Source organism: Aeromonas sp. 601027 (genome assembly GCF_049174455.1).
GTDB classification, from domain to species: domain Bacteria; phylum Pseudomonadota; class Gammaproteobacteria; order Enterobacterales; family Aeromonadaceae; genus Aeromonas; species Aeromonas veronii_A.
The window spans coordinates 1-230,686 of sequence record NZ_JAAKTN010000006.1 but is presented as its reverse complement, the minus strand read 5'-3'; the positions used below and the strand labels follow the sequence as shown (position 1 = coordinate 230,686).

The following is a 230,686-nucleotide window of genomic DNA, read 5'->3' as shown; positions in this document are numbered from 1 at the left end:
TCTGTTTCAAGGCAATCCGGAAAGAGGCGGGATCTCGCCCAGCCCAAAAAGCGGTTTTTCCCATGGGGATCAACTGCCATAATTGACCTCAAATACCTTTGCACTATTTGGCCTCTATGCAAACACTGCAAAATCACTTCCTGCTTGCCATGCCAAGCCTGACGGATCCCTACTTCGAGCGCTCGCTGGTCTATCTGTGCGAGCACAACGAAGAGGGCGCCATGGGACTGGTCGTCAACATTCCGGTGGAGATGTCGCTGGAAACCATGCTGACCCAGCTCCAGCTCAATCCGCCCAACAACCCGGAGCTCAAGCAGCCGGTACTGCAAGGGGGGCCGGTTCACGCCGATCGCGGCTTCGTGCTGCACAGCTTCCGCCCCGGTTTCAACTCCACCCTGCAGGTGGGGGATGAGATGATGGTGACCACCTCCAAGGATATTCTGGAAACCCTGGGTACGAGCGAGGCTCCTGCCCATTGGCTGGTGGCCCTTGGCTATGCCGGCTGGAGCGCCGGGCAGCTGGAGCAGGAGCTGGTGGACGGCGCCTGGCTGGTGATCCCCCCCAATCCGGCTCTGGTGTTCAAGACCCCCATTCACAAACGTTGGCAGCAAGCTGCCGCCAGCATAGGGGTGAACCCGGTTCACCTCTCCAGCGACATCGGCCACAGCTGATCGGCTGGCCCGCTCCGCTCTCTATTTCGAGGATTTATCAGTTATGTCATCACGCAGCATCATGGGCTTTGACTATGGCACCAAGAGCATTGGTGTCGCCATCGGTCAGGAGCTGACTGGCACCGCCCAGCCTCTGCGCGCCCTCAAGGCCAACGACGGCATCCCCAACTGGGACGAGATTGAGAAGCTGCTCAAGGAGTGGCAACCGGACCTGCTGGTGGTCGGTCTGCCGCTGAACATGGATGGCACCGATCAGGAGATCACGGTACGGGCCCGCAAATTCGGCAACCGGCTGCATGGCCGTTTCGGCAAGCCGGTGGAGTTCAAGGATGAACGACTCACCACCACAGATGCCCGCGCCCGCCTGTTTGAGCGAGGCGGCTATCGCGCGCTGGAGAAAGGCAGTGTGGACGGGGTATCGGCGCAGCTGATCGTCGAAGCCTGGATGGAAGAGCAGTACAACTAAGCCATCAACAGCAAGGCAAGGGTCGCCGCCCTTGCCTTGTCTCGCACTATCCTCCCCTCATTACGCCTGTGATGGACCCGCGACCAGACCTTCGGCCTCTGTCGGCGTCGCATTCATCATCCGGTTGAGCCAGGGCACCATCAGCCCCATCACTACCGCAATCAGCAGGGTCGCCATCCCGATCTTGCCAAATACGCCGGTGTAAATGGGCAAAGTTTGCAGCGGATCCGTCATCCCTTGCGGCACGGCGGTAAAGGTCGCCACATAGCCACCCAGCAGGGATGCCATCGCCTGAGTCAGGAACCACATTCCGAGAATGAAGCCCATCAACCGTTGTGGCACCAGCGCGGCGACCATCGCCAGCCCCAGCGCACTGATCATCAGCTCGCCCAGACTCTGGAACAGGTAGATAAGCACCATAAACCAGGGGGAGGTCAGCCCCTGCTCATCGGCAAACCACCAGCCGGATGCCGCCGCCGTCAGAAAGCCCAGCGAGCAGAAGAACATCCCGAGGGTGAACTTGAGCGGCATGGTGAGATCCCGCCCCTTGCTGCCCATCCGGGTATAGATCATCGCGAGTACCGGGCTACCCACCACCACCCAGAATGGGTTGAGCGCCTGGAAGCTGATTGGGTTGACGCTCATGCCCAGCATCTCGTGGTGCATGTTGTTGATGGCAAAGAAGTTCAGAGACGTCGGCATCTGGGCATACAGCACGTAGAAGAGCACCGCCTCCAGCATCAGCACGAAGGCCACATACATCTTGTTGCGGCCCACTGTGTCAAGCTTGAACGCCTCACGAAAGAAGAAGATCACCACGGCGATGGTCACCGTCATCAGCACCATGTTGGCGATCACCACGTGGTGCATCAGCCAGGCGCAGAAGAAGACCATGGCTACCGAGCCCAATATAACCAGCAGCAGCTTGCTGTAATCGAGCGGCAGGTGATCCGGCGCGGAGCCAATATCCTTGACCATATTGCGGCAGGCAAAGAAGGTAAGCAGCGCAATAATCAGCCCCACCCCGCACAGGTTATAGGTCACGGTATAGCCGTAGTGTTCGGCAATTACCGGCGCGAGCGAGAGGGAAATAAGGGAGCCGATATTGATCGACATATAAAACAGGGTAAACGCCCCATCCAGCCGCGGATCTTTTGGCTGGTAGCATTTTGACAGCAGGCTGGCCGGATTGGCCTTGAACAGGCAGTTACCGACCGCAATGGTGCCCAGCGCATAGAAAATCAGGTCGGGATTGTAGATCGACAGACCGGTCATAAAGTAGCCTATCACCAGCACTACGGCCCCCAGCACCATGGTGCGCTTGGTGCCGAGAACATGGTCACCGACATAGCCACCGACCGAAATCAGGCCATATACCAGCGCCGAGAAGGCACCGAAGGTAATAAAGGATTGCTCTTGGGAAAATCCCAGTTGTTGCACAAAGAAGACCGCCAATATCCCCTGCACGCCGTAATAACCGAAGCGCTCCCAGAGTTCGACGAAAAATATCATAAAGAAGGGTTTGGGTTGTTGTAACAACCCGGTCGGTGCTGTTGCTGGACGCATATCAACCTGCCTTTGCTGAGATTTATTTTTATTAATCTGATGGTGGCTGCCGCACTATTTTTTGCCCGCCATTGCTATAACGGAGAGCACAGTCAGCCTGCCAATCTGGCTATTTTCGGGTGCAAGCGCCCCGTTCGATGAAAGGTGTTTTTCATCTAGCCGGTTTCAATTACGGGTTATCGGGGGATGGTGAGTGGCGTCTCCCAGTACAGTTACCGGCTCCGGGTTCTACCTTTGCTGCATCCCTTCACTCAAGCCGGTTTATCAACCTTGATGCTTATTCCTCTCTGCTCCGTCACTCATGGCTGGTGGCCAGATAGCCGGGGCATGACACGGCCACAGACGACCTGTGGGGCTGGCTCACGCCGCGCTCTACTGACAGTCACCTACGCAGGCGCTATCTAACCCCGCCATTCCAAGGGGTGTCATGCTATATCACTGCAAATACAGGAACTTAATGGTCGATCACACTTTAAAAGTGACCATTAGTGAAGTTTTCTAATGAAACCACATGAATTTTTTTCGTGAAAAGAGCTTCACTCGAGACGTGCAACCAAGGCTAATCTGTGCATAAAGAGAGTTGAATGGCACACAGTTGAACCCGAACTCGGCACTTAAGTCGTGCAAAAGCCCACTCATCCGGGCGATACGACAACAAAAAGCCGGAGCAGATGGCTCCGGCTGCTCGATGGGCACCGTCACGGCCACATTAGCGTGGCGATTCGTCGTTGTAGAGCCGCCGGATCTCGTTGCGCAGCCACATCACCTTGGCATCCTGATTGTGCCGTTTGTGCCACAGCAGGATGAAGGCGATCTCCAGCTGGGCGTAGAGCTTCTCGGGGAGCGGCAGCGGCATGGCGATCAGATTGTCGTGATGCCGACTGGCATAACCACCACAGTAAGAGGGCGCCACCGCAATCAGTTCGTGGCTCGACTGGGAGGCAATATGCAGCGCCTGCTCGAAGCTGGAGACCATGATGGGCACCTCCCGCTTCAGCCCCTCGTCCTCCAGCAGACTGTCGAGGGCCCAGGTATCGTTCGCTTCCCACACCATGCTGATCTGGGGGCAGGCCAAAAAATTCTCCAGCGACCACTTCTGCTGGAGCAAGGGGTGATCCTTGCGCAGGAACACCACCGGGCGATCGGTGAACAGCACCTCGTGATCGATGTAATAAGGCAAGCGGTTGACCTTGGCCAGGGAGCGGCCATGGGTCTCGCGGGCGCAGAAGCCGAGATCCGCATCGCCATTGACGATGTCGTTGAGGGAGTGGTGATCCCACCCCAGCATCCTGACCACCGAGTTGGGGTACTTCTGGTAGATGGTCATGGGCAGATCGCTCAGGAAGCTGATGTAGAAGGGGGACTCCATCACTAGGGTGAAGCGGGCACCATCGGGGATCGCCTCGCTATTGAGCGAGGTGATGTTGTCAGTGAGCTGGAACCAGACCTTCAGCTCCTCCTCCAGGGTCAGGGAGAGGTTGGTGGGCTGCAACCCCTGCCGCACCCGCACAAACAGAGGATCGTCAAACCACTCCCGCAATTTGGCCAGAGACTTGCTCACCGCCGACGGAGTGACACAGAGCTTTTTCGCTGCCCCTGCCACACTGCGCTCCTGCATCAGGTACTTGAACACCACCAGCAGGTTTAAATCGAGTTCACCCAGATTGCGCATATCCCCTCTCATCTTCCATCAGCCCTGCGACCGCGCTTCACGAAGCGCGAGCCATGGTAACAGCCCTTTGACGGCCAGGTAACTGAGCAGTGCCAGCAGCAGAGCGCAGATCAGCATCTCGGACGGAGTAAAGCCAAGTTGGCCCAGCAGCCAGATATAGAGGCCGGAGAGGCTGATCTGCATGATGCAGAGCACGGCGCTGGCAAAGGCCACGTTATGCTGACAACCATCGAGCGCCTCCCCCATCGCTACCCCGAAGCCACAGGAGAAGCCGACACAGACCAGCGCAAACCCCGGCAGCAAAAGATGGATATCGCCCCCCGCCTGCCAGCTGCCGATCAGTGAGCAGGCCGCCAGCAGATAGGAGAGATGAGACACCGCCAGCACCTTCTGTTTGCCCAGCCAGCGCAACAGCAGAGGGGTCAGGAAAGAAGTAGACATACTCACCCCGGCCATCACCATCATCACGATGGAGTACTGCTCGGTGGTGAAGCCAAACTCCTTCATCAGGATCAGCGGCGAGACGCTGACATAGACCAGAATGGCGGTCACGCTGGCACTGGTCAGCAGGGAGAGCAGCATAAAGCGCGGCGAGCGCAGCAGGGCAAAAGGCAGCGCTGCGCCACTGCCCGGTTGCCGCGCCGGGCGGGTCTCCTTGAGCAGAAGCAAGTTCACCAGACCGCTAACGGCCGCCACCAGCGCCATCGCCACGAAGATCCCGCGCCAATCAAAATGTGACAGGATGAGGTAACCGAGCACCGGCGCCAGCACCGGGATCACGCAGATGACCCCGTTGATCATCGAGAGCGCCATCGCCAGCCGCTCCTGACTCAGCACATCCCGCAGCACGGTAAAGGTCATGATATAGAGCGCCCCCGCCCCGACTCCCTGCCAGAAACGGCCGAAATAGAACTGACTTATCCCCTCTGCGCTGCCTGCCACCAGCGAGGCGAGGACAAAAATCAGGGCGCCCCCGAGCACCACCCAGCGCCGCCCGAAGCGATCGGCAATCATCCCGCCCAGCAGCACGGTGGCCGCCATACCGAACAGATAGATAGAGAAGGCGGTATGGATCTGCGCCTCGCTCGCCTGCAGGGTATCGGCAATCTGGGGCACAGCGACCAGATAGAGATCGATCCCGACCGGATAGAGGATGATCATCAGAAAGGCGCACAGCAAAAAAGTTCTCATGGAGGCTCCGTAACAGAAATCTGGCCCCTGTTCGGCCAAAAGCGCGACAAACAGCAGGCAAACTGGTGACTATGCGGAGCACTATAGGAGGGGGCTACCACCACACCTAGTGAAGAGATGGCGATCTATACATTCCAAAATGGAAATATTGTTTCTATCGGTGTGCTATTCAGGCAACTAGATGGACAAGCCGCCGGGCAGAAGAGCACCGTGAGCTGAGTAAAAATAAACGCGATAAAAAGTGCACCGGGTACAATCCCGGCGCACTCGCTTGCGGTAAAACGCAGCCCCCGTGATTAGTCGGCCAGCTTGCTCAAAATGGCGTAGGCCGCCTTGATCCGGGCATCATTGGGATAGTTGCGGTTGGCCAGCATGACGATGCCAATCCCCTTGGCCGGGACAAAGGCAACATAGGCACCAAAGCCGTTGGTCGATCCCGTCTTGTTGTAGAGCCGCGGCTCCCCCATATCTTTGGGCGCGGCAAAGCGTTCCACCGGATTGGCCTTGAAGCTCACTGCCGGCGAGTTGCCCGCCAGCAGTGCCTGCTCGGTGACGGGATAGGCATAACTCTCCCAGCCCAGCCCCTGAGTCATCTCTCCTACCGAGAAGAAACCGGTATGAGTCATGGCAATGGCCTGCTGCATGGTTACATCACCGCGTTTGGTCATGTTGGCCTCGACAAACTTGATGAAATCCGCCGAGCTGGTCTTGATGCCATAGGCCTCGTCCGCCAGCACTCCCGGATTGACCCGGATCGGTTTGTCCTCTTTGGAGTAGCCATAGGCGTAATCACCCATGGCTGCCGCAGGCACCTTGAGGTAGGTGTGGGCAAGGCCGAGCCCCGGCAACAGAGTCTGGCTCATCAGTTGCTCGAAGGGTTGGCCCAGAGAGCTCGCAGCCAGATAGCCGAACAGACCTATGCTGGGGTTGGAGTACTCCCGTTTGGTACCGGCGGCAAAGCGCGGCGTCCACTGGCGGTAGTAGGCTTGCATCTTCTCTGCCGAGTCGACCGCATCGGGGAACTGCAGTGGCAAGCCACCTGCACTGTAGGTGGCAAGATCGGCCATGGTCACACCATCAAAGGCAGACCCTTTCAGCCAGGGCGCGTGCAGGCTCACCTTGTCATCCAGCTTGAAGCCCCCCTTGACCACGGCGTAGGCACCGAGGGTCGCGGTCAGGGTCTTGCTGACCGAGCCGATTTCAAACAGGGTCTGCTCGCTGACGCGCTGACCGCTCTCCCGGTTGGCAACGCCATAGTTGAAATAGTGGGTCTTGCCATCTTTCAGTACGGCAACCGCCATTCCCGGGATCCGGTACTCCTTGAGCACCGGCTGAATGGTGCCATCCACTATTGTGCTCAGGGATACCTCACCGGCAGCATAGGAGAGCGAAGATGACAATGAAGAGAACAGCAGGGTGGCCAGCGTTAATAGGGAAGTCGTGGTTCGTGATTGCATTGGGTTATTCTCGTGGCAAATGAAATTGGGATTAGCATAAACAAGATGTATGTGCCCACGATGAAACTGTGTGAAGTCTCGGTGAAGTGAGCATCGCTTACCGCTCGATGAGCCCTTACTCTGCTCGCTGGCGTATAAGCTGTTGGGGCCAAGGAAAGAAACGGAGGCGCAGGTGAGATCACAAGAACAGATCACGACCGTACTGGGGACACTGGAGCAAGTCATTCTGGGCAAGCCGCTACAGCTGAAAATCGCGCTGGTGACCCTGCTGGCGCGCGGTCATCTGCTGATCGAAGATCTGCCCGGCATGGGCAAAACCACCCTGGCCCACGCCCTGGCGCAGGTGCTGGGGCTGGCATGCAGGCGGATGCAGTTCACCGCCGATCTGCTCCCCGCCGACCTGCTGGGGCTTCAGATTTTTGACCCCCAGCAACAAACATTTCGCTTTCACCCCGGCCCCATCTTCACCCAGGTTCTACTGGCGGACGAGATCAACCGCGCCAGCCCCAAAGTACAGAGCGCCCTGCTGGAGGCGATGGCCGAAGGCAAGGTGAGCATCGAGGGCCACACGCACCCACTCCCCGATCCGTTTTTCGTCATCGCCACCCAGAATCCGGCGGATCAGGCGGGCACCTATCCACTGCCGGAGTCCCAACTCGACCGATTCGCCGTGCGACTCTCGCTGGGTTTTCCGCCGCGAGAAGCGGAGCGCCAGCTACTGCGCGGCCACCAGCCGACTGGCCCTTTGCCCGCCATGCTGGATGCCGCCGGACTCGCCACCTTGCAAAGCGAAGGGGATGCCATCCATGTTTCCGATGCCACCCTCGATTACCTGCTGGCGCTGGTGCACCAGAGCCGCTTTGATGGGGATCTGCCACAGCCCCTCTCCCCCCGAGCAGCCCAGACCTTGCTGGCGGTGAGCCGGACCTGGGCGCTGGTTGCGGGGCGGCGCTTTGTCACGGTAGAGGATGTGCAGGCGGTCTTCCCCTATGTGGCCGAGCATCGGCTGCGGGGCAGCTTTGGCGTACAGCACGGCGAAGCCTGTCCCCTGAGCCAGCGATTGCTGGCCAAGGTCGATCCGGACAATCCCTGATGAGCAAATTGCTAAACCGTTGGCAGCAGTGGCGAGCCCGCTGGCAGCGACGCTGGCTCGATCGCCGCATTCCCCCGGCCCGCCAGATCACGCTGGCTACCCGCAGCCTCTTTATCCTCCCCACCCGCATGGGGCTGCTCTATCTGCTGGTGCTGCTCGTCATCTATCTGCTCGGCACCAACTACCAGAACAATCTGGTACTGCTGGTGGCCTACTGCCTCGGCAGCCTGTTTATGGCCGCCATGTGGCTTACCCACCGCAACCTGTTGGGGCTGGAACTGCTGGGTGGCCAGCTGGTACTGGGGGAAGCGGGTAGCCAGCTACCTATCCGTATCTTGGTGCAGAGCCCTCGCCCGGTGCAGGCGCTCCGGTTTAGCCTCAACGAAGGCACCCTCTGGCTGGCACAGGCCGACGCTGTGCCCAGCACAGTTATCCTGCCAGTATCGGGCTCGCGCCGTGGGCCACTGCCCCTTGGCCGATTGCGGGTCGAGAGCCGCTACCCCCTCGGTCTGTTTCGCTGCTGGTCCCTGCTGGACTTGCAGTTGGAGGGCTGGCTCGCCCCCAAACCGGCGTTCGGGGCGCTAAGAGGGGAACATGCGACCGAAAGCGAGGGGCATCAGGGCCAGCCCGCTCCGGCCACTCTCGGTGACTTTGACTCTCTGCGGACACATCAGGCCGGTGAACCACTGAGCCGGGTCGCTTGGAAGCAACTTGCCCAAGGGCGCGGCCTGCTGACCAAGCAGTTCCATGAACCGCAGCAGGATGAGACTCACCTCACCTTGCAGCGGGTCGCGGGCGGGGATCTGGAGCAGCGGCTGGCGGTGCTGGCCTGGTGGTGCGCCGATTACGGCAAGCGGGGCATCCCCTTTACCCTGACACTGGCAAACCAGACGCTGGGGCCCGATAGCGGCGCCGCCTTTGTGCAGCGCTGCCTGCTGGCACTGGCCCAATTCGATGCAACACCACCGAAGATCACGCCAGATGCTGCTCGATAACCGCCGCCTGCTGCCACTCATCGCCCTGCAACAGCTGCTGCTGGTCGCGGCGCTCTGGCCCCAGTTGCAACTCTGGGTAGTGGCAGTGGGCGCCATCACTCTCGGCGTCCGGGCCATGATGCTGTGGCGCGGCTTGCCGCCCCTGCCTGCCCGCTGGTTGGCGCTGCTGGCCATCACAACCGTGGTGTTGCTGGGGTTGCAGTGGCGCACATTGGGCACCCTGCCCGCCCTGATCAATCTGCTCTGGCTCGGCTATAGCCTCAAGATGATCGAGGTACGGCGCGAGCGGGATATCGAGCAGGTGCTGCTGCTCGCCTTCTTCCTCATCGCGCTGGCGCTGGTACAACGCCAAAGCATCGGCTGGACAGCCGGGATGGCAGTGGCACTCTGGCTGGCAGTGACCGCGCTGGTGACCGCCGTCGTCCCCGAGCAGAAACGGCCTTGGCGCAGTGCGGGGAGCGCCCTGCTGCTGGCGCTGCCCTTGCTTATCACCCTGTTTATACTACTGCCAAGGCTGCCGCCCCTCTGGCAGATGCCCACCACCAGCCGTGCCCTGTCCGGCCTCTCGGAAGAGCTGGCCCCCGGCGATATCAGCGAACTGGTCAACTCCTCGGAACTGGCGTTTCGGGTCAGCTTTGCCGATGGCCCGCCCCCTGTCCGCGAGCGCTATTTTCCGGTGATGCGCCAAGAAGTTTTCGATGGTCAGCGCTGGTTGCTGAGCCCCGAGGTCAAAGCATGGCAGCAGACAGTGCCGGTGCAGACCGGGCTGACCCTTCTGGCATCATCTTCACGGGCAAGCAATCAGCTGGCAGATAGTCCATTACCCGCCGGGAGCTACGAGGTGATCGCCGAGCCCCAGCGCCACCGCTGGGCCTTTGCCCAAAGTGAACCGACTATTCTGACTGGACCAGTGCTGCTCACCCCCATTCACACCCTCTATCGGCAGGGGAGCGGCGAGGTGGCAATCCGCTATCGCATTGGCCGCGGCGAAGCGCAGCCAGAGAATGATAGCCAAGCCGCTCAGCGCAACCTGCAACTGCCAGCCGGAGGCAACCCGAGAGCGCGCGTCCATGGCCAAGTGCTGGCTGTGCGCTATCCGGATCGCGCAGAGCTGGTCGCCGCCCTGCTAGCGCAGTTTCGCAGCCAATCCTATTACTACACCCTGACACCGCCACGACTTGGCGGTGACGGGGTGGATGAGTTCCTGTTCGATACTCGGCGCGGCTTTTGCGGCCACTACGCCATGGCGACCGCTTTCGTGCTGCGCGCCGCCGGTATTCCGGCACGGCTGGTCACCGGTTATCTCGGCGGTGAGTGGAATCCCAGAGGCAACTATCTGGCGGTACACCAGTTCGATGCTCACGCCTGGGTGGAGTATCTCGATGAAGGAGGAACATGGCGGCGAATCGACCCCACTGCGGCAGTGGCACCGGAGCGCATTGAAGGCGGCGTGAGGGAGGCGCTGAGCGACGAGTTTACCGCCGCCGACCCTCTCGCTCTGCAGCGTTATCGCAACTGGGCCCTGCTCAATCAGCTGCGCTGGTGGGGCAACAATATCGACTACCAGTGGAGTCGCTGGGTGATTGGTTACGATGCGGGCCAGCTCTGGCAGCAAATCGGTCTGCGCTGGCCTGCACTGGCGGGATACACTCCCTGGTTGATCCTCGCCAGCCTGATGCTGGTCGCCCTGCTGGTGAGCTTGCCCCTGCTGTTGCCCGCCCGTCTGCCGCCAGAGCGGCGCATCTGGCAACCCCTGCTCAAACGGGGCAAACGCAGCGGCTATTCCCCAGAGCCTGCCGAGAGCATGGGAGCATGGTGCGAGCGGCTGGCGCGGCTGCGCCCCGACCTTGCCCATCCCCTGCTAAAGAGTGCGTGGCTCTATCGCCGCTGGCGTTATGCCCTCCTCAACGACCGGCAACAAGGGCGCTGCTGGCGCCAGTTGCAACGGCGTATCAGACAGCTCGCCCAGCGCTGGGATCAGCCGCCGAAGAGCGGCTCATAAAAGAAGGGGGAGCCACCGGCTCCCCCTTCAGGTTTTAATCAAGAGGTTTGACTCACCGCTTGTTATTTTTTGGTCGGATTGTCCCAGATCCCCTCTTCCAGCTGGGAGCGGATCTCGGGGTACTTGTTGGCATCAAAGGTGGGCACCTTGCCCAGCCTGAGCTGGTCGTTGTAATCCTTGGCCAGCTTGATGGCGACGCCGGAGAGCAGCAGGATCGCCACCAGGTTGACGATGGCCATCAACCCCATGGAGACATCAGCCATTGCCCAGACGGTCGGCAACTCGCCCACAGAGCCGAACATCACCATGCCCAGCACAAACATCCGGAACAGCATCAGGCCGCCCTTGTGGTTGTGCTCGAGGAACACCAGATTCGTTTCGGCATAGGAGTAGTTCGCCACGATAGAGGTGAAGGCGAAGAAGAAGATGGCCGCCGCGATAAAGATGTTGCCACCGCTGCCAATCTGGGAAGAGAGCGCCCGCTGGGTCAGCTCGACACCGGTCACGCCGGAGCCCGGCTCAAACTGACCTGACATCAGGATGATGGCGGCGGTACAGCTGCAGATGACGATGGTATCCATAAAGACCCCCAGCATCTGCACATAACCCTGGGAGGCCGGGTGCGGCGGATAGGGAGTGGCAGTCGCTGCAGCGTTGGGCGCAGAGCCCATGCCCGCTTCGTTGGAGAAGAGACCACGCTTGATACCGTTGATCATCGCCTGGGAGATGGCATAACCGAGCGCACCCGAGCCAGCCTGCTCAATCCCGAAGGCGGACTTGATGATCAGCATGAAGACATGGGGCAACTCGGTGATGTTCATCGCCACGATCACCAGCGCCAGCAGGATGTAGGCCAGCGCCATAAAGGGCACCACCAGCTCGGCAAAACGGGCGATACCACGAATGCCGCCGAAGATAATCAGGCCGGAGAGCACCACCAGCGCCAGACCGCTGACCCAGTCAGGAATACCAAACGCCACCTTCATCGCCAGACTGATGGAGTTGGCCTGCACCGCGTTGAACACCAGACCAAATGCCAGGATCAGGCAGAGCGAAAACACCACCCCCATCCAGCGCATGCCAAGGCCTTTCTCCATGTAGTAGGCCGGGCCACCACGGTAGTTGCCATCCTCATCCTTGACCTTGTAGAGCTGGGCCAGGGTGCTTTCGACGAAGGCGGTCGCCATGCCGATAAAGGCAATCAGCCACATCCAGAAGATGGCGCCGGGGCCACCCAGATAGATGGCGACAGCCACACCGGCCAAGTTGCCGGTGCCGACACGGGCGGCAAGGCTGGTACAGAGGGCCTGGAAGGAGGAGATGCCTGCATTGTCCGATTTACGGCTGTTTTTCAGCACGGAAAACATGTGGCCAAAGTGACGGATCTGGATAAAACCCAGGCGGAAGGTGAAAAAGATACCGACCCCAATGAGCAGGTAGATGAGCACGGCTCCCCACATCAGGTCGTTTAGCATCGCAATCAAGGTGTCCATAATTCTCTCGTTGTTATTCACATCCATGGTCAGTCTGCGCTGACCGTTTTCTGTCTGTCGTTTAATTAGCGTTTCGCTAAAGGGGCGGAATCTAGCACAGCGGGAGAGCCCGGAATAGTGATCTCGGTCACGCGAGACACAAAAAACGAACGGTAAAAGCCCATAAAGCTCCATTTAAATCGCAAACTTTCAACAAACTCAATAATTCAATCAGACAGGCCACCATTAAGCCCCATAAGAGAACCTTTTTGATATATCCCTGATGAGCTATGCGAAAACGCAAACGCTTGCATGAAATGGCTTTCAAACGGAGATATTTCGCCAAACGTTTTCTCTGTAATTAAATTTCAAGTACGTAGCGAGATAATTTATGTGATCGACGACACAAATATGGATATTGGCTAAAAAAGTTCAGCTGAAAGCAAACCGGAGCGAGGTCGGAATGAAATGTAAAAAACCTTACTAATCATATAGTTTCAAGCCATAAAACGGGATAACTCAGCAGCCTGAATGTTTAACAACCAAGCGCCCCTATTGCAGGATGCAGCACATCAGTATTAATTAGGCAGGCAATGACGATGGGCCGCCCCCATCGCGCTTTTCTGAGCATGAGGCACCAAGATCCTGTAATTTTATTTCAGAACCACCGTCTCAAGCCCGCAACCCAGGGATTACTCCCTCATTAAGAGATGATATTCGCTATGGCCGATAAATTAACCCAGCTGAAAGCCCTGACCACTGTTGTTGCCGACACCGGTGATATCGAAGCCATCAAACGCTATCAGCCCATCGATGCCACCACCAACCCCTCTCTGGTTCTGAAGGCCTCCGAGATCCCCGAGTACGCTCCGCTGATCGAAGACGCCATCAAGTGGGCCAAAGCCCAGAGCCAGGACAAGGCACAGCAAATCATAGACGCGGGCGACAAGCTGGCCGTCAACATCGGTCTGGAAGTGCTGAAGATCGTTCCGGGGCGCATCTCTACCGAAGTGGATGCCCGTCTCTCCTTCGATACCGAAGCCAGCATCGCCAAGGCCCGCAAGCTGATCCGTCTTTACAACGAAGCGGGCATCAGCAACGACCGCATTCTGATCAAGCTGGCCTCCACCTGGGAAGGGATCCGTGCCGCCGAGGTTCTGGAGAAAGAGGGTATCCAGTGCAACCTGACCCTGCTGTTCTCCTTCGCCCAGGCCCGTGCCTGTGCCGAAGCCGGTGCCTTCCTGATCTCCCCGTTCGTGGGTCGCATCCTCGACTGGTACAAGGCCAAAAATGGCCGTGATTACACCGCCAGCGAAGATCCGGGCGTGGTCTCCGTTACCTCCATCTACAACTACTACAAGCAGCACGACTACCCGACCGTCGTGATGGGCGCCAGCTTCCGCAACACCGGCGAGATCCTGGAACTGGCCGGTTGCGACCGCCTGACCATTGGCCCGGCCCTGCTGGAAGAGCTGAGCAAGAGCGAAGGCGCCGTGGTACGCAAACTGGACTACACCGGTGAGCGCAAGGCCAAACCGACCCCGATGACCGAAGCCGAATTCCGCTGGGAACTGAACCAGGATGCCATGGCTCACGAGAAGCTGGGCGAAGGCATCCGCATGTTTGCCATCGACCAGGGCAAGCTGGAAACCATGTTGGCAAGCCGCCTGTAATCGGTTCTTTTTTCTGATAAAAACCGGGCCCCTACCAAGGGGCCCGGTTTTTTTTCATGGGCTTTTTTAGCGCTGTCATAGAGTCGTCACGAAAACGTTTTAATTTCAGATTCGTTATGTTATACGGGTGGTGAAAACGATAAAAACCAAGGAGGGAGCCATGGAAATGTTCAACTTCGATTATGACGAGGTGGTTGAACTCGGTTCGCGTAGCCGCGGGACAACGGGAAAAAAACGTAAATGGCGTGAAATCGAGGCGTTGAAAGACAAACATCGCCTGCAGAAGGAGCTGCAATCCATCGATATCGCCTATGAAGGTCTTACAGACGAGATTGAACTGTAATACCACCAAGACACCTGTAAAAGCGCTCCGCATAGCCGGGGCGCTTTTTTATGCCGCTATCGGATGATCAAGCGGCATGTCATGCCACGGGCAGGCGACAGACAACGCGTTGCCGCAGTCCCTGACAGCCCTCACCAACAGCGTGGCATACCAACCCTGCCCCTCACCCGCGAAGACTGAGCTGTGCCGTTTCAGGGCGCATTGGGGCAATCACCGCAAGACAAGTCATCAGCAATAAAAAGCCCCCGTCGCTGACGGGGGCCTGAATACTCGGGGCAGACGGCTGCTCTTAGCAGTAGCCGTAGCCCAGCAGACGCTGGTAGCGCTGCTCCAGCAGCTGCTCGGTATCGAGCGGACGCAGGGCGTCCAGATCCTGCTTGATGCGAGCCTTGAGGTTTTTGGCCATCTTCTCCACATCGCGGTGGGCACCACCGAGGGGCTCGTCGATCACGTGGTCGATCAGCTTGAGCTCTTTCAGACGCTGGGCAGTGATACCCATCGCTTCGGCAGCCACAGAAGCCTTGTCTGCGCTCTTCCACAGGATGGAGGCACACCCTTCCGGCGAGATGACGGAGTAGGTGGAGTACTGCAGCATGTTGACGCGGTCACCCACACCGATTGCCAACGCGCCACCGGAGCCACCCTCACCGATCACTGTGCAGACCACCGGCACGGTCAGACCGGCCATCACTTTCAGGTTGCGGGCAATCGCTTCGGACTGGCCACGCTCTTCGGCACCGACGCCGGGGTAAGCGCCCGGGGTGTCGATAAAGGTGATGATCGGCATCTTGAAGCGCTCGGCCATCTCCATCAGACGCAGGGCCTTGCGGTATCCTTCCGGACGCGGCATGCCGAAGTTGCGCTTGATCTTCTCTTTGGTCTCGCGACCCTTCTGGTGACCAATCACCATCACAGGCTCACCGTCGAGACGGGCGATGCCGCCGACGATAGCCTTGTCATCGGCATAGGCGCGATCGCCAGCCAACTCGTCGAAATCGGTGAAGATATGCTCGATATAGTCAAAGGTGTAGGGGCGCTGGGGATGACGCGCCATCTGGGATACCTGCCAGGCACCCAGATCACCGAAGATCTTCTTGGTCAGCTCTTCGTTTTTCTTCTCCAGCCGGCGGATCTCGTCTTTCAGATCCACGGCGTGATTGCCTTCACTCACATGTTTGAGTTCATCAATCTGCGCCTGCAACTCGGCAATCGGCTGTTCAAAATCCAGAAAAAGACTCATAGGGCCTTAGAACCTCTAATCAAAAACCAATTCAACCCGCTCTCGTCCAAGCAGGACTCGCAAGTCATCTATCAGTTGATCGGTGGGCGTCACCCGCCACTCGGTACCGAGCGTCAATCGCACCCGGGAGCCGGGGCGACGATAGTTTACCTGAACCGGACAGACTCCGGCACGGGCGGGCTCCAAAATCTCGCACAAACGCGGGAAAAAGCGATCATCAATCCGCTGTTCATCGAGGGAGATGCGGATTGCTCTGGCAAAACGCTCCCTCGCATCGTTGATATCCAGTAATTCTCGAGCCGACATTTTAAGGCCACCGGAGAAGTCATCAAAGCTGACCTGTCCAGAAACCACCAAAATGCGGTCTTTTTGCATCAATTCTTCATATTTTTCCAGCGCTTCACTGAACAGGGTCACATCGAGGCGACCGGAACGGTCGTCCAGGGTGAAGATCCCCATCTTGTTGCCACGCTTGGTCACCATGCTGCGGGCCGCAATCACCAGCCCCGCCGCCGTGGTTACGGTATCGCGTGAAGTGGGATGCAGATCGCACAGGCGACCCGAGGTATAACGACGCAATTCGCTGCTGTACTGGTTGATGGGGTGACCGGTGAGATAGAGCCCGAGGGTCTCGCGCTCCCCTTCCAGCCACACCTTGTCAGGCCAGTGCGGCACGTTGGCAAACGCCTTCTTGACGTCGTCAATCTCTTCGGTGAGCACGCCGAACATGTCGACCTGCCCCACCGCCTGCGCCTTGGCGTGCTGCTCGGCGGCACGCATCGCCTCCTCCAGCGTTGCCATCAGGGCGGCGCGGTGGGGGCCGAGCCGATCCATGGCGCCGGAGAGGATCAGCTTCTCCATCACCCGCTTGTTGAGCTTCTTGATATCGACCCGGTTGCAGAAGTCGAACAGATCGCGGAACGGGCCGTCCTGATCCCGGGCGCTCAAGATCGCATCGATGGGGCCTTCACCGACCCCTTTCACCGCCCCGATCCCGTAGACGATATGGCCATCTTCGTTGACCGAGAAGCGATAGCGACCAGTGTTCACATCCGGCGGGATCACGGTGAGCCCCATCCGCTGGCACTCATCCACCAGGGTCACGATCTTGTCGGTGTTGTCCATATCGGCGGTCATGACCGCCGCCATGAACTCGGCCGGGAAGTGGGTCTTGAGCCAGAGGGTCTGGTAGGAGACCAGCGCATAGGCGGCGGAGTGGGATTTGTTAAAGCCGTAGCCCGCAAACTTCTCCACCAGATCGAAGATCTTCATCGCCAGTTCACCGTCGACGCCATTCTTGACGGCGCCCTCCTCGAAACCAGCCCGCTGCTTGGCCATCTCCTCGGGCTTTTTCTTACCCATGGCACGGCGCAGCATGTCCGCGCCACCCAGCGTATAGCCCGCCAAGGTCTGGGCGATCTGCATCACCTGCTCTTGGTAGAGGATGATGCCGTAGGTCGGTTCCAGAATCGGTTTCAGGCTCTCGTGCTGCCACTTCTCGTCCGGATAGGAGATCGCTTCATTACCGTGTTTGCGGTCGATGAAGTTATCCACCATGCCTGACTGGAGCGGGCCCGGTCGGAACAGGGCCACCAGTGCGATCATGTCTTCGAAGCAGTCGGGGCGCAGCCGCTTGATGAGATCCTTCATGCCGCGGGATTCCAGCTGGAATACTGCCGTGGTCTCGTAACGCTGCAGCAGGTCAAACGACTTCTTGTCATCGATGGGGATGGCGGCGATGTCGACCGGCGGCTTGCCCTCTTTGGCAAGACGCGGGTTTATCATGCCGAGCGCCCAGTCGATGATGGTGAGGGTCCGCAGACCCAGGAAGTCGAACTTCACCAGCCCGGCGTACTCCACGTCGTTCTTGTCGAACTGGGTGACCGGGTGATGGCCTTCGTCATCGCAGTAGAGCGGCGCAAAGTCGGTGATCTTGGTGGGTGCGATCACCACGCCACCGGCGTGTTTACCGGCGTTGCGCACCACCCCTTCCAGGCGGCGAGCCATGTCGATGAGGTCTTTGACCTCCTCATCCTGTTCGTAGAGCTCGGGCAGCTTGGGCTCAGCCTCGAATGCCTTGGCAAGCGTCATGCCCGGATCCGGCGGGATCAGCTTGGAGATACGATCCACAAAGCCGTAGGCGTGGCCCAGCACCCGGCCCACATCCCGCACCACCGCCTTGGCCGCCATGCTGCCGAAGGTGATGATCTGGGAGACCGCCTCCCGACCATACATATCTGAAACGTGCTCGATCACTTCATCGCGCCTGTCCATGCAGAAGTCGACGTCGAAGTCGGGCATGGATACCCGCTCGGGGTTCAGGAAACGTTCGAACAGCAGGTCAAATTCCAGCGGGTCGAGGTCAGTGATCTTGAGGGCGTAGGCCACCAGAGAGCCCGCACCCGAGCCCCGGCCCGGGCCAACGGGGATGCCGTTGTCCTTGGACCACTGGATAAACTCCATCACGATGAGGAAGTAACCCGGGAAGCCCATCTGGTTGATCACTTTCAACTCAACATCGAGACGCTCGTCATACTCGGGACGACGCTCGGCCCGCACCGCCGGATCCGGGAACAGGAACTCGAGACGCTCCTCCAGACCCTCTTTCGATTTGGCCACCAGAAAATCTTCGGTGGTCATGTCGCCGGTCGGGAAGTTGGGCAGGAAGTACTCGCCAAGACGCACCGTCACGTTGCAGCGCTTGGCGATCTCCACTGTGTTTTCCAGCGCTTCGGGGATATCGGCAAACAGCTCCGCCATCTCCTCCTGACTGCGCAGGTACTGCTGGGGGCTGTAGCGACGGGGACGGCGTTTGTCCATCAGGGTATAGCCATCGTGGATGGCAACCCGGATCTCGTGTGCATCGAAGTCATCGGCGTTAAGGAACACCACCTCGTTGGTGGCGACCACTGGCAGCTCGAACTCGGTAGCGATGGCCACCGCCATGTGCAGATAGACCTCTTCGTCGGGTCGACCGGTGCGCAGCAGTTCGAGATAGTAGGCATCGGGGAAGTGGGTCTGATAGAAGGCGACACACTGCTCGGTCATCTGCCGGTTGCCCTTGAGCAGGAACTTGCCCACATCCCCCTCGCGGCCGCCGGAGAGGACGATCACCCCCTTGGCATGCTCGGCGAGCCAGCTCTTGTCGATAACCGGCCGCCCCTGCACATGGCCGCGCTGGTAACCGCGGGAAATAAGCAAGGTGATGTTCTGGTAGCCGTCGTTATCCATGGCCAGCAGGGTGAGACGGAACTGCTCGTCGCCGAGCTCATCGCTCTGCACCCAAAAGTCGGCACCGACAATGGGCTTGATCCCCTTGCCGTGGGCCGCGCCATAGAAGCGCACCAGGCCACACATGTTCATCTGATCGGTCAGCGCCAGCGCCGGCATGTTGTTGGCCGCAGCCGCCCCGACGATGGGGTTGATCTTCTGCAGGCCATCGACCATGGAGAAGTCGGAGTGGACTCGCAGGTGGATAAAACGGGGTTCAGCCATCGTCATCTCCTCTCGCTGCTCAAACTAAATGGCATGGTCTACTCGATCCCCAGTGCGCGGCGCACCGGTTTGAAGCTCTTGCGATATTCGGGCAGCGGGCCGCGCTCTGCCAGAATGGCGAGGTGCTCAGCAGTCGGATACCCCTTGTGGCGGGCAAAACCATACTCGGGATGACGGCTGTCCAGCTCGGTCATCTCCGCATCGCGGGTTACCTTGGCAAGGATCGAAGCGGCACTGATGGCGGCCACCAGGCTATCACCCTTGACCACGGCGCGCGATTCCATCGGCAATGCCGGGCAGCGGTTGCCATCGATAAAGACCAGCTCGGGTGTCACCTTCAGCCCTGCTACGGCGCGCTGCATCGCCAGCATGGTGGCATGCAGGATGTTGAGCTCGTCGATCTCTTCCGGAGTGGCGCGACCGATAGCCCAGGCGAGCGCTTTCTCTTTGATCTCGTCAAATAGCGCCAGCCGTTTCTTCTCGGAGAGCTTCTTGGAGTCAGCCAGTCCGACAATCGGATTGGCGGGATCGAGAATGACCGCAGCGGTGACCACGTCGCCCACCAGGGGGCCACGACCCACTTCGTCCACACCGGCAACCAGCTTGTCGTCAGGAATATCGCTCATCATCTTGTAGCCTTGAATCAAAACAGGCCCCGTGGGGCCTGACAGGGGTCGACTGGCGCGGCATCACCGCTCGGAAAACGGATTAACGGGCTGCTCGGCGCAATCGACGGTCCGAAATAGCGTTATCTGCCGAGCAGATCCGCCACCGCATCGGCAGCCTGCGAGTCGGCATTGCAGCGGATCAGCTGGTGCAGCTCGGTGAAGGTGTTGACCAGCGCACTGTTGTCGTGCTCGAAGTACTTGCTCACCTCTTCCACCAGATTCTCCGGGGTGCACTCGTGCTGGATCAGTTCCGGCACCAGCATGCGACCGGCGAGCAGGTTGGGCAGAGAGACAAATTCGGTCTTTACCAGTCGCTGGGCCAGCCAATAGCTGAAGGACTTGAGCTTGTAACCCACCACCATCGGCTTTTTCACCAGCATGGCTTCGAGCGCCGCGGTACCGGAGGCCAGCATCACCACGTCGGCGGCGATCATCGCCTCGCGGCCCTGCCCTTCCAGCAGCACCATGTCGAGACCCGGCGCTACCTCGGCCTTGATGGTCATAAACTGCTCGCGCCGTTTCTGGTTGACCAGCGGCACAATGAAGCCGAGATCCGGATAGCGCACCGTCAGGTGTTTGCACGCCTCGAGAAACAGGGGAGACATAAAGCCCACTTCTGCGGTTCGGCTGCCCGGCAGCACCGCCAGCCAGCGGCGATTGGCATCGATACCGAGATTACGACGCACGGCAGCCTGATCCGGCACCAACGGAATATCATCCGCCATGGTGTGACCGACAAAACGGCAAGGGGCGTCGAAGCGGTCGTAGAAGGCTTTCTCGAACGGCAGGAAGGCGAGCACCATGTCGGTAGCGGCCTTGATCTTGTGAATGCGGTTCTGACGCCAGGCCCACACCGAGGGGCTGACATAGTGAACCGTCTTGATACCGGCGCGGCGCAGTTTCAGCTCCACTCCGATATTGAAATCCGGTGCATCCACGCCGATAAAGATATCGGGCGGGTTGGCAATAAAGTGGCGCAACAGTTCGCGACGGACCTTGAGGATGCGCGGCAGACGGCCCAGCACCTCGGTGATCCCCATGACGGAGAGCTCTTCCATCTCGAACAGGGCCTTGACGCCGAGGGCCTGCATCCGCGGCCCGGCGATCCCTTCAAACTGCGCATCCGGGTAGCGGGCCTGCAGCTCGCGCACCAGACCGGCAGCCAGAATGTCGCCGGAGACCTCTCCGGCGACGATACCGATACGAACCGGATCAGGCACGGATGATCCCGCGCTCGTTGTCTTTGAGGAAGTCCACATAGAGCTGGACAGCCGGTTCGGCTTGCGCCATCTCGATCAGCACCGGCAGCACCTCTTCGATGGTCTTGCCGGAGCGGAAGATCTCTTTGTAGGCACGCTTGACGGCAGAGATGGCCTCGGCACTGAAACCGCGGCGACGCAGACCTTCGGAGTTCACCCCGAACGGCTTGGCGTAGTTGCCGGCAGCCATCACGTAAGGCGGTACGTCCTTGTTCAGGGCGGCGCAGCCACCGACGAAGGCATGGGAACCGACGCGGCCGAACTGGTGAATGGCGGATAGACCACCAAAGATCACGAAATCACCGATCACCACGTGGCCAGCCAGGGTCGCGTTGTTGGCGAAGATGCAGTTGTCACCAATGATGCAGTCGTGGGCAACGTGGACGTTGACCATGAACAGGTTGCCGCTGCCCACCTTGGTCAGGGATTGATCCTGAATGGTACCGCGGTGGAAGGTGCAGTTCTCGCGAATGACGTTGTTGTCGCCAATCTCGAGGAAAGTGCGCTCACCGGCGTACTTCTTGTCCTGGCAATCCTCACCGATGGAGGTGTGCTGGAAGATCTTGTTGCCGCGACCAATCTTGGTCGGGCCCTTGATCACCACATGGGAACCTACCCAGGTGTTGTCACCGATTTCCACCTCGGCGCCGATGACAGAAAAGGGGCCGATTTCAACCCCTTTACCGATCACGGCAGACTCATGGACGATGGCAGTATCGTGAATGATGGCAGTCTGGTCGATCACGTGTGTTAAACCTCGCGTTTGGCGCACATCAGCTCGGCGGTACAGACCACTTCACCGTCGACGGTGGCGACACCGGTGAACTTGGCAATACCGCGACGCTCTTTCAGGAACTCCACGTCCAGCACCAGTTGGTCACCGGGGCCGACCGGACGCTTGAAGCGAGCGTTGTCGATTGAGGCAAAATAGTAGAGTTCGTTGGGAGACGGTTTGCCCACCATGGTAAAGGCCAGGATACCGGTGGCCTGTGCCATCGCTTCCAGGATCAGTACCCCTGGGAACACCGGCTTGGCCGGGAAGTGCCCCTGGAAGATCGGCTCGTTGAACGAGACGTTCTTGATAGCGCGCAGGGTTTTGCGCTCATCGCTGATCTCGTAGTCGTCTACACGATCCACCATCAGGAACGGATAACGGTGGGGCAGCAGATCCATGATTTCCTGGATACCCAGGCTCTTCTTTTCAGTAGTCAAAACAGTACCCTATACCAATCGTGATTATTCTTGATCCAGCTTCTTCTCAAGCTTGCTTAACCGCTTGTGCATCTCTTCGATACGCATCACCCGGGCGGCGGTCTTGCGCCACTCTTTATTGGTTTGCAGAGGGATGCCGGAAGAGTAGACACCGGGCTCGGTAATGGGTCGCATCACCATGGCCATACCGGTAACGGTGGCCTGGTCGCAGATCTCCATATGCCCGTTAAAGACGGAAGCGCCGCCAATGATACAGTATTTGCCGACCTTGAGACTACCAGCCATCACGGTGGAACCCGCCACGGCGGTGCCGTAACCGATCTCCACGTTGTGGGCGATCTGGCACTGGTTGTCGATGATGACGTTGTCAGCGATGCGGGTATCTTCCAGCGCACCGCGGTCAATGGTGGTACAGGCACCGATCTCGACCCGGTTGCCAATGGTCACACCGCCGAGCTGGGGGATCTTGATCCACTCGCCACGCTCGTTGGCATAACCGAAACCATCGGCGCCGATCACTGTGCCGGATTGAACCAGACAGTCGGTGCCCATGGTCACATTGTGATAGAGGGTGACGTTGGCCCACAGCCGGGAGCGGGCTCCCAGCCGGGTATTCTTGCCAACAAAACAGCCCGGACCAATGCGTACATCGTCACCCAGCACGACGCCGGATTCGATCACTGCATTGGCGCCGATGGCCACTCTCTCGCCCAGTTGCACGTCAGCCGCGATAACGGCGCTCGGATGGATATCCGTGGCCGGCTGCGGGGTGGTGTCCAGCAGTTGGGCTACCCGGGCAAAGCCCACATAGGGGTCTTTGAGCACCAGGGCATTGGTGGGACAAAATGGCAGATCCGCTTCGGTAATGAGCACGGCGGTCGCCTTGCTCTGCTCCAGATAGTGCCGGTACTTCTTGTTGGACAGGAAGGTGATATCCCCCTCCCCGGCCTTTTCCAGTGTCGCTACCTTGCGGATTTCCAGGGTTCCGTCGCCATGGACCTGGGCCCCCAGTTGCTGGGCCAGCTGTGCGAGAGTGAATGCCATCAATTAGTTGCTCTTGCTTACCTGAGAAATAACCTGGCCGGAGATGTCCAGCTTGCTGGCGGCATACGGGGCGGCATTGCGCTCCAGCACCAGATCGTAACCATTGCTCTTGGCGATGGAATCGATGGCAGCCTGCACCTTGGTCAGGATCTTGTTGCGCTCTTCGGACTGACGGCGGCCGTTGTCCTGCTCAAAGGCTTGACGCTTCTGGTTGAACTCCATCTGCAGCTTGGCCAGCTTCTCCTGGTTCTGCTTCTTCTGCTCGGCGCTCATGAAGGCTTCATCCTTGCGGAACTTCTCGACCAGCTTCTGGCCTTCCTGTTCCAGCTTCTGCAGCTCACGCATGCGCGGCTCGAATTCACCTTTCAGCTTGGCTGCAACGGCTTCACGCTGGGGCAGCTTTTGGAAGACTTCGCCCATGTCGACCACGGCGATCTTGGTCTCAGCGAAGGCAGAACCCATGCCGGCAGCCATCAGTGCAAAGCTCAAACCAGCTACTTTCAACGCTTTATTCACACTTACTCCTTGTTCCCTCATGGCGAGGGCTACCTGATTTACCCGATTATGCAAGCGGCGTTAGGACCGTCTTGTTACCTGGTGAGGCACGCATACCGCGCGTCCCATCATCGAAGACCCCCACCGCATGGGTGGGGGCGAAACTCTGCTTAGAAAGTACGACCGATGTTGAAGGAGAAGAACTCGGTGCGATCCCCTTCATATTTCTTGATCGGCTTGGCCAAGGCGAACACCAGCGGCCCCATCGGCGAGAGCCACTGCAGGGAGACACCGGCAGAGACCCGGATATTGCCCGGGTTGGAGTAGTCCTGGCTCAGATAGTTGCAATCAGAACCGGCGGCGCAAGGATATGCTCCGTTGGCAAAATCGGTGCTCCAGACGGTACCTGCGTCCATAAAGACGGTGGAACGGATCTGCGGACGATAGGTCTCGGAGACGAACGGGGTCGGGAAGACCAGCTCCAGTGAAGCGACGGCCAGAGCGTTGCCCCCCACCGAGGTGTCGGAACCTTCGTAGTAACCAGTTTCACACGGCTGAGAACCCGTGCAACTGCCAGCACCCGGCTTGTTGTAGGTCTTGTAGATCGCCTTGGGACCAATGGTGTTGCTCTTGAAGCCACGCACCGTATCGAAACCACCCGCATAGTAGTTCTCGAAGAACGGCAGCATGGAGTCATCGCCATAGCCGTTACCGTAGGAGACACGACCCTTGCCGATCATTACCCAGCTGTGATCCGCATCGAGCGGGAAGTAGTGGGCATCCTCGGCTGAGAGCTTGTAGTACTGCAGCTCCATGCCCGGTACGGTCACCTTGGCGTTGATACGCTGACGATCGCCAGAAGTCGGGAACATCCCCTTGTTCAGGGTAGAGCGGGTCCAGCCAGCGGTGACATCAACGGTCACGAAATCGAGGTTGGAACCATCCTGTGAGTAAGCATTCCAGAACTGATCCATCTGTACCGACTGGCGGTTATCATTCCACTGATCCCAGCAGTAGGTATTGCCATCAGTATCCGGATTGTCCTTCAGACACTCCTGATAGTTCTGGGCATTGAATGACGGACGGCTCAGCTTGGTGCTCTCGATACCGGTACTGAAGTCGAGACGGTTGAACTCATTGACCGGGAAGCCGCTGGAGAGACGGAAACCGATGGTTTCATTCTCGTAATCAACGATATCGGCATCATCGGCGCGGAACTGGTTGTAGTAGACCCGACCACCCAGGCTGACACCATCCACGGTAAAGTAGGGGTCGTTGTAGCTCAGATCGACGTTCTTGGAGTAGTCGTTGGTGCTGGCGTTGATGGAGACCTTTTTACCGGTACCCATAAAGTTGTCCTGGGAGATCCCCGCCTGCAGGCTCAGACCCGATTCGGTGCCGTAACCGATACCGGCGTTGATGGAGCCTGCTGGCTGCTCCTTGACCTTGAAGTCGAGGTCAACCAGGTCATCATTGCCCGGCACCCGCTTGGTGTCCACTTCTACACTCTCGAAATAACCGAGACGGTTGAGACGGCTCTTGGACTGCTCGATGTTGTCGGAGGAGAGCCAGGTGCCCTCCATTTGGCGCATCTCGCGACGCAGCACCTGATCTTCGGTGGTGGCGTTACCGCTGAAGTTGATATTGCGCACATAGACACGGGGGCCCGGCTCAACGTTGACGATCAGCTCCACTTCCTTGGTTTTGTCATTGATCTGCGGGAAGGTGACCACTTTCGGATAGGCGTAGCCGTAACGGCCGAGGAACTTGGAGAGCACCTCTTCGGTATGAGTCACCTGACTGGCAGAGTAGGTGCTGCCGGCAGCAATCGGGATCAATCCCTTCATCTCGCCACCGCGGTCGATCAGGTCACCCTTGAGCTGGACACCGGAGACCTTGTACTGATCCCCTTCCTTGATGTTGAGGGTGACGTAAACGCCCTTCTTGTCGGGGGTCATGGAGACCTGGGTAGACTCCTGCTGGAAGCGGATATAGCCACGATCCATGTAGTAGGAGCGCAGGGTCTCGATATCACCCGCCAGCTTCTGTTTCTGATAGCGCTGATCGGCGGTGAAGTTCCACCAGGGCACTTCGTCGCGCAGGGAGAGCTGGGCAATCAGTTTCTCTTCCGGGAAGACGCTGTTGCCGACGATGTTGATCTGCTGGATCTTGGCCGCTTCCCCTTCCACGAAGGTGAACTTGAGGTCGACCCGGTTGCGCGGCAACGGGGTGACGATGGCCTTGACCTTGGCGGAGTATTTACCCACGCCATAGTAGAAATCTTCCAGTCCCTTCTCGAGGGAAGTGAGTACGGTGCGATCCAGCGGATCACCCACACGGATACCGGAGGACTCCAGACTCTGGGTCAGTTGCTCCTCTTTGATATCCTTGTTGCCGGCAAACTCGATGCTGGAGATGGTCGGACGCTCCTTGACCATCACCTGCAGCACCTGGCCGTCACGGTAAACCTTCACATCCTCGAAGTTACCCGAGGCGTAGAGCTTTTTGATGGCGCTGGCCAGAGCCACGGAGTCGACGGTATCACCGACCCGGATCGGCAGGTTCAACAGTGCGGCACCCAGGGTCACCCGTTGCAGACCTTCGACCTGGATATCTTGCACCACAAAAGAGGCAGGGGCCGCCTGGGCCAGGAAACTGGCACCCAGCAGGCAACTCAACACCAATGCTTTTTTAACAGCCATTTTGTTCTTATGTGTCCTTGTTGATGCTCTGGCCTCAGAGGCGAGCGAAATCGTTAAACAGCGCAATGCCCATCAATAACATCAGAATGGCGGCACCGATCCTGAAACCCACTTCCTGTATTTTCTCTGATACCGGCTTGCCGGTGACCGCTTCGATCAGGAAATAGACCAGATGGCCACCATCAAGCACCGGCAGGGGGAACAGATTGATAATCCCCAGATTGACGCTGATCAGCGCCAGAAAACTCAAGAAATAGACCAGACCATAGTCGGCACTGCTGCCGGCGCCCTTGGCAATGGAGATGGGGCCACTCAGGTTGTCCAGCGACACGATGCCACCAATCAACTTGCCAATCATGTCAAAGGTGAGCGTGATCAGGCTCCAGGTTTTGTCCGCGCCATGCCACAGCGCCTGCAAAGGCCCATACTGTAACAGAATTCGATATTCATCCGGTAATGGAACCAGTTGCGGTGAGAGACCGACGAATCCCACCAGCTTGCCCTGCACCTTGCGGCTATCCGGGGTCAGGGTCACGTTGAGATCACTGTTGTTGCGCTCAACCACCACTTGAAGGGGTTCGCCCGGTGCCTGCTGCACCAGTTCGACAAACTGGGCCCACGCGGTAATAGGCTGATCGCCGACCTGTTTGATACGGTCACCGACCTGCAGCCCCGCCTTTTCACTGGCACTCTTGGCCACCACTGCAGCCACGACGGGCAGCACTTTGCCACTCAGGGGGACGATCCCCAAGCTGCCGATAGGCGACTCGTTATCCGGATCGAAGGTCCAGCCGGTCAGCGACAAGGTTTTATCGGTGGCATAGCTGGTATTGGGTGCCTGCACCTTGAGAGTCACTGCATCATCACCCAGATGACTGATAAGAGCGTAGGTGACGCTCTCCCAGTCACCGGTCAGCTCATCGCCGACCCCGACAATCTCCATCCCGGGCAGCACACCCGCCTCGGCCACGATGGATGCCGGACGCACTTCACCGATCACCGGCTTGACGCTCGGCACCCCGATGATAAACATCAGCCAGAGGGCAAACAGGGCAAACACGAAGTTGGCCATGGGACCTGCGGCGACAATCGCCATCCGCGCCCAGACACTCTTGTGGTTGAAGGCATACTGCTCGTCACCGGGCTTGAGTTCATCGACCCGGCCATCGAGCATCTTGACGTAACCACCGAGCGGGATCAGCGCCAGCACATATTCGGTGCCATCTTTACCCATCCGGCGCCAGATCGCCTTGCCAAAACCGATGGAGAAGCGCTCAACCTTGACGCCACAACGACGGGCCACCCAGAAGTGACCAAACTCGTGCACCGCGACCAGCAGGCCCAGCGCAACAACAAAAGCACCGATATTCCACAACACACCGCCCATCAGCCAAGCTCCTCAATCAAAGTGTGAGCACGGGCTCTTGCCGCACCGTCCAGGGCAAACAGATCATCGAGCGAGCCGACGGCGCTGCTCTCCAGCGCCAGCATCACTGCCTCGTTGATCCGGGCAATATCCATAAAACCGATGCGCCCGGCCAGGAAGGCGGCAACCGCCTCCTCGTTGGCCGCATTGAGCGCAGTGGTCGCCGCTTGTCCCTTCTGGCAGGCATTGATGGCCAGCGCCAGACAGGGGTAGCGATCATAATCAGGCCGGATAAAGCTGAACTCTCCGACACTGAAGAAATCCAAAGGTTCCACACTGGAGGGGATGCGATTGGGATAAGCCAGCGCATGGGCGATGGGGGTACACATATCCGGATTGCCAAGCTGGGCCAGCACGGAGCCATCCTTATACTGCACCATGGAGTGGATCACCGACTGCGGGTGGATCACCACCTGGATCTGCTCGGGCGCCGCATTGAACAGCCAGCGCGCCTCAATGTACTCCAGCCCCTTGTTGATCATGGTGGCGGAGTCGACCGAAATCTTGGCCCCCATCGACCAGTTGGGATGAGCGATGGCCTGCGCCGGCGTCACCTTCGCCAGCTCGCTGATCTCGGTGTAACGGAACGGGCCGCCAGAACCGGTCAGCAAAATCTTGCTGATCCCCGCCGCCGCCAGATCGCAAAAACCGGGCTGGCGCTGCACGGCGGTCGGCAGACACTGGAAGATAGCATTGTGTTCGCTGTCGATGGGCAGCAGCTCGGCGCCATGTTCGCGCACGGCCTCCATGAAGAAAGCACCGGACATCACCAGCGCCTCCTTGTTGGCCAGCAAAATTCGCTTGCCGGCACGTACCGCGGCCATGGTCGGGGCCAGTCCGGCCGCACCGACGATGGCGGCCATCACGCTATGGGTGTCGGGGTGAGCGGCAACCTCGCAGAGGGCTGCTGCACCAGACATGACCCGGGTCGCACTGCCGTGCGCTTTCAGACGGGCAGCCAGTTCACGGGCGGCATCCTCATCGACCATCACGGCAAAACGGGGGGAGAATTCGAGGCAGTCCCGCAACATGGCATCCACGTTGCGGGCGGCGGTCAACGCCAATACTTGCCAACTGCCCGGGTTATGGCGCAGCACTTTCAAGGTACTCTGACCAATGGAGCCAGAGGCCCCCAGAATAACCAGTGACTTGTGCATCAAAACTCCTGACTGAGTAGCAGATAACTGAGCAGAAACACCGGCAGGGCGGCGGTCAGGCTGTCGATCCGGTCGAGAATGCCGCCATGACCCGGCAACAGGGTGCCGGAGTCCTTGATGCCCGCCTCGCGCTTGAACATGCTTTCGGTCAGATCGCCGAGTACGGAGGCTAGCACCGCCAGCAGAGAGCAAAACAGCACGGTGATCATCTTGGCAGGAACAAATCCCATCGACCAGGTGACACCGATGGCCAGCAGGCTGGCGGTAAAGAGGCCGCCGCACATCCCTTCGATGGTTTTGCCCGGACTCACAGCCGGTGCCAGCTTGTGCTTACCGAACGCCTTGCCGAAAAAATACGCGCCAGAATCTGCCGCCCAGACCAGTCCCATCACGAACAACAGGATCCAGGCGCCCATCATGGGGTCATGGTAAAAGTTGTAACCACGGATGGCGACCAGCGACCAGAAGAAGGGAACCAGGGTCACCAGACCAAACAGGGACTTGAGCCAGAGAGACTCTTTCCACAGCTTGGCGCTTTGGGGATAACGCAGCACCAGCAGCAGACCCAGCAACCACCAGCTTACCGCGGTCCAGAGCACGCCCATCACGAGGGGGTGCAGGTGAGGCGTCCAGAGTTGCTCCACCGGCAGCCAAAAGAGGCTGGCACCGAGCAACAGACAAAATACGATGGGTAACCATTGCTGCGGAGCAGCAGAGACAAACCCACTCCATTCGCGACTGGCCAACAAAAACACCAGCGCTGCCAACAGGGCAAAAAATTTCAATGGCAGAAAGAAGAGCGCCCCCAACACCAGGGGGATCAACATCAAAGCAGTAATAATTCGTTGTTTTAGCAAAAGAAACCTCTCTCTTGGGAGCGGGGTTTAGCCGGTCTGCTGCTCGGCGATCAATTCCCGTATCTGTTCACCCGTGCAACCGAAGCGACGCTCGCGGGCAACGAAAGAGGCAACCGCCTCACTGAACTCGGCCTCGTTGAAATCGGGCCACAATACCGGGGTAAAATAGAGCTCTGCATAGGCGAGCTGCCATAACACAAAGTTGCTGATGCGATGATCGCCACCGGTACGGATCAGGAGATCCACCGGCGGCAGGTCGGCCATACACACTTCGCGACCAAGCATGGATTCATCGATGTCATCGGCGGCCAGTTCACCGGCAACAACCGCGCGGGCCAGCTTGCGAGCCGCCTGAGCGATATCCCACTGGCCGCCATAGTTGGCCGCAATATTCAGGGTCAATCCCTTGTTATTGGCGGTCAAGGCTTCCGCCTTGGCGATTTTGGCCTGCAACCGATCACTGAAGCGAGCGGTATCGCCAATCACCCTGAGCCGGATCCCGTGACTGTGAAGTTTGTTCACCTCGCGGCCCAGCACGGTAATGAACAGCTCCATCAAGGCGCTGACTTCCCCTTCCGGACGACGCCAGTTTTCGCTGGAGAATGCAAACAGGGTCAATGCCTCGATCTTGGCTCGCGCAGCAAAGGTAACGGCCTCGCGCACTGACTTGACGCCCGCCTTGTGGCCATAAACCCGCATCTTGCCTCGGTTCTGGGCCCAGCGACCGTTACCATCCATGATGATGGCGACGTGACGGGGTAAAGACGAGTTGGCACAATCACCCAACGCAGCCAAAAGCGACATGGTTTTCTCCCACAAAGACAAAAGCGCCGTGCAGGGGCACTACACGGCGCTCGTAATATACCTTTCAGGCGCTTAGATTTCCATTAGCTCCTTCTCCTTTGCAGCAAGAGCCTCATCGACCAGCTTGATGTAGGAGTCAGTCAGTTTCTGGATCTCTTCCTGGGCGCGACGGTCGTCGTCTTCGGAGATCTCTTTGTCCTTCAGCAGCGCTTTCAGGTCGGCGTTGGCATCGCGGCGAATGTTGCGCACGGCAACACGGGCGTTTTCCGCTTCGGCACGGACGATCTTGGTCAGGTCGCGACGGCGCTCTTCGGTCAGCGGAGGCAGCGGCACGCGCAGGGTCTGGCCATTGCTGGAGGGGTTCAGGCCCAGATCGGAGGTCAGGATCGCCTTCTCTACCGCCTGGATCATGGAGCGGTCGAAAATGGAGATGGAGAGGGTGCGAGCATCTTCTGCCACGACGTTGGCCAACTGTTTCAGCGGAGTGGCAGCACCGTAATACTCAACCTGGATGCCGTCGAGCAGGCTCGGGTGAGCACGGCCAGTACGGATCTTGGACATCTGGGTCTTGAGTGATTCGACACTCTTGCCCATACGCTCCTTGGCGTCGTTTTTAATCTCGTTGATCACAGCGGTTTTCCTTTTGGCGAACGAGCCGCCATGCGGCTCGCATCTATATTATTTGCTGACGTAATGGATCAGGGTACCTTCCGGCTCACCCATGATAACCCGGCGCAAAGCGCCCGGCTTGTTCATGTTGAACACCCGGATCGGCAGATCATGGTCACGTGCCAGAGTAAAAGCAGCAAGATCCATCACCTTGAGCTCTTTTTCAAGAACTTCATCATAACTCAATTCATGGTACAGCACGGCATCCGGATTCTTGACTGGATCTTCGTTGTATACACCATCAACCTTGGTGGCCTTGAGCACTACATCGGCTTCGATCTCGATCCCGCGCAGGCAAGCTGCAGAATCGGTAGTGAAGAAGGGGTTGCCAGTACCGGCAGAGAAGATCACCACTTTGCCTGCACGCAGCTGGCTGATTGCCTCGGCCCAGCTGTAGGAATCACAAACCCCTTGCAGGGAAATGGCAGACATCAGACGGGCATTCACATAAGCACGATGCAGAGCATCACGCATGGCCAGACCGTTCATCACGGTTGCCAGCATACCCATGTGGTCGCCCACCACGCGGTTCATGCCCGCCTTGGCAAGACCGGCACCACGGAACAGGTTGCCGCCACCGATGACCAGACCGACCTGAACACCCAGCTCAACCAGCTCTTTGATCTCTTGGGCCATCCGCTCCAGCACTGCCGGATCAATGCCGAAACCCTCGGATCCTTGCAGGGCTTCACCACTTAACTTCAGAAGAACACGTCTGTATGCAGGTTTGGGATTGGTACTCATGTCACTGATTCCTGGTCATATAAAGACCGCGACATAAGTCGCGGTCTGGGGAAACGGAAAAACCGGTTCGATTAGGCCTTTTGAGCGGCCGCGATTTGGGCTGCAACTTCAGCAGCGAAATCGGTCTCTTGCTTCTCGATGCCTTCGCCCACTTCGAAACGGGTGAAGGAGACAACGTCAGCGCCTTCTTTCTTCAGCAGCTCGGCAACAGTCATGGAAGGATCTTTCACGAACGGCTGACCAGTCAGGGAAACCTCACCGGTGAACTTCTTCATGCGACCTTCAACCATCTTCTCGGCGATCTCTTTCGGCTTGCCGGAGTTGATGGCGATGTCGATCTGGATTTCGCGCTCTTTGGCAACGACTTCAGCAGATACATCTTCAGGCTTGACGAATTGCGGGCTGTTGGCTGCAACGTGCATGGCCAGATCTTTGGCCAGTTCGTCGGAACCACCGGTCAGCTTGGTGATAACACCGATGCGGGAACCGTGAACGTAGGTGCCCAGGTTGTCACCTTCAACCAGCATCACGCGACGCAGGTTCATGTTCTCACCGATCTTGGCGATCAGGTTGGTGATGGTCAGCTCTACGGATTCGCCGTTGCCAAAATCAGCGGCTTTCAGCGCATCAACGTCTGCGATCTTCTGGGTAGCTGCGATCTCGACGATCTTCTGACCCATGGCCAGGAAACCGGCATCCTTGGAAACGAAGTCAGTCTCGCAGTTCAGCTCGATCATGACGGCAACTTTGCCTTCGGTACGGGCGAAAATCACACCTTCAGCGGCGATACGGCCAGCTTTCTTGGCGGCTTTGGCCTGACCGGATTTACGCATGTTCTCGATGGCCAGCTCGATATCGCCGTTGGCCTCTTCCAGTGCTTTTTTGCAATCCATCATGCCAGCGGCGGTGCGCTCGCGCAGTTCTTTTACCAGGGCGGCAGAAATGTTTGCCATGTCCAGTATCCTCGGTCTTGAATTGACAAGAAACAGGGGCCACAAGGGCCCCTGCTAACCAATTACATCAGCTTGGTTAATAAGGGCTTTGCAGACCTTATCAATTACTCAGCTTCAACGAAGCCATCTTGTTCGGCTTGAACAACGATGTCCTGCTCGCGAGCTTCCAGTACGGTGTCAGCAGCAGCATTCAGGTACAGCTGTACGGCACGGATAGCGTCGTCGTTACCCGGGATGACGTAATCAACGCCGTCCGGGTTGGAGTTGGTATCAACGATGGAAACTACCGGGATACCCAGGTTGTTGGCTTCTTTGATAGCGATGTGCTCGTGGTCGGCATCGACAACGAACAGAACGTCAGGCAGGCCGCCCATGTTCTTGATACCACCCAGGCTCTTCTCCAGCTTTTCCATTTCGCGAGTACGCATCAGCGCCTCTTTCTTGGTCAGCTTCTCGAAGGTACCGTCCTGGCTCTGGGTTTCCAGATCTTTCAGGCGCTTGATGGACTGACGAACGGTTTTCCAGTTGGTCAGCATGCCGCCCAGCCAGCGGTGGTTAACATAGAACTGGTCGCAACGCTCAGCGGCTTCTTTTACGGCTTCAGACGCGGCACGCTTGGTACCTACGAACAGTACCTTGCCTTTCTTGGCAGCTACGGAGCTGATGAAGTTCATGGCATCGTCAAACATCGGAACGGTTTTTTCCAGGTTGATGATGTGAACTTTGCTGCGGGCACCGAAGATGTAGGATTTCATTTTCGGGTTCCAGTAACGAGTCTGGTGACCGAAGTGAACGCCGGCTTGCAGCATGTCGCGCATAGAAACTTTAGCCATTTTATACCTCTGTATTGGGGTTAGGCCTCCACACATCCCATATAACCGACCCGTTAAGGCACCCCGGCATATGTGTCGATGTGTGTGTGTTGTTTAAGTAAGGGTGATGAAATCGGGACGCAAGTTCCCCATTCCGGCGCGCTTTATACCATAACTTTGTTCAGGACACCACCGGCCGACACTCTAAACAGGTGTAAATCTGGATCCCGCCAGAGGAGGTTGCGACTGCCATTTGACGCTGTGATGACAATCACACTGGAAGTACGCGGGGGTTGCGGATAAAATTTTGGCCTGATTGCAAACGCATCTATTTTTCATTACCTGATTGCCGGACATCGATAGATGCGCGATCAGGTCCCAAGAGAGATCCCATGTCCATTAAAATCAAGACACCGGAAGAGATTGAAAAGATGCGCGTTGCCGGCCAATTGGCCGCCGATGTGCTGGTCATGATTGCGCCCCATGTCAAAGCTGGCGTCACCACTGACGAACTGAACACCCTTTGCCACAACTACATCGTTGATGTGCAGCAGGCTATCCCGGCTCCGCTCAACTACCACGGCTTCCCCAAATCCATCTGCACCTCGGTGAACGATGTGATCTGCCACGGCATCCCGAACCACAAGAAGCTGCGTGATGGTGACATCATCAACCTCGACATCACCGTCATCAAGGATGGCTACCACGGCGACACCTCCGCCATGTTCATCGTGGGCGAGACCACCCCGCTGCGTCGTCAGCTCTGCAAGATTGCGCAAGAGAGCCTCTACGCCGCCATCAAGAAGGTGCGCCCGGGCGCCTGCATCACCGAGATCGGCGCCGTGATCCAGCCCATCGTCGAGAAGGCCGGGTTCTCCGTGGTGCGTGACTACTGTGGCCACGGCATCGGTGCCGAGTTCCACGAAGAGCCGCAGATCCTCCACTACCGCAACGGCGGCAAGCTGGAGCTGAAGGCGGGCATGTGCTTCACCATCGAGCCGATGGTCAACAGCAAGAAGTACCACTGCAAGGTCAATCCGAAGGATGGCTGGACCGTGACTACCAAGGATGGCGGCGACTCCGCCCAGTGGGAACACACCCTGCTGGTAACCGAAGATGGCTGCGAAGTGCTGACCCTGCGCCCCGACGACACTATCGACCGCGTCATCAAACACAGCTAACATCGAACCCCGGCCCTTAGCGAAAAGCGCCGGGGTTTTTACTGCCCGTTTCAGCCATATGCCTGCCACTTGTGTGTGAGATGCCATGGACGCCAGCCTGCTTTCCCCCCATCTGTTACCCGACGACCAGCTCACCCGCGACAACTGCAAAGAGTACCTGAGCCGCTTTCTCGGCTGGCTGCACGCCCGCTTCGATGCCGGTGACAACATTATCGAGCTGGTTGCCACCCGCTCCGAATATATGGATCAACTGCTCTGCCGCCTCTGGCAGAAGTTTGGCTTCGACAAGAGCGACCTCACCCTCATCGCGGTGGGTGGTTATGGCCGAGGCGAGCTGCACCCCCACTCCGACATCGACCTGCTGATCCTCTATGACGGCGACGAGCTGGACGAAGTGCTGGGGCTGCGCATCGGCGAGTTCATCACCCTGCTGTGGGATCTCAAGCTCGAGGTGGGTCAGGCGGTACGCAACGTGGCGGAGTGCATCGAGCAGGGCAAGGCCGACATCACGGTCGCCACCAACCTCATAGAGGCGCGCTACATCACGGGCCGCAAGGAGGGTTTCCGGCAACTCAAGGAGGCGACCGGCCCCCAACACTTCTGGCCGAGCGAAGCCTTCTTTCGCGCCAAGCGCCAGGAGCAGGCGGAGCGTCATCAACAGTTTCTCGGCACCGCCTACAAGCTGGAGCCCGATCTCAAGAGCAATCCGGGCGGCCTGCGCGACATTCAAACCCTCGCCTGGGTCGCCCGCCGCCACTTTGGCGCCACTACCTTGTTCGAGATGACCAGCCACGGCTTTCTCAATCGCGCCGAGTACCGCGAACTGCTCGACTGCCAGAATTTTCTCTGGAAGGTGCGCTTTGCCCTGCACATGGCCATCAACAAGGGAGATAACCGCCTGCTGTTCGATCGCCAGCGCACCGTGGCCCAGATGTTGGGGTTCGAGGGGGAAGGCAACACTCCGGTCGAGCAGATGATGAAACGCTTCTATCAGACGGTACGGCGGGTCTCCGAGCTCAACGAGATGCTGCTGCAGCTGTTTGACGAGGCGATCCTCGGCAACACCGCCATGGATGTGCGCCGCCTCTCCGACGAATTCCAGATCCGTGGCCGCCTCATCGATGCGGTGGATGCGGAGCTGTTTAGCCGTGAACCGGCCGCTATCCTGCGCCTCTTCTATCAGATGGCCCATCATCCCGAGATTGCGGGCATCCACTCCGCCACCTTGCGCCAGCTGCGCGAGGCGCGCCGCAAACTCAACTGCTGGTTGCAAGACTTGCCCGACTGCCGTCGCCTCTTTATGGCGCTGCTGCGCCACCCCAACGGCATCGGCCTGCCGCTCACCCTGATGCACAAGTACGGCATCCTCGCCGCCTATCTGCCGCAATGGAACCTCATCGTCGGCCAGATGCAGTTCGACATGTTCCACGCCTACACTGTGGATGAGCACACCCACCGGCTGCTCAAGAACATTCATCAGTTTCCCAATCCGGCCAGTCGCCAAACCCATCCGCTCTGCCATGAAGTGTTCACCCGACTGCGCAAACCGGAGCTGCTCAGCATCGCCGCCCTGTTCCACGATATCGCCAAGGGGCGGCGTGGCGATCACTCGGAGCTCGGCGCCGTCGATGCGTTGGAGTTCTGCCAGCTGCACGGTCTGGATCGCTACGAGAGCCGACTGGTCGCCTGGCTGGTGCGCCATCACCTGCTGATGTCGGTTACCGCCCAGCGCCGCGATATCTACGATCCCGACGTGGTCACCGACTTTGCCCAGAAGGTGCGTGACGAGCAGCATCTAGACCTGCTCTACTGCCTCACCGTGGCCGATATCTGCGCCACCAACGATACCCTGTGGAACGACTGGAAGGGCACCCTGCTGCGGGAGCTCTACTTCGCCACCCAGAAGGCGCTGCGCCAGGGGCTGGAGAACCCGCCCGACATGCGGCTGCGCATTCGCGAAAACCAGCGTCAGGCCAAGCAACTGCTTGCGCAACGGGATGTATCGGAAGAGGCGATCAACCAGCTCTGGGGCGACTTCAAGGCCGATTACTTCCTGCGTCACAGCCCGGAACAGATCGCCTGGCACTGCCGCCACATCATCGAGCATGGCGACAATCCGGCTCCGCTGGTGATCATCGGCAAACACCCGACCCGCGGCGGCAGCGAGGTATTTATCTACTGCCGCGATACCCCGAATCTGTTTGCCACCGTGGCCTCGGCGTTGGATCAGAAGAACCTCAACATCCACGACGCCCAGATCATGAACTCGCGCAGTAACTATGTGCTCGATACCTTCGTGGTGCTGGAGCCGAGCGGCGAGCCCATCAGCCCCAATCGCACCGCCACCATCAAGAAAGCGCTGGAGAAGGCGTTGCAGGAGCCGGGCAAGCTGGTGCTGCGCAATAAGCCGTTGTCGCGGCGCCACCGCCAGTTCAGCGTACCGACCCGGGTAGTCTTCCTGCCCCGCTCTTCGCCCACTAAAGGGGAGAGCCGTCACACCCTGATGGAGCTGACTGCCCTCGATACCCCCGGCTTGCTGGCGCGGATCGGTGCGGTTTTCCAGCAGTGCGGACTGTCGCTACACGCCGCCAAAATCGCCACTTTCGGTGAGAGGGTCGAGGACTTTTTCAGCCTGACCAGCCTCGATGGCGAGCCATTGACCGCCGAGCAGCAAAAACAGCTGGAAGAGCGACTGGTACACCAGCTCAATCCCCAGCAGTCGGTACTGGATTAAGCGAAGAGTGATTCGAAAGAGGCTGATTGTCGGGCGTTTTTTGCCATACCAAACAACTGGTTGGCGCACACAGGATGAAGAAATGGCCGCTGGCCGGAAGAATTCCGGTCAACCCCTTAAAAACAGTCGGAAAAGTGTGATACAACAAACAGAATTTTTTAAAGGAAACCTGTCATGACCGAGTTGCAACAGATCATTGAAGCGGCCTTCGAGCGCCGCGACATCATTACTCCGGGCTCCGTGGATAGCGCCACCAAGTCCGCCATCCTGCAAGCCATCGACCTGCTGGACTCCGGCAAAGCACGGGTTGCCGAGAAGATCGCCGGTGAGTGGGTTGTCCATCAGTGGTTGAAGAAAGCGGTACTGCTCTACTTCCGCATCAACGACAACGGCATCATCAAGGGCGACGATGCCCAGTACTACGACAAGGTTCCCCTCAAGTTCTCCAACTATACCGCCGAGCAGTTCAAGGAAGCGGGTGTGCGCGTGGTGCCGCCGGCAACAGCTCGCAAAGGCTCCTTTATCGCCCCCAATACCGTGCTGATGCCCTCCTACGTCAACATCGGCGCCTTCGTTGACGAAGGTACCATGGTCGATACCTGGGCCACTGTCGGCTCTTGCGCCCAGATCGGTAAGAACGTCCACCTCTCCGGCGGCGTCGGCATCGGCGGCGTACTGGAGCCGCTGCAGGCCAACCCGACCATCATCGAAGACAACTGCTTTATCGGTGCCCGCTCCGAAGTGGTTGAAGGGGTGATCGTCGAGGAAGGTTCCGTCATCTCCATGGGCGTCTTCATCGGCCAGTCCACCCGCATCTATGACCGTGAAACCGGCGAGATCCACTACGGCCGCGTACCGGCTGGCTCCGTGGTCGTCTCCGGCTCCCTGCCCTCCAAGTGCGGTAAATACAGCCTCTACGCGGCGGTGATCGTCAAAAAGGTCGATGCAAAAACCCGTGCCAAAGTCGGCATCAACGCCCTGCTGCGCTCCATCGACGAGTAATCAGCATTGCTGTGATGAAAGGGCGCCTGATGGCGCCCTTTTCATTTTGGCGCCCCTGTCACAGGCAAGCCATGAGGCATCGGTTAAGATGGATGGGACAGGATCGTTTCAAACCGAGGAAGCCTGATGTACGAGAATCTGAAGAGCCTGGGGATCCAGGATCCCGCCTCCGTCGACAGCTATACCCTGCGCCAGGAGGCCAACCACGACATCCTCAAGATCTACTTCAAGAAGCAGAAAGGCGAGTTCTTCGCCAAGAGTGTCAAATTCAAGTATCCACGCCAGCGCAAGACCATGCTGGTCGATTCCGGTACCCATGAGTACAAGGATGTCACCGAGATCAACGCCAACCTCAAATATGTGGTGGATGAGCTGGACAACCTGACCCAGGGCGTCCATCAGCAGGCCGACCCGGACATCAAGCAAAAGATCCTGCGCGACCTGCGCCATCTGGAAAAAGTGGTACAAAACAAGATCAGCGAAATCGAACGGGATCTGGAGAAACTCTAACCCTCCCCCTCTTGCTTAAAGAGCGCCCAATGTGGCGCTCTTTTTATTGGCTGACTTTATATAGGTTTATCAGGTGATGACATGCGATAAGTCGAGCGAGGCACACCAGCGGTTGTGCCGACATAGGGCATCCCGTTACACATCGCATCTTGGGTAACGAGACTCCTGCCGAGTTCGACCTGCTGTGACTCGCACGATCCATAACCAGAAATAGCAAGAGGGAGGCTTTCGCCTCCCTCTTCAAACACGCTGATATTCAGGCAACAGGATTAGTTGCTCTTCATCCAGATGTCCATGTCGGTTTTCAGGTTGTCGGACTTGGTACCGAAGATGGCTTGAACGCCGGAACCAGCCACTACCACACCGGCAGCACCCAGTTTCTTCAGACCAGCCTGGTCAACCTTGGCAACATCTTTCACACCAACACGCAGACGGGTGATGCAGGCATCCAGAGAAGCGATGTTCTCTTTACCACCGAAGGCGGCAACCAGAGCAGCAGACATCTCGTCTTTGCCTTGGCCAACGGCCTCTTCAGCAGTCTCGTCTTCACGACCCGGGGTTTTCAGGTTCATGGCACGGATAACGAAGCTGAATACGACGTAGTAGATAGCCGCGTAAACCAGACCCAGACCAACCAGCAGCAGCATGTTGTCGGCACGCGGTGATTGCACCACGAAGTCGATGAAGCCGTTGGAGAAGGTGTGACCGTGTACGATACCCAGAGAGTTGGTCAGCACATAAGCCAGACCAGCCAGTACAGCGTGGATTGCGTACAGAACCGGAGCGATGAACAGGAAGGAGAATTCAATCGGCTCGGTGATACCGGTCAGGAAAGAGGTCAGGGCTGCAGAGGCCATGATACCAACGATCTTGGCGCGGTTTTCCGGCTTGGCAGCGTGAGCAATGGCGAACGCAGCAGCAGGCAGACCGAACATTTTGAACAGGTAGCCACCAGCCAGCTGACCAAAACCGTTACCGGCAGCGCGGGAAGCGTCATCAGCAGTCAGGAAGCAGGTCATGATACCGTGAACAGTTTCACCGGCACCGTTGACGCAGGTACCAGCCTGATAGAAGAACGGTACGTTCCAGATGTGGTGCAGACCGAACGGGATCAGGGAGCGCTCAACCACGCCGTAGATACCGAAGGCCAGTACCGGGTTCTGGTTGGCAGCCCAGTCAGAGAAGGCACCGATGGCACCACCCACTGGCGGCCAAATCACGGACAGGATCACACCCAGACCGATGGAGAGGAAACCGGTGATGATGGGTACGGCACGTTTGCCCGCGAAGAAGCCCAGGTACTCTGGCAGCTGGATCTTGTAGAAACGGTTGAACGCCCAGGCAGCGATACCACCGGCCAGGATACCACCAAGCACGCCGGTTTCGATGGTTTCAACACCCATCACAGGTGCCATGACCTTCAGGGTTGCGACCATGATGCCGTAGCCAACGATGGCTGACAGACCGGATACACCGTCGTTATTGGTAAAGCCCAGAGCAACACCCACTGCGAACAGCAGGGCCATCTGGCCAAATACGGAACCACCGGCTTGCTCCATTAATTGGGAGACAATTTCCGGCATCCAGCTGAAGTGGGCAGCACCCACCCCCAGCAGAATACCTGCGACTGGCAAGACTGATACTGGCAGCATCAGCGCCTTACCAACCTTTTGCAGATTAGAGAAAGCATTTTTGAACATTGTGTGCGCTCCTGAATGGATTGTCGTCCCTGAACGATCTATCTGGATGAAATAAGCACTGATTCATTCAGATATCTTCGAGTCGGGCTTGTTTATTTTGACCATCAGAATATAACCCAGCGGGTCATAAATTGCTGCTTTCGAAGGCGGGGGAATATTGAATTTGGAGGGAAGATCACAACTTGTTTAGCGGCTAAAAAACGCATCTAATATAAGTTAATAATCCGCATTTTCACTCTATTACAAAGACATATAAATAGCAGTTTCACTTTGTATTTTAATAATACCATTTACATCAAACGGCAACCTATTGTAACCAAGTGTAACGGCGTGACTTTTATTTATTACAGTCTACCGATTAAAAAGGCCTCCAACAAGGGAGGCCTCAACAAATATATCTGACCAGCAAACGGTCGTATTACTCTATTTTTGCGAGCGCTTGACCGCATCAATAAACACGCTTTTTGCCTTGGTTGAACCAGCCCGTTCAGCCTCGTTCACCAGCTTCATCGCCTTGTCGATATCCCCCGCCTTGACCGCTTTTTCGATCTGGCTCTGGTAGAAGGCTTCTGTTTCACTCAGCATGGCAGGAGCAGGTTTGGCTGCGACCGCAGCTGTTGTAGTTGTGGTAACGGCTGCAGTCGTCGCTATCGCGGCAACCTGCTGACCCTGGCTCATGGCCACCTTATCGGCATATTCGGGTTTGAATACCGCTTCAAGACCACTTCCACGGGCCATATCTTTGACTTTGATCTGCACCAAACCCCAAGGGGAGTGCGGGATCACCGGATCCTTGATATCAGGCTCAACGGTACCATTAGCACGAGCAAACGCTTTTGATGGATGCAGGATTGTTGTGCTGCCTGAGAGCTTATCCGCGGGCGCATAAACGATCATGTATGTTTCGCTGGCCGGGTTGCCAGGCATGCTGCGATCAACAAAAACACGCCCTTCAATACGGTCGTTATCGAGCAAGTGAGCAGGCTGATAGCTGAATACTGACTCACCCAGGACCCGAGTCACCTTGAACTCGGCATCCAGCATAATGACCTTGGGCACCATCACGGTTTTACTCACCTGTGATGCCAGGCTGATCGCCAGATTGCCGGTGTTGGTCGGCAAGCGATAAGCAGCAAAGTAACTCATCCCCTCATCAAACTGAAAAGTGGGTTGCTTGCCATCAATGGCCAGCAAGGTCTCACCTTCAGGCAAGGGGGCATAACTGAAATCTTTAAACGCCACACAGCAGCTTGAGGCTTTGGCCAACGCTTGCTTGGCTTGATCTGCATCGCTCAAGATCGAGCCATGTTCTTGCAGAGGAACAACCATGTTTCCGGCACAACCGGTTAATAGCGCAGTGATTACGGCTGCAATAGACATCTTTACCCGTTTCATTTTTCTTATCTCCATAATCCGGTGGCCGTGATCCGGCGAAACAAAACTGCCCCCATAAGGGGGCAGTCACTAACTTAACTTAAACTTTTGCTTACCACCAAGCTTCTGCTTGAACACCAAACTGGTAGGTGTCTTTGGAGGTATTGCCTTCGAAGACTTTCTTGTCTTCGTCGTTAGCCAGGTAGGAGGCGAACACACGGATTTCCGGACGGGCCCAGAAGCTGGAACCAGCAGACCAGGCTTGAGCCAGGGTCAGCTTGTAGCCGGCATCTTTGTCTTCGCTGCCATTGGTGGACTTGTTGTTGTCCTTGAAGTAACCGCCTTCAAAGATGGTCTTGTTGAAGTCATCCCACTTGTACATCGGGCGAACAACAACAGACATGGTTTCCCACTTGTCGTTGCCGTCCCACATTTCGTTGCCTACACCGTAAACCAGCTGGTGACCCATCTCCCAGGAGTTGCCCATCGGAACAACGCCCCAGTTGATGATACGGAAACCGTCAGCACCGTCTTTGGCTTCAGCGCCGTACCAGGAACCATCGCCATAGAAAGCCATGGTCTTGGAGTAACCTTCGGTACCGTATTGCAGCACGGTTTTGTTGAAACCACCGAGGATGCCAGCGGTCAGTTCAGCAGTCAGCATCACGCCATCTTGCGGATTCTTTTTCAGTGCTTTCTGATCGTTGGTCTCATTGACCAGAGCATAGTCAACGCCCAGTTCCAAGGACGCATCGGTCCACAGCGGGATGCCGGCATAACGCAGATCCAAGGTGTTAACGTTCAGATCTTCATTCTTCTGATAGGTCGGGTTACCGTTGCCATCCACTCCGGTTTGGGTGTACTGGCCAAACACATCGGCAGCGCTGCGATCGTTGCGTACCCATGCGAAAGATACTTTACCCGGACCAGCCTGGATGCCTTCGATACCAGCACCGGCACCGGAGATGTTCCAGTAGTAGAAGTCGGAGATGTGGATGTCATGGCGTTGATAGTAACGCTTACCAGCCCACAGGGTTGCTTCAGGAGCAAAGTTCAGCAAGCCTTTGGCTTGTACGTTGAACTGACGCAGAGCGAAGTCGGAATCACCATTGCACTGCTTGGCATCGAAGTTACAAACAGTACCGGTACCTTCCCAGTCGTTTGAACCGTTGGAAGCCATGGCAAACATGGAATCAACATAGAAAGTCTTGCCATCTTTGTTGAATACTTCCTGACCCAGTTGCACTTCACCGTAGGTATCATTTTCGTTACCAAGACGGCCAACTTTATTGACGTTGTATTTAACCATGTCGCCGTCGCCGGAAACACCGACGCCGGAACGGAAATAACCGTGGAAATCTACGGCAAAGGCGGCTTGGGAAGCCAGGGCGGCAGTAACAGCTGCTGCAATCGGGAGCCACTTCATTTTCATTGTCATATTCCTTATTTCCCGCAGTGAGGAGTGTGATCCTGAATATTCAACTTCTTATCACCATGTAATCCTGTTGGTGATAACCGAGGTTGATTATAGGGAGCGTATTTCACGACAAATATGAAGCGACTCACAAAATGGCGACAAATCGCTCGGCAAACGATCTCCACAACAACAACAAGTAAAAAAGCCATCAACCGCGCAATTAAAATCCGGAAAACAAGAAAAACACACAACAACAACAACTCTGAAAGCGTTATCATTAATTAATTCGCGATAGAACTAAAGTCATTATTTTACGTTCGAATGACAAAAACATGACTGAGATCGCTTTCAAGATGGAACTTTTATTTGGATGACGGGTCTGCGGTGCGCGTGAAACCATTACGGCAATGGAATGCTAAAAGGGGAAAATACCCCTCCGCCATCAGGGGAAATATGCGTTGCAGAGTGAGATGGTTTTTGTGCAAATAACAATCCCCTGCTACTTAAGGCTCAGGGGATTGATATGGCTCTATTCAAGAGAATATTCAGGGCTGAATATCCCACTTTTTCAGCCAGCTGAGTGCCACCTGTTCGGGTTCATCGTGCACGGTGGCATCCAGCTCCAGCGGGGAAATCACTCGCGTGGCCCCCAACTCTTGCAGCAATCCGTCCAGCCGACGGCCCGCGCCACAAAAATGGTCATAGCTGCTGTCCCCCATGGCAATCAGGGCATAACGCAATCCCTTAAGCCAAGGTGCCTTGTCGGCCAGCTCGCTGGCAAAAGGCTGCAGATTGGGTGGAATGTCCCCCTGCCCGGTGGTGGCACTGACCAGCAATAAAAAACGGCCGGGGTCTATGTCCGCCAGCCGTGCTTCTTCGTGCAGGGTACAGTGATGCCCCTTGCGTTCCAGCTCATCTGCCAAGGTCTCGGCCACCAGCATGGCTGCGCCGTAGACAGTTCCTACCACGATATCGATCTGCGCCATTCTCCTCTCCCTGCTTGAGTCACTCTTTTGAGCAACTCTATCAGCAAGCTGGCGTCAGATGCCACCGATTCAAGGCTGAGCATCAGGCGCTTAGTAGTCGCTCTCGCTGGCGGGCCAGCCCAGCTCGGCAAACAGGCGCAGCACATCCTGACCGAGTGGCGCCTGGATCCGCATCGGCACCTTGAGCACCGGATGGGTAAAGCTCAGGGTGCGGGCCACCAGCAGCAGCCGCTCGCAACCGAAGTGCTCGCGAAAGAAACGGTTGTGACGACCATCCCCGTGGGTGGTATCCCCGACGATGGGGTGGAACAGGTGATCCATATGGCGGCGCAACTGATGCTTGCGACCGGTCTTCGGGAACAATCTGACCAGACTGTAGCGACTGGTAGGGTGCTTCTTGGAGACCGCGTGGGGCAGCTCGACCTGATGCAGGCGACGGAAGGTGGTGACGGCATCCTGCGCCGGGCGATCCGGGTTGCTCATGGCATCGGCAATCTTGTCCAACTGCTCCTTGAGGGGATAGTCGATCACCCCCTGCTCGGGCGCCCAGCCACGCACCAATGCCAGATACTCCTTGTGTACCTGACGTTGGGTAAAGGCTTCAGTGAGTGCGCGGGCAATCACCGGATCGAGCGCAAACAGCAGCACGCCTGAGGTGGGACGGTCGAGGCGATGCACCGGATAGACATGGCGACCGCCGATGAGATCCCGGGTCATCTGCATGGCAAAACGGGTCTCGCCCTTGTCGAGCCAGCTGCGATGCACCAGCAGACCGGACGGCTTGTTGACCGCCACCAGCCACTCATCCTGATAGAGCAGGGTCAGCTTCAGGTCACTCTCTTCTCGGGTTTGATCTGGCATCATTGTTCTATCACTTTGCCGGAGAGCAGCAGATCGAAGCGGGCGATCAGGCGCAGCAGCGCTTCAGCTTCGGCCAGATCTTCTTTGTAGACTTCGCTGGCCATGGGATAAAGGGAGACGCTGGTGGGCAGCGGCGCCTGCAACATCACCAGCTGCTCCATGCGCGGGATCAGCACGAACTGCAGCCACTGATCAAAGCTCAGGGTATCGACACAAAAAGGCAGGGTGCTTGCCAGGGCTTCGTCACCGGGATGGTCAGCTTGCCAGCGCTCAAGGCGCTGCAACTCGGCGGTGAGTTCCCCCAACAGGCCAGCTACCAGCAAATATTGATTCATCTCGCTCTCTTCCTCATAACCACAGATTGATCCGCTGACCCGACAGGGTCAGCCAGGATGCCGATACATTCGGTCGCGCAGCACCGGCGATTAAGCCTGCTCGTCGACATACACGGCAGCCAGCGCGGCCTGCCGACTTTAAAAAAGGGCGATACTATACACCTCCCCCCGCATGGCTGCCATGTTGATATCTGCCGCAGCGCACGTCTGCTGCCACTGGCTATCCTCGGCAAGGGCCTTATAATCGGCCCGCATCACCATTAGCCGGATCTCACCATGTCTGTGACGCCTACTGCCATCAATACCTTGACCGAATTTCTGACTCAGGCTGGCACCCAGTTCCAGCTGTTTGACATGGGCCGCCAGGTGCGGCCACTGGCAAGCGACACCTTTGTGCGCATCGAACAGCAGCAGGAGCCCTATCCCTGGCCGCTGCAACAGCACGCCTGGCTCGGTGTACACTTCTTCCAGCCAAGCGAGTCTCGCCACTACCTCTGGTTCCTCAAGTTTGCCCTCGATGAGCGCGGCCTGCTGATGTCAAACGGCCCCAAGCTGTTCATGGATCAGGTGGTGGAGACCCTGGGCTACAAGCTCACCGGCGATCTGGACGAGGAAAAAGCCCAGCGCTTGGCCGACAATCCCTACACCTTCCGCCCGGCGGAGGCCAAGATGGCCAGTCTGCACGCCAAACTGGCGCGCCAGCTGGAACAGGCCCCTTCTGCCTATTACGATGCCCTCTGCCACTATCTGGCCGCCCCCAACGACACCGGTTGGCAGACTCTGGGGCTGCAGGGCTTTGCCGATCTAGCCGAGCGGCTGCATGATGAGCGCAATCTGGCGCTGATCTGCAAGGCGCTGCCCAAACTGCCGCAGGAACCGCTCTATGCCCTCTGCCAGAGCCTTGAAAACGCCCCGCTGCCGCCTGCAGTACAAGGGGCCCTGCTCGAGCGGATCGGCAAGGAGCAGGAGTGCGCCGCCCCCAACCCTGAGACCCTGGCCTACCTCTGCCGCGCCATGTCCTCCTGCCCCGGCAGCACTTTGCGCACCAACAAGCTGCTGACCCTGCTGCAAACCCAGCCGAGCCCTGCGCTGCTGCTCGCCATCGCCGGCCGGCTCTGGCCCGACCTGAAAGATGCCAATCTGCTCAGCCACTATCTGGAACAGCTGGCACTGCAACCGACCCAGTTCTTCAATCAGGTTTTTGCCGAGTTGGTCACTTTACCGGCCCTGCGCAATGATATGCTGGCCAGACTGCGTGACCCCAACCGCAGCGATGCGCTGGGCAAGGCCATCGGCCGTCTGTTTGCCTCGGCCTGATCCCTCGCCCCCCCCTCACGCCACGAGGCAACACGGCGGGAATATAGAAAAGGAGATCGGGAGTGCCGAGCAGGACTCCCGGTTATCGACATCACGATAAGGAAGCCCGCCTATGGGAGAGATGCTCGGAATTTTGTTGCTGATTGCGATTGCCGGCCTGTTCTGGCTGCAACGCCAACAGGCAGAAGTGGCCTGGCAATACATGCGCCGCTACTGCCAGCACCATGACCTGCAACTGCTGTCACTGGCTCGCCATCGGCGGGAGCTGGCACATAATCCCCTGCGGCTGCTGACCCACTATCAGTTTGAATTTTCCAGCGATGGCGAGAGCCACTATCAGGGCACCCTCAAGATGCAGGGGCTGCACATCGTAGGCGTTGATCTGCCACCCCATCGCATCCCCTCTGCCTGATCCCCAATCTCGTCTCTGCGCCCGATGGCTGTGCCTGTCTATAATCTCAGGGATTAAACAAAGGGAGAGACGAGATGGAACCCCTTGTCCACGATCTGCCAGCCCTGTTTGCCCAGCTCGGGATGGCCAACGACGAGCTGAGCCTGCACCGCTTTGTGCACGACCATCACCTCGACAATGAAACCCTGTTGCCGGAGGCCGGTTTCTGGAACGCCGCCCAGGCCAGCTTCCTGCGCGATGCCCTGTGGAACGACTCCGACTGGTGCGAGGCGATCGACCAGCTCGATATGATGCTGCGCCAGCCCCGCTAAGCCGCCCGCCCCTTTCCTCCCCTGCTGGCTTTGGTTAAGATCCCGCACCGATATCGATCCCCCCTTCTCACCCAGAGCATGCTTATGTCCGCCCACGAGATCATCCGAATTGCCAACGAGCTGGCCACCAAGGGCCTGACACCCACCACCGCCATGATCAAGGCCCGCCTCACCCAGCCTGTGCCGATGGCCGAGCTGCTGAAAGTGCTGAGCCAGTGGAAGCAGCAGCCCGTCGCGACCGCCGAGAGCGAGATCCTGCAAGAGGCAGCCCCCCAGCCAGCGCCGGCGCTCACCCTGCAGCAACTCGCCGAACAGCTCGCACGCATCGAACAGAAGGTGGATCGCCTGACCGACCTGCTCCTTCAGCAGGGGCAAGGCTGAACCATGTATATCGTCGAACTCTGCTTTGAGTGTTACCGCGATACCTCCCTTGGCGACGCCGAGCGTGCTATCGTCAACTACCTCGACATGCTGCGTTATCAGGGCCAGATCCTCGGGCGGGAGTTCCCCACCAGCATGCATGAAGGCTATTTCGTCAGTCGGGTGGTCTGCCCGGAGCAGGATAGCCTGCACCCCGACAACCAGAGCGAGCAGGTCAAACTGGCCGAACAGCAGCTCAATCAGGCGGGGTTGCTAGCGCCCAAACTCCAGCTGCAGGGGGCGGATCTGCTCTCCGACAGCACAGATCCTTGCGGCCAGCAGGGCGAGCGGCCGAGCTGGATGATGCTCTATACCAGCTTCCTGCATACCTGCTCGCCGCTGCGCTGTGGCGACCACTTCGCCCCCATTCCGCTCTACCAACTGCCCGCAGTCGCCAACGGCGATCAGAAACAGATCATCAAGTGGCAGGAGGATTGGGAGGCGTGCGATCAGTTGCAGATGAACGGCTCCATCGCCGAACATGCGGCGCTGCACGAAATCGGCGAAGTGGGCAGCCGCCTCTACCGGCGCGGCAGCGATCTGGCCAAACGGCTGGAAGTGCTGAGCGGCATCCCCACCTACTACTACCTCTATCGGGTGGGCGGGCTGAGCGCCGCCGAGGAGAAGGCGCGCCCCTGCCCCAGCTGTGGCGGTGAGTGGGCGCTGACAGAGCCGCTGCACGAGATCTTCGACTTCAAGTGCGACAGCTGCCGTCTGGTCTCCAACCTCTCCTGGGATTTCAAGGATTAAGCGCGTTCCCTGTACGCGATGCCATAAAAAAGAGCCTTGCCGCATGGCAAGGCTCTTTTCGTTCCGATGGGTAACCTTGGCTCGAGCAGGTGCTATTGCGGCAACGTCTCCAGCCGCTCCAGAAACGCCGGCAAAGAGGGCGCCAGCGTCAGACGGCGGCCGGAATCGAGCCACTCCAGCCACACCTGACCACTCTCGTTATCCAGCGAGATGAGCGTCATCTCGTTGCGGGTGGTGGCAATAAAGATGGAGGGGGTTCGTTTTAGCTTGCGCAGCATCAGCAAGTGGCCGATGAGGTTCTCCTTGAGCAGGTCGAGATCCACGTCGTTCCACGGCAGGAGCAATTCAAGGCGCAGCCCCTTGAAAAGGCAGGGGATGGGGCGGCTGAAGCAGTGCCCGAACAGGGCAATGGCGCTGGGATGAATCGTCAGCTCGAGGGCATCGGCCATGGCTGTAAAGTCGGCGGGCTCGGAGCGATGGTGAGGACGCCAGGCCACCCGACCATCGGCGGGCTCACCAAGCTGGCAGGGGGAAAGCCAGTCCGCCTCCCACTCGCACAGGGGCAGGCCTCGTCTGGCCTCGCCATCCCGTTGCCAGCGGGCAAAAAAGTGCTCCAGGGCAGACAAAACTTGATCCGACATCGAAAATCCCCACAATTGCTGGCAAAGTCCGCTATTGCACCACCAAACCCGGTAACAGACAAGGTTGCCAGCCGACCTTGCGACCCGGGAAACAAAACCTGGGATACAGAGAGGCTGACGCCCAAGCCAAACGGCTGCAACCATCCGGCCCTGCAATGGCCCGTTTCATTCCACTCATCATGAGCACATTACGTGAGCAACCCTGTGAGCAAACAAGATAGATACGCCGGGGCCAGCGCCCTGACCGGCCTGAGCCTAGGCCAGCAATCCGATTACATCAGCCAGTACACCCCCTCCCTGCTGCAGCCAGTTCCACGTAGCCTGAACCGGGATGATCTCCAGCTGGGCGATGACCTGCCCTTTAGCGGTTGCGATGTCTGGACCCTCTATGAGCTCTCCTGGCTCAATGCCAAGGGCAAGCCGATGGTGGCGGTGGGTGAAGTGGCCATTCCGGCCACCAGTGCGAACCTGATCGAATCCAAATCCTTCAAGCTCTACCTCAACTCCTTCAACCAGACCCGTTGCGACTCTATCGAGGCAGTCGCCGCCATGCTGACCAAGGATCTGAGTGCCTGTGCCGGTGAGACCGTCAAGGTGACCCTGTTCCCCCTCGACAAGGCGCCGCACCAGATTGCCCTGCTGCCCGGCGAGTGCATTGATGAGCAGGATATCGAGGTAGACAATTACGAGTTTGATGCGTCCCTGCTGCAAGGGGCGGTCGGCAGCGAGCAGGTCGAGGAGACTCTGCACAGCCACCTGCTCAAATCCAACTGCCTGGTCACCAGCCAGCCCGACTGGGGCTCCGTGGTAATCCGCTACAAGGGGCCGAAACTCGATCGGGAGAAGCTGCTGCGCTACCTCATCTCGTTCCGCCAACACAACGAGTTCCACGAGCAGTGCATCGAGCGGATCTTTATCGACCTCAAGCACTATTGCCAGCCTGAGCAGTTGACCGTCTATGCACGCTATACCCGCCGCGGCGGCCTCGACATCAACCCGTTCCGCTCCGATTTCGAAGCCGTGCCAACCAACCTGCGTCTGATCCGTCAATAAGAGCAGACGTTGATAAAGGGCTTCCCGGTATCACACCACAGCGCCCTGCTATCTCAACCCTGCTGGCGCCTTGATGCATCCGGCTACAAAGGAGCCTGAGCACACCATCAGTAAACGCTGGACTCGCAGGGGTGGGCTTGGATAACATGCCAACACCTCTGCGCCGTCCTTAATCCAATGAATCAACTGTTTTTTCTGGCTATGATGATGTCTTCTCTGTCCGCTCCAAATCTGGATCTGGACAAGGAGCAACTATCCCTGGATCTGCAACAGGCCCAATCACTGGTGCTGACCGACCCTGCCAGATGTGTTCAGATCACCTCCGCCTTTCTGACGCGTGCGGCCAATAATCCCCAGCAAATCATCAGTAATCGTCAGGAGTTCGGCTATCGCGAGCCTCTGCTCAGCTACAGCACCGTTTCGCAAACCATCGGAGCACACCTGCTTGAAGGGGAGTGCCGAATCCAGCTTGGCCAATATCAAGCTACCCAGCAAACCCTCGACAAGGCGATGGAGCTGGCGGAGAGAGAGCGCCAACCCGAACTCAAGGCCCACGCCCTCTATCTCAAAATCCGTAGCCAGGGGCTAAGGCAAGATGGCCAGAACAACAGCCGTATCCTGCTGGAACAATTGGACGAACAGCTGGCCCGTCCCGACCTCAAACAGAGCCAGTTACAGATCTATAGCCGCCTGCAACGCACCAGCTACGAGATTGAAAATCAGCATCTTGAAGACGCCAAGACCCATCTGGCGGATGCAAGGATCTGGGCTGCCAAAGCCGCCAATCCTCTTGCCAGCGCCTGGGTCAGCGCCATCAGCGGCGACCTTTATCGTGTGCTGCAACAACCCCAGCTGGCATTGGGTGAATATATCGATGCCCAGCAGCAGGCCAAGAATCTCAACGACCCGCTCTTTCTCGGCTTGCTCTCCAACCAGATAGTCAAACTCTATCAGCAAGAGCAGGAGCCCCAGAAAGCGCTGCAATATGCCAATGAAGCGGCCAACTATTTTCACTCCATCGGCAATCCGTCACTGCTATGCGACTCACTTATCGTGCTGGCCCGACTCAACCGTGATCAGGGCGACCTCAATATGGCGCTGGTCTACTTCTTCAATGCGCTGGATTTGCTCGATGAGGGAAGCAGTCGGCCGCAGGCCTCTCTGCTCAAGTACGAGATTGGCAAAACCTATCTGCAAAGCGGTAACCTCTCGCTGGCCGGCAACTACCTCAATGCAGCCCGGCAGTCCCACGAGTTGGGCGATGCCAAAGAGCCGCTGATCGATACCCTGCTGTTGCTCGGCGAGCTCTATCTGAAGAAGCAGGAGGCGGCCATCGCCATCCTGCAGCTGGAAAATGCCCGGGCACTGGCCAATCAGGTAGGCGACACTCGCCGCCAGTACGAAGTATTCCGCCTGTTGTCACTTGCGTATGAGCAGAAGGGATACCTGCACCAGGCCCTCGACAGCTACAAGCGCTTCCATCGTTTGGGAGAAGAGGTTCGCCAGCAGGAAATTGATCAGGAGCAGGCTGCGATCCGCGACAACTATGTCCAGGTTGAACGGGTACAACACATCAAGGAGCTGGAGCAGCAGCTTAACAACAGCCAGCACCAGCAGGAGCGCTATCTCTGGTCGAGCATTACCACCAGCCTGCTGCTGGCGCTCTTCATCTACCTCTTCTTCACCCTCTGGCTCAAATTGCGTACCGCCCGTCTGCAACTGAAACGCACTGGCGAGGCCCTGCTGATCGAACCCCGTTCCGGACTTGCCAACTGGCAGCGGCTGATGAATCGCTGGCCACGAGAGATGGCAAAACGCCAGCTGAAATCGGAGCGCTGGTATCTGAGCGAAGAGCACAGCGAATTCGATGACAAGCTGCACTACCTGTTGTTCAGGGTGCCCTTTATGGTCAACACCCTCGAGCGCCACGGCTATCAGGTCAGCCGTGAAATCGAGCAGGCGTTCGGCATCTATATGGATACCCTGACCCCGCAAGATGGCCGTATCTATGACTTGCGGGAAGGGCACATGCTGTATGTGGTGCCACAGCGCCACGTGACCAACCTGCATCAACTTGCGGGAGACCTGCTAACCGCAATCGCCGCCTTCCCTTGCCAATACGAGCTTGATCGCCAGATAAGCCTGGGGATTGTCAGCCACCCCTTCCTGCCCAAGGCGGCGACCGCGCTCGATCACAATGGCCTGTTCGACCTCTGCTATCTCGCCCTTTCGGGAGCCATTCAGCTCAGTGAAAAATACCGGCAAAACGCCTGGTTGGAGCTCGCCGCCATCGATTGCCAGCAGGCTGCATTTTTTAATGGGGATGTGTGGCAATGCGGCTTGATGGCAATTGACAAGGGGCTGGTAAAAGTCAATTCTTCTCATGAAAAGCAATGGGTTAACTGGCCCAGCCTCGCAAGGATGCAAGCGGCTGAAGGCCAGCCGGCAAATAATAGATAACAGACGACACTCAACCTCGGGTTCGGCCACTGTTGCTATCCAACACCAAAAACAATAATGACAACAGGGCGACCTGATAATGAATGACATCGCTGCCGTAGCAGGACAATTGGCCAGGCTCAGGGAATCCCTCCAGCAAAAACAGCTGGAGCTCGACGGCGTTCTCTCCTTTTCCGATGCAGAGCGAGCTCGTGGCATCCAGTTTATCAACAAGCTGATGCTCTCTTGCCGCGGCTTCGATCGTGAGCTGGACAATCGCTTCGCCAAGCTCAAGCAGAGACTGGATAGCAATCCCGCATTCACCTCGCTGGATGCAGAGCTACTTGCCATCGAGAAGTTGCTGCAGCAGCACAGCAATGCACTGGAAGAGTCGCTCACCCTGACCCAGGCAGCCATTGATCTTGGCTCAAAACAGCTAAAAACCATCAAGGGCTTCCCGGAAGAGGCCCGAAAATCCCTCAAGGAATTTCTGAAAAGCCCCGCCGGCTATGGTATTGCCGATCATCAAAAGAAGGTGATCCGCCTGCTTGAATTCTATCAGCAGGCGATCAAGATCCAGCTGCTGCCAAGCCAGCCACTGTCCGGCTCTTCAGCGCCCCAACAGCAAGAGAGCGAGCCCGGTTGTGAACCCCAACCTGATGTTGAGCCGTTTGACCTCAAAGATCATGCGCGTATCGCAGACGAACTGCAGCGGCTGATCACCGAACTTGATTTCGCCGGTTCAATTGGCGAGAGCCTCGGGGATATCCGCCGTCAACTGCTGATCGGCATCAATCCTGCCATGCTGGCAGAGACCTGTATGCAGGTCATCGAACTTATCATCGAAGGCACCCGCGAGGAGCGCAAAGCCTCCCGCGCCTTTCTCAGCTCCCTCAACGAGAGCCTGTCAGCAGTGCATGTCGGCTTTACCGAATCCCTCGATGAGGGGCGTGCGCTACAAAATGAAACCCGTGAAACCCGCGAAGCTCTGGTCTGCGAACTGCAGGCGATCGACCACTCCCTGGCCAGCCATAACTCCATCGATGCGCTCAAGCGTGCCATCTCCGGCCATATGGGCGCCATCAATCTGCTGCTGCAAGAACGGGAAAGTACCGCAGCACGGGAGCGTCACCTGCTCACCCGCCTCTCCACCATGGAGTCCAAGCTGCGCTTGATGAAGGATGAGACCGCAGAATACAAGAAGCGGCTGACCATTCAGAAGCACAAGCTGTTCCTCGACAGCCTGACTCAGGTACACAACCGGGCCGCCCTCGACGAGCGGCTGGAGCAGGAGTTCAAACGCTGGCTTCGCTACCGCACTCCGCTCTGCATGGCGATCATCGACATCGATCACTTCAAGAACATCAATGACAATTATGGCCACATGGCCGGTGACAAGGCGTTGAAGGTTGTTGCCAAAGCGCTGCAGAGCGCCCTGCGTGACACTGACTTCATCGCCCGTTTCGGCGGCGAAGAGTTCGTGGTGCTGCTGCCCAATATCAACCCGGACAAGTTCCAGAAGCCGCTGGAAACCCTGCGCCAGACCATCAAGAGCATCCCGTTCCGTTTTCGCGATGCCAAGGTGGAGATCACCATCTCCATCGGCGCAACCCTGTTCAAGGATGGTGACAACCCCTCCGATGTGTTCGAACGGGCGGACAGAGCGCTCTACCACTCCAAGAACGCAGGTCGGGATCAAGTGACACTGGCCTGAGTGGTGACTAAAAAAACAGCGAACAGTCGTCGCCCTATTTCCCTCCCCCCTCCGTTGCCACTACTATCAAACTCAGGGGATGCAACATGGCATCCCTTTTCTCCCCAGGGAAAAAACACAACGATAACAAGTGAGTAAAGGGGAACCTATGATTACGCACATCAATCCCGTCGGCAGCATGGATTTGCTGTCACAGCTTGAGGTGGATCGCCTCAAGCAGACTGCCTCCAGCGATATCTATCAACTGTTTCGCAACTGCTCGCTGGCGGTGCTCAATTCCGGCAGCCATACCGACAGCTCCAAGGAGATCCTGGAGCGCTTCAAATCATTCGACATTCATGTGATCCGGCGCGAGCGCGGGGTCAAGCTGGAACTGTTCAACGCCCCCGAGCACGCGTTCGTCGATGGCGAGATCATTCGTGGTATTCAGGAGCACCTCTTCTCGGTGCTGCGCGACATTCTCTATGTCTCCAACCAGCTTGAATCGAACCGACTGGTCAACCTCACCAATTCGACTCATATCTCCAACGTGGTGTTCGCCATCCTGCGCAACGCCAAGGTGATCCTGCCTGGCGCCGATCCCAACCTGATCGTCTGCTGGGGTGGCCACTCCATCAACGAGATCGAGTACCAGTACACCCGCGCCGTGGGCAGCGAGCTGGGCTTGCGTGAGCTGAACATCTGTACCGGTTGCGGCCCGGGAGCCATGGAGGGCCCGATGAAGGGGGCCGCCGTCGGCCATGCCAAACAGCGGGTGCGCAACGGGCGCTACATCGGCCTCACAGAGCCCTCCATCATTGCGGCCGAGCCGCCCAACCCCATCGTCAACGAGCTGGTGATCCTGCCGGATATCGAGAAACGGCTGGAAGCATTCGTGCGTCTGGGCCATGGCATCATCATCTTCCCGGGCGGGGTCGGCACCGCCGAAGAGCTGCTCTATCTGCTCGGCATCATGATGCATCCGGCCAACGAACGACAACCCATGCCCATCATCCTGACCGGCCCGAAAGAGAGTGCCGACTACTTCCGAGCCATCGACGACTTCATCAAGGCGACCCTCGGTGAACCGGCGACCAAGCTCTACCGGATCATTGTTGGCGATGCACCGGAAGTGGCCCGAGTGATGAAGGAGGCGATGCCGAAAATCCGCGAATACCGCAAATCGGTCGGTGATGCCTACTCCTTCAACTGGTCCCTCAAAATTGAGCCGGAGTTCCAGCTCCCCTTCGAACCGGATCACGCCAGCATGGCCAGTCTGGATCTGCACCGCAACCAGCCGCCCCAGTTGCTGGCCGCCAACCTGCGTCGTGCCTTCTCCGGCATCGTCGCCGGCAACGTCAAGGAAGGGGGCATTCGCGCCATCGAGAAGAAGGGCCCCTTCAAGCTGCACGGCGACAAGGAGCTGATGCACCTGATGGACAAGCTGCTGGAGAGCTTCGTCAAGCAGCAGCGGATGAAGCTGCCGGGCAGTCAGTATGTGCCTTGCTACGAAATCGTCCGCTAGGGTACAGATACATCATCGACAGAGGGGCGCATCGGCGCCCCTCTTTATTGGCGCTATGCCTTCCCGACCGCCATCAATCCCCCATAAGGCGAGCGGTTTGTTACAATGGGGCGTCCCGACCGCCAAGAGTGCCCCATGTCAACTATCCGGCCACACCTGCTCATCATCGATGCTCTCAACCTCATTCGCCGTCTGCACGCGGTACAGGCCCAGCAGGCACTGACCCCTGCCCAGGCGCTGGTTGCAACCCGCGCCAACCTTATCAATACCTGCCGCAAGCTGCTGGCCAATAGCGAGCCAACCCATGTCATTGCCGTGTTTGATGGCGAGGTGCACAGCTGGCGCAAGGAGGTCTATCCGGCCTACAAGGAGGGGCGAACCCCCATGCCCCCTGAACTGCGTGAGGGGTTGGCGCCCCTGCAGGATGCCTTTTGGGAGTGCGGGGTCGACGCTCTGCTCTCCGAGACCGATGAAGCGGATGACCTTATCGCCACCCTCGCCAGCGGCATCGCCAGCCATGGCCATCAGGCGACCATCATCTCCACCGACAAGGGGTTCTGCCAACTGATCTGCCCGCAGATCCGGGTGCGCGACTACTTCAACAAACGCTGGCTGGATGCCGCCTTCGTCCAGCAGCAATATGGGGTAGCGCCTAATCAGCTGGTCGACTTCTGGGCCCTGACCGGTATCAGCGGTTCCAATATCAAGGGGGTTCCGGGGATCGGCCCCAAGACCGCCACCCAGCTGTTGCAGCAATATGGCAACCTGGCAGCCATGCTCGAAGCCTGCCAGCAAGAGGATGCCGCCAAGCCACTGCTCAAGCTGCGCCAGCATCAGGATGAGGCCCTGCTGGCCCAGCGGCTGGTGCGCTTGCAGCGGGATATTCCGCTGGGATTCAACCTGCGGGACATCCGCTACCCGCCCCAGCCGGACTAAATGGCCGAACAAAAATGCGGGCAAGGGCGCGAACCATGACGAGACTCACCCTCGCTGTTGATGAAAGTGAGTAGAATGTAAAGGAATGTGGTTGGTTTGCTGAGTAAATGCTATAAAGCAGCCCCATCCTCCCCTATACCCTGGAAGTGGAACCCTCTCATGTCCAAAAGAAAAATTACCGTGATCCCCGGCGACGGCATCGGCCCCAGCATCATTGAATCAGCCATCCAGATCCTGACCCATGCGGGCTGTGACTTTGAGTACGAATACGCTGATGCGGGTCTGGTTGCCCTCGAAAAGCATGGCGAGCTGCTGCCCCAGGCGACCCTGGATCTGATTGAGAAGAACAAGGTGAGCCTGAAAGGACCATTGACCACACCGGTCGGCGGCGGTTTTACCTCCATCAACGTCTCCCTGCGCAAGAAGTTCAACCTCTACGCCAACGTGCGCCCGGTCATCTCCTTCAAGGGCACCAGAAGCCGTTACGACAACATCGACATCATCACTGTGCGTGAAAACACCGAAGGCATGTACTCGGGCGCTGGGCAAAAGCGCAGTGATGACAACAAGAGCGCCGAGGCGATGAGCATCATCACCCGCGAAGGGGCCGAGCGTATAGTCAAGTTCGCCTTCGAGCTGGCTCGTCAGGAAGGGCGCAAGAAGGTCACCATCATCCACAAGGCGAACATCCTCAAGTCGACCTCCGGCCTGTTCCTCGAAGTAGCCCGTGAAATCGCCAGCCACTATCCGGATATCCAGAGCGAAGAGATGATCGTCGATGCCGCCTGCATGAATCTGGTGATGTACCCGGAGCGTTTCGATGTCATGGTCACCACCAACCTGTTCGGCGACATTCTCTCGGATCTCTGCGCCGGTCTGGTCGGCGGCCTTGGCATGGCGCCGGGTGCCAACATCGGCGATGGCGCCGCCATCTTCGAAGCGGTGCATGGCTCGGCACCGGATATCGCAGGCAAGAATATCGCCAACCCGACCTCGGTGATCCTAGCCTCCATCCAGATGCTGGAGTACCTCGGCATGCAGGATAAAGCAGAGCGGATCCGCGAGGCGGTACGAGCCACCATCGAATCCGGTGATCGGGTCACCCGCGATCTGGGTGGCACGGCTTCCACCAGCGAATTCACCCAGGCCATCATCGATCGCCTGTGAGTTAATTCATTGATTTTAAAAGGGAGCTTCGGCTCCCTTTTTTATATTTCCGAATCCTTTGCCACTCCCCGAACAGCAACTATGTTCAATAGAGAAGAAGAACAGGGAGTGTTTTTCATGAAGGGATACGGGTGCTATCTGGTTTCGGGTCTGATGCTGGTGTGTGGTACTGCAAGTGCTTTCGAGCAGGATCAACAGACCCACACTGCCAAACTGCCACAGCAGGAAAAACGGACTGCCACCGAGGTATGGCGCTCGAGCCTGAATACCAACGACCTGCTAAAAGCGCCCAAACCCCTGTCGTTTGGTATTGAAGTCTCCACCGACAACTTTGGTAATCAAAAGATCACCTCCTACCCGCAGCTCAATCTGACCCCGGAAAAGAGCGTCAGTCTGTCGGTCGAACGCTTCAGACCCAAGGTCAAGTTTAAGGCTGGCGGAATGAACACCGCCCTCAGGCTGAGAGGAGACGGGATAAAGATGCAATTCAATCCGGTCGACAAAACCATCCCGCTGCAGATAGAGATCAAGGTGACCGACGACGAATCTTCCCTGCGCCTCGATTACCGTTTCTGATTTTTCGAGCCCTGAATAGCAAAAGACCGGCAGGGTTCCCTGTCGGTCTTGGTATTTATCGTACGGGCTGAACGGCTACATCACGCCTTGGGCTCGAGTTTGGAGACCCAGTACTTGTTGTAAACATGCACGGTGATCTCTTCTCGATCGTGATAGAGCTGCTTGGCCTGGATCACGAACGCGTTGTCGATCTCCTTGAGCATCTCGCGCAGCACTTCGATGTTGTGTACCGATTCCGCATAACGCTTCTTCATCGGCAACTTGAGGTTGAACATCGCCTCCTGGCAGTCACCCTCACGGAACCAGTCCGCAATCATGTGAACGACCCGCGCCGGTTTATCGACCATGTCGCACACCAGCCAGTAGGTGTTCTTCTTGCTCGGACGCCAGACGAAACCGTCATCCCGGATATGCTTGACCTGACCGGTATCCATCAGGGATTGGGCCATCATGCCGTTGTCGACCGCCGTCACCATCATGCCACGACGCACCAGCTGATAGGTCCAGCCACCCGGGCAGGCGCCCAGATCCACCGCCTTCATGCCTGAGCAGAGACGCACATCCCACTCTTCCCGCGGCACGAACACGTAAAACGCCTCCTCCAGCTTGAGGCTGGAGCGGCTCGGCGCATCGGCCGGGAAGCGCAGGCGCGGGATCCCCATGTGGAATCCGGAGTTGTTGAACGAATAGGAGTAGCCCAGCAACACGTGATCATTGGCCATGAAGAAGGCGTGGAACACCGGACGGTTTGGCGTCTCCTTCTTGGTCAGGATCTCGTTGCTGCGCAGCGCCTGACGCAGCGGCACGGTGAACTTGCGGCAGAAGGCCGACAGCTCTTTCGCTTCGTTGGTATCCGCGGTTTCGACCCGCAGATCACCGCAAATGGTGTAGTCACTCACCGCCTCAAGGATGGGGGAGATCCTGTCCGCGACATCCAGATCCTTCAGCTCATGGGTGACCACCAGCATCTGGCGGATGAAGATGAGCTCCCGGAATGGCAGCTTGCGAGCCAGCAGGTCCGCCTGCTCCTCGTCATACAGTTCGAAGATCACATAACCGCTGTCGTCCTTGACCCGGGCGAAACCGTAGCACTGCATGTTACCGGCACGCTCGGTGATCTCTGCAGCCGCCTCTTTCTCAAAACCGGGGCGGCAATAAAGCAGCAGATTATTCATTTTTTCCTCCAAGACGACAGCCAGCCCAGATCAGGGCCGCCCATCCCAACATAAAACAGAGGCCACCGGCCGGAGTAATCAACCCCAGCCCCTTGCTGCCAAGCAGCACCATGGCGTAAATACTGCCGGAGAATCCGATGATCCCCAGCACAAAAGCGGTGCCAGCCAGCTGGATCACCTTGCTACGCACACCACACCAGCCCAGAACCAGCAGGGCCAATGCGTGAAAAAACTGATATTGCACGGCGGTATTGAATGCCGCCAGACGCTCGGGTGTAATGCCGGTCGCCGCCAATCCATGGGCGCCATAAGCCCCCAGCATGGTGGCCGTCAACCCGAAGAGACCGGCCAGTATCAGCCAATGTCGATGGATCTGCATCCTCACAATCCCTCTCTCATCACGGCTGGCAATAAAACCAACCCTATCGTGCTATCCATGCCGGGCCACAAAATGGCTGATGGCCGCAGCTGCATGCTGCATATTCTCCTGCTCACTCACGCCACTGGCTTTTCGCGGTTTGAAACCATGATCACCATCGGTCAACCAATGGACCGATACGGCGGGTGAGAAGGGGAAATCGGCCAGTTCGGCGCGACTACCGAAGGTATCGCGCTCCCCCTGCAACAGCAGAGTTGGCACTGCAATATGCTTGAGTACCTCGCCTCGCCAGCTGTCGGGCTTGGCCGGAGGGTGGAAAGGATACCCGAGAATGAGCAATCCTGCAGCATTCATCTCACCCTCGCCTTCACGATACAGTTCCGCCGCCATCCGCCCGCCCATCGACTTGCCCGCCAGAAACAGCCGTGGATGGGCAAACTCGCGGATCATGTCGCGCCAATGGGCGAGCAGCACAGGCACCCTGTCAGGTGGGCGGCGCTTGCCATCCTGGGCTCGCCTGGTCATGTAGGGAAAGTTGAAGCGCACCACTTCGCTGTCGGGGCCAGCCAGCAGGCGTGACAACTCGGTAAGAAAGGCATGATCCATCCCTGCACCTGCCCCGTGGGCCAGCAAAATGCGAACGGGGGCATCAATTGCCCCCTCGCGGATCACATCAGGCATCGGCGAGCCTTGCCCTGCGACGCGCCTCTTCCTGCTCCACCAGCTCCAGCATCCAGTCGCGGAAGGCAACGATCTTGCCCTGATCCGACTGTTGCTCCTGGCACACCAGATAGAAAGCATTTTTGCTCACCAGCACCTGCTCGAACGGGCAGATAAGGCGACCAGCCTCAATCTCGGGCTGAGCCAGCACGCTGTGGCCAAGCGCCACCCCCTGGCCGTGGATCGCCGCCTGGATCACCATGGTGGAGTGGCTGAAGATGGGCCCCTGATTGACGTTGGGGGCATCGATATCGAGCTGGCGGAACCAGGCCTTCCAGTCGCGGCGGGAGGTATCGTGCAGCAGGGTATGAAGAGTCAAATCTTGCGGCGTACGCAGCGGTTTGGGCCCGGTCAGCAGCAAGGGGGAGCAGACCGGGATCAGGTACTCGGTATGCAGCTTGTCCGAGCGCAGACCCGGCCAGTTGCCGCGCCCGTAATAGATGGCCACATCTACATCGTCGGTCAACGACCCTTCGTCGAGATCGACCGCCTTGATCCGCACATCGATATCGGGGTGGCGCTCGCTGAACTTGACCAGCCGCGGCACCAGCCACTGGATGGCGAAACTCGGCTGCAAACTGACAGTCAACGCCCCCTTGGCACTGCGGGCCAGCAGCTTGTCGGTCGCTTCCGAGATGGAGGCAAAGATGTCCTTGATATCCAGAAAATAGCCCTGCCCCTCTTCGGTCAGCAACAAGGAACGGTTTTTGCGGCGGAACAACTTGATGCCAAGATACTCCTCCAGCGCCTTGATCTGGTGACTGATGGCAGCCTGAGTCACAAACAACTCTTCTGCTGCGCGGGTAAAGCTTAAGTGACGAGCCGCTGCTTCAAAGGCCTTGAGGGCATTGAGCGGGGGTAAACGACGAGACATGACACCAGCCGACGATGAGTTTTTCTAATGGGGCGCATTATAATTTGTCGGTTGCGGGTCGACCAGTGAATAAACATAATTCGCCCAGCAATCAGTCGTCATATGGCTCACATTTTCTACTACGTGTTGGTTTACATGTGTTTTTAGTGAGTCTTTCGACTGTGATTGTGGTGTTGTGTTTCTTCCTCTGCGGGAAGAGGGGCTCAAATCTCACCGGTTTGACCCAGTCTGTCATCTGAATGTGTTTGGCGCCTCCAGCTGGATGGCGCCTTTTTTCATCCCTTCTATACCTTGAACTGCCCCACCAGCTGCTGCTGTTTATCCGCCAGCGCAGAGAGCTCGCGACCATTTTCGGCGGAGGTCGCCGCCTCGGCCCGAATGGTGTGGCTCACATCGCGAATGTTGCTGACGTTGCGGTTGATCTCGTCCGCCACCCGGCTCTGCTCCTGCGCCGCTCGGGCAATCTGCTCGTTCATCTGATGGATGGTGGAGACCGACTGGATAATCTGCTCCAGCACCTGCACCGAGAGATCCACCTTGGCAAGCGTCTCGTCAGCCTGTCCATGACCATCGCGGATCGCCTTGACCACGGCGCCGGTACCGGATTGCAGTTGGCTGATCAGGGTCTGGATCTCGACGATGGCATTCTGGGTACGACCCGCCAGATTGCGCACCTCATCGGCCACCACGGCAAAGCCACGGCCCTGCTCACCGGCCCGCGCCGCTTCAATAGCCGCATTCAGCGCCAGCAAGTTGGTCTGCTCGGCAATTCCCTGGATCACGATAAGAATGTCATTGATGTTGTCGCTGTTGGCGGAGAGCCGCTCCACCACCGGCTGGGCATCGTTGATAATGGTCATCAGCTTGCGCATCGCCTCCTGGGTGTCGGCAACGACATATTTGCCCTCTTGCGCCGCGGCATCAGTGGTGTTGGCAGCCGCCACCGCCGAGCCGGCATTACCGGAGACCTGCAACGCGGTGGCGCTCAGCTCCTCAAATGCCGTCGCCACCAGATCGATCTCCTGATACTGGGCCTGCATGCCACTGCTGGTGCGCTCGGCCACTTGCGCGGCTCGCTCGGCACTGTTGCGCGTACCGGAGACGGTATCAATCACCTGACTGATGGTGGATTGCAACTTGTTGAGGAAGCTGTTGAACCACTTGGCCAGCTCGCCGATCTCGTCTTGCCGCTGGATCTCGATACGCTGGGTCAAATCCCCCTCACCACTGGCGATATCCTTGAGGCGGGCAACTACAGCGCGGATGGGTGCCACAATCTGGCGCGCCATCAACCAGATAAAACTCAGGGCAACCAGCGAGATCAGCACTCCGATCGACAGCTGCGAGACCACGCTGCGATTGGCTTCACTGGCCAGCTCATCTTGCAATTGCTGGGCCGAGGCCAGCACTACGGCCCGTGGCAATTCAATGTAGATGCCCCATTTACGGTCGGTGCCACGCATGGATACCGGGACAAAGGTCTGCAACAGGGTGCCATCGCTGCTCCAGCGAGTCAGCTCCTGACCCTGACTGAGCCAGCCTTTCAGCTCACTGGCCAGCCCCTGATACTTCTGATCCAGCCCACGCCCCATGGTCACATCGAACTCATCGGCTCCCGCCACGCGCCCCTCGTGACTGACCAGCAATATTCTGCCCTTGCCGTCATAGAGCTCCTTGTCCATGGTGCTGACCAAACTCTGCAAAGTGGCCAGCGAGATATCGACCCCGACCATCCCCAGCAAGGTCTCCTGCTCCAGCAGCGGGACCGTCACCGAGGTCATCAATATCTGTTTATCGCCCACATCGTCCAGATAGGGCTCCAGCAGGCAGAGGGCACGGGTGCGAATACTGCAGCGATACCACTCGTTTTCGATTCCACCTGCCTCGGTCGGGCTCTCATCGGCCAGTACATCCTCATTCTGCACTTCCGGCTCTATCTTGCCGTTGTCATAGGCCCAGTAACTGGAAAAACGCCCCTTGTCGTTGGAACCCAGCGCCGTGGAGCCCTGATAGTTGCTGTCTTCCCCATCCAGTTGGTCAGGCTCGAACACCGCATAGACACCAAGCAGATTGGTCGATGAGGCAACGGCATCGTGCAGTTGCTGATTGACGGCGCTGCGCAGCGCCTCCGAATGGACAAAGTTCTCGGCCGCATTCTTGCGCTGGAACAACACGCTCTCCGCCAGCAAACTGGCGCGGAAATAGGCCTCATCGAGATAGCTGGTCACCTTGGCCGCCTGCTCCGAGCCCATCGCCTTCATCCAGTTTTCGGCAGACTGCTGCGCCTCGTGCATGGTGGCTTGCCGCACCTGCTGTTGCATCTTGTTCGCGTTGTAAATCGAAGAGGCAACCAGAGCGGCGGCTGTCACCAACAGACAGCAACCGGCGATCAGGGTAATCCGACCCTGGACAGAAAGAGCGCTCATGCCAATATTCCTACGTCATACAGATATGGATAGATTATCGACTTTATAAACAAAAACTTAACTCTCTCACAGCAAATCCAGCGAGAGTTGATTAACTTCACCCTCTTTTGGCAAACCCACCACCAATCCAAGCAGGCGAACCGAACGCCCTTGCGCCCGCTGTAGCCCCTCTTTGAGCAGGGGAACGAACAAGGCTGGCTGATAGCCACCCTGACTGCGATAGACGGTGGTCTGGTGGAAGTCGGCAAACTTGAGCTTAATCCCCTGCCCCATCACCTGCTCGGCAGGACACGCCAGCTGAAATCGCCGTTCCAGCTCAGGCAGCAGTTGCTGCAATACCTTCAGACAGGCCTCTTCGTCACAGAGATCGCTTGCCAGGGTGGTCTCCACCCCGATGGTTTTGCGGATCCGGTGCGCCTGCACCGGCTGTTCATCCAGCCCCCAGATCCGGGTCGTCAGCATCTCCCCCAGCTTGCCAAAACGGCTGCACAGCTCTTGTGCCGACAAAGCCCGCGCATCCTCACAGGTGTAGAGCCCCTGAGCCTCCAGCCGCTCGGCAGTCTTGCGCCCCACCCCGGGCAGTTTGCCGAGTGGCAGCTGACAGACAAATTCGGCCACTTCGTCGGGACGAATGACAAACAGACCATCAGGCTTGCGCTGCTCCGAGGCGAGCTTGGCGAGAAACTTGTTGGGGGCGACCCCGGCCGAAGCGGTCAATCCCAGTTCGGTGACGATGGCTTGCCGGATCTCTTGCGCCATCAGGGTGGCGCTGCCACCACAACAGCGACTATGGGTCACATCGAGGTAAGCCTCATCCAGCGACAGCGGTTCAACCTGATCGGTATAGCGCAGGAAAATGGCCCTGAGCTGACGGGAGATATCCTTGTACACCACCATTCGCCCCGGGATGAGTACCAGCGGTGGGCAGAGTTTTTTCGCCAGCGCGCTCGGCATGGCGGAGCGCACCCCGAACCGGCGCGCCACATAGTTGCAGGTCGAGATGACACCGCGCCGCTCGGAGGCCCCCCCTATCGCAAGCGGAACTTCCCGCAATGCGGGGTTATCCCGCATCTCCACCGCGGCAAAAAAGCAGTCCATGTCGATATGGATGATCTTGCGCATACCACTGTATAAATAAACAGACATGGCATCATCTTACCCCAAGGATAACCACAGCTCTATCTCTCTCGTTACGGCTAAAATGGTAGACTCTAAAGAGACCCTCACCACCACAATGACAAGGAGCGTTCGGGATGAAATATCTTTGGCTGGGACTCTGTTTGCTGCCGCTGACCGGCATCGGCAAGAACAACCCGACGGCGGAGTGCCGCTGGTTGTACGACCGGATTGAGATACTCGAACAGGCCATCAAGAAAGGAGACACGCTGGGCACTCAGGAAGAGCTGGCACGCTGGCGTGAGGAATACAGCAAGAAACAGTGTTCACAATACGACTACTAAGCTTGGCAATATGATGTGGCCAACAACGGCAGACAACAAGCGGGCCCCGATCAAGATGACCGGGGCCCGGTTTTCAAAGCATGGCTAGTTTGATTCAGCAACAGAGTGCGCTCAAGGCAGCACCATAGGGCCAGCCACGGCGGTAGCCACATCATCCCCACGCAGCACCCGAACCAGTTCAAGCGCAAACTCGATGGCACTGCCCGGCCCCTGGCTGGTGATAAGGCGATGAGCCTCATCCCTGACGACCCGCTCATGTGACAGTTGCGATGTCGGTAGTCGGGACTGAAAGCCGGGATGACAGGTGACGATGGCACCATCCAGCAGAGCGTGATGTTGCAACACCACCACAGGGGCGGCGCAGATGGCTGCGCGCCAGCGACCAAGAGCGGCCTGCTCTTTGAGCCGTTCGATGGCCAGCGGGGTATCGCGGATCACTTCGCTGCCGGGCAAACCACCGGGTACCACGATGGCTTCAAAGTCCCGACGGGTCAGCTCGTCGATATGACAATCAGCCACCAGCTGCACCCCGCGCGATGCCTTCACCTGCCGCGATCCGGCTGGGCAACAAGAGGCCAGCACCACCTCGATGCTGGCGCGCACCAGGGTATCGACAATCGCGACCGTCTCTATCTCTTCCGACCCGGGGGCCACCAGCACCAGTACACTCACGTTCGCCTCCTTGCAGCTTGCTCTGCCATGTAAAAGATCAGACGGCCTGACTCTTCTCTTTAATCGCCTGATAGAGACCCTGATTGACCGGTACGGCAATGCCATGCCGGGCAGCCTTGGCCAGCAGGAAGCCGGTGATGGCCTCAATCTCGGTCTCGCGTCCCAGCTCCATATCCTGATGCATGGAGGAGTAATTGTCAGCGGTCAGTTCCACCACTGTCATCACCCGACGCAGCAACTCCTCTGCCGTTGTTGCAACTCCTTCGGCGCACATCACATCCGCCACCTCCACGCAGATCTGCTGCAGGGCATCGGCAAAACGGGGGCCAGCCAGCTCGCCATTTTTCAGCTTGTAGAGGGCCGTCAGGAGATTGATGGCACAGTTGATGGCCAGCTTTTGCCACTGGCGTGCCACTATCTGCTCATCCCAACCCGCCTGACCCAATGCCTGCGCCAACTCATCTGCCAGTGATGCATGAGCCTTGGCCGCCTCGTTAAATGGCCCCAACCAGGTTTCCCCCTTGCCGGTATGACGAAACACGAAATGGCCCGCTTTCATGGCACCATGGCTGGTCACCCCGGCAATCACCGGGTTATGCGGGAACATCTGGACCACCTTCTCGGCAATCCCCATCCCGTTGTGCAGCAGTACGATCGGCACGCCAGCATCCAGATGGCCAACCAGTGGAGCCAGGGCGCCAACCACCTGACTGGCCTTGGTCATCACCAACAGACGCTGGATTTTTCCCGGCTGGCCGGCAAATGCACGTTCGATATTGAGCAGCTGTACCTGCCCCTCCAACGAAGTAAAGTCAAATCCGGGGTGCAGGGTAGATTGATGATGCTCACGCAACAAGACTCGGGTGGATTGACCGCTCTGGGTCAGCAGGGAGGCAAAAACGCCGCCGAGAGCTCCGCACCCGAGCAGTGTCCACTTGGGCGCTACAGGTGGCATAACGGGTTTTCGGGAATTTTTTAATCCGCTTGGCATGATGTGACTCTGTCAGGGTAAGGGTTGCAATCCTCTCAACCTGTTACCGGGAATAAATGAAAAATAGCGCGAACAGACACTAACGGGTCCAACCTTCCTGTGCGCAGGGGATTCTAGCAGAGCACTCCCATCAAAATCAGCAAATTTGCCGTATTTCTGGTAGATTTGGCCCCCGATAACGCAACATGAGGAGCTTCGGCTATGCCGTCATTCGATATTGTCTCTGAAGTCAAAATGAACGAGGTGTTGAACGCAGTCGACAACGCCAATCGTGAACTGGCCACCCGTTTCGATTTTCGTGGGGTAGAAGCCAGCTTCGAGTTGAACAAAGAAGAGGTAAAGCTGGAAGCCGATGCCGATTTCCAGCTCAAGCAGATGGTCGAAATCCTGCGCGGTGCCCTACTCAAGCGCAACATCGAAAACAGCTCCATGGAAGTGGGTGACTCCGTTCACTCCGGCAAACGCTTCCACCTGACCGTCAAGTTCAAACAGGGGATCGAGAAAGAGATCGCCAAGAAGCTGGTCAAGCTGATCAAGGACTCCAAGATCAAGGTACAGGTCGCCATCCAGGGTGATGAAGTACGTGTCACCGGCAAGAAGCGTGACGATCTGCAAGAGACCATGGCACTGGTCCGTGGCGCCGACCTGGGCCAACCGATGCAGTTTCAGAATTTCCGCGACTGATGATGGGAGAGAAGGGCTCTCCCTTCTCCTCTTCTTTAATCGTCCGAGCATAAAAAAACCGGAGCAAATGCTCCGGTTTTTTGTTCCCCAAGTTTTATTAGAACTTGTAGGTAACAGAGAAGTAGTGGCTGAAGCCGGTGCTCTTCCACGGGGTACCGTCGTAGGCTTTGGAGCCATCTTTGGTACCGTAGGCATCCATGAAATACTTCAGGCCATAACCAACCGCGTAGCGATCGGAGTGCCAGTAGATACCGTGGAAGGTGGCCAGGTTGTCGCTGGTACGGTCAGCACGGTCATGGGTATCCAGGCCGAATTGATAATCCAGATAACCCTGGTAGGAGACAAAGCTGCCATTGCCGAAGGTATAGAAAGGCTTGAACCAGTTCATGGAGAACTGATAACCGTTCCACTCACCTTCTTCTTCGGTGAAGAACTGGTTCTCGGTGGCGTGACGTGCATACAGGTTCATGCCAACCTTGCCAAACCAGGGAACCATCACATCGGCACCCAGACCCAGCTGGTTTTCCATCTGCTTGTCACCAACGTTGTTCAGGTTGGCAATGTAAAGCTCTTGCACAGGACCAAAGGAGAGATCTTTACCTGTCAGCGCATCCAGAGACATACGCGGTGCAAACTTCATGAACAGGTTCTGACCATGGTGTTTATTGCTGTGACGGGAGTCGAAAATATCGAATACGTCGACGTAACCGTACAGGTCAAACAGGCCGGAGCGACCACCGAACTCCATCTCAAAATAGGTATCGTTGTAGTCCTCTTCACCGGTAGTGAAAGGGCGCTGGTCGATGGTGTGCATGACGTTGAACTGCATCCACTTGTAGTCATTCTTGTGGATATCACCACTGTAGTCAGCAGCAAAGGCTGGAGTTGCGGCAGCAGCCAGCAGACCGGTAGCGATCAGAGTCTTGGTAAATTTGGCCATTTTATTGGTCTCTTGTGCGTTAGTTGAGGTTTTCCGTAGCCTGCCCACAAGGAGCGAGAGGAATTCTAATCAAATAAAATTGGGGGTGAAACAACTTCTCGGGAACTTTATCCGGAAGTGTGAATCTAATCACCCCCGATTCTACGCAAACGCTTGCTATTTGTCAGCAACTGAGAACAACTCACCCCCTTTACGGGCGACCAGCACAATCAACAACAACACGGGCAAGCCCAACAAACTGGTGCCGACAAAGAAGGCGCTGTAGCCAATCTGCTCCACCACCTGCCCCGAAAAACCGGCCAACAACTTGGGCAGCAGCAACATCACCGAGCTGAACAGGGCGTATTGCGTCGCTGAAAACGCCACATTGGTCAGGCTGGAGAGATAGGTCACAAAAGCTGCGGTGGCGATGCCGGCGCTGAGGTTATCGAGCGAAATGATCAGGGTCAGCAGCTCCAGGTTGTGACCAACCTGATGGAGCAGGGCAAACAGCAGATTGGTGCTGGCGGTGAGCAGCGCCCCGAGAAACAGGATCCGCAGCGTGCCAAAGCGCATCACCAGCACGCCCCCCAGTGCCGCCCCCACCAGCGTCATGATAACGCCAAACACCTTGGTGATAGTGGCGACTTCGGTCTTGCTGAACTGCATATCCACATAGAAGCTGTTGGACATCACCCCCATCACCACATCCGCAATCCGGTAACAGGCGATAAGCAACAGGATAAGCAGCGCCGAGCGACCATAACGGCGAAAGAAGTCGGCAAACGGACTCCAGACCGCCTCATAACCCCAGGCTCCGGCACTTGCCAAGGGGGCGGGCCACCCCTTTTCCTGCAGCAGTGCCTTGCGCTCTGCCTGTTGTCTGCCCTGACCGGCCAGATCGATATCAGGTTCATGGCAGAACAGCGTGGTAATCACCCCGAGTGACATCAGACCGGCCATCACCAGATAGGTGATCTGCCAGCCACGATAGTCATAGCCGCTGTTGCTGCCAAACCAGGCTGCCAGCGCCAATGCGCCGGCACCGGCGATGATCATCGCCAACCGGTAGCCAGTCATGTAGGAGGCCGCCATCGCAGCCTGCAGTCGCTCGGGCGCGGATTCGATGCGATAGGCGTCGATCACGATATCCTGAGTCGCCGAGGCAAAGGCCACCAGCAGGGCGAACAAGGCCAAATGAGTCAACCCGCTCTTGGGATCACAAAGTGCCATACCGACCAGCGCACCAGCGATCAGCAGTTGGGAGAAGAGCATCCAGCTACGACGACGCCCCAGCAGTCTCGAAAGCAGTGGTAATGGCATGCGATCCACCAGCGGAGACCACATCCATTTAAAGCCGTAGGCGAGCGCCACCCAGCTCATGTAACCGATATCGGTCAGGCTGACATCGGCCTCGCGCAACCAGAATGAGAGGGTGCCAAATACCAGCAACAGCGGCAGACCCGATGAAAAGCCCATGGCAAAGAGAATGAGTACTCGGGCTTCGAGATAAACAGCGAGCGATTCCCGCCAACTCGGTGTGCGGATCATATTCAACTACCTGACGACTTTGGAAAAGTGCGTCATTTTGGCAGGTTGATGGCAGATAGCCAAGGCGGGTAAGGAGATAGACACAAGAAGCCCGGCCAGAGAAAAGGCCCATCCCGAACGGGATGAGCCTTGCATGGTGGCGCGACGGGATCACTGTGACATACCGCATCCGGCGATGGGTTACTTGCCGGCTTTCTTGTCCGCCGGGGTTTCCGCCAGCAACACTACCTTCTTCAGGATGACAGGGCTGGTCGGCACATCGTTGGCACGCAAAATGGGGCTGTAACCGGTCTGTACCTGAGCCAGTTTGTCCAGCACCTCCATCCCCTGAACCACCTGACCGAACACGGTATAACCCGCAGAGCCACCGGCGTTGAGGTTATTGTTGTCGACCAGATTGAAGTAGAACTGGCGAGTAGCGCTGTCGACCGCCTGGGTGCGAGCCATGGCGATGGAGCCACGCTTGTTGGGCAGACCGCCACGCGACTCGTTGACCACCGGCTCATAAGTTGGCAGTTGCTGGAACTGCTGGTTATACCCCCCCCCCTGCACCACAAAATCCTGGATCACCCGGTGGAAGATGCTGCCGTCATAGCTGCCATCAGCCACGTAGCGCAAAAAGTTTTTCACCGTCTGGGGCGCCTGCTTGGACGCCAGCTCCACCACGATATTGCCGTGGTTGGTCTCCATTCTCACTTTCGGGCCCGCGAACGCCAGCGGGGCGATCAACATGGCCAGCAACCAGAGTTTTTTCATCATCAGACACCTGCGCCGTTCGGTTGACCTTTAAGGTAACCGCGCAGCGCCTCATCGGCCATGATCTGCTGCAGCACGCTACCCAGTTGCAGGTTCAGTGTAGACTCGAGATCGGCCATGCTTGGCTCGCTCGGGCTCTCCTTGCTGGAAGACATGTTGAACTGCTTGGTCAGACGGTTGCCCTGGAAATCGGCGATCACCTGCAGACTGACGCGGGACTTGGTGACATAGGTAAAGGTCTTCTCTTCCACATTGACTGCGGCGTTGGAGATCACCAGCGTCAGGTTGGTGGTGCCACTGTTGCCCACTTCGAGACCCTGACTACGCAGTCCTTCAGCCAGCCGTTCGGCCATCAGCAGATTGAGCGGACGCTCGCTGTTGACCAGCACGGGGGCTTTCTCTTTATGTTTGATGGAGAAGACGTAGGCAGCCTCACGCTTGTCTACCCCTTCCATGGTGATGCGATTGCCAGAGTAGTATTGCTGGTTGGCGGGGATCACCTGCGGATTGAGCAGCGCTGTCTCCGGCCAATGAGTGGCACACCCGCCCAGCATCAGGGCGGCCAGCAGCAAGAGTGACTTTTTCATCATGGTTTCCTTTGGCTTTAGCGTTTGATGGCTTTCAAAATAACGAATTTGCTGTTCGACGCAACGACTTGTGCGTTGGCAAACAAGCGCTTGAGTTTGTTGTGATAGTCCAGATGACGGTTGCCTACTATCCAGAGTTCACCCCCCTGAGGCAACACCCGGTGCGCATCGCTGAACATCTGCCAGGCGATATGATCGGTGATCGCCTGTAACTGATGGAAAGGAGGGTTGCAGAGGATCCGATCCGCCGAACCTACCGCCACCCCGTCGAGACAGTTATTGACCATAAAGCGGGCACGCGGCAGAGCATCGGGCAGATTGTGCTCGACGTTGAGCTGTGCCGAGGCGACCGCCATATAGGATTCATCGATAAAGGTCACCTCCACCTCGCTATCTTTGGCGAGCAGCGATAACCCCAACACCCCGTTGCCACAGCCCAGATCGATCACCTTGCGGGCACTGTGGATGGGCAGGTTGTCCAGCATAAAGCGGGCACCGATATCGAGACTGGTGCGCGAGAAGACGTTGGCATGGTTGTGGATGAGCATGCCACTTCCCTCCAACGGCCAGACAGTCGGGAAGGGGTTGGCCAGCGCGGGGCGTTCTGCCTGCGGCTCGCAGTGAATGAGACGCGCCTTCTTCCAGGCCAACGAGGTACGGGTAGGCCCCAGATACTTCTCGAACAACTTGAGGGTGGAGGTATGAATATCCTTCGCCTTGCCGGCAGCGATAACGCGGGTTGCCGGTGTCACCACCGCACGCAATGCCAGCAGTTGCTGCTCCAATAGAGCCTGATATTTGGAGACCTTGATCACCACCAGCGCAGGAGCATCGGGCAGCGGTGCCAGCGCATCCTGCAAGGTAATCCCGCTCGTATCCAGCCCATTTTCGGCCAAATTGGCCATGGTAGCCCGCTCACTGATGTAGGAGTCGGTGACACAGCAGGGGGAGTGCGGATGCAGATAGGCGGCAAGCGCGCCAAAACCGTCATTCATGATGATGACGTGGCCCGCCTGCTCGAGGGGGGACTCCGCCAGAGTGTTGATCAGATATTCGTCAGCCGCATCCCAGGCTTGCAGTGTCTCCTGACTCTGGCGCGGATAGCGGTAGAGCGTGAGCTGGCAATGGGGAGTGTCGAGAAGGGTTTGCATAGGAAGAGTCCAACCTCGGCTTGATTCATGGATACAGGCGCCAGGGGCGACGCAAAGTGGCGCTATTCTAGCGAGGAGCAGGAATTTCACCAGTTCGGAGCGTGCCAATGAACGGATAGCAGGCGATTTTCCTTTTGCGGGGGCTTATTCCACACCTAGACAGCCGATAGAATGGCCCGACATTCACTCTGGAAGCTGATCCTATGACCATCCAACAACTGATTGAAGCCAAGCTGACGGCAGCCCTCTCCCCCACTCTGCTGGAAGTGATCAACGAGAGCCACATGCACCGAGTGGAGCCGGGCTCTGAGAGCCACTTCAAGGTGGTGATCGTCAGCGAACAGTTTGCGGGTCAGCGCCTTCTCTCTCGCCATCGTCAGGTCAACGCCATCCTGGCCGATGAACTGGCCGGCGCTGTCCATGCACTTGCACTGCATACCTACACGGCAAGCGAGTGGCAGGAGAAGGGTAAGGCACCACGCACACCAGCTTGTGTTGGCAACCCCTCGCACTCCTGAACGGCTAGCTGTCACCCATTGCTCTGACCCACCACCCTATGGGTGACAAACAAAAATTAAACAAAAAGCCGCCAGCCTGCTGATCCTGACAACCATAAATAGGTATTTAATTCAGTTTTCCCTGGCGGCTTAGTCACAGCCTTACACAAGCATACCCCCATGGGGGTATTAAACTAAAAAAACCTTTAAAACCACAGCTTACAAGGAATTCAGGGGTTATTCATTGCAGGTTAATTTTGTGATGACGCAGGGATTTTGCCTATTTGGCATGGCAGAAAATGGGCCTTAAGTGGTAGACTCAAGCGCTTTTGAGTGACCTCGCATGTTGAATAATTGCTGAGCCTGACCACCCGGCGCAGCCACAACAGCGACTCATTCAACCACCCGTCGTGATGTATTTCTCGGCGCTAACCAACCTCTCTTCCCGTAACGGTAGTGCAATTAAGTATGATTACAATCAAAAGAGGACTGGACATCCCCGTGCTGGGTGCGCCAGAGCAAGTAATCTACGATGGCCCCGCCATCACCCGTGTTGCTACACTGGGCGAGGAGTTCGTGGGGATGCGACCTACTATGTTCGTCAAAGTAGGTGATCGCGTCATCAAAGGTCAGGAGCTCTTCGAAGACAAGAAGAATCCCGGCGTTAAATTCACGGCCCCCGCCACCGGCGTAGTTTCAGAGATCAACCGTGGAGCCAAACGTGTGCTCCAGTCAGTGGTCATCGACCTCGACGGCTCCGATGAGCAGGTGACCTTCGAGCATTTTGCCTCTTCCGAGCTGGCCAAGCTCGAGCGCAGCAAGGTGCAAGAGATCCTGGTTGCATCAGGTCAGTGGATAGCACTGCGCACTCGCCCGTTCAGCAAAGTCCCTGCGGTTGGCTCAGCCCCGCGCGCCATCTTCGTGACCGCGATGGACACCAACCCGCTGGCTGCTGATGCCGAGCTGATTATCAAGGAACAGCCGCAGGCCTTCCTCGATGGTCTTGCCGTATTGACCCGCCTGACCGACGGCACCGTCTATGTCTGTAAAGGCGAAGGCAGTCTGCCTCACTCCTCTTTGGCTCAGGTCAAGGAAGAGATCTTCGTCGGTCCGCACCCTGCCGGTCTGCCGGGTACCCATATCCACTTCCTGGATCCGGTCAGCAGCACCAAGGTGCAGTGGCACATCAACTATCAGGATGTGATCGCATTCGGCAAGCTGTTCACCACCGGTCAGATCTGCACCGACAAGGTGATCGCCCTGGCCGGCCCGAATGTGCTCAAGCCGCGTCTGCTGCGTACCCGTCTGGGGGCCTGCATCAGCCAACTCACCAACAATGAGCTGCGTGCCGATGAAAACCGCGTCATCTCCGGTTCCCTGCTGAGCGGCGCCAAGGCTGAGGGTGTTCACGACTATCTGGGTCGTTACCACAATCAGGTCTGTGCACTGGGCGAGGGTCGCGAGAAAGAGTTCCTGGGCTGGATCAACCCCAGTGCCAACAAGTTCTCCATCACCCGCACCACCCTCTCTCACCTGATGAAGGGTCGCCTTATCAACTTCACCACCACTACCAACGGTAGTGACCGTTCCATGGTGCCTATCGGCAACTATGAACGGGTGATGCCACTCGACATCCTGCCTACCCTGCTGCTGCGGGACATGGTCTCCGGCGATACCGACGGTGCGCAAGCACTGGGTTGCCTGGAGCTGGATGAGGAAGATTTGGCCCTCTGTACTTTCGTTTGCCCCGGCAAGACCGAGTACGGCCCGATCTTGCGTGAGTGCCTGACCAAGATTGAACTGGAAGGTTAAGCGATGAGTTTCAAGCAACTTCTTGAAAATATGGAACATCACTTCGAACCGGGTGGAAAGTACGCCAAGTACTACGCCCTGTTCGAAGCGGCGTATACCCTGTTCTATACCCCGGGTAGCGTTACCCGCAATGCCGCCCACGTCCGTGATGCGCTCGATCTGAAGCGCATGATGATCATGGTGTGGCTGGCCGTGTTCCCGGCCATGTTCTGGGGCATGTACAACGTTGGCAACCAGGCCATTGCCGCCATTGCCCACATGGGCTCGGCAGCCGGTGCCAGCAGCTGGCAATATGCGCTGGCGACCATGCTGGGTGCCTCCCTCGATCCCGCTGTTGCCGGTATTGGCAGCAAGATGATGATCGGCGCCGCCCACTTCTTCCCGATCTACATCACCGTCTTCTTTGTCGGTGGTTTCTGGGAAGTGCTGTTCGCCATGGTACGCAAGCACGAGATCAACGAAGGCTTCTTCGTGACCTCCATCCTGTTTGCCCTGATCGTGCCGCCCGAGCTGCCCTTGTGGCAAGCTGCTCTGGGCATCACCTTCGGTGTGGTAATGGCCAAGGAAGTGTTCGGTGGTACCGGCAAAAACTTCCTGAACCCGGCGCTGGCTGGTCGTGCCTTCCTGTTCTTCGCCTACCCGGGCCAGATCTCCGGTGACGCAGTCTGGGTTGCCGTTGATGGCTACTCCGGTGCAACCGCGCTGAGCCAATGGGCTCAGGGCGGCCAGATGGCGCTGATCAACGGTGCCACCGGTCAGGCTATCAGCTGGATGGACGCTTTCCTTGGCAACCTGCCGGGTTCCATCGGTGAAGTCTCCACCCTGATGATCCTGCTGGGTGCGGCCATGATCGTCTATATGCGCATCGCCTCCTGGCGCATCATCGCCGGCGTGATGGTCGGTATGATCGCCACTTCCCTGCTGTTCAACGTCATCGGTTCCGATACCAACCCCATGTTCAACATGCCGTGGCACTGGCATCTGGTACTGGGTGGCTTCGCCTTCGGTATGGCCTTCATGGCGACCGACCCTGTCTCCGCCGCCTTTACCAACAAGGGCAAGTGGTGGTACGGCGCCCTGATCGGCGTGATGGTCGTGCTGGTTCGCGTGGTCAACCCTGCGTTCCCGGAAGGCATGATGCTGGCCATTCTGTTTGCAAACCTGTTTGCTCCCCTGTTTGACCACTTCGTCGCTCAGGCAAACATCAAGCGGAGGATTGCTCGTGGCGTTTAATAAAGACTCAACCTTCGGCACCATCAGCGTGGTCACCGGCCTCTGTCTGGCCTGTTCCATCGTGGTATCCGTTGCTGCCGTTGGCCTGCGTTCTACCCAAGAGGAGAACAAGGCGCTGGATAAACAGAGCAATATTCTCTCCGTAGCCGGCGTGGACATCAGCGATGTAGCCAAGCGCGATCTGGCCAAGCTGTATGGCGACAAGATCGAAGCCCGTCTGGTGGATCTCGCCACCGGTAACTTTGTTGACGGCGATGCCGACAACTTCGATACCAAACAGGCGGCCAAAGATCCGGCGCAAAACATCCGTCTGGCTGCTGCCGAGGACAAAGCTGGCCTGCGCCAGATCTCCAAGCTGGTTCCGGTGTTCTTCGCCAAGGATGCCGATGGCAAGATCGACAACATCATCCTGCCCATCTACGGTCAGGGTCTGTGGTCTACCATGTATGCCTTCGTCGCGGTTGCCGCTGATGGCCAGACTATCAAGGGCATCACCTACTATGACCACGGTGAAACCCCTGGTCTGGGCGGTGAAATCGAAAATCCGGCCTGGCGCGAGCTGTTTGTCGGCAAGAAGCTGTTCGATCAGGATGGCATGCCGGCGCTGCGCGTCATCAAGGGTCACGCTCCGGCGGGCTCCGAGCACGAGATCGACGGTCTCTCCGGCGCCACCCTGACCGGTAACGGTGTACAGCATACCTTTGACTTCTGGATGGGTCCCAAGGGCTTCGGTCCTTTCCTGGCCAAGGTTCGTGCAGGAGAAATCAACAATGGCTGACAAGAGCGAAATGAAAAAGTTGCTGTTGACTCCAGTGCTGGGCAACAACCCCATCGCCTTGCAGGTGCTGGGTGTCTGTTCCGCACTGGCGGTTACCAGCCAGATGAAGACAGCGTTTGTAATGACCCTTGCGGTCATGGCGGTCACCGCCTTCTCAAACCTGTTCATCTCCCTGATCCGCAACCAGATCCCGAACAGCGTGCGGATCATTGCCCAGATGGCGATCATCGCCTCGCTGGTTATCGTGGTTGACCAGGTGCTCAAGGCGTATGCCTATGACATCTCCAAGCAGCTGTCAGTCTTCGTCGGTCTCATCATTACCAACTGTATCGTGATGGGCCGCGCCGAAGCCTACGCCATGAAGAGCGCGCCGCTCCCCTCCTTCCTGGATGGTATCGGTAACGGTCTGGGCTATGGCGCCATTCTGCTGAGCGTCGCTACCGTGCGTGAACTGCTGGGCTCCGGCACCTGGTTCGGCATCGAGCTGCTGCCGCTGGTGAACAACGGTGGCTGGTATGTACCCAACGGTCTGCTGCTGCTGCCGCCGAGTGCATTCTTCATCATTGGTCTGATCATCTGGGGCGTTCGCACCAAGGATCCCAAGCAGGTGGAGGCGAAGGATTAAGGTATGGAACACTATCTGAGTCTGTTGATTAAATCGATCTTCATCGAAAACCTGGCACTCTCCTTCTTCCTGGGGATGTGTACCTTCCTGGCTGTGTCCAAGAAGGTCAAGACCTCCATGGGTCTTGGTATTGCCGTTATCGTGGTGCAAACCATCGCCGTACCGGTCAACAACCTGATCTACAACTACGTGCTGAAGGCAGGTGCCCTCTCCCCTGACCTGGATCTGAGCTTCCTGAGCTTCATCACCTTCATCGGGGTGATCGCGGCGCTGGTGCAGATCCTGGAGATGGCGCTGGACAAGTACTTCCCGGCTCTCTACAACGCGCTGGGCATCTTCCTGCCGCTCATCACCGTGAACTGCGCCATCTTCGGTGGCGTTTCCTTCATGGTGCAGCGTGACTACACCTTCGTGGAGTCTGTGGTCTACGGCGTGGGCTCAGGGGCAGGCTGGATGCTGGCGATCGTTGCGCTGGCGGGTATCCGCGAGAAGATGAAGTACTCCGATGTTCCGGAAGGCCTGCGTGGTCTGGGCATCACCTTCATCACCGCCGGTCTGATGGCGCTGGGCTTCATGTCCTTCTCTGGTATCTCCCTGTAATCGGCTTTCCTGCAATCAGAAAGGAACGATAGATGGAAATTATTTTGGGTGTGGTCATGTTTACCGTGATCCTGCTGGCACTGGTGGCAGTCATTCTGTTCGCCAAGTCCAAGCTGGTGACCGCGGGCGACGTGACAATCAGCATCAATGGTGACCCGGCCAAGGCTGTGACCAGCCCGGCCGGTGGCAAGCTGCTCGGCGTACTCGCCGGCAACGGTATCTTCGTCTCTTCCGCCTGTGGCGGCGGTGGCTCCTGCGGCCAGTGCAAGGTACGGGTGAAATCCGGTGGCGGCGACATCCTGCCGACCGAACTGGATCACATCAGCAAGGGTGAAGCCCGTCACGGCGAGCGTCTGGCCTGCCAGGTCACCGTGCGTGGCGACATGGACATCGAACTGCCGGAAGAGATCTTCGGGGTGAAGAAGTGGGAATGTACTGTTATCTCCAACGATAACAAGGCCACCTTCATCAAGGAGCTCAAGCTGCAGATCCCCGATGGCGAGAGCGTACCGTTCCGCGCCGGTGGTTATATCCAGATCGAAGCGCCGGCTCACCATGTGTACTACAAGAACTTCGATATTCCCGAGGAGTATCGCGGTGACTGGGATCGCTTCAAGATTTTTGAGCTGGAGTCCAAGGTCGATGAGCCGATCATCCGTGCCTACTCCATGGCAAACTATCCGGAAGAGTTCGGCATCATCATGCTGAACGTGCGTATCGCGACCCCGCCCCCGAGCAACTGGACTGCCCCTCCGGGACAGATGTCCTCCTACATCTTCAGCCTGAAGGCTGGCGACAAGGTGACTATCTCCGGTCCGTTCGGTGAGTTCTTCGCCAAGGATACCGATGCCGAAATGGTATTCATCGGTGGTGGTGCAGGTATGGCGCCGATGCGTTCCCATATCTTCGACCAGCTGCGTCGCCTGAAGTCCAAGCGCAAGATGAGCTTCTGGTACGGTGCCCGTTCCAAACGCGAGATGTTCTATGTCGAAGACTTCGACATGCTGGCGGCCGAGAACGAGAACTTCACCTGGAACGTAGCCCTGTCCGATCCGCAACCGGAAGACAACTGGGATGGCTACACCGGCTTCATCCACAACGTGCTCTACGAGAACTATCTCAAGAACCACGAAGCGCCGGAAGATTGCGAGTTCTACATGTGTGGACCTCCGGTGATGAACGCAGCCGTCATCAACATGCTCAAAGATCTGGGCGTTGAGGACGAAAACATCCTGCTGGATGACTTTGGTGGTTAATCCATGAACAGCGTTGTAAAGACCTGGCTAGCCTTCGGGCTAGCCTTTTTCTTGACAGGGTGCGGTCAGGAAAGCACGGTCCAGTCGAAACCGGAGATCCATATCACCGGCAGCACCATGGGCACTTACTACTCCATCAAGGTGGCGGACAACGTCATCAGCGATGCAGCCAAGTTTCAGGCCGAGGTCGATGTACTGCTGGAGCGAGTCAACGATCAGATGTCCACCTATCGCCCCGATTCCGAACTGTCGCGCTTCAATCAGCACCACAGTTCGACACCGGTAGTGGTATCGCGGGACACCGCGCGGGTCATTACAGAAGCCATTCATATTGGCCGTGAGAGCCAGGGGGCGCTGGACGTCACCGTCGGCCCCTTGGTCAATCTGTGGGGCTTCGGTCCGGACAAACGGCCGACCAAGATGCCATCAGAGGAGCTGATCACCCAGACCCGTCAGAAGACCGGCCTGGGCAACCTGCACGTCATCACTTCGGTCGATGCCGACACCCTGCAAAAGGACATCCCGGATCTTTACGTTGATCTCTCCGCCATTGCCAAGGGCTTTGGTGTCGACAAGGTGGCCGAGTATCTGGAGTCTCTGGGTGCGCGCAACTATCTGGTGGAGATCGGCGGCGAGCTGCGGATCAATGGCGTCAACGGCAAGGGACACCCCTGGCGCGTTGCCATCGAAAAGCCGACAGCCAATGCCGGTTCGGTGCAGGAGGTGATCGTTCCGGGTGACAACGGAGTGGCCACTTCGGGCGAATATCGCAACTACTATGAGATGGATGGCCAGCGCTTCTCCCACACCATAGATCCACGCACCGGCAAGCCAATCCAGCACCGCATGGTGTCGGTCACCGTGATCCACCCCTCCTGCATGACCGCAGACGGGCTGGCGACCGTATTCATGGTAATGGGACCGGAGAAGAGCCTGGCCTATGCCAAAGAGCGCGGCCTGGCGATCTTCGTGATCACCAAGACGGACAACGGCTTTGAAGAGGCCTACTCCGATGCGTTCAAACAGTATCTGGTCAGGAAATAGGGAGGATAGATGCAGGTTTTTCTGATCACCTTCGGGGTATTCATGCTGGTGATAGCCGCCATGGCTATCGGCTATATCTTCCAGAAAAAATCCATCTCCGGCTCCTGTGGCGGTCTGGGGAGCGTTGGCATCGAGAAAGAGTGCGACTGCCCCGAGCCCTGCGACAATCGCAAGAAGAAGATGGCCAAGGAAGAGGCCCGTCGCAAGATGCTGGAAGAGAACCGCATCATCTGATGACTCTGATTGTTCGATAAACAAAAGCGCGCCATCGGCGCGCTTTTTACTGGGCGTTATCTTGCGTTAACGGTCAGGCTGACGTTCGATATAGAGGATCACCTCGCCAAGATGGATACCGAACTTGCTGATCTCGGCACGATTGATCAGACGATCTTCGTCCAGCAGATACATCCAGTCATCGAAGCTCACCCGCACTACCTCGCCATCCGGCAGCGCCAGATCAAGCTGATAACGCCAGTTGAGGGCAAACCCTTGGCTTTTACCCATCGCCTCCCCCACCACATCGGAAGCAGTACCTCGCCAGTGACCGTCAACCCCCTTGCTCAGATACCAGGTACGGGTCTGCTGGCGGCCATCATCAAAGTAGAACTGCTCGAACAGCTCTCCCTTGCCATCCTTCCAACGACCCACCATCTCGACCCGAAAGCGACTGGTCACTTCGCCGCTGCGGTCGGTTACCAGGCCGTGAGCCACTAATTTACCGTTGAAGAAACGGGCGAGATCCCAGTTTGGCCCCTGCCCCCGATAGTCATCGAGACTGGCACCACAGCCGCTCAGCAGCAAAAAAGGGAGCAACAGCAACCAGCGGTATGCACGATAGAAAAACATTGGAAACTCCATGTTCAGGGTTGGCCACGCAGGCGGCGGGTCAGGGCGGGATCGCGGCTGTTGTCAGCCAGCCAGATGGCGAGAAAAGCGGCCGAGAATTGCGGATCGGCCAGAGTGCCGAGGAGTTTTTCTTGCCACCAGAAGTGGCCTGCCCCCTCCTTGTCGACATAGAAGGTGAGCTTGTCGCCTGCCTGCACATCGGGCCAGAGTGCAGCGAGCTGGCCTAGCCAGCGCTGACGGTCGGCGTCAGAGCCAAGACCGAGTCGCTGCCACTCGGCGGCGGTGGCGCTCAGCAGATCTTGCCGCTCGATGGATCTGGCATAGGTGAGGGTCAGTGCCTGTGGATAGTGACCGGGCTGATAGCGCCCGCTCGCACTGTAGAGGGTGGCATCGTAGAGCTTGAACCAGAGCCAGTTCATCTCCCCCTGCCCGACCGGGCGCAGCTGCTGCCAGGGTGCGGCAGAAGCCTGCACCGCGGTTGCAGCAAAGAGCGTAAACGCCAGCAGCAGCGGGTTAATTCCACCCCATATGCCAGTGGTTGGGGTCTTCCAGTTCATGCCAATCCATCTCCTGTTCCTGCAGGGTGTTGATATCCTGCATCACCACCTGCACCAGCTGCCCCTGCGCATCCCGCTGGCAGGCAACCACCAGATAGAAGCGATCAGTCAGCTCATGCTGGCTCTCTTTGGTCCACTTGGAAAAAAGCAACGAGTGGGTCGAAAAGGTGTTTGTCATGACTCACCCTCCAGCTTGACCATTACCCACAGGAGTACGGGTAACCACCACATCCAGATCACAGCCAGCTGCGCCGAACTGATCCAGATGCCCCAGGGTAAGTGTACTGCCCCCATGGCGGCCCCCGCCACATAGGAGGAGGCACCACCAAATACGCCAAACAGTGCCTGCTGCCAGCGAGGCAAGCGCAGCAGCCAGCGCATACCGTGGGCCAGCGTCAGGGCAAAACCGAGCCAGAGCAGCACCAGCCAGAGGGGAAAACCGGACGGGAAACGGAACAGGCCGAGCTGCCAGAGCAGGGCATCCAGCAGACAGCCAGCAACCGCGATGGGGAGCAGCCGCCAGTCACGCAGGCGGCTGGGTGAGAAAATAAAGTGCAGCAGCAACATTGCCAGCAGCGGGCCCGGCTGCTGCCACTTCACCGCCAGCAACCAGTAGAGGTTGAACCCCAGCAGGTGAGCCCACTGCCACATGGTCAGTGACCGCTTACTGGCACATCACCCGACCAGCCAGCGGGCCCCGGCTTGGCGGCCTCCAGCTGCACCAGACTGATGGTGCGCTCCCAGAATCCCCCCTCGCAATAGGCAAAGTAGAAGTGCCACAGCCGGATGAAATCCTGGCTGTAACCGAGCTTGGGCAGCTCGGGTGCCAACGCCAGAAACCGCTCGCACCAGTGAGCCAGTGTACGGGCATAGTGATGACCGTGATCGTGCAACCGCACCAGCTGCATGTCGGTCTCACGTGCCAGCAACCCCGCCATCTGGGAGACGCTCGGCAGGCAGCCACCGGGGAAGATGTAACGCTGGATAAAATCGACCCCGCGCAAGTACTGGGCATGGCGCTGATCGGCGATGGTGATGGCCTGAATGAGCAGACGGCCACCGGGCTTGAGCAGCCGCGACAGCTGGCGGAAATAGTCGGGCAGGAAGGCGTGCCCCACCGCCTCGATCATCTCGATGGAGACCAGCTTGTCATACGTCCCCTCCAGTTTGCGGTAATCCTCCAGCAGCAAGGTGATGCGATCCCCCAGCCCCTCCCGCGCAATCCACTCCTTGGCGTAGTCATGCTGGGCCCGGGAGATAGTCGTGGTGGTCACCCGGCAGCCATAGTGGCGGGCGGCATAGACGGCGAGGCCGCCCCAGCCGGTGCCGATCTCCAGCAGATGATCGTCAGGGCCCAGCTCCAACCGCTCGCAGATGGTACGCAGCTTGGCCTGCTGCCCCTCTTCCAGAGTGGCGTCGGCGCTCGGGTAGATGGCGCTCGAGTACTGCATATGGCTGTCGAGAAACCCCTGATAGAGGGTATTGCCGAGATCGTAGTGGGCGGCAATGTTGGAGCGCGAGCCGGTCAGGGTATTGCGATTAAGCCAGTGGCGCACCTTATTGAACGGGAAACTGAGCCAGCCGAGGCGCCGCTCAAGGGAGTCGAGCAGGGTCAGGTTGCGGGCCAGCAGCCGCACCAGCGCCACCGGATCCGGGCTGGTCCAGAGCCCCTCCACCCAGGTTTCCCCAGCGGCGATACTGCCTCCCAGCAACAAGCGACGATAGAAGGCCGGATCCTGCACCACCAGTTCGGCATGCAGATCGGTGCCCGCCACGCCAAAGCTGTGGCGCTCACCGCCATCCCGCAGCAGCAGCTGGCCATGTTCAAGGCGTCCCAGCAGATTGAGCAGCAGTTGCCTTGCCCCCTTGTCGATGAAAGAGGCAGAGAGGGTTGATTGAGCAAGTTCCATTAGCGGCTCTCCGGATGGGTAAAAATCGGGGTTCGTTTGATAAAAAGACGCAGGGCCTGCCAGTAGATCCCGAGCAGTACCTTCATGGTCATCCAGGGCCAGCGGGCCAGCAGGGCCACCAGCCCCTTGCGCGACAAGGGTTCGCGAGTGAGCGCCAGGGTTGCGTCAAACAGCTTGGCTTCACCGGATACGGGATGACTCTCGATATGGATCAGTGTCTCCTGCGCGGGCGGCCTGATCCGCCAGTGATAACGCATCGCCAGCCCCATAAAGGGGGAGACGTGAAAATCCTTATCATGGGGCGCCAGCGCCGCCAGATCCAGCAGGTAGTAGTGACGCTCGTTCCAGGGGGTGTTCGACACCTCCGCCAGCAGATAGCGCGCCTCGCCCTGCCGGTAGCAGAAGTAGAAGTTGACCGGACTGAAGTAGAAGCCCAGACAACGCACATTGCCGAGCAGCAGCACCCGCCCCTCGGGGTCGGCATTGCCCCCCAGTTCGCTCACCTTCTGCCACACCGCCTGCTTGAGGCTTCCCTCACTGCCCTTGAGATAATCATGGCGGTGAAACGAGAGCAGCCCCGAGCGCTCCACACCGAACCAGCGCCCCTGATCGAGCTGCGGCAGTTCGTCGAGATCCAGTCCCAGCATAAAGAGGCTGTAGGAGAAGGCGTGGGCCCGAGGTGCGAAACGGCGGTGGCGCACCGAACCCTGCCAGATGGCGCTAGTGACACCGGCCAGTTCGCCAGCGCCCTCATGTTCGGTGGCCACGGTGGCGCCGTTCATAGCTCGGCACCGAAGCGCCTGGCGACATCCAGCGCGCTGCGCACCCCATCCTCGTGGAAGCCGTTGTACCAGTAGGCGCCACAGAAATGGGTGTGCTGCTGGCCGCAGATCTCCGCGCGCCGCTGCTGAGCGGCGATGGAGGCCTGATTGAACACCGGATGGTGGTAGACGAAGCGGCGCAGTACCTTGCTCTCATCCACCTTGCCCTTGGGGTTGAGGCTGACGCAGAAGGGCTCCGGCGAGTTCACCCCCTGCAGGATGTTCATGTTGTAGCTCACCAGCGGCCGCGCTTCGTCATTGCCATCGAGCTGATAGTTCCAGCTGGCCCATGCCTTGCGGCGGGTGGGCAGGCAGCGAGCATCGGTATGGAGCCAGACATCGTTGGCCTGATAGGGCATGTCGCCGAGGATGGCCTGCTCCCGCTCGCCGGGATCCGCCAGCAGCGCCAGCGCCTGATCGCTGTGGCAGGCGAAGATCACCTCGTCAAACCGCTCCTCGCCGTAACTGCTCTGGATCACCACGCCATCCGCGTCCCGCCGTACGCTCTGCACCGGACAGGCGAGGCGGATCTGCGACTGCCAACCCGCGGTAAGGGGGCCGATATATTCCCGCGAGCCACCCGGGATCACGTACCACTGGGGGCGATTGGCCACATCCAGCAGGCCGTGGTTGGCAAAAAAGCGCAGGAAGAAGCCAAGGGGGAAGGCGCGCATATCGGCCAGGGTCGATGACCAGATCGCCGCGCCCATCGGCAAGATGTAGTGGCGTGCGAAGTAGTCGCTAAACTCCCCCGCCAGCAGAAAGTCCCCAAGGGTCAGCTCGGGGCCAGCGCCCTGATGTTGACCATCCGCCAGCCAGGCCCGCGCCTCCCGGTTGAAACGCAAGATCTCGGCGACAAAGCCATAGAAGCGCGGACTCAGCAGATTGCTGCGCTGGGCAAACAGGGTGTCGAGGTTGTGGCCGTTATACTCCAGCCCCTCCGGGCTCTTCACCGAGAAGCTCATCTCGGCCGGTTGCCGCGCCATGCCGATCCTTGCCAGCAACCTCAAGAAGTTGGGGTAGGTGCGATCGTTGAAGACGATAAAACCGGTGTCGATGGCATAGCTGCGGCCAGCCTGATTCACATCGACAGTGGCTGTGTGCCCCCCCAGAGTCGGCGCCGCCTCGAACAGGGTTATGTCATGGAGTTTGTGGAGCAGAAAACCGGCGGTGAGCCCCGAGATCCCTGAACCGACGATGGCGATCTTTTTCTTCATGAATGGCTTCCTTTCGATACGAGTGCGCGGCCAAGGCGCAGCCAGAGCCCCACCGGCAGCGCACCGAGCAGGCGCAGCAACCAGATGAAACGGCGGGGAAAGTGGATCTGGTGACGACCAGCGGTCAGCCCGTCCATGATGGTGCGGGAGGCCTGTTCCACCGTCACCAGACAGGGCATGGGAAAATCATTTTTAGCAGTGAGCGGCGTCTGGACAAAGCCGGGGCGGATCAGGGTCACTCCGATCCCTTTGCTGGCCAAATCGAGGCGCAAGGTATCCGCCAGATAGTCGAGGGCCGCCTTGGAGGCACCATACGCCTCGGCTCGCGGCAGCGGCAGCCAGCTCACCGACGAGCTGACGATGGCCAGCCGAGATCCCGCCCCTAACAGCGGCAAGAAGGCGGCCAGCGCATGGCCGGTGGCGGTCAGATTGGTCTCAATCACCCGGGCAAACAGCTCGCTGTCAAACCCCTCAGCCACATCCATGTACTCGCAGTTGCCTGCGTTGAGGATTAGCAGATCAAGGGATGGCAGCATGGCGGCCACCCCGCTCATTGCGGCCAGATCCCGGGCATCGAACTGCAGCGGCGTGACGCCATCCAGCCCCAGCGCCTGCAGCCGTTCGCCATCGCGGCCACAACCCCACACCTGCCAGCCTGCCCGCCGGTAATCCAGCGCCATTTGACGACCTATGCCGGAGGTCGCGCCTGTAATAAGCACCCGGCCGCTCATGCGCCAAGCCTCATCTTGATGCTGCGCACCACGGGCCCGAGCAGCGGCAACTGCTCGTAGAGCATGGCGCCCAGGTCAAAATAGTCCCGGTGCTGGCACACCTTGCCCGCCTCGTCAAATTCGAGGCGGGTGGCCCCCTCCACCGTCACCGGCTCACCACCACGCAATCTGGGGTGAGAGAAGGTCATGGTCCAGCCGAGCCAGGCCTGCGGCCCCTGCTGCTGCTGACTGGTGATGACGAAGCGACAGTAGGCGAGGCGCTGATAGAGAGCGGCAAAATAGTCGCCAAGGGCCGCCAGCCCCTCGATACGGTGGGCCGGATCGGTAAAGAGCACCTGTTCGGCATAGACCTCGGGCAAGCGGTGCAACTGCTGTTTGTCCAATTGCTGATAGAGGCCAATAAAGCGGGCCAGCGGCTCGTTCATCCTATTTCTCCAGAGAGCGAAACATCTCGATGGCTCTCACCCGGGCAACGGCGTGATCCACCATGGGAGCCGGATAATCCTGTCGCCCCTTGAGTCGCAGCCAGTCGTGGGGCTGATGCACATAAGCGGCAGGAATATCGGCCAGTTCAGTTACCCAGGTACGGATAAACTCCCCTTGTGGATCAAATCGTTGCCCCTGAGTGGTGGGGTTGAAGATCCGAAAGTAGGGGGCGGCATCGGCACCGGTGCCTGCAGCCCACTGCCAGCCACCGTTGTTGGCTGCCAGATCCCCGTCGATCAGTCGACTCATGAAGTAATCCTCCCCGAGCCGCCAGTGGATATGGAGATCCTTGGTGAGAAAGCTCGCCACTATCATCCGCAGCCGGTTGTGCATCCAGCCGGTGGCGTTGAGACAGCGCATCGCTGCATCAACGATGGGGTAGCCGGTACGGCCCTCGCACCAGGCGGCGAAGGCATCCGGGTCCCAGCTCCACGGCAAGGCTGCCGTCTCTGGTTTGAAGGGGCGATTCATGGAGAGGGGCGGGATCAGCACCAGCAGGTGGCGATAGAACTCACGCCAGATGAGCTCATTGAGCCAGACAAAGCCGGGCTGGGCCTTGGACTGGGGCCGATAGCCAAGCCGCTGCTGAAGCGCCGCCACACACTGACGAGGACTGATGATGCCCGCCGCCAGATAGGGGGAAAGCACAGAGGTGCCCGCGATGGCAGGAAAATCCCGGGTCTCGCCATAGTCGAGCACCGCCTGCTCCAGAAAAATGTTCAAACGACGCAGAGCTTCCACCTCGCCCACAGGCCAGCGGGGGTCTGCCGTCAGTTCGCCAAGGGCGGCATCGACGAAGTCCCGCTCGGCCAGCGGCTGCCACGGCAGCGGCTCACCACGAGCAGTGGGCGCGCGATGAATGACAAACCCCTCTTCGTCGAGGGCCTTGAGCCAGGCACGGCTAAAAGGAGTGAAGACCTTGAACATCTCACCCGACCCGGTCAGCACCCGCCCCGGTGGCAACATGCAGCAGCCGTTGAGCCAGTGACAACTCACCGCCTGCTCTGCCAGTACGGCGCTGACGGCGTGATCGCGGCGCTGCTCATCGATCTCGATAGCCTGATTGGCGTAGAGCTGGGTCACCCCCAGCTCGCGGCAGAGGTCTGCCAGCGCAGCGGGCGCCTCGGCAAAGGTTTCCACTCGCAGCAGATGAAGCGGAATGCCAAGGGCCGCCAGCTCGCGCCCAAACTCATCCACCTGCGCCAACATAAAGCGCTGACGGACGGGGGCCATTTTGTGCTGCCGCCACTGGGCAGGAGAGATGATAAAGAGCGCGGCGACCGGTTCATCACCGGCGCAGGCATGGCGTAGCGCCGGGTTGTCGGCAAGGCGCAGATCGTTGCGCAACCAGACCAGTCTCATGACGTTTTCCTCCCGCGTCCGCTGGCGCCAGCCGCAGCAGGCGCGTTCGCCATCAGCTCGGCAAGGCTCGCCTGCCAGCCGTGTGCTTTAAGCCACTCATCATCGTAGAGACGGCCCAGTTCGCCAAACAGGCGCGTGCCTGCAGGCCACCCGGCGGCCAGCTCCGGTTTGCCAAGACCAGCTCCCAGCAGTACCAGCCAGGGGGTAACGGCACGCCCCTCCAGCAAGCTGGCATGGCGAGGCTCTACCGCTCCCAGCAGTTGCACCTCATAGCCTTGACCGATCAGCTCGTAAGCGGCCCACACCAGATCGAGGGGGCCGACCTGTCCCCAGCTCACCAAGGTGATCGGCACGCCCTTCTCCTGCTCGATCAGGTGGCGGGCGAAGCGGGTATGGAACCAGCCCAGCCACACCTGTTGCAGCAGCTCGCCATCGGGCCGCTCGCGCCACAACCCCAGCAGCCGCTCCACCAGCGGTTGCAGTACCCGGCTGCGCACCAGCTCGAACGGGTAGCTAGCCAGCAAATCGTTGAGCTCAGCCTCCGCCTTGCGCTGGTTGAAGGCGAGTAACGCCTGACTGAACTGCTCCAGAGTCTGCTGCCAGTGATCGCTCACCGGCTCGGAATGGGGTTCGCTCAGGAGCCCCTTTACCTGCCCGATACTCACTCCCCGCTCCAGCCAGCTCAGGATCTCGCCGATTTGGCGGATATCCTGCTCGCTGTAGAGGCGGTGGCCCTTTTCGGTGCGGGCCGGTTGCACCAGACCATAGCGGCGCTGCCAGGCGCGCAGGGTCACGGCGTTGACGCCAGTGAGACGGGAGACCTCGCGAATGGGGTAGATCCCCTCATCAGCGAGATGAGCAACTTCTTGCGATAAATCAGACATACAACGTCCATCAAACAGAGGTGTAAAGCGCCCGGTGCAAATCATGCACCGAGGCAACAGAACGGATTCAGAGCCCGTAACGCAATTTCAGCGTATCGGGGTGTGGATTGAGATAAACCTGCTCGGCGAGATAGGGATTGGGGTACTCGCGCAGGTAGTGACGGATCAGGGTGAGCGGCACCAGCAAGGGGAAGATGCCGGTGCGGTACTTGTCGATGGTATCGGCAAGCTCCTGCTTCTGGGCCGGGGTCAGCACCCGCTTGAAGTAGCCCTGCAGGTGCATCAGCACATTGGTGTGGCTGCGGCGGTTGGCTCGCAGGGTCAGCGCTGTCATCAATCCCTTGATGTAGTTGTCAGCCACCTCCTGCAAATTGGTGGACTTGCCCAGATTGCCGAGCAGCTTGCCAAGCGCCCGGTAGTGGGTGGTGGCGTGGGAGAGCACCAGATACTTGTAACGGGAGTGGAAGCGGATCAGCGCAGAGGCGGTGATGCCGCGGGCGCAGAGTTGCTGCCAGTCGTGGTAGGCGAAGACCCGCAGCACAAAGTTCTCCCGCAGGATGGGATCACAGAGCCGACCATCCTCTTCCACCGGCAGCAGGGGGTTGGCCTCCATCAACGCCTTGGCAAAGAGGCCGATCCCCTCCTTGGCGCTCCCCTCGTTGTTGGCGCCATAGACCTTGACCCGCTCCATACCGCAGCTGGGTGATTTGGCACAGAGGATATAACCGGAGATGAAGTCGAGCTGGCGTGCCTTCTGCTCGCTGAAGGCAATCAGCTTTTGGGTGACATCGAAACTACCGTTGCTCGCCTCGGCACGGATCTCGCCGTTGCGCTTGACCAGCCGGATGGCGGCACGGGGCGCCCCCAGACCGATAGCCATCTCGGGGCAGACGGGGTGATAGTCAAAGTGAGCGCCAAGATCCCGTTCGCAGAAGCTGGAGCGCTTGTGGCCCCCGTCGAAACGCACCTCTTGTCCCAGCAGGCAAGCACTGATACCGACTTTAATCTTGTACATGATGGCACTCCTTGTATAAGTCTTGATTCAGTTATAGCAGTTATACAAAAAAATGGAAGTTGTATAACTATTGCCGACTGATACGACACAAGGAGAAAAAAGAGATCACCGGAAAACGAAAAAACCCATGGCGAACGCCATGGGTAAAAATCAAGACACTACGGACTACTGGAAGGAGGATCAGAAGCTGTACTTCACACCCAGGCTGGAGATGGAGCCTTTCTGCAGATCCCAGCTGCGATAGGTGTAGTCGGCAGTCAGCGCCCAGTTCTGGTTGAGCTTGTAAGCACCGCCTACCTTGAAGTCATGCATATCGTCGGTCATGTTGGCGTAACGGTAAGCCGTGGAAAGCTCGATGTCGCCGATGTCGTAGCGCAGACCCACTTCACCGTACATGCTGCCACTATCCTTGCGAGCCACTTCGTCCCATCCCTTGTTGTTCTTGGCCAGCTCACGCTCAAGTTGATAGCCCATCAAACCGGTTTCGCCATAGAGATTGAGTCCTGTGCTCAGCGGGGTAAAGACACCGATACCCAGGCTGGAAATGGACATGCTGTCATTGCCGTCGTTGCGGGAGGTGAATTCGGTTCCGGCACGACCGTAGAAGTTGGAGCCAAAGCTCTTTGAGAGGTCCAGGCTCAGACCACCAAAATCACGGGTACCTTTGCTGGCAGCATCACGGGGAAATGCAGCGCCGTCTTGGCTAAGGTAATCAGACTTGGTGTGCGCCCAGGTCAAACCGCCCTTTGCGTAGCTGAACGCATCCTGTGCCAGAGCGGAAGTAGAGGCGAAACCGGCCAGAACCAGAAGAGATACAGTTGCTTTTTTCATGATGATAACTCCATGTGATTGGGCCCGTTGCTAGCGAGCTGGTATGGAGTCATTGTGCAGTCAGCATCCCGGCTTGCCGAGCGGCAAGCTATTGCAAAACCATGTCAGATGTAAGCAGATATTTCCCGAGATGTCAGGGGTAACAAATTGCCGGCCCAAGCGGTTTGCATGGGCCGGACAACACCAAATCAGCGGAAGACCACCTCATCAATTTCGACCCTGACCAAGGGCTGCCCGGTCAATCCGGCAGGACGGGGGATCTCGAGGGCCAGCGACGGACGGACTTGCCCCTTGCGCAGATAGGTCTCCGGCAAGCGATTCTCGGCGACCCAGAAACGGGCTTCCTGACGCACCAACTGCACACCGTCAGCACTGAACAGAGTCACCATGCCGCGCACCCCGACCACATTGCGGCTGCCGGTATTGCTCACCATAAAGGTCAGCGCCAACGGATCAGACCCCTCGAGCTTGTCCAGCTTGACCACCACACCGTCGCGTGCCGCTTGTGACAGCAATTCGGGGTTGGCCTTGGCCTGCTCGGTCAGTACCGGGGCGGCAACCGCCACCACGGCCCCCGCTTTCCCATCAGCAGCCATACCCTGCACGGGTTCGGCCGGTTTGACCACCAGATACTCCCAGGTAAAGTCATCGTTGAGCTGAACCTGCCGACCATCGGGCAGCGTCACCTGAGAAAGAGGGGCAGCCTGCGCCAACACGGGGGAGAGGCACAGGGCAATCAGCAGACGGGAGAAGGGTTTCATAGGGCGAAGCTCGGCAACAGGTGAAAGGGCGACAGTATAAACAGTCCCGCCACCCCTTGCCTATGACAGCACTCACGTTCTGGCTCCGGCGTCGCTTGCCCACGGGCTAGATGGCAAGATCGTGCCGCTCTTTGTGCGCCATATCCAGAGTCACCAGATCGAACTCGGTCCTCTTGAGGGCAGAGAGAATATCCGATTGCATATCAAAGGCCTGAGCACGCTGATGCTCGGGCAGACGCACCCGGGCCAGGGTGGTAGAGCAGTCGCACAGGGTATGGAAAAAGACCTGCGCCTCATCCAGCCCCATGTCGGCCAGCATCTGTTCGGCCTGATCCACCATTCGTAGATAACGTTGCTTCAACTGCCGTGGATTGGTGAAGCGATTGCTGAGGCAACCGTTGCTCCCTTTGCCCCAACGACCGAGCTGACGCTTGTTGAAGCCATAGCGAAAATCACGGCTCATCACCCCGTTATCGGCAAAAAACCAGATGGTGTTGGCAGGCAGTGAGCCGAACTGGGCAAGATAGTCATCACGCTCCTCCACCGCGGCCGGAACCAGCAACGGCAGATGAGCCCATTCCGGACGAGCCTGCACATACTCACCAATGCGGCGAACCGGATCGATCAACCCCTCCATATTCGGCAGGCGATCGCAAAAGATGATTTCGTCACTCTTGATGACCCAGTGATCGATGCCATAACGCTGGCAATAACGGCGGGCTCGGGCCACTTCGCTGCGGCTGCGGGTCGGATTATCGAGGGTGATGGCGCGGATCTTGATCCCGCTGGCACGGCACAAATCGATGCTGTAACAGGATTCCAACCGCCCCGAAAAAGAGACTATCAGCTCGTCAAAATTTGCCAGTCGCTCAATCAGCTGCAGCTCCCTGGCTTGAAAAGAGTGATCATATCCCTGATTCAAGACAACAACATTGGCATCCATTAAACAGCTCCGGATGATAAACAGGTGGCTTATTGTGCGGGAAACAAGCTGAATAGGCCCTTACAGAGTCAGGTTAAAATTAAAACTTGATGATTATTTCCCGTGATTCATCCATAAAATCAATGCCTTGAGCGTCGTACACTCGCAATCTGGCCTGATGTACCCGATGGGCTCGCAAAAAGCCCTGCGCCTGATCCAGCGAGGTGAAGGTCAGGTGCTCCCCCTCGCTGTCGGTCAGACAGAGGTACTCCCCTTCCGCCTCGATACAGAGCTGATAACCACTGCCATCCTTGCAGGCGATGATCAGGGTTGCCTCGGGATAGTGACTGAGCCAATTGCGAAACCGGCCATGCTCCATAGTACTCCTGGAGGGGCATCACCCCTTGTCGGTGACAGGCAAACTGTCCAGCTCACCCAGTTGCTGACGGCAACTCGCCACGTCGGTAAAGACGATCCCCCTGATGCCGAGGGCCTCGGCGGCCGCAATATTGGCGGGACTGTCATCAATAAAGATGCACTCTGCCGGTTTCAGATCGAACGACACCAGCAGATAGCGGTAGATATCCGGCTCCGGCTTCATCATCCGTACCCGCGCCGACACCACCTTGCCGCTAAAGAAGCGCCAGAAATCCTGATGCTGCTCCAGCCAGTCGATGCTGGCGTGCCCCATGTTGGAGAGGGCATAAAGAGTGTGCCCCGCCCCGTGCAGATCGGCTATCAGGGTTAGCATAGCGGGATCTGGCAGCAGGGAAGCGGGAACTGCCTGTAAAATGGCCAGATTCTGTGCCGCCGAGAGGCCAGTGCGCGCTTGCGCTTCCCGGGCCATGGTGTGGAGCGACATGGTGCCTCTGTCTACCTCCAGCCAGTCCGGGTGGTTAAAGAGCTGCTCGGCCAACTGTTCGGCCCCTTGCGGGCCACGCACCGAATGCACTATGCCTACCGGATCCCAGCTCACCACCACCCGTCCCAGATCGAAAATAATCGCCATCGTCTTTACCTCCCCCACTGGGTGTCAGTCATCAAAACAGAGTCAATAGAACATCGCTCATACACCATTTTCTTAACCGGATACCCTGCCCCCATCCCCGCCCGCGGGCAAGTTTTACTTGCATCAGACCGGCAAATCCCTTAATGGTTATGACGTTACTTCAAGGACACACCTATGCACGCACCATTCTTCTTTGCTTTCTCGTTTATCCGGCCCGCTTGAGGGAAGGCCTGTCGTCGTGTGAACAGAAAGCAAAGACGAATCAAGCCTCCCCTAGCGGAGGCTTTTTTTTGCATTAATATCAATCGATTACTTGGATAGGGAACAATCATGGCAACGCTCGACGAGATCAGACAAGACATCACCCGGTTGGATCAGGAGCTGCTTGCCCTGCTGGCGAAACGCAAGACCCTCAGCATCGAGGTGGCCCGTGCCAAGCAAGCCAACCCGCGCCCCATTCGTGACCACCAGCGGGAGCAGGAGCTGCTGGTCGCCCTAATCCAAAAAGGGCGCGTGCTGGGACTGGACGCCCAGTACATCACCCGCATCTATCACACCATCATCGAAGACTCTGTGCTCTCCCAGCAGGCCTATCTGCAGAGCCTGCTCAACCCGGAGCAGCAGGAGCCGATGACCAGCGTCGCCTATCTGGGGCCGCGCGGTTCCTACTCCAGCCTGGCCGCCCGCAAATATCTGGCGCGCTACAAGGATCAGGTGATCGAAGTAAACTGCCAGAACTTCCGTGAAGTACTGGATGCGGTGGAGTCGGGTCGCGCCGCCTTTGGCGTGCTGCCCATCGAGAACACCAGCTCGGGCTCCATCAACGAAGTCTATGACGTGATGCAGCATACCAGCCTCTCCATCGTCGGTGAGCTCACCTACCCCATCGAGCACTGCATTCTCACCGCCGTACCGACCGAGCTTGGCCGTATCAAGACCTTCTATGCCCACCCGCAGGTGTTCCAGCAGTGCTCCCACTATCTGAGCAAGCTGGAAGGAGCCCGTCACGAGATCTGCGACTCCTCCTCCAGCGCCATGATGAAGGTGAAAGAACTGGCAAGCCCGGAGGCCGCCGCCATCGGCAGCGCCGCCGGTGGCGAACTGTATGGTCTGGATGTGCTGGCCGAGCAGCTTGCCAACCAGAAAGAGAACTACAGCCGCTTCATCGTGGTGGCGCGCAAGCCCATCGATGTGGCACCGCAGATCCCGGCCAAGACCACCCTCATCATGTCCACCTCCCAGAAGCCGGGTTCGCTGGTCGAGGCGTTGCTGGTACTGCGCAGCCACGAGATCAACATGACCAAACTGGAGTCCCGTCCGGTGCAGGGCAACCCGTGGGAAGAGATGTTCTATCTCGATGTCTCCGCCAACCTGCAAACCCCGGCGATGCAGGCCGCACTGGTGGAGCTGACCAAGATCACCCGCTATATCAAGGTGCTTGGCTGCTACCCGAGCGAGGATGTGAAACCCACCGCAGTGCCGCCGGTGCTGATGGGGAGCTAACCAGCCCACAACGACAAAAGGCGAGCACACTGCTCGCCTTTTGTTTTGATGCCTGTGTTGATGCCTGTTTTCAGGTCAGGCAATCAACTCAGAACTGACCCGCCATCAACTGATTGATGTTGTAGAGGGCGCGGGTATCGAGCTCCATCTCGGTGGCATAGGTATTGCCGCGCGGATAGGAGGCCACCACCCGGGCACCACGCACCACACCGGCGACCGACACATCCAGCGAGTTGGAGGTCTGGGTCAGGTCACGATAGCTGCTCTGGCCGCGCACCTGCTGACCATTGAGCTGCTCGGCCAGCTCGCGATAGGCATCCATCTTGGAAGCGCGAATGGCTTGCAGCATCTTCTCCGACTGGGAGGGACCGGGCTGGATGTCGATCACCGCATAGCCCACCGCCTTGAGCACCGGAAAATCATCGGGTTTGCCACCCTGGGTGTAATCCACCACCCGGTTGCCGCTGCAACCGGTGAGCAAGAGTGCCAACAGGCAACCAAACAGGATCTTCATGACTCGCTCCTCACGGGGTCAGGTTGACCAGATGACCGCCCGGCCGGGCCTGACTGTCACGCATCAGATAACCGCGATTGATCGATGCCCGACCAAACGAGTTGTTAGCACCGAACAGATATTTTTGCGGGATCAGGCTCTGGGCCGTGGTCTCAACCATCTTGGTGCGCATGTCGATAACGCGGGCATTGACCAGGATCCCCTTGCTGTTGCGGCTGAAGGTGCCGACCAGAATGCGGGAGATCGGCAAACGGGAAGAGAGCTCCTTATAGTTGCGGCTCAGCACGAAGTCCCCCTGCGGCGTCACCTTGATGCTACCGGTCAGCTTGAAGTCCACCACCACCTCGCCGCGACGATTGAGCTCGTAGATAAAGCTCTCCTCAATCTGCTGCCCCATCCAGTTGGTATCCTGCAGGGTATCGAGATCGACGAAAGAGGCCACTGCGATGGGTTCGGTCAGGGTGGTCAGCGATTTGCGCTCCATCAGCTGATCGGTCATACGCGCCACCAGCCAGTTGAGCTCCATCCCCTGCGCCGCCTGGCGAGGGTCACCCTGATCTCGATTGATAGGGTCGGAGCCGCACCCGGTCAATGCCAGGGCGAGCGCCAACGCCGTGATGAGTTTGTTCATGGATACCTTTCCTGTATCTGCACCTGACTTATTATCGGACGCGCCGGACAAAGCTTGAGCCGGTAATGAGGCATGATTCTTGCTTTTTAATGGACATCGTCAGCGCCAACGTGCGCTGCCACTTGGAACGTGTTGTGATCCATGTCGGCCAGCAGGCGCCATTTCCTCAAAATGGCTCGGCTGCCCGCCAACTCAAGGTATCTGCTATGAAATTACCGCTGCTGTTGACCCTGCTGCTGGCCAGCCTGAGCACCCGCGCCGAACTTATCGAAGCACAGGGCAGCGCCGCCATTCTGGGGGGCGATGAAGTCTATGCCCGCGAGCAGGCAACTCGCGACGCCCTGCGTCAGGCGCTGCTGGCCAGCGGCGCGGCCGTTTCCAGCGTCCAGCGTCTGGAAAATGGCAGCCTTCGCTCCGAGCAGATCCAGATCCGCTCCGGCGGCGACATTCGCCAGTACCGGCTCAAGCGGGAAGAGGTGCGCAACGGCCGCATGTATATCACACTAGTGGCCGACATTCAGGCCGAGCGCCAGATCTGCCAGACCCAGCACTTCGCCAAGGATTTGACACTGGTGAGGCTGCGGATGCGCTATCCGGACCAAGCCAGCTACGGCGCCATGGACGACATGCCGGAAAACCTCTCGCGACGACTGTTCGAGACTCTCGCCAACGCGCCGCAAGGGGTCGCGGTGCGCCAGTGGCTGGATGAAAACCTGCGCATCGATCCGCTCCATCTGCAACAGGGGGATCGCAGCGCCCTCGAGGAGATCAAGGCGCTCAGCCTGCGTACCGACAGCCAGTATCTGGTGCTCGGCAGCATCGACGATCTCTCCATCGAGCCGCAAGGCAACCAGCTGACCAGCTGGTATGAGGATCCCGTGCGCAACTTTCGCATGCAGCTCTACCTGTTTGATGGCATCAACGGCACTCTGGTCAACCGCAAGGTCTACGAAGGGCGCGCCACCTGGACCTTTGGCAAGCGGGAGCAAGTGGGCAGCAGCAGCGGCCAGTTCTGGCAGTCAAGTTATGGCCAGGAGGTCAACTACCAGTTGCAACAGGCAGCTCAGGATCTGGTAGCCCAGCTCACCTGCGCCCCGGTCACCGCCCGGGTGGTCGGCCAGAACGAACGCGGCCCCTACATCAATCTGGGACGACGCAACGGCGTCAAGCTCGGCGACCAGTTCAGGATCCAGCACAATGCCGACTTCATCGACCCCTACGGCAAGTCCCGCATGATGCGTAACCCGGCCGACGGCCTGTTTGAGGTAGTACAGGTATTCGACGATGGCGCCATCATCAGCAGCCAGAACAAATATTCGCCGTTTAACATCCAGAATGGGGATTTGGCTGTATTGGAATAGGTGCCAGAGAGTTACCGGCGCTTACGGCATCTCCCGAGTTTCCCGTTGTTATGGTTCACCAGTGGATTGGTATCGGTCAGTTTCCCAACACCTGACGCAACCTCTCCTGCGCAACGCCCACCAGCAGGTCGGGCTGGAACTTGGAGATAAAGCGATCACAACCCACCTTCTTGACCATGGCTTCGTTGAAGTTGCCGCTCAGGGAGGTATTGAGGGTAATAAAGAGATCGGACATGCGCGGATCACTGCGCACCTCGTGGGTCAGCCGGTAGCCGTCCATCTCAGGCATCTCGGCATCGGTGATCATCAGCAGGATCTCGTTGGTCACCTTCTTGCCAGCATCGCACCACCCCTTGAGCAGGGTCAGCGCCTGCAAGCCATCCTGACACTCGATAACCTCGAGTCCCAGCTGGCCAAGAGTCTCACGCACCTGGGTGCGGGCGGTGCTGGAATCATCGACGATCAGCACCTTGCGGCCGTGCATCTCGGGCAGGATCTCCCGATCCAGCACCTCTTCGGAGATGCGGATGTCATAGGTGATGATCTCCGCCAACACCTTCTCCACATCAATGATCTCGACAATCTGATCGACGCCATCTTCCGGAATGCGGGTGATGGCGGTGAGGTAATTGGCGCGCCCGGCGGAGCGCGGCGGTGGCAAGATATCCTTCCAGGTCATGTTGACGATATTGGCCACCTGCCCCACCAGAAAGCCCTGAATGGTGCGGTTGTATTCGGTGATGATGAGGTTTGATTCACTGTCGATGGGCATGGGGCGCATACCAATGGCACTGCGCAGGTTGATCACCGGGATCGAGGTGCCGCGGATATTGGCCACCCCGCTGATATTGTGATGGGAGCCCGGCATCTTGCTGAGATGGGGCAACTTCACCACTTCCCTCACCTTGAAGACGTTGATGGCGAACATCTGGCGGGTGCCGAGACGAAACATCAACAACTCAAGGCGGTTTTCCCCCACCAGTTGAGTTCGTTGATCAACGGAATCCAATATACTCGCCATACGCTGATATCCATCTGATTATTAATCGACTCTAGTATAGAGGCTGCCTGCCAGGAAGGGCAGGCGCATTTTCAACCAGAGTGACCAACCAGATAAAAAAAGTGAGGCCGAAGCCTCACTTATATCATTGATTTTAAAGTCAATAACTACAGACAGACTTCCAACTGCCGTCGCTTGCCTTGGGCTCGCTGCTGGTCCACCAGTTGGCCTGCCACACCATCTTGTTATGGGTGATGCGATCACCACCATTGGCATGATCCCCCTGCGGCCAGTTCGGGTAAGCCTTGTAGGAGGCCGGGTTGACGTTCTGGCTGCTGCAGGTGGCGCCGCCCGGGTTCTCACCGCCACCATTGCTGCCCAGCACGGCCTCCGGCAGGGTCGGGAACTCAGCCTTGAGGCCCGCGGTCTGGGTGCCGCTGATGATGCGGATTCCGCTCGGTACACCGGCGGCCGGCAGATAGTAGGTCATCGCCACTTCCACGTCGCTGCCCGGCGTCCAGGCCTTCCAGGTCGGCAGCGTAAAGGCCGCCTTGTGGAAGTCCTTCTCGTTGGCGATACCGTCGGAGTTCTGGTTGCCACCGCTCTCCACCACTTTCAGCCCCATCCCGCTCTGGTCGGTGATGGTGTCGGAGGTGGAGGTGGGCACCAGGAACTCGATGCGAGTACCACCCGGAATGGTCTGGGTCGAGTTGTTGGTGAGCTTCAGGGTCGGGTTGACCGGGTAGTTGGAATCCCCCTCCTTGAAGCCGGAGAGGCTCACCACGATGTCGAGCTGGGCAGTTGGCGCCGCCAGATCGTTTTGCCTGGTGTCGTACTTGGTCGCCTTGGCGAACTTGTCGTAGGCGAGCGTGGTCAGGGTATCCCCCATTCCGTACTCGTTCTTGGCCGGATCGAAGGCGTAGTCACCCGCCATCTCCCAGAACATGACCCCGCCCAGGCCCCGCTTGATGATGTAGTCGAGCTTGTGGCCCATGGACTCTTCATCTTCGGTTGAGAGGAACACCTTCTTCTCTTCATTCCACAACCAGGGCGCCTGCGCCTTGTCATCGTAGTAACGCACGTACTTGCCCTGCATCACGTGAGCCGGGTTGTTGGGATCCAGACCCCAGGCCTGACCGTAGCTCGGCATGGTGGTGATACCCAGGCTGGCGGCATTCTCCAGGTTCTTGGCGTGCCACATGGGTACGGCACCACCGCCGATCTCTTTGCCGTTCTTGTCGAGATCATGCCAGATGTTGTCGATACCGACCGCCCCGTTGCCGCACGGAATGGTGCTGCCACCGGTACCCGGCTGACAATCGCTCTGGCTCGGCAGGGCTGCCTTGCCGGCCAGGCCGTGAGTGCCACCGCTGACCCCTTGCCAGCCACGGGTGTAGTAAGGCACGCCCACGTTGATCTTGCCGGCCGCTAGGGCACCACGGAAGTAGTGGGCAGACCAGGCCGCGTTGAGGTAGCCGATACCGCCAAACTGGCTCTGGGTATAGACGCCCCAGTGGGCAAGTTCGGCATCTGCCTTGTTGTCGAACAGGGCGGCGTTGTGACCGACGAAATGGTTCCAGGCGCCGTGGAAGTCGTAGGTCATCAGGTTGACGTAGTCGAGGTACTGGGTGACCTGGAAGTTCTCCATGCCGCGCAGCAGGTAGGCCGAGGCCGGCGAGGCGATGGTCAGCATATACTTGCGACCATCCTCGCTGCCGGCGCTGTCGAGCTTGCTGCGCAGAGTCTGCATCAGCACCTTGTAGTTGGCAAACAGCTTGCCACGGCACTGGTTGGAGAGCGGGAAGTCGTTGGGGTTGCCCGCATCCTTCATCGAGGTGGGGTATTCGTAGTCGATATCGACCCCATCAAAGCCGTACTGGCGGATAAAACTCACCGCCGAATCAGCCAGGGTGTTGATACCGGCAGTATTGACCGAGCAGTCACCCTTGGTGGTGGCGGTATAGAAGCCGCGGGTATCGGCCCAGCCCCCCACCGAGATCAGGGTCTTCACGTCCGGATACTGCTTCTTGTACTTCGACAGCAGGTTGAAGTGGCCCTTGTAGGCAAACTCCGGATCCATCTCGGCACCCGGCACGCCATCCCAGGTCATCTTGGTCGCCGAGTCATCCACCTTGATGGTGTGGCTCTGCTCGTCCACCGCCGCGAAGGCGTAGTTGATGTGGGTGATCTTGCTCCACGGAATGTCGCTCACCAGATAGGCGGGCAGACCGTTCTTGCCAGTGCGCCAGGAGGTGAAGTAGCCGATGACCCGGCGGGCATGGTCATCCCCCATGCACTCGTAACCATCCGGGCGATAGATCTGGCGAATGTCACAAGAGAGGTTGCCACCGGTGGGCGGCAGCGCTGCCTCCTCGACAGTGACGGTCACCGCTGCTGACTCGCCGCTCAGATTGGTCTTGTCAGTGGCCACCAGCTTGAGGGCGGCACTCCCTTTGGCATCCGGTGTCCAGTTCACCTGCCAGGGGGCACTGGTATCTTCGCCCACCTTCTTGCCGTCGACATAGAGCTCGACTTTGGCCACATCGTTGTTGGCATCGGTGACGTTGCCGCTCACCGCCACACTGCGACCCAGCGTCACCTTGGCTCCATTGGCCGGGCTGCTGATGCTCGCCTTGGGCGCCTCTGGCGCCACCACGGCGGCGACGTTGAAGCTCGAATCCGCCTCGCTCAGCACTTTGCCATCTTTATCCAGCGCGCGAGCTTTGAGGGTATGGCCTCCCACTCCGGCGGCGCTCCAGCTGGCACTCCATGGCGAGGCGCTCGCCGTGGCGACCAGCTTGCCGTCGACAAGATATTCCACCCGGGCCAAGGCCGTTACCGGGCCGCTCAGGGTCACTGCCAGCGCCACGCTGGCTCCTTCGTTGAAGCTGGCACCGGCAGCCGGTGAGCTGACTGCCACACCGAGCGCAGGAGGGGGCACCTCGCCACCATAGGGCTTCCAGGCATCTGCCCAGACCACACCTACCCCCGGCTCATAGTGATAGGGGGATGCCCCGCACCAGCCTGAATAGGGAAATTCTTTGCACTCGTAGAGGGCACCGACGTTGCTGACGATATCGCCAGCCTTGTAGGCAGTACCTGATTTATAGGCGGGATAAGCGGCCTGTGCCCAGGCGGGCGCAGCCGCAAGGGCGACCAGCATGGCAAGCCTGCTGGGTCTGAAGAGCTGTTGCATATTGTTATCTTCCTTGTTTTGTCTTGGCATTGGTCACCAAGGCAAAGAACAATCGCAACCTGCATGATGGGCGCAGACAACTGGCAATGGACCTGCCACAAAAACCACCCCTCACCCAGGGAAACCCCGCTATCTGGATCCACGATCGAGACCGGAAGCATTGCGCCCCGACATCACTGCCGGTTTGCCCTTTACCTGGGTTCCGTGAGGAACGAACCCAGTATAGGAAGGCGACAAGCTCCCCTCAATCTTTATTCTCAAAGAGAATTATCCCCTGCCACAAAAGCGTCATGATCACAGGGTTAGAATTGATTGAATTATCAAAAAAATCATACTGTTACTGGGATCATAAAAACGCTTTTCCTCATCTTCCCAGATTCGTTTAATGTGCGTTGGCTCACTGGTATGACATGCCAGAAATGTGACAATGCGCGCCCTTGGTCAACGAGCCAAGGCTATGGAATCACTGGCAAAAATAAAAAAGGAACACCTATGAAAGGTACTCGTACCCTGCTGTCGCTGGCCGTGGGGCTGGCACTTGCATCCTCAGGTGCCCATGCGGCATTTGTCTGCCCGTCCGATCCGGCTCAACTCACCCCCATCCCGACCATTCAGGGCACAGGCTCCGCCAGCGCGCTGGCCACCCAGACCGTGACCGACAAGAACGGCAATGTGACCGGTAAAATCAGCACGGGCACCTTCAACGTTCGCGGTATCGTGACAACGCTGGGCCAAAGTCTGACCAAGGGTTTCTATCTGACCGACCCGGTGGGTGATGGCAATCCGGCCACCTCTGATGGCATCTTTGTCTATCTGAACGACAAGGAGTTTGCGACCAACTATGCCGACATCAAACCGGGGGCAGAACTCTGCCTTGAAGCCAAGGTCGAGGAGTATTACGGCGGCACCCAGCTCAAACCCACCTTCGAATCCAGCAAAGCCCGCCTGCAGGTCACAGCGCAAGGACTGGCGGTGCCGACCAGCGTACTGCAGGTCAATGAAGGGGAGACGCTGGCTCAAGCGCTCAATCGCCACGAAGGGATGCGGGTACGTCTCGACAGCAGCAGTGACCTGCACCTGACCCGCAACTATGGCTTCGACTACAAGGTCTATCGCAACAACGTAGAGTTGGCCCACAAAACCCCGCTGATCAAACCGACCCAACTTCATGTTGCCAACAGTGCGGACGCTGTCGCACTGGCCACCCAAAATGGCAGCAACCGTCTGGTGGTTGAGTCTGATTACAAAGCACCGGATGGCGTACTGCCCTGGTTCCCGAGCTGGGATGCCGATCAGGGATATCTGCGCATCGGTGATCAACTGACCAGGCTGGAGGGGGTCATCGTATACAACAAGGATGCCTTCCGTCTGGTAGTACCGAGCGATATCACCCTGACTGCCGGTGCTCTGCTGCGTAGCCCTGAAGAGGATCGTCAAGACGCGCCAGCTCGCCTCGCTGGCAGCGATCTGCGGATCGGCAGCTTCAACGTACTCAACTACTTCACCAGTCACTCCAGCATTGGCGGCGCACTCAATATCCTGTGCAAGGATCAGGCGGATGCCGACAACGCCAAAGGTTGCAACCGGGGTGCCAAGAGCCAGCCCGAGTTCGAGAAGCAGCGCACCAAGATCGTCAATGCCATTACCGCAATGGATGTCGATCTGCTCGGCCTGATGGAGATGGAGAACAACGGCTTCGAGGATAACTCGGCCCTCAACAATCTGGTGACCCGCCTCAACGAACAGCAGAAGGATGCGAGCAAACACTACGCCTATGTGCGTCTGCCGGTCACTGCCCTTACCGATGGCAAGTTCTTCGGCGGAGACGCCATCATGGTGGCGATGATCTACCGTCCTGCCCTGCTCACCCCCAGCGGAGATGCCAGCGTCATCAAGCTGCCGGAGCAGCGCTACACCACAGGTGGTGTGGCCAAGACAGCCGGTCAGCGCGATTCTCTGGTTCAGACCTTCACCCTCGCCAAGAGCAAGGAGCCGCTGACGCTGGTGGTCAACCACCTCAAATCCAAGGGGTCAGGCTGCTACGAAAATGGCGATGGCAAGACAGAACCGGCCGACCTGCAGGGCAAGTGCACCGAGTTCCGGGTCTCTGCCGCCAAGGTGCTGGGTGAGGCGGTCAGCAAACTGCCGGGCCAGGTGCTGCTGGTGGGCGACTTCAACTCCTACGCCAAGGAAGATCCGATCCGGGTGCTGACCGACTACAACCCGGCCACCAGCGAGCGGAAGATCGTATCGGCCTCCCACACCTTTATCGGTGAGCAGCCCTATGAACAGCTCGGTCGCGAAGTGACTCGCAGCTACGGCCTGATCGATCTCAACGTCAAATTCAACAAGGAGAAAGCCATCTCCTACAGCTACGACGGGGAGCTGGGCACCCTGGACTACGCCCTCGCCAACCCGGCGCTGGCCAGCAAGGTGGCAGGTGTCGCCGACTGGCACATCAACTCCTTCGAGAGCTCCCTGTTCGAATACGGCAGCCAGTACACCGGCACATTGCTCAAGTCTGACAACCCCTTCAGTGCCTCCGACCATGATCCCATCATCGTCGACCTGAGACTGGAGAGCGATGCCACCAAACCGGACACCTCCTCAGGCGGTGGTGCGCTGGGACTCGGCCTGCTAGCCCTGTTGCCACTGGCCTGGCGACGTCGCCGTTAACCACAGGCGCATTTGAATAGTGCAAGCAAAGCCCGCGACTCTCGCGGGCTTTTTCATTCAGGTCATTGGATTTACAAATGAAAGGCGCGGACGTATGGAGAAAATAAATGATGGAGAAAATAAATGATGGAGAAAACAAAAAGGCCACCGCGATGCGGTGGCCTTATTGCTTCTTGTAACAAGAATTTGGTGGAGCTACGCGGGATCGAACCGCGGACCTCTTGCATGCCATGCAAGCGCTCTCCCAGCTGAGCTATAACCCCAACTCACCTCGGTGCTGACGAAGTTATCTCCGGCAACGGAGGCGCATAATAGGCATCACCCGCTTTGCTGTCAACCCTAAAATAACCGCGACTGATTCGTTTAGTCAAAATTGCAGCAGTTCGCTGTTTTTACCAGCAAGGCGCGTGCTATCTCTCTGTTTTATGTCACAAATTGGCTCAAGCACCTATAAAGGAGAGGCCGTGCAGCGAGCCTCTTTCCCCTTGCAACGCCCCCGCTCTCAGACCTCTCTATGGTGGCTGGTAATCAGCTTCTCCCCCGTCACCTCGGGAAAGCCTTTCCATAAAGGGCATTGCATTTGAAAACCCTTTCCATGATTTTTGTAAATTTACAACATAGAAAGTTGATCTGGCTCACAAATGACCATAGGATCAAACCGTGACCTAGGTCACATACCATAACCATAAATGACAGAGCGATGAGGTAAACCATGTTTGAGAATCTGGCAGTCCTGTTCCACCTGCGCGGTGCAACCACCAAGAACGGCGTTGTAGAGAAAGATGCCTATGCCCCCTCCACCCGTGAATACTACTTCCGCTACGGCAAATAATTGCTGAAAGCCTTTCACGGAAAATGTAATAAAACAACAACGCACATCATCACACAGCCCTTTCGAGGCGCTGTCCTGTCCGGGCCAGATGTTCCACGGCCAAACCTGAACTCCACCAAACAAGAATGGGGCCCGCAGGCCCCATCTTTTATTGCATCGGCTCATTGCAGGATCTCGGCCTGATCCAGGTATGACACCATGAAATCCCCTTGCCGGGAGCGCTGGCTTGGATAACACCAGCATCCGGGAAGCTGGCTATGATGCTTGCCATCCTTGTTCAACAGCCAAATGCCGTCGATTAGGTACTGCATGAAGGGACAGCATGACGACGGACAGAGATTTAAAAAGAGCAAGCGAAGTTGAGCAAGCCCTCATCCTGGCGATACCGACCCGCTGGCCTGTCTCGCCAACAGCGGGATGCTAGCCTCTTGGGCAACCTGAAAATATTCGGCCGCAGACTTTCCAGCAGTGTAATTACAACAGCGGAAAGGTTACCACGAATCAGGTTCACACCTTATCAGAGAGCAGTGCAGCCATCACTTGGGGAGAGCCTTCATGCCGGCACCACAAGTCGGCCTGACCGGATACAAGACAGAGCAGAAAAAGAGGGATTGGCAGAGCAACCAATGTTCAGCGCCGCGGGTTGCAAAAGCGGGGCATGACCAGCATGCCCCGCCACAACTCAAGCCTTATTTACAGCTGGCGGCCCCCACATCCTGCCAGACGTCGTGTTTGCCGGGCTCGTTGCCCTTGGTCCAGTATTGCGCTTTCCATTGACGGCCATTATGGGTGGTGATCTCGCCACCGTTGTAAGCTACATTGGCATCCCAACCCAGTTGCACCTTGCTCACCAGCAACCACTGATCCGCGGTACGGCTCGGTTCGTTGCCCTGAGTCCAGTACTTGGCCTGCCACACCAGCTGGTTGTGGCTCACCTTGTCACCGCCGTTGTAGACCTTGCTCGCCTGCCAGGCAGGCCAGTTGGCGGCATCCGGATCAGTGGCCGAGCAACCGCCACCACCGCTGACCGGCTTGACCGTCAGACGGGTGGCGGCACTGGCATCCAGCGCGCCGTCGGAGACGGTGAGGCTCAGGTCATAGGCGGTATCGCTGGTAACGTTCGGACCGGTGACCACCAGGGTGGCACTGTTCTGACCGCTGGCGGTGAGGCCGGCCGGTACCGTCCACTGATAGGTGAGCGGATCACCGTTCGGGTCAGATGCGGTCGCCTTGAGGGTCACCTGCTTGCCGGATTCCACGGAAGCGGTAGCCGGCAGGCTAACCAGTGGCGGCAGGTTGGGCTGCGGCGCCTTGTTGGTGACCACCACCTGATCGCGGGCGGTGAGGTTGTGGTCGTCGGTCACTGCCAGCTCGAACACCAGATTGATGTCGGCGGTCACCGCATCGAGTACAACCCGGGCCTTGGCCTGAGTGGCATCCAGCAAGGTGGCCTGCGGGCCGGAGACCTGCTTCCAGCTATAGGTGAGGGCGCCATTTTCCGGGTCGTGGGACGCGGAGCCGTTCAGCGTCACCTCGGTCGGGCCGGTGACACTCAGATCGCTGCCCGCGTTGGCCACCGGCGGCTTGTTGGCTGGCGGAGTGGTTCCCTCGCCGTGACCCAGACCCTCGTGCATGGCATTGAGGATGTCGCCGTTGTCGGCATCAATCTCCCAGGAGAAGAGGCCACCCAGCTTGTTGGCCAGCACATACTGCCCCTTGGCCTTGACCGAGCGGTCGTTGTCATAGGTGATGAGATCGCCGGTCGAAGCCTTGAACAGATAGGGAGCCTCGGCCACCTCGTCGTAGCTCTTCTCCCAGCCACTGCCCATACGGTTGTTGACGATGTCGCGGTAATCGACCACGCCATCCTCCCAGGTGCCTTTCACCTTGCCGGTCGCCTTGCCGGTGAAGGGGTTGTTGCCCTGATAGCCGCTCACGCCAGTCCAGCCACGGCCATACATGGCGGCACCAACCACCAGCTTGCCGGGGTCAACCCCCTGCGCCAGCAGCTGATTGACCGCCTTGTCGGTGGTGTACTTGGTATCGGGGTCCCAGCTCGCTGCATAGAGGTTGGTCTGGTGACCCAGCTCGGTGTTGCTCCATGCGCCGTTGTAGTCGTAGGTCATCATGAAAATGTGGTCCATGTAGGGCTGGGCCGCCTTGTAGTCCACATCCTGGATCTTGTCGCCCCCCGCTCCAATGGCGGAAGTTAGCTCATACTGGCGACCAGTCTCGGCCTCCAGCTCGTCGAGCATGGCCCGCAGCTCCTTCATCAGGGCCACGTAGGTGGCACCATCACTCGGGCTGCCCAGTTTCGGGTTGGCACCCTGTCCGCCCGGGTACTCCCAGTCGATATCCACACCGTCGAAGAACTTCCAGGTCTGCAGGAACTCTTTCACCGAGCCGACAAACACATCGCGCTTGGTTTTGTCACCGAGGAAGTAGAAGGGATCGGAGAGGGTCCAGCCACCGACCGAGGGGAGGATCTTGAGATTCGGATAGGCCTGCTTGAGCGCCATCAGGGCGCCAAAGTTGCCCTTGTAGGGCTCATCATGGGCGGTGAGGTTGCCTTGCGGCATCTGGATGGCGGCCCAAGGATCGTGCATCGCCACCTTGAAGTCGGCCCGGCCGGCACACGCCCGTTGCAGTGCCTGGAAGCTCCCTTCGATCTCCTTGAGGCTGTCGTTGAGGCCATCCCCACCGCAGATGGGGGTGAAACCATAGAGGATATGGGTCAGGTTCTGGGCCGGGATCTTGTCCACTGTGAACTTGCGGCCATAGACTCCCCACTCCACATAGTAAGTCCCTACAACCTTGCCGGACTTGTTGGCGTAGGGCTTGTTGTTCTCCTGCAGCGGAGCCTTGAGTGGCGCCAGATGGCTGCCATCGGTATCGGCGACCACGATCTCCTTGGCATCAGAGAGGGTACAGCCATCGGCGTTGCACAGCGCCACCTGCATCTGGTAGCGCCCCCCTTTCTTCACCTTGAATTTGGCGCTGCCCGCTGCGGTGGAGGGGCCGGACCACACCTCCTTGCCATCAAGCAGCACCCCAGCAGTCTGGCCGACGTCACCGCTCCAGAGGTTCCAGCTCACCTCCACATCGGCGGCATCCTTGACCTTGACCAGATTGTTGTAGGAGGTTGCCGCCTGATCCACTTCAACAATGGCGAACTTGGTGGGACCCCAGCCGATGGTGGGCTTGCCCGGCGCGGCCGCATAAACGGCAGATGAGGCAAGCAGGGAGCCGACCATCATGGCCAGCGATGCGGGTTTTGGACTTAGCATATTGTTTTCCTTTACGTTATGGACAAACGAAAGGGCAACACAACACGACAGGCAACACAAACACGACTACCCCTTGGCAAAGGCAGCCAGCATAACACTGTGGTGGCCCCGCTATCCCAGCTCAACAACGCCTTTAGACCGGAGGCTTTGCGTCCCGACTTTTCAATCGGTTTGCCCTTGTCACAACTTTATTTTCGGCGATAACTAATCGCGAATTAACTCTATGGCAATTTATATAACTAAGCAAACAAGACCATTCCAAACCCGCTACTGACCGTACCTGACGCTGAGCCATGGCCTCATGATTCATCTTTAAAATACAAGGGAGCATTGGCCATTATTAATAGCTACCCAACTGATTAAGCTAAAAATTTCACTAAAACAAAATAAAGCGACAAAAGCTCAACACCTGTGGCACAACACAACAAGAGGTAGCCATACCTCACGGCAACAAGTGAATTCAAAGTCAATTTATTGCATACCAGTATCTTCCTCCCCCCACCCCTTCTTATTCAGACACCACAAACTTGTTTATCTGACCCCCAGAGCACAAACGCACAATCCGGCCAGAATGTAAGCAACTGGATAGACAGACATACGCAGTTGTTTATTTTTATTGGCATTTTTATATAATGCCCGCACGTCCCAGTGGCACAGCTGGATAGCGCGCGCCCCTCCTAAGGGCGAGGTCGCAGGTTCGAATCCTGCCTGGGACGCCACCCATCATCCCCTTTTCGCATTCACTCATCTCTTTGGCGATTAGTTCGACGTCCAGCAGCACTCTGCTTGCACCATCAAAACTCTCACCAAGTCACAAGTAATTGTATTCACGCGGCATTCGGCATCTCTCCTCTCTCTGATAGACTGCTTTTTTTGGCTGAGCCCTACGGCAAAGCCAGCAGCTTCATCTTGCAAAGGAGTGTTGGATGTCCGGATGTTCCTGGTGGGATAGATCCACCGGTTTTGCCTTGCTGACCATTGTGCTGTGGGCCTCGCTGGCGGCGCTGACGTCACGGGTCACCAGCGTGTCACCACTGGTGCTGGTCGGGCTGGTGCTGTTTTTCTGCGGGGTCGGGGCCTTGCCGTTTTGGCGCCAATGGCGCGCTCGCCCCATTACCTGGCTGGTGACGGTTACGGCATTGCTGCTCTACCATCTGCTGCTCTTTATGAGTTTTCGCCATGCCCCGGTGCTGGAGGCCAACCTCATCAACTACCTCTGGCCGCTCTGCATCATTCTGTTCACCCCGCTGTTGTTGCCCGGCCATCCACTCCATGCCCGTCATCTGCTGGCTGGCGCCTTTGGTCTGGCAGGCTCCATGCTGGTGATGGTCAACGGTGAGCTGCAACTGCAGCAGGCCTATCTGCCGGGATACCTGCTGGCACTGGGCGCGGCAGTCGTCTGGGGAGCCTACTCGGTATTATCACGCCGTCTGCCGCCGGCCCCCGCCGTGGTCACTGCGGCAGCCTGTCTGCCCGCAGGTTTGCTGGCGCTGCTGCTCGCTCGTCTGCTGGAGGGGCCCCTGCCGCTCACGCAGCTCCCCACCAGTGACTGGTGGCTGATCATCGGGCTGGCGCTGGGCCCGATGGGGGCGGCCTTCGTTACCTGGTATCTGGCACTGCGAGACGGCGATCCACGCCGGATCGGAGCCCTTGCCTACCTGACCCCTCTGCTGAGTACTTTGCTGTTAGTAACATTGAACGGAGAGGAGCTAACCTCGCGCCATCTGCTGGCCGGTGCACTTATCATGGGGGGCGCCCTGCTCGGTATGTTGGGCCAACGCAACAGCGCTCAGGTATCCCGAGCCAGTTAAGCCGGCAAGATAGGGCTACCTGACCGTGCTGTCATAAAAACGCCATCATCCCTGTTTAGGCTCTGGCCACGCTCCCCCATGGTCTGTGCTGACAGGAATTACCCCGTGAAAATCGCCCATTACGCCACCCTATCCTCCCTTGTTTTGTTACTGGTTGCGGGAGGACAGGCGCTGGCCCTCTACCACGGCTGGCAACAGCTTGCCCGCACCAATCAGGCCCAGCATCAGCACGAGACGCTGCAACAACTGGTGACGGTGACCCTGCAAAACAGCCTGCGTGACTACCTCAACAGCGGCGATCCACAGCAACTGACCGCTGCGGAGAAGATCCGCCAGCAAGCACTCTCCTCACTGGCCGCTCAGGATGATGCCGTGGCGGCCCCGCTCAGACAGCAACTCGAACAGATGGCGCAGCGCATCGCGCACAACTATCAGGCCGCAGGCAAGCTCTCGGGCAACAGCCAGCTGCTGCTGCAAAATGCGGAGAGTGAGCTGGGCAGCCAAGCCATGGCGCTGATCCGCTATGGGGAGCAAGGCGCCAGCACAGAACAATCTGCCGCAGCACAGCAATATCGCCGCGGTGCGGCCGAGATCCTGGCTGGCCTGCCGCGCCTCGCCCATTTGCGCCAAAGCTATATGGAGCAGGGCAATGAAAAGCTGCTCGAAGGGATCCGCTTTGAGCTGGAGGCACTGCAAAAACAGGCGCAAGCGCTGCAAGCCTTGCCGCTGCTCGGCCTGTATGAAGATGCGCCCGCCGATGAGTTCACCCTGGGGGAGCCGGTACGCAAGGAGCTGGGAGATCAACCGCGCAGCGAATTACGCTCGCTGCTGGGCCGCTATCCGCAGGAGCTGGCCAACAGCCGCACGGCGCTACAACAGCAACAGGCTGGCCGCCAGACCGTGCAGCAAGACATCATGGCCATGTTGCAAGCGACCAGACAGATGGGGGAACAACTTGCCCACGAGCGGCAAGCCGTCAATCAGGAGCTGGCCACCATCCTCGGCACGCTGGCGCTCTGTCTGGTGGTAGTCGCCCTGCTGTTTGCACTGGTGCAACGACGCTGGCTGCTCGCTCCCTTGTTGCGACTGCGCGGAGCCTTTCTGCAGCTCGATCAGACTGGGCAGGCCGAGCCGTTATCTGCCGGGCGTGATCGCAACGAGCTGGCCGATATCGTTGCCAGCTACAATCGGCTGATCGGTCGCCTGCAGCAGGATCAACAACAGAAAGAGGGGCAGCTGTCTGCGGTATCCCTCAGTCTGAAAGGAATGGTCAGCCAGGTTGACGAGATCCACCACAGCACCCGCACCACCGAGCTGGTAGTCGACGAGAGCGGTCAGATGATGGATGAGCTGAACCAGCTGGCCGGAGAGGTCCATCAGGTCGCCGCCGACATCGCCCGGCATGCCCACCATAACGAACAGGCGATGAGCCAGAGCGAAGATCTGGTGGGCAGCATGCTGCACGCTACTCGTCAGACCGGGCTGGCAATTGACGAGAGCGATGAGGCGCTGGAAGCCCTCACCCGCTCGGTTGCCGATGTGACGGACATTGTCGATGTCATCAGTCATATCGCCCAGCAGACCAACTTGCTGGCCCTCAACGCCGCCATCGAAGCGGCCCGTGCAGGGGAACAGGGGCGCGGCTTTGCCGTGGTCGCCGATGAGGTGCGCCACCTCTCGGCCAATACCCAGCAATCCCTCAACCAGATCACCGAGATTCTGCGGCGTCTGACCCAATCTGGTGAACAGCTTGGCACCGTGCTGAACCGGATCACCAGCGAGTCAAGCCGCCAACGGGCACAAGCCGAGCAGTTGCGCCAGACCACCCAGGCGGTGCGGGAGATCGCCCGCAACACCGCAGTGATCGCCCTGCAGGGCGCCGACAATGCCAAAAGTCAGGAGCACAAGCTGGCCAGTTTTGCCGATTTGATCGCCCGTATTCGTCAGCAGGCCTGTCAGGTAAGCCAACTCTCGGTGCAGGTCTCGTCCCATATCCACCATCAGGCGCAACAGATCCCCCGCATCCTCGGCCAGCAAGGCTGACCCTATTCGCCCCACATCCCCACCAATTCACTTTCCCTCGACCAGAGGGAAAGTTTTTTTGTAGCACAAAATTATATGTTGCCTGCAGGTTAACAGCTTCCCTTCCCCCGTATCTGATGAAAACCCGCACCGGCGCTGGCCACACCTCCAAGAAAACGCTCTCATTACCGTGATACCGGCCATGAGGCTGTTTACGACCTTGCCCATGATTATTTGCACTCGGTCATACTTTTGAAACGTTGAGGGAACTTTTCATTGATATTTCGCACCGCGAACGTACTCTTGGAGTTGTCCGATAGCCAAGAATCGGAACAAAAAAAACAACATGTGATGATCAGGACTGCCAACTACAGATGTGCCAAGACATCCGGGTTTGCAGATAACCAAGAGAAGATTTTTTGCCCTTCGGGGTTTTGATTGCAATGCCAATACCGAGCGGTAGGCCCGATGCCAGCTGCCGGAAAAAAGCTAAGTCCATAAAATCAGGAGCAATAAAAATGGAAAAAGTGATCTTCAAGCGCGCCGCTTTGAGTGCCGCTGTGGTAGCCGCTCTGGTCGCCCCCGGCATGGCGTTGGCAGCCCAGGATATGATGAGCCCGGAATATGGCCAGTCCTATGAAACCTTCGTAAAAGACTCCAAACTGACCGGTGGCCTGTTCTACTTCCAGCGTGATCGTCAGCGCATCGATGGTGACCCGACTGCCGCCAAGAAAGAAGGCAAGTACCAGTCCAACCTGAGCCATTCCACCGTCCAGGCAGCTCTCAACTTCAACTCCGGTTATGCCTGGGACACTGTTGGTCTGGATCTGGGCGGCTTCGGTGCCTATGACCTGGCCGTTACCGAAAACCATCCGGTCAACCAGGAGAACGAATTCTCCTTTGCAGGCAACTCCTGGGGCAACAACTACAAAGATGGCTCTCCCGAGGGTGGCTTCAGCCTCTCCAACGCAGCTCTGAAGCTGAAATTCCTGGACGGCGGTGTGACTGCCAAGGGTGGTTACACCCAGCTGTATGTCCCTGGCCAAATCGGTGTTAACTGGTCCTATCAGCCGGGTACCTATCGTGGTGGTCAAGTCGAAGGCAACTTTGGCGGTCTCTACCTGACCTACGCCATCGCTGACGAGTACAAGGCCCCCTGGTACAAAGAGACTCAGGTCTTCTCTCGCGCCAAAGCGTGGATGGATCCGTTCGCTGATGAAAACGTCATCGACTATATCCACGGTATCGCGGCTCGTTACACCTTTGAAAATGGCACTGCCGTGACCGGTTCTTTCGGTCAGTCCGAAGGCTACATGGACAGCTACCACTTCAAACTGGCTCACAAGTTTGACGTACTGGGCGGCCTCGCCACCAGCTACCAGTTCTACGGTTCCGAGACCGAGACCTACACCAAGGGCGGCTCCCAGATTGAAACTTACGACGGCCTGGCATGGCAACAAGCACTGACCGCTGCCTGGAACTACGCCCAATACGGCTTCCGTCTGGAAGGTCTGTGGACCAAGGCTGAAGGTGCGGAAGGCAACTACCTGCCCCGTCTGACCCGTGGCTACGCCAACTCCCAGGGCGCCAACGAAATTTGGTGGGATTCCCGCTCTGACTGGAACGCCAACAACGAAAAAGCACTGTTCTTCGGCGTGACCCGTTCTCTGGATGATCTGGTTGGTGCGCCGGGCTGGGCTGTCGGTGTATCCGGCGCCTACGGTTGGGATATCGAAAATGGCCAAGGCAAGAAAGCAGCCAACGGCGAGGATACCGAGTGGGCCGTCAACTTCGATGTCAGCTATACCGTGCAGGATGGCAAGCTGAAAGGCACCCTGTTCAAACTGCACTACACCGACTACAACAACGACATCAGCCAGGGCGGCGGTTGGACCGATTACCCCAACATCTTCGCCTCCGAGCACGACGTCAAGTTCCACATCATCATGCCGCTTACCTTCATGTAATCAGGCAATACGATGTCAGCAAACCGGGCCACTTGGCCCGGTTTTCTTTTTTCCGGTTGGCAGGCTAACATGCGAGCCGGATAAGGGTTTTATCCACTCACCAGCACGCTTTTGTCAGCAGTCACAAGGACGCCATCATGCCCCGTTTTGTTTTGATCACCGGTTGTTCCAGCGGTATTGGCCTCGCCGCCGCACAGGCGCTGGGGCAGCACGGTTTTACCGTGATCGCCTCGGCGCGCAAGGCGGAAGATGTGGCCCGTCTGCAGCAACAGGGATTGCTGGCAGTACAGCTGGATCTGGCGGATTCTGCCTCCATCGAGCTGGGTGCCAGTGCGGCGCTCCATCTGGCAGGCGGGCGCCTCTATGGCCTGTTCAACAATGGCGCTTATGGCCAACCCGGGGCGCTGGAAGATCTGCCCACCGAAGCGCTCAGGGAGCAGTTCAATACCAACCTGTTTGGCTGGCACCATCTGATCCGTCAGGTGCTGCCGCCGATGCTGGAGGCCAAAGAGGGACGGATAGTGCAGAACAGCTCGGTTCTGGGACTGGTTGCCATGAAGTATCGCGGCGCCTACAACGCCAGCAAATTTGCGCTGGAAGGTTATAGCGACACTCTGCGCCTAGAACTGGCGGGTAGCGGGGTATATATCAGCCTGATTGAACCGGGCCCCATCGATACCCGTTTTCGTGCCAATGCCCGCAGCGCCTTCTTGCGCCACATCGATCCGGCCCAGAGCCGTCATCAGTTGGCCTATCGCCAGACCCTGACACGGCTGGAAAAAGAGGGGGCCACCAGCGGCTTTACCCTCTCCAGCGAAGCCTGCATCCCGCCGCTGCTCCATGCGCTGACCCACGCCCATCCCAAAGCGCGCTATCCGGTGACCACTCCGACCCGGCTGTTTGCCTTCCTGCGACGGGTATTGCCCACTCGCTGGCTCGATAAACTGCTGGCAAAATCGGCCTGATCCCGTGATTGGCGACCAAGTACCCGGTCGCCCAAGTGGCGTTAGCCGGGTAGCAGCGTCACCCGTCCCGCCAACCTGGTTTGTTCCTCTCTTCAATAGTGCTCGCCATTGCTGTAGTAGGCACTCTTGACCAGAGGGATCACCTGCACCACCACATAGATCTGCTCCCCCAGCACCCGTTTCAAATGGCGCGTGATAAGGCGCGCGGCGGCGTCCTGAATCTCTTGTGGCCGCTCGAACCAGTGCAGCTCGACAAACGGAAAACCCGTCTCTGGCTCACCGTTGCGTATCCAGCAACTCTCCACCCGCTCCATGGTGACAAACTCCGGCTTGCCACCGGTCAGCTCGCAAAGCTCGGCCAGCAGCGGGCCACTCACCTGTTGCAGGGTATCGAGCGTCACGGCGCGAAAACGAAGATGGGGCATGGCAAACCTCTTGGTTATCTGAAATGAGGACTTATCATAGGGGTTATTGTCAGCAAGAGAAGTCACCCGGCGCATATTAAGGATCCCCATGAGATTTCATCGCACCCTCTTTGCCTTCCTGCTCTGCCTGCTGCTACCGCTGCACGCCTTTGCCGATCCCGCCTTCTATCGGGTGAGCAAGGGCAACCAGCAACACTGGCTGCTGGGCTCCATCCATGCGGGCAAGCCAGCCCTCTATCCTCTGCCCGAGCCGGTGGAGCGTGCCTGGCTGCAGAGTCGCGCACTGGTGATGGAGGTGGACATGAACAGCATCACGCAGGATCAGTGGCAACAGACCGGCTCCCTCACCCGACTGGTGGATGGCAAGCCGCTCAAGGATCATCTGCCTGCCGAACTCTATCAACGCACCCTGATGGCAGGTGCCCGCTATGGCATCGACGAAGCTACCCTCGCCACCCTGCGCCCATGGTTTGCCGCCATTACCCTGACCCAGGCCGCCATGGCCCGCTCCGACTTCAAGAGTGAACTCGGGATAGACCAGCACTTTGCCGTCCGGGCCGCCAAAGAGGGCAAACCGGTAGTGGGTTTTGAAACCCTGCTGGAGCAGCTCGGTTATCTGGCCAGCGTGGGTGACAACCAGACCCTGATGCTCGCCAGCACCTTGGATGAGCTGCCGATGCTGGAGACAGGTTTCGCCGCCGTAATGAAAGCGTGGCAGCAGGGAGATGAGGCGACGCTGATCAATCTGCTCAAGGAGGAGATGGCTCCCCCCGCGCTACAAAGCTGGATGGAGCAGACCCTGCTGGCCGAGCGCAACCATAACTGGCTGAAAAAATGGTCCACCCTGCCCAACGAGAGCTTTATCGTGGTAGGCGCCCTGCACCTTTACGGCGAACAGGGGTTGCTGGCGTTGCTGGAGCAGCAAGGGTGGCGCATTACCCCGCTCACCACTCCAGGTCCGGTGCAGGCTCGGTCGCAAGGAGTCCAGTGAGAACGATCACAGATCGCACTGGTTATTAAACAACCTGCAAGGGAGTTGATCGGGATCATCCCGGACGGGGCAAAGAGGTATTTATCATGCCTGTCATCAACCGGGTGACAGGAGCAATAAAATGGACTTTTGGCTGGACCTGATGTTTGGCAACAGCGTGGGATTGATGTCGATGCTGGTGATTATCGGCACCTTCTTGCTCATCAGCTCTTACGCGGCCTACTTCATCTACAAGGTGATGCACTCGCAACCGCCTCATTCACAGCAACCCCATTCTCAACAACCCAAAGAGGGCAAATAATCCTCTGACCACAGGCGGCAGCTCACACTGACCGCCTGTGCTGTTTTATAGTTCGCGACTGTGATTCCCGGGACAGGATGCACCAGTGTCCATGCTGGCCCTCCCTTATCCCCCCTGCCCCTTTCCCCGTTTTCTGTGCCGGTTGCGGCCGTTATAATGGCCCCCACTTTTTCTTATGGGGAGCCTGCCGTGTCTCATAACGACGAACTCTCGCTATTTATGAATGAAGTGGCCGACGTGCGGCCCATTCGCAGCGACAACATCCATCCCCATGCGGCCAAATCCGCCCCGACCGAGGCGCAGCTCGCTCGCCGCCAGGCTGCCACTGCCGAACAACTCGCCCTCGACCACCTCACCATGGAGGCCATCGAGATGCGCGATCCGCACGAAATCGTCGGCTTCAAGCGTGATGGGGTGCAGGAGGGGGTCTACAAGAAGCTGCGGCTCGGCAAATACGAGCTGCAAGCCAGCCTGGACTTGCACCAGAAAACCCTCAATGAGGCGCGCCAGACGCTGGTGCAGTTCATTGCGGATTGTGAAGTCCGGGATATCCGCTGCCTGCTTATCCTGCACGGCAAGGGGGAGCGCAGCACCCCGCGTGCCCTGCTGAAAAGCTATGTGAGCGCCTGGTTGCCGCAACTGCCCGCCGTCATGGCGATCCACAGCGCCGAGCGTCGCCACGGCGGCAGCGGTGCTTTATACGTGCTGCTGCGCAAAAGCGAACGCAAAAAAGCGGAAAACCGCGAACGGCACCAGAAGCGGCTCGGCTAATCCGCGTCTCGCCACCACACCTTTGGCTCGCCTGCATGATGGTGGTCAACTATAGAGCGGCGGTGTTAGCATCGAACGGCCCCGATCATGCCAGGTACGGGGCGGCATACCATCAGGGACGATAACAAGGACAATCCCATGTCATATCAAAAGCTTGAACAACATCAGCAACAGATCTACCGCTTTAGCCACCTCGCCGCTATCTGCGGCTGGGATCAGGCAGCCATGATGCCGGAAGGGGGCAACGATGCTCGCGCCGAAGCAATGGCCGAACTCGGTCTGCTGATCCACCAGAAGCGCACCGCTCCCGAGCTGGGCGACTGGATTGCCAAGGCCGAGAGTGAGCCGCTCGATGAAGTGCAACGGGCCAACCTCAGCGAGATCAAGCGCCAGTGGCAAGATGCCAGCCTGCTGCCCGGTGAGCTGGTCGAAGCGCTGTCACTCGCCGGCAGCAAGTGCGAGCACGCCTGGCGCAGCCAGCGCAAGAACAACGACTGGGCCGGCTTTGCTCCCAATCTCGAGGAGGTGGTGAAACTCTCCCGTGAAGTAGCGCAGCTGCGGGCCGATGCGCTTGGCGTGCGCCCCTACGACGCCATGCTGGCGCTCTATGAGCCGGGCATGACCAGCGCACGGCTCGATCAGATCTTCGGCGATCTCGCCAGCTGGCTGCCGGCTCTTATCCAGACCGTGAGTGAACAGCAGAAGGGCGATGCCCTGCTGCTGCCGCAAGGCCCCTTCCCCATCCCGACCCAACAGGCACTCGGCCAGGAGGTAATGGGGCTGCTCGGCTTTGATTTCGCACACGGCCGCCTCGATGTGAGCAGTCACCCCTTCTGTGGCGGCGTGCCGACCGACGTGCGGATCACCACCCGCTATAACGAGCAGGAGTTTGTCTCCAGCCTGATGGGCATAGTGCACGAGACCGGTCACGCCCGTTACGAGCAGGGGCTGCCGCGCCATCTGCTGGGTCAGCCGGTGGCCGAGGCGCGCTCCATGGCGATCCACGAGAGTCAGAGCCTGTTTTGCGAGATGCAGCTGGGGCATCATCCGGCCTTCCTCGCGCTGCTGGCACCACGCATTCGTCACCACTTCGGCGAACAGGCGGCGTTTGCGCCGGACAATCTGGCCAAGCTCTACAGCCGGGTCGAGCCGGGCTTTATCCGGGTCGATGCGGACGAGGTGACCTATCCGGCCCACGTTATCCTGCGCTACGAGCTGGAGCGCGATCTGGTGGAAGGGAAGATCGAGGTGGCCCACATCCCCGAGCTGTGGGATGCCAAGATGCAGCAGTGGCTGGGGCTCTCCACCAAGGGCAACTACCGCAATGGCTGCATGCAGGATATTCACTGGACCGACGGCTCGTTCGGCTACTTCCCGAGTTACACCCTGGGTGCCATGTATGCCGCCCAGCTGCGCTTTGCCCTCGAGAAAGAGCTGGGCAGCATGGGTGAGGTGATCGCGGCGGGCCGCCTGCCGGAGATCTTCGGCTGGCTCGGACGCAACATCTGGTCACAGGGGAGCCTGCACAGCACCGACGAGCTGGTGCGCCGTGCCACCGGTGAAGCGCTCAACCCGCACTGGCTGCGCCAGCATCTGGAACAGCGCTACCTGAAGTAATGAGCGCAGTAAGCTAACAGCAGAACGGGGCCTTTTTAGTTGACCACTACAGGGCCCCGTTTTTATGGCGGTTCATTTTTATGGCGGTGCATGGCACAGCACGCCACCACCATGCTGTAAAAAGAGAAAATTCAGAGAGGATCAGGAGAGCCCAGCAACTCGCGCAGTTGCAGGATATTGCCCTCCGGGTCGAAGGCGTTGCGCACCACAAAGCCAGGCCCTGTCCACTGCTGTGGCAGCAGGCCGCCGCCGAGATCCGCCGCCTTCGCTTCCGCCCAGGCGAGGCTGGAGACGGTGAAGAACAGCTTGATGGCCCCCTCTTCCCGCAGTGCTGGCGGCCGCTTGATAACGACTTGCCCGGCATAAGGCTCAGGAATGGCATGGATCAGCAGCTGGATATCGCTGTTTTCCAGCACTACCAGCTGCTCATCCTGATTGCAGACCACCATCTGCAGCAATGTACGGTAAAAGTGGGTCAGCAAGCCCGGATCCTTGGCATAGATCAGGGCACCGGCGCGAGCGGGGCCTGGCATGGAGCTCTCCTCAACAGTGAACGGCTGGGTGGACAGATCTCCACCTTCTCACAGTTGCGTGCCCCATTCGATCCTTTTTAGCGGCTCACCAGCCTCACTGCACAAAGTGCCACTGTCGCAGTGCCAGCGTCGGAGGCGGCCCCTGATCTTCGCCCATATCCGCCATGCCCAGCGCCTCGTCATAGTGCACACCACCCGCGCCACTCTCGGTCAAGTGTTTTGCCCGCACCGCCCCGTACAGACCGCCACTTCCGCTGATCTTCATCTCGGTCAGCGGGGCATAGAGAGCAGCATAGAGCGGCGTATTGCCCGACAGCTTGACCCCATCCTTGCCGCTATACGCGGAATAGATGGATATAGCGGGCGTACCGCCAGCGGTCAGCCCCTGCTTGGCTGCCGTCACCTCGGCACCGGCCCCGAGATCGACCTTGCCGCTGACGATCAGGGTCAGACTGCTCCCCTCGCTCACCGTCAACTTGTTGCTGCCAGTCATGGTGAAATCCTTGTCGATCAGCAGCACCACATCCCCCTTGATGGTGAGACTGGCATCGGCCCCCATATTGAGGCTGTCGAGCTTGTAAACGGTCTGCTCCTTGCCAAACAGCTCCCCCTTGCCGGGTAGCGGCAGCCCGGGCTTATGCTGGTTGCTGCTGGTGACCGAGCCAGTGGAGGGATCCGTGGTCAGCACCATCTGCTGGGTGGCCCCGAGCGTCAGGGGGCCATTGATGGGCAATGTTGCAGGGGGAAACGATTTGGGCAACGCGGCCACATTGAGCGGGTCACACACCTGCCCGGCTACCGGTGGCAGCTTGGGGTGAGTGCGGTATTGGGGATCCAGATACTTCTGATGCTTGGCATCAAGGAATGCCCCCTTCCCACCATAGTTCAACTTGTCGCCAGCAATGCTTGTGCCATGACCCATAGAGACATCACCATTGATCGCAACAGCTCCGGCAATATGCCCCCCTTGCAAGGCAAAATTTCCACTCCCGTTCACGCTGCCCTCAACCCTGACGACCCCATCAGAGGGAGAAATGGTGATATCGCCGCCAGCAAGTACATTACCCGCAACAGGTGAAGAGCCGTTCAAGGTCACCGAGCCGGTCGCCCGCACATCACCCCAGATGGGGGAGTGCCCGGCGAGCACTACATTGGCCTTGTCGCTGACGGTCGCCACCTTGGCGTTTTGCCCTTGATTAAGAGTCCCGGAAACAGACTCCTTGTACGCCCCCTTGCGCGAGTCGTAGCTGTCGATAAAACCGCTACCGGAGAGGCTCAACCCTTCACACGCCACCACTGAATCCTGAAAGATGAGATTGCCGGGCTCGCGCTTAAGGGCAAACAGCGCGTTGAGGCTGGCATTACCCTCCAGATAGCGGCCATGGCTCTGCAACGCCAGCTTGCTGCCGGCGGAGGCATCCAGCTGTTCGATGCTAAAGCGGCTACCCGCCATGGCCCCTTCGCCCTTGCTTGGCACCTTCTGCACCAGCTGAGCCCACTCTATCCGCGGTTCGGCGCCAAGGGCCTGATGCAGGGCACGATAACTCTCGTTCATCCCCTGCTCGGCACTGAGCTGCGCATTGATCTTCTTGTGAAAATTGCCGCTCAGGCGAGTTTGCAACTGGTTCTCCTGAATGCTGGTAAACACCAGCAGACTCGACAGCAGGCTCACCACCAGCACCACCAGCAGTACGGCTCCCCGCTGCCCCTGCAATCCCTTGTTCATCCCGCTCCCCCTGCTGTGGCGTTGGCACCGGATGTGGCCAACGCTGCCGCCCAGACCGCCTTGCGGCGGGCCACCTGCACCTCTACTCCGGGTGCCAGATAGCTGGGCAGCCCTTCGGGCAAGATGCGGATATTGACCAGTGCACCCTGCTGGCCGAATTCAAGATCCTGAAGATGGGCCAGCAACAGGCGCGGGCCATCTCCGTCATCGCAACTGAGTACCGGCGGCGTGAAGCGGTACTGCTCGGTAAAATCGGCGGTTTTCTGGTTGCCAAGGCAGGAGAGCACCTGACTGCCCCCCTCTACCTTGAAAGCCAGCGTCAGGCGATCAGGGGTGACGGCTATCAGCTGATCCGCCTGCTTGATGCTGTTGGTAAAGGTGAGGGTGGCAAAGCGCAGCACTTCGTTCGCCTGCTCCAGCGCCTTGCTCTGCTCGACCGTGCTCTTGATTGGGGCGTAACCGGCAAAAATCGCCAGCATCAACATCAGACCGAGCACCATGGAGATCATCAGCTCGACAAGACTGACACCTAGTTGCCGGGAGGGGATGCTCAGCATAAAGGCGGAAATCCTGCGTTCAGCTCCACCCGCTTGGCGCCGGAGACCCGCTCATCCTGCCACTCGATAGCGACCACAAAGTTGTCGCTATAACGGTTCGGTAGCACCAGCCGATGACCCTCGTGCAGGGTGAAGCGTGCAAGAAAATCGCCCTGGGTGAACCGCTCGGGCTTGCGCTGCACTTCACACAGCGAACTCCAGATCTGCTCCACGCTGTTGCTCGCCTCGATCGTGGCCAGCGTGCTCTGCAAGCTGTAATGCGCCTGCTGCAACGAGACCACCTGCCCCTTGGCGAGACCGAGAAACACCATCACCGCCAACACCATGGAAACCATGATCTCCACCAGATTGAAGCCCTGCTGGCGGGCAAGTGCGGCGTATCTCATGAGCAGCTCCCTTGCAGCAGCTGGCCGCTCGGGGCCACGCAAAGGACCCGCTGCTCACCGAGGCGATTGGCCAGAATGATCTCGGCGTGGCTGCTGCTGCCGGTTGGCGCGATCTGGATGGGGTCAAACGGCTTGATCACCACGCCGCCACCGGGAGCCGATGCCTGACGCAACCGCTGGCTGTCGGCCATCACCTCCCAGCCACCGTTCTCGGTGCCCTGCAGTACCACCGGCAGGGTCAGCTTGACCGCTTCGCTGCGGGCAAAGCGGTAGGCAGACGCGAGCTCGGTCGCGCTGCGATCGAGCCGTTCGGCCGCGAGGCGCTGACTCATGGAGGGCAACCCGACCAATAGCAAGATGGCGGCGATGCCGACCGTGATCATCAACTCAATCAGAGTAAATCCGCGCACGTTCATCTTATGATCCCCAGCAGTCATGGCGATTGGCCGCGCGATAACCGGTCTGATCGAGGGTCAGAGTGCCGCACTCATCCTGTTGTCGCGTCGTTGGAATGGCTTTGAGCAGGTAGTCGCCAGCATCTTGCTGGCTGTAGCTGAACTGGTAGAAATCCGTGTTGGAAGGGGTGGCAAACGTGTCGGGATAACGGCCCTGTTGGGTATAGATACGTTCGAGGGCGAGCGCCTGCTCCAGCAATTGCTGCTGCGCTTCGTAACGGCGTCCCTGTTGCAGATAACCCTGATACGCTGGCAACGCGATGGCCGCGAGAATGCTGACAACCGTCATGGCGATCAACAACTCGATCAGACTAAACCCCCGGCAATGGCGCCATGCCTTACAGTCGTTCACTTATCATCCTTGGCAAGTGTTGTTATTGCTCGGCCTAAGGCCGCAGATGTGATGACTTAATAATCATCAAAAATTAACTGACTCGATTGAACAACACAAAATCACCACACTCAATGTAAAAAAGATAGTTATGTGATCTGTTATTAATTTTTAAGCAGTTTTCGCCGCCACTAATCTCGCTAAGCAAATAAAGCTAAGCCAATCGTGCCTACGACCCGTCCGTTATGCCCCCTTCTGTCAAGCCGCGATACATGAATAACAGCGTGACGAAGAGTGAAACCCGGCCGTGCAATGAAAGAGTAAAAAAAACTTCGGCCAATTTTTGCTATCCCTGTCCGTTTCTGGCTAGTCACAGCCCCTGAGCCCCCTTACTCTCTTGCCATCTATTCCAGCAAAGCTGCCCACACCATGAATGCAAAGCCAAGCCCAGAGTCGTCACAAGATGAGGTGATCAACACCCTCAGCCGCGAACAGTGTCACGCCGCACGGCTCGCTCGCGATGCTCGCTTCGATGGCCGCTTCTTTACCGGCGTGCTCTCGACCGGCATCTACTGCCGGCCGGTCTGCCCGGCACGGCCACCCCACGAGCACAATGTGCGCTACTTCCAAAGCGCCGCGGCCGCTGAGCTGTATGGGCTGCGACCCTGCCTGCGCTGCCGCCCTGAGCTGGCACCCGCCGCCCGTGGCGATCTGCCGGTTGAACTGGCACGTCTGCTGGCACGCATCGATCGCGGCGAGCTGGCGGAAGGCACGCTCGCCAAACTGGCCACTGAGGCAGGGATAAGCGAACGCACCCTGCGCCGCCAGTTCGAGCAACATCTCGGCGCCTCACCAAAACAGGTGGAGCAGACGCGCCGCCTGCTGCTCGCGAAACGACTGCTGACTGAAACTGGGCTGCCCATCACAGATATCGCGTTTGCCGCCGGTTTTGCCAGCATCCGCCGCTTCAATGACGCCTGGCTCAACGCCTACGGACTGGCCCCACGCTCCCTGCGCCAACAAGAGGATCATGCGCCAGAGCACATGAGCGCGCAGCCGCGTGGCGCAACCCTGACGCTGCAACTGCCCTATCGCCCCCCGTATGACGTAGCGGCCATGCTGGCGTTCTACCGGCTGCGGGCGATCCCCGAGCTGGAGCGGGTAGATGGCGAGGGGTATGAGCGGCGCTACCGGGTCGGCGATCAGGTCGCGCTGGTGCGCATCGCGCAGGGCAAGGGGCACAGCTTGCAACTCACAGTCCATGATCTGCCGCTCGCAGCACTGCCCGATCTGCTCTATCGGGTGCGTCGGATGTGGGATCTCGATGCCGACATGCAGCGGATCGGTGATCTGCTCGGTCAGGATCCGCTGCTCGCCCGCTTGCAGGCACGCTGGCCCGGCGTGCGACTGCCGGGTGGCTGGGACGAATACGAGGTGATGCTGCGCGCCATCGTCGGCCAGCAGGTGTCGGTCAAGGGAGCCATCACCATACTCGGTCGACTGGTAGCCCGTACCGAGGCGCAATTCGGGGTGGCGCAACTACCGACCCCCGCCCAGTTGTGCGAACTCGATCTCGACGGTATCGGCATGCCCGGCAGCCGCATTCGCACCCTGCGGGGAGTGGCGAAGGCACTGGCCAGCGGTAAGCTGACCCTCACGACAGCCAGTGATGAGCAGTTGCTGGCGCTGCCGGGCATAGGCCCCTGGACGGTCTCTTACTGGCGACTGCGTTGCGGGCTGGATACCGACGCCTTCCCCACCTCCGATCTGGTGCTGCAGAAGGCACTCGGAGGCGGCACCAAGCTGCCGGTAAAAGAGGTGTTGGCGCAAAGCGCAGCATGGCAACCGTGGCGCAGCTATGCGGCCAGCTGGCTGTGGCACGCCATGAGTGAAGCGCCCGATTTGCTGTTCCGTGCCACTGGCAACGAAAACCAGCCAGATACCCAACAACAGGAGAGAACCCCATGATCCGCTACGATATCCTGCCGACCCGCTGCGGCAATCTGCTGGTTGCCATCAACGAGTATGGCTTGGTGCACGTGGACTTTGTGGCGGGCCTGCGGGCGCTGCCCGATATGAGCGGCTGGCAGCAAGATCACGAGGCGCTGGCCCCCTTCCTCGCCGAATTTGACGCCTATTTTGCCGGTCGCTTGCAGCGCTTCTCCCTGCCCCTTGTCGCCCGTGGCACAGCTTTTCAGCAGGCGGTGTGGCAAGCGCTGTGCGACATCCCCTACGGCGAGACCCGCAGCTACAGCGATATCGCTCGCACCATCGGCAAACCCGATGCGGTGCGGGCAGTGGGCGCGGCGAATGGCCGCAATCCGCTCTCTATCATCGTCCCCTGCCATCGGGTGATCGGCCAAAACGGCAGCCTGACCGGCTATGCGGGGGGATTGGAGATTAAAAAAGCGCTGCTGGCGCTGGAGAGGGGCAATTAAAGGAGTCTGAGTAGAGCACCTGCGATAAAAAATTGCCCCTTTCCGGCTGGAGAAAGGGGCTCATTGATCAGCGTTTCAGGCTGCCCATCACATGCATTTCGCAGCGGTTGCAGTCAAAACGCAGGCGGAAGGTGTCCTTACCCATCTTGAGCTCCAGCGGCTCGGCCTTGAGACCGGGCACCTCGTTCGGGCAGAGGTTCTGGCTATAGCGGATACAGTGCTTGGTGATCATCAGCACCACTTCCCGCTCCTCCTTGTTCGCCTCATAGGCGGGAGCAATCCTCTCCACCCCGTGTTCGCGGAAGAACTGCTCAGCGGCGCTGTTCAGCACGTTGCCAAGGTAGGAGAGACGGTGCTGGGGATAGCTGATATCCCGCAGCGCGATCCGTCGCGCGGGGCGCTGGTAGCTGGCCACGCGAGCCGCCTCCAGCGCGGCGATGCCCTCCCGACGCAGACCGTTGAGCTGTGATGCGGCGATAAATAGCGGGTGAGTGAATGCCAACTCAATCTTGCGCGCCACAAACAGGGTATTGCCGAGCTTGCCAAGCTGATCACGCGCCTGTTGCAGCGCCCGCTCCGGGTTGTCGGCAGGCTGTTTGTCGCAAGGCAGGGTCACCGTGGCACTAATGCCCTGCTCGTCGGTGAGCGTGAGGATCACGCCCTCATCGCACTCAGCCAGCACCATATCGACCCGGATGCGGCGATCCGCGCTCGCCTTCTCCAGCATCTTGCTGAACGCCTGATCGTGGTTGCGGTAGATTTCGGTCCCCACCTTCAGCCCCGGCATGCGTTCTGACAGGAGTAACTGCTTACCTTCGACTTTGTTGAGGCGCATCCCCACCAGCTCGTTGTTCGGCTTGAAGAAGCCCAGACCGTCACCGTTGTTGAGGGTGACCTGTTTGCCGTCAATCTCGATACCGTCACGGGTCACCTTGGTGACACGCCCGAGCGGTTCACCCACATATTTCGGGCTCTTGGTGGAGTCGATCCCCTGCTGGCGGCCATGGAGGAAGTAGTCTGTGCTGCCGCGGTTGAAACTCTTCTTGGGGTCAGGCGTGAAGCTGTAGCTGCAACGACCCGCCGAGGCGGCGACCAGATCGGAGCGGCTATCCAGAATGGCGTCCAGCTTCTGGCGATACCAGGCGGTAACGTTCTTGACGTAGTCGAGCCCCTTGAGGCGCCCTTCAATCTTGAAGGAGCGGATCCCCGCCTCGATCAAGGCCTCCAGGTTATCGGTCTGATCCATATCCTTGAGGGACAACAGGTGGCTGTCTGCCACCAGCACTTCGCCATCCGGCTTTTGCAGCGAGCAGGGCAGACGGCAGAGCTGGGCACACTCACCACGGTTGGCACTGCGGCCGGTACGGGCATGGCTGATGTTGCACTGGCCACTGTAGGAAACGCAGAGAGCGCCGTGGATAAAAAACTCCAGCTGCACATTGGTCGCCGCACTGATCTCGCGGATCTGCGCAAGAGACAGTTCGCGCGCCAGCACCACCTGAGAGAAACCCACATCCTGCAGAAACTTCACCTTCTCCGGCGTGCGGTTGTCGGTCTGGGTACTGGCATGGAGCGCGATGGGAGGCAAATCCAGCGCCAGCAGCCCCATGTCCTGGACGATGAGCGCATCTGCTCCAGCTTCATAGATTTGGTGGGTCAGCCGCCGCGCCAGCTCCAGCTCGTGATCGTGCAGCAGGGTGTTGAAGGCGACAAAGACTTGGGCGCCGAAGCGATGGGCGTGGCGCGCCAGCGCTTCGATATCTTCGATGGTGTTGCCCGCCGCGCTGCGGGCGCCAAAGGCAGGGCCGCCCATGTAGACGGCATCGGCACCATGGTTGATGGCTTCGATGCCGTAGGCGAGGTTCTTGGCCGGAGCCAGAAGCTCCAACCGGTTGTTGTGGCTTAACGGGTGCTTGTTCTGGTGCATGGTCTCGGGATCAGGGCGGACAGCAAATGGGCGCTACTCTAGCCCATTCACCGCCTGCGTGCCTTGATCCCGCTTAAGGTATCCGCAAAATGCAGGATTAGATAACCACCTTGAGTGCCAGCCCGAGCAGCACCAGGCCGCTCACCTTATCGATCACAAAGGATTTGGCTTTAAGCCACGCCAGCACCGGCCCGCGGGAGAGCACCAGCGCCACCAGCACGTACCAGACGGCATCGATCCCGCCCGCGGTGAGCATCATGATGCCCCCTTCGCTCCAGCCGGTATCGGCCCGCACAAACTGGCTGAACAGGGCGATGAAGAAAACCGCCAGCTGGGGGTTAAGGAAGGCAACCATAAAACCTTCAAAGGCCCCTTGCCGACCGCGCAACTGATGTACCTCTTCATTCCCTTCGTCACTGGCTGGTTTTGCCAGCAGGGCTTTCACCCCGAGCCAGGCAAGAAACGCGGCGCCGCCGTAGCGGATCAGATCAAACAGGATCGGTGTCTGGGTGATCAAAATGGAAAGGCCGAGCGCCGTGACCAGCGCATAGATACCAACCCCGAGGCCGTGGCCAAGCGCAGTAGCGACGCCATGCCCCTGTCCGCCCTGCACCGTGTTGCGGATGATCAGCGCCAGACTCGGCCCCGGGCTGATGGCCCCCATCACGCAGATTGCGGCCAGTGCCAGCCAACTCGTCAGTTCCATGCTTTTCCTCTTTTGTGCTCGATAGGATGCCTGCACTCAGGGTACGGGCTGAGCCATTATGTCAGTAGTGAAAGTTATGAATAGATTCCATAACCCATGGCTATAACGCCACACAACCGACTGCGGCTAACCGCCGAGATCGAGCAGCTTGCGACTCTCGCCAACGGTGCGTTGCAGATGATCCCGCAGGAAGGGGTAGGCCAGCTCGCGAAACCAGCGGTGGGCTGGATCCTGATGGTGGCGCTGATGCCACAGCAGATGATACTGCTGGTCGCGGGTAGAAAAGGGCAGATCGACAAAGGTGAGCTCATGGCCACAGGAGAGCTGCCAGGCGATATGGGCCGGGGTGGTCATCAGGCAATCGGTGCGCAGCAACACCTCCACTGCCGCCTGAAAGAAGGGAACTCTGGCAAACCAGCGCCGACTCAGTCCCTGCGGCGCCAACACCTGCTCCACCGGGCTGTCCTTGTCGCCTCCCCCGCTCACCTGCAGGTGAGGCCAGGCGAGATAGTCATCGAGACTCAGCGCCTTGCCCGCCAGCGGGTGGTGACGTCCCATCAACACCGCCAGCCGATCTTCCCCCTGATGCAGACCACGGATCTGATCCGGTACCTGCTCGGTGATGGTGGAGACCAGATCCAGCTCGGACTGCCACAACTGCGGCAGCTGACGCTTGTCCCACAGGCTGTACTCCAGCGCCGCCAACGGCGCCTCTTTGGCGAGCGCGGCACAGATATCGGGCAGGATATGCTGGGCCACATAATCGGAGGAGGCGAGCCGAAATACCCGCTCGCAGCGGCTCGGGTCAAATCCGGGCGCCTCGTAGAGCCGCTCCAGCGCACCGAGAGAATCCGCCAGCTGGGCGGCCAACAGTTCGGCCCGTGGCGTCAGCAGCCAGCGTTGCCCCTCCCGCACCAGCAACTCGTCATCAAACTCGCTGCGCAACTGGGCAAGCTGCTTGCTGATGGAGGGCTGACTCAGGTGCAACAGCTCGGCGGCGCGGCTGATATTGCGGGTCTCCAGCAGCACCTTGAGGGTCGGCAACAAGTTGAGATTGGCTCTGAGCAAGGAGATACCCTCATCGGTGGTGAAACGCCTATCTTAGGGCAGATGAGTCCCGCGTTTTAAGCAAAATTTCCAGCCATGTTCCGCGCGTTGCAGCCCTTTGCGACCAGATGGCACAGCTGAGCCCCCTGCACATAACCATGACCACAAGATGACAGTGGTTGTCTCGTACGGCATAATTGCACGATTTTCCGCCCGCGGGCGATCCACTTGAGAAGCGGTAACAAGATGAAATACGCCAATATCACCGGCTGGGGCAAATGCCTGCCTCCCTCCGTGCTGACCAACGACGACCTCAGCACCATCATGGATACATCAGACGAGTGGATCTATCCGCGCACCGGCATCAAGGCCCGCCGGATCTCCCATGTCAGCACCTCGGATCTCGCCACCCTGGCCGGTCGCCGCGCACTGGCCTGCGCCGGTCTGGAAGCCAGCGATCTCGATGGCATCATCCTGGCCACCGCCACCCCGGACAACCTGCTGCCAAGTGCCGCCTCTGCGGTGCAAAAGAAGCTGGGCGCCGTCAACGCCGCCGTGTTTGACCTCAACGCGGCCTGCACCGGTTTCGTCTACTCCCTCTCCGTCGCTACCTCGCTGGTGCAGGCTGGCATGATGAAGAAGGTGCTGGTGATTGGCGCCGAGCGCCTCACCTACCTGCTGGACTGGGCACGCCGCGATACCGCCGTACTGTTTGGCGATGGTGCCGGTGCCGTGGTGATAGAGGCAAGCGAGCAGGAGTGTGGCCTGATCGCCAACAAGCTGGGTTGCGACAGCGAAGCGCGGGAGATCCTGCATGTACCGAACTTCGGTACCGACCGGGTGCGTTTTGCCGATATCGATGGCCTGTTCACCTTCAACTTCGAAGGGCCGGAGATCTTCAAACGTGCTGTGCGCGGCATGGGTGAGGCCACCAGCACTGTGCTGGCGCAGGCCGGTATTGCGCCGGAGCAGGTCGACCTGATCGTGCCGCACCAGGCCAATATCCGCATCATCGAGACCCTCGCCAAACGGATGAATGCGCCGATGGAGAAGGTGATGGTCAACATCGAAAACTACGGCAACACCTCCGCCGCTACCGTACCTATCGCCCTGTGCGAAGCGCTGGAGCAGGGGCGCGTCAAGCCGAATTCCTATCTGCTGACTGCCGCCTTCGGTGCCGGCCTGACCTGGGGCGCAGCCATCATCAAGTGGGGCGATCGTGTTACCCCTATCAACAAGTGCGAGGCCGAGTTGCCACCGTGCGACCAGAGCGCACTGGAACTGATTGCTCACGCCGTCGAAGGGTGTCAGAAGGCCCACGCCAACGAGGCCTGATCCTTATCAGGAGCCTGAATCCTCAGGCTCCTTTCTCCCACACCGTTCTCCCTCCCCCTTCGCAACACTTTTCTAACCTGACCTCTTGAGGCTCCGGCAATGCCCACCACATCCTGAGCAGAGAGCCAACTTCGGCGTGATGAGCCTGAGCGCATAAAAAAGTCCGGCGCCCCAAAGGGCGCCGGACTTTTTACTGCAACCGGAGAATCCGGTTCAGGAGGACAGATTACTCTGCGGCAGGCGCTTCGGCAGCAACCGGAGCATCAGCAGCCGGGGCTGCATCAGTCGGAGCGTTCGCTTCCTTGATGGAGAGACGTACGCGGCCCTGACGGTCCACTTCCAGTACCTTCACCTTGACCACGTCACCGATAGTCAGGTGGTCAGCCACGTTCTGAACGCGAGCATCGGTGATCTGGGAGATGTGTACCAGACCATCTTTGCCCGGCAGGATGTTGACGAATGCACCGAAATCGGCCAGACGGACAACTTTACCTTCATAGATGCGGTTCACTTCGATCTCGGCGGTGATGGCCTCAATGCGACGGATCGCTTCCATGGCAGCTTCGTTGGCCACAGCGGAGATACGTACAGTACCGTCATCATCCAACTCGATGTTGGTGCCGGTCTCTTCGGTCAGCGCACGGATCACGGAACCACCCTTACCGATCACGTCCTTGATCTTCTCAGGATTGATCTTGATGGTGTGGATACGCGGTGCGAAATCGGAGATCTGGGCACGGGGAGCCTGGATTGCTTCATCCATCACTTTCAGGATGTGCAGACGAGCACCACGAGCTTGCTTCAGCGCAATCTCCATGATCTCTTTGGTGATGCCTTCGATCTTGATGTCCATTTGCAGCGCGGTCACACCTTCGGTGGTACCGGCTACTTTGAAGTCCATGTCGCCCAGGTGATCTTCGTCACCCAGAATGTCGGACAGCACGACGAAACCTTCTTCTTCCTTCACCAGACCCATGGCGATACCGGCGACGGAAGCCTTGATCGGCACACCGGCATCCATCAGCGCCAGAGAGGAACCACAGACAGACGCCATGGAGGAGGAGCCGTTGGATTCAGTGATTTCAGACACCACGCGCACCACGTACGGGAACTCAGCAGCACTCGGCATCACGGCAGCAACGCCGCGCTTGGCCAGACGGCCGTGACCGATTTCACGACGCTTCGGGCTACCCATCATGCCGGTCTCACCGACGCAGTATGGCGGGAAGTTGTAGTGTAGCATGAAGCGATCGGCACGGTTGCCGGTCAGCTCGTCGATGTTCTGGGCGTCACGCTCGGTACCCAGGGTCGCAACGACCATAGCCTGGGTTTCACCACGAGTGAACAGGGCAGAACCGTGAGCACGGGGCAATACGCCGGTAGCGACAGACAGGGCACGGATCATTTCCGGATCGCGACCATCGATACGCGGCTCACCACGCACTACGCGGCCACGAACGATGCGGCTTTCCAGGCTGTGGAACTCTTCGCCGATCTTCTTGGCATCTTCTTCCACGCCGGAAGCGATAACTTGCTCAACCACACGACCCTTGATGGCCGCGATGGTTTCGTAACGAACAGCCTTCTCGGTGATGCGGTAGGCTTCACCCAGCTCGGCGCTCGCCAGCTCGGCAACCTTGGCTTTCAGCGCTTCGTTGACGACAGGCGGAGTCCAGTCCCACGGCTTGGTGCCGACGGCAGCGGCAAATTCGTTGATGGCGTTGATAACGGTCTGCATCTGCTCGTGACCGTATACCACGGCGCCCAGCATCACCTCTTCGGAGAGGATGGCCGCTTCGGACTCAACCATCAGTACGGCGTTGGCAGTACCGGCAACAACCAGATCCAGATCGCTCTGTGGCAGTTCGGTGGTGGTCGGGTTCAGCACATACTGACCGTTCATGTAACCCACGCGAGCAGCACCGATCGGGCCGCCAAACGGAATGCCGGAGATGGCCAGCGCAGCAGAGGCGCCGATCATGGCAACGATATCGGGGGAGACTGCCGGATTCACGGACATGACTGTGGCAACCACCTGAACCTCATTGAAGAAGCCTTCCGGGAACAACGGACGAATTGGACGGTCGATCAGACGGGAGATGAGGGTCTCGCCTTCGCTCGGACGGCCTTCACGACGGAAGAAACCACCCGGGATACGACCAGCAGCATAGGTACGCTCCTGGTAGTTGACGGTCAGCGGGAAGAAATCACGGCCGTGATCGGCCTCTTTCTTGCCTACGACGGTCACAAATACACAGGTATCGTCCATGCTGACCATAACGGCCGCAGTGGCTTGACGGGCCATCACACCGGTTTCCAGTGTGACGGTGTGTTGACCGTACTGGAATGACTTAACAATAGGATTCACGTGAATTTCCTTTTTACAATTTGGCTCTTTAAATTCGCGCACAAGTATACTTGATTCGATGCAAAAGGTAAGCGGCGACACAAATTCTGTGAGGATGGCAACAAGCCGCTAAAGAGCAATAAAAAAGGGGAACCCGGAGGTTCCCCTTTTCGCGAAATCTGATGGTCGATTAACGACGCAGACCCAGCTTGGCGATCAGAGCAGCATAACGCTCGGAATCTTTACGCTTCAGGTAGTCCAGCAGCTTACGACGCTGGGAAACCATGCGCAGCAGACCGCGACGACCGTGGTGGTCCTTGGAGTGCTCTTTGAAGTGACCTTGCAGATGGTTGATCTGGGCAGTCAGCAGGGCAACTTGCACTTCGGGGGAACCGGTGTCGTTGGCGCCACGAGCGTGCTCGGCAACGATTTGAGCTTTGATCTCAGCATTTAGAGACATGGTATTACTCCAGTAGAGTGTTTAAAGGTTCACAGCCAATCTCTAATTCAGCCGTGAAATGAGGGCGGTATGATAATCGTCCCTGCCCATTTTCGCAACGAGAAAGAAGCGAGAGAGGGAAAGAGCACGCCGATACCGCCTGAGGATCACTCCTCGTCGTGATAACGTACCAGTCGCTTGGGGGCGACGCGGCCATCATCATCAATCTCGCCAACCCCGATGAACTCGCGCTCCGGGCCGACCGTCATACGAACCTGACCGCTGTGCGGCGCACCCGCCACCTGCACGGCCTGGCCCTGATTCACATAGGCAGCCACAACAGCCAGCATGTTCACCTCGGGCAAGCTTGCCACGGCAGTATCCATCGGCAGCAACAGGGGATCCAGCTGCTCGCGCGGCGGGATGCTCTCGGCCTTGGCCTGCTCGAAAATACACTCGAGCTGCTCCAGAGTCAGCATCCGCTCGTACGGATAGCTGGCCACCTGGGTACGGCGCAACTGGGTCACGTGGGCGCCACAACCCAGCACTTCACCCAGATCATCCACCAGAGAGCGGATATAGGTGCCCTTGCTGCAGTGCACTTCAAGGCGCACTTCATCACCTTCGAAACTCAGCAGTTTGAGCTCGAATACGGTGATGGGACGGGCTTCACGCTCAATCTCGATACCTTCGCGGGCATATTCGTAGAGCGGACGGCCGTTGTGCTTGAGCGCGGAGTACATGGACGGCACCTGCATGATGGGGCCGCGGAACTGGTCCAGCGCCTCAATCAGGGTACCGACAGCCACGTTCACCGGACGGGTGGAGACCACCTCACCATCGGAGTCGCTGGTGTTGGTGCGCTCGCCCAGTTTGGCGGTCACCTCATAGCGCTTGTCCGCTTCCAGCAGATACTGGGAGAACTTGGTGGCCTCACCGAGGCAAATCGGCAGCATGCCGGTCGCCAGCGGATCCAGCGCCCCGGTATGACCGGCCTTGGCAGCGTTGTAAATCCGCTTGACCTTCTGCAACACATCGTTGGAGGTCAGGCCGGTCGGCTTGTCCAGCAGCAGAATGCCGTGCACATCACGGCCCTTGAAACGACGTCTTCGGGTCATCTCAGGCTTTATCCTCAGTCGTGTCATCCGGTGCGGATTCAGCTTCTTCGTCACGGCCGGATTCGGCCATGCGGCGCTTGTCTTCACGCACAGTCTTGGTCACCAGGTTGGAGAGACGCATCCCCTCCACCAGGGTCTGATCATAGAAGAAGCGCAACTCCGGTACCACGCGCAGACGCATGGCGCTGCCCAGCAGACTGCGAATGTAACCGGCGGCTTCCGTCAACGCCTTGAGCCCTTCCTGAATGCGCTCGGCATCATTTTCCAGCTGCAAGAAGGTGACGTAAATCTTGGCATAGTTGAGGTCACGGGACACTTCCACATCGGAAACGGTCACCATGCCGATACGCGGGTCTTTCACCTCGCGCTGCAGGATCAGCGCGATTTCACGCTGGATCTGCTGTCCGACCCGACGGGTCCGGCTGAATTCTCTGGCCATATTCTATCCTGCGATAAAAGGGGGCCGCGGCCCCCTATTTTGTCTAACGCTCGGCTTACAGAGTCCGTTGGATTTCAACAGTCTCGTAAACTTCGATCTGGTCGCCTTCGCGCACGTCGTTGTAGTTCTTGACCGCGATACCACACTCGTAACCGTTGCGAACTTCGTTGACGTCATCCTTGAAGCGGCGCAGGGATTCCAGCTCGCCTTCATAGATAACCACGTTGTCACGCAGAACGCGGATACGGTTGGAACGCTTGACCACACCCTCGGTAACCATACAGCCAGCAACGGCGCCGAACTTCGGCGACTTGAAGACGCTACGCACTTCAGCAAGACCGATGATCTCCTGACGATACTCTGGGGCCAGCTTGCCGCTCATGGCCTGCTTCACTTCGTCGATCAGGTCATAGATGACGGAGTAGTAACGCAGATCCAGGCTCTCGGATTCGATAACCTTGCGCGCAGACGCGTCGGCACGGACGTTGAAACCAACCAGGATGGCGCTGGAAGCGGCAGCCAGGGTCGCGTCGGTTTCGGTGATACCACCTACGCCGGAACCCACGATCTTCACCTTCACTTCGTCGGTGGAGAGTTTGACCAGCGCATCGCAGATCGCTTCCACAGAACCTTGTACGTCGGCCTTGATCACCACGTTCACTTCGGACACTTCGCCCTCGGTCATGTTAGCGAACATGTTTTCCAGCTTGGCCTTCTGCTGGCGAGCCAGCTTGACTTCGCGGAACTTGCCTTGACGGTAGAGCGCCACTTCACGGGCTTTCTTCTCGTCACGGACAACGGTGGCTTCGTCACCGGCAGAGGGAACGCCGGAGAGACCCAGGATTTCCACCGGCAGGGACGGACCCGCTTCCTTGATCTCGCGACCCAGTTCGTCACGCATGGCGCGAACACGGCCGTACTCTAGACCACACAGAACGATGTCGCCCTGACGCAGAGTACCTTCTTGTACCAGTACGGTAGCAACCGGACCACGACCTTTATCCAGGAAGGATTCGATCACGACGCCGTTGGCCATACCGTCAACCACCGCTTTCAGCTCCAGTACTTCAGCCTGGATCAGGATGGCTTCCAGCAGATCGTCGATACCCTGACCGGACTTGGCAGATACGTGCACGAACTGGCAGTCTCCACCCCAATCCTCGGACATGACGTTGTAACGAGCCAACTCGGTCTTGACGCGATCCGGATCCGCTTCCGGCTTGTCGATCTTGTTGACTGCCACAACCAGCGGCACACCGGCAGCCTTGGCGTGCTGGATAGCTTCGATGGTTTGCGGCATCACGCCGTCGTCAGCAGCAACGACCAGAACAACGATGTCGGTCGCCTTGGCACCGCGAGCACGCATGGAGGTAAACGCCGCGTGACCCGGAGTATCCAGGAAGGTGATCATGCCGCTATCGGTCTGAACGTGGTAAGCACCGATATGCTGGGTAATACCACCGGCTTCGCCAGCAGCAACCTTGGCTTTACGAATGTAGTCGAGCAGCGAGGTCTTACCGTGGTCAACGTGACCCATGATGGTAACGACAGGTGCGCGCGGCTTGGCTTCGGAGGTCTCGTCACGATCGGACAGTACCGCCTCTTCCAGCTCGTTCTCGCGGCGCAGCACAACCTTGTGACCCATCTCCTCAGCGACCAGCTGAGCGGTCTCTTGGTCGATCACCTGGTTGATGGTGGCCATGGCCCCCATCTTCATCATCGCCTTGATGACTTCAACGCCCTTGACGGCCATCTTGTTGGCCAGCTCGGCCACCGTGATGGTCTCACCGATGACAACGTCGCGGTTCACCACGGCAGCCGGCTTGTTGAAGCCGTGCTTCATGGCGTTCGGGGTAGCGACCTTGCCACGTTTGCCTTTACGGGCACGCGGATCACGGGAGTTGCGATCATTGCGATCATCATCGCGACGACCCGCCTTTTTCGGGGCCTTGACAGCGGCAGCGGCAGTACGACGGCTGGTCTCTTCTTTGCGATCCAGCTCGTCTTCTGCAGCTTGCGCATGCTTGTTGGTTGTCAGGTGATAATCGCTGCTCTCTTTGGCACGAGCGGCTTCTTCTTCAGCCCAGCGGGCTGCGTTCTGTTCCGCCATGATGCGAGCCTCTTCGGCTTTCTTCGCGGCGAGTTCTTCAGCTTTTTTCAAAGCTGTCTGTTCCTGTTGGCGCTTCAGTTCTTCTGCTTCGCGCTTGGCCATCTTTTCTGCCTCTTGCTGAGCTGTGCTACTGGCTGCTTTGGCGGGCTGTTGAGCCTGTCGAGCCTTTTGTTGTGCCTCGATCCGCGCCTTTTCCTCAGCTTCACGACGAGCCTGCTCAGCCTCACGGCGAGCCTTCTCTTCAGCGTCGAGGCGAGCCTTCTCTTCGGCTTCACGACGAGCTTTTTCTTCTGCTTCCAAACGCGCTTTTTCCTCGGCTTCCGCCTGACGCTGTTCTTCTTCCAGCGCCGAGCGTCTTACATAGGTGCGAGATTTGCGAACTTCCACCTGCACTTCTTTGTTCTTGCCGCCGGTTCCCTGAACACTGATGGTGCTCTTGGTCTTGCGCTGCAAAGTCATGCGGGCAGGAGCGGCGACCTCGTCACCTCCATGCTGTTTCTTCAGGTGTGCCAGAAGAGTCTGCTTTTCAGACTCGCTGACCATGTCGTCGGCCTTGCTCTTGCTGATACCGGCATCGACAAACTGCTGGAGAAGACGATCAACCGGTGTGTCGATGTCAGTGGCAAGTTGTTTGACTGATACTTCTGCCATTCATTTTCCTCCGTTTGATCTTACTTAAGACTGCTCTTCTCCGAACCAACAGATATTGCGAGCAGCCATAATGAGCTCACCCGCCTTCTCGGCAGTCAGCCCTTCAATACCAGCAAGGTCATCAATACCTTGCTCAGCCAAATCTTCCAGGGTGCCCACGCCGCGGCCCGCCAGAGCGTATGCCAGTTCACGACTCAGACCGTTCAGATTGAGCAGCTCTTCGGACGGTTCGACGCCATCAAAGGACTCCTCTTTGGCCAGCGCCTGGGTAGTCAGGGCATCTTTGGCACGCTTGCGCAGCTCTTCGACCATGTCTTCATCCAGACCGTCAATAGCCAGCAACTCGTTGACCGGTACGAAGGCGATCTCTTCTAGGGTCGAGAAGCCCTCTTCCATCAGCAGACCGGCGAAATCGTCATCGATATCCAGGGTGCTGGTGAACAGGTTCATGATGCGGTCGTTCTCGGCCTGGTGCTTGGCACGCATGTCCTCAACGGTCATCACGTTCAGCTCCCAACCGGTCAGCTGGGAGGCCAGACGCACGTTCTGACCATTGCGACCGATGGCCTGGGCCAGGTTGGCAGCTTCCACGGCGATATCCATGGTGTGGTTGTCTTCATCAACGATGATGGAGGCCACATCGGCAGGTGCCATGGCATTGATCACGTACTGGGCCGGGTTGTCATCGTACAGCACGATGTCTGCACGCTCACCGCTCAGCTCTGCGGAGACAGCTTGCACACGGGCACCACGCATACCGATACAGGCACCGATCGGGTCGATACGACGATCGTTGGTCTTCACCGCGATCTTGGCGCGGGAACCCGGGTCACGGGCAGCGCCCATGATTTCGATCATCTCTTCGCCGATCTCCGGTACTTCAATACGGAACAGCTCTTTCAGGAAGTCCGGGCTGGAACGGCTGACAAACAGCTGGGAACCACGGGCTTCTGGACGTACTGCGTAGAGCAGGCCACGGACACGGTCGCCCGGGCGGAAGGTTTCACGCGGCAGCATGTCATCACGGAAGATCACGGCTTCAGCATTGCTGCCCAGATCCAGAATGACGTTGTCGCGGTTACTCTTCTTGACCACACCACTGATGATGGTGCCTTCTTTATCTTTAAACTGATCAACTACTTGTGAACGCTCGGCTTCGCGCACTTTCTGCACGATAACCTGCTTGGCGGTCTGGGTAGTGATACGGTCGAAGGTCACAGAGTCGATCTGGTCTTCAACATACTCACCGATCTGGATTTCCGGCTGATCAATTTGTGCCGCTTCCAGGGTGATTTCAGCATAGGGGTTCTCCATCGCGGCTTGATCCGCAATGACTACCCAGCGGCGATAAGTGTCGTAGTCACCGGTCTTGCGATCGATTTCGACCCGAACTTCAATCTCGCCTTCATATTTCTTCTTGGTCGCAGTCGCCAGCGCGGTTTCCAGAGCCTGGAAGATCTTCTCGCGGGGTACCGCTTTCTCGTTGGATACTGCGTCAACGACCAGCAAAATCTCTTTATTCATATCCGATAGCCTCGTTAACCAAAGTTCGGCACTATGTTCGCTTTTTGGATATTGGTGAAAGCCAACACGTCGTCCTTACCATCTACTGTCAGGGTGATCATGTCGCCTTGCACAGCTTTGATTACGCCTTTGAACTTGCGGCGGTTGTTTGTTGCCATCCGAAGCGTTACCGCCGCCTCTTGGCCAACGTATTTTTCGAAATGGGCAACCTTGAACAGGGGACGATCCAGGCCGGGGGAGGATACCTCGAGGTAATACTCCTCGGTGATGGGATCTTCGACGTCCATGATGGCGCCAACCTGATGGCTGACCTCAGCACAGTTCTCGACAGTCACACCCTGCTCGCCGTCGATATAGACACGCAAGGTGGAGTGTTTACCCGCGCGGATAAACTCAATACCCCAAAGTTCAAAACCCAAGGCAACGACCGGAGCCTCGAGCAGATCGGTCAAACGTTGTTCCAACGTAGCCAAAGTCACCCTCCGAAAAACAAAAAAAGGGCATAAAGCCCAGATAGAGATCGATTCAGAGTAAATTGCACATAACAAAAAGCCCCGATGTCAAATCGGGGCTTGGCGCTTTACCCTGATTGTCGCCTCGCAGCGACCGCCTTCCTGAGCGTAGGAAATGCGTGAAATTTGGTTGCGGGGGCCGGATTTGAACCGACGACCTTCGGGTTATGAGCCCGACGAGCTACCATGCTGCTCCACCCCGCGTCCGAAATCGTGCGAGATTATAGCCACTTCACTCTCTCGATACAAGACTGACTGGCTATAATACACTCGGTTTCCCGAGCTCACTGCTTAATTGGTGCCGTGGGCGGGACTCGAACCCGCACACCCTAGAGCACTACCCCCTCAAGATAGCGTGTCTACCAATTCCACCACCACGGCAAAACTCTTACTCGGGAACGTCAGTATCTTTCTTCACTGGCGCTTTGGTCTGCTCAACCTGTTGAGTTTGTTGCAGATTTTCCCACTCACTACCCTGCTTGACCTTGTTGCTGGACATAGATCCGAGCACCAGGCTGATAACGAAAAACAGAGTAGCCAAAATTGCTGTTGTTCGGGTCAGGAAACTGCCTGAACCACCGGAGCCGAATACTGTGTTCGATGCCCCTGCGCCGAAGGAGGCGCCCATATCAGCCCCTTTACCTTGCTGAATCATCACCAGACCAATCAGAGCCAGTGAAACCAGCAGATAAACGACTAAAAGAATCTCGTACATTTAACTTGCACCCTTTGCCGCTTCAACAATTCCTAAAAACGCATCGCTATCGAGGCTTGCTCCGCCAATCAGTCCGCCATCAATGTCGGGCTGTGCAAACAAATCTCTCGCGTTGCTCGGCGTTACGCTCCCACCATAGATGATTCTAACTTTCTCACCTATTACCGGAGTATCCTCCGCCAAGCGACCACGTATAAAGGAATGAACCTCTTGTGCCTGCTCGGGTGTGGCGCACTTACCTGTACCTACAGCCCAAATCGGCTCGTAGGCGATGATAGCATTATCGAAAGCCATCGCGCCATTTTTCTCTATGACTATATCCAGCTCTTCAGCGATCACCTCGAAGGCTCTTCTCGCCTGCCTCGCCGCACCTGATTCACCTAAACAGAGGATGGGAATCAAGCCTGCCGCTCTGGCTGCCGCAAACTTCTCTGCGACGATAAAACTGGTCTCACCAAAAAGACGCCTGCGCTCGGAGTGCCCTATCAATACGTAACGACACCCTGCCTCAACCAGCATCTGACACGAGATTTCTCCAGTGTAAGCGCCAGTAGCGTGCTGACTCACATTCTGAGCCCCCAACCTTATTACTTTCTGCTCATTGAGCAGTGAAGCGCTAAAGTCGAGATGCACATGGGAAGGACAGAGAACCACATCTACTTTTCCGTCAACGCCGTTTAGGCACTGACTCGTAAACTGCTCTAACTGCGACCTACTACCGTGCAACTTCCAGTTGGCTGCTACAAACGGCTTGCGATGTCCCATCGGCAACTCCCTTGCGAAAGCGGGGCTGATAATATCCAGAGGATGCTCAGCTGACAAGTGCTATTTTTAAATTTTTGAATCGTTTGAACAAGATACAACCAGGGCGGCTAAAAAGCCGCCCTGGTTGTTCATTAAAACGCCGATTCAACCTGCTTGGCGATGCGCTGAGCCATGTCACGTACCTGCTGTTCATGCTCCCCTTCGACCATGACCCGGATCAGTGGTTCGGTACCGGATTTACGCAACAGTACGCGACCACGACCAGCCAGCTCCTGTTCCACCTTGGCAACCTCAGCCATGACAGCATCAGCGGCCAGCGGATCCTTGCCTTCGGCAAAACGAACATTCACCAGTACCTGCGGGAACTTGCTCATGCCGGAGCGCAGCTTGGCTAGCGGCATCTCGGCACTACGCATGGCAGTGAGCACCTGCAAAGCGGCCACGATGCCATCACCCGTGGTGGTCTGATCAAGACAGATGATGTGACCGGAGTTCTCGCCACCGATACGCCAGCCCTTCTCTTCCATCATCTCCAGCACGTAGCGGTCGCCTACCTTGGCACGGGCAAACGGGATACCCAGTGTCTGCAACGCCAGTTCCAGACCCATGTTGGCCATCAGGGTACCGACGACACCGCCTTTGAGGCGACCGTTGCGCAAGGCATCCCGTGCGATGATATAGAGCACTTCATCACCGTCGATGAGATAGCCGGTATGGTCAACCATGATCAGACGGTCACCATCACCATCAAAGGCAACCCCCAGATCAGCCTTGCACTCCAGCACCTTGGCAACCAGAGCGTCAGGCGCAGTCGAACCAACACCATCGTTGATATTGAGACCATCCGGGGCACAGCCCATGGTGATCACTTCAGCACCCAACTCGCGGAAAACCGACGGCGCAATGTGGTAAGTAGCGCCATGGCCACAGTCGACCACCATTTTCACCCCATCCAGATTCATGTGGGAGGGGAAGGTGCTCTTGCAGAATTCGATATAGCGACCGGCGGCATCATCAATGCGCACCGCTTTGCCAAGTTCGGCCGACTCGACACACTTGAGCTCGTGATCCAGCTCGGCTTCGATAGCCAGCTCGACATCATCGGGCAGCTTGGTGCCGTCGGCGGAGAAGAACTTGATGCCGTTGTCATAGAAGGGGTTGTGGGAGGCGCTGATGACGATGCCAGCTTCGGCACGGAAAGTGCGAGTCAGGTAGGCAACCGCCGGCGTGGGCATGGGTCCCATCAGAATGGCTTTAAGGCCTGCCGCGGAGAGCCCCGCTTCCAGCGCGGATTCCAGCATGTAACCGGAGATGCGGGTATCTTTGCCAATCAGCACCTTTTTGGTGCCCTTCTTGGAGAGCACCTTGCCGGCAGCCCAACCCAATTTCATTACAAAATCAGGGGTGATCGGGTATTCGCCAACCTTGCCGCGGACACCATCGGTACCGAAATACTTTCTTGCCATTGTCTGTTCTCTTTATTATCTGGAAATAAAATCTTGTCCCGTCATTGCCAGCCAACCGACGCGCAATGCGTCCATGGTCTCCCTTACATCGTGTACCCTGATGATGCGGGCACCATGCTGCATGCCGATAAGGGCGCATGCCAGACTGCCCGCCAGACGCTCATCCACCGGACGGCCCAGCAGGTTGCCTATCATAGACTTTCGCGACATCCCCACCAATAGCGGCAAGCCATATTCAAGCAGTTCCTTTTGAGCCGCCAACAGCTGATAGTTGTGTGCAAGGGTCTTGCCAAAGCCATATCCAGGATCCAGCAACAGCTCTTCACGACGGATCCCGACCGCCAGACAAGCCGCAATGCGTTCATCAAAAAAGGTGCGAACCTCCCCGATCAGGTCCTCATAGTGCGGCTCGACCTGCATGGTTCGCGGCTGCCCTTGCATATGCATCAGGCAGACCGGAACCCGCGCTTCGGCCGCGGCCTGCAGTGCTCCAGGTTCTTGCAGTGCCCGCACATCGTTGATCAGATGGGCTCCCGCCTTGCAACCCTCCCGCATCACAGCCGCTTTGGAGGTATCGAGGGAGATCATCACATCCAGCTCACGGGCCATCTGCTCCACGACAGGAATGACCCTGTCCAGCTCCTCCTGCTCGCTCACATCGGGCGCACCAGGGCGGGTTGACTCGCCACCGATGTCAATGAGGGTCGCACCGTCAGAGACCATCTGGCGCGCATGAGCCATTGCCCGTTCAAACTGGTTGAAATTACCGCCATCGGAGAAGGAGTCGGGCGTCACATTGAGGATCCCCATCACATGGGGACGATCGAGAGAGAGGCTAAGCCCCTTGCTGGTTAACTGCATTTTCACGTCCATCTGATAAAGAAAAACCCCGGGCAAGCCCGGGGTTTGGAGAGTCACGATTATTTGGCCGGAGCGTCGTTGGCTTTGTCGATAGTGACATCCGCCACCGGTGCAGCCTCATTGGCAGGCTTGGCATCGGCAGCCACAGTGGAACCGCCTTGCGGGGTATCACCGTGCTCATCGTGCCAGTTGCTAGGGGCACGAACCTCGCGACGGGCCATCAGATCATCGATCTGCTTGGCATCGATGGTTTCGTACTTCATCAGCGCATCTTTCATGCTGTGCAGTACATCCATGTTATCCAGCAGGATCTGCTTGGCGCGGTCGTAGTTGCGATCAATAACCTGCTTCACCTCGGCATCAATGATGCGAGCAGTGTCGTCTGACATGTGCTTGGCCTTGGCCATACTGCGACCGAGGAACACCTCGCCATCTTCTTCCGCGTAAAGCATCGGGCCGAGACGCTCGGACATACCCCACTGGGTCACCATCTTGCGTGCGATATCGGTCGCCCGCTCGATGTCGTTGGACGCGCCGGTCGAGACCTTCTCGGCACCGTAGATCAACTCTTCCGCCAGACGACCGCCATACAGGCTGGAGATCATCGACTCCAGATGCTGCTTGGAGTGGCTCCAGCGATCCTGCTCAGGCAGGTACATGGTCACACCCAGCGCACGGCCACGCGGAATAATGGAGACCTTGTAAACGGGATCATGATCCGGAACCACGCGACCAATAATGGCGTGACCGGCTTCATGATACGCAGTCATCTCTTTTTCAGACTCTTTCATCACCATGGAGCGACGTTCCGCCCCCATCATGATCTTGTCCTTGGCCTTTTCGAACTCAGCCATGGAGACCACTCGGCGGCTTTCGCGAGCAGAGAAGAGGGCAGCTTCGTTGACCAGGTTGGCCAAATCCGCACCGGAGAAACCGGGTGTACCACGGGCAATCAGCGCCGGATTGACGTCATCCGCCAACGGAACTTTGCGCATGTGCACTTTCAGGATCTGCTCGCGACCACGGACATCCGGCAGACCGACCACAACCTGACGGTCGAAACGGCCCGGACGCAGTAGTGCCGGATCCAGTACATCAGGACGGTTGGTGGCAGCGATGACGATGATCCCTTCATTGCCTTCAAAGCCATCCATCTCGACCAGCATCTGGTTAAGGGTCTGCTCACGCTCATCGTGACCACCGCCCAGACCGGCGCCACGCTGGCGACCGACCGCATCAATTTCATCGATGAAGATGATGCAGGGGGAGGATTTCTTGGCCTGCTCGAACATGTCACGTACCCGGGAGGCACCGACACCCACGAACATCTCCACGAAATCAGAACCCGAGATGGTGAAGAAGGGCACCTTGGCCTCACCCGCAATGGCCTTGGCCAGCAGGGTTTTACCGGTACCGGGAGGACCTACCAGCAGTACGCCAGTCGGGATCTTGCCACCCAGTTTCTGGAATTTGCTCGGGTCGCGCAGATAGTCGACCAGCTCCTTCACCTCTTCCTTGGCTTCATCGCAACCAGCTACATCGGCAAAGGTAGTCTTGATCTGATCTTCACTCATCAGTCGAGCCTTGCTCTTGCCAAACGACATGGCGCCTTTGCCACCGCCGCCCTGCATCTGACGCATGAAGAAGACCCAGACACCGATCAGCAGCAACATCGGGAACCAGGAGATGAAGATAGAGGTCAGCAAAGACGGCTCTTCCGGCTTCTCGCCCATCACCTTGACGTTGTGATTGAGCATATCGTTGAGCAGCTGGGGATCCGGCGCCGGGATGATGGTGGTGAATCGTTCACCAGTACGCTTGACGCCATTAATGACCTTACCGTCCATCCGCACTTCACGGATCTGATCTTGGGTCACCTCTTTAACGAAGCTGGAATAGTCCAGCTGGCGACTGGTGGTATCGCTGGGGCTGAAGCTATTGAACACCGACATCAATACGACGGCGATGACCAGCCACAGGATTAAGTTTTTCGCCATGTCACTCAAATCAGTAACCTCGCAGACTGACAGTTAACGATGAAGGTTAGGGTACTACAGTTTAAAACCGGTAGCCACAATGTAGACTTCCCGTGATCTGGCGCGGGATGAGTCTGGTTTACGAATTTTAACGGCGGAGAAAAGTTTCCGAATTTCATTCAGATAGGCATCAAAGCCCTCCCCCTGAAACACCTTCACCACAAAACTGCCGTCACTGCGCAATACCTGATGACACATGTCCAGAGCCAACTCGACCAGATACATGGCACGAGCCTGATCCACCTGCTGGGTGCCGCTCATGTTGGGGGCCATGTCGGACATCACGACATCGACCTTGTCGGGTCCGACTCGCTCCAGCAAGGCACCGAGTACAGTTTCCTCCCGAAAGTCCCCCTGCAGGAAATCGACACCGGCAATGGGATCCATAGGCAGAATATCGCAGGCGATGACCCGACCCGATTCGCCAACCTGCTCGACCGCGAATTGGGACCAGCCGCCGGGGGCAGCCCCCAAATCCACTACCGTCATGCCATTTTTCAACAGGCGGTCTTTGCCCTGGATCTCGTCGATCTTGAAAACAGCACGGGAACGCAGCCCCAATTTCTGGGCTTTTTTGACGTATTGATCGTCGAAATGTTCTTTTAACCAGCGGGTGGAGCTGGCGGAACGTTTTTTCTGGGTCATGATAATCGGCTTTAAAAAACCACAAGGGTTATTAGTATTAAGGGCTAAGTGGGGGTAGAATACGCCCCTTTCAACCCTGACTTATGAAGAAATTGCGATGATTCTCAACAATAAACAGAAACAGTACCTCAAGGGCCTTGCCCACAGCCTCAAGCCTGTCGTCCTGCTGGGTCAGCACGGTCTGACCGAAGGTGTACTGGCGGAGATCGATCTGGCGCTGAACCATCACGAGCTGATCAAGGTTAAGGTTGCCTCTGAAGATCGCGAGATGAAACAACTGGTTATGGATGCCATCGTCCGTGAAACAGGCTCTGTAAAAGTACAGAGCATGGGTCATGTGCTGACCATCTATCGTCAGGCCAACGAACCCAAAATCCAGCTGCCTCGCAAGTAAAAGGAAAGAGCATTGCTCTTTCCTTATTTCACTTCTTCCCGAGTCGCTTGCCACAGTAGTCGCCAAGCCCTTAACCTGCGATGAATAGTTTCGGACACGTGCCATGGCTCACCATCCTATTCTGACCGACGATGAACTGACCATGTTGCGGGAGCTGGGATGCACGGAGGCGACCCACCTTCTGAGCGGACATCTCGACAACCCCATGCTTGGCTTGCTGCAAAAAGCCGAACAGCTGGTATTGGAAGCCCGCTATGCAGGCCATCAGTTGCGATTCCCCCTCACCTTTATCCAGAGAGAAGATGGCTTTGTCGAGCCTCGGCTCGCTGCGCCACTGATCCGGGAGCTGGGGTTTGCCCAGCCAAGAGCTTGGAGACTTGCCCAGAAAGCGACACTGCAAACAGCTCATGGAGTACTCCAAGTGCTGAGCCTTTCGCTCAATGGCCTCATCGTGGAAGATCTGCCCACAGATATGATGGCGGATACTACCTTGCAGGGAACTCTGCAGATCGCCACAGAGGCGCCATTTCCCTTGCAGGCCAGGCTGGTGAGACGGGTCAAATCTAATGCAGACCGTGCAACCTGGGCACTCAGTTTCCAGATGAGCGAGGCAAACATAGAGCGACTTCGTCACTGGCTGTTTCAGCGCCATCAGGACACCTTCAACGACGCTTACCAACCAGCCTGAAGCGCAACAAACAGGGGAGCAAGTGCTCCCCCGTCTCATCCCGCATTAACTACATCAGATGTAGGCAACGTCCAGGATTTCGTACTCCACATCACCTGCGGGCGTCTTGACGAGCGCCACATCGTCCACTTCCTTGCCAATCAGAGCGCGGGCAATCGGAGAGTTGACAGAGATAAGGTTCTGCTTGATGTCAGCCTCATCGTCACCCACGATGCGGTAGATAACCTCTTCCTCTGTTTCGCTCTTGAGCAGGGTCACGGTGGCACCAAAGATGATGCGACCATTGTTGGTCATCTTGGTGACATCGATCACCTGGGCATTGGAGAGCTTGGCTTCAATTTCCTGAATGCGGCCTTCACAGAACCCCTGCTGCTCACGGGCGGCATGGTATTCGGCATTCTCTTTCAGATCACCGTGCTCACGGGCTTCAGCAATCGCTTCGATAATCTGGGGACGAAGCTCGGTCTTGAGATATTCGAGCTCTTCGCGCAGCTTCTCAGCGCCGCGAACAGTCATCGGAGTATGATTCATAGTCGAAACCTGGGTTGCTTGAAAATAGAAGCTGCGGCTATCTGTCAGGACGCCGCAGCACTCGGTTCGGATGGCGCATCTTAATATGAAGCCAACACAAAATCCATGTCGGCCCCCTGATGCAGATCCCGCTTTATCTGTTGCTCCAAGAAATATTACTTTCCTTCCGGTACCGAAATAGGAGAGGAAATGGTCGGTTTGCCCTGCATGATAGCGATCTCTACCCGTCGGTTCATCCGGCGATTCTCGGGAGTATTGTTGGGCACCAATGGTTGGGAATCGGCCATCCCCTGCACAATCAAGCGTCCCTGATCAAATCCTGGGACCTTGATCATCTGGTGTGCCACAGCCACTGCTCGCTGGGACGAAAGCTCCCAGTTGGACTGAAACAGCTCGTCCTCGGTCGCCACGTTGTCGGTGTGGCCGGATATGGTGATTTCACCCGGTACATCCTTGAGCAGGGTCGCGACCTTGCGAATAACCGGCCAGAACTGGGGTTGCAGAAACGCCGAGCCAGCCGGGAAGGAGGCTTTTTCCCTGATCCGAATAATAATCTGCTGTCCCAACGCCTCGATTTCGATGGCACCATCCTGGATCTGATCTTTCATCTGCTCGGCCAGCGCCTTTGCCAGGGTATTGGACTGCTGCTGCGCCTTCTGAGCATCCTGAGCTGTGTCCCCCCCCGTCTGCTTGCCATCACTCTTGTCCTGACCACCTGCCTGCTCGGCCTCACCGGGCAAAAAATCCAGCTCGGTCTGGGTCATGTCCATGGTCTGCTGCATCACGGTATCAATCGGGGTTGGCTCTGGGCGGCCAGGACGGAACTCCTGGGCAATGACAGAAGTTCCCTTCGGAATATCTTTCACCTCAAGGATATTCTGGACCCCGAATGCCTTCTCCATGGACCCCGCAATCTGCTTGAACTTCTGCACATCCATCTCGGCAAAGGAGAGCAACAACACGAAAAAGCACATCAGCAGCGACATGAGGTCGGCGAAGGTCCCCATATAACCGGGCAGGCCGGGAGGCGGGCATTTGCAATCAGACATAGGGCTCCCTACTCACTGCCGTTGTTGCGTTTGGACTGGTTCAGATAGTTCTGCAGCATGGACTGGATCACCCGCGGGTTTTGGCCATCCTGGATCCCCATGATGGCATCGAGGATCAGCGAACGGCTAAGGCGCTCTTCGCCGCTTCGCAGTTCCAGCTTGTCGGCTATCGGGATGGCCAGCATGTTGGCTTCGATCGCACCATACAGAGTGGTCAAGAGGGCTACAGCCATGGCAGGACCGATAGATTTGGGATCACTCATATTGGCCAACATGGCCACCAGACCCACCAGCGTACCGATCATCCCCATCGCCGGGCCAAGATCCCCAAGGGTACGGAACACCTTGATCGCAATGACGTGACGTTCGGCAGTCAACTCGATATCCTTTTCCATCACTGCGCGCACTACATCGGCATCATGGCCATCCACCAGCATATCGATCCCTTTTTTCATGAAGGGATTGGGAATCTCGGCCGCTTCAAGCGCCAGAAATCCGCCTTTACGGGCGGCATCGGCAAGCTCAACGGCTTTAACTATGAGGTCTTCCAGCTTGTCGCCCTTGTACATAAAAGCTTTACCAGCGACCTTAAACGCCATCAGAAACTGGCCTAGGTTGAACTTCATCATGGCGATGAAGATGGAGCCCAATACGGTGATGTAGACCGATGGCATGTCGACGTACATGCTCATGGGGCCCCCCAGCAGCATGCCGTACACCACCACCCCGAAACCCAGCACTATCCCTATCAGACTGCCTAGATCCACGTCCCTACTCCTGTCACCGGTTCTTATGCCCAATTATAGTTTGTTGAATTTTCTGCTATTGCGACCCAAGCGGCAAGCATGCATCCACTGAGAATCATGGTTCATTATCGGCCAGTTTATCGAGAGTTTGAGGAGGCAGCGTTTTTCAGCCTCCCCCCGGTGGGCGGTCGATGTTAATATAAGCCGTTTTTTCAATTCCCGAGGATGGACATGGCCAGTAAAAAAATCGACCGTCTGAGTTTTGACGCCACTCTCGAAGAGCTGGAAACCATCGTTCATCAGCTGGAGCAAGGTTCCCTACCGCTGGAGGAGGCCCTCAAACAGTTCGAGCAGGGAATCCATCTGGTGCGGGCTGGCCAACAAAAGCTGGAGCAAGCCGAGCAGAAGATCCAGATCCTGCTGAGCAAGGCCGATGGCAGTGATCAGCTGACCCCCTTCCAGCCAAAACAAGGAGACGAGTGAGTGGCACTGGTCCATTTTTCCCGTCAGCATCGCCAGCGTATTGATGACTGCCTGTTGGCAAAACTTGAAGCTTTGCCACCCATGGCGCCTCGTCTGCGTGATGCCATGAAATATGGCCTGCTGCTGGGCGGCAAGCGGGTTCGCCCGTTTCTGGTCTACGCGGTCGGCGAAATGCTGGGCGTAAAGAGCGACCTGCTGGACGGCCCTGCGGCTGCCGTGGAGTGCATCCATGCCTACTCACTGCTGCACGACGATCTGCCCGCCATGGATGACGACGACTTGCGTCGCGGCCAGCCGACCGTTCACAAGGCATTCGATGAAGGCACCGCCATTCTGGCCGGTGATGCGCTGCAGACGCTGGCGTTCTCCATTCTGGCCGATCACCCCATGCCCGACTCCTTGATGGCCAACCGGGTGCGGATGCTGAGTACCCTCGCCCGCGCCTCCGGCTATCTGGGTATGTGTGGTGGTCAGGCACTGGACCTGCAGGCTGAAGGGCGCCAGATCACGCTTGCCGAACTGGAGCAGGTACACCGCCACAAGACCGGTGCGCTGATTGAGTGCGCCGTGGCGCTCGGCGCCCTGTGCAAAGCCGATGTCGATGACGCAACCCTGATTGCCCTGCAAACCTATGCCGCCGCGATTGGCCTCGCCTTTCAGGTGCAGGATGACATCCTCGACATCACAGGTGATACCGCCACCCTGGGCAAGCCGCAAGGTTCTGACCTGGCGCTGGAGAAAAGTACCTATCCGGCCCTGCTCGGACTCGAAAATGCCCGTGAGCTGGCTCGCGAACTGCATGGGAAAGCCTTAACAGCCCTGCAATCCTTGCCCTACAATACCGACATTCTGGAAGCGTTTGCCGATTACATCATCGAGCGAACCCACTAAACGCTGGATAACAGTAACAATATGAGCGTTGATATTAGCAATTTCCCCAACCTGGCCCTCGCGGACACTCCGGTCGAGCTGCGTTCCTTGCCCAAAGATCGGCTGCCGGTGCTGTGCAACGAGCTGCGCGAATATCTGCTGCGCTCTGTCAGCCGCTCCAGCGGACACTTTGCCTCCGGTCTCGGCACGGTCGAACTGACCGTGGCCCTGCACTACGTCTACAACACCCCGTTCGATCGGCTGATCTGGGATGTGGGCCATCAGGCCTATCCCCACAAGATCCTGACCGGGCGCCGTGACCAGATCCACACCATCCGGCAGAAAGATGGCCTGCACCCCTTCCCCTGGCGCGGCGAGAGCGAGTACGACGTGCTCTCCGTCGGCCACTCCAGCACCTCCATTGGTGCGGCGCTCGGTATGGCGGTCGCCGCCGAGAGTGAAGGGCTGGGTCGCAAGGTGGTAGCGGTAATTGGTGATGGTGCCATTACCGCAGGGATGGCCTTTGAAGCGCTCAACCACGCCGGCGATGTCCATAAAGACATGCTGGTGATCCTCAACGACAACGAGATGTCCATCTCCGAGAATGTCGGGGCGCTCAACAACCATCTGGCCCGGGTCATGTCCGGCAAGCTCTACACCACCATCCGCGAAGGCGGCAAGAAGGTGCTGGCCGGTCTGCCGCCGGTCAAGGAGCTGGCCAAGCGGGCCGAAGAGCACCTCAAGGGGATGGTGGTGCCCGGCACCCTGTTCGAGGAGTTCGGCTTCAACTACATCGGCCCCATCGACGGTCACGATATAGAAGCGCTGGTCGAGACCCTGCGCAACATGCGCAATCTCAAGGGTCCGCAGTTGCTGCACGTCAAAACCAAGAAGGGCAAGGGTTACGAGCCGGCGGAGAAAGACCCCATCGGTTATCACGCTGTGCCCAAGTTCAATCCTGACGAGTGTTCCCTGCCGAAAGCGAGCGCCGCCAAACCCACCTTCTCCGCCATCTTTGGCCAATGGCTGTGCGACATGGCCGCCAAAGACGAGAAGCTGGTCGGCATCACCCCTGCCATGCGCGAAGGCTCCGGTCTGGTGAAATTCAGCCAGCAGTACCCGGATCGCTACTTCGATGTGGCCATTGCCGAGCAACATGCAGTCACGTTCGCTGCCGGTCTTGCCATCGCCGACAAGAAGCCAGTGGTGGCCATCTATTCGAGCTTTCTGCAGCGCGCCTACGATCAGGTGATCCACGACGTGGCGCTGCAAGATCTGCCGGTGCTATTCGCCATCGACCGGGCCGGTCTGGTGGGCGCCGACGGCCCGACCCATCAGGGAGCGTTCGACATCAGCTTCCTGCGCACCGTGCCCAACATGGTGGTGATGACGCCATCTGACGAGAACGAGTGCCGCCAGATGCTCTATACCGGCTATCTTCAGCAAGGCCCTGTCGCCGTGCGTTACCCCCGCGGCAGCAGTCTGAGCGATTCCCCCATCTCGTCAGAGATGCAGGCACTGGAGCTCGGCAAGGGACGTATCCTGCGAGAGGGCAAGGGTACCGCTATTCTGGCCTTTGGCACCCTGCTGCACCACGCGAAAACGGCCGCCGAAGCGCTGGATGCCACCCTGGTGGACATGCGCTTTGTCAAACCGATGGATGAGGCGCTGGTGCTGTCGCTGGCGGCCAGCCACGATCACTTCGTCACCATCGAAGACAACGCTATCATGGGCGGCGCCGGTTCGGCGGTGAACGAGCTGCTGATGCGCAATAAACAGTGCAAGCCGGTACTCAACCTCGGCTTGCCGGATCGCTTCGTGGAACAGGGTACCCAGCAGGAGATCTATGCCCTGCTTGGTCTGGACGATGCAGGCATCCAGCGCAGTATCGAAAGCTGGCTGAAAGCCTGATAACGCTTAAAGCTATCAAGCAAAAGAAGGGCGCCTCACTGGCGCCCTTCTTGTTCTTCATAATCTAGAACCTGTTCAAGAACTGTTGCGAGAAGTCCGTCAACAAGGTAAAGAGCAGCGCAGGAACCGGAGTATATGTGAATACATGAGGATTCCGAGCAGCACATGAGCCTTGATCACGGCCTCGCAGTAAGTTCTTGCGCAGGTTATCAACCTTTGTAGATCTTGGGGTTAAACACATCCCGCAGCCAGTCGCCCAGCAGGTTGATGACCAGCACCAGCACCACCAGACAGATTCCCGGGAAGGCGGTGATCCACCAGGAGCCGGAGAAGATGTAGTTGAAGCCGACGCTGATAAGCGAACCGAGCGAGGGCTGATCAACCGGCATTCCCAGACCGAGGAAGGAGAGTGCCGCCTCGCTCATGATGGCGTTGGCCACCTGCACGGTGGAGATCACCAGAATGGGCGACAAACAGTTGGGCAGAATGTGGCGGAACATGATGCGCGGGGCGCGGAATCCCATCACCTTGGCTGCTTCCACATACTCCTTCTTCTTCTCCGCCAGCACAGAGGCGCGCACGGTACGGGCATACTGCGGCCACTCGGCGATACCGATGATCACCACCAGCATCATGATGGCGAACTTCGAGTAGAACTCGGAGCCAAAGGTTGCCTGAAAGATGGCGGAGATGATGATCGCCACCATCATGGTGGAGAACGACAACTGCACATCGGCAAAGCGCATCAGCAGGTTGTCGATGCGGCCACCGAAGTAACCGGCAATCAGACCGATGACGATACCGAGCACCAGCTGCAGCGCCACCGCAAACAGACCGATAGTGAGGGAGATACGGGCGCCATAGAGGATGGTGCTCCAGATATCCCGCCCCTGGTTGTCGGTACCGAGCCAGAAGCGCTCCTCGCCGCCTTCGAGCCAGGAGGGGGGCAACTCGGCATCCATCAGATCAAAACTGGTCTGGTCATAGACGTTGTGCGGAGCGAGCCAGGGCGCCAGCAGCGCCGCCAGCACGAACACCACAAACACCGCAAAGCTGAACATGGCTACCTTGTCCCGCAGGAAGTAGTAGACGATGTCAGAGTTCTTGAATCGTGCCCAACGGCTTGGGCTTGCAGTTACAGCATTAGTCATGCGCTTACCCCTTGGCAGTCAGGTTAACGGTCGGGTTGATCAACCCGTAGAGCAGGTCGACCAGGGTATTGGTCACCACGAAGATCAATCCCACGAAGATGACGTAGGCGGTGATCAGCGGGGTATCGACCCTGTGGATCGCTTCAAGAAACAGGAAGCCGGTACCCGGCCACTGGAACACACTCTCGGTCAGAATGGTGTAGGCCACCATAGTGCCGATCTGCACCCCGCCGACGGTAATGACCGGCAGCATGGTGTTTTTGAGGGCGTGCTGATAGTAGACCTTGTTGTTATCCAGCCCTTTGGCGCGGGCGAATTTGACGTACTCGGAGGAGAGCTGCTCCAGCATCTCGGAGCGCACCAGCCGGATAAACAGCGGCAGCATGATGGAAGAGAGCGACACCGCCGGCAGGATCAGGTGCAGGATGCCGTCCCAGGTGAAGAAGCCCGACTCCCAGCCCAGCAGGTTACGGGTCTCGCCGCGGCCATAGGCCGGCAGCCAGCCCAGCTGGATGGAGAAGAGATACATCAGCATGATGGCGGTCAGGAACACCGGGATCGAAATGCCGATACTGCTCCCCGCCATGATGATCTTGGTGGGAATGCTGCGCGGGCGGATCGCCGAATAGACACCGAGTGGAATGGAGACCACCACGATGATGAGCGCGGCGGCAAACACCAGCTCAAGGGTAGCCACCAGCTTGTCGAGGATCACCTCGAGAGCGGGTCGCTTGAAGAAATAGGAGGTGCCCAAATCCCCATGCACCGCATTTTTCAAAAAGCGGCTGTATTTGATGAGGAAGGGATCGTTAAGGCCCATCTTCTCGCGCAACTCGTGACGCTGGGCTTCGGAGACGGATTGTCCCACCAGCTCGCGCAACGGGTCACCCAGGTTATCCTGGATGGAGAAGGCGACCAGGCTGATGACGAACATCACTATCACGGCCTGATAGAACCGTTTCAGCAGGAATGTAAACATGCTTGTCCTTCTACGTGGCCTGTGTCGTGGCACAGGCTTCTGTTAGTGGGCGGAGTGGCCAGCTGACCACCCCGCCCCGTCCTTCCTTGCGACGTTCTCTTACTTGCTGACCACCAGGTCACCCAGGTAAGGGAAGTTCATCACGTTGACCACCGGCTTGATGTCGACGTTCTTCTTGGCGCCATAGGCCAGATCTTCCCAGTGCAACGGCACATAGGCAGCATCTTCGATCAGCATGGCTTCGACCTTCTTCAGCATCTCGGCACGCTTGGCCGGATCGGTCTCGGCATTGGCATCCATCACCATCTTGTCAGCTTCGGCGTTGGCATAACCGGCGCAGTTGTACTGGCCCATACCGGTCTTGGCATCCTTGGTGAAGGTCAGGAACTCGAAGAAGTTCGCGGTATCTTCAGTATCGGAGTGCCAGCCAATCAGCTGCATGTCAGCGGCGCACTTGTCAAACTCCGGCCAGTACTGGGCCACCGGCATGGTCTTCAGATCCACCTTGATGTTGATCTTGGCCAGCATGGCGGAAACAGCCTGGGCAATCTTGACGTCGTTGACGTAGCGGGCAGCCGGGGAGATGAAGGTCATCTTGAAGCCTTTCTCGTAACCGGCCTCTTTCATCAGCTCCTTGGCCTTGGCCAGATCATACTGGGGCACCAGCGCCTCGTTATGACCGGCATAGCCTTTCGGGCTCAGCTGACCAGCAGGGGTACCGAAGCCCTTGTTAATCTTCTCGACGATGCCCACCTGGTTGATGGCGTAGTTGATCGCCTGACGCACGCGCTTGTCTTTCAGCGCCGGGTTGGTGTTCTGGTTCAGCTCGATGATGATGGCACGGGTACCGGACAGGGTGACCAGCTGGGAGTCCTTGCCATTCTTCACACGCTCCAGATCGTTCGGCGCAACCGGATAGATCATGTCCACGTCGCCACCCAACAGGGCTGCAACACGGGTCGCATCTTCCTTGATCGGCACCACGGTCAGGTTCTCGACGTTACCCTTGGAAGCTTTATCCCAGTAGTTGGCGTTGCGGGCATAATCCAGCTTCACGCCCTGCTCGCGGAACTTGACGGTGAACGGGCCAGTACCGGAGACGTGGGTAGAGGCATAGGAGTCGCCGTTTTTGACGATCTCGGCCTTGTCTTTGCCCGCTTCGGTTTTGCCGGTGTAGAACTTGGAGTCCATCGGGAAGATGTAGGTGACGGTCTGCAGCACCAGCGGGAACGGCTTGGCGGTAATCAGATCGACGGTGTAGTCATCGACTTTCTTCACTTCGCTGATGGGATCGAAGATCGCCTTGAAGTCGACGGAGGATTTCAGGCGGTTGACGGTCCACACCACGTCGTCTGCGGTGAAGTCGTTACCGGAGTGGAACTTGACCCCTTTGCGCAGGTGGAAGCGGACGGTCTTGTCGTCAATACGCTCATACTTCTCGGCCAGACGGGGCTCGAACTGCAGGTCCTGGGTGTAACGCATCAGGGGATCGAATACCAGGTGCGACATCTCCAGGGTCTGACCGGAGAGCTGCTCCTGCGGATCCAGCGAAGTGGCGTCAGAAGCGACACCCACCTTGATATCGGCGGCTGAGACACTGAAGGCGAAACCGGCGGCAAACAGCGCCAGGGCAATCTTGGACAATCCTTTCTTCATCTTGTTCTCCATGCTTTTGGCTTTCTTATGACACTTTTTTTGACAAGCAGACCGGCGCACCGGCGCTCTCCTAGCTTGCGATTTCCAGCCCCTCGCGGGACATTCCCTTGAACTCCGGCATGAGGGAGATCAGCTTGCGGCTGTACTCATGCTCGGCATTGGTAAAGAGTTTCTCGGTCTCGGCCACTTCCACCAGATGACCGTGCTGCATCACCCCGATGCGGTCGCACATCTGGCGGATCACCGGCAGATCGTGGCTGATAAACAGCATGGTGAGCTTGAGCTCCTGCTGCAGATCCTTGAGCAGGTTGAGGATCTGGGCCTGCACCGACACATCCAGCGCCGAGGTCGGCTCGTCGCAGATGAGGAAGCGCGGGCGAGTGGCCAATGCGCGGGCAATGGAGATACGCTGGCGCTGACCGCCGGAGAACTCGTGGGGATACTTGAGGCCAGCACCACGGCCAAGACCCACGTGATCCAGCAGATCGCCGACAATCCCCTCGATCTGGCTCTCGCTGCTCGCCAGCTGATGGAAGCGGATCGGCTCGGCAATGATGTCGCGCACCTTCATCCGCGGGTTCATCGACGAATAGGGGTTCTGGAACACCATCTGCATCTGGCGACGCAGCGGGCGACGTTCGCGCTCGCTCTTGAGAGCGGTCAGATCGATCCCCTCGAAGAAAATCTTGCCGGTATCAGGCGGATAGAGACCGGTGATGGCGCGGGCAATGGTCGATTTGCCGGAGCCGGACTCCCCCACCAGACCGAAGGTCTCCCCTTCGAAGATCTCGAAGCTGATGTTGTTGCAGGCGCGTACATACTGGCGGCGGCTCGGGAAGATGGAGTCCTTGGTGACGAACTTCAGATCGACGTTCTCCACCCGCAGCAGCGCCCCTTCATAGGCACGCTCGTCCTGACTCTGGCCGAGCCAGTGGGTCTTGAGGTCAATATTGGTATCCGGCGCACTGGCATCCTCGATATAGGAGACCAGCGGGAAGCGCACCAGCTTCACATCGGAACGGGGGACCGCCGAGATGAGGCTGCGGGTATAGGGGTGATTGGGGCTGCCCAGTACCTGTTCGGTCAGGCCGAACTCCACCAGATCGCCGCGATACATCACCGCCACCTTGTCGGTAACGTTGGAGACCACGCCCATGTCGTGGGTCACCAGCATGCAGCCCACCTGACGCTCTTTGCAGAGGGCGCGGATAAGCTGGAGGATCTGATCCTGAATGGAGACGTCCAGCGCCGTGGTCGGCTCATCGGCGATGATCAGCTCCGGATCGCAGGAGAGCGCGATGGCGATAACCACCCGCTGACGCATGCCACCGGAGAACTGGTGAGGATACTGTTTGATGCGCAGCTCCGGCTGCGGAATACCCACAGCCCCCATCAGCTCCAATGCCTTGGCAAAAGCAGCTTCGCGAGAGAGGTCGGTATTGGCCAGAATGGTCTCCACCAGCTGATGCTCAACGGTGAACAGCGGGTTGAGGGAGGTCATGGGGTCCTGGAAGATGAACCCGATACGGGAGCCACGGATGGCCCGCATCTCGTTCTGGCTCTTGCCGGAGATGAGCTCGCCATTGAGATAGATATCGCCACGGGCGATGCGACCCGGCGGGCTCAGGAGGTCGATAACGGCGTTGCCGATGGTGGACTTGCCGGCGCCGGATTCACCGACCACCCCGACAATCTCACCCTTTTCGATAGAGAAAGAGAGATCCTTCACCGCGGCCAGCACCCCGTAGCGGGAGGGGTACTCGATCCGCAAGTTCTTTACTTCGAGCAAGGACATGTTTACCTCTGCGGGGGACATCCGTCCCAAATAATTCGTCCGTAAATCAGCCGCAGATGCCGGTTGTTACCTTGGGCAATATTTGCTCAATCCATGAGGCAGCGAAACCAGCGATCCGGGCGGGTTTTTTGCATTTTTTTGGAATAACCCGCGAGTAACTTAGACGGTTTGACCACGGGTGTAAATGATTGAGTTATACAATTCCGCAATGTTTTGTGCAGATAACCACCAATTCGGCAGAGATAAATGATGATTTTCATCACACAAATGGCCGGTGCGTCCGTACTTCTATTGGTATCATTACTTTAATTTCAACAACAACGCAACAAGCAGCATTTATCACTATTTCCAAAACAATCACGAGCCCCGAATGAGTAGTGAATATTTATGTGAAATGGATGATAAACGGCAGCATATGCCGATGAATGAAAATTAAGCAGATATAAATCGGGGGATGCCAGAACGGTCATCCCCCGGAAGATGGCTCTCAACCGAGCCAGAATGCCAGTAATTGCATACAAAACAGAGCGAACAGGCCGGCGATCAGATCGTCCAGCATGATGCCTAGGCCACCGTGGATCCGGCGATCAAACCAGGAGATGGGCCAGGGCTTGAGCACATCAAACAACCGGAACAGCGCGAAGCCCGCCACCACCCACTCCCAACCGGCTGGCGCTGCGATCATGGTGACACCAAAACCGATCACCTCGTCCCAGACGATGGCGCCGTGATCCGGCACGCCGATGGCATCGGTGGCGCTCTGGCAGATACGGATCCCCACAACAAAACCCACCGCCAGCAAGGCGATAAACCAGTGGGTCGGCAGCCCGCTCACCAGCAGGTAGAGCGGAATGGCCGCCAGGGTGCCCATGGTGCCCGGCGCCTTGGGGCTGAGGCCGGAACCAAACCCCACCGCCAAAAAATGAAGCGGATTTTTCAGATCCAGTCGTGTCAGCTCGGGCTTTATCCTGAACAAACTCATGCGAAGTGATCCCACCCTTTCAGTTGCAGCTCGACCGCTTGGTCGCCACGCAGGTAGTCGATGCCCGGCTCGCCCGCCACGATGCGGCCGATGCGGCTGAACTTGACCCCGCTGTGGGCCAGCGCCGTATCGAGCGCGCCGCGGTGCTCCTCCGGTACGGTGAAGCAGAGCTCGTAGTCATCGCCACCGGCCAGCGCCAGTTGCCACGCCTCCTGCTCGCTCACCGCATCCTGCAGCACCGGCGAGAGCGGCAGCAGATCGAGATCGATCTGGGCCCGCACGCCGGAGGCCTTGAGGATATGGCCGAGATCCGATGCCAGCCCGTCGGAGAGATCCAGCGCACTGCCCGCCAGCCCGCGCAGCGCCTGACCGGCCAGAATGCGGGGATGGGGATGGTCGAGCCGTGGCAGCACCGCAGCCAGCTGGTTCTCGTTGAGGGTGCGTTTGCCCAGCAGGTGGGAGAGCGCCAGCGCGGCATCACCCAGAGTGCCGGTCACATAGATGCCGTCACCGGCTTTGGCACCGCTGCGCATCAGGGCGCGCCCGGCAGGCACCGACCCCTTCACCGAGATGGTGATGGAGAGCGGCCCGCGGGTCATGTCTCCGCCCACCAGCGCCACATTGTAGTACTCGGCCAGCTCCAGAAACCCTTCGGCAAAACCGGCGACCCAGCCTTCGTTGATGGCAGGCAGGGTTAGCGCCAGCGACACCCAGCGCGGTTCGGCCCCCATGGCGGCGAGATCGGAGAGATTGACCGCCAGCGCCTTGTAGCCGAGATCGACCGGATCCATGTCGGGAAAGAAGTGTACGCCGCTCACCAGCGTGTCGGTGCTCACCGCCAGCTGGGTATCGGGGGGCAGGGTCAGCAGGGCACAGTCATCTCCAGGGCCCATCACCACGTCCTTGCGGGCGTGGGGAACCTTGAAGTACTTATCAATCAGCTCAAATTCACCCATACAGTAAAAAGCCAGCAATAAGCTGGCTCCTCTCTTAGATGCTGACGGACAGCAGGATCAACGCTTGTTCAGCGACTTGATCACCTTGTCCAGTACACCGTTGACAAACTTGTGGCTGTCATCGGCAGCAAAAGCTTTGGCCAGCTCGATCGCTTCGTTGATGACCACGCGCGGCGGTACGTCATCACGACGGGTCAGCTCGTAGGTCGCCAGACGCAGGATCGCCTTGTCCACCATGTCCACTTCTTCCAGCGGACGGGAGAGGAAAGGTGCAAACACCTTGTCCAGCTCGCTGCAGTGGAGGGCTACCCCGAACAGCAGATCGCGGAAATAGTTCAGGTCTACACCCTTGGTGTCCTGATCGATCTTGAACTGCTCTTCGATGTCACCCACGTTAGCCTTGGTCATCTGCCACTGGTAGATGGCCTGGGTGGCGCAATGGCGGGCTTTACGGCGCTCAGACGGTTTCAATGTACTTCTCCTCGTTACACGTCCAGTTCTTTCAGGACGTTGATCATTTCGAGCGCTGCCAGTGCAGCCTCTGCACCCTTGTTACCCGCCTTGGTACCTGCACGCTCGATGGCTTGTTCAATGTTTTCAGTGGTCAGCACACCGAAGGCAACGGGAATTTCATATTCCATCATTACCTGGGCCATGCCCTTGCTGTTCTCGTTTGCCACCAGGTCGAAGTGGTAGGTGCCGCCACGGATGACAGTACCGACCGCCACGATGGCATCGTATTGACCACTCTTGGCCAGCTTCTTGATGACCAATGGCATTTCAACCGCGCCCGGCACTTTTACCAGTGTCAGGTTGCTGTCCTGCACTTGACCTTGACGCTTCAGTACGTCCACCGCGCCGTTCACCAGACTGTCGTTGATGAAGCTGTTGAAACGGGCAACAACAATAGCAACGCGCGCCTCAGGAGCGGCGATATTTCCTTCGATAACCTTCATTGGAAATCCTGTATCTGTGCAATCAAAAGGGCCGGAGTCAAAAGTGCGCACATTCTAGCACAACAGACCCACGACAAAAACCATGGCCGCAATAGACGGCCATGATCGCGATTTAACCAGTCCGGCGCGCTTACTCGCCGGTAAATTCCACGACTTCCAGACCGAAACCGCCCGGAAGGGGATGGTACTTCTCTGGTGGAGCTTTACTCGCCGACGTACTCAACCACTTCCAGACCGAAACCACCGAGGGCATGGTACTTCTTCGGCGAGCTCAACAGGCGCATCTTGCTCACGCCGAGCGCCTTGAGGATCTGGGAACCCACACCAACGCGGCGAGAAGTGCCTTGCCACTTGGCTCCTTCCGGCGCCAACCCCTTGTCGGCGGCTTCAAAACCCTTGACCCTAGCCAGCAGCTCGGCGCCATGGGATTCCGCCCCCAAAATCACCAGCACCCCGCCTTCGTCAGCGATGCGGGCCATGGATTTGGGCAGCGGCCAGCTGCGGGCGGCGTGGCGGTCGGTCAGCAGCAGATCGCTCAGCACATCGTGCAGATGGACCCGCACCAGGGTCGGCTGGTCAGCCTGCACCTCACCCTTTTTCAGGGCGAAGTGAACCTGATTGTCGATGGTGTCGCGGAAGGTGATGAGGTCGAACTCGCCAAACTCGGTCGGCAGCTTGCATTCGGCCACCTTCTCGACCGTGGTCTCGTGCTGGTTGCGGTACTCGATAAGGTCGGCGATGGTGCCAAGCTTGATGCCATGCTGCTCGGCGAACACCTCCAGATCCGGACGGCGCGCCATGGTGCCATCTTCGTTGAGGATCTCGACGATGACGGCGGCCGCCTCGAAACCGGCCAGACGGGCCAGATCGCAGCCCGCTTCGGTGTGACCGGCACGGGTCAGCACGCCGCCATCCTGCGCCATCAGCGGGAAGATGTGGCCCGGCTGCACCAGATCGGCCGCCTTGGCATTGGGCGCCACAGCCGCCTGCACGGTCACCGCGCGATCGGCGGCTGAGATACCTGTGGTCACCCCTTCTGCCGCCTCGATGGAGACGGTAAAGGCGGTGGAGAACTGGGCATTGTTGCGATCCACCATCAGCGGCAGCGCCAATTGCTTGCAGCGATCCCGGGTCAGGGTCAGGCAGATGAGGCCACGGCCGTAGCGGGCCATGAAGTTGATATCCTCCGGACGGACGCAGGAGGCGGCCATGATGAGGTCCCCTTCGTTCTCCCTGTCTTCGTCATCCATCAGGATCACCATCTTGCCAGCCTTGATATCGGCAATGATTTCCTGGGTTGTGCTCAGCGCCATGGGCTACTCCATCAGTGTGCTTGGGGGTTGAGCCCGCAGGCTCAACGCAAATGCGTGTGTATGTTGCTCTAGATTGGGGCTAGCGGCTCCATTTCAATCAGAGCGGGATCACAGAAAATCGTTTTGGTGGCCAGACTCAGCGCACACCGTCAGAGAAAACCGGCCTTGGCCAGCGTCTCCATGGTCAGGGTCGAGGCGCTGCTCTCCTGACTTTTTCCCATCATCAGCCGCTCCAGATAACGGGCGATCTGATCGACCTCGAGGTTGACCTTGTGACCCGGCTTCCAGCTGGCAATAGTGGTCTCCTGCGCGGTGTGGGGCACGATCGTCAGGCGGAAAAGGTCCCCCTGCACCGCGTTGACGGTGAGGCTGATGCCATCCACCGCAATGGAGCCCTTCTCGGCGATATAGCGGGAGAGTTCCCCCGGCGCCTTGATCCAGTACTCGATGGCACGGCCGCTGCTGGAGACGCTTTTCACCTCCCCTACCCCATCCACATGGCCGGAGACCAGATGGCCGCCGAGGCGGGAGGTGGGCATCAGCGCCTTCTCCAGGTTGACCCGATCGCCCACTCTGGCGGCGGCAAAGCCGGTACGGGAGAGGGTTTCCAGCGACACGTCGGCGGTATAGCTCTTGTCACCAAGAGCAACCACGGTGAGGCAGACGCCGTTGGTGGCAATGGAGTCACCCAGTTTGACGTCGCTAAAATCCAGACCTGGTGCGTGGACGGTGAGGGCCATGTCATCGCCCTGACGGCGAAGCTCGGCCAGGGTTCCCACCGCTTCGATAATTCCGGTAAACATGCAGATCACCTTGCTGATGACGGGGGCAGATTATGCCCCCTTGAACATTGATAAATCAGGCTATTTTGGCGGTAATGCGAATATCCTGGCCGACCATGCGCACATCCTTGATGGCGAGCTTGGGTGCCTGGAACAAGCGTGTCAGGCCCGGCAGATGGAACAGCCCGCGTCCCTCGTCGCCCATCAGTTTGGGTGCCTGATAGAGCACCAGCTCATCCACCAGCCCCTTCTCCAGCAGGGCGCCGCACAGCCGTGGCCCCGCCTCGATGAGTACCGAGTTGACGTTCTGCTTGGCCAACAGCATGAAGAGGCTGACCAGATCCAGCTTGCCACCCAGCAGCGGCAGCTCCAGCTGCTGCACCCACGAAGGCCACTCGCCAGCTGCCTTGTGGCGGGCCAGCAGCACCGGACTCTCGCTCTGGAATAGCGGCAGATCCGGGGTAAGCCGGTTTTGCGAATCGACGATGACCCGCAGCGGCTGGCGCAGGGTCTCCTTGGGATAGCTCGCCTTCACCGAGGGGGGCAGCTCATCCCAGCGCACGGTCAGGGAGGCACCATCGGCCAGCACGGTTTCAGCGCTGGAGAGCACCGCATCGTGACGGGCCCGCAGCCGCTGCACGTCGCGGCGCGCATCCGGGGAGGTGATCCACTGGCTCTCGCCGCTCGCCATGGCGGTGCGGCCATCGAGGCTGGCCCCCAACTTGACGGTCACCCGCGGGAAGGCAGTACGCATCCGCTTGAAAAAGCCCGGGTTGAGCGCCTCGGCTTCGCTCGCCAGCAGGCCGAAATCTGTCTTGATCCCCGCTTCGGAGAGCATCCGCAGGCCACGTCCGCCCACCTGGGGATTGGGATCGACCATGGCCGCCACCACCCGGGCCACGCCAGCATTGATCAGCGCCTCGGCGCAGGGGGGAGTACGACCGTGATGGGAGCAGGGTTCGAGGGTTACATAGGCGGTAGCGCCACGGGCGTTGTCACCGGCGGCGCGCAGGGCGTAAACCTCGGCATGGGGCTCGCCCGCCTTCTGATGCCACCCTTCGCCAACCACCACGCCATCTTTGACCAGCACGGCGCCGACGCAGGGGTTGGGGGCCGTGGTGTAGCGGCCGCGGCGGGCCAGTTCGAGGGCCCGACTCATCCATTGGTAATCATCTTGACTAAACATTCGGGCTCCTTTGACAACACATCTCGGCTTTACGCAGTATCGTAGGTTCGATTAGCGCAGCGTAATCGGACGCGGCAACATGGGTGAGAATGGCGGTTTACTTCTCCAGCTTGGCAATCTCTTCGCCGAACTCGCGAATATCTTCGAAGCTGCGATAGACGGAGGCAAAGCGGATATAGGCCACCTTGTCCAGACTCTTGAGCTCATCCATCACCAGATTGCCTACCAGCTCGGAGGCGACTTCACGCTCGCCGGTGGCACGCAGGCGGGATTTGATATGGTTGACCGCCTTTTCGATGGCCTCCATGCTCACCGGCCGCTTCTCCAGCGCCCGCAGGATGCCGGCGCGCAGCTTGTCTTCATTGAACGGCTCGCGGGAACCGTTGGACTTGATGACGCGGGGCATCACCAGCTCGGCCATCTCGAAGGTGGTAAAACGCTCGTGACAGAGCAGACACTCACGACGGCGGCGCACCTGATGGCCTTCTGCCACCAGACGGGAATCGATCACCTTGGTATCAACCGCACTACAGAATGGGCAATGCATCGGACCTCCGGCGTTAATGGAACAGGGACCGGCCCGGCGGGCCAGGATCTAGGTCGGCCAGTGTAGCACGGCCATCCAAAACCGGTAAAAGCCAGAAAAAACAATGCCACCCGCAGGTGGCATTGGTCTCAAACCGGATGGTCTGACTTATCAGCCATAAACCGGGAAGCGGCGGCAGATATCCAGCACCTTCTCGCGCACGGTGGCCAGCACGGCATCGTTGTCGTGGTTGTCCAGTACGTCGCAGATCCAGTGGGTCAGCTCGATGGACTCGGCTTCCTTGAAACCACGGCGGGTGATGGCCGGAGTACCGATACGTACACCGGAGGTGACGAACGGGGAGCGCGGGTCGTTGGGCACGGAGTTCTTGTTGACGGTGATGTTGGCTTTGCCCAGCGCAGCGTCAGCATCCTTACCGGTCAGCTCGCGGCCGATCAGATCAACCAGCATCAGGTGGTTATCGGTACCGCCGGAGACGATCTTGTAACCGCGCTCGATAAAGGTGGCGGCCATCGCCTTGGCGTTTTTGACGACCTGAGCCTGATAGGTCTTGAACTCCGGCTCCAGCGCCTCTTTGAAGGCAACGGCTTTACCGGCGATGACGTGCATCAGCGGGCCACCCTGGCCACCCGGGAAGACGGCAGAGTTGAGCTTCTTGTAGAGCTCCTCGTCGTCAGCGGCGGAGAGGATCAGACCACCACGCGGACCGGCCAGGGTCTTGTGAGTGGTGGAGGTGACCACGTGCGCGTGGGGCACCGGGTTCGGGTAGACGCCAGCGGCAATCAGACCAGCCACGTGAGCCATGTCGACGAAAAGGTAGGCACCGACCTTGTCGGCGATTTCGCGCATGCGGGCCCAGTCAACGATGCCGGAGTAGGCGGAGAAGCCACCAATCATCATCTTCGGCTTGTGCTCGACAGCCTGACGTTCCATGTCGTCGTAGTCGATCTTGCCGGACTCATCGATACCGTAAGGAATGATGTTGTAGAGCTTGCCGGAGAAGTTGACCGGAGAGCCGTGGGTCAGGTGACCGCCGTGGGCCAGGTTCATGCCCAGTACTGTGTCGCCCGGCTGCAGCAGTGCCATGTAGACGGCACTGTTGGCTTGGGAGCCGGAGTGCGGCTGCACGTTGGCGTAAGTGGCACCGAACAGCTCTTTGGCGCGCTCGATGGCCAGGGTTTCGACCACATCCACATACTCGCAACCACCGTAGTAACGCTTGGAGGGGTAACCTTCGGCGTACTTGTTGGTCAGCTGGGAGCCCTGGGCTTCCATGACACGGGGGCTGGTGTAGTTCTCAGACGCAATCAGCTCGATATGCTCTTCCTGACGACGGGTTTCGTCTGTGATGGCCTGCCACAATTGCGGATCATAATTGGCGATGGTCATGTCACGTTTCAACATCCGTTTCTCTCCTGAAAATCGTTTGCGCGTTAGGTGAAGTGGGCGCGGGCATTGTAACGTGAGCTGGATCAAAGAGACAGTCCAACCACCTAAAAAAATGTTGAATTTATGTTGTAAAAAGCAAGATTCCCTCCCCGTTCAATACCCTGGCCGCTCCGCCAAACGGCACATTTTTCATCCCGCTGCGGGCGGGCAAAACCCGAAGGGGATCACAACGCCCTCTTTATCCATCCTGTAACATATTCATTCGAAACAAATTTAATGATGATGGAGCTGATTGCAGCCATGCATCCGAGGGGCTGCACCTAACCGGAGGAGTTCAAGATGGACCATCTGCTGACATTCGTGATCCTGGCGGTCTTTTTTCTGTTCTACTGGGTCTACTACACCAGCCAACGCAAACATCTCCCCACCACCTCGTGGGAGCAGCTCCCCACCAAAGCCGAATATCTGGCGGCCCACCCTGAATCAGTCGATGGCGACATCATCTTCTGTTATCACTGCGGCCACCACGAGTTGCTGGAGGTGGGCATGGTGCACCTGACCGATTTTCGCCGGGAATGGGTCTGTGCCAAGTGCAAGCAGGAGCTGTTTCGCGAGATCGAATAACGGCGCAGGAACTGGCCCCCTCCCTAAACGCCGTACATCGCCAGCAGGGATCAGAACGGCGCATCCCTGTTGGCCGTCAGCCACTGCTGCAACCCGCTCACCGCCGCTTCAAATTGCGCCCCGATTGTCGCAGGCTCCCCGCCTCCCGCCTCAAGAGCCGCACAGTGGCTGGCAAATTCGGTCAACCCAAGCGCCAGCGCACTCCCCTTGAGCTTGTGCGCCAGCTGACGTTGCTCACTCCCCTCACCCTGAGCCAACTTATCTACCAACACCCGCCCTTGCGACTCAAACAGCGCGACCAGCTGGCGGATCCGCGCCATACCGAGCAGGGGCAGATCGGCGTCCAGCACCGGATTGGCCCACTCGGGCTGGTTAGTTGGGGGCGCGGCTGCAGATAATTGCACCCGCGGCTCGATAGAGGCCCCTTCTTGCCGAAACAGCTGATCGATGGCATTGGCCAGCACCGCCAGCCGCACCGGCTTACCGACAAAATCGACGAAGCCGGCGGCAAGGCAGTGGCGGATATCCTCCGGATACATCTGGGCCGAGATGGCGATGGCGGGCAGCGGCCGCTCATGCATCTCCTCACTGATGGCGGCCAGATCCTCGCGCAGGGTCATACCGTCCATATCGGGCAGATTGATATCGAGCAGCGCCAGCTCGAAGGGGCGCTCGGTCACCAGCGCCAGCGCGCTGCGACCATCCTCCGCCAGGGTGACGCGATGGCCGAGGCGGGTCAGCATGCCGTGCGCCACCAACCGGTTGATCTCGTTATCCTCCACCAGCAGGATGTCACGGGACTGGCCAAGGTGCAGCGGTTGCGCCTCGGCAGGCAGCTGGGCACTCGAGCGTTGCAAGGGCAGACTGAAGCTGAATTCACACCCCTTGCCCGGTTCGCTGGCAAGGATAAGCTCGCCCCCCATGGCGGCCACCAGCTTGCGACTGATCGCCAACCCCAGCCCGGTGCCGCCCTGATGGCCTATATCGCGCTTGCGCTGGCGAAACGCCTCGAACACCGCCTCCTGCTCATCGGCCGGAATGCCGGAGCCGGTATCGCGCACCACGAAGCGGATGCAGGGCTCGGCGCAAGGGCCTTGGCAGGCAAGAGGCGCCACCGTCAGGGTAATCTGGCCACGGGCGGTAAACTTGACCGCATTGCCGAGCAAGTTGCCGAGCACCTGGCGCAGCTTGCCCAGATCCCCCTCGACCACAGGCGCCAGCCCGGGCGCATATTCCAGCGCCAGAGTGACCCCCTTGGCCTCTGCCTTTGGCCGGAACAACGCGCTGAGGTCATCCACCAGCTGGAACAGGGGGAAGGGCTCGCGGCGCGCCTCCACATGGCCCGCTTCTATCTTGGAGTAGTCGAGAATGTCGTTGAGGATCTCCAGCAGGGATTCGCCGCTATGTTCGATGGCGGCCAGATAGCGCTGCTGGGTATCGCTGAGGTGGGTATCTTCCAGCAGCGTCAGGCCCCCGAGAATGCCGTTCATGGGGGTGCGGATCTCGTGACTCATGGTGGCGAGAAACACCGACTTGGCGCGGTTGGCCTGTTCTGCCTCGGCGCGGGCCTGCCGCTGCTTCTCCACCTCCTCATTGAGCCGCTCGTTGGCGTGGCTGAGCTGGCCGGTGCGCTCCTCGACCCGCGACTCCAGCTCGCGCTGATAACGGCCCAGCTCAACCGCATTGTCACGAAACACCAGCAGGGCCCGCCCCAACTCGGCCAGCTCATCGCGCCCGGTACTGGAGATCGGCTCAAGGGGGGCCAGATCCCCGCGCGCCAACCGACTCATCCCCGCCACCGCCCGTTGCAGCGGCCAGACGATCCGGCCGTAGACCATGCGCCACATCAGCAGCATCAGCAGTAGCAGGGTGAGCAGGCCAATGGCCATCAACGCCTGCTCCAGCAGCCTGAGGCGCTGGCTTAGCGCCTGCTGGCTCTGCCCCAGCGAATCGCGGGCACGGCTGACCAGCTCACCGACCTGCTGGTTGAGGCTGCTCATCAAAGCCTCATTGGCATTGGCCAGCACCCGCAGCGCCTCCCCCTTGCCGAGCCAGTCGCTGCGCAATTGCATCAGCTTGTCACTCTGTGCCAGCACGGTCAGCGCCTGCTCCACCGCCTGCCGGCGGGCCGGATCGGTCACCGCCCCGGCCCGCAGTTGCAAGATAGCCAGCTCCCGCTGCCCCTCTTGCAATAGCGTTTGCAACTGTTCCTGCCGTTCGCTGCGCCACATCTCCTCGATGCGCTGCTGCTGCATCAGGGTACGATGACGCAGCTCGGTCATCTGCTCCAGCCAGTCGAGATCCTGCTCCAGCAGGCGGTCCAGCGTCCGGGTCGCCTGCACGCCTTGCTGTTGGTAGAGGGAGCCCAATCCCGCCACCATCACGGTTTCGGCGTTCTCCATCTGGCTGCGCGCCAGCTCGGCGATCTGTCCGGCCGCCGCCACCAGACGGGCCCGCTGCGCCTCCCCCTGCGTCATCAGGGTCAACCGCTCTCCCACCAGCCAGCCCTGCTGACCCAGATTGCCGATGATGCTCTGACTGAGCTGATCGAGGCTTGTTGAACCCTGCCCACGGCCGAGTTGCGCCAGCACCTGTTGTAGCTGTTGCCCCTGCAGGGTGAGCAAGCGTCCCTGATGCTCCCGCTCCTGCTCGCTGGTTGCGGTGGCCAGCAGCCGTGACGCGCTCTGGATCTCGCCGCTGAGGCGAGAGAGCGTGCGCGCCAGCTCCTGATCGGCCAGAGTCTGCTGCACCCCTTGCTCCAGCTGGCGCAGATGGCTAAGCCCCACCCAGCCCAGCAGGGAAGCACTCAGGGTCAGCAACGCCATCAGGGAGAAGGCCAGCAGCAACTTGCCACCCAGGCCGGAAAAGATTCTCACGGGAAGTCCCTTGGTTGTGGTCGGCTTTGACCGGATAATATGGCCCAACACTTTAACAAAACCCCTGACCATGCGAAGCGTCTATCTCTCCCCGTTGTTGCTGATCTGGTTGCTAATGCTTCCCCGCGCCGCCCTCGCCTTTGCGGTCGATATCTGGCCCGGCGGCGAATTCAGCGGCCAGCCGCTGCGCCAGCAGTGGCTGGAACCCACCGCCGCAACCAAACCGCTGACCCTCTGTGCCCTCTACCCCCATCTGCGCGACGCCTACTGGCTTTCGGTCAATCAGGGCATGGTGGACGAAGCGAAGCGGCTGGGAGTCAAGTTGCAGATCCACGAAGCAGGGGGTTACGGTGCCCTCGCCGAGCAGCGCCAGCAGTTGCAGCGCTGCGTGCAGGAAGGGAGCAATGCCATCTTGCTCGGCGCGGTGAGCTATCAGGGCTTGCGCGAGGCCATCAAGGTCACGCCGCTGCCGCTCTTTGGGCTGGTCAACGATCTGCCCAGCGGTCTGGTGCAAGCGAAGGTGGGGGTCTCCTGGTACCAGATGGGCTGGCAAATCGGCCACTGGCTGGCGCAGCGCCACCCCGCAGGCAGCAAACCGGTCTCGGTCGCCCTCTTCCCCGGCCCGAAGGCAAGTGGCGGCAACAACTTCGTCGAGCCGGGCTTTGCCGATGCCATCAAGGGGAGCGCCATCAAGCTGGTCACCACCGAGCGTGGCGACAACAGCCGGGAAATCCAGCGCACACTGGTGCAGCAGACGCTGGCCCGCTATCCCGGCCTCGACTATCTGGTGGGGGGCGCCATCGCCGCCGAAGTGGCGGTCAACGAGCTGGCGCAGCGCCATCTCGACAGGCCCCAAGTGCTGAGCACCTACTTCAGCCACGGGGTACAGCGGGGCTTGCGCCGGGGCAAGATCCTGGCCGCCAACAGCGATCAGATGCGGCTGCAGGGGCGCCTTGCGGTCGCTCAGGCTGTCTGCCTGCTACAACACCCTGATGCCAATACCGAGCAGTGCCCGCGGGTGATGGGGCCACCCATTCTGACGCAGTCTGCGCCACTGGCCGACCCCGTCGATTCCCTCTCTGATGGCGCTTTTCGTCCCGTCTATCGGGTCGAATAGCCGTTCCAAATCCGATCAGCACACTCAAGGAGAAGAGATGAAAGAGTTACATGCCAGCTGCCTGTGCGGCGCCGTCGCCCTGACCCTGCCGGATCAGTTCGACTATATGGGGAACTGCCACTGCAGCGAATGCCGCAAGTTTTCAGGGGGAGATTACGCCTCGGTCGGCGGACTGGATGGCAACAAGGTCACCATAGTGAAGGGGGAAGAGGCCATCGGCCGCTACCGGAAATCGGCAGAGACCACCCTGGCCTTCTGTCGTCACTGCGGCTCCAGCCTGTTCAGCCAGAAGAGCAGCAGCGGCAAGATCAACCTGCGGTTGGGGGTACTGGACGACGTGCCGAGCCAGCGGCCCGCGTTTCACATCTTTGTCGGCTCCAAGGCGCCCTGGCACCAGATTGGCGACGACTGCCCGCAATTTGATACCCGCCCGCCGGTCTGATACCCGGTCAAACAGGTCAAGGCCACCATAACGAGGTCAGGAGGCTATCTCACCGGCAAACAGATAGCCTTCACCATGGACGGTGACAAACAGCTGGGGATCCCGCGGATCCGCTTCCATCTTGCCGCGCAGCCGCCGGATCAACACGTCTATGGTGCGATCGCTCGGGCCATCGCCGCGATGGCTGATGAGGGTCAGGATCCGCTCCCGACTGAGCACCCGCCCGGCATGGGCGACAAAGGCCACCAGCACTTCATATTCGGCCTTGGTCAGACGCACCGGCACTCCGTCCTTGCTGAGCTGGCGGCGGGGAATATCAAAACGCCAGGGGCCAAAGCGCACCGCATCGTCAGCCACCGCAGGCTCGCTCGGCGCGGCGGCCGCCAGCGAGATCCGCCACAGCAGATTCTTGACCCGCACCAGCAGCTCCCTGAGCTCGAACGGCTTGGTGACATAGTCGTCGGCCCCCATCTCGAGGCCGACAATCCGGTCCACCGCATCGCTGCGGCCGGTGACCAGAATGATCCCCACCGTGCTGCGCGCCCGCAGTTCACGGGTCAGCAGCAGACCATCTTCCCCCGGCAGGTTGATATCCAGCATCACCAGATCGACCCTCTGCTCCGCCAGCACGGCGCGCATCTCCTGGCCGTTTTCGACCGCCGTCACCCGATAGCCCTCCCGCTCGAAATAGCCGGTCAGCTTCTCGCGGGTAACCGCATCATCTTCAACAACCAGAATGTGGTAGCTCATGGGCAGGGTTCACGATGGTCGACAAGGGAGGATTATTCTATTCACATTTTGTCATAAATACCCCTATTTCATTAATTTGTGGCGGCAGCCCTGTTCACAACGCCTCCCTATCATGGCTCCCATCAAAAAAGTGATGTGAGAGAGCATGATGAAAAAACTGTGGCACTTCCTGCGCACCCCCAGCCGTCGCTGGTCGGTACTGGCGCTGCTTCTGGTGGGCGTCGGCGTCACCCTAGCGGGCACCGTCGGCCTGCACTATGGCTTTGAGAAAACCAGCAGCCTCGAATTCTGTATCTCCTGCCACTCCATGAAAGACACCGTCTATCCGGAGTACAAGGAGTCCATCCACTTCAAGAATGCCTCAGGGGTACAGGCGGTCTGTACCGACTGTCACCAGCCGAAGGATTTCGTCGGCAAGGTGGCCCGCAAGATGGAGGCGGCCAACGACCTCTATCAGGAGTACATAGGCCACAGCATCGACACTCAGGAGAAGTTCGAGGACCGGCGCCTGCATCTGGCCGAGAAGGTGTGGGCGCGGATGAGCAGCCAGAACTCCAAGACCTGCAAGTCCTGCCACAGCTACGACAACATGGATCACGCCAAGCAGTCCCCGGCGGCTGCGCTGGCGATGAAAGATGCGGCGGCGAAGAACATGAACTGCATCGAGTGCCACAAGGGCATCGCCCACGAACTGCCCAACATGGCGGGCGGCTTCCGGGCCACTTACGCCACCTTGGTCAACGACGCGCAAGAGGCGCCAGCCACCGAGACCCTCTACAACCTGGGTGAAAAAAATCTCTACGCAAGCGAACAGAGCACCGACCCGGTCGGCAAACTGCTGCCCGCCTCCCGCATCGACGTCGTAGACCGCAGCGGCGATCGCCTCAAGGTGACCATCGAAGGGTGGCGCGAGAGCGATGGCAAGGGCCGGGTGCTGAGCGAATACATGGGCAAGCGGGTCTTCGTCGCTACCATCCGTGACGAACTGAAAGCGAGCGAGAAAGTGCTCAAACAGGAGACCGACAGCGCCACCCATATCAAGTGGGAGCAGGTTCAGGTTCAGGCCTGGGTCGATGGCAAGGGCTTTGAGTCCTCGCTCAAACCGATCTGGGATTACGCTGGCGAGATGTACAAATCCACCTGCAACTCCTGCCACGGCGCGCCGGATCCCGCTCACTTCACTGCCAACGGCTGGATTTCGGGACTCAAGGCGATGTCTGCCTACTATCGCCTGAGCAAGGAAGAGGAGCGCACCCTGCTCAAATACCTGCAAAACCATGCCGCCGATACCGGTGGTCAGGGCAGCCACTAACTCCGGATTCGAGTTCCGGATCCGAGAGAGGAATAACAAGATGATCAATATTTCCCGTCGTGGTTTTCTGGGTGGCTTGCTGGCCAGCGGTGCCTCTGCCCTGATCGGCCCCTCCCTGCTCGGTCGCGCCGTGATGGCTGCCGAGTCTGGCGACAAGCTGGTGCAGTCCGGTTCCCACTGGGGCGCCTTCCGCGCCCGGGTGGTCGATGGCCGCTGGGTCGAGACCCTGCCGTTCGAGCATGACAAGCACCCCACCGACATGCTCAAAGCCTTGAGTGAGGTGGTCTACAACCCCTCCCGCATCCGCTACCCCATGGTGCGACTGGACTGGCTGCGCAAGGGCCACCAGTCCGACACCAGCGAACGCGGTCAGAACCGCTTCGTGCGGGTGACCTGGTCACAAGCGCTGGACTTCTTCTATCACGAGCTGGAGCGGGTGCAGAAGACCTATGGCCCGAGCGCCCTCTATGCCGGCCACTCCGGCTGGCAGTCGGTGGGCAAGCTGCACTCCGCTGGCGCCATGCTGGGGCGCGCCATGAACCTGCACGGCACCTATCTGGCCAAGGCCGGTGACTACTCCACCGGTGCCGCCCAGGTGATCCTGCCCCACGTGGCGGGCGCCATGGAGGTGTATGAGCAGCAGACCTCCTGGCCGCTGGTGCTGGAACACAGCAAGACCATCGTCATCTGGGGCTCCGATCCCATCAAGAACCTGCAGGTGGGCTGGCTGGTGCCGGATCACAGCGTCTACGACTACTGGGCACAGCTGAAAGAGAAGGTGGCCAAGGGCGAGATCCGGGTGATCAGTGTCGACCCGGTCAAATCCAAGACCCAGAAGTACCTCAATTGCGATCAGGTGACCCTGAATCCGCAAACCGACGTGCCGCTGATGCTGGGCATCGCCCACACCCTCTACAGCGAGAAGCGCCACGACGAGGCGTTCCTGAAGAACTACACCACCGGCTTTGACAAGTTCCTGCCCTACCTGCTGGGCACCAGCGATGGTCAGGTGAAGGATGCCGAGTGGGCCGCCGCCATCTGCGGCGTCCCTGCCGAGACCATCCGCGAGCTGGCCCGCGCCATGAGCAGCGGCCGTACCCAGCTTATCGGCGGCTGGTGCGTGCAACGCATGCACCACGGCGAGCAGTACGCCTGGATGCTGGTGGTTCTGGCCTCGATGATTGGCCAGATCGGCCTGCCAGGTGGCGGTTACGGCTTTGGCTGGCACTACAACGGGGCGGGCACCATCACCTCCAGCGGCCCCATCATGTCAGGTTTCAGCTCGGTCATCCCCGGCGTTAAACCACTCCATGACGGCGACTGGAAGGGCTACTCCAAATTCATTCCGGTGGCCCGTTTCGTCGACTGCATCCTCAATCCGGGCAAGCAGATCGCCTTCAACGGCCAGACCATCACCTACCCCCACATGAAGATGGCGGTGTTCTGCGGCAACAACCCCTTCCACCACCAACAGGATCGCAACAAGATGGTCGCGGCCTGGCGCAAGCTGGAAACCGTGGTCAGCATCGATCACCAGTGGACGGCCAGCTGCCGCTTCGCCGATATCGTGCTGCCCGCCACCACCACCTATGAGCGGGATGACATCGAGCAGTGGGGTTCTCACTCCAATGCGGGCATTCTGGCCATGTACAAGGTGGTGGAGCCGCTGTTCGAGGCGCGCGATGACTACGACATCTTCGCCGATCTATGCCGTCGCTTCGGTCGCGAGGCCGAATTTACCGGTGGCAAGAGCAAGCTGGAGTGGATCCAGAGCATCTATGACGACGCCCGCCTGCAGGGGCGCGGCATCGGCATCCGTCTGCCCCGTTTCAGCCAGTTCTGGCACGGCGAGGGCTTCGTCACCTTCCCGGCGGGCCAACCCTGGGTGCGCCACGAGTCGTTCCGTCAGGAGCCGGATCTGGAGCCGCTTGGCACCCCGTCTGGCCTTGTCGAGATCTACTCCAAGACCATCGCCGACTACGGCTATGGGGATTGCCCGGGCCATCCGGTCTGGATCGAGCCCTACGAGCGCTCCCACGGCGGGCCGGGCAGCAAACAGTACCCGCTGCACCTGCAATCCTGCCACCCGGACAAGCGGCTGCACAGCCAGCTCTGCTCCTCCGACAACTACCGCGCCACCTACACGGTACAGGGTCGCGAGCCTGTCTACATGAATCCGCAGGATGCCAAATCCCGCGGCCTCAAGGACGGCGATCTGGTGCGGGTGTTCAACGGTCGCGGTCAGGTATTGGCCGGTCTGGTGGTGAGCGATGACTACGCTCCCGGCGTGGTGCGCATTCAGGAAGGAGCCTGGTATGGCCCGCAAGAGGGCGGCAAGGTGGGGACTCTCTGTACCTACGGCGATCCCAACGTGCTGACCGCCGACATCGGCTCCTCCAGCCTGGCGCAGGCCACCACGGCCCACACAGCACTGGTGGAGATCGAGAAGTTCCGCGGGCAGGCACCCGCCATCACTGCCTTCGGCGCGCCGGAATCGGCCAAGGGCATCGACCCCATGTTCCCGGCACTCTGACCCCGGGGGGACGAAAGCGCCCCCTTGAGTTTCCTTTATTTTTAAAGTCGTTAGAATCGGGAGCCATCAAGGCTCCCGATTGCCATCCACGGAGGAAAAATGCAGGAATTTATGGCTACCAGCGAACGCCGGGCCGAACTCTACTGGTGGTTCTCCACCCTGTTCGCCGCCGAACTCAGTGATGAGCAGATCGCCGAATATGACACCTATGATGTGCGAAGCTTCCTGAAAAGCCTCTCCACCCTGGATCCGATGCGCGAAGCCGTGGCCGAGCTCAACGATGCCATCGCCCGCCTGCTGGTGCGCCCGGATCGCCAGCTGGAACTGGCCGCCGACTTCGCCGGCCTGTTTCTGGTGGATCCCAAACAGGGCGCCCTGCCCTACGAATCGCTCTACCGCGGCGAGGCCAAGCTGCTGATGCAGGCCCCGATGGCCGAGATGCAGGCCCGCCTCGATCGCCTCGGTATCAATGTCAGCGATAAATACAAAGAGCCTGCCGACCATCTGGCAATCGAGCTGGATCTGATGGGCAATCTCATCATCCGTGGGGCGGAAGCCAAGAGCGCGGCCGAGCGGGAACGCTGGCTCGACGAGCAGGAAGCGCTGCTGCACGGTCATCTGCTGGGCTGGTTTGACAAGTTCGAAAGCGCCTGTCGCGCCGCCGACCGGTTTGGCTTCTACGGCGCCAGTGCCCGTCTGCTGGGGGTCTTCCTCAAGATGGATGCCAACTACCTCTCTCTGGTCAAACCGGCACCGTCCGCCGACTGAGTCCGCGATGAAGACAGCCCTGCTTCTGATTGCATGCTGGCTGCTGGCCCTGATCCCGCTGGATCAGGGCATTACTCCCCTGATTGCGCTGCTGTTCAACCCGGATCGCGAGCTCTACGGCACCGCCCAGCTCACCGGATTTGCCGGCATCCTGCTCACCCTCTACCTTGCCAATCTCGGCGTCGAGGTGGTGTTGCGCCGCCGCTTCCAGATTGCCGGCATGCTGGCGCTGCTGGCCGCCTGGATCGACTTCATCAACAGCAGTGGCAGCGAGTCGCACTTCCTGCTGCTCTATCTGCTTGCCCTCCCGTTCCATCTGCTCGGCTGGCTGGTACTGGTGCGCGGTATTCAGGCATTTGGTCGAGAGAAAGGCTAAAAAACAGCCAATAATATTGCAAATCATGACAGCCAGGTCAGGCACTTCCCAGTCATTACAAGCACATCGGTACAGCTCCCCGTAATATTTGCTTACATTCAGCTCCCGTTCAGTTTTAAAAAAGCCTATATAGTGCCGCTCCTTTCGCCACACTACACAGGAGCAATCGTATGCCTCCACAGGATGCGCGCATCACAGGCCTCGATCTGTTGCGCGGGCTTGTCATCTTCATGGCCGTCTTCGAGCACTACACCGGTTACCTCAACTACTGGTACATCGATTTCTTCAATCGGGAACATGCCTTGTGGGACAGCTTCTATGTATCACACAAGGCAATGGCGGGACACCTGCTCCCCATGGATCAGCTGACAGCACACGCATCAGCCTGGTTAATCCCCTGGGTCAGCCAGATCTACCTGGCCTTGGCCGCATTCAACCTGAGCCGCCGCGATCAGGCCAGCTTCAAGCCGCAGCTGGGCAGCAAGCTGGCCCTGTTTGCCAGCATCATACTGATGCTCTATGTCGAAGGGTTGGTCATCGCCCCCAACTTCGGCGAGGCCATCTCGTTCTACCCGGTCATGCTCTGGATGTGCCTGCTGGCGCTCTTCTCCATGGTGTATGCCTGGTTCGGCATCCGCGGCATGCTCCTGCTGACCCTTCTAAGCCTGCTACTGGATCAACTCGGCGTACAGGATCTGCTCGGCCATATCGACAGCTGGATGAAGCTGCACGTTCACCCCGACTATGAGCTGGATGCCCGTCTCGACCTCTTCATGGCCAGTGGCTGTTTCGGCTTTCTCTATGGCTGGTGCTGGCATCAGCGCCCACAATGGCGAGATCGCCTCAACCGCCTGGTACTGACGCTGTCGCTGGTGGCGCTGGCCATCTATCTCATGTTCGGCGAGACAAGCACGGTCGAGCTCAACGACATCTACGCCAACGAACACGAACTGGCGCTGGACATGATCGGCCGAGCCGGGATCTGGGGTATGGAGTTTCTGGTGATCGGTACCGTGCTCTGGCTACACCAACACAATATCCGTCTCTGCTGGCGACCACTCAACTGGATCGGCATGTACTCGCTGACCGTCTTCATCTTCCACAAGAGCATCTTCGTGCACCTGTGGGGCCCCTTGCTACTGTGGTGGACCGCCCGTCAGGGCACCATACTGCCCAACAGTTTTGGCCTTATCATGTTGCTCTGCACCGCCAGCGTACTGCTGATTTATGCTTTCCAGCGCTCCGGCATCATCTGTCATCTGATGGGAATGCATCAGGATCGGGACTGGGCGCGGCTATATGGCAAATAAGTATTGGCTGTCGCTGCTAATACTGGTAACGCTACCATTGCAAGCAAAGGAGTTGTTACTCGGCAGCAGCTGGCAACTGGACAGTAACCAGGCCAGTAGTAACGCAACCCAGCACAGCCAACTCTGGTGGGGTTATGAACGGGAGACCCAGGTTGGGCTCCTTTTCACTAACGGAAGCAGTGCCGGGCTGGCACTACCTCTCTATGAAAAGAGTTTTATCGCCTTGGGAGTCGGATCCATGCCAGTGGTTGATAGTACCCGTTTCAGTGCTATGTGGCGCCTGGGATGGCAGCTGGATGATGACCATCAATTGACGTTGTCCCAGCTCGTCGACCTCACTGGCCGTTATGGCCAGCTCTGGTACATGGAGCACAGCCTGCCGCTGCCGGCCGGGCTCTCCCTCAACCTCTGGCTGACCCGGGGCAGTCAGGCACACATGGCCGCTTATGATGCTCATGAAGGTTGGCGAGACTGGGGGCTAACCCTGGAGCACAGTTGGGCTTGGCAAAAGTGGCAACTCGACGCAGAAGCGGGTGCCAAGCAGTGGCTCATCAAGGATCGCGATTGGCAACCCGTCGTGAACCTGACCCTGAGCTATCGCTTCAGCTGGTAACACTCACACCACAGGCAACTTCCACGTTTACCAGCGCCCACCTATCTTGGGTCCAGCCAAATGAAAACGCACAGACAGTCAAACCCATCGCATCATTAGGCTCTACAATGCAACTGCTTCCTGCAATCAGGGGGATATCCTGTTGCTGCGCACTCCAGGTTTCCTGACCAAATGGCAACATGCCAACCATGTTGCCAAATTCCATTACAACAGAGTCAATCATCGTCAGCCCTCTTTGCCAGCAAGCCGCACAGCTCAAGCACTAACGCTCTGATCGCGCATGATAAACATCCTCTGTTAGCGACATAACGCTCTCTCGGGATGTCAAAAGGACCACGGTAGCAAGGGCTTGCAACTCAGGCTGAACATCTGTGCCCACAAGCCCTTAACAGGGGAAAAAGGGATTATCTATTGGTACGCAACGTCAGGTCGACTGCGTTCATCAAAGGATGATGATGTCATTGGTGCCGCAGGGGAAAATCCCCTGGCGATAGATATGACTATCTGCCAAACGTCAGGGTGGGAACACCACCATCATCCCGCTCATTGAGCATGCGTGTGAGCGGTGAGTCGCCAGAGTAACGGGATCCAGGCTCACTGAGGGAAAATTTGGCCCCCGGTTTTTTTGCCTGCCATGCGTTGCCAAGCTGATCGGCAACCCGATCCCGCACGGTCTGTGACGGCTCCTGATGCGTAATCGCAAACTCTTTGGGGGGCTTGTCTGCCAGTACAGGCACATCAAACTGCCAGAGGGATGCACAGAGCAATAGAGAGAACATAACTACCTCCATCCATCAAAGTCCTCCTTTTTACTCACTCACCACCTGAGTGTCACCCATTACCCTGTAACCAAATGTTGCTGTCTATCCAAAAGTCTAATTGCCCCCATCAGCCAAAGGTATAAGTTGTTACTTAATTATTAAAAGTATGTATTCAAAGGAGTGAGTGATGAGCGAGAGCAAGGTCTATCCGGTCAAACCCCATATCAGCAACAGCGCCCTGCTCGACAAGGGCGACTACGCCGCCATGTACCAGGCCTCCGTCGAGGATCCCGATACCTTCTGGGGTGAACAGGGCAAAATCCTCGACTGGATACAGCCCTACACCAAGGTAAAAAACACCTCCTACGATCCGGGCCATGTCTCCATCAAATGGTTTGAGGATGGCCAGCTCAACGTCTCCGCCAACTGCCTCGATCGCCACTTGGCAGAGCGTGGCGACAAGGTCGCCATCATCTGGGAAGGGGACAACCCTGCCGAAGATCGCAAACTCACTTATCGCGAATTGCACGCCGAAGTGTGCAAGTTTGCCAACGTCTTGAAAGCACAAGGGGTTCACCGCGGCGACGTGGTCTGCCTCTATATGCCGATGGTGCCCGAAGCCGCCATCGCCATGCTGGCCTGTACCCGCATCGGCGCAGTACACAGCATCGTATTCGGCGGCTTCTCGCCAGAAGCGCTGGCTGGCCGCATCATCGACTCGGGCTCGCGCATCGTCATCACCGCCGACGAGGGACTGCGTGGCGGCCGTCCGGTGCCGCTCAAGAAGAATGTGGATGAAGCGCTCACCAACCCGGAAACCCAGGTCAACAAGGTGATCGTCCTCAAGCGCACCGGCGGCAATGTCGCCTGGCACAACCACCGCGACATCTGGTGGCATGAAGCGACCGCAGCCGTCAGCAGCGACTGCCCGCCCGAGGCGATGAACGCCGAAGATCCGCTCTTTATCCTCTATACCTCCGGCTCCACCGGCAAACCCAAAGGGGTGCTGCACACCACCGGCGGCTATCTGGTCTATGCCACCCTCACCTTCAAATATGTGTTCGACTACCACGAAGAGGATATCTACTGGTGTACCGCCGATGTGGGCTGGGTTACCGGTCACTCCTATCTGGTCTACGGGCCGCTTGCCAACGGTGCCACTACCATCATGTTCGAAGGGGTGCCCAACTACCCGGCCACCAACCGCATGAGTCAGGTGGTGGACAAGCACCAGGTCACCATTCTCTATACCGCCCCCACTGCCATCCGCGCCCTGATGGCCAAAGGCAACGAAGCTGTCACCGGCACATCACGCCAGAGCCTGCGCATCATGGGCTCGGTGGGTGAACCCATCAACCCGGAAGCCTGGGAGTGGTATTACCGCACCATTGGCGATGAGCGCTGCCCCATCGTCGATACTTGGTGGCAGACCGAGACCGGCGGCATCCTGATTACGCCGCTGCCCGGCGTCACCGACCTGAAACCGGGCTCGGCGACTCGTCCCTTCTTCGGGGTGCAACCTGCGCTGGTCGACAACATGGGCGAACCGCTGGAGGGGGCCACCGAGGGCAATCTGGTGATCACCGACTCCTGGCCGGGTCAGATGCGCACCGTATTCGGCGATCACGAGCGGTTCGAGCAGACCTACTTCTCCACCTTCCCCGGCCGCTACTTCACTGGCGACGGTGCCCGTCGCGATGCCGATGGCTACTACTGGATCACCGGACGGGTGGATGATGTACTGAACGTCTCCGGCCACCGCATGGGTACCGCCGAAATCGAATCGGCGCTGGTGGCCCATCCCAAGATCGCCGAAGCCGCGGTGGTGGGGGTTCCTCACGAGATCAAGGGTCAGGGCATCTATGCCTATGTCACCCTGATCGCCGGGGAAGAGCCGAGCCGTGAGCTGCACAAAGAGGTGAAGGAGTGGGTGCGCAAGGAGATCGGTGCCATCGCCACGCCAGATGTCATTCACTGGGCGGAGGGGCTGCCGAAGACCCGTTCCGGCAAGATCATGCGGCGAATTCTGCGCAAGATCGCCACCGGCGAGACCGACAGCCTGGGGGATATCTCCACCTTGGCGGATCCGGGCGTAGTAGACAAACTCATCCGCGAGAAGTCGGAAGCAGCCTGATCCCGCTTCGTTTGTTGCTCGACAAAGCCGGCCCTGTGCCGGCTTTGCTGTTTCTACAGCGGTACAAACGGCCTGAGCGGCTGAAACTGGGTGCACAGGGAGGCGGCGCTCAATAAATAGCCAGATGTAGAGATTAGACCAGTAAAATGCTGCTAATTTTCACGAAATCAATATAATTGCGAAATCTGTGTGCCAGGGCACACCGATTTGCGCAGAAAATGGCTAGATTTCAGGTAGTCCACAAGATAGCTGACAGATAGCAGCATGATCATCGAGGATGCACTCAATATGTCGCAACATCGCCGAATTCTCCTGCTCAACGGTCCAAACCTGAATCTGCTGGGCAAACGGGAACCGGGTATCTACGGCAGCAAGACGCTCGATGAGATCGTCGCCGATCTGAAGCTCAACGCCAGCGAACTCGGTGTCACTCTGGAACATCTGCAATCCAACGCCGAACATGAGTTGGTCAGCCGCATCCATCAGGCCATGGGTCAGGTGGATTTCATCATCATCAATCCGGCCGCCTTCACCCACACCAGCGTCGCCATCCGCGATGCGCTGCTGGGTGTCGCCATACCCTTTATCGAGGTTCACCTGTCAAACGTTCATGCCAGGGAGCCGTTTCGTCATCACTCCTATCTGTCTGATGTCGCCAAAGGGGTCATTTGTGGTCTGGGGGCCGATGGCTATCAATTCGCTTTAACCGCGGCCGTGCGCCATCTGCACGCGGCTTGATAATCACTGATCAGATAAAGAAGAAAGAGAATGCTAATGGATATCCGCAAAATCAAGAAGCTGATTGAACTGGTTGAAGAGTCCGGCATCGCCGAACTGGAGATCTCCGAAGGTGAAGAGTCCGTTCGCATCAGCCGCAACTTCGCAGGCCAGGTCACTGCCGCACCGCAGATGATCATGCAGCAAGCAGCCGCTCCGGTTGCCGCTCCAGCCGCCGCCCCGGTTTCCGCTGCGCCGGCCGCAGATGCCGCACCGAGCGGTCACCTGATGCGCTCTCCCATGGTTGGCTCCTTCTACCGCTCCTCCAGCCCGGAAGCCAAGCCGTTCGTGGAAGTGGGTCAGCAAGTCAATGTCGGCGATACCCTGTGCATCGTCGAAGCCATGAAAATGATGAACCAAATCGAGTCTGACAAGGCCGGTGTGATCAAAGCGATCCTGGTTGAAAATGGTCAGGCCGTCGAATTTGACGAGCCGCTGTTCATCATCGAATAAGGGAAATCGCCACCCATGTTGGACAAAGTAGTCATCGCCAACCGCGGTGAAATTGCCCTGCGGATCCTGCGCGCCTGCAAAGAGCTCGGGATCAAGACAGTGGCCGTTCACTCCACCGCCGACCGGGAGCTCAAACATGTGCTGCTGGCCGACGAATCCATCTGTATCGGCAAACCAGCCAGTACCGACTCCTACCTCAACGTTCCGGCTATCATCGCCGCCGCCGAGGTGACCGGTGCCGTGGCCATCCACCCGGGTTACGGCTTCCTCTCCGAGAACGCCGATTTTGCCGAAGTGGTCGAAAAATCCGGCTTCATCTTCATCGGCCCGCGCGCCGAGACCATCCGCCTGATGGGTGACAAAGTCTCCGCCATCGAAGCGATGAAGAAGGCAGGCGTACCGTGTGTACCGGGCTCTGACGGTCCGGTGGACAACGACACCAAGCGCAATGCCGCTATTGCCAAGCGCATCGGCTATCCGGTGATCATCAAGGCTGCCGGTGGCGGCGGTGGTCGTGGCATGCGCGTGGTACGCAGCGAGGCCGAGCTAGCCTCCGCCATTGCCCTAACCAAATCCGAAGCAGGCCAGTTCTTCAAGAACGACATGGTCTACATGGAGAAGTACCTGGAAAACCCGCGCCACATCGAAATTCAGGTGTTGGCAGACGGCCAGGGCAACGCCCTCTATCTGGGCGAGCGCGACTGCTCCATGCAGCGTCGCCACCAGAAGGTGGTGGAAGAGGCGCCGGCACCCGGCATCACCGCCGAAATGCGCAAGTTCATCGGCGAGCGCTGTGTGCGCGCCTGTATCGAGATCGGCTACCGCGGTGCGGGTACTTTCGAGTTCCTGTACGAGAACGGCGAGTTCTATTTCATCGAAATGAACACCCGTATCCAGGTTGAGCATCCGGTCACCGAGATGGTCACCGGTATCGATCTGATCAAGGAGCAGCTGCGCATCGCCGCCGGTCAGCCCCTGTCGATCACCCAGCAGGATATCCGCATCCGTGGCCATGCCATCGAGTGCCGGATTAACGCCGAAGATCCGGCCACCTTCATGCCCTCTCCGGGTCTGGTTCAGCGCTTCCACGCGCCGGGTGGTCTGGGCGTGCGTTGGGACTCCCACATTTATGCCGGTTACAAGGTACCGCCCCACTACGATTCAATGATCGGCAAGCTGATCTGCTACGGCGAGAATCGTGACATTGCCATCGCCCGCATGCGCCATGCGCTGGACGAGCTGGTGGTGGAAGGGATCAAGACCAACGTACCGTTGCAAAAAGAGATCATGAAAGACGAAAACTTCCAGCACGGTGGCACCAATATCCACTACCTGCACAAGAAGTTAGGTCTGTAAGGATCGCTGATAGAGACCCGATGACATTGCACGGTGGCAGTACCAACGCCCACTATCTGCACAAGAAGTTGGGTCTGTAGGATCACTGATAGAGACCGGACTTCCGGTGGAAGTCTGCTTCGCAAGGAGCCTCTGCTGAAAAAGGGCCATGGCGACATGGCCCTTTTTTGTTATTCTTGCGCCCCTCAAATTTGTCGGAGGCCAAGGTGAACCGTTTTGCTCTCGCCCGCCGGGAAGCAGCTTTCTGCCTGCTGCTGACCCTGTTCTACTTCTTTGCCTGGTATGGCACCGCCTATTTTATCCCGCCCCAGCTGGAGTTGTGGGGGCTGCCACTGTGGTTCCTGCTCAGCTGCATGGTGATGCCGCTGCTGTTCATTCTGCTCTGCGCCCTGATGGTGAACCGGCTGTTTGTGGAGATCCCCCTCGATACCCACTCCCCTTCCGGCAAGGAGTCATCCCATGAATCTTGAGTTGATGCTGCCGCTCGTCATCTATCTGGTGCTGGTGCTGGGGGTGGGTTTCTGGGCCAGCCGCCATCGCGCGCAAGGCAACTTCGTGCAGGAGTACTTCATCGGCAACCGCAGCATGGGCGGGCTGGTGCTGGCGATGACGCTAGTGGCCACCTACACCTCGGCCTCCTCCTTTATCGGTGGGCCGGGTGCCGCCTACAAGATCGGCCTTGGCTGGGTGTTGCTGGCGATGATCCAGCTGCCCACCGTCTGGCTCACTCTGGGGGTGCTTGGCAAGAAGTTCGCCATCATCGCCCGCCGGGTCAATGCGGTGACCATCAACGACATGCTGTGGGCCCGCTACCAGAGCAAGGCGGTGGTGATCCTCGGCTCCGTTACTATCATCCTCGCCTTTATCGCGACCATGGTGGTGCAGTTTATCGGCGGCGCCCGCCTGCTGGAGACCGCCACCGGCCTCTCCTACCAGCAGGGATTGATGCTGTTTGCCAGCTGCGTACTGCTCTACACCATCATCGGCGGCTTCCGCGCCGTGGTAATGACCGATGCTCTGCAGGGGATCATCATGCTGATCGGCACCGGTGCCCTGCTGGCGGGCATTCTGGTCGCCGGTGACGGCTTGCCAAACCTCATCCACCAGCTCAGGGAGATCGATCCCAAGCTGGTGAGCCCGCAGGGGGCCGGCGACATGCTGACCCAGCCCTTTATGCTGAGTTTCTGGATCCTGGTCTGTGTCGGAGTGGTAGGGCTGCCCCACTCGGCGCTGCGCTGCTTTGGCTATCGCGACAGCAAGGCGCTCCATCGCGGCATTCTGATCGGCACCGTGGTCAGCGCCCTGCTGATGTTCGGCATGCATCTGGCGGGCGCTCTGGGTCGCGCCATCCTGCCGGGCATGGACAGCCCGGACAAGATCATGCCCTCCCTGATGATGGAAGTGCTGCCCCCCTGGCTGGCCGGGGTCTTTCTGGCGGCGCCGATGGCGGCCATCATGTCCACCATCGACTCCCAGCTGATCCAGGCTTCCGCCACTCTGGTGAAGGATCTCTATCTCAACTATCTGAGTCCAAAGCAGGAGAAGCTGGAAGTGCGCATCCCCCGCCTCTCCCTGCTCTGTACCCTGATCCTCGGCACTCTGGTGCTGCTGGCGGCGTTGCAACCGCCCGAGATGATCATCTGGCTCAACCTGCTCGCCTTTGGCGGATTGCAAGCGGTGTTCCTCTGGCCACTGGTGCTCGGCCTCTACTGGTCGCGGGCCAACGGCCCGGGCGCACTGGCCAGCATGGTCAGCGGCATCGTCAGTTATGGGGTACTGAGTCAGTGGGGGATCAAGCTGGCTGGCCTGCACGCCATAGTGCCAAGCCTCACGCTGGCGCTGGTGGTCTTTATCACGGTCAGCCTGCTGACGGCACCGCCCTCGCGGGAAGTGCGCGACCTTTTCGGGCAGAAATAATAAAAATATAAATTATGGGTTCCAAAACTATCCCCAAATAGGTGTTTTCCGGTTAAACTGTGCGCCAAGTCACAGAACGTAGCCGCTGTATGCCCGTTAAAGCCACTCGACAAGTCGTTACTCAAGCCCTGCAGCGGCTCGGTTATGCCCTGCTGCTGCCCGTCTCCATCCTGCCGATGGCGGCGCTGATCTACCGGCTTGGGCAACCCGACGTGCTCGATTTGGCGGTGCTCTCCCTCACCGGTCAGGCGATCTTCAGCCAGATGCCGCTCATCTATGCGGTGGCGATCGCCTTTGGCCTGAGTCGGCAGGAGCTGGGCGGACAGACGTTGGCGGGGGCGGTCAACTTCCTGCTGCTCAGCACCGCCTTCAATACGCTGGCCCCCAACCTGCACGCCGACATGATCTGCGGTCTGCTGGCGGGGCTCACCACTGCCATCATCTATCCATGGGTTCACCAGCAAACGCTGCCCCGCTGGCTGCAGATCGCCAGGGGGGAGTTTCCCAGCCTGCTGGTGTCGGCCTTGGCCTGCCTGCTGATCGCCATCCCCCTCTCGCTGCTGTGGCCACCGCTGGAGCGCGGGCTGACCCTGCTCACCTCGGAGCTGCTTACCACGCCGTTTGGCGCCTTCTGCTACGGCACCCTCAACCGCTTGTTAATCCCGCTCGGGCTGCATCAGGTATTGGGCAGCGTCATCGGCCTTGGCGAGAGCAACCTGCAGGCGCTGGCCACCGCCCAGCCCCTTCATGAAGGATATGTAGCCGGTCTTTACCCCATCATAATGTTCGGCCTGCCGGGCGCCTGTTTTGCCATCTGGCTGCACCGCCAGCGGATGCAGCGGCTGCCACAGGGCGGGCTGCTGCTCACCCTTGCGCTCACCTCGGCACTGGTGGGTATCACAGAGCCTATCGAATTTCTGTTCGCCTTTACCGCCCCCTGGCTGTTTCTCGCCCACGCCCTGCTGACCGGACTGTCGCTGGCGGTCTGTAGCGGGCTGGGGATCAAGGTGGGCAGTTACTTCTCCGCCGGTCTGCTGGATCTGGTGCTGAGCTATCAGGCAGGGGAGCACAGCTTCTGGCTCATCCCGGTCGGTATCCTGTTCTTCGTCGCCTACACCCTGCTGTTCTATCAGCTGCTGGAGCGTGCCCCCCTCAGCATGCCGAGCAAGCCCATCGCGGTGGAGCATCCGCGCCTTGCCAGCGTTGCCCCCTCAGACCCGCAGATGCTGGCGATCCAGTACCTCAAGGTGCTGGGCGGGATGGACAATCTGGTGGCGATGAGTGTCTGTATCACCCGCCTCAGCCTGCGGGTGCGCGATATTTCACTGGTGGATGAATCCCGCCTGCTGGGTCTGGGCTGCCTCTCCTGGATCCAGCTCAACGACCACCAGCTGGTGCTGGTGCTGGGCCCCAGCGCCAGCCTGATTGAAGGGCAGATCCGCATGCTGGCGGAGCGCCAGTCGGTCCCCCTCGGCCTCAAACCCAATCAGGAGTCGGCCAGCCAGAGCAGCTGGTAACTCAGGCGAACGGCAACCGCTCGGCCACGAAATCCATCAGGGTGCGCAGAGCGGGGGCCAGATGCTCCCGACTCGGATAGATTAGGTAGAACGGGTTGGCCGGAATGGGCTGATCCGGCAACACCTTCTGCAGCCGCCCCGCCGCCAAATCCCCTTCACAGACATGGTGGGGCAACAGGGCAATCCCCCCGTCATGAAGCGCCATCTCCCGCAGCGCCAGCAAGCTGTTGCTGACACAGGCCCCCTGCGGCCGCCAGCCCCCCTCCTGCAATGGCCACACCGGCATGGCCGAGTGCACCAGACAGGCATAACGGCCCAGCTCGCTCAACTGCTGCGGCATGCCGTGGGCCGCCAGATAGGCGGGCGCAGCCACCAGATGACGCGCCACCTGACCGATACGCCGACAGATGAGGCTGGAGTCTTTCAGCGGCGCCGCCCGCAGCGCCAAATCATAACCTTCCCCCACCAGATCGAGCTGTTCATCGCTCAGGGTCAGTTCCAGCACCACCTCGGGATAGAGGGCGCGAAACTCGGCGAGGATCCGGCCAAGCAATAGAGTACCGGTCGCCTCGGGGGCAGTGATCCGCACCCGCCCCGCCGGGGCCGAGCGCAGCCGTGCCATCGCCAGATTGGCACTGCGGGCCAGTGCCAGCAGCCCCTGACAGTGCTCCACATAGAGCTCCCCCTGCGGGGTCAGGCTCAACCTGCGGGTGGTGCGCTGCAACAGCCGCACCCCGAGCTGGGATTCGAGCCGCGAGATCTTCTGGCTCACCGATGACTTGGGCATACCGAGCAGCTCGGCGGCCCGGGTAAAGCTTCCCTGCTCCACCACGGTGGCAAACAGCCCCATCAACTCCAGATCGACATTGTTCATATATTCAAACAGTCTTTACCGATTACCCATCTTAATCTTGATAATCAACCAGACTAGAGTGAGTGGCAATCCCGAACACAGCGATTTGAAAGGAAAAACCATGAAAGCCATTGCCCTGACTCACTATCTGCCAAGCGACCACCCCGACTGCTTTATCGCCGCCAACCTGCCCGATCCGGTTCCGGGCCCGCGGGACCTGCTGGTGCGGGTTAGCGCTACCTCCGTCAATCCGGTGGATACCAAGGTGCGCTCCCCCAAAGCCAAAATTGAAAGCTCGCCCCGGGTGCTGGGCTGGGATGCGGTGGGGGAAGTGATCGCCACCGGCAGCGAAATTACCCTGTTCAAGGCGGGCGACCGGGTCTGGTATGCCGGCGACATCAGCCGTCCGGGCAGCAACAGCGCCCTGCAACTGGTGGATGAGCGCATCGCCGCCATCGCCCCCACCAGCTTGAGCGATGTGGAGGCCGCCGCCCTGCCGCTCACCGCCATCACCGCTTGGGAGACCCTGTTCGAGCGCTTCGCTCTTACCCGCGAAAGCCGTGGCAAACTGCTGATCATCGGCGGCGCCGGTGGCGTGGGCTCCATCGCCATCCAGCTGGCCCGCCAGCTCACCGGCATGGAGGTGATTGCGACCGCCTCCCGCCCCGAGAGCCGCGAGTGGTGCCTCGAGATGGGCGCCCATCAGGTCGTAAACCACCACAAGTTGCAGGAGGAGCTGACCGCCCTTGGCATCACTCAGGTCGATGCCATCTTCTGCACCAACGCCACCGCCGAACACTGGGCCACCATGGCAGGGCTGATCCGCCCGTTTGGCCATATCTGTACCATCGCCGAATCGAGCGAGCCGTGGGATCTCTCCCTGCTCAAGAGCAAGAGTGTCACCTTCAGCCAGGAGTTCATGTTCACCCGCTCCCTGTTCCAGACGCCGGACATGATCGAACAGCACCGCCTGCTCGGCCGGGTAGCGGCACTGGTCGATGAAGGAGTACTGCAGACCACTCTGACCAGAACCATCCCGTCGCTGACCCCGGTCACGCTGGCTCAGGCCCATGCCGAGGTGGAGGCGGGACGCATGGTAGGCAAGCTGGTGATCGACATGAGCGGCTTTGCCAACTAAGCCCTCAAACGCACCATGATGGGATAAGTTCACCAAGGAGATGCCCCAAACGGGCACAACCAGCGGCACTCATGACTGCCTGTGGCAGGCCAACGTCCGACAATCAGCCAAAAAAGAGGCCATTTCGCGAGAAATGGCCTGAATACCTGAACATTGGGGTAACAATCACACACATATCCTTATGCAGGACAATCTAGTCTTTGCATCTGGCGTGCCAACAGCAGCATGAATGCGCCAAAACGGCGTCAGCCCGTCCTTGAGCAAGGTGCCGACCTTGCTCTTTTTTTATCTGGCAGACTGTTTACCAGGCAAACAAGTGCAGATAAAAAAATGCCACCCGAGGGTGGCAGTGAAAGATGACGGAACTTGAGCAAAGCGTTCAGCGAAAACCGGTCGTCTTCGCCTGCATAGAGCAATACAGGAACCGTGCCAATCCGGCAAAAGCCCCCGAATCCCTCCACGTCATGGGCAAACCACGACAGCACTGCCCCATGATGGTAGAATCTCGCGGTTTCACATTTATGAAGAGTCAACGCCATGCCCTGGATACAAATTCGAATCAACGCCACTGCCAAGACCGCAGACAAGGTGAGCAACATGCTGCTGGGGCGTGGAGCCCAGGCGGTGACCTTTATGGATGCCAAGGATGTGCCCGTCTACGAACCCATGCCCGGTGAAACCCCGCTCTGGGGCGAGACCGAAGTGATGGGTCTGTTTGATGCCGAAACCGATCCGGCCCCCACCATCGCCTTCTTCCAGCAGATCTTCGGCGAAAACGTCGGCTACAAGGTCGAGCAGCTGGAAGACAAGGACTGGGTGCGCGAGTGGATGGATCACTTCCACCCGATGCAGTTTGGCGAGCGCCTCTGGATCTGCCCGAGCTGGCGCGATGTGCCGAACCCCGATGCGGTCAACGTCATGCTGGATCCGGGTCTGGCCTTCGGTACCGGTACCCACCCCACCACAGCTCTCTGCCTGCAGTGGCTGGATGGGCTGGATCTGACCGGTAAAACCGTGGTCGACTTTGGCTGTGGCTCCGGCATTCTCGGCATCGCCGCCCTGAAACTGGGTGCTGCCCGCGTCATCGGCATCGACATCGACCCGCAAGCCATTCAGGCCAGCCGCGATAACGCCGCGCGCAACGGCGTCGCCGACCAGATTGAGCTCTACCTGCCGGCCGACCAGCCGCAAGATGTCGAAGCGGACGTGGTGGTCGCCAATATCCTGGCAGGCCCGCTGCGCGAACTGGCTCCGCTGATCGCCGGCCACGGCAAGCCGGGCAGCCTGATGGCCCTCTCCGGCGTGCTGGAGAGCCAGGCCCCGGAACTGGAAACTATCTACGGCCAGTGGTTCGAGATGGACCCGACCGCAGTCAAGGAGGAGTGGTGCCGCCTCTCCGGCCGCAAGCACGGCTAAACATAGCTCCCACTCTCAAGGCGGCAAGTCAGCATCTTTATTAAACAAGAGCACCCACGGGTGCTCTTGTTGTTTCTCCCCCCTTTCCTACTCTGGGGGACGGTTCACGCTTCTCTGGCCAATAAGGGATTAACATCGTTCTTCCACATCATTGAGGCCCTGCCATGAGCGAATACCAGAAGATGATTAGCAGCCAACCGTACAACTGCATGACACCCGAGCTGGCCCAGTTGCGCCGGGAGGCGGCACGGCGCTATCGCCGTTTCAATCTGGCGGAAGAGGAGACAGAGCAGCGGGCACTACTGGCGGAGCTGATTGGCGAACTGGCAGAGAATGCCTTCATCTGCCCGCCCCTCTACTGCACCTATGGCCGCCACATCCACCTGGGCAAGGACTCCTACATCAATATGGGAGCGACCCTGCTGGACAATGCCCCCATTCGCATCGGCGCCCATGTGATGATTGGGCCAAACGTGCAGATCTATACCGCGGCCCATGCACTGGAGGCCGACGAACGAATTCAGGGAACAGAGACGGCGCTGCCGGTCACCATTGAAGACAAGGTCTGGATTGGGGGCGGTGCCATCTTGCTGCCCGGCGTAACCATAGGGCGGGAGGCGATCGTCGGCGCGGGCGCCGTAGTCACCAGAGATGTACCGGCCGGTGCTCGGGTAGTCGGCAACCCGGCCCGGATCCTGCCAGCCAAAAACAGGTCATAAGGCTGCCAACCGGGCTGCATCTTGATGCCGCCATCAGTTCACAACAGCCCCTACACCCCATAAAAATAAAGCCCAATGTCACGAAGACGTTGGGCTGTTAAAAGGTGCTACGGAATTGCGACTCTCATCGCAGAAAAATTAGAAGGAGTGCCCTTCTAAACTGGCAGGGAGATATTAGCGAATGCGCAAACGTTTTACATAGTGAAATACAACAGGATTGCGAGGTACATCGCACTATTTAAATAATTACCTGCTATGGCGCGCGAAGCCTCTTTGACCCATTTATTTTCCCCAATTTCTCTGGTTACTATTCACGGTTAAACAGAAAAGCCCCGATTTCTCGAGGCTTTGCTTCTCTCAACCGCAACGTGGCCGAAAAGTCAGAAACGGCGGACAAACTCATCGAGCGGCAGCTCGCGCAGTTTGCGTGCTTCCAGCATGGGGGTGCCGAGATAGAGGAAACCCACCAGCTGATCCTCTGCCGCCAGTCCCAGTCCCTTGTTGATCTGCTCATCAAAGATAAACCAGCCGGAGCGCCAGATGCCGTTGAAACCCTGCGCCTGTGCCGCCATCTGCATCGCCATCAAGGCACAACCGGCAGAGAGCTCCTGCTCCAGTTTCGGCACCTTGGGGTGATCCTGATAACGGGTTGCCACGGCGACGACCAAGGGCGCCCGCAGTGGCGCTTCGCTGCACTTCTTGATGCTCTCTTCATCTTCGCCACGGGCACGGGCCGCCTCGGCTAGCAGCTTGCCCAGCCGCTCACGCCCCTCCCCTTCAAACAGAATGAACTGCCAGGGGGTCAGGGTGCCGTGATCCGGCGCGCGCAGGCCCGCCTTGAGGATATTGTCGAGCACCTCACCGCTCGGGGCGGGATCGGCGAGACGGCCACAGGAGTGGCGATTGAGCAACAGGGTGAGGGCATCCATGGGCAATTCCTTCTCTGGGGCAATGATGGCGCTACCTTAGCACAGCACCGAATGAAGAAAACCCCTGAGGCTCAGGGGTTTATCGCACTATAAAGGACAAGAGGGCACGGTTGGCTAGATGACCGCAGCCAGTTCGGCGCCCTGTCTGATCGCTCGCTTGGCATCCAGCTCGGCTGCCACGTCGGCACCACCGATGATGTGCACCGGCTTGCCTGCTGCCTGCAAACCCGCCTGCAGTTCTTTAAGGGGCTCCTGCCCGGCGCAGACGATAACCTGATCCACCGGCAGACACTGCTTGGTCTCGCCCACCTGAATGTGCAAGCCCTCGTCATCGATCCCCAGATATTGCACCCCGGAGAGCATCTGCACCTTGCGGTTCTTGAGCACGGTACGGTGGATCCAGCCGGTGGTCTTGCCAAGTCCGTCACCCACCTTGCTCTCCTTGCGCTGGAGCAGCCAGATCTGGCGCTCGGGGGCGTCGATTTCAGGAGCCGTGAGGCCACCGCGCTCGCCAAGCTGTTTGTCGATGCCCCACTCCTTGAGCCAGTGATCACTGTGCCCATCGGCATCCATCTCCACCTTCTTCTCGACCAGATACTCGGCTACATCGAAGCCGATGCCGCCGGCACCGATCACCGCCACCTTCTGGCCGACCGGTTTGTGATCCCGCAATACATCGAGATAACTCATCACCTTGGGATGTTCGATGCCCGGAATATTGGGGGTGCGCGGACGAATACCGGTAGCGAGGATCACCTCGTCAAAACCGCCGCCGAGCAGGCTCTCGGCACTCTGGCGCTGGCCGAGATAGAGCTCGACGCCGCACTTCTCCAGCCGTTTGGCAAAATAGCGCAGGGTTTCGTGAAACTCCTCCTTGCCCGGGATCTGCTTGGCGAAGTTGAACTGGCCGCCGATTTCGCTGGCCTGATCGAACAGGCTCACCTGATGACCGCGCTCGGCAGCGTAGCAAGCAAAGGCCAGCCCGGCGGGGCCAGCCCCCACCACCGCCAGCTTCTTGGGCTGGGGCACGCGGCCAAAGGTCAGTTCGGTCTCGAAACAGGCTCGAGGATTGACCAGACAGGAGGCGCGCTTCTGCTTGAACACATGGTCAAGGCAGGCCTGGTTGCAGGCGATGCAGGTGTTGATCTCATCCGCCCGGTTCTCGGCCGCCTTGATGACAAATTCGGGATCCGCCAGGAAGGGGCGCGCCATGGAGACCATGTCCGCCTCGCCCCCCGCCAGAATCCGCTCGGCCACCTCGGGGGTGTTAATCCGGTTGGTGGTGATAAGCGGCACCTTGAGGTGTTTTTTCAGCTCGGCAGTCACCCAGCTGAAGGCGCCGCGCGGCACACTGGTGGCAATGGTGGGAATGCGCGCCTCATGCCAACCGATGCCGGTGTTGATGAGGGTCACCCCCACCGCTTCCAGCGCCTTGCCGAGCGCAATCACCTCTTCCAGGGTCGAGCCCTGCTCCACCAGATCCAGCATGGAGAGGCGGAAGATAATGATGAAGTCGGTGCCGACCCGCTCGCGGATGGCGCGGACAATCTCCACCGGAAAGCGCATCCGGTTTTCGCTGCTGCCGCCCCAGCCATCGGTCCGTTTGTTGGTGCGCTCGCAGATGAACTGGTTGATGAGATAGCCTTCCGAGCCCATCACCTCGACGCCGTCATAACCGGCCGCCTTGGCCAACGCTGCTGTAGCCGCGAAGTCGCGAATAGTGCCGCAGATCTGCCACTCGCTCATGGCGCGCGGTTTGAATGGGGAGATGGGGGCTTTGAGGGCACTCGGCGCCAGACTAAACGGATGATAGGCGTAACGACCGGCATGGAGGATCTGCAGCGCAATCTTGCCCCCCTCCTGATGCACGGCGTTGGTCACCTTCTTGTGCTTGCTCACCTGCCAGGGAAAGCTCAGCTGGGAGCCGTGAGGCACCAGCCGACCGCGCAGATTGGGGGCAATGCCGCCGGTGACGATAAGGCCAACGCCACCACGGGCGCGCTCGGCGTAAAAGGCGGCCAGCTTGTCAAAACCACCCTTCTCCTCTTCGAGGCCGGTATGCATGGAGCCCATCAACACGCGGTTGCGCAGCTGGGTAAAACCAAGGTCGAGCGGGGTCAGCAGGGTCGGATAGCGGCTCACGATGCCTCCAGTTAATTTTTTGTTATCAAACTGAGGCTAGAGTAAAGAATCGAAAATTCTTTTTCAAACAAATGTTTGGACAATTTTTCAGCGAACAGCCGTGCCCTGAACGAAGATAGGCGGGATCCGCCAGTCGGAAATGGCAATTTCGCCCGCAACTGGTTAATAATGGCTCTTCTCTACCCATTAACAGGGCGATAACGCGACTATGTCTATTTTCAAAGGTCTGGGTTGGTTGTTCCGCAGCCTGTGGCGCCTGCTCAATTTCACCCGGCTGATGCTGGTCAATCTGCTGTTTCTCATCGTAGTGCTGGTCATCGTCTTCAGCGTCAGCCAGAAAGAGGCCCCCAAGGCGCCCATCGAAGGGGCGCTGACCCTCAATCTCAACGGCGTGCTGGTGGAGCAACGCTCCCAGACAGACCCCACCGTACAACTGCTGCGTCAGATGGACAGCAGCGACGAGCAGCCGAGCGAGATCGTCCTCTCCGACCTGCTATGGGCCATCAAGAATGCCAAGGATGACGAGCGCATCAAGGCGCTGGTGATCAAGCCGCAAGGGCTGCAGGGAGCCAACTTCACCAAACTGCAGGAGGTGGCGAGTGCCATCGACTCCTTCCGGGAGAGCGGCAAACCGGTGATTGCCATGGCCGACTTCTACACTCAAGGCCAGTACCTGCTGGCGGCCCACGCCGATCACGTGCTGCTCAACCAGAGCGGCGCCGTGGTGATCGAGGGGCTTGGTGTCTACCAGACCTACTTCAAGTCGGCGCTGGAGAAGCTCAACATCACCCCGCATGTATTCAAGGTCGGCACCTACAAATCCTTCGTCGAACCCTATACCCGCGACGAGATGTCCCCCGAGAGCAAAGAAGCGAACCAGCGCTGGCTGGATCAGCTGTGGCAATCCTATGTGGCTGACGTAGCCGAGCAGCGGGAGATCGAACCCGATGCGGTCGCACCGGGCAAGGAGCGCTTCCTCGAGCTGCTGCGCAAAGCCGGTGGCAATGCCGCCAACTACGCCCTCGACAACGGGCTGGTGGATCAGCTGGCCACCCGCGACGAGATGACCCAGGCGGTCATTAAAGAGGTGGGTGAAGCGGACGACCACGGCTGGAAAGGGGTCGGCCTGAAAGAGTATCTGGCTGCCATTCCGGAACAATATCCCCAGAGCGGCAAGGATGAGGTGGGTCTGGTGGTCGCCAGCGGCGCCATCATGGATGGCGTCCAGCCTGCCGGCACCATCGGCGGCGACAGCCTCTCCGACCTGCTGGCCGATGCCCGCCGCGATGACAAGGTCAAAGCCGTGGTCCTGCGGGTCGACAGCCCGGGCGGCAGCGCCTTCGCCGCCGAGCAGATCCGCGCCGAGCTACTGGCCCTGAAACAGGCAGGCAAACCGGTAGTGGTCTCTATGGGCAGCTATGCCGCCTCCGGTGGCTACTGGATCTCCGCCGATGCGGACAAGATCTTCGCTTCCCCGACCACACTCACCGGCTCCATCGGGGTATTCGGCATGTTCGCCACCATCGACAAGGCGTTGGCCCAGTTCGGTGTCCATACCGACGGGGTTGGCACCACAGATTACGTCGGTGTCGGCCCGACCCGCGCCCTGCCGGATCACGTCGGTCAGGCCATCCAGCTGAGCGTGGAGGATACCTACCAGCGCTTCATCGGTCTGGTGAGCAAGGGCCGTGGTCTGAGCCCGGAAGAGGCCGAAAAAGCGGCCGAAGGCCGAGTCTGGACCGGCGAAGATGCCAAGGCCCTGGGTCTGGTGGACGAGTTCGGCAATCTGGATGACGCCATCAAGGCCGCCGCCGAACTGGCCAACCTCAAGGAGTGGCAGGTCACCCCCATCGAGCAGGAGGAGTCCACCAAGGACAAGTTCCTGCGCCAGCTGTTTGACAGCAGTGCCCAAGTGCTGGCCCCCCAGTTGCAAAGCTGGCTGCCGGCTGGATTTGGCAAGGCATTGGTGGAAGTGAACCGCAGTCTTGACCCGCTCACCCGCTTCAACGATCCGCAAGGCACCTACGCCTTCTGCCCGGTCTGCGTGCAGTGAGCAAGCGGTGACTCACCCATAAAAAACGGCGACCAGATGGTCGCCGTTTTCTTTATTCAGCCAGTGCGCGCGGCACCGCCAACTTGCTCAATCAGGGATTGAGGCGGGTCGGCATACCGGTACGCTGTTCCAGCACCTGCTTGACCACGTTGGAGTCAGACTCGGCGTGAGCGATGAAGCGGGTGATGGCCGGTGTCATCGGGAGCGGCACGGAGGCGGTGGAGTTGAACTCCTCCTCGGTGCGTGACAGCGGCTCGTGTACTTCCATGTAGCGACCGCCATCCGGCTCGACCGTGGTCTTGACCGGCTGGTTGACGAACTGGACGCGGGTGCCGACCGGCACGTTGTCGAACAGATACTTGATGTCGTCAGCGCGCAGACGCACGCAACCGCTGCTCACCCGCAGACCGATACCGAAGGTGGCGTTGGTTCCGTGGATGGCATAGAGGTTGCCGATGTAAAGGGCGTGCAGACCCATGGGGTTATCCGGACCGGCTGGCCATACTGCCGGCAGGGTCTTGCCCTGGGCGGCATAGCGACGACGGATGTTCTCGGTCGGGGTCCAGGTCGGATTGGCGCGCTTGCGCTCTACCTTGGTGATCCAGTTCTCCGGGGTGTTCACCCCCAGCTGACCGATGCCGATGGGCAATACCTGTACCACGTTCTTCCCTTTCGGATAGTAGTAGAGGCGCATCTCGGCAACGTTGATGACGATCCCTTCGCGGGGCGCGTTGGGCAGGATCAACTGGTGAGGGATGATCAGGGTGCTGCCCGCTTTGGGCAGATAGGGATCAACGCCCGGGTTGGCTTCCATGATATTGGTCAAACCCAACTGAAACTCGGAGGCAATCTGCTCCAGCGGACGATTGTCCGCAGGCACCACATATTCCAGATTCTCACCGATCAGACGGCTGTTGGCCGCAGGCAGACGGTACTCGACGGCGGCAGCCTGCTGGCTGATCAGCGCAAGTGTGCATAAAAGGGCCGAAGCGGCAGTGCGAAGGGGGCTCATAAAATTCCTGTGTGGTTTCCTGTACCAAATGGGCCGGAGGCCATCTTATCTTCGGTCTGCCGGTGGCGGGTCAACCTGCACCACGGCGCCAAATAACCGAGCGCGCATTCTTTCCCGAGTCGACCAAAATTTCAACTTCCATATGTTGCTTTTCTTGTTAAAAGTGGCCGTTTTCGGTGTGATGCTTATCAACAGAGCAAAAGCCCCCTTGGCAAGTCGCCATTGAAAGAGAGATGTACAGCATAGCCCCCTCTCTGCGGACCAACCCCGCCCCCTTAGACCACAGCGCTGTGCCACCTGGTGTCACGGTTGCAGCCCTGGCTGAAACGTTTGTCACCTCGGAGGAGATAGGCCAATGTTGACTGTGGCACTTTCATTGGAGCGAAAAGGTGGAAAATAGCGCTTCGACTACAGCAGGGACTGGCTGCCACCATAAAAAAACCGCTCCGAAGAGCGGTTAATGGAGCCACCAGGCAACCATAAAAGGGACTTCAAGCGTTGTCATTGGAATTACTGGACGGCCGCCTCCCCCGCCGCACCACTCTGCTCTTTGAGGAAGCTGATCCAGGGGGATGCCCGACCGCTGACGTTGCCATTCTGAGCCGCCTGGGTGAAGGCGTTGAGGGCCTCCTTCGGCTTTTGTTGCTCAAAATAGGCGACCCCGGTCAGGAACTTGAGATCCGCCCGCTGTTCACCATTTGCATTGGCTGCCGGTTTGGCGGCCAGCGCCACCAGATCCTGATAGCGTTTGCTCTGGATCATCATGCGCGCCATTTTCAGCTGCAATTCGGCGCTCGGGGCCAGCTGGTAGGACTTGGCCAGGGTGTCGATGGCCGGATCCAGCTCCTTGGCCTGATGCCAGTAGTTGGCCAGGGTCTTGTAGTTGCCAGCGCTCTGCTCAATCACCCCGTCCTTCATCCCCTTCTCCATCACCCGTGCGGCGCGATGGGGAATGCCGGTGAAGGCGAGGTAGTTGGCGAGACGCTGCAGCTCGGCAGCCTCGGTCAACATGCCGAGGTTGTAGGCCGACTCCAGCGCCGCCAGCGCCTTGCCATCGTTGCCTGCCTGCATATGCATGGCCGACAGCTGGGTCCAGTACTTCTTCTTCTCCGGGAACATATTGACCAGAGAGGTCAGCACCTCGGTCGCCGGTTTGTACTGTTTCAGCTCGTAGTGAGCGCCCATCTTCAGCAGATACCAGGACTCCGGCGCTTTACCTGCCGACAGCTTGATCGCCTGATCCACCGCCGGGATCGCGTCACGGTACTGCTTGAGCTGCACGTGGGCGTTGGCCAGCGTGATATAGGCATGGGAGTTGGGCTTGTCATCCTTGCCCTGGTTGGCAAACCACTCCTTCATGGTCTTGATCGAGCCCTGATAATTACCCTCAGCCATATAGAGCTGGGCCAGGTTGTAGCGCACCTGCTGGGCCACCGGTGGCGGCAGGCCGCCTGTCGCGATGGCATCGGCAAAGTACTTGGTCGCCTGACCGTATTTCTCCTGCTGGGCGGCTACGAAACCGAGAGTCTGCAATATGACCCCCTTGTCGTAGACCCGATCACCCACGCTGGAGAGTGCCTCCTGCAATCTGGCATTCGCCAGACCGTATTGCTTGTCAGTGATCAGCTCCTGCGCCTTGTTGACCGCCCGATAGGCCCGATCCGACAGGGCCGGCTGCTCGGCGGCCCAACTGGCGGTGCTGAGCAGCACCGCCATGGCGACCGGGGCGAGGATCATCTTGTGTAACTTGTTCATCGCCACCTTCCTTAGTTGACCGCAAACTCGATCTCTTGCTGCATACGGCTCGCCTGCGGCTTGCCATCCACCATGGCCGGTTTGAACGTCCACTTGGCGATGGTTTTGCGCGCCTCTTTGCCGAGGTCATAGCTGCGCGGCTCTTCCTTGACGATCCGCACGTTGCTGACGGTGCCGCGCTCGGTGACGGTGAACTCCACCAGCACCTTGCCGGAGGCCAGGCCCGCCAGCGCCGCCTTGCGGGGCATCATGGGCTCGAAGGTTGCCAGCGGAATGGCGCCGTTGTTGCCACCGACTCCGCCACCACCGCCGCCGGTGCTGTAGGCCCCCAGCGCGTTGCCACCACCGATGTTGACCGGGATGTCGAGCTTGGGCATGTCCATCGGCGCGCTCTCCATCTTAGGCCGATCCGTGCTGGCCACTTCCATCTCGGGAGGCGGTGGCGGACGCTTGGGCGGCGGCGGTTTGGGCAGCTCCCGCTGTTTCTCTTGCAGGGTCTCCTGGGGCTTGAGGCGGATGAAATCGGTCATGCTGACGTCTTCCTTCTCCACCAGCTCCCGGTGATCCGGTGTGATCAGCTTGTTCATTCCCAGAAACAGAAAGAACACCACCACACAGGAGACCGCCAACGATATCAGGTATCTCATAGGTCTCTCTCCGGCATCAGCTGCTCTTGTCTGCCGCGATGGAGATGTTCTGGACACCGGCCATGCGGATCTGATCCATGACCTGCACCACCAGACCGGAACGGGATTCGTTATCGGCCTGGATCACCACGGCGCTCTCCGGGTTTTCGGCCCGCAGCCGCTCGATGTTGGCGCGTACCGCCCCCACCTCGACCACCCGCTTGTCGACCCAGACCTGACCGTTTTCGCGCACCGCGACCATGATATTGCCCTTCTTCACCGTCTCGGCCGTGCTGGCACTGGGACGGTTGATCTCGACACCGGACTCCTTGACGAAGGAGGTGGTGACGATGAAGAAGATCAGCATGATGAACACTATGTCCAGCATGGGGGTCAAATCGATAGCCGCCTCGTCAGCACCGCTGTCGCTGTAACGTTTTCTCATAGCAGAAACTCCTTGCTTGTTCTGTGCCCCCGGCAGGCCATGCCTCGCCGGGGGTATGCATCCTGCATCAACCGTGTTTCAGGTTGTCTTCCAGCTTTTGCACCGCCAGTTTGGCCTTGTGATCGAGCTGGTTGACAAAAAACAGGCCGGAAAGGGCGGCGATCATGCCCGCCATGGTCGGTACCGTTGCCTTGGAGATCCCCGATGCCATCGCCCGCGGCGAACCGGTGCCGGTGATGGCCAGGGTGTCAAACACCTGCACCATCCCCACCACAGTGCCGAGCAGCCCCATCAACGGGCAGAGAGCGATCAGCACCTTGATGACCGGCATCCCCTTGTCCACCGCCATGGCAACCCGTGAGACCAGCTCGCGCCGGATCTGCTTGGCAGACCAGGAGAGATGATCGGTACGGGCCAGCCAGGTGGCCTTGGTCTGCTTCACCTGCTTGGGGTAGACCGCCATGAAGTAGAACCAGCGCTCCAGCAACAGGGCCCACATCATCAGGGTCAGGAAGAACAGGGCGACCAGTACATCGCCCCCCAATCCCAAAAACCGGCGGACCGACTCGACTTCTTCAATCAACCAGAACCACATGGGTGACTCCTTACGCTGCGGCTTTGGAGGCGTGCAGACGTTCCTGATAACGGGCAACGAAACCGGCGCTCTGCTCTTCCAGCACCTGGATCAGACGACGGCTCTGGGTCTGCACAATGGTGTAGAGGAACAGCATGGGCACCGCGACGACCAGACCCTGCATGGTGGTCACCAGCGCCTCCGAGATACCGCCCGCCATCAGCTTGGGATCGCCGGTACCGAACAATGTGATGGCCTGGAAGGTGGCAATCATCCCCACTACAGTACCGAGCAGGCCCAGCAGCGGCGCGACGGAAGCGATCAGCTTGATGATGCTGATGCCCTTCTCGAACTTGGGCACGTTGCGCAGGATGATCTCGTCGAGCTTGGACTCCAGATCCTCGATGTTGTCACCGCGATGGCTCTGGTAGGCCCCCAGCATGTCACCAATGGGGTTGCCCTTGATGATCTGATCAGATTTCAGCTGCTTGCGCATGGACGAGCCGATCAGCGACAGGCGGATACCGCAGAAGATGGCCAGCAGGGTACCGAGCACGCCGAGCACCATGATGACGTAACCCACTTCACCACCCTGATCGATCCGCTCCTTGAGAGTCGGTGACTGCACCAGCAGAGAGAGGATCACGCCGCGAGACGGGTCGATAAAGATGGGCTTGACCCCGTCACCGCCCTGTTCAAACTCGGCGATCGGTGCCAGCACCCCCTTGTCAGGTTGACGGGAAAGCTGCTCGAACTTGCCGGTCTCCGGCACGAAGGTGAGGTACTTGCCTTCGGAGACAGTGTTGAACTCACCGATCTGGGTGACCGTCTTCTCGGCCTGGTTGCCTTCGCCGTAGACCACAGTCGCCGGGATCTGGCTCACCTTGCCACCGTCCACCATGCGGCTGAGGGTGGTGGTCCAGAACGCTTCCAGATCGTCGCTGGAGGGGAGCTCTTTACTCTCGGCCAGACGGGTCAGCAGCGCGGTCTGTTCCGGATGCTCGACCCGACGGGCGGAGGCGTTGAAGATCCCCTTGAACTCACCGGCGAACTGACGCAGTACGCCGAACATCTCGCCCATGTTGCCGGAACGCTGGCGCAGGGTTTCGGTCAGTTCGGTCAGCTGCTTGTCGTTGGCATCAAAGGTCGCCTTGAGCTGCTCGCCCTTGGCGGTTTCGGCAGCCAGCTCGGCCTTGGCCTTGGCCAGCAGCGCCCCCTGCTCGTTCTTGTCAGCCAGGAAGCGGGCTTCCCGCTCCTTGTTGAGTTGGGATTCGCTCAGGCTGGAGGCCTTGACCTGGTTCAGCAGCGCATTGAGATCCACCGGTTTTTCGGCGGCGGTCACCGGCAGGGTGACCAGGGTTGCTCCCGCAATCAGGGAGGCAATCGCAAGTTTGATTCCTTTCATGATGCTTTCTCCGCAGTTTGAACCGGCAGCTTGATCAGCGCGGGAGGCGCCTGTTTCTTGGCGATGCGAAGGCCCTGTTCAACCGCACTGCGATACTCCTGGGGCAACTCTTCCCACTGGCGAGTCTTCTTGTTCCACATCCCGGTCTCATTGCCATCCGGGGATTGATAGAGCAGCGCGATGCGACCAACGCGCAGGAACTCGTAGGTCTTCTCGCTGCCATCCTTGTCCAGGCTCGCCTTGTAGGATTCGATGGTGCGGCTGAAGCCCTCCTCGATCTGGTAGGCCTCCAGGATCTTGCGGTACTTCTCGGAGATGGTGACATCGGCCCGGTTCATCAGGTCGGTCAGGGCTGCTACGCGGTCCTCGCGCTCGACCTTCTGGAACGGCAGATCCAGCGCCACAAACTGCTCGAGGGAGTCGATCATCTTGAGCATCAGGGGGACAACTTCGGTGCTGGTCTGATCAATCTGGGCGATCTGCTTTTGCATCGACGCCAGCTCGGCACTCTGGGACTCGACCATCTTGCTCACCTGCTCGTTGTAGGTGCGCAGACTGTCGACCTGACGCAGGGCTGCCTTGTACTGGGCCAGTGCGGATTCGGCAGATTCGGCATAGCTGTCGATCTTCTGCTGGGAAACTTTGGATGCGTTGTCGGTGGCGGCTTGAGCGTCCACGGCCTGACCGGCAGTGGCGGCACTCAGATTGAAGCTGGTCAACAAGGCGGCCGAAACCAGGCTGCCAAGGAGCGCTTTCTTCATTGTAATGGTCCTTGTCTTCATAGGATTACCCTATCTCCGTAACTTCCTTGGACGTTGGGCACAGCCGGCCCGACCGGGCCGACTGAGGTTGTATATCAACGGGGTTGATTAGAACTTCTGGGTGTAGTCGATGTAGTAGACCCGTCCGTCAATGCTGTAGAGGTATTCATCGTAGGTGTAACCATCATTTGACAGGGAAGGTCCACGGTTGAACATGTTCTTCACGCCGGTCTGGATCTTGGCATTCCAGCTGGTATCGACCGCGACGTTCAGGTTCCAGATGGTGTTGGAAGCAATATGGCCCTCTTCCTTGTCATCCACATAGTCCTGGCTCTGGGAGTCGATATAGTTGGTGCTCAGGTAGGTATCCAGATTCCACAGCTGCGGGAAGTTGGCACCGATCCCGGAGTTGAAACGGAAATCGGGTTTGCCATTCCAGCCCTTCTTGTCAACCATTGGGCCACCAGCAAACAGACCTTCCTCATATTTCAGGATGTAGCTGCTGCCAAAGTCGTATCGCAGGGTGAAGGAGTTGAAGTCGTACTTGTAGTCCGCCTTGAAGTCGATACCACTGGTCTTGAGTTGCCCCAGGTTGACCATGCCGGCATAGACCTTCTCGACATCGCCGTTGGCGTCACGAATGACGTTCGGGTTGCTGCCGGTATTGAGCTCCTGATAGAACTGGGTCTGGGTGGTAGCCAGCTGGATTACGTCATCAATCTTGATGTAGTAGTAATCGAGCGACAGGTTCAGATTGTCCAGCGGATTGTAGGCCGCCCCGATAGTGAAGGTATTGGCGGTCTCTTCCTTCAGGTTCTTGTTGGATTGGCGCGTTGTCTCGTACTGCTCTTCGGAACAGTTGGCAATACCATTGGCCTGGCAGTAGACATAGTCCTTGGCAAAATCCGCTGACTGGGCATCCGCCGCATAGAGATCATTCAGACCCGGCGCGCGGAAAGACTGGGACCAGGAGGTACGGAACATCAGCTGGTCGAGTGGCTGATAACGCAGACTCGCTTTGGGCGAGAAGGCGCTGCCAAAGTCGCTGTACTTGTCATAACGACCCGCCAGGTTCAGCTCGATCTGCTCGGTGATGGGGATCAGGCTCTCGATGTAGGTGGCAAACACATCGCGCACACCGCTACCGGAGTTGCCGGATGAACCCAGTACGTTACCCGCTTCGGACTGGCTGTCGTAGGTGTCGGAATAAACCCAATCGTTATACTCGGCACCCAGATACCAGCTGACCGGGCCAGCAGGCAGTTCGCCCATCTCCCAACCAAGACCGCCATACCACTGGAAGAAATCCATCTTGGAGTTGCGGCTGGTGGTATAAGAGAGATCCTTGGTGGCATCAGCGGAGAAGCTGCCGTTGACGAAGTTTCCACTGTTTACCTGAGTCTGAACCGCCGGCTCCAATACATAGCCATTACCAATACTCTGGTTATCTGTCTTGGAGTACATGTAACCGGCGTTCCACTCCAGATCGCCAACCGCCTCGGTCGGAACCACCCCTTCAAAACCCAGGTTCAGGGTACCGGTCAAGTCGGTCACTTCATTGTCACGGGGACCGACGTTGTTGAAGCGGTAGTAAACCGTCGCAGCCTTGGCGGTGCTAAAGTTGTTGGCAGACAGGACTGCAGCGCTTTCAGGGGTGGAGCCATCCACGGTGAAGGCACCAGCAGCAGGAGCGAAACGACCAAAACTGGTGACCCGGGAACCAATCATCTGTGGCACGAAATCCACATTGTCGTTGATATGGTAGCGGCCGTTGACATAGACGGTGTCGCGAGTACGCGAGGCGGTCTTGGCTGCGACCTGGGCAAAGTCGAAGCGGCAAGCCGTACCCTTGGTGACAAAACCGGCGCCGGTGCTTTCACAGTCGACCCCATTCAGAGTACGGGTTACGGTCTTGCCAGTTGCCGCGTCTACTCCCTTGATATTGCGACCATAGAGGCTAGGAGACTCAGCCCCCTGCTTGGCCAGATAGTCACGATCCTTGTAATAGATTTCGTCTTTGACATCATGCTCGTAGACCATCATCAGGGAACCTTTCTCACCCGAAATACCGCTGACGATGGAACCACTCTGTTCGTCACCACCTTCCTCGGTCGGTGAACCGACGCGCCCCTGGAATGACAAACCTTCAAAACCCTCTTTGAGGATCACGTTGATAACGCCACCGATGGCATCAGAACCATACAGGGCAGAGCCACCGTCCAGGTTCACTTCCACCCTCTCAACGGCCGCCATGGGGATGGTGTTGAGGTTGATGGCGGTGCCCCCCATTGAGGGAGAACCGGCGATACGCTTGCCATTGAGCAGCACCAGTGTGCGATCTTCACCAAGGCCACGCAGCCCTACGGTGGCTTGTGACTGGGCTGAGCTACCGGAGGATGGAGAGAAACCACCAAAGGAGTTGTAGGAGGCCTGTTTCAGATAATCAGCCACAGTCTGCTGGCCAGACTGTTCAATTTGGGCCTTGCTGACAGAGACAACCGGAGTCGCCCCCTCAACATCAACACGAGAGATACGGGAGCCAGTGACTTTGATTTTCTGCAGTTTTTCGACATTCTGCCCTTCTTCGGCAGATACGGATGGGGCCGCCGCAAGGCTCGCCAAGGCGAACGCAATCGCAGCAGAGATTCTGCTCTTCCTAAGCATCGCTTATATCCTTCCTGGTTGTTTATTGTTTGCTTCCTGATACCGCCCTCTTTGGAGCGATGCGTAAGGCTTATCAATCTTTGACTGGCGACGTCAATGGAGTGGGGGGATCGGGAGGGTGAGATGTGGAATAAGCGGAGTGTATTAATTTTGACCGGCATAAATAGTGAATAATTCTGCCAAAAACATCCCGCGCAATGTGAAATCGTTGTTAAAACATGTAAAAGACGCTGAATTAAAAGTTGATGAACTTATTTATTTACGTGCTGTCTCTTTATATCTTATTTCGATTTATTGGCAAAAATAAGAATAAAACTCTATTTTAATTATTATTGTGACTGACCACTCCGATGGGGGAGATAGATAAATTTGTCGAGATGATATCGTTTTCCCTTCTTTGGTAGCAGAAATAAAAACATTTAAAATTCAATCACATAAACAAACACAAGATTCAAACAAACAGCTGTTTATATTTTTTAAAATAATGTTGAGCAGTAGCGTTTTGTTTTGATTTTCACTTTTCAGATAAAAAACGTCATTTTTCGGTGTTTTTGGTCTCAGCGGGTCATTTGTCCCAGTTTTCCATTTCCTTGTACTTGATTTTTGTTGCAGAGCTTTTACAGTGGCCAAGCGGATTGTCTGCTGTTTGGCAACCAATCCAGCGCGTAATGCCAGGAAGGACAGGCCCGTCACCGGATTTGACTGGCCGCAAAAAAGAACAACAAGGACGAGGTTCCACCATGCTGTCGTATTTCCTACGCCGGATGCTTTTGATCATTCCGACGTTTCTCGGTATCACCCTGCTCGTCTTCACCATCACCCGTTTCGTGCCGGGCGGACCGGTCGAACGCATGCTGCTGCAAGCCCAGGTTTCCCAGAATGAATCCGGCCGTTCCAGCGGCAGCAAGGGGGCGCAGGCCCTCTCAGATGAGCAGATCGAGGAGCTCAAGGCCTTCTATGGCCTCGACAAGCCGATGCTGGTCGCCTACTGGGAGTGGCTGCAGAAGCTGGTGGTACTCGATCTGGGCGAATCGACCCGCTACTACGAGCCGGTGTGGGATCTCATCAAGGAGCGGCTCCCCGTTACCGCCTTCTTCGGGCTGGCGACCTTTCTGCTGAGCTATGCGGTCTCCATCCCGCTCGGGGTGGCCAAGGCGCTCAGGCACAACAGCCGCTTCGACTCGTTAAGCTCCATGCTTATCTACATGGCCTATGCCCTGCCCGCCTACGTGGTGGGGATCTTCCTCATCACCGTCTTCGCCTTCCATCTGGAGTGGCTGCCAATGGGCGGTTTTCCGGGGGACGACTTTGAGTACATGGAGAGCAGCTGGGATCAGATCCGCACTGTCTTTGCCCACGCCCTGCTGCCGCTTATCGCCTACGCCATCGGCGATTTCGCCATCCTCACCATGACCATGAAAAACAGCCTGATGGAGAACCTGTCGGCCGATTATGTGCGTACCGCCGTGGCCAAGGGACTGCCGTTTCGCAAGGCGGTCACCGACCACGCCATGCGCAACAGCCTGATCCCCATCGCCAGTCACCTGGGGTCTGTGCTCACCGTTTTCTTTGGCGGCTCCTTCCTCATCGAGACCATCTTCAACATCGACGGCATCGGCCTGCTCGGTTACGAGGCTATCGTCGAACGGGATTACCCCACCGTCATGGGCATTCTGGCCATCACCTCCATGCTGATGCTGATAGGCAATATCGTCTCCGATATCTGCGTTGCCCTGGTTGACCCGCGTGTGCGGTTTGGAGATTGACCATGAACCAGACCTCTATTGCCATGCCGATGCTGATATCACGCCATATCATCTCCGATATCTGCGTTGTACTTGTTGATCCCCGCATGCGGTTTGGAGACTGACCATGAAGCTCAATCCGGTTACCTTGAAAAAACTCAAGCGCTTCAAGTCGATCAAGCGCGGTTACTACTCCTTCATCATCTTCACCACCCTGGTGCTGCTCTCCCTGCTGGCGGAGCTGCTGGTCAACAGCCGGGCGCTGATAGTGAGCTATCAGGGCCAGCTGCATTTCCCCACCTATGGCGATGTGATCCCCGGTCAGCAGTTCGGGCTCGATTACGAGTACGAAACCAACTACCGCCAGCTCAAGGCCAAATTTGCCGCAGAGGGCCAGGGCGACTGGGTGCTGCTGCCGCCGGTACCCTGGAACCCCTACGAGCAGGATTTCAAGGAGGATGCCTACCCGCCCTACGCCCCCAGCGCGGCCGAGCGCCACTTCCTCGGCACCGACACCAGCGGCCGCGACGTGCTGGCGCGACTGGTTTACGGCTTTCGCATCGCCATCGGCTTTGCCTTTATCGCGCTGGCGGCCAGTTACGCCATCGGGGTCACCATCGGCTGTCTCATGGGCTTTCTCGGCGGCCGCTTTGATCTCATCCTGCAACGCTTTATCGAGATCTGGTCCCAGGTGCCGTTTCTCTACGTCATCATGATCCTGGTGTCGCTGGCCAAGCCCAACTTCGGCCTGTTTGTCGCCATCAACGTGCTGTTCGGCTGGATGGGGATCACCTGGTATATGCGCACCCTCACCTACAAGGAGCGGGCACGGGACTATGTGATGGCGGCGCGGGCACAAGGGGCGACCACCGGGCGGATCATCTTCAACCACATCCTGCCCAACACCCTGATGATGATCGTCACCCTGGCGCCGTTCGCCGTGGTGGGCAATATCTCCACCCTGACGGCCCTCGACTATCTGGGCTTCGGGCTGGCACCGCCGACCCCGAGCTGGGGGGAGCTGCTCTCCCAAGGCATCAACAATCTGGATGCCATCTGGATCGTCAGCTCCGTGGTGGCGGCGGTGAGTCTGGTGCTGATCATGGTCTCCTTTATCGGTGAGGCGATCCGCGAGGCGTTTGATCCGCGCAAATTTACCCGTTACCAATAAGCCAGCCAGCGCCAACACATATTGGCAGGCGCCGGGTAACGAACAGTGATTAATGAAGGACGGGCCGCCGCCATCGGCTGTCCCGGGAGCAAGGGATAATCCCGTTATCAATCAAGACCCCCAGTGCAGGGGCCAGACCTGGAAGTCAAACATGAAAAATAAAATCAAATGGATAGGTGCTCTCTTTGTGCTGGTAAACGGATCCTGGGTCTGGGCGGCCAGCCTGCCCGCGGATCTCAAATGGGAGACCAACGACACGGATCCTGTGTTCGCCTCCCCCAAGGCGCTGCCGGGTGGCAGCCTCAATATGTTTGTGGAGAGCTTTCCGCTGACGTTTCGTACCGTGGGGCCTGACTCCAACGGTTCGTTTCGTTCCTTTATTCTCGATAACCAGTTGCGACTCATCAGCTTCCACCCCAATACCGGCAACCCCATCCCCTCGCTCGCGACCCACTGGGCCATCGCGCCAGACAGCCAGACCGTCTACTTCAAGCTGGATCCCCGTGCCAAATGGTCGGATGGCAAGCCGGTCAATGCTGACGACTACACCTTCGGCTACGAGATGATGCGCTCCAAACACATCAAGGGGCCCTGGTTCAACAACTACTACACCACTGAAGTGGTCGCGGTAGAGAAGATCGATGATCACACCATTATGGTCAAAGCGGGCAGCCGCAAGGCCAAGCTGGATCTGCTCAACACCACCGAGCTGTGGCCCCAGCCCAAGCACTACTACAAGCTGACCCCCAACTGGGTGAAGCAGTACAACTGGGCCGTGGTGCCCACCACAGGTCCCTACGTGATCAGCGACGTCAAGAAGGGCAAGTCGGTCACCTTCAGCAAGCAGAAGGATTGGTGGGCAAAGGATGATCGCTATAACCAGCACAGATTCAACATCGACACCATCAAGGTGCAGGTGATCCGCGACCACAACATCGCCTTCCGCCACTTCCTGAAAGGGGAGATCGATACCTTCGAGATGATCCTGCCCAACTGGTGGCATGAAAAAGCGGTCACCCCGGAGTACAAGAAGGGGTACGTGCAGAAGGTGATGGCCATGACCGACACCAAACAGGGCGGTCAGGGAGTTCACCTCAATGTGGCCAACCCCAAACTGGCAGACGTAAACGTGCGCCTCGGCATCCAGCACGCCTTCAACATCGACAAGATGATCGAGACCGTGCTGCGCGGCGACTATGACAGAGCCACCACCTTCGGCTCGGGTTTTGGCGAGTTCACCGACATGACGCTGCCGGAGCGGGCTTATGACATCGGCAAGGCGCGGGAGTACTTTGCCAAGGGCGGCTACAACAAGCCGGGGCCGGACGGCATCCTGCAAAATGAGAAGGGGGAGCGGCTGACGCTGGCACTCACCTACACCAGTCAGGAGCACTCCAAGCGCCTGACCGTGTTGAAAGAGGAGGCCAAGAAAGCGGGTCTCGATCTGGAGCTTAACCTAGTGGATGGCGCCACCGGCTTCAAGGTGATGCTGGAGAAGAAACACGAGGCGGCCTGGCTTGGCTGGGGCGGCGGCGGTCTCTATCCACAATATTGGGAGTCGTTCCACTCCGCCAATGCCAACAAACCGCAGACCAACAACCTGTTCAACGTAGCGGACAAGGAGCTGGACGCACTGATCGACGCCTACAACGTCGAATTCGACATGGCCAAACGGGCCGAGATCTCCCGCCAGATCCAGCAGCGCATCTATGATCTCGCCATCTTCGTGCCCGGGGTGCAGCTCAACTATGTGCGGGCCAGCAGCTGGCGTTATGTGATGCTGCCGGAGGTGCCTGCCACCAAGAACACGCCGGATCTGCTCTACTGGCCGATGGATGGTTATCCTCACAGTAGTGGTGGTCTGCTCTGGCTCGATCCCAAGGTGAAGGAAGAGACCCGCAACGCCAAGGAGGCAGGGGAGGCGCTGGCGCCCATCAACCTGCTCGACAAGACCTATGCACGTCATTGATATTCAGGCCATTGCGAAGGGAGCAGCAGTTATGCCCAACACCCAGGCCCCCATTCTTGACGTACCGGATAACGGGGGGGAGTTCGCCGTTGATCACGGCCAGCACCAAGCCCCAATCCTCGAAGTACGCGATCTCGAGGTGGAGTTCGCCGTCGATGACGGCAAGATCAAGGTGCTCGACGGGGTCAGCTTCAAGGTGGCACCGGGTCAGACGCTGGGGATCGTCGGCGAGTCCGGCTGTGGCAAGAGCGTTACCTCGCTCGCCATCATGGGGCTCTTGCCCAAACCCCACGGTCAGGTGGTAGCCGGTTCTATCCGCTTTCAGGGGGAAGAGCTGCTGTCGCTTGCGCCGGATCAGATGTACAAGGTGCGCGGCAACCGCATCTCGATGATCTTTCAGGAGCCGATGACGGCCCTCAACCCGGTGCAGACGGTCGGTGAGCAGCTGATGGAGGTGTTTCGCCTTCATCGCCCCGAGTACGACAAGGCCCAGCGCAAAACCGCGGCCATCGCCATGCTGAAGAAGGTGGGGATCCCGGAACCGGCCCAGCGCTTTGCTGTCTATCCCCACAACCTCTCCGGCGGTATGCGCCAGCGGGTGATGATCGCCATGGCGCTCTCCTGCGAGCCAGACCTGCTTATCTGCGACGAGCCGACCACGGCGCTGGATGTCACCATTCAGGCCCAGATCCTCGAACTGATGAAAGAGCTGCAGGCCCAGACCGGGATGGCCATCATCTTTATCACCCATGATCTGGGGGTAGTAGCTGAGCTATGCGACGAAGTGGTGGTGATGTACGCCGGGCGGGCAGTAGAGCAGGCCGATGTGTTCGAGCTGTTTGACCATCCCCGTCACCCCTATACCCACGGCTTGATGAGCTCGATCCCGCGTCTCGAGGATGAGCCCAAGAGCCTGCTCAAGACCATCAAGGGACAGGTGCCAGCCCTGCACGAAATGCCCGCTGGCTGCCGTTTCTCCAACCGTTGCCCCCATGCGACCGATCTCTGTGTCAGCGCCATTCCGGCGGTGGAGCAACTCAATCCGCGCCACCATGTCGCCTGTCACTACTGGAAGGAGTTGACCGTATGAGCACTCTGTTATCGGTCAGGGATCTGAAACAGCACTTCCGGCTGGGAGGCGGGTTCCTGCGCAAGCAATATACGGTTCACGCGGTGGATGGCATCAGCTTCGATCTCAAGCAGGGGGAGACGCTGGGGCTGGTGGGTGAGTCGGGCTGCGGCAAGTCCACCCTCGGGCGCAGCCTGCTCAAACTGTTCGAGCCGACCGCGGGCACCATCACCTTCGAGGGGCGCGATATCACCGACCTCAGCCCGAAGGAGATGCGCTCCCTGCGCCAAGAGATGCAGATGGTATTTCAGGATCCTGCAGAATCCCTCAACAGCCGCCACACCGTGGGCCAGATCCTGGAGGAGCCCTTTATCATCCACGGTAAAGGCAACACTGAGCAGCGGCGCGGGTGGGTGCAAGAGCTGCTGGCAAAAGTGGGCCTGCCGGGAAGTGCGGTGGATCGCTACCCCCACGAGTTTTCCGGCGGTCAGCGCCAGCGGATCGGCATCGCCCGCGCCATCGCTCTCAAGCCCAAGCTGCTGGTGTGCGACGAGGCAGTCTCGGCCCTCGATGTCTCGGTGCAGTCGCAGATCGTCAACCTGCTGCTCAGCCTGCAGCGGGAGATGAACCTCTCCATCATCTTCATCGCCCACGATCTGTCGGTGGTCAAACACATCTCGGATCGCATCGCGGTGATGTATCTGGGACGGATCGTCGAGCTGGCGGATGCCCAGTCGCTCTATCTGGCGCCGCGCCACCCTTACACCCAAGCGCTGATCTCCGCCATTCCGGTGCCGGACCCGCGCAGGCGCAGCCAGCGCATTCTGCTGACCGGCGATGTGCCCTCCCCCATCTCGCCGCCAAGCGGCTGCCACTTCCACCAGCGCTGTCCCCATGCGACCGATCTGTGCAAAAGCAAGGCACCAAGGCTTGAGGCGTGTGATGAGTCTCATCATCAGGTGGCCTGCCACACCCCGCTCGCCGTCGGTAGTCACGCCATCAGCGGCAACGCTATAAGCGGCGACAGCAGGCTGGAGCAGGCGAGCTAGGCGCAGCGAACAAACCCCAGGGTAGAAACAGACGAGGCGGCCATCAGGCCGCCTCGTGCTATCGGGTCACGCTTGTCTTATCGTGTCACGGCTGCCGCTTGTCAGGCAATCTGGTAACGGCCCGGCTTGTGGTTGAGTGTCAACACCAGATTACAGATGACCGCCGCCACGATGGAGAGCGCCAGGATCCAGGGCTGCACCACGAAAAACGAGGCAACAACAATGGCGCAATCGAGCCCCATCTGCAGCTTGCCCGCCCGGATGCCAAAGCGATCCTGAATAAAGAGCGCCAATATGTTGAAGCCCCCCAGACTCGACTTGTGGCGAAACATGATGAGCAGCCCCATACCAATCAGGGTGCCGCCGATCAGCGCCGCATAGAGGGGCTCTATCTTGCCGATCTGCAGCACCCCGTTGAGGTGATCGGTCATGTAGGAGACCGCCGCCACCGAGACAAAGGTGTTGAAGGTAAAACGTGGCCCCATCCGCAGCCATGCCAGCGCATAGAAGGGCAGGTTGATGCCGAAAAACAGCAGGCCGAAGCTGATACCGGTCACCTTTTGCAACAACAGCGCCAGCCCGGCGGTGCCGCCAGTGAGCAGGCCAACCTGATGAAACAGAAAGATGCCGAGGGAAACAAAGCCGGCCGCCGTCAGCAGGGCCAGCACATCCTCATAAATAGGATGGGCAGTGCGAATCGAGGTGTTGTCCATAACCTGTATCCAAGCGAAGTAAAGAGAGAGTGTCTGTCGCCTGCCGTTGCGGGCGGGCTGCGAGCCCTGTCCACAGGGCTTCGTTATGGGGTCCAGTCTATTTTTTGTGAAAAGGATCACAACAGTCAGGCTGAACGCCCCATTCTGGTGCCTGTCATCTGGCATTGACACTCGCTGCACCAAGATGCAGCATGCCGCGCCGTCAGAGGCGGTTTGCCATGGCACAAACGCGCCGGCTCTGCTACAAAGCGCGCAGCCCCCTTTTCCCATCACCGTAAGGAGCCCCATGATCTGCACAGGACCCCAACCATGACGTATCTGGTCACCGGCGTCGCCGGTTTTATCGGTTTTCATGTGGCCAGCAAGCTGTGCGCCGCAGGCCATCGGGTGGTGGGGATCGATAACCTTAACGACTACTACGAGGTGATTCTGAAAGAGGCACGGCTGGCCCAACTGGCCAGTTTCCCCAATTTTCGCTTCGAGCGGCTGGATCTGGCGGATCGTGAAGCCATGGCGGCCCTCTTTGCCAGCCACGGTTTCGAGCGGGTGATCCATCTGGGGGCGCAGGCGGGGGTGCGCTACTCCATCGACAATCCGTTCGCCTATGCCGACAGCAACCTTACCGGCATGCTGACGGTGCTGGAGGGGTGTCGTCACCACGGGATTCAGCACCTCATCTACGCCTCCTCCAGCTCGGTCTATGGCATGGGGGATCAGATGCCCTACTCCACCGCGCAGCAGGTGGATCATCCGGTCTCCCTCTACGCTGCGACCAAAAAGAGCGGCGAGCTGATGGCCCACGCCTACTCGGCGCTCTATGGCCTGCCCACCACAGGGTTGCGCTTCTTTACCGTCTACGGCCCCTGGGGCCGTCCCGACATGGCCATAATCAAGTTCACTCGCGCCATCCTCGCGGGAGAGCCTATCGACGTATACAACCACGGCGATCTCAGCCGCGACTTCACCTTTATCGACGACATCGTCGCGGGGATCCTAGCCGTGGCCGACCAGCCGCCCCGCCCCAATTCCGATTGGCACGCCAGCGAGCAGAGCGCGGCCGAGAGCGCAGCTCCCTACCGCATCCTCAATATCGGCAACGGCCAGCCGGTGCGGCTGCTCGATTTTATCGAGGCACTGGAAGAGGCCATCGGCAAGCCCGCCATCAAGCGGATGCTGCCGATGCAGGCAGGTGACATGCACACCACCTGGGCCGACAGCGAACCGCTACACACCCTCACCGGCCTGCGCCCCGCTACGCCCCTCAAGCAAGGTGTTGCCGAGTTTGTCCGCTGGTATCTCGACTACTACCGGCCCGCCCGCTGACGAGCGCGGTAGCCCCTCGGTCATTGATGAGTTAATCAGATACCACTGATGCCCCGCGGGTTTTAGGATGGCTGAACGCACTGTCTGCGCACCATAGCGAGGATTTGAGATGCAATCACAGGAACAGGGTCTGATCGATGGACTGTTCGACCGCCTCAAGCAAGCGCAAGCCAGGGATAGCAAGCGAGACCCACAAGCGGATCAGCTGATCCGCCAGCATCTGGCCCAGCAGCCCGATGCCCCCTACTACATGGCCCAGGCGCTGCTAATTCAGCAGGCAGCCCTTACCCGCCTCAACGATCGAGTCAAGGAGCTGGAGGCCAGCCAGAACAGTTCGAGCGGCGGCAGTTTTCTCTCCGGCCTGTTTGGTAGCGAGAGCAGCACGCCCCCGCGCTTTACGCCGCCACCGGCAACCGCGCCTGCCCAGCCCGCGTCCCGTGCCAGCTCCTTTTTAGGGGGCGCCCTGCAAACCGCAGCCGGGGTTGCCGGTGGCGTGATGCTGGCCGATATGATCGGCGGACTGTTTCACAGCAACCGGCCCGAGGAGATCATCGACATAATAGAGCCAGCGCCCATCGCCAATCCGGTCGATGCGGAACCGGTACGCTGGGACGGCTGGGATTCACCTCCCGATGTTGGCAGCAGTTTTCTCGACGACGATAACCTGAGTGGCGGCTGGGCCGACAGTGACGATAACAACGGCGGTTTCTTCTGACCGTCAAACCATTACTGGCCCCGCATCTGGCGGGGCTCAACTCGATACGAAACCCATGACTATGGAAAGTGTGATGACACCACGGATCGGCAGCGGCATGACGCGATATACTCAGCGCGCTTCGTGCCACCCGGGAACAACTCCCGACCCCAGGCGCTCTGTCCGTGGCCACGCAACACCCCCATGACGACAAGGAGCCACCTCATGATCCGAACCCTGCTTTTGACCGGTGCCGCCATTGCGGCCTATGCCCTGACCCAGAGCCACTCTCTGCTTCCCCTGCTCAGCCTGCTGGCCCTGCTTTCGCTCTGGGTTGTCAGTGAAATTGGCAGCTTCTATCGCACGCTTCCTCCCGCCGTGCTGGATGAGCAGGAGTATCACCACGACTTCTAACCGGATGAAAAATGGTGTGAAACTGTCGAGATGCCGTTAGTTCCATACCGTTTTGCTCTCTGAAATCAACCGGCTATAACAACAGGATCCACTGGGTTCGTGGCGATAGCAGCCATGTTCCTCTATATCTTCTGTACTCAAACAGGAGATAACCCATGAGGCACATCAGCGAAAACGGACTGTTTTTGCTGCTTTTTTTGTCGTTGTTACTGGCAGGTACGCCGCGGGCGATGGCACAAGGCAGGGATTTCAGACAGGCTCCCAAGGCGCTAACAGCGATCAAGCAGGGTCAAGTTGCCCAGCAACACGGTCATCTGCAAAAAGCCATCGCCCTCTATTGCGTGGCCGCCAGTACCGGCAACCCGGAAGGATATTTCCGGATCGGTCGCCTGCTCGCCACCGGCCCAGCCTCGGTGCGCAGCGCCAAGCTGGCTAACAGTTATCTCGCCATGGCAATGCGCCTTGGCAACCAGCAGGCCAGCCGCTACTACAACCCGCGGGTCGGCAATGCCCCCATGGGCGATCAGTGCGGTGTCGGCATGCGCGGCGGACAAGGGAGTTATTCCGCCTTGCCCAGCACACAGTTCAATGTCGAGGCATATCTGGCACGCCAGTCACCGGGCAAACAGAAGCTGGTCACCATGCTGCGTCACGCCGCCAAACACCATAAGGTGGATGCCCGGCTGGTACTAGCGATTGCCATCGCCGAATCCAATCTCAACAGCCGTGCCGTTTCCCCCAAGAATGCCCAAGGGCTGATGCAGCTGATCCCCGAAACCCAGCAACGGTTCGGGGTAACCCGGCCATTCGATCCAGCCCAGAACATCAAGGGTGGCGTCAGTTATCTCAAATGGCTGGATCGCCGCTTCGATGGCGACTGGGTACTGATCTCGGCAGCCTACAATGCCGGGGAAAAAGCGGTGGAACGCTATGGCGGGATCCCACCCTATGACGAAACACAGGAGTATGTAAAACGGGTGCTCTACTTCGCTGGCCACAAGCAGCCCTGAGGCCATTCATCAGCATGTCCGTTACTGACAAAACACGCACCAACATTGCGCAACCGTTTTCCTTTCGGTAGGATCCGGCGCTTTCTCGCCAGCCCTACATGTAGCCCATGAATATCATCAAACGCTGTTCGCGCCTGCTCACCCTCTTTGCCCTCCTCTCCTCCAGCGTGATGGCGGCCACCCCGGCCCCCATCCTGATCCAGGGGGCGATGGACGTCGAAGTCGAAACTCTCGTTGCCGCACTGAAAGACAAGACGGAGCTGACTGTGGGGGCCTGGACATACTGGCAGGGTACTATCTCGGACTATCCGGTGGTCATCTCCCGCACCGAGGTGGGTCTGGCCAATGCCGCTGCCGCCACCACGTTGGCGATTGAGCGTTTCAAGCCGCGTCTCATCATCAATCAGGGTACGGCAGGAGGCCATGATCCGGCACTGCACCGGGGCGATATCGTTATCGGCACCAAGAGCTTCAACATGGGAGCCTATCGCAGTGACCTGATGCCCGCCGAGCAAGGCGTCGATCCGAGCAAATGGCACAACTTCGAGGTCACCATGCGTCTGCGCGATAACGGCAAGCTGGTGGAGCACAGCTCGTTCGCTGGCGATCCCGAGCTGATTGGCCGCGCCCTCGGTATGGCCGATCGCTATCGCCACGGCCGAGTAGTAGGCGGCATCATTGGCACCGCCGATGAGTGGAACCGACAGGTAGCGCGCATCAACTGGCTGCATCAGACCTACCAGACCGCCGCGGAAGAGATGGAAACCTCCTCCGCCGCCCTAGTGGCTGAGGCCTACAAGGTACCCTTTGTCGGCATCCGGGTACTCTCCAATACCGATCTCCACGGTGAAGAGTTTGACCCGCAGACTGCCATCCACTGCCAGCAATTTGTCATTGATTACGCAAACGCGCTGATCAACAGTTTCCACAAGGCATAAGGCCCTATAAGAGGCCGTCATGACAGGCGGCCTATCTTCCCCCCCCCCCATCTTTGCCCCCCCTTGCCCATTGGTTTACAATCGGAACGTTTTTTGGAACCGGGTTGACCTGTGTCGACCTGGCCCCACCACGACATCAGTCTGTTAATGCCAAGACATTAACCTGCTGAAAAGGAAGAGAATTAGCCAATGGCTCAATTTATTTACACCATGAACCGGGTCGGCAAGGTAGTGCCGCCCAAGCGTCATATTCTCAAGAACATCTCCTTGAGCTTCTTCCCGGGCGCCAAGATCGGCGTGCTGGGTCTGAACGGCGCCGGTAAATCGACTCTGCTGCGCATCATGGCGGGCATCGACACCGAGATCGAAGGGGAAGCCCGTCCACAGCCCGGCATCAAGATCGGCTACCTGCCGCAGGAGCCGAAGCTGGAGCCGGAGCAGACCGTACGCGAAGCGGTCGAAGAGGCCGTTGGCGAGGTGAAACGCGCCATGGCCCGCCTAGACGAGGTCTATGCGGCCTACGCCGACCCGGATGCCGACTTTGACAAGCTGGCCCGCGAACAGGGCGAGCTGGAAGCCATCATCCAGGCCCAGGGCGGCCACAACATGGAAAACCAGCTGGAGCGCGCGGCCGATGCCCTGCGCCTGCCGGCCTGGGATGCCAAGATCAAACACCTCTCCGGTGGTGAGCGCCGCCGTGTGGCGCTCTGCCGTCTGCTGCTGGAAAAGCCGGACATGCTGCTGCTGGACGAACCGACCAACCACCTGGATGCGGAATCCGTGGCCTGGCTGGAGCGCTTCCTGCACGACTATGAAGGCACTGTTGTGGCCATCACCCACGACCGTTACTTCCTCGACAATGTGGCAGGCTGGATCCTGGAGCTGGACCGCGGCGAGGGTATCCCGTGGGAAGGCAACTACTCCTCCTGGCTGGAGCAGAAGGACGCCCGTCTGGCGCAGGAAGCCAGTTCCGAAGCGGCCCGTCGCAAGTCCATCGAGAAAGAGCTGGAGTGGGTTCGTCAAAACCCGAAAGGGCGTCAGGCCAAGTCCAAGGCCCGTATGGCTCGCTTCGAAGAGCTCAACACCAACGACTACCAGAAGCGCAACGAGACCAACGAGCTGTTCATTCCGCCCGGACCGCGCCTCGGCGACAAGGTGGTGGAAGTGGCCAACCTGCGCAAATCCTACGGTGATCGGGTGCTGATCGACGATCTGTCGTTTGCCATTCCGAAGGGTGCCATCGTCGGCATCATCGGCCCGAACGGTGCCGGTAAGTCGACCCTGTTCCGCATGATGTCGGGTCAGGAGCAGCCGGATTCCGGCGCCATCACCCTGGGTGAAACCGTGGTGCTGGCCTCTGTCGATCAGTTCCGCGACAGCATGGATGACAAGAAGACGGTCTTCGAAGAGGTCGCTGACGGTCAGGATATCCTGCGCATCGGCAACTACGAGTTCCCGAGCCGCGCCTATATCGGCCGCTTCAACTTCAAGGGTTCCGACCAGCAGAAGCGGGTTGGCGAACTCTCCGGTGGTGAGCGCGGTCGTCTGCACCTGGCCAAGCTGCTGCAGACCGGCGGCAACGTGCTGCTGCTGGATGAACCGACCAACGATCTGGATATCGAAACCCTGCGCGCCCTCGAGAACGCCCTGCTGGAGTTCCCGGGTTGTGCCATGGTCATCTCCCACGACCGCTGGTTCCTCGACCGTATCGCCACTCACATCCTGGACTATCAGGATGAGGGCAAGATCGAGTTCTTCGAAGGTAACTTTACCGAATACGAAGAGTGGAAGAAGAAGACCTACGGCGCCGAGGCGATCCAGCCCCATCGCGCCAAGTACAAGCGCATCGCCAAATAAGGCTGACTGCGTGTTGAGGGGAGCTCCGGCTCCCCTTTCTGTTGTCTTTTGGCTTACAATCCTAGACGGATGCCTTTGCATGGATGTAGCACGATGACGACCCCCATAGAGAAAAAACTCACCATCCAGATCCGGGTTGAACCGGGTTGTCTCGGGCCGGATGGCAAGACACATATAGAGACCTTCTGTGCCGCTGCTGCCAAGATTTTTGCCGCCGTGGAGCCCGAGCTGGTGAGCTGGGTGCTGATCCCCCGCTATGACAAGCAGCTGCCGGAGCAAGAGTTCTTTATCGAGGGGCGCAAGCTGACCGAAGAGCAGGCAAGCCTGTTTCTGCGCCGCTTCGGCCGTGAACTGGGTGAAGTGCAAGACCGGCTCGACTCGGTGCTGGCCCAGCTGGTCGAGCGCTACTTCAAAACCCTTTAAGCCTCCAATTTTCGATAAAAGGTTCTCTGCTGAGAACCTTTTTTCATGCTCAAAAAGCAAACGTTTGAATTTTTACTCTATTCATTGATCTGCTTCGCAGATCCGGGGTTTGTAAACGGCGCCGCCTGTGTAAAAATGTGCGCGCTGTCACGGTATCAGGACGAGTCTGGTTACTTAACCGCCAGAAACAGGGCAATTTACCCCGCATGGATGGGATAGCCCGTTCCCCTGCTGCTTATTTCACGTCACCTATTGGAATCCAACATGAATCAACAACACCAAGCTGCCAATCAGGCCGCCGGGCAAGGATTGCTTGAGCGCCTGTTTGCCCTGCAAGGCCATGGCACTACCGCCCGCACCGAAGTGATCGCCGGTATCACCACCTTCCTGACCATGGTCTATATCGTGTTCGTCAACCCGCAGATCCTCTCTGCTGCGGGCATGGACACCCAGGCCGTGTTCGTCACCACCTGCCTCATCGCCGGTATCGGCAGCATCCTGATGGGCCTCTTGGCCAACCTGCCGATCGCGCTGGCCCCCGCCATGGGCCTTAACGCCTTCTTCGCCTTCGTGGTGGTTGCAGGTATGGGCTACTCCTGGCAAGTGGGCATGGGCACCATCTTCTGGGGTGCCATGGGTCTGTTGATCCTCACCCTGCTGCGGGTGCGCTACTGGCTGATCGGCAACATCCCGCTCACCCTGCGGGTTGGCATCACCGCCGGTATCGGTCTGCTGATCGCCCTGCTCGGCCTGCACAACGCCGGGATTGTGGTCGCGAGCCCGGCCACCATGGTGACCGTGGGCAACCTCACCTCCCTGCCCTGCCTGCTGGGTCTGCTCGGTTTCTTCCTGATCTGCATCTTCTCCGCTCGCGGCGTCCACTCCGCCGTGCTGATCGCCATCGTGGTCACCACGGGTCTGGGCTGGCTGTTTGGCGATGTCACCTTCAAGGGCTTTGTCTCCATGCCCCCCAGCATCGAACCGGTGTTCGGCCAGCTGGATCTGATGGGATCGCTCGATATCAGCCTCGCCGGGATCATCTTCTCCTTTATGCTGGTCAACCTGTTCGACTCCTCCGGCACCCTGATCGGCGTAACCAACCGCGCCAAGCTGGCCGATGACAAGGGCCACTTCCCGCGCATGAAACAGGCGCTGATGGTCGATAGCGTCAGCTCCGTAGGCGGCGCTTTCATGGGCACCTCCTCGGTTACCGCCTTTATCGAGAGCAGCTCCGGCGTCGCCGTCGGCGGCCGTACCGGTCTGACCGCCATCGTGGTCGGCCTGCTGTTCCTGCTGGCTATCTTCTTCTCTCCGGTCGCCGCCATGGTGCCGGCCTATGCCGCCGCTGGCGCCCTTATCTATGTGGGCGTGCTGATGTGCTCCGAGCTGACCCGGGTGAAATGGGAAGATCTGACCGAAGCAGTACCGGCCTTTATGACCGCCGTCATGATGCCGTTCAGCTTCTCCATCACCGAGGGGATCGCCGTGGGCTTTATCTCCTACTGCGTGATGAAGGCGGGCACCGGCCGCTGGCGCGAGATCAACCCCTGCGTGCTGGTGGTGGCCCTGCTGTTCGTGCTCAAGTTCGTCTGGGTCGATAGCCACTGATAATGACCAGCGCAATCCGATGGGCTCCCGACAAGGAGCCCATTTTTATTTGCCGGATCATGCTTCTCGCCCCTGCGCTGTGACGCGGGGGCCTGACAGTGCTAGATTGGCAGCCACCATTTTGAACCGGCAGCGTTGTTAACCTCGTGTCGTTAACCATCTGTCGTGAACCACAAGGACGGCAACCGTGGCCCAGCACTCTCCCTCTTTCTCCGCCTTCTCCCCCCTACTGCAAGAACAGGCCGAGCGCCAATGGCAGCGACTGGTCGAGCTGGCCCCCGACTATGGCTCGCTGCCCGAGCCCGTTCGCCAGACCCCGCTGACCCTGCTCGGCCTCTCCGATTTTGTCGCCGACTCCCTCTTCAAACAGCCGGAGTTGCTGACCGAGCTGCTCGCCTCCGGAGATCTGGAGTGCTCCGAACGCTGGCCCGCCTACCAGCGCGATCTGACCGCCCTGCTCGCCGAGGTGAGCGATGAAGAGGCGCTCAAGCGCATCCTGCGCCAGTTCCGCCGCAGCCGCATGCTGGTGATCGCCTGGCGCGAGCTGCTGGGCCACTCTGAAGTGGAAGAGAGCTTTATCCATCTCACCAAACTGGCAGATGCCCTCATCTGCTCCGCTCGCGACTGGCTCTACGCCAAACAATGCAGCGAGCTGGGTACCCCGATGGACGGCAATGGCAACCCGCAACCGCTGCTTATCCTCGGCATGGGCAAGCTGGGCGGTGGCGAGCTCAACTTCTCCTCGGATATCGACCTTATATTCACCTTCCCCGAAAACGGCTACACGGTTGGCGGGCGGCGCGAGCTCGCCAACCAGCAGTTCTTTATCAAGCTCGGTCAGCGCATCATCAACGCCCTCCACCAGCCCACTCAGGATGGTCAGGTGTTCCGGGTCGATATGCGCTTACGCCCCTTTGGCGATGCGGGGCCGCTCGCCATCTCCTTTGCCGCCATGGAGGATTATTACCAGCACCACGGTCGCAACTGGGAGCGCTACGCCATGGTCAAGGCGCGGGTATTGGGCCCCCAATGCGAGCACGCGGTCGAGCTGGCCGAGATGCTGCGCCCCTTCGTGTTTCGCCGCTATATCGACTTTGGCGTTATCGACGGCCTGCGCCAGATGAAGGCGATGATCGCCGCCGAGGTGCGCCGCAAGGGGCTGGAGGGCAACATCAAGCTGGGGGCCGGCGGCATTCGCGAGGTGGAGTTTATCGCCCAGGCGCTGCAGCTTATTCGCGGCGGGCGCGAACCTGCGCTGCGGGTGCGTCACCTGCCCGAAGCGCTGGCCGCCATCGCCCAATGTGGCGCCCTCGAATCTGCCCATTGCGATCGCTTGCTGGATGCCTATCGCTTCCTGCGCCGAGTCGAGAACATATTGCAGGAGATCGGCGATCAGCAGACCCAGACCCTGCCCACCGAAGAGCGGGATCGCCAGCGGCTGATCGCCGCCCTCGGTTTTGCCGACTGGGGCGCCTTTATGGCTTATCTGGATGAGGAGATGGCCGCCGTCCATCAGGAGTTCGCCGCCGTGGTGGGGGAAGAGAAAGAGGCTCCCGCCCATCTGGAGCAGCTCTGGCTCGATCTCTGGCGCACCGAGCTCGATGCCGCCGAGCTGGAAAAATTGCTGACTGCGCAGGGGGTGGCCGAGCCCGCCACGCTCTGCGCCGCGCTGCTGCGTTTCAAGGAGGAGTACAAGCGCCGTCAGGTAGGGCCGCAGGGGCGCATCGCGCTGGACTGGCTGATGCCGGAGCTGCTGCGGCTGGTGGTCGCCAGTGAGCAACCTGCCCGCCTGTTCGAGCGGGTGTGTGAGCTGCTGACCCGCATCTTCACCCGCAGCGCCTATCTGCAGCTGCTGGCGGAAAATCCGGGCGCCCTGCGCCAGCTGGTGCGGCTGTGCGACGCCAGCCATCTGGTGAGCGAGCAACTGGCCCGCTACCCCATCCTGCTGGATGAGCTGCTCGATCCCCAGCACCTCTATCACCCCACCCCGCTCGATCAGTACAAGCCCCAGCTGCGCCAGTTCCTGCTGCGCATCCCCGAAGAGGACGTGGAGCAGCAGATGGAGGCACTGCGCCAGTTCAAGCAGGTGCAGCTGCTGCGCATCGTGGCGGCCGACATCGCCGGCGCCCTGCCGCTGATGAAGGTGAGCGACCACCTCACCTGGCTGGCGGAGGCGATCACCGAAGAGGTAGTCAATCAGGCGTGGGCCCAGATGAGCGAGCGCTACGGGGTGCCGCCTGAGGTGGCGGTGAGCGGCCAGCGCGGCTTTGCGGTGGTGGCCTATGGCAAGCTGGGCGGCATCGAGCTCGGTTACGGCTCTGATCTCGACCTGGTGTTTCTGCACGGCGGCGACCCCAACAGCTACACAGATGGTCGCAAGCCCATCGACAGCCGCCAGTTCTACCTGCGCCTCGCCCAGCGGATCCTGCACCTGTTCAGCACCCGCACCCCCTCCGGCATCCTCTACGAGATCGACATGCGGTTGCGCCCCTCCGGCGACTCCGGCCTGCTGGTCTCGTCGCTGTCGGCCTACGAGCAATACCAGCAAAACGAGGCATGGACCTGGGAACATCAGGCGCTGGTGCGGGCCCGCCCCATCTATGGCGATGACGCCATCGTTGCCGAGTTTGCCCGTATCCGCCGTGATGTGCTGGCCAAGGAGCGGGATCTGCCGACCCTGGCCCGCGAGGTGCGCGAGATGCGCCACAAGATGCGGGATCACCTGCTCAAGGCGGGGGCTGGCGAGTTCGACCTCAAGCAGTCCCCCGGCGGCATGGTGGATATCGAGTTTATCGCCCAGTATCTGGTGCTGGCCCACGCCTGCGGCGAGCCCGATGCCCTCACCCGCTGGTCCGATAACGTGCGCATCTTCGATGAGTGCGTGATGGCGGGGGTGCTGACGCTGGAGCAGGCGGAGGGGCTGAAGCAGGCCTATCTGGAGATCCGCAACCTCGGCCATCGCCTCAACCTCTCGGAGATCTCCCGCAAGGTGAGCGACGATCAGCTGCAGAGTGAGCGCAGCCATGTCCTCGGCGTCTGGCAAACCCTGCTGGGGGAGTAATTCCCGCCAGCGGCAATGAAAAAGGGCCCGCCTGAAGCAATTCAGGCGGGCCCTTCCCTATAGAGTTGCCAGGCCAATGCCTAGTCCGATACGACACTCACAGAACGGTCTCCACAATAAGAAAGAGCCCGCACGGGGCGGGCTCTGCATGGGGATAAAACGAAAGGCTGGGGCTATTTGAACAAGCCCTTGAGCAGCTGGTCAGCCACCCCTTTGACGGCTTCATTGTCGGCCTTGTCCCCCAGCAGCTTCTTGAGGCCGCGTTCGGCCTCCTTGCGGGCTTTATCCTCCAACAACTTGTTGTTGCTGAGCAGCGCCTTCACGTCGAGCTGGTAGCTGGGGGCTTGCCAGTGACCGCCGATCCGCACCGGAATGGTGATCTCCTTGAGCTCATCCACATCCTTCCCTCCCTGCCCCTTGCTGCTCTCGACGATGGAGGTAAGGAACAGGAAGTCGAGGCTTTCCGTCACCAGCGCAGTCTGCCCCTCCCCCTTGACCCGCAAGGCCGGGGCAAAGAGCTGGATGTCGTTGCTGCGGGCGACGCCATCGGCAATCTGGAAGCTGGCGGTCAGGGCGCTGAAGTCGGTCTTGCGCACCTCCTTCACCTGCTCGGCCCCCTTGCCGGTGAGGGTGGCCCGCGCCTCGCGGATCATCTCCGGCAGGTTGATGCCATGCAGGGCGCCGTCGCTCAGCTTCAAGGTCACCTTGCCCTGCATCCCGTTGCGCAGTGCCAGCACGGAGAGACCACGCCCCTGCACCTGCACATCGAGATCGCCCTTTCCCTCCAGCAGATCGCTCTGGGCCAGAGTCTGCAGCAAGGGACGAATGTTCACCCCAGTCACCTGCTTGTGCACCTTGTAGGTGGCGGGCTGCTGGCGTGCGTCGAGTACCCCGTTCGCGTTTACCTGACCGCCTGCCACGGTCGCGCTGAACTGTTTGAGCGTCAGCAGTCCCTTGGCCAGAGCCACCTGCAGATCGACTGCGCCAAGATCCAGCCCTTTCAGGCGCAGGCTGCCAAGTTGCAACCGACCATCCAGATCCACACCTTTGAGCGCACCCAGATCCGGTTCAACCGCGGAGAGTGCTTCGCTCTTGCCGGTTACCGCTTTATTGTCACTTGCAGCGGCACTGGAAGCACCGGCCGCCGGTTTGTCCTCTTTCGCCTGTGCGGTTGTGGTCGGTGCCGATTTGGCGAGCCATTTGTCGAGATCCAGCTTCTCCCCCTTGAGATCGAAGCTGATCGAGGGAACAGCGCCAAGCTGCACGGTTCCATCACCACTCAGCAGCGTCTCATCGGCACTCATCACCAGCTTACTCAGGGTAATCAACTGCTTGTCGATCTCGGCGCGGGCAAAGCCGGCCAGTTTCAGCTTCATCTGCGGGCGTGGCAGCGCATCACCTTCCAGCGCAGCCGTCAGCACCATATCGGAGAGCTCGGCCAGCTTCATCTCTTTATCGAGCCTTCCCTTGAGTGTTCCTTCCAGCGAGCCAGCCAGTGAAGCTTGCTGCCCCTCTACCTTGGCACCCTTCAGCGCCAACGTGAGGTTGCTCCACTCACCAAGGGCCAATCGGTCTCCCTTGATGGAGAAACTGTCGAGTCGCAGGGACGGGTCACTCAGACTGCCACTAAGGCTCAAGTCTTTCAGTTCACTGGCCATCACCTCCTGCGCCAGCTTGATTTGGGTCTGCCCTTTAACATCGAAAGCGAGCTTGTCGGCACTCCCCTTAGCGTCCAGCGTCACGGGTACCCACTGACCGGTGGCCAGCTGCCCCATATCGAGATCGAGGCGATCCAGTCGCAGCGACGTGCCGCTGCGATCATCCTGTACCAGCGCACTGGCCTGGGAGAGCGCGACCCCCTGCAAGCTGATCTGCCAGGGCTTGCTATCAGCGGTTGGCGCAGGGGTTGCGGGGACGACCGGTTCGCTTGCATCAGCAGCGGCATCTTTGATCAGTCCGCTCAGATTGGAGCTGCCATCCGCCTTGGTCTGGATAAAGAGATGGGCGCCACTCAGGGTCACCTTGCCGATCTCCATACGATGGGAGAGCAGCGGCAACAGGGCCACCGAGGCCTCGCCCTGCTCGAAACGAACCAGATCCGGTTCGGCAAAACCGGCCGGATTGCGCAGAGCGACCTTCTCCAGCGAGAGGCCGAGACTCGGCCAGAAACGCCAGTCAATCTCCCCCGCCATCACCAGTTCACGCCCAGTGCTCTTGCGCACCTGTTCAGCCAGTTGGGGCTTGAATTGATTAGGGTCGATAAGGCTTATCAACGTCACTATGGCCAGCAAGGCCGCCACGGCGATGCCGAGCAAGATGAGAACTATCTTCTTCACGATATGCTCCTTGAATCCGGATCCACTGCTGACTATACCACTCACCGTCTGACGAATGGCGCCTGCGGGACAAAAGCGGACAAGGATGAGACAGGGATGGTCGCTGCCAATCCCCATCATCATCAGCAGGGATCAGGCTTGCAAAGGGGATTGCTGCAGCAGCGCCATCGCGGTGCGCGTCGATTCGAAAGCAAAGCGGGACAAGGGGGTATCGCGGATCTTCAGCCACTGACAGGCGGCCACATCGTCAGCCGGCTGGATGACCGGTTTTTCACTCAGCTTGATGGCGAAAAAGGTGTCACAGGTGTGATAGGTGATGCCATCGTAGGGATAGATATTGGGGAATGAGCCAAGATAGGTAAAAGGTTGGGCGCTGACATTGAGCCCCAGCTCCTCCTGCAATTCCCGCACCAGCGCCCCCTCCAGCGACTCGCCGGGATCGACAAATCCGCCCGGCAGATCCAGCAACCCCTTGCCCGGATTGCCCGCTCTCACCGCAACCAGCACCTCGTCCTGCCAGCAAAGCGCCACCATCACCGCAGTCGCCACATTTTGGAAAAAATGAAAACCGCAGCCACAGCGAAACTCTTTAGGGCTGACGCTCTGCAGGGTTTGACCGCCGCATTTTGGACAAAACATGGGCTATCTCCGACGAAATAAAGCACCATTTTACGCTGTTGTGACCGTTTTTTATGAGTAAAACCGACGGGGAAGACTAGGCATTCAAAGGGAGAGGAATAAAACGGGACAATTATCAGGCGATTTGCTAATTTTCAGGCAATAAAAAACCCCGCTCGATGAGCGGGGTTTCTTGTATTGGGTGCCTGGCAGTGTCCTACTCTCGCATGGCGAATG

At 58.8% G+C, this 230,686-nt stretch carries 208 protein-coding genes, 4 tRNA genes, 2 riboswitches and 1 other annotated feature; of the genes, 88 read left to right on the top strand and 124 right to left on the bottom strand.

The window, feature by feature from the left end:
• The first annotated feature begins 116 nt into the window (after positions 1 to 116).
• Both G5193_RS10310 and ruvX read left to right on the top strand, forming a co-directional pair.
• Positions 117 to 671 carry a YqgE/AlgH family protein gene (locus G5193_RS10310; protein ID WP_005349793.1) on the top strand — a complete coding sequence of 185 codons (555 nt, stop codon included), beginning with the start codon at positions 117 to 119 and terminating at the stop codon, positions 669 to 671.
• A 43-nt stretch (positions 672 to 714) separates the two neighbouring features.
• Positions 715 to 1,137, top strand: coding sequence for a Holliday junction resolvase RuvX (gene ruvX, locus G5193_RS10305; RefSeq protein ID WP_005343821.1), 423 nt, complete (start codon positions 715 to 717; stop codon positions 1,135 to 1,137).
• 60 nt (positions 1,138 to 1,197) lie between these two features.
• Here ruvX and dtpB read toward each other — a convergent pair whose 3' ends face one another.
• The 4 genes from dtpB to ampC form a co-directional block, all read right to left on the bottom strand.
• Positions 1,198 to 2,703, bottom strand: a complete 1,506-nt coding sequence (gene dtpB / locus G5193_RS10300) for a dipeptide/tripeptide permease DtpB (protein WP_421205932.1) — start codon at positions 2,701 to 2,703, stop codon at positions 1,198 to 1,200.
• 709 nt (positions 2,704 to 3,412) lie between these two features.
• Positions 3,413 to 4,375: an HTH-type transcriptional regulator YidZ gene (yidZ, locus tag G5193_RS10295; protein ID WP_216979315.1), complete on the bottom strand. Its 963-nt coding sequence runs from the start codon at positions 4,373 to 4,375 to the stop codon at positions 3,413 to 3,415.
• An 18-nt stretch (positions 4,376 to 4,393) separates the two neighbouring features.
• Entirely contained in the window at positions 4,394 to 5,566 is a 1,173-nt protein-coding gene (locus G5193_RS10290; RefSeq protein WP_421205931.1) for an MFS transporter, read from the bottom strand.
• Between the two features lie 296 nt (positions 5,567 to 5,862).
• Positions 5,863 to 7,023 (bottom strand): FOX/MOX family class C beta-lactamase, encoded by a 1,161-nt coding sequence (ampC, locus tag G5193_RS10285; RefSeq protein ID WP_201937292.1) that lies wholly within the window; start codon positions 7,021 to 7,023, stop codon positions 5,863 to 5,865.
• 172 nt (positions 7,024 to 7,195) lie between these two features.
• Here ampC and G5193_RS10280 point away from each other — a divergent pair, with 172 nt between their 5' ends.
• From G5193_RS10280 to G5193_RS10270, 3 genes are read left to right on the top strand one after another with little or no spacing between them, the layout of a single operon-like run.
• Positions 7,196 to 8,116, top strand: coding sequence for an AAA family ATPase (locus G5193_RS10280; RefSeq protein WP_421205930.1), 921 nt, complete (start codon positions 7,196 to 7,198; stop codon positions 8,114 to 8,116).
• Entirely contained in the window at positions 8,116 to 9,111 is a 996-nt protein-coding gene (locus G5193_RS10275) for a DUF58 domain-containing protein (protein ID WP_376901510.1), read from the top strand. Before G5193_RS10280 ends, G5193_RS10275 begins: the two co-directional genes overlap by 1 nt.
• Positions 9,098 to 11,113 carry a transglutaminaseTgpA domain-containing protein gene (locus G5193_RS10270; RefSeq protein WP_421205929.1) on the top strand — a complete coding sequence of 672 codons (2,016 nt, stop codon included), beginning with the start codon at positions 9,098 to 9,100 and terminating at the stop codon, positions 11,111 to 11,113. Before G5193_RS10275 ends, G5193_RS10270 begins: the two co-directional genes overlap by 14 nt.
• Positions 11,114 to 11,175: 62 nt before the next feature.
• Here the strand turns inward: G5193_RS10270 and G5193_RS10265 are convergent, their stop codons facing one another.
• Positions 11,176 to 12,606 carry an alanine/glycine:cation symporter family protein gene (locus tag G5193_RS10265; protein ID WP_201937296.1) on the bottom strand — a complete coding sequence of 477 codons (1,431 nt, stop codon included), beginning with the start codon at positions 12,604 to 12,606 and terminating at the stop codon, positions 11,176 to 11,178.
• A 701-nt stretch (positions 12,607 to 13,307) separates the two neighbouring features.
• Between G5193_RS10265 and tal the strand changes: the two genes are divergently transcribed.
• Both tal and G5193_RS10255 read left to right on the top strand, forming a co-directional pair.
• Positions 13,308 to 14,258 (top strand): transaldolase, encoded by a 951-nt coding sequence (gene tal, locus G5193_RS10260; protein WP_005343804.1) that lies wholly within the window; start codon positions 13,308 to 13,310, stop codon positions 14,256 to 14,258.
• Between the two features lie 160 nt (positions 14,259 to 14,418).
• Positions 14,419 to 14,601: a DUF3545 family protein gene (locus G5193_RS10255; protein ID WP_005338547.1), complete on the top strand. Its 183-nt coding sequence runs from the start codon at positions 14,419 to 14,421 to the stop codon at positions 14,599 to 14,601.
• A 289-nt stretch (positions 14,602 to 14,890) separates the two neighbouring features.
• Here the strand turns inward: G5193_RS10255 and accA are convergent, their stop codons facing one another.
• The 17 genes from accA to rpsB all read right to left on the bottom strand — a co-directional run bounded on the left by accA (position 14,891) and on the right by rpsB (position 34,159).
• Complete coding sequence (gene accA / locus G5193_RS10250) at positions 14,891 to 15,841, bottom strand: acetyl-CoA carboxylase carboxyl transferase subunit alpha (RefSeq protein ID WP_005338549.1); 951 nt, start codon at positions 15,839 to 15,841, stop codon at positions 14,891 to 14,893.
• A gap of 15 nt (positions 15,842 to 15,856) precedes the next feature.
• Entirely contained in the window at positions 15,857 to 19,336 is a 3,480-nt protein-coding gene (dnaE, locus tag G5193_RS10245) for a DNA polymerase III subunit alpha (protein ID WP_236356388.1), read from the bottom strand.
• 38 nt (positions 19,337 to 19,374) lie between these two features.
• The gene (gene rnhB, locus G5193_RS10240) at positions 19,375 to 19,965 is read right to left on the bottom strand and encodes a ribonuclease HII (protein ID WP_421205928.1); all 591 of its coding nucleotides are present in this window, start codon (positions 19,963 to 19,965) and stop codon (positions 19,375 to 19,377) included.
• Positions 19,966 to 20,084: 119 nt separating this feature from the next.
• Entirely contained in the window at positions 20,085 to 21,224 is a 1,140-nt protein-coding gene (gene lpxB, locus G5193_RS10235) for a lipid-A-disaccharide synthase (protein WP_227341174.1), read from the bottom strand.
• A complete protein-coding gene (gene lpxA, locus G5193_RS10230; protein WP_005338557.1) occupies positions 21,217 to 22,008 on the bottom strand; it encodes an acyl-ACP--UDP-N-acetylglucosamine O-acyltransferase in 792 nt (263 codons plus the stop codon). Before lpxA ends, lpxB begins: the two co-directional genes overlap by 8 nt.
• Positions 22,009 to 22,013: 5 nt before the next feature.
• Positions 22,014 to 22,475, bottom strand: coding sequence for a 3-hydroxyacyl-ACP dehydratase FabZ (fabZ, locus tag G5193_RS10225; protein WP_005338559.1), 462 nt, complete (start codon positions 22,473 to 22,475; stop codon positions 22,014 to 22,016).
• 24 nt (positions 22,476 to 22,499) lie between these two features.
• Complete coding sequence (gene lpxD, locus G5193_RS10220; protein WP_005338561.1) at positions 22,500 to 23,519, bottom strand: UDP-3-O-(3-hydroxymyristoyl)glucosamine N-acyltransferase; 1,020 nt, start codon at positions 23,517 to 23,519, stop codon at positions 22,500 to 22,502.
• Between the two features lie 3 nt (positions 23,520 to 23,522).
• Entirely contained in the window at positions 23,523 to 24,035 is a 513-nt protein-coding gene (locus G5193_RS10215) for an OmpH family outer membrane protein (protein ID WP_005338563.1), read from the bottom strand.
• Positions 24,036 to 24,184: 149 nt separating this feature from the next.
• A complete protein-coding gene (gene bamA / locus G5193_RS10210; RefSeq protein WP_204385182.1) occupies positions 24,185 to 26,716 on the bottom strand; it encodes an outer membrane protein assembly factor BamA in 2,532 nt (843 codons plus the stop codon).
• Between the two features lie 34 nt (positions 26,717 to 26,750).
• Entirely contained in the window at positions 26,751 to 28,103 is a 1,353-nt protein-coding gene (gene rseP, locus G5193_RS10205; protein WP_236302881.1) for a sigma E protease regulator RseP, read from the bottom strand.
• Complete coding sequence (gene ispC / locus G5193_RS10200) at positions 28,103 to 29,299, bottom strand: 1-deoxy-D-xylulose-5-phosphate reductoisomerase (RefSeq protein ID WP_040066582.1); 1,197 nt, start codon at positions 29,297 to 29,299, stop codon at positions 28,103 to 28,105. The genes rseP and ispC overlap by 1 nt, the downstream gene beginning before the upstream one ends.
• Positions 29,299 to 30,156, bottom strand: a complete 858-nt coding sequence (locus tag G5193_RS10195) for a phosphatidate cytidylyltransferase (RefSeq protein ID WP_227341179.1) — start codon at positions 30,154 to 30,156, stop codon at positions 29,299 to 29,301. The genes ispC and G5193_RS10195 overlap by 1 nt, the downstream gene beginning before the upstream one ends.
• Before the next feature lie 27 nt (positions 30,157 to 30,183).
• The gene (uppS, locus tag G5193_RS10190; RefSeq protein WP_216951881.1) at positions 30,184 to 30,960 is read right to left on the bottom strand and encodes a polyprenyl diphosphate synthase; all 777 of its coding nucleotides are present in this window, start codon (positions 30,958 to 30,960) and stop codon (positions 30,184 to 30,186) included.
• Between the two features lie 72 nt (positions 30,961 to 31,032).
• Positions 31,033 to 31,590: a ribosome recycling factor gene (gene frr, locus G5193_RS10185; protein ID WP_216951882.1), complete on the bottom strand. Its 558-nt coding sequence runs from the start codon at positions 31,588 to 31,590 to the stop codon at positions 31,033 to 31,035.
• A 48-nt stretch (positions 31,591 to 31,638) separates the two neighbouring features.
• Positions 31,639 to 32,373, bottom strand: a complete 735-nt coding sequence (gene pyrH, locus G5193_RS10180) for a UMP kinase (RefSeq protein ID WP_005343782.1) — start codon at positions 32,371 to 32,373, stop codon at positions 31,639 to 31,641.
• A 71-nt stretch (positions 32,374 to 32,444) separates the two neighbouring features.
• Positions 32,445 to 33,326, bottom strand: coding sequence for a translation elongation factor Ts (tsf, locus tag G5193_RS10175; protein ID WP_204385179.1), 882 nt, complete (start codon positions 33,324 to 33,326; stop codon positions 32,445 to 32,447).
• Between the two features lie 104 nt (positions 33,327 to 33,430).
• The gene (gene rpsB / locus G5193_RS10170; protein WP_204385178.1) at positions 33,431 to 34,159 is read right to left on the bottom strand and encodes a 30S ribosomal protein S2; all 729 of its coding nucleotides are present in this window, start codon (positions 34,157 to 34,159) and stop codon (positions 33,431 to 33,433) included.
• Between the two features lie 371 nt (positions 34,160 to 34,530).
• Between rpsB and map the strand changes: the two genes are divergently transcribed.
• The 4 genes from map (at position 34,531) to G5193_RS10150 (ending at position 39,565) form a co-directional block, all read left to right on the top strand.
• Entirely contained in the window at positions 34,531 to 35,319 is a 789-nt protein-coding gene (map, locus tag G5193_RS10165; protein WP_421205927.1) for a type I methionyl aminopeptidase, read from the top strand.
• An 85-nt stretch (positions 35,320 to 35,404) separates the two neighbouring features.
• Positions 35,405 to 38,053, top strand: coding sequence for a bifunctional uridylyltransferase/uridylyl-removing protein GlnD (gene glnD, locus G5193_RS10160; protein WP_421205926.1), 2,649 nt, complete (start codon positions 35,405 to 35,407; stop codon positions 38,051 to 38,053).
• A gap of 174 nt (positions 38,054 to 38,227) precedes the next feature.
• Positions 38,228 to 39,055, top strand: a complete 828-nt coding sequence (gene dapD / locus G5193_RS10155; protein WP_216951885.1) for a 2,3,4,5-tetrahydropyridine-2,6-dicarboxylate N-succinyltransferase — start codon at positions 38,228 to 38,230, stop codon at positions 39,053 to 39,055.
• Positions 39,056 to 39,181: 126 nt separating this feature from the next.
• Entirely contained in the window at positions 39,182 to 39,565 is a 384-nt protein-coding gene (locus G5193_RS10150) for a DUF3461 family protein (RefSeq protein ID WP_005338583.1), read from the top strand.
• Between the two features lie 269 nt (positions 39,566 to 39,834).
• On the opposite strand, the gene ptsG is transcribed toward G5193_RS10150, so the two are convergent.
• The 6 genes from ptsG to G5193_RS10120 all read right to left on the bottom strand — a co-directional run bounded on the left by ptsG (position 39,835) and on the right by G5193_RS10120 (position 46,238).
• Positions 39,835 to 41,265 (bottom strand): PTS glucose transporter subunit IIBC, encoded by a 1,431-nt coding sequence (gene ptsG, locus G5193_RS10145; RefSeq protein ID WP_005338586.1) that lies wholly within the window; start codon positions 41,263 to 41,265, stop codon positions 39,835 to 39,837.
• Positions 41,266 to 41,688: 423 nt separating this feature from the next.
• Complete coding sequence (locus tag G5193_RS10140; RefSeq protein ID WP_421205925.1) at positions 41,689 to 42,660, bottom strand: MalM family protein; 972 nt, start codon at positions 42,658 to 42,660, stop codon at positions 41,689 to 41,691.
• Between the two features lie 91 nt (positions 42,661 to 42,751).
• The gene (locus G5193_RS10135; RefSeq protein ID WP_302054505.1) at positions 42,752 to 44,071 is read right to left on the bottom strand and encodes a maltoporin; all 1,320 of its coding nucleotides are present in this window, start codon (positions 44,069 to 44,071) and stop codon (positions 42,752 to 42,754) included.
• 530 nt (positions 44,072 to 44,601) lie between these two features.
• Positions 44,602 to 45,042, bottom strand: a complete 441-nt coding sequence (locus G5193_RS10130; protein ID WP_216951888.1) for a flavodoxin — start codon at positions 45,040 to 45,042, stop codon at positions 44,602 to 44,604.
• A gap of 90 nt (positions 45,043 to 45,132) precedes the next feature.
• Complete coding sequence (gene truC, locus G5193_RS10125) at positions 45,133 to 45,906, bottom strand: tRNA pseudouridine(65) synthase TruC (protein ID WP_041202291.1); 774 nt, start codon at positions 45,904 to 45,906, stop codon at positions 45,133 to 45,135.
• Positions 45,903 to 46,238 carry a YqcC family protein gene (locus tag G5193_RS10120; protein ID WP_005338596.1) on the bottom strand — a complete coding sequence of 112 codons (336 nt, stop codon included), beginning with the start codon at positions 46,236 to 46,238 and terminating at the stop codon, positions 45,903 to 45,905. Before G5193_RS10120 ends, truC begins: the two co-directional genes overlap by 4 nt.
• A gap of 276 nt (positions 46,239 to 46,514) precedes the next feature.
• On the opposite strand from G5193_RS10120, the gene G5193_RS10115 reads away from it, so the two are divergent.
• The 5 genes from G5193_RS10115 (at position 46,515) to G5193_RS10095 (ending at position 49,448) form a co-directional block, all read left to right on the top strand.
• The gene (locus tag G5193_RS10115; protein WP_421205924.1) at positions 46,515 to 47,555 is read left to right on the top strand and encodes a DUF3549 family protein; all 1,041 of its coding nucleotides are present in this window, start codon (positions 46,515 to 46,517) and stop codon (positions 47,553 to 47,555) included.
• Positions 47,556 to 47,667: 112 nt separating this feature from the next.
• A complete protein-coding gene (locus tag G5193_RS10110; RefSeq protein ID WP_139409987.1) occupies positions 47,668 to 47,967 on the top strand; it encodes a DUF3301 domain-containing protein in 300 nt (99 codons plus the stop codon).
• Between the two features lie 74 nt (positions 47,968 to 48,041).
• On the top strand, positions 48,042 to 48,278 hold the full coding sequence (locus G5193_RS10105) for a DUF2789 family protein (protein ID WP_421205923.1): 237 nt from the start codon (positions 48,042 to 48,044) through the stop codon (positions 48,276 to 48,278).
• An 84-nt stretch (positions 48,279 to 48,362) separates the two neighbouring features.
• Positions 48,363 to 48,659 (top strand): hypothetical protein, encoded by a 297-nt coding sequence (locus G5193_RS10100; RefSeq protein WP_227341185.1) that lies wholly within the window; start codon positions 48,363 to 48,365, stop codon positions 48,657 to 48,659.
• A gap of 3 nt (positions 48,660 to 48,662) precedes the next feature.
• Positions 48,663 to 49,448, top strand: coding sequence for a Zn-ribbon-containing protein (locus tag G5193_RS10095; protein ID WP_227341186.1), 786 nt, complete (start codon positions 48,663 to 48,665; stop codon positions 49,446 to 49,448).
• A gap of 92 nt (positions 49,449 to 49,540) precedes the next feature.
• Here G5193_RS10095 and syd read toward each other — a convergent pair whose 3' ends face one another.
• Positions 49,541 to 50,089, bottom strand: a complete 549-nt coding sequence (gene syd, locus G5193_RS10090) for a SecY-interacting protein (RefSeq protein ID WP_421205922.1) — start codon at positions 50,087 to 50,089, stop codon at positions 49,541 to 49,543.
• Positions 50,090 to 50,293: 204 nt separating this feature from the next.
• On the opposite strand from syd, the gene queF reads away from it, so the two are divergent.
• The 7 genes from queF to G5193_RS10055 all read left to right on the top strand — a co-directional run bounded on the left by queF (position 50,294) and on the right by G5193_RS10055 (position 59,478).
• Complete coding sequence (queF, locus tag G5193_RS10085) at positions 50,294 to 51,142, top strand: NADPH-dependent 7-cyano-7-deazaguanine reductase QueF (RefSeq protein WP_421205921.1); 849 nt, start codon at positions 50,294 to 50,296, stop codon at positions 51,140 to 51,142.
• Between the two features lie 177 nt (positions 51,143 to 51,319).
• Positions 51,320 to 53,602: a hypothetical protein gene (locus G5193_RS10080; RefSeq protein ID WP_216951893.1), complete on the top strand. Its 2,283-nt coding sequence runs from the start codon at positions 51,320 to 51,322 to the stop codon at positions 53,600 to 53,602.
• Positions 53,603 to 53,681: 79 nt separating this feature from the next.
• Complete coding sequence (locus tag G5193_RS10075; protein WP_421205920.1) at positions 53,682 to 55,295, top strand: diguanylate cyclase; 1,614 nt, start codon at positions 53,682 to 53,684, stop codon at positions 55,293 to 55,295.
• Positions 55,296 to 55,443: 148 nt separating this feature from the next.
• The gene (ppnN, locus tag G5193_RS10070; RefSeq protein ID WP_019445906.1) at positions 55,444 to 56,799 is read left to right on the top strand and encodes a nucleotide 5'-monophosphate nucleosidase PpnN; all 1,356 of its coding nucleotides are present in this window, start codon (positions 55,444 to 55,446) and stop codon (positions 56,797 to 56,799) included.
• A gap of 135 nt (positions 56,800 to 56,934) precedes the next feature.
• Positions 56,935 to 57,735 carry a flap endonuclease Xni gene (gene xni / locus G5193_RS10065; RefSeq protein WP_421205919.1) on the top strand — a complete coding sequence of 267 codons (801 nt, stop codon included), beginning with the start codon at positions 56,935 to 56,937 and terminating at the stop codon, positions 57,733 to 57,735.
• Between the two features lie 159 nt (positions 57,736 to 57,894).
• Positions 57,895 to 58,902, top strand: coding sequence for an isocitrate dehydrogenase (locus G5193_RS10060; RefSeq protein ID WP_005349723.1), 1,008 nt, complete (start codon positions 57,895 to 57,897; stop codon positions 58,900 to 58,902).
• A gap of 117 nt (positions 58,903 to 59,019) precedes the next feature.
• A complete protein-coding gene (locus tag G5193_RS10055; protein WP_421205918.1) occupies positions 59,020 to 59,478 on the top strand; it encodes a hypothetical protein in 459 nt (152 codons plus the stop codon).
• A gap of 80 nt (positions 59,479 to 59,558) precedes the next feature.
• Here G5193_RS10055 and rlmM read toward each other — a convergent pair whose 3' ends face one another.
• From rlmM to dinB, 6 genes are all read right to left on the bottom strand, one after another.
• On the bottom strand, positions 59,559 to 60,653 hold the full coding sequence (gene rlmM, locus G5193_RS10050) for a 23S rRNA (cytidine(2498)-2'-O)-methyltransferase RlmM (RefSeq protein WP_005338617.1): 1,095 nt from the start codon (positions 60,651 to 60,653) through the stop codon (positions 59,559 to 59,561).
• Positions 60,646 to 61,032, bottom strand: coding sequence for a DUF423 domain-containing protein (locus G5193_RS10045; protein ID WP_101530798.1), 387 nt, complete (start codon positions 61,030 to 61,032; stop codon positions 60,646 to 60,648). The genes rlmM and G5193_RS10045 overlap by 8 nt, the downstream gene beginning before the upstream one ends.
• Positions 61,033 to 61,083: 51 nt before the next feature.
• Positions 61,084 to 61,713, bottom strand: coding sequence for an alpha/beta family hydrolase (locus G5193_RS10040; protein ID WP_421205917.1), 630 nt, complete (start codon positions 61,711 to 61,713; stop codon positions 61,084 to 61,086).
• On the bottom strand, positions 61,706 to 62,626 hold the full coding sequence (locus G5193_RS10035; protein WP_005338622.1) for a transcriptional regulator GcvA: 921 nt from the start codon (positions 62,624 to 62,626) through the stop codon (positions 61,706 to 61,708). The genes G5193_RS10040 and G5193_RS10035 overlap by 8 nt, the downstream gene beginning before the upstream one ends.
• Positions 62,627 to 62,910: 284 nt before the next feature.
• Positions 62,911 to 65,052 (bottom strand): methyl-accepting chemotaxis protein, encoded by a 2,142-nt coding sequence (locus G5193_RS10030; RefSeq protein WP_021230315.1) that lies wholly within the window; start codon positions 65,050 to 65,052, stop codon positions 62,911 to 62,913.
• 66 nt (positions 65,053 to 65,118) lie between these two features.
• Complete coding sequence (gene dinB, locus G5193_RS10025; protein WP_421205945.1) at positions 65,119 to 66,174, bottom strand: DNA polymerase IV; 1,056 nt, start codon at positions 66,172 to 66,174, stop codon at positions 65,119 to 65,121.
• Between the two features lie 131 nt (positions 66,175 to 66,305).
• On the opposite strand from dinB, the gene G5193_RS10020 reads away from it, so the two are divergent.
• Positions 66,306 to 66,512, top strand: coding sequence for a hypothetical protein (locus G5193_RS10020; protein ID WP_101530802.1), 207 nt, complete (start codon positions 66,306 to 66,308; stop codon positions 66,510 to 66,512).
• Between the two features lie 111 nt (positions 66,513 to 66,623).
• Here the strand turns inward: G5193_RS10020 and G5193_RS10015 are convergent, their stop codons facing one another.
• Both G5193_RS10015 and G5193_RS10010 read right to left on the bottom strand, forming a co-directional pair.
• Positions 66,624 to 67,184 carry a DJ-1 family glyoxalase III gene (locus G5193_RS10015; protein WP_421205916.1) on the bottom strand — a complete coding sequence of 187 codons (561 nt, stop codon included), beginning with the start codon at positions 67,182 to 67,184 and terminating at the stop codon, positions 66,624 to 66,626.
• A 37-nt stretch (positions 67,185 to 67,221) separates the two neighbouring features.
• On the bottom strand, positions 67,222 to 68,175 hold the full coding sequence (locus G5193_RS10010) for a ketopantoate reductase family protein (RefSeq protein ID WP_421205915.1): 954 nt from the start codon (positions 68,173 to 68,175) through the stop codon (positions 67,222 to 67,224).
• Positions 68,176 to 68,376: 201 nt separating this feature from the next.
• On the opposite strand from G5193_RS10010, the gene G5193_RS10005 reads away from it, so the two are divergent.
• The gene (locus G5193_RS10005) at positions 68,377 to 68,859 is read left to right on the top strand and encodes a YajQ family cyclic di-GMP-binding protein (RefSeq protein ID WP_216951900.1); all 483 of its coding nucleotides are present in this window, start codon (positions 68,377 to 68,379) and stop codon (positions 68,857 to 68,859) included.
• 97 nt (positions 68,860 to 68,956) lie between these two features.
• Here G5193_RS10005 and G5193_RS10000 read toward each other — a convergent pair whose 3' ends face one another.
• The 5 genes from G5193_RS10000 to G5193_RS09980 form a co-directional block, all read right to left on the bottom strand.
• Positions 68,957 to 69,799, bottom strand: coding sequence for an outer membrane protein OmpK (locus tag G5193_RS10000; RefSeq protein WP_216951901.1), 843 nt, complete (start codon positions 69,797 to 69,799; stop codon positions 68,957 to 68,959).
• A gap of 156 nt (positions 69,800 to 69,955) precedes the next feature.
• On the bottom strand, positions 69,956 to 71,335 hold the full coding sequence (locus G5193_RS09995; RefSeq protein ID WP_421205914.1) for an AmpG family muropeptide MFS transporter: 1,380 nt from the start codon (positions 71,333 to 71,335) through the stop codon (positions 69,956 to 69,958).
• A gap of 174 nt (positions 71,336 to 71,509) precedes the next feature.
• The gene (locus tag G5193_RS09990) at positions 71,510 to 72,085 is read right to left on the bottom strand and encodes a peptidylprolyl isomerase (RefSeq protein ID WP_216954445.1); all 576 of its coding nucleotides are present in this window, start codon (positions 72,083 to 72,085) and stop codon (positions 71,510 to 71,512) included.
• A gap of 2 nt (positions 72,086 to 72,087) precedes the next feature.
• Positions 72,088 to 72,672 carry a YajG family lipoprotein gene (locus G5193_RS09985; RefSeq protein WP_047435490.1) on the bottom strand — a complete coding sequence of 195 codons (585 nt, stop codon included), beginning with the start codon at positions 72,670 to 72,672 and terminating at the stop codon, positions 72,088 to 72,090.
• Between the two features lie 17 nt (positions 72,673 to 72,689).
• Complete coding sequence (locus G5193_RS09980; RefSeq protein ID WP_421205913.1) at positions 72,690 to 73,823, bottom strand: methyltransferase; 1,134 nt, start codon at positions 73,821 to 73,823, stop codon at positions 72,690 to 72,692.
• Positions 73,824 to 74,026: 203 nt separating this feature from the next.
• Here G5193_RS09980 and G5193_RS09975 point away from each other — a divergent pair, with 203 nt between their 5' ends.
• The 9 genes from G5193_RS09975 (at position 74,027) to nqrM (ending at position 81,902) form a co-directional block, all read left to right on the top strand.
• Entirely contained in the window at positions 74,027 to 74,341 is a 315-nt protein-coding gene (locus tag G5193_RS09975; protein WP_227341207.1) for a BolA family protein, read from the top strand.
• Between the two features lie 447 nt (positions 74,342 to 74,788).
• Positions 74,789 to 76,132 carry a Na(+)-translocating NADH-quinone reductase subunit A gene (locus tag G5193_RS09970; RefSeq protein ID WP_216951904.1) on the top strand — a complete coding sequence of 448 codons (1,344 nt, stop codon included), beginning with the start codon at positions 74,789 to 74,791 and terminating at the stop codon, positions 76,130 to 76,132.
• A gap of 3 nt (positions 76,133 to 76,135) precedes the next feature.
• A complete protein-coding gene (locus tag G5193_RS09965) occupies positions 76,136 to 77,365 on the top strand; it encodes an NADH:ubiquinone reductase (Na(+)-transporting) subunit B (protein WP_421205912.1) in 1,230 nt (409 codons plus the stop codon).
• Entirely contained in the window at positions 77,355 to 78,143 is a 789-nt protein-coding gene (locus G5193_RS09960) for a Na(+)-translocating NADH-quinone reductase subunit C (protein ID WP_005343676.1), read from the top strand. Before G5193_RS09965 ends, G5193_RS09960 begins: the two co-directional genes overlap by 11 nt.
• On the top strand, positions 78,136 to 78,768 hold the full coding sequence (locus tag G5193_RS09955) for an NADH:ubiquinone reductase (Na(+)-transporting) subunit D (RefSeq protein WP_033114212.1): 633 nt from the start codon (positions 78,136 to 78,138) through the stop codon (positions 78,766 to 78,768). The genes G5193_RS09960 and G5193_RS09955 overlap by 8 nt, the downstream gene beginning before the upstream one ends.
• A 3-nt stretch (positions 78,769 to 78,771) precedes the next feature.
• Positions 78,772 to 79,368, top strand: coding sequence for an NADH:ubiquinone reductase (Na(+)-transporting) subunit E (nqrE, locus tag G5193_RS09950; RefSeq protein WP_227341212.1), 597 nt, complete (start codon positions 78,772 to 78,774; stop codon positions 79,366 to 79,368).
• Between the two features lie 32 nt (positions 79,369 to 79,400).
• Positions 79,401 to 80,624, top strand: a complete 1,224-nt coding sequence (gene nqrF, locus G5193_RS09945; RefSeq protein ID WP_216951907.1) for an NADH:ubiquinone reductase (Na(+)-transporting) subunit F — start codon at positions 79,401 to 79,403, stop codon at positions 80,622 to 80,624.
• A 3-nt stretch (positions 80,625 to 80,627) separates the two neighbouring features.
• Positions 80,628 to 81,668, top strand: coding sequence for an FAD:protein FMN transferase (locus G5193_RS09940; RefSeq protein ID WP_216951908.1), 1,041 nt, complete (start codon positions 80,628 to 80,630; stop codon positions 81,666 to 81,668).
• Positions 81,669 to 81,677: 9 nt separating this feature from the next.
• On the top strand, positions 81,678 to 81,902 hold the full coding sequence (nqrM, locus tag G5193_RS09935; protein ID WP_216951909.1) for a (Na+)-NQR maturation NqrM: 225 nt from the start codon (positions 81,678 to 81,680) through the stop codon (positions 81,900 to 81,902).
• Between the two features lie 66 nt (positions 81,903 to 81,968).
• Here nqrM and G5193_RS09930 read toward each other — a convergent pair whose 3' ends face one another.
• The 17 genes from G5193_RS09930 to G5193_RS09850 all read right to left on the bottom strand — a co-directional run bounded on the left by G5193_RS09930 (position 81,969) and on the right by G5193_RS09850 (position 95,020).
• A complete protein-coding gene (locus G5193_RS09930) occupies positions 81,969 to 82,514 on the bottom strand; it encodes a DUF3833 domain-containing protein (protein WP_216951910.1) in 546 nt (181 codons plus the stop codon).
• Positions 82,515 to 82,528: 14 nt separating this feature from the next.
• Entirely contained in the window at positions 82,529 to 83,071 is a 543-nt protein-coding gene (locus G5193_RS09925) for a chalcone isomerase family protein (protein ID WP_421205911.1), read from the bottom strand.
• Positions 83,028 to 83,249, bottom strand: coding sequence for a TIGR02450 family Trp-rich protein (locus G5193_RS09920; protein ID WP_421205910.1), 222 nt, complete (start codon positions 83,247 to 83,249; stop codon positions 83,028 to 83,030). Before G5193_RS09920 ends, G5193_RS09925 begins: the two co-directional genes overlap by 44 nt.
• Positions 83,246 to 83,722, bottom strand: a complete 477-nt coding sequence (locus G5193_RS09915; protein WP_064338593.1) for a DUF2878 domain-containing protein — start codon at positions 83,720 to 83,722, stop codon at positions 83,246 to 83,248. Before G5193_RS09915 ends, G5193_RS09920 begins: the two co-directional genes overlap by 4 nt.
• A 2-nt stretch (positions 83,723 to 83,724) precedes the next feature.
• Positions 83,725 to 84,981 (bottom strand): SAM-dependent methyltransferase, encoded by a 1,257-nt coding sequence (locus G5193_RS09910; RefSeq protein ID WP_216958994.1) that lies wholly within the window; start codon positions 84,979 to 84,981, stop codon positions 83,725 to 83,727.
• The gene (locus tag G5193_RS09905; protein ID WP_421205909.1) at positions 84,981 to 85,763 is read right to left on the bottom strand and encodes a DUF1365 domain-containing protein; all 783 of its coding nucleotides are present in this window, start codon (positions 85,761 to 85,763) and stop codon (positions 84,981 to 84,983) included. The genes G5193_RS09910 and G5193_RS09905 overlap by 1 nt, the downstream gene beginning before the upstream one ends.
• Positions 85,760 to 87,019, bottom strand: coding sequence for an NAD(P)/FAD-dependent oxidoreductase (locus G5193_RS09900; protein WP_335841661.1), 1,260 nt, complete (start codon positions 87,017 to 87,019; stop codon positions 85,760 to 85,762). Before G5193_RS09900 ends, G5193_RS09905 begins: the two co-directional genes overlap by 4 nt.
• Positions 87,016 to 87,750, bottom strand: coding sequence for an SDR family NAD(P)-dependent oxidoreductase (locus G5193_RS09895; RefSeq protein ID WP_421205908.1), 735 nt, complete (start codon positions 87,748 to 87,750; stop codon positions 87,016 to 87,018). The genes G5193_RS09900 and G5193_RS09895 overlap by 4 nt, the downstream gene beginning before the upstream one ends.
• Positions 87,747 to 88,175 carry a nuclear transport factor 2 family protein gene (locus G5193_RS09890; protein ID WP_421205907.1) on the bottom strand — a complete coding sequence of 143 codons (429 nt, stop codon included), beginning with the start codon at positions 88,173 to 88,175 and terminating at the stop codon, positions 87,747 to 87,749. The genes G5193_RS09895 and G5193_RS09890 overlap by 4 nt, the downstream gene beginning before the upstream one ends.
• A 1-nt stretch (position 88,176) precedes the next feature.
• On the bottom strand, positions 88,177 to 89,598 hold the full coding sequence (gene phrB, locus G5193_RS09885) for a deoxyribodipyrimidine photo-lyase (RefSeq protein ID WP_421205906.1): 1,422 nt from the start codon (positions 89,596 to 89,598) through the stop codon (positions 88,177 to 88,179).
• Positions 89,595 to 90,482, bottom strand: coding sequence for a MerR family transcriptional regulator (locus tag G5193_RS09880; protein ID WP_421205905.1), 888 nt, complete (start codon positions 90,480 to 90,482; stop codon positions 89,595 to 89,597). Before G5193_RS09880 ends, phrB begins: the two co-directional genes overlap by 4 nt.
• Before the next feature lie 67 nt (positions 90,483 to 90,549).
• Complete coding sequence (locus G5193_RS09875; RefSeq protein WP_266134143.1) at positions 90,550 to 91,497, bottom strand: YbgA family protein; 948 nt, start codon at positions 91,495 to 91,497, stop codon at positions 90,550 to 90,552.
• A gap of 180 nt (positions 91,498 to 91,677) precedes the next feature.
• Positions 91,678 to 92,328 carry an autotransporter gene (locus tag G5193_RS09870; RefSeq protein ID WP_421205904.1) on the bottom strand — a complete coding sequence of 217 codons (651 nt, stop codon included), beginning with the start codon at positions 92,326 to 92,328 and terminating at the stop codon, positions 91,678 to 91,680.
• A 188-nt stretch (positions 92,329 to 92,516) separates the two neighbouring features.
• A complete protein-coding gene (locus G5193_RS09865; RefSeq protein ID WP_421205903.1) occupies positions 92,517 to 93,089 on the bottom strand; it encodes a DUF3157 family protein in 573 nt (190 codons plus the stop codon).
• 106 nt (positions 93,090 to 93,195) lie between these two features.
• Positions 93,196 to 94,032: a hypothetical protein gene (locus tag G5193_RS09860; RefSeq protein WP_227341232.1), complete on the bottom strand. Its 837-nt coding sequence runs from the start codon at positions 94,030 to 94,032 to the stop codon at positions 93,196 to 93,198.
• A gap of 79 nt (positions 94,033 to 94,111) precedes the next feature.
• Positions 94,112 to 94,390: a DUF6482 family protein gene (locus tag G5193_RS09855; RefSeq protein ID WP_216979354.1), complete on the bottom strand. Its 279-nt coding sequence runs from the start codon at positions 94,388 to 94,390 to the stop codon at positions 94,112 to 94,114.
• A gap of 18 nt (positions 94,391 to 94,408) precedes the next feature.
• On the bottom strand, positions 94,409 to 95,020 hold the full coding sequence (locus tag G5193_RS09850; RefSeq protein WP_421205902.1) for an HAD family hydrolase: 612 nt from the start codon (positions 95,018 to 95,020) through the stop codon (positions 94,409 to 94,411).
• A gap of 170 nt (positions 95,021 to 95,190) precedes the next feature.
• Positions 95,191 to 95,312 (top strand) — a sequence feature (Phe leader region).
• 38 nt (positions 95,313 to 95,350) lie between these two features.
• Between G5193_RS09850 and pheA the strand changes: the two genes are divergently transcribed.
• Positions 95,351 to 96,523, top strand: coding sequence for a prephenate dehydratase (pheA, locus tag G5193_RS09845; protein WP_005338715.1), 1,173 nt, complete (start codon positions 95,351 to 95,353; stop codon positions 96,521 to 96,523).
• A gap of 88 nt (positions 96,524 to 96,611) precedes the next feature.
• On the opposite strand, the gene G5193_RS09840 is transcribed toward pheA, so the two are convergent.
• Both G5193_RS09840 and G5193_RS09835 read right to left on the bottom strand, forming a co-directional pair.
• Positions 96,612 to 97,037 (bottom strand): LPP20 family lipoprotein, encoded by a 426-nt coding sequence (locus G5193_RS09840; protein ID WP_005338717.1) that lies wholly within the window; start codon positions 97,035 to 97,037, stop codon positions 96,612 to 96,614.
• 10 nt (positions 97,038 to 97,047) lie between these two features.
• A complete protein-coding gene (locus G5193_RS09835; protein WP_005338718.1) occupies positions 97,048 to 97,668 on the bottom strand; it encodes a FlgO family outer membrane protein in 621 nt (206 codons plus the stop codon).
• Positions 97,669 to 97,874: 206 nt separating this feature from the next.
• On the opposite strand from G5193_RS09835, the gene G5193_RS09830 reads away from it, so the two are divergent.
• On the top strand, positions 97,875 to 99,029 hold the full coding sequence (locus tag G5193_RS09830) for a flagellar assembly protein FlgT (protein ID WP_421205901.1): 1,155 nt from the start codon (positions 97,875 to 97,877) through the stop codon (positions 99,027 to 99,029).
• 76 nt (positions 99,030 to 99,105) lie between these two features.
• Here the strand turns inward: G5193_RS09830 and G5193_RS09825 are convergent, their stop codons facing one another.
• On the bottom strand, positions 99,106 to 100,050 hold the full coding sequence (locus G5193_RS09825) for a chemotaxis protein CheV (protein WP_216951924.1): 945 nt from the start codon (positions 100,048 to 100,050) through the stop codon (positions 99,106 to 99,108).
• Between the two features lie 139 nt (positions 100,051 to 100,189).
• The gene (locus tag G5193_RS09820; protein ID WP_421205900.1) at positions 100,190 to 103,225 is read right to left on the bottom strand and encodes a glycosyl hydrolase family 18 protein; all 3,036 of its coding nucleotides are present in this window, start codon (positions 103,223 to 103,225) and stop codon (positions 100,190 to 100,192) included.
• Positions 103,226 to 103,341: 116 nt separating this feature from the next.
• Positions 103,342 to 103,424, bottom strand: a riboswitch (cyclic di-GMP riboswitch).
• Positions 103,425 to 103,717: 293 nt separating this feature from the next.
• On the opposite strand from G5193_RS09820, the gene G5193_RS09815 reads away from it, so the two are divergent.
• Entirely contained in the window at positions 103,718 to 105,901 is a 2,184-nt protein-coding gene (locus G5193_RS09815; RefSeq protein WP_421205899.1) for an ExeM/NucH family extracellular endonuclease, read from the top strand.
• Positions 105,902 to 106,088: 187 nt separating this feature from the next.
• Here G5193_RS09815 and G5193_RS09810 read toward each other — a convergent pair.
• Together G5193_RS09810 and G5193_RS09805 are read right to left on the bottom strand one after the other, a co-directional pair.
• Positions 106,089 to 106,164: transfer RNA gene (locus G5193_RS09810), tRNA-Ala, on the bottom strand.
• Positions 106,165 to 107,422: 1,258 nt separating this feature from the next.
• Positions 107,423 to 110,020, bottom strand: coding sequence for a glycosyl hydrolase family 18 protein (locus tag G5193_RS09805; protein ID WP_421205898.1), 2,598 nt, complete (start codon positions 110,018 to 110,020; stop codon positions 107,423 to 107,425).
• A gap of 98 nt (positions 110,021 to 110,118) precedes the next feature.
• Positions 110,119 to 110,206: riboswitch (cyclic di-GMP riboswitch) on the bottom strand.
• Between the two features lie 456 nt (positions 110,207 to 110,662).
• Here G5193_RS09805 and G5193_RS09800 point away from each other — a divergent pair.
• The 5 genes from G5193_RS09800 to G5193_RS09780 all read left to right on the top strand — a co-directional run bounded on the left by G5193_RS09800 (position 110,663) and on the right by G5193_RS09780 (position 116,785).
• Positions 110,663 to 110,739 (top strand) — tRNA-Arg (locus tag G5193_RS09800).
• A gap of 207 nt (positions 110,740 to 110,946) precedes the next feature.
• The gene (locus G5193_RS09795) at positions 110,947 to 111,831 is read left to right on the top strand and encodes a DMT family transporter (protein WP_421205897.1); all 885 of its coding nucleotides are present in this window, start codon (positions 110,947 to 110,949) and stop codon (positions 111,829 to 111,831) included.
• Between the two features lie 105 nt (positions 111,832 to 111,936).
• Complete coding sequence (locus tag G5193_RS09790) at positions 111,937 to 113,874, top strand: methyl-accepting chemotaxis protein (RefSeq protein ID WP_421205896.1); 1,938 nt, start codon at positions 111,937 to 111,939, stop codon at positions 113,872 to 113,874.
• Positions 113,875 to 114,371: 497 nt separating this feature from the next.
• Positions 114,372 to 115,820 carry an OprD family outer membrane porin gene (locus G5193_RS09785; RefSeq protein WP_204481162.1) on the top strand — a complete coding sequence of 483 codons (1,449 nt, stop codon included), beginning with the start codon at positions 114,372 to 114,374 and terminating at the stop codon, positions 115,818 to 115,820.
• A gap of 137 nt (positions 115,821 to 115,957) precedes the next feature.
• Positions 115,958 to 116,785 (top strand): SDR family oxidoreductase, encoded by an 828-nt coding sequence (locus G5193_RS09780; RefSeq protein WP_265062257.1) that lies wholly within the window; start codon positions 115,958 to 115,960, stop codon positions 116,783 to 116,785.
• A 92-nt stretch (positions 116,786 to 116,877) separates the two neighbouring features.
• On the opposite strand, the gene G5193_RS09775 is transcribed toward G5193_RS09780, so the two are convergent.
• On the bottom strand, positions 116,878 to 117,210 hold the full coding sequence (locus G5193_RS09775) for a DUF1904 family protein (protein WP_421205895.1): 333 nt from the start codon (positions 117,208 to 117,210) through the stop codon (positions 116,878 to 116,880).
• An 88-nt stretch (positions 117,211 to 117,298) separates the two neighbouring features.
• Between G5193_RS09775 and G5193_RS09770 the strand changes: the two genes are divergently transcribed.
• The 4 genes from G5193_RS09770 to G5193_RS09755 all read left to right on the top strand — a co-directional run bounded on the left by G5193_RS09770 (position 117,299) and on the right by G5193_RS09755 (position 120,890).
• On the top strand, positions 117,299 to 118,201 hold the full coding sequence (locus tag G5193_RS09770; protein ID WP_139493674.1) for a TraB/GumN family protein: 903 nt from the start codon (positions 117,299 to 117,301) through the stop codon (positions 118,199 to 118,201).
• Positions 118,202 to 118,322: 121 nt separating this feature from the next.
• Complete coding sequence (locus tag G5193_RS09765) at positions 118,323 to 118,502, top strand: DUF3149 domain-containing protein (protein ID WP_005338733.1); 180 nt, start codon at positions 118,323 to 118,325, stop codon at positions 118,500 to 118,502.
• Positions 118,503 to 118,691: 189 nt separating this feature from the next.
• Positions 118,692 to 119,273, top strand: a complete 582-nt coding sequence (gene smrA, locus G5193_RS09760) for a DNA endonuclease SmrA (protein ID WP_005338734.1) — start codon at positions 118,692 to 118,694, stop codon at positions 119,271 to 119,273.
• A gap of 138 nt (positions 119,274 to 119,411) precedes the next feature.
• Positions 119,412 to 120,890, top strand: a complete 1,479-nt coding sequence (locus G5193_RS09755) for a carboxypeptidase M32 (RefSeq protein ID WP_421205894.1) — start codon at positions 119,412 to 119,414, stop codon at positions 120,888 to 120,890.
• 131 nt (positions 120,891 to 121,021) lie between these two features.
• On the opposite strand, the gene G5193_RS09750 is transcribed toward G5193_RS09755, so the two are convergent.
• From G5193_RS09750 to G5193_RS09725, 6 genes are all read right to left on the bottom strand, one after another.
• Positions 121,022 to 121,423: a VOC family protein gene (locus G5193_RS09750; RefSeq protein WP_139405739.1), complete on the bottom strand. Its 402-nt coding sequence runs from the start codon at positions 121,421 to 121,423 to the stop codon at positions 121,022 to 121,024.
• A 94-nt stretch (positions 121,424 to 121,517) separates the two neighbouring features.
• Entirely contained in the window at positions 121,518 to 123,149 is a 1,632-nt protein-coding gene (locus G5193_RS09745; protein ID WP_421205893.1) for a DUF7305 domain-containing protein, read from the bottom strand.
• The gene (locus tag G5193_RS09740) at positions 123,146 to 123,706 is read right to left on the bottom strand and encodes a PilW family protein (RefSeq protein WP_421205892.1); all 561 of its coding nucleotides are present in this window, start codon (positions 123,704 to 123,706) and stop codon (positions 123,146 to 123,148) included. The genes G5193_RS09745 and G5193_RS09740 overlap by 4 nt, the downstream gene beginning before the upstream one ends.
• Positions 123,700 to 124,092 (bottom strand): type IV pilus modification PilV family protein, encoded by a 393-nt coding sequence (locus G5193_RS09735; RefSeq protein ID WP_421205891.1) that lies wholly within the window; start codon positions 124,090 to 124,092, stop codon positions 123,700 to 123,702. Before G5193_RS09735 ends, G5193_RS09740 begins: the two co-directional genes overlap by 7 nt.
• A complete protein-coding gene (locus tag G5193_RS09730; protein ID WP_005349592.1) occupies positions 124,089 to 124,508 on the bottom strand; it encodes a GspH/FimT family pseudopilin in 420 nt (139 codons plus the stop codon). The genes G5193_RS09735 and G5193_RS09730 overlap by 4 nt, the downstream gene beginning before the upstream one ends.
• Position 124,509: 1 nt before the next feature.
• Positions 124,510 to 124,899, bottom strand: a complete 390-nt coding sequence (locus G5193_RS09725; protein ID WP_042054203.1) for a type IV pilin protein — start codon at positions 124,897 to 124,899, stop codon at positions 124,510 to 124,512.
• A gap of 408 nt (positions 124,900 to 125,307) precedes the next feature.
• Between G5193_RS09725 and G5193_RS09720 the strand changes: the two genes are divergently transcribed.
• Complete coding sequence (locus tag G5193_RS09720) at positions 125,308 to 126,846, top strand: AlkA N-terminal domain-containing protein (protein WP_421205890.1); 1,539 nt, start codon at positions 125,308 to 125,310, stop codon at positions 126,844 to 126,846.
• Positions 126,843 to 127,316 carry a methylated-DNA--[protein]-cysteine S-methyltransferase gene (locus G5193_RS09715; RefSeq protein ID WP_421205889.1) on the top strand — a complete coding sequence of 158 codons (474 nt, stop codon included), beginning with the start codon at positions 126,843 to 126,845 and terminating at the stop codon, positions 127,314 to 127,316. Before G5193_RS09720 ends, G5193_RS09715 begins: the two co-directional genes overlap by 4 nt.
• 67 nt (positions 127,317 to 127,383) lie before the next feature.
• Here the strand turns inward: G5193_RS09715 and G5193_RS09710 are convergent, their stop codons facing one another.
• The 3 genes from G5193_RS09710 to G5193_RS09700 all read right to left on the bottom strand — a co-directional run bounded on the left by G5193_RS09710 (position 127,384) and on the right by G5193_RS09700 (position 131,017).
• A complete protein-coding gene (locus G5193_RS09710) occupies positions 127,384 to 129,243 on the bottom strand; it encodes a peptidase U32 family protein (protein WP_421205888.1) in 1,860 nt (619 codons plus the stop codon).
• Positions 129,244 to 129,340: 97 nt separating this feature from the next.
• A complete protein-coding gene (locus G5193_RS09705; protein ID WP_058057313.1) occupies positions 129,341 to 129,949 on the bottom strand; it encodes a LysE family translocator in 609 nt (202 codons plus the stop codon).
• Positions 129,950 to 130,075: 126 nt separating this feature from the next.
• Entirely contained in the window at positions 130,076 to 131,017 is a 942-nt protein-coding gene (locus tag G5193_RS09700) for a LysR family transcriptional regulator (RefSeq protein WP_421205887.1), read from the bottom strand.
• 225 nt (positions 131,018 to 131,242) lie between these two features.
• Between G5193_RS09700 and G5193_RS09695 the strand changes: the two genes are divergently transcribed.
• Positions 131,243 to 132,331 (top strand): ketoacyl-ACP synthase III, encoded by a 1,089-nt coding sequence (locus G5193_RS09695; protein ID WP_216979369.1) that lies wholly within the window; start codon positions 131,243 to 131,245, stop codon positions 132,329 to 132,331.
• Between the two features lie 226 nt (positions 132,332 to 132,557).
• On the opposite strand, the gene pnp is transcribed toward G5193_RS09695, so the two are convergent.
• The 15 genes from pnp to rlmE all read right to left on the bottom strand — a co-directional run bounded on the left by pnp (position 132,558) and on the right by rlmE (position 147,959).
• Complete coding sequence (gene pnp, locus G5193_RS09690; protein WP_216979370.1) at positions 132,558 to 134,699, bottom strand: polyribonucleotide nucleotidyltransferase; 2,142 nt, start codon at positions 134,697 to 134,699, stop codon at positions 132,558 to 132,560.
• A 169-nt stretch (positions 134,700 to 134,868) separates the two neighbouring features.
• The gene (gene rpsO / locus G5193_RS09685) at positions 134,869 to 135,138 is read right to left on the bottom strand and encodes a 30S ribosomal protein S15 (RefSeq protein WP_216979371.1); all 270 of its coding nucleotides are present in this window, start codon (positions 135,136 to 135,138) and stop codon (positions 134,869 to 134,871) included.
• Positions 135,139 to 135,284: 146 nt separating this feature from the next.
• Positions 135,285 to 136,235: a tRNA pseudouridine(55) synthase TruB gene (gene truB, locus G5193_RS09680; RefSeq protein WP_245094887.1), complete on the bottom strand. Its 951-nt coding sequence runs from the start codon at positions 136,233 to 136,235 to the stop codon at positions 135,285 to 135,287.
• Between the two features lies 1 nt (position 136,236).
• Positions 136,237 to 136,674, bottom strand: coding sequence for a 30S ribosome-binding factor RbfA (gene rbfA, locus G5193_RS09675; RefSeq protein WP_421205886.1), 438 nt, complete (start codon positions 136,672 to 136,674; stop codon positions 136,237 to 136,239).
• A gap of 55 nt (positions 136,675 to 136,729) precedes the next feature.
• Positions 136,730 to 139,435, bottom strand: coding sequence for a translation initiation factor IF-2 (infB, locus tag G5193_RS09670; protein WP_216951946.1), 2,706 nt, complete (start codon positions 139,433 to 139,435; stop codon positions 136,730 to 136,732).
• 24 nt (positions 139,436 to 139,459) lie between these two features.
• The gene (nusA, locus tag G5193_RS09665; RefSeq protein ID WP_421205885.1) at positions 139,460 to 140,959 is read right to left on the bottom strand and encodes a transcription termination factor NusA; all 1,500 of its coding nucleotides are present in this window, start codon (positions 140,957 to 140,959) and stop codon (positions 139,460 to 139,462) included.
• A 14-nt stretch (positions 140,960 to 140,973) separates the two neighbouring features.
• Positions 140,974 to 141,432, bottom strand: coding sequence for a ribosome maturation factor RimP (gene rimP / locus G5193_RS09660; protein WP_005338809.1), 459 nt, complete (start codon positions 141,430 to 141,432; stop codon positions 140,974 to 140,976).
• Positions 141,433 to 141,598: 166 nt separating this feature from the next.
• A tRNA-Met gene (locus G5193_RS09655) sits at positions 141,599 to 141,675 on the bottom strand.
• 92 nt (positions 141,676 to 141,767) lie between these two features.
• Positions 141,768 to 141,852 (bottom strand) — tRNA-Leu (locus G5193_RS09650).
• 7 nt (positions 141,853 to 141,859) lie between these two features.
• Positions 141,860 to 142,186: a preprotein translocase subunit SecG gene (gene secG, locus G5193_RS09645; RefSeq protein WP_005338811.1), complete on the bottom strand. Its 327-nt coding sequence runs from the start codon at positions 142,184 to 142,186 to the stop codon at positions 141,860 to 141,862.
• A complete protein-coding gene (gene tpiA, locus G5193_RS09640; protein WP_421205884.1) occupies positions 142,187 to 142,951 on the bottom strand; it encodes a triose-phosphate isomerase in 765 nt (254 codons plus the stop codon).
• 131 nt (positions 142,952 to 143,082) lie between these two features.
• Positions 143,083 to 144,417: a phosphoglucosamine mutase gene (gene glmM, locus G5193_RS09635; protein WP_005338823.1), complete on the bottom strand. Its 1,335-nt coding sequence runs from the start codon at positions 144,415 to 144,417 to the stop codon at positions 143,083 to 143,085.
• Between the two features lie 15 nt (positions 144,418 to 144,432).
• On the bottom strand, positions 144,433 to 145,278 hold the full coding sequence (gene folP, locus G5193_RS09630) for a dihydropteroate synthase (RefSeq protein WP_421205883.1): 846 nt from the start codon (positions 145,276 to 145,278) through the stop codon (positions 144,433 to 144,435).
• A 59-nt stretch (positions 145,279 to 145,337) separates the two neighbouring features.
• Entirely contained in the window at positions 145,338 to 147,284 is a 1,947-nt protein-coding gene (gene ftsH, locus G5193_RS09625; RefSeq protein ID WP_421205882.1) for an ATP-dependent zinc metalloprotease FtsH, read from the bottom strand.
• Between the two features lie 45 nt (positions 147,285 to 147,329).
• Positions 147,330 to 147,959, bottom strand: a complete 630-nt coding sequence (gene rlmE / locus G5193_RS09620; protein ID WP_216951950.1) for a 23S rRNA (uridine(2552)-2'-O)-methyltransferase RlmE — start codon at positions 147,957 to 147,959, stop codon at positions 147,330 to 147,332.
• A 97-nt stretch (positions 147,960 to 148,056) separates the two neighbouring features.
• On the opposite strand from rlmE, the gene yhbY reads away from it, so the two are divergent.
• Positions 148,057 to 148,353, top strand: coding sequence for a ribosome assembly RNA-binding protein YhbY (yhbY, locus tag G5193_RS09615; protein WP_033114153.1), 297 nt, complete (start codon positions 148,057 to 148,059; stop codon positions 148,351 to 148,353).
• 103 nt (positions 148,354 to 148,456) lie between these two features.
• Positions 148,457 to 149,041: a PilZ domain-containing protein gene (locus G5193_RS09610; RefSeq protein WP_421205881.1), complete on the top strand. Its 585-nt coding sequence runs from the start codon at positions 148,457 to 148,459 to the stop codon at positions 149,039 to 149,041.
• Between the two features lie 54 nt (positions 149,042 to 149,095).
• Here G5193_RS09610 and greA read toward each other — a convergent pair whose 3' ends face one another.
• From greA to pomA, 3 genes are all read right to left on the bottom strand, one after another.
• The gene (greA, locus tag G5193_RS09605) at positions 149,096 to 149,572 is read right to left on the bottom strand and encodes a transcription elongation factor GreA (protein WP_216951952.1); all 477 of its coding nucleotides are present in this window, start codon (positions 149,570 to 149,572) and stop codon (positions 149,096 to 149,098) included.
• 155 nt (positions 149,573 to 149,727) lie between these two features.
• Entirely contained in the window at positions 149,728 to 150,621 is an 894-nt protein-coding gene (locus G5193_RS09600; RefSeq protein ID WP_216951953.1) for a flagellar motor protein MotB, read from the bottom strand.
• Between the two features lie 8 nt (positions 150,622 to 150,629).
• A complete protein-coding gene (gene pomA / locus G5193_RS09595) occupies positions 150,630 to 151,388 on the bottom strand; it encodes a flagellar motor protein PomA (RefSeq protein ID WP_216951954.1) in 759 nt (252 codons plus the stop codon).
• A 210-nt stretch (positions 151,389 to 151,598) separates the two neighbouring features.
• On the opposite strand from pomA, the gene xseB reads away from it, so the two are divergent.
• The 3 genes from xseB to dxs are packed head-to-tail and all read left to right on the top strand — an operon-like array spanning position 151,599 to position 154,631.
• On the top strand, positions 151,599 to 151,850 hold the full coding sequence (gene xseB, locus G5193_RS09590) for an exodeoxyribonuclease VII small subunit (RefSeq protein WP_421205880.1): 252 nt from the start codon (positions 151,599 to 151,601) through the stop codon (positions 151,848 to 151,850).
• Positions 151,851 to 152,741: a (2E,6E)-farnesyl diphosphate synthase gene (ispA, locus tag G5193_RS09585; protein ID WP_216951956.1), complete on the top strand. Its 891-nt coding sequence runs from the start codon at positions 151,851 to 151,853 to the stop codon at positions 152,739 to 152,741.
• A 21-nt stretch (positions 152,742 to 152,762) separates the two neighbouring features.
• Positions 152,763 to 154,631: a 1-deoxy-D-xylulose-5-phosphate synthase gene (gene dxs / locus G5193_RS09580; RefSeq protein WP_421205879.1), complete on the top strand. Its 1,869-nt coding sequence runs from the start codon at positions 152,763 to 152,765 to the stop codon at positions 154,629 to 154,631.
• Positions 154,632 to 154,840: 209 nt separating this feature from the next.
• On the opposite strand, the gene G5193_RS09575 is transcribed toward dxs, so the two are convergent.
• The 13 genes from G5193_RS09575 to glyA form a co-directional block, all read right to left on the bottom strand.
• Positions 154,841 to 155,782, bottom strand: a complete 942-nt coding sequence (locus tag G5193_RS09575; protein WP_019445927.1) for an ABC transporter permease — start codon at positions 155,780 to 155,782, stop codon at positions 154,841 to 154,843.
• A gap of 4 nt (positions 155,783 to 155,786) precedes the next feature.
• Positions 155,787 to 156,761 carry an ABC transporter permease gene (locus tag G5193_RS09570; protein ID WP_005349514.1) on the bottom strand — a complete coding sequence of 325 codons (975 nt, stop codon included), beginning with the start codon at positions 156,759 to 156,761 and terminating at the stop codon, positions 155,787 to 155,789.
• 99 nt (positions 156,762 to 156,860) lie between these two features.
• Positions 156,861 to 158,417 carry an ABC transporter substrate-binding protein gene (locus G5193_RS09565; RefSeq protein WP_106842304.1) on the bottom strand — a complete coding sequence of 519 codons (1,557 nt, stop codon included), beginning with the start codon at positions 158,415 to 158,417 and terminating at the stop codon, positions 156,861 to 156,863.
• A gap of 70 nt (positions 158,418 to 158,487) precedes the next feature.
• On the bottom strand, positions 158,488 to 160,212 hold the full coding sequence (locus G5193_RS09560; RefSeq protein ID WP_100654430.1) for a dipeptide ABC transporter ATP-binding protein: 1,725 nt from the start codon (positions 160,210 to 160,212) through the stop codon (positions 158,488 to 158,490).
• Between the two features lie 487 nt (positions 160,213 to 160,699).
• Positions 160,700 to 161,194 carry a phosphatidylglycerophosphatase A gene (locus tag G5193_RS09555; protein WP_421205878.1) on the bottom strand — a complete coding sequence of 165 codons (495 nt, stop codon included), beginning with the start codon at positions 161,192 to 161,194 and terminating at the stop codon, positions 160,700 to 160,702.
• The gene (gene thiL / locus G5193_RS09550) at positions 161,191 to 162,150 is read right to left on the bottom strand and encodes a thiamine-phosphate kinase (RefSeq protein WP_026034998.1); all 960 of its coding nucleotides are present in this window, start codon (positions 162,148 to 162,150) and stop codon (positions 161,191 to 161,193) included. The genes G5193_RS09555 and thiL overlap by 4 nt, the downstream gene beginning before the upstream one ends.
• 57 nt (positions 162,151 to 162,207) lie before the next feature.
• The gene (gene nusB / locus G5193_RS09545; protein ID WP_005343514.1) at positions 162,208 to 162,621 is read right to left on the bottom strand and encodes a transcription antitermination factor NusB; all 414 of its coding nucleotides are present in this window, start codon (positions 162,619 to 162,621) and stop codon (positions 162,208 to 162,210) included.
• A 14-nt stretch (positions 162,622 to 162,635) separates the two neighbouring features.
• Positions 162,636 to 163,106, bottom strand: coding sequence for a 6,7-dimethyl-8-ribityllumazine synthase (gene ribE / locus G5193_RS09540; RefSeq protein WP_005338866.1), 471 nt, complete (start codon positions 163,104 to 163,106; stop codon positions 162,636 to 162,638).
• Positions 163,107 to 163,309: 203 nt separating this feature from the next.
• Positions 163,310 to 164,419, bottom strand: a complete 1,110-nt coding sequence (gene ribBA / locus G5193_RS09535) for a bifunctional 3,4-dihydroxy-2-butanone-4-phosphate synthase/GTP cyclohydrolase II (RefSeq protein ID WP_042054172.1) — start codon at positions 164,417 to 164,419, stop codon at positions 163,310 to 163,312.
• A gap of 149 nt (positions 164,420 to 164,568) precedes the next feature.
• Positions 164,569 to 165,222: a riboflavin synthase gene (locus G5193_RS09530; RefSeq protein ID WP_005349507.1), complete on the bottom strand. Its 654-nt coding sequence runs from the start codon at positions 165,220 to 165,222 to the stop codon at positions 164,569 to 164,571.
• A gap of 55 nt (positions 165,223 to 165,277) precedes the next feature.
• On the bottom strand, positions 165,278 to 166,387 hold the full coding sequence (ribD, locus tag G5193_RS09525) for a bifunctional diaminohydroxyphosphoribosylaminopyrimidine deaminase/5-amino-6-(5-phosphoribosylamino)uracil reductase RibD (RefSeq protein WP_421205877.1): 1,110 nt from the start codon (positions 166,385 to 166,387) through the stop codon (positions 165,278 to 165,280).
• A gap of 97 nt (positions 166,388 to 166,484) precedes the next feature.
• On the bottom strand, positions 166,485 to 166,934 hold the full coding sequence (gene nrdR / locus G5193_RS09520) for a transcriptional regulator NrdR (protein WP_005338880.1): 450 nt from the start codon (positions 166,932 to 166,934) through the stop codon (positions 166,485 to 166,487).
• 150 nt (positions 166,935 to 167,084) lie between these two features.
• A complete protein-coding gene (glyA, locus tag G5193_RS09515; protein WP_040068624.1) occupies positions 167,085 to 168,338 on the bottom strand; it encodes a serine hydroxymethyltransferase in 1,254 nt (417 codons plus the stop codon).
• Between the two features lie 324 nt (positions 168,339 to 168,662).
• Here glyA and G5193_RS09510 point away from each other — a divergent pair, with 324 nt between their 5' ends.
• Complete coding sequence (locus tag G5193_RS09510) at positions 168,663 to 168,947, top strand: hypothetical protein (protein WP_421205876.1); 285 nt, start codon at positions 168,663 to 168,665, stop codon at positions 168,945 to 168,947.
• Between the two features lie 50 nt (positions 168,948 to 168,997).
• Here the strand turns inward: G5193_RS09510 and torS are convergent, their stop codons facing one another.
• The gene (gene torS / locus G5193_RS09505) at positions 168,998 to 171,823 is read right to left on the bottom strand and encodes a TMAO reductase system sensor histidine kinase/response regulator TorS (protein ID WP_421205875.1); all 2,826 of its coding nucleotides are present in this window, start codon (positions 171,821 to 171,823) and stop codon (positions 168,998 to 169,000) included.
• 70 nt (positions 171,824 to 171,893) lie between these two features.
• Here torS and torT point away from each other — a divergent pair, with 70 nt between their 5' ends.
• Complete coding sequence (torT, locus tag G5193_RS09500; RefSeq protein WP_421205874.1) at positions 171,894 to 172,940, top strand: TMAO reductase system periplasmic protein TorT; 1,047 nt, start codon at positions 171,894 to 171,896, stop codon at positions 172,938 to 172,940.
• A gap of 37 nt (positions 172,941 to 172,977) precedes the next feature.
• Positions 172,978 to 173,382, top strand: coding sequence for a GFA family protein (locus G5193_RS09495; RefSeq protein WP_005338893.1), 405 nt, complete (start codon positions 172,978 to 172,980; stop codon positions 173,380 to 173,382).
• A gap of 36 nt (positions 173,383 to 173,418) precedes the next feature.
• Here the strand turns inward: G5193_RS09495 and torR are convergent, their stop codons facing one another.
• Positions 173,419 to 174,132, bottom strand: coding sequence for a two-component system response regulator TorR (gene torR / locus G5193_RS09490; RefSeq protein WP_179903230.1), 714 nt, complete (start codon positions 174,130 to 174,132; stop codon positions 173,419 to 173,421).
• 145 nt (positions 174,133 to 174,277) lie between these two features.
• Between torR and torC the strand changes: the two genes are divergently transcribed.
• The 6 genes from torC to G5193_RS09460 all read left to right on the top strand — a co-directional run bounded on the left by torC (position 174,278) and on the right by G5193_RS09460 (position 181,044).
• Positions 174,278 to 175,444, top strand: coding sequence for a pentaheme c-type cytochrome TorC (torC, locus tag G5193_RS09485; RefSeq protein ID WP_421205873.1), 1,167 nt, complete (start codon positions 174,278 to 174,280; stop codon positions 175,442 to 175,444).
• A 40-nt stretch (positions 175,445 to 175,484) separates the two neighbouring features.
• Complete coding sequence (gene torA / locus G5193_RS09480; protein WP_421205872.1) at positions 175,485 to 177,977, top strand: trimethylamine-N-oxide reductase TorA; 2,493 nt, start codon at positions 175,485 to 175,487, stop codon at positions 177,975 to 177,977.
• Positions 177,978 to 178,076: 99 nt separating this feature from the next.
• On the top strand, positions 178,077 to 178,745 hold the full coding sequence (gene torD, locus G5193_RS09475; protein WP_201905699.1) for a molecular chaperone TorD: 669 nt from the start codon (positions 178,077 to 178,079) through the stop codon (positions 178,743 to 178,745).
• A 7-nt stretch (positions 178,746 to 178,752) separates the two neighbouring features.
• Positions 178,753 to 179,121 (top strand): hypothetical protein, encoded by a 369-nt coding sequence (locus G5193_RS09470; protein ID WP_216951965.1) that lies wholly within the window; start codon positions 178,753 to 178,755, stop codon positions 179,119 to 179,121.
• A 170-nt stretch (positions 179,122 to 179,291) separates the two neighbouring features.
• Positions 179,292 to 180,431 (top strand): hypothetical protein, encoded by a 1,140-nt coding sequence (locus G5193_RS09465; protein WP_216951966.1) that lies wholly within the window; start codon positions 179,292 to 179,294, stop codon positions 180,429 to 180,431.
• Positions 180,421 to 181,044 (top strand): MipA/OmpV family protein, encoded by a 624-nt coding sequence (locus G5193_RS09460; RefSeq protein WP_216951967.1) that lies wholly within the window; start codon positions 180,421 to 180,423, stop codon positions 181,042 to 181,044. Before G5193_RS09465 ends, G5193_RS09460 begins: the two co-directional genes overlap by 11 nt.
• Here G5193_RS09460 and G5193_RS09455 read toward each other — a convergent pair.
• Positions 181,034 to 181,267 carry a hypothetical protein gene (locus G5193_RS09455; RefSeq protein WP_216951968.1) on the bottom strand — a complete coding sequence of 78 codons (234 nt, stop codon included), beginning with the start codon at positions 181,265 to 181,267 and terminating at the stop codon, positions 181,034 to 181,036. The two genes, G5193_RS09460 and G5193_RS09455, sit on opposite strands and share 11 nt — an antisense overlap.
• Positions 181,268 to 181,544: 277 nt before the next feature.
• Positions 181,545 to 181,823, bottom strand: coding sequence for a hypothetical protein (locus tag G5193_RS09450; protein WP_216951969.1), 279 nt, complete (start codon positions 181,821 to 181,823; stop codon positions 181,545 to 181,547).
• Between the two features lie 169 nt (positions 181,824 to 181,992).
• On the opposite strand from G5193_RS09450, the gene acs reads away from it, so the two are divergent.
• The 7 genes from acs (at position 181,993) to G5193_RS09415 (ending at position 189,959) form a co-directional block, all read left to right on the top strand.
• Positions 181,993 to 183,939: an acetate--CoA ligase gene (acs, locus tag G5193_RS09445; protein WP_421205871.1), complete on the top strand. Its 1,947-nt coding sequence runs from the start codon at positions 181,993 to 181,995 to the stop codon at positions 183,937 to 183,939.
• A gap of 288 nt (positions 183,940 to 184,227) precedes the next feature.
• Complete coding sequence (gene aroQ / locus G5193_RS09440; RefSeq protein ID WP_139743401.1) at positions 184,228 to 184,677, top strand: type II 3-dehydroquinate dehydratase; 450 nt, start codon at positions 184,228 to 184,230, stop codon at positions 184,675 to 184,677.
• Positions 184,678 to 184,713: 36 nt separating this feature from the next.
• Positions 184,714 to 185,169, top strand: coding sequence for an acetyl-CoA carboxylase biotin carboxyl carrier protein (accB, locus tag G5193_RS09435; protein WP_216979391.1), 456 nt, complete (start codon positions 184,714 to 184,716; stop codon positions 185,167 to 185,169).
• A gap of 15 nt (positions 185,170 to 185,184) precedes the next feature.
• Positions 185,185 to 186,525: an acetyl-CoA carboxylase biotin carboxylase subunit gene (gene accC, locus G5193_RS09430; protein ID WP_216951972.1), complete on the top strand. Its 1,341-nt coding sequence runs from the start codon at positions 185,185 to 185,187 to the stop codon at positions 186,523 to 186,525.
• Positions 186,526 to 186,731: 206 nt separating this feature from the next.
• Positions 186,732 to 186,995: a YhdT family protein gene (locus tag G5193_RS09425; protein ID WP_047438157.1), complete on the top strand. Its 264-nt coding sequence runs from the start codon at positions 186,732 to 186,734 to the stop codon at positions 186,993 to 186,995.
• Positions 186,985 to 188,442 (top strand): sodium/pantothenate symporter, encoded by a 1,458-nt coding sequence (panF, locus tag G5193_RS09420; RefSeq protein ID WP_257696664.1) that lies wholly within the window; start codon positions 186,985 to 186,987, stop codon positions 188,440 to 188,442. Before G5193_RS09425 ends, panF begins: the two co-directional genes overlap by 11 nt.
• Before the next feature lie 89 nt (positions 188,443 to 188,531).
• Positions 188,532 to 189,959, top strand: coding sequence for a PTS transporter subunit EIIC (locus G5193_RS09415; RefSeq protein ID WP_042080616.1), 1,428 nt, complete (start codon positions 188,532 to 188,534; stop codon positions 189,957 to 189,959).
• 1 nt (position 189,960) lies between these two features.
• Here the strand turns inward: G5193_RS09415 and G5193_RS09410 are convergent, their stop codons facing one another.
• A complete protein-coding gene (locus tag G5193_RS09410) occupies positions 189,961 to 190,833 on the bottom strand; it encodes a LysR family transcriptional regulator (protein WP_005358412.1) in 873 nt (290 codons plus the stop codon).
• Positions 190,834 to 190,933: 100 nt separating this feature from the next.
• Between G5193_RS09410 and G5193_RS09405 the strand changes: the two genes are divergently transcribed.
• The 3 genes from G5193_RS09405 (at position 190,934) to G5193_RS09395 (ending at position 194,085) form a co-directional block, all read left to right on the top strand.
• Positions 190,934 to 191,950, top strand: a complete 1,017-nt coding sequence (locus tag G5193_RS09405) for a zinc-binding alcohol dehydrogenase family protein (protein ID WP_421205870.1) — start codon at positions 190,934 to 190,936, stop codon at positions 191,948 to 191,950.
• 537 nt (positions 191,951 to 192,487) lie between these two features.
• Entirely contained in the window at positions 192,488 to 193,366 is an 879-nt protein-coding gene (gene prmA, locus G5193_RS09400) for a 50S ribosomal protein L11 methyltransferase (RefSeq protein WP_005358410.1), read from the top strand.
• A 164-nt stretch (positions 193,367 to 193,530) separates the two neighbouring features.
• The gene (locus tag G5193_RS09395) at positions 193,531 to 194,085 is read left to right on the top strand and encodes a sugar O-acetyltransferase (RefSeq protein ID WP_421205869.1); all 555 of its coding nucleotides are present in this window, start codon (positions 193,531 to 193,533) and stop codon (positions 194,083 to 194,085) included.
• Between the two features lie 380 nt (positions 194,086 to 194,465).
• Here G5193_RS09395 and G5193_RS09390 read toward each other — a convergent pair whose 3' ends face one another.
• Together G5193_RS09390 and G5193_RS09385 are read right to left on the bottom strand one after the other, a co-directional pair.
• Positions 194,466 to 195,014 (bottom strand): NAD(P)H nitroreductase, encoded by a 549-nt coding sequence (locus G5193_RS09390; RefSeq protein WP_005338924.1) that lies wholly within the window; start codon positions 195,012 to 195,014, stop codon positions 194,466 to 194,468.
• A 114-nt stretch (positions 195,015 to 195,128) separates the two neighbouring features.
• On the bottom strand, positions 195,129 to 197,156 hold the full coding sequence (locus tag G5193_RS09385; RefSeq protein ID WP_421205868.1) for an FAD-dependent oxidoreductase: 2,028 nt from the start codon (positions 197,154 to 197,156) through the stop codon (positions 195,129 to 195,131).
• Positions 197,157 to 197,364: 208 nt separating this feature from the next.
• On the opposite strand from G5193_RS09385, the gene sppA reads away from it, so the two are divergent.
• Positions 197,365 to 199,209: a signal peptide peptidase SppA gene (gene sppA, locus G5193_RS09380; protein ID WP_421205867.1), complete on the top strand. Its 1,845-nt coding sequence runs from the start codon at positions 197,365 to 197,367 to the stop codon at positions 199,207 to 199,209.
• A 91-nt stretch (positions 199,210 to 199,300) separates the two neighbouring features.
• On the opposite strand, the gene G5193_RS09375 is transcribed toward sppA, so the two are convergent.
• From G5193_RS09375 to G5193_RS09340, 8 genes are all read right to left on the bottom strand, one after another.
• Positions 199,301 to 200,221, bottom strand: coding sequence for a L,D-transpeptidase family protein (locus tag G5193_RS09375; protein ID WP_227341312.1), 921 nt, complete (start codon positions 200,219 to 200,221; stop codon positions 199,301 to 199,303).
• Between the two features lie 510 nt (positions 200,222 to 200,731).
• Positions 200,732 to 201,976: a tetratricopeptide repeat protein gene (locus G5193_RS09370; RefSeq protein WP_216951981.1), complete on the bottom strand. Its 1,245-nt coding sequence runs from the start codon at positions 201,974 to 201,976 to the stop codon at positions 200,732 to 200,734.
• 11 nt (positions 201,977 to 201,987) lie between these two features.
• Positions 201,988 to 202,623 (bottom strand): energy transducer TonB, encoded by a 636-nt coding sequence (locus G5193_RS09365; RefSeq protein WP_064337222.1) that lies wholly within the window; start codon positions 202,621 to 202,623, stop codon positions 201,988 to 201,990.
• Positions 202,624 to 202,639: 16 nt separating this feature from the next.
• Positions 202,640 to 203,047, bottom strand: a complete 408-nt coding sequence (locus tag G5193_RS09360) for an ExbD/TolR family protein (protein ID WP_005338933.1) — start codon at positions 203,045 to 203,047, stop codon at positions 202,640 to 202,642.
• Between the two features lie 67 nt (positions 203,048 to 203,114).
• Positions 203,115 to 203,642, bottom strand: coding sequence for a MotA/TolQ/ExbB proton channel family protein (locus G5193_RS09355; RefSeq protein WP_005338936.1), 528 nt, complete (start codon positions 203,640 to 203,642; stop codon positions 203,115 to 203,117).
• 10 nt (positions 203,643 to 203,652) lie between these two features.
• Positions 203,653 to 205,026 carry a MotA/TolQ/ExbB proton channel family protein gene (locus G5193_RS09350; RefSeq protein WP_110303404.1) on the bottom strand — a complete coding sequence of 458 codons (1,374 nt, stop codon included), beginning with the start codon at positions 205,024 to 205,026 and terminating at the stop codon, positions 203,653 to 203,655.
• Positions 205,023 to 205,787 (bottom strand): DUF3450 domain-containing protein, encoded by a 765-nt coding sequence (locus G5193_RS09345; RefSeq protein WP_005343435.1) that lies wholly within the window; start codon positions 205,785 to 205,787, stop codon positions 205,023 to 205,025. Before G5193_RS09345 ends, G5193_RS09350 begins: the two co-directional genes overlap by 4 nt.
• Positions 205,788 to 205,895: 108 nt before the next feature.
• Positions 205,896 to 208,451, bottom strand: coding sequence for a TonB-dependent receptor (locus G5193_RS09340; protein WP_216951982.1), 2,556 nt, complete (start codon positions 208,449 to 208,451; stop codon positions 205,896 to 205,898).
• A gap of 740 nt (positions 208,452 to 209,191) precedes the next feature.
• Between G5193_RS09340 and G5193_RS09335 the strand changes: the two genes are divergently transcribed.
• From G5193_RS09335 to G5193_RS09315, 5 genes are all read left to right on the top strand, one after another.
• The gene (locus tag G5193_RS09335; RefSeq protein WP_421205866.1) at positions 209,192 to 210,217 is read left to right on the top strand and encodes an ABC transporter permease subunit; all 1,026 of its coding nucleotides are present in this window, start codon (positions 209,192 to 209,194) and stop codon (positions 210,215 to 210,217) included.
• Positions 210,218 to 210,323: 106 nt separating this feature from the next.
• Entirely contained in the window at positions 210,324 to 211,367 is a 1,044-nt protein-coding gene (locus G5193_RS09330) for an ABC transporter permease (protein WP_005343430.1), read from the top strand.
• Positions 211,368 to 211,518: 151 nt separating this feature from the next.
• Complete coding sequence (locus G5193_RS09325) at positions 211,519 to 213,336, top strand: extracellular solute-binding protein (protein ID WP_267516920.1); 1,818 nt, start codon at positions 211,519 to 211,521, stop codon at positions 213,334 to 213,336.
• Between the two features lie 31 nt (positions 213,337 to 213,367).
• Positions 213,368 to 214,426 (top strand): ABC transporter ATP-binding protein, encoded by a 1,059-nt coding sequence (locus tag G5193_RS09320; RefSeq protein WP_421205865.1) that lies wholly within the window; start codon positions 213,368 to 213,370, stop codon positions 214,424 to 214,426.
• Complete coding sequence (locus G5193_RS09315; protein WP_421205864.1) at positions 214,423 to 215,454, top strand: ABC transporter ATP-binding protein; 1,032 nt, start codon at positions 214,423 to 214,425, stop codon at positions 215,452 to 215,454. Before G5193_RS09320 ends, G5193_RS09315 begins: the two co-directional genes overlap by 4 nt.
• Positions 215,455 to 215,555: 101 nt before the next feature.
• Here G5193_RS09315 and G5193_RS09310 read toward each other — a convergent pair whose 3' ends face one another.
• Entirely contained in the window at positions 215,556 to 216,167 is a 612-nt protein-coding gene (locus G5193_RS09310) for a YitT family protein (protein ID WP_005349421.1), read from the bottom strand.
• Positions 216,168 to 216,476: 309 nt separating this feature from the next.
• On the opposite strand from G5193_RS09310, the gene G5193_RS09305 reads away from it, so the two are divergent.
• The 9 genes from G5193_RS09305 to glnE all read left to right on the top strand — a co-directional run bounded on the left by G5193_RS09305 (position 216,477) and on the right by glnE (position 227,495).
• Positions 216,477 to 217,490 carry an NAD-dependent epimerase gene (locus tag G5193_RS09305; RefSeq protein WP_421205863.1) on the top strand — a complete coding sequence of 338 codons (1,014 nt, stop codon included), beginning with the start codon at positions 216,477 to 216,479 and terminating at the stop codon, positions 217,488 to 217,490.
• Positions 217,491 to 217,599: 109 nt separating this feature from the next.
• Positions 217,600 to 218,205 carry a DUF2076 domain-containing protein gene (locus G5193_RS09300; RefSeq protein WP_421173205.1) on the top strand — a complete coding sequence of 202 codons (606 nt, stop codon included), beginning with the start codon at positions 217,600 to 217,602 and terminating at the stop codon, positions 218,203 to 218,205.
• A 204-nt stretch (positions 218,206 to 218,409) separates the two neighbouring features.
• Positions 218,410 to 218,598: a hypothetical protein gene (locus G5193_RS09295; RefSeq protein WP_042054915.1), complete on the top strand. Its 189-nt coding sequence runs from the start codon at positions 218,410 to 218,412 to the stop codon at positions 218,596 to 218,598.
• Between the two features lie 155 nt (positions 218,599 to 218,753).
• Positions 218,754 to 219,608, top strand: a complete 855-nt coding sequence (locus tag G5193_RS09290) for a lytic transglycosylase domain-containing protein (RefSeq protein ID WP_421205862.1) — start codon at positions 218,754 to 218,756, stop codon at positions 219,606 to 219,608.
• Between the two features lie 107 nt (positions 219,609 to 219,715).
• Positions 219,716 to 220,546 (top strand): 5'-methylthioadenosine nucleosidase, encoded by an 831-nt coding sequence (locus tag G5193_RS09285; protein ID WP_216951989.1) that lies wholly within the window; start codon positions 219,716 to 219,718, stop codon positions 220,544 to 220,546.
• Between the two features lie 189 nt (positions 220,547 to 220,735).
• Positions 220,736 to 222,403, top strand: coding sequence for an energy-dependent translational throttle protein EttA (ettA, locus tag G5193_RS09280; protein ID WP_005338959.1), 1,668 nt, complete (start codon positions 220,736 to 220,738; stop codon positions 222,401 to 222,403).
• 93 nt (positions 222,404 to 222,496) lie between these two features.
• Positions 222,497 to 222,826, top strand: coding sequence for a hypothetical protein (locus tag G5193_RS09275; protein WP_216951990.1), 330 nt, complete (start codon positions 222,497 to 222,499; stop codon positions 222,824 to 222,826).
• A gap of 264 nt (positions 222,827 to 223,090) precedes the next feature.
• The gene (locus G5193_RS09270; RefSeq protein ID WP_005343409.1) at positions 223,091 to 224,434 is read left to right on the top strand and encodes an NCS2 family permease; all 1,344 of its coding nucleotides are present in this window, start codon (positions 223,091 to 223,093) and stop codon (positions 224,432 to 224,434) included.
• A 187-nt stretch (positions 224,435 to 224,621) separates the two neighbouring features.
• On the top strand, positions 224,622 to 227,495 hold the full coding sequence (gene glnE / locus G5193_RS09265) for a bifunctional [glutamate--ammonia ligase]-adenylyl-L-tyrosine phosphorylase/[glutamate--ammonia-ligase] adenylyltransferase (protein ID WP_421205861.1): 2,874 nt from the start codon (positions 224,622 to 224,624) through the stop codon (positions 227,493 to 227,495).
• Between the two features lie 173 nt (positions 227,496 to 227,668).
• Here the strand turns inward: glnE and G5193_RS09260 are convergent, their stop codons facing one another.
• Positions 227,669 to 229,831 carry an AsmA family protein gene (locus G5193_RS09260; RefSeq protein ID WP_216951992.1) on the bottom strand — a complete coding sequence of 721 codons (2,163 nt, stop codon included), beginning with the start codon at positions 229,829 to 229,831 and terminating at the stop codon, positions 227,669 to 227,671.
• 132 nt (positions 229,832 to 229,963) lie between these two features.
• Positions 229,964 to 230,470: an NUDIX domain-containing protein gene (locus tag G5193_RS09255; RefSeq protein ID WP_421205860.1), complete on the bottom strand. Its 507-nt coding sequence runs from the start codon at positions 230,468 to 230,470 to the stop codon at positions 229,964 to 229,966.
• Positions 230,471 to 230,686: the final 216 nt, after the last annotated feature.

Excerpts from the sequence above, each read along its gene's own strand:
- glnD (WP_421205926.1), top strand. The coding sequence starts at position 35,405 with ATGGACGCCAGCCTGCTTTCCCCCCATCTGTTACCCGACGACCAGCTC.
- G5193_RS09855 (WP_216979354.1), bottom strand. The coding sequence starts at position 94,390 with ATGGAGCATGGCCGGTTTCGCAATTGGCTCAGTCACTATCCCGAGGCA.
- G5193_RS10020 (WP_101530802.1), top strand. The coding sequence starts at position 66,306 with ATGAAATATCTTTGGCTGGGACTCTGTTTGCTGCCGCTGACCGGCATC.
- G5193_RS09730 (WP_005349592.1), bottom strand. The coding sequence starts at position 124,508 with ATGAACGTGCGCGGATTTACTCTGATTGAGTTGATGATCACGGTCGGC.
- dxs (WP_421205879.1), top strand. The coding sequence starts at position 152,763 with ATGAGCGTTGATATTAGCAATTTCCCCAACCTGGCCCTCGCGGACACT.
- G5193_RS09780 (WP_265062257.1), top strand. The coding sequence starts at position 115,958 with ATGCCCCGTTTTGTTTTGATCACCGGTTGTTCCAGCGGTATTGGCCTC.
- infB (WP_216951946.1), bottom strand. The coding sequence starts at position 139,435 with ATGGCAGAAGTATCAGTCAAACAACTTGCCACTGACATCGACACACCG.
- G5193_RS09825 (WP_216951924.1), bottom strand. The coding sequence starts at position 100,050 with ATGGCGAGTATATTGGATTCCGTTGATCAACGAACTCAACTGGTGGGG.
- G5193_RS09985 (WP_047435490.1), bottom strand. The coding sequence starts at position 72,672 with ATGAAAAAGTCACTCTTGCTGCTGGCCGCCCTGATGCTGGGCGGGTGT.
- G5193_RS10150 (WP_005338583.1), top strand. The coding sequence starts at position 39,182 with ATGTACGAGAATCTGAAGAGCCTGGGGATCCAGGATCCCGCCTCCGTC.
- G5193_RS09465 (WP_216951966.1), top strand. The coding sequence starts at position 179,292 with ATGCCTCCACAGGATGCGCGCATCACAGGCCTCGATCTGTTGCGCGGG.
- torR (WP_179903230.1), bottom strand. The coding sequence starts at position 174,132 with ATGAGCTACCACATTCTGGTTGTTGAAGATGATGCGGTTACCCGCGAG.
- rbfA (WP_421205886.1), bottom strand. The coding sequence starts at position 136,674 with ATGGCCAGAGAATTCAGCCGGACCCGTCGGGTCGGACAGCAGATCCAG.
- G5193_RS09345 (WP_005343435.1), bottom strand. The coding sequence starts at position 205,787 with ATGAAGAAAGCGCTCCTTGGCAGCCTGGTTTCGGCCGCCTTGTTGACC.
- prmA (WP_005358410.1), top strand. The coding sequence starts at position 192,488 with ATGCCCTGGATACAAATTCGAATCAACGCCACTGCCAAGACCGCAGAC.
- tal (WP_005343804.1), top strand. The coding sequence starts at position 13,308 with ATGGCCGATAAATTAACCCAGCTGAAAGCCCTGACCACTGTTGTTGCC.
- pyrH (WP_005343782.1), bottom strand. The coding sequence starts at position 32,373 with ATGAGTACCAATCCCAAACCTGCATACAGACGTGTTCTTCTGAAGTTA.
- secG (WP_005338811.1), bottom strand. The coding sequence starts at position 142,186 with ATGTACGAGATTCTTTTAGTCGTTTATCTGCTGGTTTCACTGGCTCTG.
- G5193_RS09805 (WP_421205898.1), bottom strand. The coding sequence starts at position 110,020 with ATGCTAAGTCCAAAACCCGCATCGCTGGCCATGATGGTCGGCTCCCTG.
- nqrF (WP_216951907.1), top strand. The coding sequence starts at position 79,401 with ATGGAAATTATTTTGGGTGTGGTCATGTTTACCGTGATCCTGCTGGCA.
- lpxD (WP_005338561.1), bottom strand. The coding sequence starts at position 23,519 with ATGGCATTCACTCTCGCACAGCTGGCCCAGCAACTGGGGGCCCAGGTC.
- G5193_RS09470 (WP_216951965.1), top strand. The coding sequence starts at position 178,753 with ATGAAGACAGCCCTGCTTCTGATTGCATGCTGGCTGCTGGCCCTGATC.
- nusA (WP_421205885.1), bottom strand. The coding sequence starts at position 140,959 with ATGAATAAAGAGATTTTGCTGGTCGTTGACGCAGTATCCAACGAGAAA.
- G5193_RS09955 (WP_033114212.1), top strand. The coding sequence starts at position 78,136 with ATGGCTGACAAGAGCGAAATGAAAAAGTTGCTGTTGACTCCAGTGCTG.
- G5193_RS10290 (WP_421205931.1), bottom strand. The coding sequence starts at position 5,566 with ATGAGAACTTTTTTGCTGTGCGCCTTTCTGATGATCATCCTCTATCCG.
- G5193_RS09835 (WP_005338718.1), bottom strand. The coding sequence starts at position 97,668 with ATGAACAAACTCATCACGGCGTTGGCGCTCGCCCTGGCATTGACCGGG.
- G5193_RS09755 (WP_421205894.1), top strand. The coding sequence starts at position 119,412 with ATGTCATATCAAAAGCTTGAACAACATCAGCAACAGATCTACCGCTTT.
- G5193_RS10035 (WP_005338622.1), bottom strand. The coding sequence starts at position 62,626 with ATGTCTCGTCGTTTACCCCCGCTCAATGCCCTCAAGGCCTTTGAAGCA.
- tpiA (WP_421205884.1), bottom strand. The coding sequence starts at position 142,951 with ATGGGACATCGCAAGCCGTTTGTAGCAGCCAACTGGAAGTTGCACGGT.
- G5193_RS09925 (WP_421205911.1), bottom strand. The coding sequence starts at position 83,071 with ATGAACTGGAAGACCCCAACCACTGGCATATGGGGTGGAATTAACCCG.
- G5193_RS09305 (WP_421205863.1), top strand. The coding sequence starts at position 216,477 with ATGACGTATCTGGTCACCGGCGTCGCCGGTTTTATCGGTTTTCATGTG.
- G5193_RS09895 (WP_421205908.1), bottom strand. The coding sequence starts at position 87,750 with ATGAGCGGCCGGGTGCTTATTACAGGCGCGACCTCCGGCATAGGTCGT.
- G5193_RS09890 (WP_421205907.1), bottom strand. The coding sequence starts at position 88,175 with ATGAACGAGCCGCTGGCCCGCTTTATTGGCCTCTATCAGCAATTGGAC.
- G5193_RS10275 (WP_376901510.1), top strand. The coding sequence starts at position 8,116 with ATGAGCAAATTGCTAAACCGTTGGCAGCAGTGGCGAGCCCGCTGGCAG.
- truB (WP_245094887.1), bottom strand. The coding sequence starts at position 136,235 with ATGACCCGAAGACGTCGTTTCAAGGGCCGTGATGTGCACGGCATTCTG.
- G5193_RS09340 (WP_216951982.1), bottom strand. The coding sequence starts at position 208,451 with ATGCTTAGGAAGAGCAGAATCTCTGCTGCGATTGCGTTCGCCTTGGCG.
- G5193_RS09455 (WP_216951968.1), bottom strand. The coding sequence starts at position 181,267 with ATGATTGACTCTGTTGTAATGGAATTTGGCAACATGGTTGGCATGTTG.
- G5193_RS09850 (WP_421205902.1), bottom strand. The coding sequence starts at position 95,020 with ATGGCGATTATTTTCGATCTGGGACGGGTGGTGGTGAGCTGGGATCCG.
- G5193_RS09785 (WP_204481162.1), top strand. The coding sequence starts at position 114,372 with ATGGAAAAAGTGATCTTCAAGCGCGCCGCTTTGAGTGCCGCTGTGGTA.
- G5193_RS09370 (WP_216951981.1), bottom strand. The coding sequence starts at position 201,976 with ATGAACAAGTTACACAAGATGATCCTCGCCCCGGTCGCCATGGCGGTG.
- G5193_RS10120 (WP_005338596.1), bottom strand. The coding sequence starts at position 46,238 with ATGAATCAATATTTGCTGGTAGCTGGCCTGTTGGGGGAACTCACCGCC.
- G5193_RS09460 (WP_216951967.1), top strand. The coding sequence starts at position 180,421 with ATGGCAAATAAGTATTGGCTGTCGCTGCTAATACTGGTAACGCTACCA.
- accB (WP_216979391.1), top strand. The coding sequence starts at position 184,714 with ATGGATATCCGCAAAATCAAGAAGCTGATTGAACTGGTTGAAGAGTCC.
- G5193_RS09395 (WP_421205869.1), top strand. The coding sequence starts at position 193,531 with ATGAGCGAATACCAGAAGATGATTAGCAGCCAACCGTACAACTGCATG.
- G5193_RS10000 (WP_216951901.1), bottom strand. The coding sequence starts at position 69,799 with ATGGCCAAATTTACCAAGACTCTGATCGCTACCGGTCTGCTGGCTGCT.
- ruvX (WP_005343821.1), top strand. The coding sequence starts at position 715 with ATGTCATCACGCAGCATCATGGGCTTTGACTATGGCACCAAGAGCATT.
- G5193_RS09715 (WP_421205889.1), top strand. The coding sequence starts at position 126,843 with ATGATCCGCTACGATATCCTGCCGACCCGCTGCGGCAATCTGCTGGTT.
- G5193_RS09355 (WP_005338936.1), bottom strand. The coding sequence starts at position 203,642 with ATGTGGTTCTGGTTGATTGAAGAAGTCGAGTCGGTCCGCCGGTTTTTG.
- ampC (WP_201937292.1), bottom strand. The coding sequence starts at position 7,023 with ATGCAATCACGAACCACGACTTCCCTATTAACGCTGGCCACCCTGCTG.
- greA (WP_216951952.1), bottom strand. The coding sequence starts at position 149,572 with ATGAATCATACTCCGATGACTGTTCGCGGCGCTGAGAAGCTGCGCGAA.
- G5193_RS10040 (WP_421205917.1), bottom strand. The coding sequence starts at position 61,713 with ATGCCTGATGTGATCCGCGAGGGGGCAATTGATGCCCCCGTTCGCATT.
- bamA (WP_204385182.1), bottom strand. The coding sequence starts at position 26,716 with ATGGCTGTTAAAAAAGCATTGGTGTTGAGTTGCCTGCTGGGTGCCAGT.
- G5193_RS09840 (WP_005338717.1), bottom strand. The coding sequence starts at position 97,037 with ATGAAGATCCTGTTTGGTTGCCTGTTGGCACTCTTGCTCACCGGTTGC.
- uppS (WP_216951881.1), bottom strand. The coding sequence starts at position 30,960 with ATGTCGCTTTTGGCTGCGTTGGGTGATTGTGCCAACTCGTCTTTACCC.
- G5193_RS10075 (WP_421205920.1), top strand. The coding sequence starts at position 53,682 with ATGAATGACATCGCTGCCGTAGCAGGACAATTGGCCAGGCTCAGGGAA.
- G5193_RS09560 (WP_100654430.1), bottom strand. The coding sequence starts at position 160,212 with ATGTCCTTGCTCGAAGTAAAGAACTTGCGGATCGAGTACCCCTCCCGC.
- G5193_RS09415 (WP_042080616.1), top strand. The coding sequence starts at position 188,532 with ATGCCCGTTAAAGCCACTCGACAAGTCGTTACTCAAGCCCTGCAGCGG.
- G5193_RS09880 (WP_421205905.1), bottom strand. The coding sequence starts at position 90,482 with ATGTCTGATTTATCGCAAGAAGTTGCTCATCTCGCTGATGAGGGGATC.
- G5193_RS09405 (WP_421205870.1), top strand. The coding sequence starts at position 190,934 with ATGAAAGCCATTGCCCTGACTCACTATCTGCCAAGCGACCACCCCGAC.
- G5193_RS09830 (WP_421205901.1), top strand. The coding sequence starts at position 97,875 with ATGAAATTACCGCTGCTGTTGACCCTGCTGCTGGCCAGCCTGAGCACC.
- ispC (WP_040066582.1), bottom strand. The coding sequence starts at position 29,299 with ATGCACAAGTCACTGGTTATTCTGGGGGCCTCTGGCTCCATTGGTCAG.
- xni (WP_421205919.1), top strand. The coding sequence starts at position 56,935 with ATGTCAACTATCCGGCCACACCTGCTCATCATCGATGCTCTCAACCTC.
- G5193_RS09710 (WP_421205888.1), bottom strand. The coding sequence starts at position 129,243 with ATGCACCAGAACAAGCACCCGTTAAGCCACAACAACCGGTTGGAGCTT.
- G5193_RS09295 (WP_042054915.1), top strand. The coding sequence starts at position 218,410 with ATGATCCGAACCCTGCTTTTGACCGGTGCCGCCATTGCGGCCTATGCC.
- yhbY (WP_033114153.1), top strand. The coding sequence starts at position 148,057 with ATGATTCTCAACAATAAACAGAAACAGTACCTCAAGGGCCTTGCCCAC.
- syd (WP_421205922.1), bottom strand. The coding sequence starts at position 50,089 with ATGTCGGATCAAGTTTTGTCTGCCCTGGAGCACTTTTTTGCCCGCTGG.
- torD (WP_201905699.1), top strand. The coding sequence starts at position 178,077 with ATGCAGGAATTTATGGCTACCAGCGAACGCCGGGCCGAACTCTACTGG.
- G5193_RS10080 (WP_216951893.1), top strand. The coding sequence starts at position 51,320 with ATGAATCAACTGTTTTTTCTGGCTATGATGATGTCTTCTCTGTCCGCT.
- G5193_RS09410 (WP_005358412.1), bottom strand. The coding sequence starts at position 190,833 with ATGAACAATGTCGATCTGGAGTTGATGGGGCTGTTTGCCACCGTGGTG.
- dnaE (WP_236356388.1), bottom strand. The coding sequence starts at position 19,336 with ATGGCTGAACCCCGTTTTATCCACCTGCGAGTCCACTCCGACTTCTCC.
- glmM (WP_005338823.1), bottom strand. The coding sequence starts at position 144,417 with ATGGCAAGAAAGTATTTCGGTACCGATGGTGTCCGCGGCAAGGTTGGC.
- G5193_RS10100 (WP_227341185.1), top strand. The coding sequence starts at position 48,363 with ATGTCCGCCCACGAGATCATCCGAATTGCCAACGAGCTGGCCACCAAG.
- G5193_RS09970 (WP_216951904.1), top strand. The coding sequence starts at position 74,789 with ATGATTACAATCAAAAGAGGACTGGACATCCCCGTGCTGGGTGCGCCA.
- G5193_RS09750 (WP_139405739.1), bottom strand. The coding sequence starts at position 121,423 with ATGCCAGGCCCCGCTCGCGCCGGTGCCCTGATCTATGCCAAGGATCCG.
- G5193_RS09360 (WP_005338933.1), bottom strand. The coding sequence starts at position 203,047 with ATGAGAAAACGTTACAGCGACAGCGGTGCTGACGAGGCGGCTATCGAT.
- pheA (WP_005338715.1), top strand. The coding sequence starts at position 95,351 with ATGGCAACGCTCGACGAGATCAGACAAGACATCACCCGGTTGGATCAG.
- accC (WP_216951972.1), top strand. The coding sequence starts at position 185,185 with ATGTTGGACAAAGTAGTCATCGCCAACCGCGGTGAAATTGCCCTGCGG.
- dinB (WP_421205945.1), bottom strand. The coding sequence starts at position 66,174 with ATGCGCAAGATCATCCATATCGACATGGACTGCTTTTTTGCCGCGGTG.
- G5193_RS10270 (WP_421205929.1), top strand. The coding sequence starts at position 9,098 with ATGCTGCTCGATAACCGCCGCCTGCTGCCACTCATCGCCCTGCAACAG.
- G5193_RS10010 (WP_421205915.1), bottom strand. The coding sequence starts at position 68,175 with ATGCCAAGCGGATTAAAAAATTCCCGAAAACCCGTTATGCCACCTGTA.
- dtpB (WP_421205932.1), bottom strand. The coding sequence starts at position 2,703 with ATGCGTCCAGCAACAGCACCGACCGGGTTGTTACAACAACCCAAACCC.
- G5193_RS09860 (WP_227341232.1), bottom strand. The coding sequence starts at position 94,032 with ATGGATGCCAATGTTGTTGTCTTGAATCAGGGATATGATCACTCTTTT.
- G5193_RS10045 (WP_101530798.1), bottom strand. The coding sequence starts at position 61,032 with ATGCAGATCCATCGACATTGGCTGATACTGGCCGGTCTCTTCGGGTTG.
- G5193_RS09315 (WP_421205864.1), top strand. The coding sequence starts at position 214,423 with ATGAGCACTCTGTTATCGGTCAGGGATCTGAAACAGCACTTCCGGCTG.
- G5193_RS10140 (WP_421205925.1), bottom strand. The coding sequence starts at position 42,660 with ATGAAACGGGTAAAGATGTCTATTGCAGCCGTAATCACTGCGCTATTA.
- G5193_RS09255 (WP_421205860.1), bottom strand. The coding sequence starts at position 230,470 with ATGTTTTGTCCAAAATGCGGCGGTCAAACCCTGCAGAGCGTCAGCCCT.
- G5193_RS09450 (WP_216951969.1), bottom strand. The coding sequence starts at position 181,823 with ATGTTCTCTCTATTGCTCTGTGCATCCCTCTGGCAGTTTGATGTGCCT.
- G5193_RS09940 (WP_216951908.1), top strand. The coding sequence starts at position 80,628 with ATGAACAGCGTTGTAAAGACCTGGCTAGCCTTCGGGCTAGCCTTTTTC.
- G5193_RS10095 (WP_227341186.1), top strand. The coding sequence starts at position 48,663 with ATGTATATCGTCGAACTCTGCTTTGAGTGTTACCGCGATACCTCCCTT.
- nrdR (WP_005338880.1), bottom strand. The coding sequence starts at position 166,934 with ATGCATTGCCCATTCTGTAGTGCGGTTGATACCAAGGTGATCGATTCC.
- G5193_RS09795 (WP_421205897.1), top strand. The coding sequence starts at position 110,947 with ATGTCCGGATGTTCCTGGTGGGATAGATCCACCGGTTTTGCCTTGCTG.
- G5193_RS09765 (WP_005338733.1), top strand. The coding sequence starts at position 118,323 with ATGGACTTTTGGCTGGACCTGATGTTTGGCAACAGCGTGGGATTGATG.
- G5193_RS10110 (WP_139409987.1), top strand. The coding sequence starts at position 47,668 with ATGGGAGAGATGCTCGGAATTTTGTTGCTGATTGCGATTGCCGGCCTG.
- G5193_RS09770 (WP_139493674.1), top strand. The coding sequence starts at position 117,299 with ATGAGATTTCATCGCACCCTCTTTGCCTTCCTGCTCTGCCTGCTGCTA.
- G5193_RS09300 (WP_421173205.1), top strand. The coding sequence starts at position 217,600 with ATGCAATCACAGGAACAGGGTCTGATCGATGGACTGTTCGACCGCCTC.
- xseB (WP_421205880.1), top strand. The coding sequence starts at position 151,599 with ATGGCCAGTAAAAAAATCGACCGTCTGAGTTTTGACGCCACTCTCGAA.
- G5193_RS09990 (WP_216954445.1), bottom strand. The coding sequence starts at position 72,085 with ATGAAAAAACTCTGGTTGCTGGCCATGTTGATCGCCCCGCTGGCGTTC.
- phrB (WP_421205906.1), bottom strand. The coding sequence starts at position 89,598 with ATGAGACTGGTCTGGTTGCGCAACGATCTGCGCCTTGCCGACAACCCG.
- truC (WP_041202291.1), bottom strand. The coding sequence starts at position 45,906 with ATGATGCCAGATCAAACCCGAGAAGAGAGTGACCTGAAGCTGACCCTG.
- G5193_RS09275 (WP_216951990.1), top strand. The coding sequence starts at position 222,497 with ATGACGACCCCCATAGAGAAAAAACTCACCATCCAGATCCGGGTTGAA.
- G5193_RS09905 (WP_421205909.1), bottom strand. The coding sequence starts at position 85,763 with ATGAACGGCGCCACCGTGGCCACCGAACATGAGGGCGCTGGCGAACTG.
- G5193_RS10310 (WP_005349793.1), top strand. The coding sequence starts at position 117 with ATGCAAACACTGCAAAATCACTTCCTGCTTGCCATGCCAAGCCTGACG.
- G5193_RS09600 (WP_216951953.1), bottom strand. The coding sequence starts at position 150,621 with ATGTCTGATTGCAAATGCCCGCCTCCCGGCCTGCCCGGTTATATGGGG.
- G5193_RS09390 (WP_005338924.1), bottom strand. The coding sequence starts at position 195,014 with ATGGATGCCCTCACCCTGTTGCTCAATCGCCACTCCTGTGGCCGTCTC.
- tsf (WP_204385179.1), bottom strand. The coding sequence starts at position 33,326 with ATGGCAAACATTTCTGCCGCCCTGGTAAAAGAACTGCGCGAGCGCACC.
- accA (WP_005338549.1), bottom strand. The coding sequence starts at position 15,841 with ATGAGTCTTTTTCTGGATTTTGAACAGCCGATTGCCGAGTTGCAGGCG.
- G5193_RS09820 (WP_421205900.1), bottom strand. The coding sequence starts at position 103,225 with ATGCAACAGCTCTTCAGACCCAGCAGGCTTGCCATGCTGGTCGCCCTT.
- G5193_RS10255 (WP_005338547.1), top strand. The coding sequence starts at position 14,419 with ATGGAAATGTTCAACTTCGATTATGACGAGGTGGTTGAACTCGGTTCG.
- yidZ (WP_216979315.1), bottom strand. The coding sequence starts at position 4,375 with ATGCGCAATCTGGGTGAACTCGATTTAAACCTGCTGGTGGTGTTCAAG.
- dapD (WP_216951885.1), top strand. The coding sequence starts at position 38,228 with ATGACCGAGTTGCAACAGATCATTGAAGCGGCCTTCGAGCGCCGCGAC.
- rnhB (WP_421205928.1), bottom strand. The coding sequence starts at position 19,965 with ATGATGAGCGATATTCCTGACGACAAGCTGGTTGCCGGTGTGGACGAA.
- G5193_RS09310 (WP_005349421.1), bottom strand. The coding sequence starts at position 216,167 with ATGGACAACACCTCGATTCGCACTGCCCATCCTATTTATGAGGATGTG.
- G5193_RS09325 (WP_267516920.1), top strand. The coding sequence starts at position 211,519 with ATGAAAAATAAAATCAAATGGATAGGTGCTCTCTTTGTGCTGGTAAAC.
- G5193_RS09720 (WP_421205890.1), top strand. The coding sequence starts at position 125,308 with ATGAATGCAAAGCCAAGCCCAGAGTCGTCACAAGATGAGGTGATCAAC.
- G5193_RS09610 (WP_421205881.1), top strand. The coding sequence starts at position 148,457 with ATGGCTCACCATCCTATTCTGACCGACGATGAACTGACCATGTTGCGG.
- G5193_RS09965 (WP_421205912.1), top strand. The coding sequence starts at position 76,136 with ATGAGTTTCAAGCAACTTCTTGAAAATATGGAACATCACTTCGAACCG.
- G5193_RS09555 (WP_421205878.1), bottom strand. The coding sequence starts at position 161,194 with ATGAGTTTGTTCAGGATAAAGCCCGAGCTGACACGACTGGATCTGAAA.
- G5193_RS09900 (WP_335841661.1), bottom strand. The coding sequence starts at position 87,019 with ATGAAGAAAAAGATCGCCATCGTCGGTTCAGGGATCTCGGGGCTCACC.
- rpsO (WP_216979371.1), bottom strand. The coding sequence starts at position 135,138 with ATGTCTCTAAATGCTGAGATCAAAGCTCAAATCGTTGCCGAGCACGCT.
- G5193_RS09775 (WP_421205895.1), bottom strand. The coding sequence starts at position 117,210 with ATGCCCCATCTTCGTTTTCGCGCCGTGACGCTCGATACCCTGCAACAG.
- G5193_RS09920 (WP_421205910.1), bottom strand. The coding sequence starts at position 83,249 with ATGACAAACACCTTTTCGACCCACTCGTTGCTTTTTTCCAAGTGGACC.
- rlmE (WP_216951950.1), bottom strand. The coding sequence starts at position 147,959 with ATGACCCAGAAAAAACGTTCCGCCAGCTCCACCCGCTGGTTAAAAGAA.
- torT (WP_421205874.1), top strand. The coding sequence starts at position 171,894 with ATGCGAAGCGTCTATCTCTCCCCGTTGTTGCTGATCTGGTTGCTAATG.
- G5193_RS09870 (WP_421205904.1), bottom strand. The coding sequence starts at position 92,328 with ATGAAAAAAGCAACTGTATCTCTTCTGGTTCTGGCCGGTTTCGCCTCT.
- G5193_RS09915 (WP_064338593.1), bottom strand. The coding sequence starts at position 83,722 with ATGTGGCAGTGGGCTCACCTGCTGGGGTTCAACCTCTACTGGTTGCTG.
- G5193_RS09910 (WP_216958994.1), bottom strand. The coding sequence starts at position 84,981 with ATGGAACTTGCTCAATCAACCCTCTCTGCCTCTTTCATCGACAAGGGG.
- G5193_RS09740 (WP_421205892.1), bottom strand. The coding sequence starts at position 123,706 with ATGCTGAGCATCCCCTCCCGGCAACTAGGTGTCAGTCTTGTCGAGCTG.
- G5193_RS09510 (WP_421205876.1), top strand. The coding sequence starts at position 168,663 with ATGGACCATCTGCTGACATTCGTGATCCTGGCGGTCTTTTTTCTGTTC.
- G5193_RS09815 (WP_421205899.1), top strand. The coding sequence starts at position 103,718 with ATGAAAGGTACTCGTACCCTGCTGTCGCTGGCCGTGGGGCTGGCACTT.
- G5193_RS09335 (WP_421205866.1), top strand. The coding sequence starts at position 209,192 with ATGCTGTCGTATTTCCTACGCCGGATGCTTTTGATCATTCCGACGTTT.
- G5193_RS09930 (WP_216951910.1), bottom strand. The coding sequence starts at position 82,514 with ATGTTTTTCTATCGTGCATACCGCTGGTTGCTGTTGCTCCCTTTTTTG.
- ppnN (WP_019445906.1), top strand. The coding sequence starts at position 55,444 with ATGATTACGCACATCAATCCCGTCGGCAGCATGGATTTGCTGTCACAG.
- rseP (WP_236302881.1), bottom strand. The coding sequence starts at position 28,103 with ATGGGCGGTGTGTTGTGGAATATCGGTGCTTTTGTTGTTGCGCTGGGC.
- G5193_RS09875 (WP_266134143.1), bottom strand. The coding sequence starts at position 91,497 with ATGTACAAGATTAAAGTCGGTATCAGTGCTTGCCTGCTGGGACAAGAG.
- G5193_RS10005 (WP_216951900.1), top strand. The coding sequence starts at position 68,377 with ATGCCGTCATTCGATATTGTCTCTGAAGTCAAAATGAACGAGGTGTTG.
- G5193_RS10060 (WP_005349723.1), top strand. The coding sequence starts at position 57,895 with ATGTCCAAAAGAAAAATTACCGTGATCCCCGGCGACGGCATCGGCCCC.
- G5193_RS10030 (WP_021230315.1), bottom strand. The coding sequence starts at position 65,052 with ATGAGCGCTCTTTCTGTCCAGGGTCGGATTACCCTGATCGCCGGTTGC.
- acs (WP_421205871.1), top strand. The coding sequence starts at position 181,993 with ATGAGCGAGAGCAAGGTCTATCCGGTCAAACCCCATATCAGCAACAGC.
- G5193_RS10105 (WP_421205923.1), top strand. The coding sequence starts at position 48,042 with ATGGAACCCCTTGTCCACGATCTGCCAGCCCTGTTTGCCCAGCTCGGG.
- G5193_RS09290 (WP_421205862.1), top strand. The coding sequence starts at position 218,754 with ATGAGGCACATCAGCGAAAACGGACTGTTTTTGCTGCTTTTTTTGTCG.
- nqrE (WP_227341212.1), top strand. The coding sequence starts at position 78,772 with ATGGAACACTATCTGAGTCTGTTGATTAAATCGATCTTCATCGAAAAC.
- G5193_RS09375 (WP_227341312.1), bottom strand. The coding sequence starts at position 200,221 with ATGAGCCCCCTTCGCACTGCCGCTTCGGCCCTTTTATGCACACTTGCG.
- G5193_RS10115 (WP_421205924.1), top strand. The coding sequence starts at position 46,515 with ATGTCTGTGACGCCTACTGCCATCAATACCTTGACCGAATTTCTGACT.
- folP (WP_421205883.1), bottom strand. The coding sequence starts at position 145,278 with ATGCAGTTAACCAGCAAGGGGCTTAGCCTCTCTCTCGATCGTCCCCAT.
- ptsG (WP_005338586.1), bottom strand. The coding sequence starts at position 41,265 with ATGTTCAAAAATGCTTTCTCTAATCTGCAAAAGGTTGGTAAGGCGCTG.
- G5193_RS10135 (WP_302054505.1), bottom strand. The coding sequence starts at position 44,071 with ATGAAAATGAAGTGGCTCCCGATTGCAGCAGCTGTTACTGCCGCCCTG.
- torA (WP_421205872.1), top strand. The coding sequence starts at position 175,485 with ATGATCAATATTTCCCGTCGTGGTTTTCTGGGTGGCTTGCTGGCCAGC.
- sppA (WP_421205867.1), top strand. The coding sequence starts at position 197,365 with ATGTCTATTTTCAAAGGTCTGGGTTGGTTGTTCCGCAGCCTGTGGCGC.
- G5193_RS09320 (WP_421205865.1), top strand. The coding sequence starts at position 213,368 with ATGCCCAACACCCAGGCCCCCATTCTTGACGTACCGGATAACGGGGGG.
- G5193_RS09270 (WP_005343409.1), top strand. The coding sequence starts at position 223,091 with ATGAATCAACAACACCAAGCTGCCAATCAGGCCGCCGGGCAAGGATTG.
- G5193_RS09695 (WP_216979369.1), top strand. The coding sequence starts at position 131,243 with ATGAAATACGCCAATATCACCGGCTGGGGCAAATGCCTGCCTCCCTCC.
- G5193_RS09745 (WP_421205893.1), bottom strand. The coding sequence starts at position 123,149 with ATGAACAAGGGATTGCAGGGGCAGCGGGGAGCCGTACTGCTGGTGGTG.
- torC (WP_421205873.1), top strand. The coding sequence starts at position 174,278 with ATGATGAAAAAACTGTGGCACTTCCTGCGCACCCCCAGCCGTCGCTGG.
- G5193_RS09570 (WP_005349514.1), bottom strand. The coding sequence starts at position 156,761 with ATGTTTACATTCCTGCTGAAACGGTTCTATCAGGCCGTGATAGTGATG.
- G5193_RS09980 (WP_421205913.1), bottom strand. The coding sequence starts at position 73,823 with ATGCAAACCCTTCTCGACACTCCCCATTGCCAGCTCACGCTCTACCGC.
- panF (WP_257696664.1), top strand. The coding sequence starts at position 186,985 with ATGAATCTTGAGTTGATGCTGCCGCTCGTCATCTATCTGGTGCTGGTG.
- G5193_RS09285 (WP_216951989.1), top strand. The coding sequence starts at position 219,716 with ATGAATATCATCAAACGCTGTTCGCGCCTGCTCACCCTCTTTGCCCTC.
- ribBA (WP_042054172.1), bottom strand. The coding sequence starts at position 164,419 with ATGGCGCTGAGCACAACCCAGGAAATCATTGCCGATATCAAGGCTGGC.
- nqrM (WP_216951909.1), top strand. The coding sequence starts at position 81,678 with ATGCAGGTTTTTCTGATCACCTTCGGGGTATTCATGCTGGTGATAGCC.
- glyA (WP_040068624.1), bottom strand. The coding sequence starts at position 168,338 with ATGTTGAAACGTGACATGACCATCGCCAATTATGATCCGCAATTGTGG.
- G5193_RS10130 (WP_216951888.1), bottom strand. The coding sequence starts at position 45,042 with ATGGCGCAGATCGATATCGTGGTAGGAACTGTCTACGGCGCAGCCATG.
- G5193_RS09705 (WP_058057313.1), bottom strand. The coding sequence starts at position 129,949 with ATGGAACTGACGAGTTGGCTGGCACTGGCCGCAATCTGCGTGATGGGG.
- map (WP_421205927.1), top strand. The coding sequence starts at position 34,531 with ATGTCCATTAAAATCAAGACACCGGAAGAGATTGAAAAGATGCGCGTT.
- G5193_RS10265 (WP_201937296.1), bottom strand. The coding sequence starts at position 12,606 with ATGGACACCTTGATTGCGATGCTAAACGACCTGATGTGGGGAGCCGTG.
- G5193_RS09495 (WP_005338893.1), top strand. The coding sequence starts at position 172,978 with ATGAAAGAGTTACATGCCAGCTGCCTGTGCGGCGCCGTCGCCCTGACC.
- rpsB (WP_204385178.1), bottom strand. The coding sequence starts at position 34,159 with ATGGCTAAAGTTTCTATGCGCGACATGCTGCAAGCCGGCGTTCACTTC.
- G5193_RS09735 (WP_421205891.1), bottom strand. The coding sequence starts at position 124,092 with ATGAGATACGCCGCACTTGCCCGCCAGCAGGGCTTCAATCTGGTGGAG.
- G5193_RS09865 (WP_421205903.1), bottom strand. The coding sequence starts at position 93,089 with ATGAAACCCTTCTCCCGTCTGCTGATTGCCCTGTGCCTCTCCCCCGTG.
- G5193_RS09330 (WP_005343430.1), top strand. The coding sequence starts at position 210,324 with ATGAAGCTCAATCCGGTTACCTTGAAAAAACTCAAGCGCTTCAAGTCG.
- ettA (WP_005338959.1), top strand. The coding sequence starts at position 220,736 with ATGGCTCAATTTATTTACACCATGAACCGGGTCGGCAAGGTAGTGCCG.
- G5193_RS10055 (WP_421205918.1), top strand. The coding sequence starts at position 59,020 with ATGAAGGGATACGGGTGCTATCTGGTTTCGGGTCTGATGCTGGTGTGT.
- aroQ (WP_139743401.1), top strand. The coding sequence starts at position 184,228 with ATGTCGCAACATCGCCGAATTCTCCTGCTCAACGGTCCAAACCTGAAT.
- rlmM (WP_005338617.1), bottom strand. The coding sequence starts at position 60,653 with ATGAATAATCTGCTGCTTTATTGCCGCCCCGGTTTTGAGAAAGAGGCG.
- G5193_RS09350 (WP_110303404.1), bottom strand. The coding sequence starts at position 205,026 with ATGAAAGGAATCAAACTTGCGATTGCCTCCCTGATTGCGGGAGCAACC.
- G5193_RS09975 (WP_227341207.1), top strand. The coding sequence starts at position 74,027 with ATGACCATCCAACAACTGATTGAAGCCAAGCTGACGGCAGCCCTCTCC.
- ribD (WP_421205877.1), bottom strand. The coding sequence starts at position 166,387 with ATGTTTAGTCAAGATGATTACCAATGGATGAGTCGGGCCCTCGAACTG.
- thiL (WP_026034998.1), bottom strand. The coding sequence starts at position 162,150 with ATGGGTGAATTTGAGCTGATTGATAAGTACTTCAAGGTTCCCCACGCC.
- G5193_RS09365 (WP_064337222.1), bottom strand. The coding sequence starts at position 202,623 with ATGAGATACCTGATATCGTTGGCGGTCTCCTGTGTGGTGGTGTTCTTT.
- G5193_RS09565 (WP_106842304.1), bottom strand. The coding sequence starts at position 158,417 with ATGAAGAAAGGATTGTCCAAGATTGCCCTGGCGCTGTTTGCCGCCGGT.
- G5193_RS09575 (WP_019445927.1), bottom strand. The coding sequence starts at position 155,782 with ATGACTAATGCTGTAACTGCAAGCCCAAGCCGTTGGGCACGATTCAAG.
- G5193_RS09530 (WP_005349507.1), bottom strand. The coding sequence starts at position 165,222 with ATGTTTACCGGAATTATCGAAGCGGTGGGAACCCTGGCCGAGCTTCGC.
- ribE (WP_005338866.1), bottom strand. The coding sequence starts at position 163,106 with ATGAAGGTTATCGAAGGAAATATCGCCGCTCCTGAGGCGCGCGTTGCT.